188 protein-coding genes, 3 tRNA genes and 2 pseudogenes (1 of these 193 only partly in view) are annotated in these 230,686 nt (G+C 42.5%); 83 read left to right on the top strand and 110 right to left on the bottom strand.

Annotated elements, in window-relative coordinates:
• The first annotated feature begins 105 nt into the window (after positions 1 to 105).
• From KSX81_RS22540 to KSX81_RS22515, 6 genes are read left to right on the top strand one after another with little or no spacing between them, the layout of a single operon-like run.
• Entirely contained in the window at positions 106 to 852 is a 747-nt protein-coding gene (locus KSX81_RS22540; protein ID WP_004300382.1) for a TolC family protein, read from the top strand.
• 12 nt (positions 853 to 864) lie between these two features.
• Positions 865 to 3,087 (top strand): GumC family protein, encoded by a 2,223-nt coding sequence (locus KSX81_RS22535; protein WP_004326955.1) that lies wholly within the window; start codon positions 865 to 867, stop codon positions 3,085 to 3,087.
• The gene (locus tag KSX81_RS22530) at positions 3,077 to 4,405 is read left to right on the top strand and encodes an O-antigen ligase family protein (protein WP_004306328.1); all 1,329 of its coding nucleotides are present in this window, start codon (positions 3,077 to 3,079) and stop codon (positions 4,403 to 4,405) included. Before KSX81_RS22535 ends, KSX81_RS22530 begins: the two co-directional genes overlap by 11 nt.
• Positions 4,402 to 5,328 (top strand): glycosyltransferase family 2 protein, encoded by a 927-nt coding sequence (locus KSX81_RS22525; protein WP_175353836.1) that lies wholly within the window; start codon positions 4,402 to 4,404, stop codon positions 5,326 to 5,328. The genes KSX81_RS22530 and KSX81_RS22525 overlap by 4 nt, the downstream gene beginning before the upstream one ends.
• Before the next feature lie 5 nt (positions 5,329 to 5,333).
• On the top strand, positions 5,334 to 6,527 hold the full coding sequence (locus KSX81_RS22520) for a glycosyltransferase (RefSeq protein WP_032843438.1): 1,194 nt from the start codon (positions 5,334 to 5,336) through the stop codon (positions 6,525 to 6,527).
• A gap of 26 nt (positions 6,528 to 6,553) precedes the next feature.
• Positions 6,554 to 7,672 carry a glycosyltransferase family 4 protein gene (locus KSX81_RS22515; RefSeq protein ID WP_032843436.1) on the top strand — a complete coding sequence of 373 codons (1,119 nt, stop codon included), beginning with the start codon at positions 6,554 to 6,556 and terminating at the stop codon, positions 7,670 to 7,672.
• 103 nt (positions 7,673 to 7,775) lie between these two features.
• Here the strand turns inward: KSX81_RS22515 and KSX81_RS22510 are convergent, their stop codons facing one another.
• The 4 genes from KSX81_RS22510 to KSX81_RS22495 all read right to left on the bottom strand — a co-directional run bounded on the left by KSX81_RS22510 (position 7,776) and on the right by KSX81_RS22495 (position 10,884).
• Complete coding sequence (locus KSX81_RS22510; RefSeq protein WP_004300376.1) at positions 7,776 to 8,222, bottom strand: N-acetylmuramoyl-L-alanine amidase; 447 nt, start codon at positions 8,220 to 8,222, stop codon at positions 7,776 to 7,778.
• Positions 8,223 to 8,226: 4 nt separating this feature from the next.
• Positions 8,227 to 8,532: a hypothetical protein gene (locus KSX81_RS22505; RefSeq protein WP_004300375.1), complete on the bottom strand. Its 306-nt coding sequence runs from the start codon at positions 8,530 to 8,532 to the stop codon at positions 8,227 to 8,229.
• A gap of 56 nt (positions 8,533 to 8,588) precedes the next feature.
• Positions 8,589 to 9,131: an HU family DNA-binding protein gene (locus KSX81_RS22500; protein ID WP_004300374.1), complete on the bottom strand. Its 543-nt coding sequence runs from the start codon at positions 9,129 to 9,131 to the stop codon at positions 8,589 to 8,591.
• Positions 9,132 to 9,324: 193 nt separating this feature from the next.
• The gene (locus tag KSX81_RS22495) at positions 9,325 to 10,884 is read right to left on the bottom strand and encodes an ATP-binding protein (protein ID WP_032843434.1); all 1,560 of its coding nucleotides are present in this window, start codon (positions 10,882 to 10,884) and stop codon (positions 9,325 to 9,327) included.
• Between the two features lie 192 nt (positions 10,885 to 11,076).
• Here KSX81_RS22495 and KSX81_RS22490 point away from each other — a divergent pair, with 192 nt between their 5' ends.
• Positions 11,077 to 11,334: a DUF4248 domain-containing protein gene (locus tag KSX81_RS22490; RefSeq protein WP_004300371.1), complete on the top strand. Its 258-nt coding sequence runs from the start codon at positions 11,077 to 11,079 to the stop codon at positions 11,332 to 11,334.
• Positions 11,335 to 11,375: 41 nt separating this feature from the next.
• On the opposite strand, the gene KSX81_RS22485 is transcribed toward KSX81_RS22490, so the two are convergent.
• Genes KSX81_RS22485 through KSX81_RS22475 form a run of 3 tightly spaced genes read right to left on the bottom strand, consistent with a single transcriptional unit; the run spans position 11,376 to position 14,300 of the window.
• Positions 11,376 to 13,169 carry a bifunctional DNA primase/helicase gene (locus KSX81_RS22485; protein WP_149939308.1) on the bottom strand — a complete coding sequence of 598 codons (1,794 nt, stop codon included), beginning with the start codon at positions 13,167 to 13,169 and terminating at the stop codon, positions 11,376 to 11,378.
• A 16-nt stretch (positions 13,170 to 13,185) separates the two neighbouring features.
• Positions 13,186 to 13,341 (bottom strand): hypothetical protein, encoded by a 156-nt coding sequence (locus tag KSX81_RS22480; RefSeq protein WP_175353838.1) that lies wholly within the window; start codon positions 13,339 to 13,341, stop codon positions 13,186 to 13,188.
• Positions 13,329 to 14,300, bottom strand: a complete 972-nt coding sequence (locus KSX81_RS22475) for a Lin1244/Lin1753 domain-containing protein (RefSeq protein ID WP_181884926.1) — start codon at positions 14,298 to 14,300, stop codon at positions 13,329 to 13,331. The genes KSX81_RS22480 and KSX81_RS22475 overlap by 13 nt, the downstream gene beginning before the upstream one ends.
• 148 nt (positions 14,301 to 14,448) lie before the next feature.
• Here KSX81_RS22475 and KSX81_RS22470 point away from each other — a divergent pair, with 148 nt between their 5' ends.
• The 5 genes from KSX81_RS22470 (at position 14,449) to KSX81_RS22450 (ending at position 19,527) form a co-directional block, all read left to right on the top strand.
• Entirely contained in the window at positions 14,449 to 14,787 is a 339-nt protein-coding gene (locus tag KSX81_RS22470) for a hypothetical protein (RefSeq protein WP_004306338.1), read from the top strand.
• A 74-nt stretch (positions 14,788 to 14,861) separates the two neighbouring features.
• The gene (locus KSX81_RS22465) at positions 14,862 to 15,974 is read left to right on the top strand and encodes a hypothetical protein (protein WP_004326946.1); all 1,113 of its coding nucleotides are present in this window, start codon (positions 14,862 to 14,864) and stop codon (positions 15,972 to 15,974) included.
• Positions 15,967 to 17,421: a lipopolysaccharide biosynthesis protein gene (locus tag KSX81_RS22460; RefSeq protein ID WP_004326944.1), complete on the top strand. Its 1,455-nt coding sequence runs from the start codon at positions 15,967 to 15,969 to the stop codon at positions 17,419 to 17,421. The genes KSX81_RS22465 and KSX81_RS22460 overlap by 8 nt, the downstream gene beginning before the upstream one ends.
• 2 nt (positions 17,422 to 17,423) lie before the next feature.
• Entirely contained in the window at positions 17,424 to 18,335 is a 912-nt protein-coding gene (locus KSX81_RS22455; protein WP_004326942.1) for an SP_1767 family glycosyltransferase, read from the top strand.
• A 64-nt stretch (positions 18,336 to 18,399) separates the two neighbouring features.
• Positions 18,400 to 19,527 (top strand): hypothetical protein, encoded by a 1,128-nt coding sequence (locus KSX81_RS22450; protein ID WP_004326940.1) that lies wholly within the window; start codon positions 18,400 to 18,402, stop codon positions 19,525 to 19,527.
• Between the two features lie 507 nt (positions 19,528 to 20,034).
• Here the strand turns inward: KSX81_RS22450 and KSX81_RS29155 are convergent.
• Positions 20,035 to 20,262 carry a VanZ family protein gene (locus tag KSX81_RS29155; protein WP_349824658.1) on the bottom strand — a complete coding sequence of 76 codons (228 nt, stop codon included), beginning with the start codon at positions 20,260 to 20,262 and terminating at the stop codon, positions 20,035 to 20,037.
• Between KSX81_RS29155 and KSX81_RS29150 the strand changes: the two genes are divergently transcribed.
• From KSX81_RS29150 to KSX81_RS22420, 6 genes are all read left to right on the top strand, one after another.
• Positions 20,158 to 20,724, top strand: a complete 567-nt coding sequence (locus KSX81_RS29150; protein ID WP_349824659.1) for a glycosyltransferase — start codon at positions 20,158 to 20,160, stop codon at positions 20,722 to 20,724. The genes KSX81_RS29155 and KSX81_RS29150 overlap by 105 nt on opposite strands.
• Positions 20,725 to 20,738: 14 nt before the next feature.
• Positions 20,739 to 21,593 carry a glycosyltransferase family 2 protein gene (locus tag KSX81_RS22440; protein ID WP_004300359.1) on the top strand — a complete coding sequence of 285 codons (855 nt, stop codon included), beginning with the start codon at positions 20,739 to 20,741 and terminating at the stop codon, positions 21,591 to 21,593.
• A 13-nt stretch (positions 21,594 to 21,606) separates the two neighbouring features.
• Entirely contained in the window at positions 21,607 to 23,106 is a 1,500-nt protein-coding gene (locus tag KSX81_RS22435; protein WP_004306346.1) for a hypothetical protein, read from the top strand.
• 102 nt (positions 23,107 to 23,208) lie between these two features.
• Entirely contained in the window at positions 23,209 to 24,423 is a 1,215-nt protein-coding gene (locus KSX81_RS22430) for a glycosyltransferase family 2 protein (RefSeq protein WP_217725679.1), read from the top strand.
• Between the two features lie 70 nt (positions 24,424 to 24,493).
• On the top strand, positions 24,494 to 27,115 hold the full coding sequence (locus KSX81_RS22425) for an ATP-binding protein (protein WP_004318609.1): 2,622 nt from the start codon (positions 24,494 to 24,496) through the stop codon (positions 27,113 to 27,115).
• 77 nt (positions 27,116 to 27,192) lie between these two features.
• On the top strand, positions 27,193 to 28,293 hold the full coding sequence (locus tag KSX81_RS22420) for an endonuclease/exonuclease/phosphatase family protein (protein WP_217725680.1): 1,101 nt from the start codon (positions 27,193 to 27,195) through the stop codon (positions 28,291 to 28,293).
• A gap of 132 nt (positions 28,294 to 28,425) precedes the next feature.
• Here the strand turns inward: KSX81_RS22420 and KSX81_RS22415 are convergent, their stop codons facing one another.
• On the bottom strand, positions 28,426 to 31,812 hold the full coding sequence (locus KSX81_RS22415; protein WP_004326934.1) for a TonB-dependent receptor domain-containing protein: 3,387 nt from the start codon (positions 31,810 to 31,812) through the stop codon (positions 28,426 to 28,428).
• Positions 31,813 to 32,028: 216 nt separating this feature from the next.
• Positions 32,029 to 33,720, bottom strand: coding sequence for an energy-dependent translational throttle protein EttA (gene ettA, locus KSX81_RS22410; protein ID WP_004300352.1), 1,692 nt, complete (start codon positions 33,718 to 33,720; stop codon positions 32,029 to 32,031).
• A 120-nt stretch (positions 33,721 to 33,840) separates the two neighbouring features.
• Between ettA and KSX81_RS22405 the strand changes: the two genes are divergently transcribed.
• A tRNA-Lys gene (locus KSX81_RS22405) sits at positions 33,841 to 33,913 on the top strand.
• A 72-nt stretch (positions 33,914 to 33,985) separates the two neighbouring features.
• Here KSX81_RS22405 and KSX81_RS22400 read toward each other — a convergent pair.
• Positions 33,986 to 35,857, bottom strand: coding sequence for a PAS domain-containing sensor histidine kinase (locus KSX81_RS22400; RefSeq protein WP_004318613.1), 1,872 nt, complete (start codon positions 35,855 to 35,857; stop codon positions 33,986 to 33,988).
• 192 nt (positions 35,858 to 36,049) lie between these two features.
• On the bottom strand, positions 36,050 to 37,435 hold the full coding sequence (locus KSX81_RS22395) for a GDSL-type esterase/lipase family protein (protein ID WP_004300350.1): 1,386 nt from the start codon (positions 37,433 to 37,435) through the stop codon (positions 36,050 to 36,052).
• Between the two features lie 91 nt (positions 37,436 to 37,526).
• Here KSX81_RS22395 and KSX81_RS22390 point away from each other — a divergent pair, with 91 nt between their 5' ends.
• From KSX81_RS22390 to mtgA, 3 genes are all read left to right on the top strand, one after another.
• Complete coding sequence (locus KSX81_RS22390) at positions 37,527 to 38,876, top strand: MATE family efflux transporter (RefSeq protein ID WP_004318616.1); 1,350 nt, start codon at positions 37,527 to 37,529, stop codon at positions 38,874 to 38,876.
• A gap of 167 nt (positions 38,877 to 39,043) precedes the next feature.
• Positions 39,044 to 39,760 carry an OmpA family protein gene (locus KSX81_RS22385; RefSeq protein WP_004306354.1) on the top strand — a complete coding sequence of 239 codons (717 nt, stop codon included), beginning with the start codon at positions 39,044 to 39,046 and terminating at the stop codon, positions 39,758 to 39,760.
• Positions 39,738 to 40,481, top strand: coding sequence for a monofunctional biosynthetic peptidoglycan transglycosylase (gene mtgA, locus KSX81_RS22380; protein ID WP_004306355.1), 744 nt, complete (start codon positions 39,738 to 39,740; stop codon positions 40,479 to 40,481). The genes KSX81_RS22385 and mtgA overlap by 23 nt, the downstream gene beginning before the upstream one ends.
• Positions 40,482 to 40,572: 91 nt before the next feature.
• Here mtgA and KSX81_RS22375 read toward each other — a convergent pair whose 3' ends face one another.
• Positions 40,573 to 41,076: an RNA polymerase sigma factor gene (locus KSX81_RS22375; RefSeq protein WP_004300346.1), complete on the bottom strand. Its 504-nt coding sequence runs from the start codon at positions 41,074 to 41,076 to the stop codon at positions 40,573 to 40,575.
• 240 nt (positions 41,077 to 41,316) lie between these two features.
• Between KSX81_RS22375 and KSX81_RS22370 the strand changes: the two genes are divergently transcribed.
• The 3 genes from KSX81_RS22370 to KSX81_RS22360 all read left to right on the top strand — a co-directional run bounded on the left by KSX81_RS22370 (position 41,317) and on the right by KSX81_RS22360 (position 43,512).
• Positions 41,317 to 41,877, top strand: coding sequence for a LemA family protein (locus KSX81_RS22370; RefSeq protein ID WP_004306356.1), 561 nt, complete (start codon positions 41,317 to 41,319; stop codon positions 41,875 to 41,877).
• A gap of 45 nt (positions 41,878 to 41,922) precedes the next feature.
• On the top strand, positions 41,923 to 42,885 hold the full coding sequence (locus tag KSX81_RS22365) for a M48 family metallopeptidase (RefSeq protein ID WP_004318617.1): 963 nt from the start codon (positions 41,923 to 41,925) through the stop codon (positions 42,883 to 42,885).
• A 126-nt stretch (positions 42,886 to 43,011) separates the two neighbouring features.
• On the top strand, positions 43,012 to 43,512 hold the full coding sequence (locus KSX81_RS22360) for a DUF4251 domain-containing protein (RefSeq protein WP_004306358.1): 501 nt from the start codon (positions 43,012 to 43,014) through the stop codon (positions 43,510 to 43,512).
• Between the two features lie 8 nt (positions 43,513 to 43,520).
• Here KSX81_RS22360 and KSX81_RS22355 read toward each other — a convergent pair whose 3' ends face one another.
• Positions 43,521 to 44,144, bottom strand: coding sequence for a trimeric intracellular cation channel family protein (locus KSX81_RS22355; protein ID WP_004300342.1), 624 nt, complete (start codon positions 44,142 to 44,144; stop codon positions 43,521 to 43,523).
• A 92-nt stretch (positions 44,145 to 44,236) separates the two neighbouring features.
• On the opposite strand from KSX81_RS22355, the gene wecB (KSX81_RS22350) reads away from it, so the two are divergent.
• The 4 genes from wecB (KSX81_RS22350) to KSX81_RS22335 all read left to right on the top strand — a co-directional run bounded on the left by wecB (KSX81_RS22350) (position 44,237) and on the right by KSX81_RS22335 (position 50,597).
• Positions 44,237 to 45,322 carry a non-hydrolyzing UDP-N-acetylglucosamine 2-epimerase gene (gene wecB, locus KSX81_RS22350; protein WP_004318618.1) on the top strand — a complete coding sequence of 362 codons (1,086 nt, stop codon included), beginning with the start codon at positions 44,237 to 44,239 and terminating at the stop codon, positions 45,320 to 45,322.
• Positions 45,323 to 45,688: 366 nt separating this feature from the next.
• Positions 45,689 to 48,265 carry a DUF5686 and carboxypeptidase-like regulatory domain-containing protein gene (locus tag KSX81_RS22345; protein ID WP_004318739.1) on the top strand — a complete coding sequence of 859 codons (2,577 nt, stop codon included), beginning with the start codon at positions 45,689 to 45,691 and terminating at the stop codon, positions 48,263 to 48,265.
• 6 nt (positions 48,266 to 48,271) lie between these two features.
• Entirely contained in the window at positions 48,272 to 49,543 is a 1,272-nt protein-coding gene (locus tag KSX81_RS22340) for a replication-associated recombination protein A (protein WP_004318741.1), read from the top strand.
• A gap of 97 nt (positions 49,544 to 49,640) precedes the next feature.
• The gene (locus KSX81_RS22335; RefSeq protein WP_217725841.1) at positions 49,641 to 50,597 is read left to right on the top strand and encodes a D-2-hydroxyacid dehydrogenase; all 957 of its coding nucleotides are present in this window, start codon (positions 49,641 to 49,643) and stop codon (positions 50,595 to 50,597) included.
• 146 nt (positions 50,598 to 50,743) lie between these two features.
• On the opposite strand, the gene cydB is transcribed toward KSX81_RS22335, so the two are convergent.
• The 3 genes from cydB to KSX81_RS22320 are packed head-to-tail and all read right to left on the bottom strand — an operon-like array spanning position 50,744 to position 53,728.
• Positions 50,744 to 51,886 carry a cytochrome d ubiquinol oxidase subunit II gene (gene cydB / locus KSX81_RS22330; protein ID WP_004300336.1) on the bottom strand — a complete coding sequence of 381 codons (1,143 nt, stop codon included), beginning with the start codon at positions 51,884 to 51,886 and terminating at the stop codon, positions 50,744 to 50,746.
• 37 nt (positions 51,887 to 51,923) lie between these two features.
• Positions 51,924 to 53,471 carry a cytochrome ubiquinol oxidase subunit I gene (locus KSX81_RS22325; protein ID WP_004311577.1) on the bottom strand — a complete coding sequence of 516 codons (1,548 nt, stop codon included), beginning with the start codon at positions 53,469 to 53,471 and terminating at the stop codon, positions 51,924 to 51,926.
• 20 nt (positions 53,472 to 53,491) lie between these two features.
• Positions 53,492 to 53,728: a DUF4492 domain-containing protein gene (locus tag KSX81_RS22320; protein WP_004300334.1), complete on the bottom strand. Its 237-nt coding sequence runs from the start codon at positions 53,726 to 53,728 to the stop codon at positions 53,492 to 53,494.
• 218 nt (positions 53,729 to 53,946) lie between these two features.
• Between KSX81_RS22320 and KSX81_RS22315 the strand changes: the two genes are divergently transcribed.
• From KSX81_RS22315 to KSX81_RS22290, 6 genes are all read left to right on the top strand, one after another.
• Positions 53,947 to 55,344, top strand: coding sequence for a TolC family protein (locus tag KSX81_RS22315; RefSeq protein ID WP_004318745.1), 1,398 nt, complete (start codon positions 53,947 to 53,949; stop codon positions 55,342 to 55,344).
• A gap of 19 nt (positions 55,345 to 55,363) precedes the next feature.
• Positions 55,364 to 56,584 (top strand): efflux RND transporter periplasmic adaptor subunit, encoded by a 1,221-nt coding sequence (locus tag KSX81_RS22310; protein WP_004300331.1) that lies wholly within the window; start codon positions 55,364 to 55,366, stop codon positions 56,582 to 56,584.
• A gap of 48 nt (positions 56,585 to 56,632) precedes the next feature.
• Positions 56,633 to 57,376 carry an ABC transporter ATP-binding protein gene (locus KSX81_RS22305; RefSeq protein WP_004300330.1) on the top strand — a complete coding sequence of 248 codons (744 nt, stop codon included), beginning with the start codon at positions 56,633 to 56,635 and terminating at the stop codon, positions 57,374 to 57,376.
• A 120-nt stretch (positions 57,377 to 57,496) separates the two neighbouring features.
• Complete coding sequence (locus KSX81_RS22300; protein WP_004300329.1) at positions 57,497 to 58,717, top strand: ABC transporter permease; 1,221 nt, start codon at positions 57,497 to 57,499, stop codon at positions 58,715 to 58,717.
• Positions 58,718 to 58,765: 48 nt separating this feature from the next.
• Complete coding sequence (locus tag KSX81_RS22295) at positions 58,766 to 59,827, top strand: sensor histidine kinase (RefSeq protein ID WP_004306368.1); 1,062 nt, start codon at positions 58,766 to 58,768, stop codon at positions 59,825 to 59,827.
• 42 nt (positions 59,828 to 59,869) lie between these two features.
• On the top strand, positions 59,870 to 60,568 hold the full coding sequence (locus KSX81_RS22290) for a LytR/AlgR family response regulator transcription factor (RefSeq protein WP_004300327.1): 699 nt from the start codon (positions 59,870 to 59,872) through the stop codon (positions 60,566 to 60,568).
• Positions 60,569 to 61,140: 572 nt separating this feature from the next.
• On the opposite strand, the gene KSX81_RS22285 is transcribed toward KSX81_RS22290, so the two are convergent.
• On the bottom strand, positions 61,141 to 61,557 hold the full coding sequence (locus KSX81_RS22285; RefSeq protein ID WP_004297824.1) for a hypothetical protein: 417 nt from the start codon (positions 61,555 to 61,557) through the stop codon (positions 61,141 to 61,143).
• Between the two features lie 230 nt (positions 61,558 to 61,787).
• Here KSX81_RS22285 and KSX81_RS22280 point away from each other — a divergent pair, with 230 nt between their 5' ends.
• Positions 61,788 to 62,000 carry a hypothetical protein gene (locus tag KSX81_RS22280; RefSeq protein WP_004297825.1) on the top strand — a complete coding sequence of 71 codons (213 nt, stop codon included), beginning with the start codon at positions 61,788 to 61,790 and terminating at the stop codon, positions 61,998 to 62,000.
• Between the two features lie 23 nt (positions 62,001 to 62,023).
• Here KSX81_RS22280 and KSX81_RS22275 read toward each other — a convergent pair whose 3' ends face one another.
• The 4 genes from KSX81_RS22275 to gnd are packed head-to-tail and all read right to left on the bottom strand — an operon-like array spanning position 62,024 to position 66,755.
• Positions 62,024 to 62,974 (bottom strand): Dyp-type peroxidase, encoded by a 951-nt coding sequence (locus KSX81_RS22275; protein WP_004297827.1) that lies wholly within the window; start codon positions 62,972 to 62,974, stop codon positions 62,024 to 62,026.
• Between the two features lie 46 nt (positions 62,975 to 63,020).
• Entirely contained in the window at positions 63,021 to 63,752 is a 732-nt protein-coding gene (pgl, locus tag KSX81_RS22270; RefSeq protein ID WP_004297828.1) for a 6-phosphogluconolactonase, read from the bottom strand.
• Complete coding sequence (gene zwf / locus KSX81_RS22265; RefSeq protein ID WP_004297829.1) at positions 63,749 to 65,245, bottom strand: glucose-6-phosphate dehydrogenase; 1,497 nt, start codon at positions 65,243 to 65,245, stop codon at positions 63,749 to 63,751. The genes pgl and zwf overlap by 4 nt, the downstream gene beginning before the upstream one ends.
• Before the next feature lie 34 nt (positions 65,246 to 65,279).
• Positions 65,280 to 66,755, bottom strand: coding sequence for a decarboxylating NADP(+)-dependent phosphogluconate dehydrogenase (gene gnd / locus KSX81_RS22260; protein ID WP_032846467.1), 1,476 nt, complete (start codon positions 66,753 to 66,755; stop codon positions 65,280 to 65,282).
• 109 nt (positions 66,756 to 66,864) lie between these two features.
• Between gnd and KSX81_RS22255 the strand changes: the two genes are divergently transcribed.
• From KSX81_RS22255 to KSX81_RS22230, 6 genes are all read left to right on the top strand, one after another.
• The gene (locus KSX81_RS22255) at positions 66,865 to 68,034 is read left to right on the top strand and encodes a dicarboxylate/amino acid:cation symporter (RefSeq protein WP_004297835.1); all 1,170 of its coding nucleotides are present in this window, start codon (positions 66,865 to 66,867) and stop codon (positions 68,032 to 68,034) included.
• Between the two features lie 93 nt (positions 68,035 to 68,127).
• Positions 68,128 to 69,198, top strand: coding sequence for a GDP-mannose 4,6-dehydratase (gene gmd / locus KSX81_RS22250; protein ID WP_004297836.1), 1,071 nt, complete (start codon positions 68,128 to 68,130; stop codon positions 69,196 to 69,198).
• 19 nt (positions 69,199 to 69,217) lie between these two features.
• Entirely contained in the window at positions 69,218 to 70,288 is a 1,071-nt protein-coding gene (locus KSX81_RS22245; RefSeq protein WP_004297837.1) for a GDP-L-fucose synthase family protein, read from the top strand.
• Positions 70,289 to 70,541: 253 nt separating this feature from the next.
• Positions 70,542 to 72,200 (top strand): AMP-binding protein, encoded by a 1,659-nt coding sequence (locus tag KSX81_RS22240; protein ID WP_004297838.1) that lies wholly within the window; start codon positions 70,542 to 70,544, stop codon positions 72,198 to 72,200.
• 49 nt (positions 72,201 to 72,249) lie between these two features.
• Entirely contained in the window at positions 72,250 to 73,398 is a 1,149-nt protein-coding gene (locus KSX81_RS22235; RefSeq protein WP_217725839.1) for an LA_2272 family surface repeat-containing protein, read from the top strand.
• 11 nt (positions 73,399 to 73,409) lie between these two features.
• Positions 73,410 to 73,874, top strand: coding sequence for a GNAT family N-acetyltransferase (locus KSX81_RS22230; RefSeq protein WP_004306375.1), 465 nt, complete (start codon positions 73,410 to 73,412; stop codon positions 73,872 to 73,874).
• Positions 73,875 to 74,012: 138 nt separating this feature from the next.
• Here KSX81_RS22230 and KSX81_RS22225 read toward each other — a convergent pair whose 3' ends face one another.
• From KSX81_RS22225 to KSX81_RS22215, 3 genes are all read right to left on the bottom strand, one after another.
• Positions 74,013 to 76,007: a fructose-bisphosphatase class III gene (locus KSX81_RS22225; RefSeq protein WP_004297844.1), complete on the bottom strand. Its 1,995-nt coding sequence runs from the start codon at positions 76,005 to 76,007 to the stop codon at positions 74,013 to 74,015.
• A 199-nt stretch (positions 76,008 to 76,206) separates the two neighbouring features.
• Positions 76,207 to 77,871 (bottom strand): putative transporter, encoded by a 1,665-nt coding sequence (locus tag KSX81_RS22220; RefSeq protein ID WP_004297845.1) that lies wholly within the window; start codon positions 77,869 to 77,871, stop codon positions 76,207 to 76,209.
• Between the two features lie 262 nt (positions 77,872 to 78,133).
• Positions 78,134 to 78,577 (bottom strand): hypothetical protein, encoded by a 444-nt coding sequence (locus KSX81_RS22215; protein ID WP_004306378.1) that lies wholly within the window; start codon positions 78,575 to 78,577, stop codon positions 78,134 to 78,136.
• A 213-nt stretch (positions 78,578 to 78,790) separates the two neighbouring features.
• On the opposite strand from KSX81_RS22215, the gene KSX81_RS22210 reads away from it, so the two are divergent.
• The 4 genes from KSX81_RS22210 to KSX81_RS22195 all read left to right on the top strand — a co-directional run bounded on the left by KSX81_RS22210 (position 78,791) and on the right by KSX81_RS22195 (position 82,422).
• On the top strand, positions 78,791 to 80,365 hold the full coding sequence (locus KSX81_RS22210; RefSeq protein WP_008647197.1) for an AAA family ATPase: 1,575 nt from the start codon (positions 78,791 to 78,793) through the stop codon (positions 80,363 to 80,365).
• Positions 80,340 to 81,767, top strand: coding sequence for a VWA domain-containing protein (locus tag KSX81_RS22205; protein ID WP_195359213.1), 1,428 nt, complete (start codon positions 80,340 to 80,342; stop codon positions 81,765 to 81,767). Before KSX81_RS22210 ends, KSX81_RS22205 begins: the two co-directional genes overlap by 26 nt.
• 428 nt (positions 81,768 to 82,195) lie before the next feature.
• Positions 82,196 to 82,282, top strand: a tRNA-Ser gene (locus KSX81_RS22200).
• Between the two features lie 65 nt (positions 82,283 to 82,347).
• A tRNA-Glu gene (locus tag KSX81_RS22195) sits at positions 82,348 to 82,422 on the top strand.
• 25 nt (positions 82,423 to 82,447) lie between these two features.
• Here the strand turns inward: KSX81_RS22195 and KSX81_RS22190 are convergent.
• A complete protein-coding gene (locus tag KSX81_RS22190; RefSeq protein ID WP_004297852.1) occupies positions 82,448 to 83,269 on the bottom strand; it encodes a DUF3845 domain-containing protein in 822 nt (273 codons plus the stop codon).
• 15 nt (positions 83,270 to 83,284) lie between these two features.
• On the opposite strand from KSX81_RS22190, the gene KSX81_RS22185 reads away from it, so the two are divergent.
• Complete coding sequence (locus KSX81_RS22185; RefSeq protein ID WP_004297853.1) at positions 83,285 to 83,869, top strand: Crp/Fnr family transcriptional regulator; 585 nt, start codon at positions 83,285 to 83,287, stop codon at positions 83,867 to 83,869.
• A 2-nt stretch (positions 83,870 to 83,871) separates the two neighbouring features.
• Here KSX81_RS22185 and KSX81_RS22180 read toward each other — a convergent pair whose 3' ends face one another.
• The 3 genes from KSX81_RS22180 to KSX81_RS22170 all read right to left on the bottom strand — a co-directional run bounded on the left by KSX81_RS22180 (position 83,872) and on the right by KSX81_RS22170 (position 88,535).
• Complete coding sequence (locus KSX81_RS22180; RefSeq protein WP_044917626.1) at positions 83,872 to 84,774, bottom strand: helix-turn-helix domain-containing protein; 903 nt, start codon at positions 84,772 to 84,774, stop codon at positions 83,872 to 83,874.
• Between the two features lie 93 nt (positions 84,775 to 84,867).
• Positions 84,868 to 86,610, bottom strand: a complete 1,743-nt coding sequence (locus tag KSX81_RS22175; protein ID WP_004297856.1) for a bifunctional metallophosphatase/5'-nucleotidase — start codon at positions 86,608 to 86,610, stop codon at positions 84,868 to 84,870.
• Positions 86,607 to 88,535, bottom strand: coding sequence for a sensor histidine kinase (locus KSX81_RS22170; protein ID WP_004326853.1), 1,929 nt, complete (start codon positions 88,533 to 88,535; stop codon positions 86,607 to 86,609). The genes KSX81_RS22175 and KSX81_RS22170 overlap by 4 nt, the downstream gene beginning before the upstream one ends.
• Before the next feature lie 118 nt (positions 88,536 to 88,653).
• Here KSX81_RS22170 and KSX81_RS22165 point away from each other — a divergent pair, with 118 nt between their 5' ends.
• Entirely contained in the window at positions 88,654 to 90,786 is a 2,133-nt protein-coding gene (locus tag KSX81_RS22165) for a Tex family protein (RefSeq protein WP_004297861.1), read from the top strand.
• Here KSX81_RS22165 and KSX81_RS22160 read toward each other — a convergent pair.
• Positions 90,758 to 91,654, bottom strand: coding sequence for a CPBP family intramembrane glutamic endopeptidase (locus tag KSX81_RS22160; RefSeq protein ID WP_004297862.1), 897 nt, complete (start codon positions 91,652 to 91,654; stop codon positions 90,758 to 90,760). The two genes, KSX81_RS22165 and KSX81_RS22160, sit on opposite strands and share 29 nt — an antisense overlap.
• Before the next feature lie 103 nt (positions 91,655 to 91,757).
• Here KSX81_RS22160 and KSX81_RS22155 point away from each other — a divergent pair, with 103 nt between their 5' ends.
• Positions 91,758 to 92,807: a leucine-rich repeat domain-containing protein gene (locus KSX81_RS22155; protein ID WP_032849065.1), complete on the top strand. Its 1,050-nt coding sequence runs from the start codon at positions 91,758 to 91,760 to the stop codon at positions 92,805 to 92,807.
• A 76-nt stretch (positions 92,808 to 92,883) separates the two neighbouring features.
• On the opposite strand, the gene KSX81_RS22150 is transcribed toward KSX81_RS22155, so the two are convergent.
• The 8 genes from KSX81_RS22150 to KSX81_RS22115 all read right to left on the bottom strand — a co-directional run bounded on the left by KSX81_RS22150 (position 92,884) and on the right by KSX81_RS22115 (position 102,121).
• The gene (locus KSX81_RS22150) at positions 92,884 to 93,138 is read right to left on the bottom strand and encodes a hypothetical protein (protein ID WP_004297864.1); all 255 of its coding nucleotides are present in this window, start codon (positions 93,136 to 93,138) and stop codon (positions 92,884 to 92,886) included.
• A gap of 311 nt (positions 93,139 to 93,449) precedes the next feature.
• Entirely contained in the window at positions 93,450 to 93,929 is a 480-nt protein-coding gene (locus tag KSX81_RS22145) for a hypothetical protein (protein ID WP_004297867.1), read from the bottom strand.
• Positions 93,930 to 94,049: 120 nt separating this feature from the next.
• On the bottom strand, positions 94,050 to 94,478 hold the full coding sequence (locus KSX81_RS22140; protein WP_004297868.1) for a hypothetical protein: 429 nt from the start codon (positions 94,476 to 94,478) through the stop codon (positions 94,050 to 94,052).
• Between the two features lie 9 nt (positions 94,479 to 94,487).
• Positions 94,488 to 97,721: an RHS repeat domain-containing protein gene (locus KSX81_RS22135; RefSeq protein ID WP_059365488.1), complete on the bottom strand. Its 3,234-nt coding sequence runs from the start codon at positions 97,719 to 97,721 to the stop codon at positions 94,488 to 94,490.
• Positions 97,722 to 97,734: 13 nt separating this feature from the next.
• Positions 97,735 to 100,716 (bottom strand): hypothetical protein, encoded by a 2,982-nt coding sequence (locus KSX81_RS22130; RefSeq protein WP_004297871.1) that lies wholly within the window; start codon positions 100,714 to 100,716, stop codon positions 97,735 to 97,737.
• Between the two features lie 126 nt (positions 100,717 to 100,842).
• Positions 100,843 to 100,944, bottom strand: coding sequence for a smalltalk protein (locus KSX81_RS22125; RefSeq protein WP_004297873.1), 102 nt, complete (start codon positions 100,942 to 100,944; stop codon positions 100,843 to 100,845).
• A gap of 143 nt (positions 100,945 to 101,087) precedes the next feature.
• Positions 101,088 to 101,555, bottom strand: coding sequence for an N-acetylmuramoyl-L-alanine amidase (locus tag KSX81_RS22120; protein ID WP_004318862.1), 468 nt, complete (start codon positions 101,553 to 101,555; stop codon positions 101,088 to 101,090).
• A gap of 50 nt (positions 101,556 to 101,605) precedes the next feature.
• On the bottom strand, positions 101,606 to 102,121 hold the full coding sequence (locus tag KSX81_RS22115) for an HU family DNA-binding protein (RefSeq protein ID WP_175353641.1): 516 nt from the start codon (positions 102,119 to 102,121) through the stop codon (positions 101,606 to 101,608).
• 295 nt (positions 102,122 to 102,416) lie between these two features.
• Here KSX81_RS22115 and KSX81_RS22110 point away from each other — a divergent pair, with 295 nt between their 5' ends.
• The 4 genes from KSX81_RS22110 to KSX81_RS22095 all read left to right on the top strand — a co-directional run bounded on the left by KSX81_RS22110 (position 102,417) and on the right by KSX81_RS22095 (position 107,618).
• Positions 102,417 to 102,662: a DUF4248 domain-containing protein gene (locus KSX81_RS22110; RefSeq protein WP_004297879.1), complete on the top strand. Its 246-nt coding sequence runs from the start codon at positions 102,417 to 102,419 to the stop codon at positions 102,660 to 102,662.
• 454 nt (positions 102,663 to 103,116) lie between these two features.
• Positions 103,117 to 103,374, top strand: coding sequence for a hypothetical protein (locus tag KSX81_RS22105; RefSeq protein ID WP_162614073.1), 258 nt, complete (start codon positions 103,117 to 103,119; stop codon positions 103,372 to 103,374).
• A gap of 127 nt (positions 103,375 to 103,501) precedes the next feature.
• Positions 103,502 to 105,694 (top strand): VapE domain-containing protein, encoded by a 2,193-nt coding sequence (locus tag KSX81_RS22100; RefSeq protein WP_217725854.1) that lies wholly within the window; start codon positions 103,502 to 103,504, stop codon positions 105,692 to 105,694.
• A 172-nt stretch (positions 105,695 to 105,866) separates the two neighbouring features.
• Complete coding sequence (locus KSX81_RS22095; protein WP_004319019.1) at positions 105,867 to 107,618, top strand: ATP-binding protein; 1,752 nt, start codon at positions 105,867 to 105,869, stop codon at positions 107,616 to 107,618.
• Between the two features lie 57 nt (positions 107,619 to 107,675).
• Here KSX81_RS22095 and KSX81_RS22090 read toward each other — a convergent pair whose 3' ends face one another.
• Together KSX81_RS22090 and KSX81_RS22085 are read right to left on the bottom strand one after the other, a co-directional pair.
• Positions 107,676 to 108,233 carry a YdeI/OmpD-associated family protein gene (locus tag KSX81_RS22090; protein ID WP_004297886.1) on the bottom strand — a complete coding sequence of 186 codons (558 nt, stop codon included), beginning with the start codon at positions 108,231 to 108,233 and terminating at the stop codon, positions 107,676 to 107,678.
• Between the two features lie 106 nt (positions 108,234 to 108,339).
• Positions 108,340 to 109,959 (bottom strand): ABC-F family ATP-binding cassette domain-containing protein, encoded by a 1,620-nt coding sequence (locus KSX81_RS22085; protein ID WP_004297887.1) that lies wholly within the window; start codon positions 109,957 to 109,959, stop codon positions 108,340 to 108,342.
• A gap of 265 nt (positions 109,960 to 110,224) precedes the next feature.
• On the opposite strand from KSX81_RS22085, the gene KSX81_RS22080 reads away from it, so the two are divergent.
• The 3 genes from KSX81_RS22080 (at position 110,225) to KSX81_RS22070 (ending at position 113,308) form a co-directional block, all read left to right on the top strand.
• Positions 110,225 to 110,806 (top strand): nucleotide exchange factor GrpE, encoded by a 582-nt coding sequence (locus KSX81_RS22080; RefSeq protein ID WP_004297892.1) that lies wholly within the window; start codon positions 110,225 to 110,227, stop codon positions 110,804 to 110,806.
• Positions 110,807 to 110,845: 39 nt separating this feature from the next.
• The gene (dnaJ, locus tag KSX81_RS22075) at positions 110,846 to 112,030 is read left to right on the top strand and encodes a molecular chaperone DnaJ (protein WP_004297894.1); all 1,185 of its coding nucleotides are present in this window, start codon (positions 110,846 to 110,848) and stop codon (positions 112,028 to 112,030) included.
• 138 nt (positions 112,031 to 112,168) lie between these two features.
• Entirely contained in the window at positions 112,169 to 113,308 is a 1,140-nt protein-coding gene (locus KSX81_RS22070) for a DNA alkylation repair protein (RefSeq protein WP_004297895.1), read from the top strand.
• 202 nt (positions 113,309 to 113,510) lie between these two features.
• On the opposite strand, the gene KSX81_RS22065 is transcribed toward KSX81_RS22070, so the two are convergent.
• The 7 genes from KSX81_RS22065 to KSX81_RS22035 all read right to left on the bottom strand — a co-directional run bounded on the left by KSX81_RS22065 (position 113,511) and on the right by KSX81_RS22035 (position 127,387).
• Positions 113,511 to 113,903 (bottom strand): type II toxin-antitoxin system HicB family antitoxin, encoded by a 393-nt coding sequence (locus KSX81_RS22065; RefSeq protein WP_004297896.1) that lies wholly within the window; start codon positions 113,901 to 113,903, stop codon positions 113,511 to 113,513.
• A 94-nt stretch (positions 113,904 to 113,997) separates the two neighbouring features.
• The gene (locus KSX81_RS22060) at positions 113,998 to 115,716 is read right to left on the bottom strand and encodes a RagB/SusD family nutrient uptake outer membrane protein (protein ID WP_004326849.1); all 1,719 of its coding nucleotides are present in this window, start codon (positions 115,714 to 115,716) and stop codon (positions 113,998 to 114,000) included.
• Positions 115,717 to 115,727: 11 nt separating this feature from the next.
• A complete protein-coding gene (locus KSX81_RS22055; RefSeq protein WP_217725853.1) occupies positions 115,728 to 118,472 on the bottom strand; it encodes a SusC/RagA family TonB-linked outer membrane protein in 2,745 nt (914 codons plus the stop codon).
• 98 nt (positions 118,473 to 118,570) lie between these two features.
• Positions 118,571 to 120,646, bottom strand: coding sequence for a family 20 glycosylhydrolase (locus KSX81_RS22050; RefSeq protein ID WP_195646893.1), 2,076 nt, complete (start codon positions 120,644 to 120,646; stop codon positions 118,571 to 118,573).
• Positions 120,646 to 122,970: a family 20 glycosylhydrolase gene (locus KSX81_RS22045; protein WP_004319029.1), complete on the bottom strand. Its 2,325-nt coding sequence runs from the start codon at positions 122,968 to 122,970 to the stop codon at positions 120,646 to 120,648. The genes KSX81_RS22050 and KSX81_RS22045 overlap by 1 nt, the downstream gene beginning before the upstream one ends.
• 34 nt (positions 122,971 to 123,004) lie before the next feature.
• Positions 123,005 to 125,599 (bottom strand): beta-mannosidase, encoded by a 2,595-nt coding sequence (locus tag KSX81_RS22040; RefSeq protein WP_195646894.1) that lies wholly within the window; start codon positions 125,597 to 125,599, stop codon positions 123,005 to 123,007.
• A gap of 153 nt (positions 125,600 to 125,752) precedes the next feature.
• Positions 125,753 to 127,387 carry a sialidase family protein gene (locus KSX81_RS22035; protein ID WP_217725852.1) on the bottom strand — a complete coding sequence of 545 codons (1,635 nt, stop codon included), beginning with the start codon at positions 127,385 to 127,387 and terminating at the stop codon, positions 125,753 to 125,755.
• An 80-nt stretch (positions 127,388 to 127,467) separates the two neighbouring features.
• On the opposite strand from KSX81_RS22035, the pseudogene KSX81_RS22030 reads away from it, so the two are divergent.
• From KSX81_RS22030 to KSX81_RS21985, 10 genes and pseudogenes are all read left to right on the top strand, one after another.
• Positions 127,468 to 127,965 (top strand): annotated as a pseudogene (locus tag KSX81_RS22030) (MFS transporter); the annotation flags it as partial.
• Between the two features lie 40 nt (positions 127,966 to 128,005).
• Positions 128,006 to 129,169 carry an AGE family epimerase/isomerase gene (locus tag KSX81_RS22025; protein WP_008651671.1) on the top strand — a complete coding sequence of 388 codons (1,164 nt, stop codon included), beginning with the start codon at positions 128,006 to 128,008 and terminating at the stop codon, positions 129,167 to 129,169.
• A gap of 52 nt (positions 129,170 to 129,221) precedes the next feature.
• Complete coding sequence (locus KSX81_RS22020) at positions 129,222 to 132,446, top strand: SusC/RagA family TonB-linked outer membrane protein (protein ID WP_004319081.1); 3,225 nt, start codon at positions 129,222 to 129,224, stop codon at positions 132,444 to 132,446.
• An 18-nt stretch (positions 132,447 to 132,464) separates the two neighbouring features.
• Positions 132,465 to 134,126: a RagB/SusD family nutrient uptake outer membrane protein gene (locus KSX81_RS22015; RefSeq protein WP_004297563.1), complete on the top strand. Its 1,662-nt coding sequence runs from the start codon at positions 132,465 to 132,467 to the stop codon at positions 134,124 to 134,126.
• Positions 134,127 to 134,144: 18 nt separating this feature from the next.
• Positions 134,145 to 135,842 (top strand): DUF5018 domain-containing protein, encoded by a 1,698-nt coding sequence (locus KSX81_RS22010; RefSeq protein ID WP_195530235.1) that lies wholly within the window; start codon positions 134,145 to 134,147, stop codon positions 135,840 to 135,842.
• Between the two features lie 94 nt (positions 135,843 to 135,936).
• Positions 135,937 to 136,935 (top strand): phosphodiester glycosidase family protein, encoded by a 999-nt coding sequence (locus tag KSX81_RS22005; protein WP_008644146.1) that lies wholly within the window; start codon positions 135,937 to 135,939, stop codon positions 136,933 to 136,935.
• A 53-nt stretch (positions 136,936 to 136,988) separates the two neighbouring features.
• Positions 136,989 to 138,392 carry an alpha amylase family protein gene (locus KSX81_RS22000; protein ID WP_004297568.1) on the top strand — a complete coding sequence of 468 codons (1,404 nt, stop codon included), beginning with the start codon at positions 136,989 to 136,991 and terminating at the stop codon, positions 138,390 to 138,392.
• A gap of 22 nt (positions 138,393 to 138,414) precedes the next feature.
• Entirely contained in the window at positions 138,415 to 139,848 is a 1,434-nt protein-coding gene (locus tag KSX81_RS21995; protein ID WP_004297569.1) for a calcineurin-like phosphoesterase C-terminal domain-containing protein, read from the top strand.
• A gap of 7 nt (positions 139,849 to 139,855) precedes the next feature.
• Positions 139,856 to 142,510, top strand: coding sequence for an alpha amylase family protein (locus tag KSX81_RS21990; RefSeq protein ID WP_217725851.1), 2,655 nt, complete (start codon positions 139,856 to 139,858; stop codon positions 142,508 to 142,510).
• Positions 142,507 to 143,919: a DUF5009 domain-containing protein gene (locus tag KSX81_RS21985; protein WP_217725850.1), complete on the top strand. Its 1,413-nt coding sequence runs from the start codon at positions 142,507 to 142,509 to the stop codon at positions 143,917 to 143,919. Before KSX81_RS21990 ends, KSX81_RS21985 begins: the two co-directional genes overlap by 4 nt.
• A 669-nt stretch (positions 143,920 to 144,588) precedes the next feature.
• Here the strand turns inward: KSX81_RS21985 and KSX81_RS29145 are convergent.
• The 8 genes and pseudogenes from KSX81_RS29145 to KSX81_RS21940 all read right to left on the bottom strand — a co-directional run bounded on the left by KSX81_RS29145 (position 144,589) and on the right by KSX81_RS21940 (position 156,221).
• Positions 144,589 to 145,771, bottom strand: a pseudogene (locus KSX81_RS29145) (glycoside hydrolase family 27 protein).
• A 106-nt stretch (positions 145,772 to 145,877) separates the two neighbouring features.
• Entirely contained in the window at positions 145,878 to 146,948 is a 1,071-nt protein-coding gene (locus KSX81_RS21970; protein WP_217725849.1) for an SGNH/GDSL hydrolase family protein, read from the bottom strand.
• Positions 146,949 to 146,966: 18 nt separating this feature from the next.
• On the bottom strand, positions 146,967 to 148,367 hold the full coding sequence (locus KSX81_RS21965; protein WP_004307218.1) for a DUF5009 domain-containing protein: 1,401 nt from the start codon (positions 148,365 to 148,367) through the stop codon (positions 146,967 to 146,969).
• Positions 148,368 to 148,372: 5 nt separating this feature from the next.
• Complete coding sequence (locus tag KSX81_RS21960; RefSeq protein WP_217725848.1) at positions 148,373 to 149,824, bottom strand: calcineurin-like phosphoesterase C-terminal domain-containing protein; 1,452 nt, start codon at positions 149,822 to 149,824, stop codon at positions 148,373 to 148,375.
• Between the two features lie 21 nt (positions 149,825 to 149,845).
• The gene (locus KSX81_RS21955) at positions 149,846 to 152,029 is read right to left on the bottom strand and encodes an alpha-N-acetylglucosaminidase (protein ID WP_217725847.1); all 2,184 of its coding nucleotides are present in this window, start codon (positions 152,027 to 152,029) and stop codon (positions 149,846 to 149,848) included.
• 7 nt (positions 152,030 to 152,036) lie between these two features.
• Positions 152,037 to 154,040: a glycoside hydrolase family 97 protein gene (locus KSX81_RS21950; protein WP_217725846.1), complete on the bottom strand. Its 2,004-nt coding sequence runs from the start codon at positions 154,038 to 154,040 to the stop codon at positions 152,037 to 152,039.
• 255 nt (positions 154,041 to 154,295) lie between these two features.
• Positions 154,296 to 155,654, bottom strand: a complete 1,359-nt coding sequence (locus KSX81_RS21945) for a transposase (RefSeq protein WP_217726205.1) — start codon at positions 155,652 to 155,654, stop codon at positions 154,296 to 154,298.
• 153 nt (positions 155,655 to 155,807) lie between these two features.
• A complete protein-coding gene (locus tag KSX81_RS21940) occupies positions 155,808 to 156,221 on the bottom strand; it encodes a hypothetical protein (RefSeq protein ID WP_004295611.1) in 414 nt (137 codons plus the stop codon).
• Between the two features lie 111 nt (positions 156,222 to 156,332).
• Between KSX81_RS21940 and KSX81_RS21935 the strand changes: the two genes are divergently transcribed.
• The 4 genes from KSX81_RS21935 to KSX81_RS21920 all read left to right on the top strand — a co-directional run bounded on the left by KSX81_RS21935 (position 156,333) and on the right by KSX81_RS21920 (position 160,898).
• Positions 156,333 to 157,973, top strand: coding sequence for a B12-binding domain-containing radical SAM protein (locus KSX81_RS21935; protein ID WP_004309211.1), 1,641 nt, complete (start codon positions 156,333 to 156,335; stop codon positions 157,971 to 157,973).
• 111 nt (positions 157,974 to 158,084) lie between these two features.
• Entirely contained in the window at positions 158,085 to 158,708 is a 624-nt protein-coding gene (locus tag KSX81_RS21930; protein WP_004309212.1) for a DUF4858 domain-containing protein, read from the top strand.
• Between the two features lie 100 nt (positions 158,709 to 158,808).
• Positions 158,809 to 159,663, top strand: coding sequence for a type I methionyl aminopeptidase (gene map, locus KSX81_RS21925; RefSeq protein ID WP_004309213.1), 855 nt, complete (start codon positions 158,809 to 158,811; stop codon positions 159,661 to 159,663).
• On the top strand, positions 159,663 to 160,898 hold the full coding sequence (locus KSX81_RS21920; protein ID WP_004303563.1) for a DNA recombination protein RmuC: 1,236 nt from the start codon (positions 159,663 to 159,665) through the stop codon (positions 160,896 to 160,898). Before map ends, KSX81_RS21920 begins: the two co-directional genes overlap by 1 nt.
• 155 nt (positions 160,899 to 161,053) lie before the next feature.
• Here KSX81_RS21920 and KSX81_RS21915 read toward each other — a convergent pair whose 3' ends face one another.
• The 4 genes from KSX81_RS21915 to KSX81_RS21900 form a co-directional block, all read right to left on the bottom strand.
• Positions 161,054 to 162,232 (bottom strand): hypothetical protein, encoded by a 1,179-nt coding sequence (locus KSX81_RS21915; protein ID WP_004309214.1) that lies wholly within the window; start codon positions 162,230 to 162,232, stop codon positions 161,054 to 161,056.
• Between the two features lie 139 nt (positions 162,233 to 162,371).
• On the bottom strand, positions 162,372 to 164,153 hold the full coding sequence (gene lepA / locus KSX81_RS21910; protein ID WP_004325757.1) for a translation elongation factor 4: 1,782 nt from the start codon (positions 164,151 to 164,153) through the stop codon (positions 162,372 to 162,374).
• 127 nt (positions 164,154 to 164,280) lie between these two features.
• Positions 164,281 to 164,481 carry a winged helix-turn-helix domain-containing protein gene (locus KSX81_RS21905; RefSeq protein ID WP_004295603.1) on the bottom strand — a complete coding sequence of 67 codons (201 nt, stop codon included), beginning with the start codon at positions 164,479 to 164,481 and terminating at the stop codon, positions 164,281 to 164,283.
• A gap of 153 nt (positions 164,482 to 164,634) precedes the next feature.
• Entirely contained in the window at positions 164,635 to 165,093 is a 459-nt protein-coding gene (locus tag KSX81_RS21900; RefSeq protein ID WP_004295601.1) for a C-GCAxxG-C-C family protein, read from the bottom strand.
• Positions 165,094 to 165,185: 92 nt separating this feature from the next.
• Here KSX81_RS21900 and KSX81_RS21895 point away from each other — a divergent pair, with 92 nt between their 5' ends.
• Both KSX81_RS21895 and KSX81_RS21890 read left to right on the top strand, forming a co-directional pair.
• Positions 165,186 to 165,452, top strand: coding sequence for a hypothetical protein (locus KSX81_RS21895; RefSeq protein ID WP_004295600.1), 267 nt, complete (start codon positions 165,186 to 165,188; stop codon positions 165,450 to 165,452).
• 11 nt (positions 165,453 to 165,463) lie between these two features.
• Complete coding sequence (locus KSX81_RS21890) at positions 165,464 to 165,871, top strand: secondary thiamine-phosphate synthase enzyme YjbQ (protein WP_004309216.1); 408 nt, start codon at positions 165,464 to 165,466, stop codon at positions 165,869 to 165,871.
• Here KSX81_RS21890 and KSX81_RS21885 read toward each other — a convergent pair.
• The 6 genes from KSX81_RS21885 to dnaB form a co-directional block, all read right to left on the bottom strand.
• On the bottom strand, positions 165,866 to 166,627 hold the full coding sequence (locus KSX81_RS21885; protein WP_004303567.1) for an exodeoxyribonuclease III: 762 nt from the start codon (positions 166,625 to 166,627) through the stop codon (positions 165,866 to 165,868). The two genes, KSX81_RS21890 and KSX81_RS21885, sit on opposite strands and share 6 nt — an antisense overlap.
• 29 nt (positions 166,628 to 166,656) lie before the next feature.
• Positions 166,657 to 167,910, bottom strand: coding sequence for an Nramp family divalent metal transporter (locus KSX81_RS21880; RefSeq protein ID WP_128857799.1), 1,254 nt, complete (start codon positions 167,908 to 167,910; stop codon positions 166,657 to 166,659).
• Between the two features lie 197 nt (positions 167,911 to 168,107).
• Positions 168,108 to 168,353, bottom strand: a complete 246-nt coding sequence (locus tag KSX81_RS21875) for a TIGR03905 family TSCPD domain-containing protein (protein WP_004295596.1) — start codon at positions 168,351 to 168,353, stop codon at positions 168,108 to 168,110.
• Positions 168,354 to 168,362: 9 nt separating this feature from the next.
• Complete coding sequence (locus KSX81_RS21870; protein WP_004295595.1) at positions 168,363 to 169,097, bottom strand: YebC/PmpR family DNA-binding transcriptional regulator; 735 nt, start codon at positions 169,095 to 169,097, stop codon at positions 168,363 to 168,365.
• Positions 169,098 to 169,128: 31 nt separating this feature from the next.
• Positions 169,129 to 171,591: a phenylalanine--tRNA ligase subunit beta gene (gene pheT / locus KSX81_RS21865; protein ID WP_004295594.1), complete on the bottom strand. Its 2,463-nt coding sequence runs from the start codon at positions 171,589 to 171,591 to the stop codon at positions 169,129 to 169,131.
• A 178-nt stretch (positions 171,592 to 171,769) separates the two neighbouring features.
• Positions 171,770 to 173,329: a replicative DNA helicase gene (gene dnaB, locus KSX81_RS21860; RefSeq protein ID WP_004295592.1), complete on the bottom strand. Its 1,560-nt coding sequence runs from the start codon at positions 173,327 to 173,329 to the stop codon at positions 171,770 to 171,772.
• Between the two features lie 238 nt (positions 173,330 to 173,567).
• On the opposite strand from dnaB, the gene ispE reads away from it, so the two are divergent.
• On the top strand, positions 173,568 to 174,398 hold the full coding sequence (gene ispE / locus KSX81_RS21855; protein WP_004295591.1) for a 4-(cytidine 5'-diphospho)-2-C-methyl-D-erythritol kinase: 831 nt from the start codon (positions 173,568 to 173,570) through the stop codon (positions 174,396 to 174,398).
• 32 nt (positions 174,399 to 174,430) lie between these two features.
• Here the strand turns inward: ispE and KSX81_RS21850 are convergent, their stop codons facing one another.
• The 11 genes from KSX81_RS21850 to KSX81_RS21800 form a co-directional block, all read right to left on the bottom strand.
• Complete coding sequence (locus tag KSX81_RS21850) at positions 174,431 to 174,793, bottom strand: type II toxin-antitoxin system HigA family antitoxin (protein WP_004295590.1); 363 nt, start codon at positions 174,791 to 174,793, stop codon at positions 174,431 to 174,433.
• Positions 174,794 to 174,803: 10 nt separating this feature from the next.
• Positions 174,804 to 175,103: a type II toxin-antitoxin system HigB family toxin gene (locus KSX81_RS21845; RefSeq protein WP_004295589.1), complete on the bottom strand. Its 300-nt coding sequence runs from the start codon at positions 175,101 to 175,103 to the stop codon at positions 174,804 to 174,806.
• A gap of 324 nt (positions 175,104 to 175,427) precedes the next feature.
• Entirely contained in the window at positions 175,428 to 176,462 is a 1,035-nt protein-coding gene (galE, locus tag KSX81_RS21840; protein ID WP_004295588.1) for a UDP-glucose 4-epimerase GalE, read from the bottom strand.
• Between the two features lie 224 nt (positions 176,463 to 176,686).
• Positions 176,687 to 177,259: an electron transport complex subunit RsxA gene (gene rsxA / locus KSX81_RS21835; RefSeq protein WP_004295587.1), complete on the bottom strand. Its 573-nt coding sequence runs from the start codon at positions 177,257 to 177,259 to the stop codon at positions 176,687 to 176,689.
• A gap of 22 nt (positions 177,260 to 177,281) precedes the next feature.
• A complete protein-coding gene (gene rsxE / locus KSX81_RS21830; protein ID WP_004295586.1) occupies positions 177,282 to 177,866 on the bottom strand; it encodes an electron transport complex subunit RsxE in 585 nt (194 codons plus the stop codon).
• A 14-nt stretch (positions 177,867 to 177,880) separates the two neighbouring features.
• Entirely contained in the window at positions 177,881 to 178,627 is a 747-nt protein-coding gene (locus KSX81_RS21825) for an RnfABCDGE type electron transport complex subunit G (RefSeq protein WP_004295585.1), read from the bottom strand.
• Entirely contained in the window at positions 178,624 to 179,616 is a 993-nt protein-coding gene (locus KSX81_RS21820; protein ID WP_004303572.1) for an RnfABCDGE type electron transport complex subunit D, read from the bottom strand. Before KSX81_RS21820 ends, KSX81_RS21825 begins: the two co-directional genes overlap by 4 nt.
• A gap of 5 nt (positions 179,617 to 179,621) precedes the next feature.
• Positions 179,622 to 180,959: an electron transport complex subunit RsxC gene (gene rsxC, locus KSX81_RS21815; protein WP_004295583.1), complete on the bottom strand. Its 1,338-nt coding sequence runs from the start codon at positions 180,957 to 180,959 to the stop codon at positions 179,622 to 179,624.
• 24 nt (positions 180,960 to 180,983) lie between these two features.
• The gene (locus KSX81_RS21810; protein ID WP_217725990.1) at positions 180,984 to 181,937 is read right to left on the bottom strand and encodes a Fe-S cluster domain-containing protein; all 954 of its coding nucleotides are present in this window, start codon (positions 181,935 to 181,937) and stop codon (positions 180,984 to 180,986) included.
• A gap of 7 nt (positions 181,938 to 181,944) precedes the next feature.
• Positions 181,945 to 182,370, bottom strand: coding sequence for a SoxR reducing system RseC family protein (locus tag KSX81_RS21805; protein ID WP_004295581.1), 426 nt, complete (start codon positions 182,368 to 182,370; stop codon positions 181,945 to 181,947).
• 372 nt (positions 182,371 to 182,742) lie between these two features.
• Positions 182,743 to 182,883 (bottom strand): hypothetical protein, encoded by a 141-nt coding sequence (locus KSX81_RS21800; RefSeq protein ID WP_004295577.1) that lies wholly within the window; start codon positions 182,881 to 182,883, stop codon positions 182,743 to 182,745.
• 170 nt (positions 182,884 to 183,053) lie between these two features.
• Between KSX81_RS21800 and KSX81_RS21795 the strand changes: the two genes are divergently transcribed.
• Entirely contained in the window at positions 183,054 to 183,683 is a 630-nt protein-coding gene (locus KSX81_RS21795; RefSeq protein WP_217725991.1) for a BT4734/BF3469 family protein, read from the top strand.
• Positions 183,684 to 183,710: 27 nt separating this feature from the next.
• Positions 183,711 to 185,537, top strand: coding sequence for a DUF3987 domain-containing protein (locus KSX81_RS21790; protein ID WP_128131264.1), 1,827 nt, complete (start codon positions 183,711 to 183,713; stop codon positions 185,535 to 185,537).
• Between the two features lie 175 nt (positions 185,538 to 185,712).
• Here KSX81_RS21790 and KSX81_RS21785 read toward each other — a convergent pair whose 3' ends face one another.
• The gene (locus KSX81_RS21785; RefSeq protein WP_004297475.1) at positions 185,713 to 185,931 is read right to left on the bottom strand and encodes a DUF4248 domain-containing protein; all 219 of its coding nucleotides are present in this window, start codon (positions 185,929 to 185,931) and stop codon (positions 185,713 to 185,715) included.
• A gap of 219 nt (positions 185,932 to 186,150) precedes the next feature.
• Here KSX81_RS21785 and KSX81_RS21780 point away from each other — a divergent pair, with 219 nt between their 5' ends.
• The 3 genes from KSX81_RS21780 (at position 186,151) to KSX81_RS21770 (ending at position 187,356) form a co-directional block, all read left to right on the top strand.
• Entirely contained in the window at positions 186,151 to 186,639 is a 489-nt protein-coding gene (locus KSX81_RS21780) for a DNA-binding protein (protein ID WP_117513150.1), read from the top strand.
• Between the two features lie 176 nt (positions 186,640 to 186,815).
• Positions 186,816 to 186,923, top strand: a complete 108-nt coding sequence (locus tag KSX81_RS21775) for a smalltalk protein (protein ID WP_004295566.1) — start codon at positions 186,816 to 186,818, stop codon at positions 186,921 to 186,923.
• A 4-nt stretch (positions 186,924 to 186,927) separates the two neighbouring features.
• Positions 186,928 to 187,356: an N-acetylmuramoyl-L-alanine amidase gene (locus KSX81_RS21770; RefSeq protein ID WP_004303579.1), complete on the top strand. Its 429-nt coding sequence runs from the start codon at positions 186,928 to 186,930 to the stop codon at positions 187,354 to 187,356.
• 285 nt (positions 187,357 to 187,641) lie between these two features.
• Here the strand turns inward: KSX81_RS21770 and KSX81_RS21765 are convergent, their stop codons facing one another.
• The 26 genes from KSX81_RS21765 to KSX81_RS21640 all read right to left on the bottom strand — a co-directional run bounded on the left by KSX81_RS21765 (position 187,642) and on the right by KSX81_RS21640 (position 216,190).
• The gene (locus tag KSX81_RS21765; RefSeq protein WP_128131263.1) at positions 187,642 to 188,079 is read right to left on the bottom strand and encodes a WbuC family cupin fold metalloprotein; all 438 of its coding nucleotides are present in this window, start codon (positions 188,077 to 188,079) and stop codon (positions 187,642 to 187,644) included.
• A 100-nt stretch (positions 188,080 to 188,179) separates the two neighbouring features.
• Positions 188,180 to 188,857 (bottom strand): PIG-L deacetylase family protein, encoded by a 678-nt coding sequence (locus KSX81_RS21760; RefSeq protein WP_118023961.1) that lies wholly within the window; start codon positions 188,855 to 188,857, stop codon positions 188,180 to 188,182.
• A gap of 86 nt (positions 188,858 to 188,943) precedes the next feature.
• Positions 188,944 to 189,606, bottom strand: a complete 663-nt coding sequence (locus KSX81_RS21755; protein WP_128131262.1) for a sugar transferase — start codon at positions 189,604 to 189,606, stop codon at positions 188,944 to 188,946.
• Between the two features lie 117 nt (positions 189,607 to 189,723).
• Positions 189,724 to 190,599 (bottom strand): NAD-dependent epimerase/dehydratase family protein, encoded by an 876-nt coding sequence (locus tag KSX81_RS21750; protein WP_004325748.1) that lies wholly within the window; start codon positions 190,597 to 190,599, stop codon positions 189,724 to 189,726.
• A 45-nt stretch (positions 190,600 to 190,644) separates the two neighbouring features.
• Positions 190,645 to 191,241, bottom strand: a complete 597-nt coding sequence (locus KSX81_RS21745) for an acyltransferase (protein ID WP_004325747.1) — start codon at positions 191,239 to 191,241, stop codon at positions 190,645 to 190,647.
• 72 nt (positions 191,242 to 191,313) lie between these two features.
• A complete protein-coding gene (locus KSX81_RS21740; protein WP_074909247.1) occupies positions 191,314 to 192,423 on the bottom strand; it encodes a glycosyltransferase family 4 protein in 1,110 nt (369 codons plus the stop codon).
• A complete protein-coding gene (locus KSX81_RS21735) occupies positions 192,420 to 193,472 on the bottom strand; it encodes a glycosyltransferase (RefSeq protein ID WP_128131261.1) in 1,053 nt (350 codons plus the stop codon). The genes KSX81_RS21740 and KSX81_RS21735 overlap by 4 nt, the downstream gene beginning before the upstream one ends.
• Positions 193,469 to 193,927 carry an acyltransferase gene (locus KSX81_RS21730; RefSeq protein WP_004325744.1) on the bottom strand — a complete coding sequence of 153 codons (459 nt, stop codon included), beginning with the start codon at positions 193,925 to 193,927 and terminating at the stop codon, positions 193,469 to 193,471. The genes KSX81_RS21735 and KSX81_RS21730 overlap by 4 nt, the downstream gene beginning before the upstream one ends.
• A gap of 100 nt (positions 193,928 to 194,027) precedes the next feature.
• A complete protein-coding gene (locus KSX81_RS21725) occupies positions 194,028 to 194,963 on the bottom strand; it encodes an ATP-grasp fold amidoligase family protein (protein WP_128131260.1) in 936 nt (311 codons plus the stop codon).
• A 23-nt stretch (positions 194,964 to 194,986) separates the two neighbouring features.
• Positions 194,987 to 196,111 carry a CapA family protein gene (locus tag KSX81_RS21720; RefSeq protein WP_128131259.1) on the bottom strand — a complete coding sequence of 375 codons (1,125 nt, stop codon included), beginning with the start codon at positions 196,109 to 196,111 and terminating at the stop codon, positions 194,987 to 194,989.
• 1 nt (position 196,112) lies between these two features.
• Entirely contained in the window at positions 196,113 to 197,228 is a 1,116-nt protein-coding gene (locus tag KSX81_RS21715) for a glycosyltransferase family 4 protein (protein WP_128131258.1), read from the bottom strand.
• Between the two features lies 1 nt (position 197,229).
• On the bottom strand, positions 197,230 to 197,631 hold the full coding sequence (locus KSX81_RS21710) for a serine acetyltransferase (protein ID WP_128131257.1): 402 nt from the start codon (positions 197,629 to 197,631) through the stop codon (positions 197,230 to 197,232).
• 233 nt (positions 197,632 to 197,864) lie between these two features.
• Positions 197,865 to 199,046, bottom strand: a complete 1,182-nt coding sequence (locus KSX81_RS21705) for a glycosyltransferase family 4 protein (RefSeq protein WP_158567729.1) — start codon at positions 199,044 to 199,046, stop codon at positions 197,865 to 197,867.
• Positions 199,036 to 200,232: a hypothetical protein gene (locus KSX81_RS21700; protein WP_195436478.1), complete on the bottom strand. Its 1,197-nt coding sequence runs from the start codon at positions 200,230 to 200,232 to the stop codon at positions 199,036 to 199,038. The genes KSX81_RS21705 and KSX81_RS21700 overlap by 11 nt, the downstream gene beginning before the upstream one ends.
• The gene (locus KSX81_RS21695; protein WP_128131254.1) at positions 200,220 to 201,521 is read right to left on the bottom strand and encodes a lipopolysaccharide biosynthesis protein; all 1,302 of its coding nucleotides are present in this window, start codon (positions 201,519 to 201,521) and stop codon (positions 200,220 to 200,222) included. Before KSX81_RS21695 ends, KSX81_RS21700 begins: the two co-directional genes overlap by 13 nt.
• A 566-nt stretch (positions 201,522 to 202,087) precedes the next feature.
• On the bottom strand, positions 202,088 to 202,216 hold the full coding sequence (locus KSX81_RS21690) for a hypothetical protein (RefSeq protein WP_255421034.1): 129 nt from the start codon (positions 202,214 to 202,216) through the stop codon (positions 202,088 to 202,090).
• Between the two features lie 148 nt (positions 202,217 to 202,364).
• The gene (gene wecB / locus KSX81_RS21685; protein ID WP_128131253.1) at positions 202,365 to 203,555 is read right to left on the bottom strand and encodes a non-hydrolyzing UDP-N-acetylglucosamine 2-epimerase; all 1,191 of its coding nucleotides are present in this window, start codon (positions 203,553 to 203,555) and stop codon (positions 202,365 to 202,367) included.
• 1 nt (position 203,556) lies between these two features.
• The gene (locus KSX81_RS21680; RefSeq protein WP_128131252.1) at positions 203,557 to 204,762 is read right to left on the bottom strand and encodes a capsular polysaccharide biosynthesis protein CapF; all 1,206 of its coding nucleotides are present in this window, start codon (positions 204,760 to 204,762) and stop codon (positions 203,557 to 203,559) included.
• Positions 204,763 to 204,769: 7 nt separating this feature from the next.
• Positions 204,770 to 205,819, bottom strand: a complete 1,050-nt coding sequence (locus tag KSX81_RS21675; protein WP_007761186.1) for a polysaccharide biosynthesis protein — start codon at positions 205,817 to 205,819, stop codon at positions 204,770 to 204,772.
• Positions 205,820 to 205,839: 20 nt separating this feature from the next.
• Positions 205,840 to 206,904 carry an NAD-dependent epimerase/dehydratase family protein gene (locus KSX81_RS21670; protein WP_272711845.1) on the bottom strand — a complete coding sequence of 355 codons (1,065 nt, stop codon included), beginning with the start codon at positions 206,902 to 206,904 and terminating at the stop codon, positions 205,840 to 205,842.
• Between the two features lie 2 nt (positions 206,905 to 206,906).
• Positions 206,907 to 208,226, bottom strand: coding sequence for a UDP binding domain-containing protein (locus KSX81_RS21665; protein ID WP_009040520.1), 1,320 nt, complete (start codon positions 208,224 to 208,226; stop codon positions 206,907 to 206,909).
• 32 nt (positions 208,227 to 208,258) lie between these two features.
• Positions 208,259 to 210,685 (bottom strand): GumC family protein, encoded by a 2,427-nt coding sequence (locus tag KSX81_RS21660; protein WP_217725795.1) that lies wholly within the window; start codon positions 210,683 to 210,685, stop codon positions 208,259 to 208,261.
• A 10-nt stretch (positions 210,686 to 210,695) separates the two neighbouring features.
• Positions 210,696 to 211,529, bottom strand: coding sequence for a polysaccharide biosynthesis/export family protein (locus KSX81_RS21655; protein ID WP_008643793.1), 834 nt, complete (start codon positions 211,527 to 211,529; stop codon positions 210,696 to 210,698).
• 47 nt (positions 211,530 to 211,576) lie between these two features.
• Positions 211,577 to 213,505 (bottom strand): polysaccharide biosynthesis protein, encoded by a 1,929-nt coding sequence (locus KSX81_RS21650; protein WP_217725796.1) that lies wholly within the window; start codon positions 213,503 to 213,505, stop codon positions 211,577 to 211,579.
• A gap of 326 nt (positions 213,506 to 213,831) precedes the next feature.
• Complete coding sequence (locus tag KSX81_RS21645; protein WP_217725797.1) at positions 213,832 to 214,422, bottom strand: UpxY family transcription antiterminator; 591 nt, start codon at positions 214,420 to 214,422, stop codon at positions 213,832 to 213,834.
• A gap of 259 nt (positions 214,423 to 214,681) precedes the next feature.
• Entirely contained in the window at positions 214,682 to 216,190 is a 1,509-nt protein-coding gene (locus KSX81_RS21640) for a DUF3078 domain-containing protein (protein ID WP_217725798.1), read from the bottom strand.
• A 188-nt stretch (positions 216,191 to 216,378) separates the two neighbouring features.
• Here KSX81_RS21640 and KSX81_RS21635 point away from each other — a divergent pair, with 188 nt between their 5' ends.
• From KSX81_RS21635 to KSX81_RS21620, 4 genes are all read left to right on the top strand, one after another.
• Positions 216,379 to 218,004, top strand: coding sequence for a CTP synthase (locus KSX81_RS21635; protein ID WP_008998573.1), 1,626 nt, complete (start codon positions 216,379 to 216,381; stop codon positions 218,002 to 218,004).
• A gap of 58 nt (positions 218,005 to 218,062) precedes the next feature.
• The gene (gene yidC / locus KSX81_RS21630; protein WP_217725799.1) at positions 218,063 to 219,916 is read left to right on the top strand and encodes a membrane protein insertase YidC; all 1,854 of its coding nucleotides are present in this window, start codon (positions 218,063 to 218,065) and stop codon (positions 219,914 to 219,916) included.
• 84 nt (positions 219,917 to 220,000) lie between these two features.
• Positions 220,001 to 221,332: a multidrug efflux MATE transporter BexA gene (bexA, locus tag KSX81_RS21625; RefSeq protein WP_004309255.1), complete on the top strand. Its 1,332-nt coding sequence runs from the start codon at positions 220,001 to 220,003 to the stop codon at positions 221,330 to 221,332.
• A gap of 48 nt (positions 221,333 to 221,380) precedes the next feature.
• Entirely contained in the window at positions 221,381 to 223,483 is a 2,103-nt protein-coding gene (locus KSX81_RS21620) for an alpha/beta hydrolase family protein (protein ID WP_004303616.1), read from the top strand.
• A 133-nt stretch (positions 223,484 to 223,616) separates the two neighbouring features.
• Here the strand turns inward: KSX81_RS21620 and KSX81_RS21615 are convergent, their stop codons facing one another.
• The 4 genes from KSX81_RS21615 to KSX81_RS21600 form a co-directional block, all read right to left on the bottom strand.
• A complete protein-coding gene (locus KSX81_RS21615) occupies positions 223,617 to 224,123 on the bottom strand; it encodes a flavin reductase family protein (protein WP_004299977.1) in 507 nt (168 codons plus the stop codon).
• 159 nt (positions 224,124 to 224,282) lie between these two features.
• Positions 224,283 to 225,281 (bottom strand): MBL fold metallo-hydrolase, encoded by a 999-nt coding sequence (locus tag KSX81_RS21610; RefSeq protein WP_004317905.1) that lies wholly within the window; start codon positions 225,279 to 225,281, stop codon positions 224,283 to 224,285.
• A 154-nt stretch (positions 225,282 to 225,435) separates the two neighbouring features.
• The gene (locus KSX81_RS21605; protein WP_004299979.1) at positions 225,436 to 226,533 is read right to left on the bottom strand and encodes a PspC domain-containing protein; all 1,098 of its coding nucleotides are present in this window, start codon (positions 226,531 to 226,533) and stop codon (positions 225,436 to 225,438) included.
• Between the two features lie 21 nt (positions 226,534 to 226,554).
• Positions 226,555 to 226,881, bottom strand: a complete 327-nt coding sequence (locus KSX81_RS21600; protein WP_004299980.1) for a PadR family transcriptional regulator — start codon at positions 226,879 to 226,881, stop codon at positions 226,555 to 226,557.
• A gap of 164 nt (positions 226,882 to 227,045) precedes the next feature.
• Between KSX81_RS21600 and KSX81_RS21595 the strand changes: the two genes are divergently transcribed.
• On the top strand, positions 227,046 to 227,543 hold the full coding sequence (locus KSX81_RS21595; protein WP_217725800.1) for a GNAT family N-acetyltransferase: 498 nt from the start codon (positions 227,046 to 227,048) through the stop codon (positions 227,541 to 227,543).
• 76 nt (positions 227,544 to 227,619) lie between these two features.
• On the opposite strand, the gene KSX81_RS21590 is transcribed toward KSX81_RS21595, so the two are convergent.
• The 3 genes from KSX81_RS21590 to uvrA form a co-directional block, all read right to left on the bottom strand.
• Positions 227,620 to 229,134 carry a peptide MFS transporter gene (locus tag KSX81_RS21590; protein WP_004299982.1) on the bottom strand — a complete coding sequence of 505 codons (1,515 nt, stop codon included), beginning with the start codon at positions 229,132 to 229,134 and terminating at the stop codon, positions 227,620 to 227,622.
• Between the two features lie 98 nt (positions 229,135 to 229,232).
• Positions 229,233 to 229,712, bottom strand: coding sequence for a Cys-tRNA(Pro) deacylase (ybaK, locus tag KSX81_RS21585; protein ID WP_004309260.1), 480 nt, complete (start codon positions 229,710 to 229,712; stop codon positions 229,233 to 229,235).
• A gap of 104 nt (positions 229,713 to 229,816) precedes the next feature.
• Positions 229,817 to 230,686: the 3' portion of an excinuclease ABC subunit UvrA gene (gene uvrA, locus KSX81_RS21580; RefSeq protein ID WP_004317904.1), read on the bottom strand. 1,956 nt of this gene lie beyond the right edge of the window; the window shows 870 of its 2,826 coding nt (coding positions 1,957–2,826); its start codon lies beyond the right edge, outside the window; its stop codon occupies positions 229,817 to 229,819.

Genomic DNA, 230,686 nt, shown 5'->3' with positions numbered 1-230,686 from the left:
CAAGAAAGATTGTAAAATAGATAATAAAAGACTGCACATAAATGAAATTAATCCTTATATTTGCGCAAGCTATAACACAGCAAGAGCAAATAATAGGATTTTTTTATGAAGCAATTTATATGTTTTTTTTCGGGGTTATTACTTCTGTTCGTCTCTACCACTCGTGTAGTTGCACAAGAAGTGTCTGACTATTCTCAACTAAGTGAAGAAGATTATACTAAAATAGTACTTCCCCCTCTATCCGTTTTATTCGAAAATGCCAAGAACAGCCCCATTTATGAGATGGCGGACGTAAAGGCGAGAATCGAGCGCAAATTACTCCAAAAAGAGAAATGGTCATTTCTGGGTTTCTTCAGTCTACGGGGAAGCTATCAATACGGAATGTTCGGCAATGAGTCCACCTATACGGACGTGGCACTCGCCCCATACCTCACCTACTCCACCCAGGCACAAAATGGCTACACAGTAGGTGCCGGTCTAAGCATCCCCTTAGACGACCTATTCGACCTCAAGGGTAAAATCAGCCGGCAAAGGCTCACATTACGCAGTGCAGAATTGGAACGGGAAGTGAAGTACGACGAAATCAAGAAGAATATTATTGAGATGTATGCGATGGCTACCTCACAGATAAGAGTACTTAAAATGAGAAGTGAAAGTTTGGTACTTGCTAATGTGCAATATGAAATTTCTGAAAAGAATTTTGCCAACGGAACCATAGAATCTTCCGACTTGGCCGTAGATAAAGAAAGGCAGTCAACTGCACGTGAGGCATATGAGAATAGCAAGTTTGAATTGACAAAGAGCTTAATGATACTTGAGGTTATTTCACGTACTCCCATCATAAGAAAATAAAAAAACTAAGATATGAACTTCATCATTTCTATCATACGGACCCTCTTTCGCCACCGTTGGCTAATACTGGTAGGAACCGCTATCTTCACGTTACTCGTCTTCTACTATACGCGTCACATGCAAGGTGGATACGACGTGAAAGCAACACTTTATACCGGAGTAGCCTCGGGATACAACTTGGAAAGCGATAAACGCACAGACTGGGCGACAGTACAAAATTCGATGGACAACCTGATAAGTATCATGCAAGCCGAGAGCACCCTGAAAAGAGTATTCCTGCGATTATTTGCCCGTGTACTTATCCAGGGAAATCCAGACAATGACAACGACGGAGTCACCCCATCCAGCTACAATTACACCTATAACCACTTAAAAAACAGTCCGCATGGACCGGAAATATTAAAGCTGATCGACAAATCGAGCGAAGATAAAACAGTTGCCAATCTGGAAGCATATATGCGTCCGAAAAAAGGTAACTACATCTATGAAATGTTCTACTACAATCACCCTTTCTATAGCTACAACGCTTTGAAAAACATCAAAGTGCAACGCCGGCTCACGAGTGATTTGCTGGACATCAGCTATACTTCCGGCGATCCCGGCATAGCCTACAACACGGTAAGCATCCTGATGGACGAATTTGTGGAAGAATACCGCCGTATTCGCTACGGAGAAACAGACAAAGTCATCAAATACTTTGAGGAAGAGTTGAAACGCATCGGCAAAAAACTCAACTCGGAGGAAGACGACCTGACCAAGTACAACGTAGAAAAACGTATCATCAACTATCTGGACGAAACCAAAGAAATCGCGGCCATCAGTAAAGAATTCGAGCTGCGGGAACAAGATGCACTTTTTGCATACAACAGTACCAAGTCAATGCTCGAAGAACTGGAGAAGCACATGGACAGCAATGCCAAGCAAGTGCTCAAGAATATGGAATTTGTGGACAAATTAAGAGAAGCATCCAATATCACCAGCAAAATCTCGGAAGTGGAAGCAATGAGCGACTCCAAACAAAAAGATACCGGATCTCTGACAGGTGACAAAAAACGGTTGAGCGAACTTAAACAAGAATTAAATGATTTAACCACTTCCTACGTAAGTCACAAATACACCAAAGAAGGTGCCAGCCGGACCAATATCATCGACCAATGGCTGGAACAAACCCTGTTGTTTGAAAAAGCTAAGGCCGAACTACTAATTGTACAAAATGCCCGTCAGGAATTGAACGACCGCTACGTTTTTTTCGCCCCTGTAGGTACCACCATCAAACAAAAAGAACGCTCCATCAACTTTACGGAACGCAGTTACCTGACCGTGTTACAGAGCTACAACGAAGCCCTGTTGAGAAAGAAAAATCTGGAAATGACTTCTGCTACATTGAAAGTGCTCAATGAACCGACCTATCCGATTGCATCCAATTCAACCAACCGCAAGCAGATTGTCATTGCCGCCTGCATAGGTAGTTTTCTGATAATCATCGCTCTATTATTATTAATCGAGATTCTTGACAGAACGTTGCGTGATGCAAACCGAACCAAACGAGTGACCGGATTTAAGGTAATAGGAGCCGTTCCCAGCCCCTCCTCTTCCCGTTATGGCGGACTAGCCAAAACCTACGTCCAACTTTCCATCAAAGAATTGAGCAACTCCATACTCCGCTTCCTGACAAAGCGGAAATCCCCCGGAGTATTTATCATCAACCTGTTCAGTACCAGCGAAAACTCCGGTGAGGACATCGTTGGAAATCTGATCTGCGGATATATGCAAAGCCGGATGTTAAATACGAGATTCATCACGTATGGAGAAGATTTTAACACAGATTCTACTCAATATCTGCTTGCAAAAAACATTACCGATTTTTATACCCTGCAAGGAGAAGACATACTGATCGTTGCCTATCCGCCATTGTCGTCAAGCAATATCCCGACTGCACTGTTGCACGACGCTAATGTCAACATTTTGGTCAGCCCGGCAGACCGCGGATGGAAAACCATCGACAAACAACTTTGCGAACAGCTCACGACACAAATGGGTAAAACGGATGTTCCGTTCCGTGTGTGCCTGACCAACGCCAAGCGTGAGGCAGTGGAAGATTTCACCGGACAACTTCCGCCATATACCTTATTACGCAGAGTCAGCTATCGTTTCAGCCAATTGTCACTTACAGAAAAAATCATATTCAATCTAAGTAGAAAAGCGAAAGAGACTGAAGAAGACGATGACGAATAATAAGATAGTGACTTTCCATATCCTGCTTGCTTTACAATTTGTGTTGGTTGCAGCAGGAATGTTAGTAAATATCAAGGTAGGGTTATTCTCTATGATCATTATCTTGTCATTTACTACTATCTGTTTGATACAACTTAACAATGATGAACAAACCAACTGGAAAGCAGGTCAAAACATCATGACCTATATGTTCACAATCTGGTTGTGCTTCTATCTTCTCGAAATTCTTAATCCCAACAACGTGCTGGCAGCATGGAACATCAACCTTACACCTTATGCGCTGATACCTTTAATATGCGCCTTTGTTGTTCCGCTCGTTGTCCGCACAAAAAAAGACATCGAGCTGCTATTAATCATCTGGTCGGTATTCGTCCTCGTCTTTACGATAAAAGGTTACTGGCAAAAAAACTATGGTTTCAGCTCCAAAGACCTCTATTTCCTGCACGTGCTGGGCGGATGGCGTACACATATCATCTGGTCGGGTATCCGCTATTTTTCCTGCTTCTCCGACGCAGCAAACTACGGAGTACATGCCGCCATGTCCGCTGTAGTCTTTGCCATCTCCGCCTTCTTTGTGGAGTCCAAATGGCTACGCATTTACTTCCTCTGCATCGCCGTCGGGGGACTTTACGGAATGGGTATTTCGGGAACCCGTGCAGCTATGGGAGTCATCATGGGAGGAATGTTAATGATAACCGTCATTGCCAAAAATTGGAAAGCGTTATTGGCAGGTATATTCATATCCATCAGCGTTTTCGTGTTCTTCAGTTATACCAATATCGGAAGCGGGAACCAATATATCCACAAGATGCGTTCCTCTTTCCATCCGTCCGAAGACGCTTCCTACCAGGTGCGTGTCGAAAACCGGCAAAGAATGAAAGAGTTGATGGCAAAGAAACCGTTAGGCTACGGCATTGGACTCTCCAAAGCCGGTAACTTCGATTCACGAGAGCAAATGCCCTACCCTCCCGACTCATGGCTAGTCAGCGTATGGGTGGAAACGGGAATTGTGGGACTGATACTCTACCTTTCCATACACGGCATTCTCTTTGCCTGGTGCTCCTGGATACTCATGTTTAAAGTACGCAACAAAGGCCTGCGTGGACTTATCGCGGCATGGCTTTGTATGGATGCCGGATTTTTTATCGCCACTTATGTCAACGACATTATGCAGTATCCCAACCAGTTGCCCGTATACATAGGCTTTGCACTCTGTTTTGCAGCTCCACATATCGACAAGCGTATCAGTGAAAAAAAAGAAGAAAGCGAAGAAAAAGAACGGCAGCTATCTAATAACGAAATCAACGAACAAGAATGACAAACAATAGTCCCGACATATCATTTATTACCATCTGTTACAACGGGTTCAAAGACACCTGTGAACTGATAGAATCACTACACAAAAAGCTGAAGTCTGTGAGCTATGAAATCATAGTGGTAGACAATGCTTCACGCGAAGATGAAGCAGCCAAAATACACGAATTATACCCAACGGTTATCAGCATCCGCAGCAATGAGAACGGAGGTTTTTCCGGTGGTAACAACATTGGCATCCGTGCAGCAAAAGGCAAATACATTTTCCTTATCAATAACGATACATATATCGAATCCGATGAAATCGCCTACCTGGTGGAACGATTGGAAAGTCGTCCGGAAATCGGGGGCGTGTCTCCTAAAATACGTTTCGCCTTTCCGCCGCAACACATACAGTTTGCAGGATTTACCCCGCTGACAAAGATAACATTGCGCAACAATATGCTGGGCTTCGACTGTCCCGATGACGGAAGTTACGATACCCCCCATCCTACCCCCTATCTACACGGGGCAGCCATGATTATCAAACGCGAAGTGATCGAAAAAATCGGAATGATGCCGGAAATCTTCTTCCTTTATTACGAAGAACTCGACTGGAGCACAAGTATGACCCGTGCCGGCTACGAGCTATGGTATGAGCCGCGTTGCACTGTTTTTCATAAAGAAAGCCAAAGCACCGGCCAACTAAGCAAACTACGCACCTATTTCCTGACACGAAATCGCTTGCTCTATGCCCGCCGTAATATGAAAGGCATGGAACGATTGATGTCCGTACTTTACCAGAGCACCATTGCAGCCGGCAAAAACAGTCTGTCATTCGCTTTCAAAGGCCGTTTCGACCTGTTTTGTGCCACCTATTATGGAGTCTGCACAGGGCTATTCATGTCTTCATCAGATACTAACAATAACACACTTAAAAAACTCTAGATACTATGAACATTATTGACTGGATTCTCTACATTCCCCTGGTATTTTGCGTATGCTACCTATTGCTATACGCTATTGCCTCCAAGTTTTACCGGGCTCCCCAATACCCTGAAGCACGTACGCTCCGACGCATCGTCGTGCTCTTTCCCGCCTACAAGGAAGACCGCGTGATTGTTGCTTCCATACAGAGCTTTCTTGAACAGGATTATCCGAAAGAACTCTATGAGATCATAGTCATTTCCGATCAGATGCGACCGGAAACAAACGACGCTCTGGCAGCCCTTCCCATCCGCCTGTTGATGGCGAATTACAAGGAAAGTTCGAAAGCCAAAGCACTGGCAATGGCCATGGATTCCATTGATACAAATGCATTCGACATTGTAGTCATCATGGATGCCGACAACATGACCACGCCCGATTTCCTGTCTACCATCAACCGTGTTTTTGACAGCGGCATAAAATCCGTACAGGCGCACCGGACAGGAAAGAATCTGAACACAGACATTTCCGTGCTCGACAGCGCCAGCGAAGAAATAAACAATGGATTCTTCCGCAGCGGACATAACGCTGTAGGACTTTCTGCCGGGCTATCCGGTTCGGGAATGGCATTCGAAGCAGAATGGTTTCATCAGAACGTGAAATATCTCCAGACAGCAGGTGAAGACAAAGAATTGGAAGCCATGCTCCTGCAACAGCGCATCTATACCGTTTATCTGCCCGACCTGCTTGTGTTCGACGAGAAAACGCAAAAGAAAGAGGCCATCAGCAACCAGCGCAAACGCTGGATAGCTGCACAATTCGGTGCACTCCGTGCTTCGCTGCCTCACCTACCCAAAGCATTTTTGCAAGGAAATTTCGATTACTGCGACAAGATATGCCAATGGATGCTTCCGCCACGATTGATTCAGTTGGCAGGAGTATTCGGCTTGACCTTTGTCTTTACCATTATCGGCCTTATATTGAGCCTATGCAATGGCAGCAACGAATGGATGATAGCCATCAAATGGTGGATATTGTCGGCTGCACAAGTAGCGGCCATGACGCTACCCGTACCGGGCGGCAGACTATTTACCAAACAGGTAGGGAAAGCAATCACCAAAATGCCTATGCTGGCTGTTACTATGATTGGTAACTTATTTAAATTGAAAGGAGCCAATAAAAAGTTTATCCATACGGAGCATGGTGAACACCATAAATAGAAATCAAACATAACAAGAAAACAACAATGAAAATCGCTATTGAAGCCCAACGAATTTTCCGCACTAATAAACACGGAATGGATTTCGTTGCTCTTGAAAGTATCCGGGAATTGCAAAAAATAGACCATGAGAACGAATATTTCATCTTCGTTACTCCTGGTGAAGACAGATGCTTGGAAGAATCGGAAAATGTGCATATTATCGAACTAAAATGCCCCACTTACCCCCTTTGGGAACAAGTGGCTCTTCCACGCGCAGTAAAAAAAATCATGCCCGATTTATTGCACTGCACAAGCAATACTGCCCCATTGCAATGTCCCGTACCATTAATACTAACACTACACGACATTATTTATTTAGAAAAGCGTCATTCTTCAAGCTTCACCTGGTATCAGGAAATGGGATGGTTTTACCGCCGGATGGTAGTACCACGCGTATTGGCCAACTGCGAGAAAATTATTACAGTCTCGCAATTTGAGCGTGAACGAATCCTTGACGTGCTGCATCTGCCGAAAGAACAATTAGTAGCCGTGTACAACGGTTTCAATAGTCATTTTCATGTACAACCCAAAGCTCCGGAGATCACCCGAAAATATATTGATGCAGACAATTATCTATTTTTTCTGGGAAACACCGACCCTAAGAAGAACACTCCCAGAGTGCTGAAAGCATATAGCGACTATCTGAAACAATCCACCCAAAAGCTGCCATTGCTCATTGCCGACCTCAAGGAAGATGTTATCGACCGGATATTGGAAGAAGAAAATATTACAGAAATCAAGAGTTATATCCACGCTCCGGGATACATTGCGAATACCGACCTTGCAGCACTCTATTGCGGTGCATTCGCATTCCTTTATCCATCGCTTCGCGAGAGTTTCGGCATCCCGATGCTGGAGGCAATGGCTTGCGGAACGCCCATCATTGCGGGAAACACATCAGCCATGCCCGAAATTGCAGGCGAGGGAGCTTTACTGGCAGATCCGTTCAACTCCAATGATATTACAAAAAAAATACTGCAACTGGAAAATGACCAGACACTCTATCAGCAACAAGTGGAATATGGCATACAACGTAGCCAGTTGTTTTCATGGCGGAATACGGCAGAATCGCTGCTGAAAATATATAAAGAATTTGCCAAGTAAAATACCAAAAAGCAATAACTAAATCAAAAAGAGAATGTGTCAAAACTTCCCTTTTTAACGAAATCACCTTCGCCACAGATAGTTGTAGCGAAGGTGATTTTATCTAACCATCCCACTCGGCTTTCACCTCGAAACACGGACATGCCTTAATCCATTCTTCGGGTTCAATCTCTCCGTTTCCATTCAGATCGGGGCTCAAATCCCGATGTCCGCACACCCGGCAGCCGGGATAATCACGCAAGAGCGTAAGAATCAGTACGTGCATTGAATGAACTTGCCATTCGGTACGGGTATCGGCGGGATGACCGTGGCAGTCAAGTCCGCCCTCATAACAAATGCCAATACTGTTCTGGTTGTGTCCTTTTGCGTGCGCACCGATTCGTTCAATCTCACGGGTGGTCTTTATATCTCCATTTTTACGGATATAAAAATGATAACCCGTCCCGTTGAAACCACGCCGACGGTGGCACACTTCCAAATCATCTTCCGTAAAATCCCTGTCCGCCCTTGTGGCGGAACAGTGGATCACAATCAAATTGATGGTTCGCATAAATTCATCCCTCCGTTTCAGTGACCATCTGTACTCGTTGCACACATTCCTTGCTGCTACACTGCAGAGCCGCAGCTTGCGTCAGCTGTCCTCTCAACGAGAAAATCTCCGCGTGCATCTCTTTCACTTTCGAACTAAGGTCGAAATAATCCTTCAACACTTTCTCCAACTGCTGCATCAGAAAAGTATACTGGTCTTTCACTAGTTCACTGAACTCTTTCACTTCTTGCGCCATCATCTGGCGCTTCTTGCGGCTACTGCCCAGAAAAGGCAGAATCGTCATGATGATTTCGATAATTTTATCTAACATTTTAATAGATTGAGATGATAAATTAATAAATTGAGAACAGAGTCAATCAAAGCGGTTTATGCTGCCGGATCCGGAGCTTCTCCACCACCGCTACCACCACCGGGTTCTCCCCCATCACCTTTACCATCATCATCGGAGCCGTCACCGCCGTTTCCTCCGGCAGCGGACTTCTTCTCCGTATACAATTCGAACATCATGTTATTATCCCCGCCACGAGTAGTTGCCGTGCTGTCATTGGCAAGACGCAATGAGTTGTCGACTTTGAAACGGAGATTGATGCGAGTGATATTTTTCACCGTACAATCCTTTTCCTGTTCCACACCCGGACAGGTCAGCGTGGTATAAAAAATACCCAGTCCATCCACTTTCACCTTATTCCCTGCCACAAGCACTTTTTTCATCGCACGGACAAAGGATTTCATCACATGCGACACGTCTTCCACCGAAAGCGACCCGATAGACTCGATTTCCTGTGCCAGTGAATCGATTGAATAGATTTTCGACTCCCCAGCCTTGGGCTTGAGAAGGTACATCATCGGTGATTTATCATCACCGAGCCGTTTTCTGCGCTTGTAGCGCACAACTGTAACTGTTGCCATAATATAACTTGTTTCTACGAAAAGAAGTACATTCTCCCTTTCTGTTGATGAAACAAAGATACGACAACACGTTGACGACTTGCCGGATTGCACCGGACTACACCGGATTATGCCGGATTAAAACGGATTACACCGAATTATACAAATTATACCGGAATATGTGGAAATATGTAGGAATATGTAAGATCATTCCCTAGTTTTCAATGACCCATTCTCCAATAGTTCGCGTACTACTGTCGAAATTAACTCCCACTTTAACGACTTTCCGATGATCTGCCTGATAAGGAATCGCATACTGCTTACTATTGATCTGTGCCAACGCTTCTTCAGGAGTACCATCTACTTTGAATTCGAATACATAGATAGCCTCCTGCATCTTTATCACAACATCAGCCCTGCCAACAGCGCTCTTTACTTCTGCATCCACATATTGCCCCATCAACCGGAACAGGAGGTAGAAGATGGTCTGATAGTGTTTCTCCTCCTTATTATTCATATCATTGGGGATAGAGGCGAAAAATGATTTGATCCGCTCCATACATTGATCCAGATTGCCGACCCGTAAGTCTTTGATAAACGATACTACATAAAATGTATTCTCGCGAGCAGGCAAATGCACATAAGCCGGCATTAATGATTCGATAAAGCCTTTCCGAACTTCTTTGTTAGGATAAGCCAATGTATAGATCTGAAAATCCCGGTCATACTCTTTGATAGTGAGATAACCGCTTTGGTAAAGTACCGGAAGCGGGTCTGTAATGACATTGGTAGGTGCATCAAACTGCTCGGCAGTCGCCGAAACACCATCCAGTTGACGAATATCGAAATCGCTTTGCTGCAAGATGTCTATCAGGAAAGTGGGAGTACCGGTAGAGAACCAGAAATTGGCATATTTCTTTTGAGCAAATGCATTAAACAAACTAAACGGATTGTAAATGTCTTCACTATTTTCACTGAAATGATACCCATCATACTGTTGCTTCAGATGCATACACGCCTCATCATACGTTTCACCGTTCGCCTCGGCCATCCTTCTTATATCTTCTTCCAACTGTGTACGCAATTCATTTTCCGTTATACCGCAAATGGCACTATAAGCATCTTGCATACTTATGTTCTGAAGATTGTTCAATTCACTAAAGATGCTCATCTGACTAAATTTACTGATACCGGTCAGAAAAAGAAAACGAAGATATTCTCCCTGCGCTTTCAACGGACTGAAAAAGTCGCGCATGATGCCACGTATTTCAGCTTGCAACTCCTCATTGTTGTTGCTATCCAACATAGGAGAATCATATTCGTCTACAAGTAACACAACCTGACGCCCGCTCTGCTCGTAAGCACGTTTGATAATACCTTTCAGACGGAGACTGAAAGTGTCTTCGCTCGTGTCGCATCCGTAAATTCGTTCCCATTCCACCAAGCGATTGTTGATAGCGGAGCGCAGCATCCCCGCATTCATATACTTACTGATACTGAAATCAATATGCAACACGGGATAAACCGTCCAGTCTTTCTCCAACTGTTCCATCATCAGACCCTTAAACAGGTCTTTTTTACCAGAGAAATAGGCTGCAAGAGTGGAAACTAACAGACTCTTTCCAAAGCGTCGGGGACGGCTAAGAAAACAAGCCTTAGCCGAACTAGCCAAACGATAAATCAACTCTGTCTTATCAATATACACACAATTATCATTGCGTAGTCTCTCGAAACTCTGTATCCCTATCGGATAGCGTCTGAATGTTCCTTCCATCCTCTTTCTATGCTTTTAACGTGAAACGTAAACAAAGATACGATAAATTTCAAGAATCGGTATTCTATTAGTATCAATTCTTTTATGAATTCTTTTATGAATTCACCCGAACATCCGCTCTCAAAATTTGCCTATTCCACTAAAAATGAGTAACTTTACTTCAAATACAACAACCTAAAAGCACAACTATAAATGAAAACAAAAAACAAGATTCTCCCCGAACAAGAAGAAGAAAAAACATTCCAATACCGCACCTATGGGAAAGGCGAACTTGCCTTGTTGTACCTCCCCAATATCCTGCAACAAAGCGCAGTAGACCGATTCAACGAATGGATTGAAGCTGCACCCGGACTAAAAGAACGGCTCCTGGCCACCGGCATGAATCCACGCGCCAGATACTACACTCCCGCACAAGTAAGGCTCATCATCGAAGTGCTACAAGAACCCTAATTAAAGTATTAAGTGTCAAGTATTACTTAATACCTAATACCCTAAAACAGTTCTTTTTCAGGTAGCCAGCAGGAGTTGTCGAACATCGTATTTCGGACACGCAGGTCAGCGGAGAGAGAAGGGTCATGAGATTCTTCACAGGGCAGGTATCGTCCGCTTACGGGATCGTAGACAAAGGATGCCATTCCACCGACACCAAGATGCTTGAATTTCACCTTGTCCACATATACGCGGGTGACACCAACCTCCTTGTCACGTTCCACAATGATACCATAATCCGCTTTGTTATAGAAATCGGCAGAGCCGTTGATGTCGTACATTTCCACACGAGGGGTAATGCCCGTGACAGGATTACGGTTCATTTTACGAGGATGGACTACAACCACGAGCAGGCAATTATGCTGCACGGCAAATTCTGTAAATTTATTCAACAGGTTGGAAATATATTGCGTTTCCGTCTGTCCCGGTTGCGGGTTGTGGTCGAAACGGTTGAGCGGGTCGAAGACAATAATGCGGCAGCCGCGGCGGACAACGAGTTCATGAGCCTTGGCCAGTACACGATCCGGAGAAACATTACCTTTCAGAGAGATATGAGAGACGTTTTCAGTCAGAAAATCTTCCGAGTTCGCAAGGAGTCCCTCCGTCATGCCACAGCCGTTTTGAAAACGGTGTCCGGTGAGTTTCTCAATCAGTTTGCGGAGATGATAGACGATAGGGGTATTTTCCGGGCTAAAGAACCCGATTTTCCATTGATGCCGCAGGCAGAGACGCAACACCAATTCGTCCACCCACTCGGATTTTCCTGCACCGGGAACTCCGGTGACGTAGACACTTCGCCCACGTTCATACGTGCAGATCTTATCCATCTCCTCCCATCCCGTTTCCGCTCCGGGACCGAAGCCGTTGTCGAAAAGAGCCCGCAGATCGTCATGCAAGTCGGCAGCGGTGAAGATACCTTCGAGCGGAACTTCTGCTGCCTGTTCGATGGCGATACGGAGACTGGCGATACCATATTTGCAGAGATGCTCGTTGGCATCTTTACACTCCGGACCGTAAGTCACCACCCGGCAGCGTTCAGCCCCTAGCCGATTGATGAGTTCATTGCGCAACCGGATTCCGGCAGAATCGGCATCAACGGCAATGATGATTTCTTTCAGGTCCTCGAAGTGCGTCTCCATAAAACGGTCGAGCCAGGAGAGGTTCGAATTGGCTCCGGCCGGCACGGAGATGACACTTTGAAATCCGGCGGCGATGGAGGAAGCAGCATCCAGTTCGCCCTCGTGGATGATGCAGGAGGTCTGCCCCACAATGGAGTCGATGTTGTAGGGAATCAGTTCGGCACCCTGCACCATTTTGAAAAGTTTCGGGAGAGCGCGAAATTTGGTGTTTATCAGTTGCCCCCCTTCAAAATAGTTGAAGCAGATGCAACGTTCCTTTTTGCCGGATTGCGGCATAAATTCTTCCTGTTCGGTGATGCGTAGGGCAGCTATGACGGACTGCGGGATGCAACGCGTCTCCACCAGCCAACGCTCCGTGTCTTCGGAAAGCGTGGTTTTCGAAACATCGAACATCGGACGCTGAAAATGCTGCGGAATGGCTGCCGCACGACGCTTGCGGGCTACCGCACGTTCGGCATTCTTGCGCTCTTCCACATCATCGGGAACATAAAAATCAGCGCCACAATGATAACAGTGACAATGGCCCGTGTCGACGTTGACACGTAGCGAACGGTCGCGCTTATTCTTGCGGGTAGGAAGACATTTTTTACAAATCGTCTTGAGCACTCCACTCGATTTACCGTGGATGTCGACATCATAGTTGGCAAAATTTCTCATAATTTTTTCCTTTTTTCTAATTAAAAAATAGTTTAAAATAATCATTCACACGCAGAGGACTTACCTGACGGACGAGTGTCTGCCACCTGCCGGACGAGCTTCCGTTACCTGCCGGACGAACATCAACAACCTGCCGGACGAAGCCAGTCATCTGCCGGATTAATGCGCCCATCTTTTCTTCACATCATCCCACACCGCCGATGCATCGGGACGTGGCGGCGCATCAGCCGGAATAAGATGTCCCAGATACGTTCGCCGCCCGTCGACGACGCTTTCAAAGCGGTTTACATCCTTGTCGACCGTATTCTCAAGCTCTTTCAGCAAGGTTTCCCTCAACGTGCGGCAAGTAACGGAACCGGCCGCGATATAATTTGAAAAATACCGTTTCACGTCCTCCGGGAAAAGCAGTCCCCCTCCTTTGTCATAAAGGCGGATATGTTTTTTGAAGATTTCCAGAATAAGTTTTTGATGGTCTACAAAAAGCTTTCCCAAACCGGAATGCTGCCCGGCCAATTCCATATATGACTGGAAAGTAGAAAGTTGGTCCACCAACTTTTCCCAAGGCAACACGGGTTGTAACGGACAATGATTGCCTTCATCCGCCAAACGGCTCACAAGAGACGACGGTGTTTCTATATTACTCCTATTATTGTTTACAACAGAAACACTTCCTTTACTCTCCTCTTCTTTACTCTCCTCTTCTCTCCTCTTCTGGTTTTCAGTGGGTTTTCTCCCTTTACTGACGGGCGTTTCAGCACTTTTTGCCACCTTTTTCGGACGCCCTCCTTTTTTACCGTTTTCGATGTCCATTTTCCGCTTCTCTTCCAAGCTTTTCATCACCCTATCCAAGTAAGAAGAACGAAACATCTGTCGTTCCTCATCCAGTTCGAAGAGATCGAATTCGCGAAGCACCCGCTCCACCGCTACTTCATCCACATCATACCGCCGGGCCATGGCCTTCAGTAAAACCGGTTTGCACGACGCCTCATAAGCATCTTTAGTGCGTAGATGCAACAGCAAGATCACGTAAATTCCGAGTGCTTCCGCGGCATTCATCTCCGACATCATACTGGCAATATTGTCGTCATTCAACAAATTTACCTCCAAATTGAAATACTGATCTTTCTTCATTTTCATTTATCATTTATTATTCCACATTTAATACTTCCGGGGCGCAAAGGTGCGAAATGTATTTTATTCCAGCTATCGCAAAAATGAGAGGGGGATTATATATTTTTTATCAGACCTTTGCCAAAAATTATCAATAATCCCAAACAATATGGACACAAAACGCAACCAAACGTTGGAAGAAATAGAAGAAAATAAAATAGTAAGCGAGCATTATCGGAACAGAATAATGCTGATAAAAGAGCTCCTGAAAACATCACGGCTAGCCACAGTAGACCTCTGCGTGCATATCAACATCAGTGAAGCCTCCTACTACCGTTACATAAATTTCACCAGCTATATGAAAGCAGACATTTTCATACATGCTTGTCTCTTCCTCAAGCAATATATCGAAAGCAACCACATTCCTTATACCCAAGAAGAAAAACGGCTTATAAAAACATTAGACCTGTTTCAGATTTCCTCAAATAGCAACTTAAACTGCAATTAAAACACAGAAAAGAAGAAACTTATCATAAGTTTTATTACATTTGCAATGTAATAAAAGTCTTTAAAACTTAAAAAATGAATGATAGCGAAACAGACAGCCCATCAATAAAAGCACTGATCGTTTTCAGAGAAAACGGAGAAACCGACAATCTATTTGTTCCTATCTTATGCGATGCTATCAGAATGGCTGGAATTGACGTGCGATGTTCCACAAAAGAGTTTTGGGACTCGGATAAGCATTATGATATCATACATTTCCAGTGGCCGGAAGAAGTGGTGGGATGGACATGCAACGATCCTGATATCATCAGGTGTCTGGAAGAGCGAATCAGTTTTTTTCGTTCGAGGGGAACACGTTTTGTCTACACACGCCACAATGTCCGTCCGCATTACGCAAACGGAATCATCAGCCGGGCCTATGACATTATCGAATCGCAGAGTGATATCGTTGTACACATGGGACGGTTTAGCCGGGACGAATTTCTCACGAAGTATCCTGATAGTCAGAATGTTGTCATCCCTCATCACATTTACCAGTATACCTATAAAGAAGATATCAGCGTAGAGCGTGCACGTCAGTATCTCAACCTCTCGCAAGATGCATTCATCGTCACGGCTTTCGGAAAATTCCGCAACCGTGAAGAAATACGCATGGTGCTCGGAGCTTTCCGCGCCTGGGACGAGGAGCACAAGATGCTGCTGGCTCCGCGCCTCTACCCCTTTTCGAGACGCAACAGCTATGGCAGGAATATCATCAAACGATGGATTTCAAAAGCCGGATACTATCTGCTCATGCCGCTGCTCAACCGTATGTATAAACTACAGGCGGGAGCCAACGACGAGCTGATAGACAACTGCGATCTGCCCTACTATATGGCTGCTTCAGACGTGATATTCATCCAGCGGAAAGATATACTGAATTCGGGTAATGTCCCCCTCGCCTTCCTCTACCACAAAGTCGTGGTGGGTCCCAAGGTGGGAAACATCGGCGAACTGCTTTCCGAAACCGGTAACCCGACTTTCGATCCCGACGACAAGAAAGACATCCTGCGAGCACTCGAAGAAGCCCGCCGGCTTGCCGCATGGGGACAAGGGGAAGTGAATTACGCATACGGTATGGAAAACATGAGCATCCGCAAAGTGGGACAAGCATACGCGCAAACATATAAACAAGCAATCAATGGCTAATAATATTAAGAGTCAATTATTTTCGGGGGTATTTTACACAGCGCTGGCCAAATACAGTGGCGTCGTCATATCCCTTGTTGTGGCAGGAATTCTCGCACGTCTGCTATCACCGGACGACTTCGGCATCGTAGCTGTTGCCACCGTCATCATCGCCTTCTTCAATCTTCTCACCGACATGGGAGTGTCTCCCGCCATCGTGCAGCACAAATCGCTGACTAAAGATGATTTGTCGGACATCTTCTCATTTACTATATGGACGGGCATCGGAATCAGCATCCTGTTTTTCGCTTCTTCGTGGATCATCGCCGATTACTACCAAAGCGACACCCTGCGCATCCTGTGCCAACTGCTGTCCGTCAACCTGTTCTTCGCCTCCGCCACCATTGTGCCGGGAGCCATGTTCTACCGGAACAAAGAATTTAAATTCATTGCTATCCGTAGCTTCGTCATTCAGATTTCGGCAGGTGCAGCCGCGGTAACCGCCGCCCTCTGCGGAGCAGGATTGTACGCATTGATTATCAACCCAATCGTATCCAGCGTACTGATCTTCGTAATTTCCTTTCAGCGTTACCCGCAACGGTTGCGTTTCACACTCGGATTGAGGGTACTCCGGAAAATATTTTCCTATTCCGCCTATCAATTCCTGTTCAATGTCATCAACTATTTCAGCCGCAATCTGGACAAACTGCTGATTGGTAAATATATGAGTATGTCCGATCTGGGATATTACGAAAAGTCGTATCGTTTGATGATGCTGCCCTTGCAGAATATCACGCAGGTAATCACTCCGGTGATGCACCCTATTTTCAGCGATTTCCAGAATGACAAGGGAAAACTGTTGAGTTCCTACGAACGCATCGTCCGTTTCCTCGCCTTTATCGGTCTGCCGCTTAGCGTGCTGCTTTTCTTCACGGCAGAGGAAGTGACGCTTATTATTTTCGGCGATCAATGGATGCCGTCCGTACCCGTGTTCCGGATACTGTCGCTCTCCGTAGGGATTCAGATTATACTTTCTTCGTCCGGCTCCATCTTTCAGGCGGCAGGCGATACACGAAGTTTGTTTGTGTGCGGAGTGTTTTCGTCCGCGTTCAACGTGGCGGGAATTTTGCTCGGCATCTTCCATTTCGGAACCCTGACAGCAGTGGCCAGCTGCATTGTGGTGACATTCACCATCAACTTCATACAGTGTTATTGGCAGATGTACCGGGTGACCTTCCGGCAAAGTGCCTGGCCGTTCATCCGTCAGCTTATTTCTCCGTTGGTGATTAGCATTTTGATAGCATTAGTCCTCATTCCAATGCAGTATGCGCTGGAAGGGATGAACATTTTTGTGACAATTATTGCTAAAGGTATCGTTAGTTTTATTATCTTTGGCATTTATATACAGATGACGCATGAGTATGACATGATCAGTAAAGTGCGGTCGTTAAGAAAAAAAAGTCTATAGCTATGAATATACGCGACATTTTTATAACGCTACGTTATAAAATAAGTTATGGTAGCACTGTGGAATGGTACAATTTCTGGTACATCGTCTTGCGGAAAAAGAGAAAAATCATACCGCAAGTAGCTTCCATCGACGAAACGATACGTAAAATCATCGACGACCGTTGCTCTGTCAGCCGTTTTGGCGACGGTGAAGTGTTGCTCACCAGTCCGGACAAGGAAATCCGTTTCCAGAAAGGTGATCCGTTATTGGCTAAAAGACTGACCGAAGTGCTGCAAAGTCACGAAGAAGGACATATTGTCTGCATCTCCGACGCATTCCGCGATTTGTATCGCTACAATCGCAAAAGTCGCCGGTTCTGGAGAACTCATTTTTATCTGTACGGTTCTTGGTGGGACCGTTTGCTGGTAGCGGGACGAAAATATTATAATACATTCGTCACCCGTCCGTATATGGATTTTGCCCGCAAAGAAGATTCCGCCCGATGGTTTCACGACATGAAGGGCATTTGGGATAACCGGGACATCGTCTTCATCGAAGGGGAGAAAAGCCGGCTCGGAGTGGGCAACGATCTTTTCGATAATGCCCGGAGCATCCGGCGTATTCTTTGTCCGCCCAGAGATGCATTCGAACGCCTGGAAGACATCAAGCAGGAGGCCTGCAAAGTAGAAAAAGAAGCCTTGTTTCTGATTGCCCTCGGCCCCGCAGCCACAGTGTTGGCCTACGATTTGTTTAAAGCCGGCTATCAGGCCATCGACGTCGGTCATGTGGACGTAGAGTATGAATGGTGGCGGATGGGAGCTCATAAAAAAGTGAAACTGGAACGAAAATATGTCAACGAAACTGCCATTGGCAGCGAAGTGGCGGATGCCGGAGAAGAATACCGGAAACAAATCATCGCCCAAATCGTTTGAGGAAGAAAAAACAGTTTGAGAAAGAAAAAACAGAATAAACAATTATTGAATACTGAAAATAAGAATGAAAGCTCTTTTCCTTATATTTCACGGCTTCAATGAGGCCAACGGAATTAGTAAGAAGATACGTTATCAGGTGAAAGCCCTCAAAGATTGTGGAGTGGATGTTCGCTTGTGTCATTATGATGTGACCTCTTATGGCGAACGGCGTTGGATGGTGGATGACGAAGTGATCGCTGATTTCGGCACGGGCTTTGCCGCAAAGATTTGGAAACGTGTCTACTACTCTCCTATTCTTGACTATGCACGCCACGAAGGAATCGACTTTGTATATATGCGCTCTTTTCACAATGCCAGTCCGTTCACCCTCCGGCTGGTGAAGTCGTTGAAACGTACAGGCGCAAAAGTGGTGATGGAAATTCCTACTTATCCTTACGATCAGGAGTACGTCACCCGTTCCATGAAATTTCATCTAGCCATCGACCGCTGTTTCCGTCACAAGCTCGCAAAGGCTCTGGACGGTATCGTCACTTTCTCCAATGCGGAAGAAATATTTGGCGGAAACACCATACGCATCTCCAACGGAATTGATTTTGAGGCGATTCCGATGAAGCAGCAGCAGAATGACACTTCGAAAGAGTTGCACTTGATCGGAGTGGCGGAAGTGCACTACTGGCACGGCTTCGACCGCCTTGTGCGCGGATTGGCAGATTATTACCGCAACAATCCGGAATATAAAGTATATTTCCATATTGTAGGCCCGCTGTCCGGCGAACGGGAACGGGCGGGGATCTTGCCTGTTGTCCGTGACAACCATCTCGAACCGTATGTTCTTCTGCATGGTCCTTTGCATGGCGACGAACTGGATGCGATGTTCGAAAAAGCTGATTTTGCCATTGGCAGCCTGGGACGCCACCGCAGCGGAATTACGTATATCAAAACGTTGAAAAACCGCGAGTATGCCGCACGTGGCTTCGCGTTCACTTACTCGGAAACCGACGACGACTTCGACCACATGCCGTATGTATGGAAGGTGGCACCCGACGAATCTCCGGTGGATATTCAGGGACTGATCGACTTCCGGAAAACGCTGAAAATGACGCCTGCCGAGATACGCGAATCGGTCTGCCCGCTATCGTGGAAGGCGCAAATGCAGAAAGTGATCGACGCCATAAAGACCAAAGATAAATAAACAAAAACACAATTAATAACAAACAATATTCTGATAAACATGAAAATAGCCTACTGCATCCCCGCCCTCTACTACCCTAGCGGCATGGAACGAGTATTGACCCTGAAAGCAAATTACTTCGCCGAAGTGTTTGGTTATGAAATACATATCATCCTCACAGACGGGAAGGGCAAGAAACCGTACTACGAACTGCATCCGTCCATCACTCTTCATCAACTTGACATTGATTATGATGAATTGAACGAAATGTCATTCTATAAAAAACTACCTAAATATATTGCGAAACAAGGACGTTTTAAAAAGAAACTCAACGAATGTCTGCACCAAATTCGTCCGGACATTACTATCTCCCTGCTCCGTCGTGACATCAATTTCATCAATCGGATGACGGACGGCAGCACAAAGTTGGGTGAAATACACTTTAACAAATCTAATTACCGAGATTTCAGCAACAGCCGTCTGCCCGCATTCTTACGGGCAATCGTAAGCAATTATTGGAGAGAGCAGTTATACCGGCAACTTCGCCAGTTGAAACGTTTCATCGTATTGAGCCACGAGGATGCACAGGAATGGACGGAACTGGATAATGTTGAAGTGATCCATAACCCTCTTCCTTTTTTTCCCGACCAAATATCTGACAATAGCCATAAACAGGTAATAGCAGTAGGGCGATATGTTCCGCAGAAAGGATTCGACCGCCTGATCCCGGCTTGGCAACTCGTTGCCAGAAAGCATCCCGACTGGATACTGCGTATCTACGGAGACGGTATGCGTGAGCAACTGCAACAGCAAATTGACTCTTTAGGAATCACTGCCAGTTGTATATTGGAACCTACTGTTTCCAATATTGTCGACAAGTACTGTGAAAGTTCAATTTTTGCCCTTTCATCACGTTTCGAAGGGTTTGGAATGGTTATTATAGAAGCAATGGCATGTGGCGTGCCGCCCGTATCATTCACCTGTCCCTGCGGCCCGCGGGATATTATCAGCGACGGAAAAGACGGTCTGCTGGTAGAAGACGGGAATATCGAACAACTGGCGGAGAAAATCTCTTACTTAATAGAGAATGAAGATATACGTAAGAAAATGGGACAGCAGGCGCGTATGGACGTCCAGCGCTTCCGAATAGAAAATATTGCCGAACAATGGAAACAACTATTTGAAAGCCTGATTATCCCGGTTAATGAAAACAAATAAAGCATTCAATATCTATGGAATGGTATTCTAAGTATTTACAGGTTTATGAGAAACCTTTTGCGGAAGCTCCGCAAGCCGTTATCGAGGAAGTACGCCGCAATCTGGCCGGATTGCAGAGTAACGAACCGCTTGTCACTGTATCACTCATCGGATACAATGAGGAAAAACATCTGCTTGCCTGCCTCTGGTCGTTGAGCGAGATGAAATGTAAATATCCTGTAGAAATCATTGGTGTGGACAACGAATCGAAAGATCGCACTGCGGAGATTTACGAGGCTTGCGGTGTGCCTTATTTCACGGAAACGCAACATAGTTGTGGTTTTGCCCGTCTTTGCGGACTGAACCATGCCCGTGGAAAATATCATATCAACATTGATTCTGACACGATGTATCCGGCAAAGTATGTGGAAACAATGGTGGATGCGCTCGAAAAGCCGGGTGTAGTGGCTGTCAGCTCGCTTTGGAGTTATATTCCCGACAAGGATCACTCTTGGATGGGGCTGAAAATCTATGAGGCTGCACGCGACTTGCATTTATGGTTGCAGTCTTTCAAGCGTCCGGAGCTTAGTGTGCGCGGACTGGTATTTGCTTACCGGACGGAATGTGCGAGGAAAACGGGAATCCGCACGGATATTATCCGTGGTGAAGACGGATATCTGGCTTTGCAGCTCAAACAATTCGGAAAGATTGCATTTGTACGGAAAAGACGGGCGCGTGCTGTCACCGGATATGGGACGGTGGGAGCCGACGGAACTTTGTTCAATAGTTTCAAGGTGCGTGTTGTCAGCAGATTAAAAGGTATCGGAGGACTGTTCACCCAAAAGAAGGAATATAAGGATGAGGAGAGTAATCTAGTAAAAAAGAAGTAAGAAAGGAAAGCCTATGTGCAAGAATCTCAATATCGGTATCGTTTTATTTTTAATTATTGGCTTAGTTATGTCGGGATGTATCCGCAAACTGAATCTATATCAAGGAGATAAAGACGAGGATGAAAACAAGGATAATGGAAAGAGGCGGGATGTCATCTGCGAAACGGAATTCATATACCCGTTCGGTAATGAAACAGCCGATAAAGAAATAGAAATAACCATTCACCTGAAAGCAGACAGACAGGTAGGATATCTGTATACGGAAATACCAACATTGAAATATAACAAAGATTGGCTGTTTCTGATGACACAGGACGACTGTATGCATTCAGCCTTTTCATATACATGGGCTGCCATTCATGGCAAACCTTTATCTTATATTTACTACTGCGATCTGGCTCATCTGCAAAACGGTGATTTGCCTCCTGATTATTATTCATTAGGAAAAACATTAGCTACCACCAATGGTACCGGACAGGAAGTACGTTTCTCTTTCGGAACTACCGTGGCTGCCGATGATGATTTAATGAACACACAAACATGGGTACAAAATGGATATACAAGAGATTATTTCCGCTTTTATAAAAAGACAATGTTAGTATGGGGCAACTTGCAGGAAATGATGAATTACGGAGTAAGCATCGCTTTCCATGACTTGAATCTACCTGACGAAGATAAAACAGAAGATAAGTTGCTGGCACAATTTCCTGTTGCTCAAAGCATGATACGTGAGAAACTGAATAATCGAACTTGTAAAATGCTGGCAGAGCCTAATGGAGATAAAAATTATATCAAAGCGGCTTTGAGATATGATAAAATCAGAACCCTGTGTGCACAAAGCGGAGCTACAAAACTCTATCCATTTCAAGAAAACGGAGATATTGAACAAGTAGTGATCGAAAGAGCTTTCTATGACCCACCCGAAGGTAGCGGGCTGACAAATCCGGATATGATTAAGGCGGCTATTCTCAAGGAAATGGAAAATCCAAAAGAAGAGCGGGCAGCTATTTCTATAGGTGCCCATAATACAGATACCGGTTGGGTGAACTTCTTGGAATGGCTCAACGACACATACGGACGAGATGGTGACGACTCTATGTGGTTTACCAACCAGGAAGAATATTATGAATATTATTACTATCGTTTGCACAGCAAACCGGAAATCAAACAGGTAAATACGCACACGTGGAAACTGACACTAAATCTGAATGGAGAGGACTCCGCTCCTTTCTATTACCCTTCCGTGACTGTAAATATTTTCGGGCTTAAAATGGAGGACATTGAAAGCATAAAATCAAATGAAGATGTTACAGGACTCTCTTATGGTGACCATAAAGATTTCTTCATGCTAAATATCGACTGCCGAAAATACCTGGCGGAACACGCCGAGAATTTCGTGAAACGATATGAAGCGAATCCGACAGATGTTTCTGCCAAAGCGGACGCCAACTACTTTGTGAATATGCTGAAAGATTCGGATAAAAAGACGGAGTTGAAGAAACGAATCGAATAAATGGCCGGACGCAAAACGAACTGTTAAGCTATTTGGGCATAAACGAATAAAAAAGATGGAACGTAGAGAAAGAAAAAGAAGAAGTAATAAACAAATATAATTATGAACGAAACCATGACCCTTTGTCTTGAAATTATTTTCTGGCTTGCCCTGTTCGTTGTGTTCTACACCTATTTGGGCTACGGAATTGTGCTTTATATTCTTGTCAAGTTGAAAGAGCTTTTCGTGAAGCCTGTGAAGCGTTCGTTGCCGGCATCGGACGCAGACCTGCCGGAAGTTACCCTCTTCATTACGGCATTCAACGAAGAAGATGTAGTGGACGAGAAGATGGAAAACAGTCTTGAGCTGGATTACCCTGCGGACAAGCTGCACATCGTATGGGTGACGGACGGAAGCAATGACGGTACGAACGAACGATTGCAGACGCGCTGGCAGGGGAAAGCGACCGTACATTTCCAACCGCTCCGGCAAGGTAAGACGGCTGCAATGACACGTGGAATGACGTTGGTGGACACTCCGCTCGTTGTTTTTACGGATGCCAACACGATGGTGAACCGGGAGGCAATACGGGAAATTGTGCTTGCTTTCCAGGATCCGAAAGTGGGCTGCGTGGCTGGTGAAAAACGGATTGCCGTGCAGACCAAAGACGGGGCGGCTGCCGGTGGTGAAGGTATTTACTGGAAATACGAATCAACCCTGAAAGCACTTGATGCACGGCTCTACTCGGCCGTAGGAGCAGCAGGCGAACTGTTTGCCGTGCGTAACGAACTGTTCGAAGCGATGGAACCGGATACGTTGCTCGACGATTTTATTCTTTCACTCCGGATCACAATGAAAGGTTACACCATCGCTTATTGTACGAATGCTTATGCCATCGAAAGTGGTTCGGCAGATATGCGCGAAGAAGAAAAACGAAAAGTGCGCATCGCTGCGGGAGGATTGCAGTCTATCTGGCGGCTTCGTCCGTTGCTGAATCCTTTCCGTTACGGGATACTTAGCTTTCAATATACGTCGCACCGGGTATTGCGATGGTCTATTACTCCGTTCCTGTTGTTTGCGCTCTTCCCGCTGAATATTGCGATTCTGCTGTTGGGTGGTTCCACGATATTTTACGGAGTGCTGCTTGCCATGCAGGTTCTTTTTTACGGGTTGGGATATTGGGGATATTACCTATCTACGAAACAGATAAAAAACAAGTTGCTCTTTATCCCCTACTACTTTTTATTTATGAATGTCAATGTGCTGAAAGGCATCCGCTATCTCAAGAAGAAAAAAGGAAGCGGAGCTTGGGAAAAGGCGAAGCGCGCCGAAAAGTAAGAACAAATGCCATAATCTTTTGTTATCCTTATAGGAGACATAAGTCTCTATTATCTAATAAAGAACAGACATGGACAGAATATTACATGATGCGAATAACGCACAAAGAATATTGAAACTGACGGCAGATACAATGCTATTGGTTGACAGGCATGGCGTCTGCGTAGACATTGAGCCTCATTGTGATCTATGGTTTCTGCAAGAGGATATACTTTTAGGAAAAAATATATTTGAGCTTTTACCGGAATATACAAGAGAGAGGGTGATGCCCATCTTTCAGATTGTGCTCGAAGAGCAGCGTAGCATCAGCAAGAACTTCAAGCTGGTGCTGAATGACGAAATTTTCTACTTCAAATGCCTCATGTTTCCGTATGATGGCATGGTGCTTTGCCAATATCGCGACATCACGCAAAGAAGCAATGTAAAAAGACGGTTGGAACAAGCAAATCTCACCCTGCGGGCCATCCAAAAGGTAGCCCAGATAGGACAATGGGCGTACAATACGAATCAGAATATTTTCCATTATTTGGGTTATACAGGCGTTTTGTGTGAGGAAAGTGTGCAGAATCTCGCCATTGAAAAATATGTGGAACTGATTGTAGAAGAAGACCGTCAGAGTTTCAGGGAATGGTGTCGGGTGAACGAAAGGGAGCTCAACATGGAGAGCATCAGCTATCGCGTCCGACTGAACGGGGAAATCTTCTATATGCGTATCCAGACTTATTTGCGTGAAGAGCGCCCCGACGGCAGTTTCAACATCGAGGGGTATATTCAGAATATTACGGACATACAGCATCGCAGAAATGACATCAATACGTTGACGCACGCTATCAACAACGCCAAAGAGAGTATCTTTGCCGCCAGACCCGATGGCACGATTATCTTCGCCAATCGTCGTTTCCTGCACAATCACGGTATTCCCGAAAGTGAGGATATCAGTCAGTTGAAAATCTACAATGTCGCCGCAGATATGCCTACGCAAGAGGCTTGGGACGAACGTTGTAAAGATGTCATACACGGTGGCAGCAGTAACTTTGTGGCTCATCATCCATCGAAAATCAATAAAGGTATATTGGCTTACGAAGGTACGATGTACAACGTCACCAATGACTCCGGAGAAGAAAGTTACTGGTCGTTTGCTCATGATATTTCCGAGAGGATTCGATACGAAGCCCAAATCAAACGGCTCAATCAAATCATGGATACGACAATCAATAATCTCCCCGCGGGGATTGTTGTGAAGGAGATCAACAATGATTTCCGGTACATTTATCGAAATCGGGAGGCTTATAACCGCGATCTTTACAAGAACGATCCTGTCGGTAAGAATGACTTCGATTTCTATCCGCCTATCGTGGCCGAGAAGAAGAGACAGGAGGATATTCAAGTGGCCACCAGTGGAAAAGGTATGCACTGGACGGTGGAAGGAAAGGATCGGAACGGAAACCTGATTATCCTTGACAAGCGGAAAATCCGGGTGGATGGGGACGAACTGTCTTCGCCTATCATCGTCAGCATCGAATGGGATGTCACGGAACTGGAAATGATGAAGCGGGAGCTACTGTCTTCGAAGGAAAAGGCGGAAATGTCTGATAGTTTGAAATCAGCTTTCCTTGCCAATATGAGTCATGAGATACGTACTCCGCTGAATGCTATTGTGGGGTTCTCGCATCTCATTGCCGAAAGTGATGATGCGGAAGAACGAAAGACGTACTACAACATCGTAAACGCGAACAACGAGCGTCTTTTGCAACTTATCAACGAGATTCTCGATCTCTCGAAGATTGAATCGGGAACTATCGAGTTTTCCTTCGGACCGGCTAGTCTCCATAATCTCTGCCGGGAAGTGTACGATGCTCATATATTCCGTACTCCGCAGGGAGTAAGCCTTGTCTATGAGTCTTCGGACGAGAGTCTGATGATTGAAACGGACAAGAATCGGGTATTCCAGGTGATTTCGAATCTGATTGGGAATGCTGTTAAGTTTACGAAAGAAGGAAGTATCAGTTATGGTTATAAGCTGGTGGATAACCAGATTGTTTTCCACGTAACGGATACCGGAACAGGAATTGAGCCGGAGAAAGTGGGTCGTGTGTTCGAACGTTTTGCCAAGCTGAACAATCATGCACAGGGCACTGGGTTGGGATTATCTATCTGTAAGTCTATCGTTGAACGGCTCGGGGGCAAGATTTCCGTCAGCTCCGAATTTGGTAAGGGAACGACGTTTACATTTACTTTGCCGTATACGGTTGCAGAATCCGTGAGTGTAGATTCGGAGAAAAAGAATGATGATGAGACAAGCGGAGGTATGAGCAGTGCTGTAAATACACGGCATGCTTGTATTTTGGTTGCCGAAGATACGGACAGTAACTTTGATTTATTGGAGGCTATCTTAGGTAAGGAGCACCGGATTATTCGTGCGCATGACGGAATGGAGGTTGTCACGATGTTCGATGAGGTGAAACCCGATCTTATCCTGATGGATATTAAAATGCCGAATTTGGATGGATTGGAGGCAACGAAAATCATTCGGGAGCTGTCTGCCACTGTTCCTATCATTGCTCAAAGTGCCTTTGCTTATGAGCAGGACCGGAAAGCGGCGAAGGAGGCCGGATGCAATGATTTTATAGCTAAACCGATAGCGGATGATAAGCTGAAAGCTATGATTCATAAATGGTTGTCGCCTCCGTAAAAGGGCACATATTATAGAGTACATATTGTATAGAAAACGCTTTAATAGTGATATAATCACCCAATAACTTAGATTAGATGAAAGCCTTTTACAGACTGTTTTATTACATATCCATCGTGCTGACCAGTATTTTGGCAGGAGTTACCATTGCGGGCGCCTTCGTAGGTAATGCCGCACCGGATAGTTTCAAATTTATGCCTTTCATCGGTTTGATGTTACCGATACTTTTGTTGGCTAATCTTGCTTCTGTCATCTACTGGACGATCCGTTGGCGGTGTTGGGTTTTCATCCCTCTGATTGCTATATTCAGTAACTGGAGCTATATTAGTTGTGTGATTCAATCTCCTTTTTTCAGCCCGGCTTCGGCTCCAATGGTCAAAATGAACGCGTATACTCCTGGTATTTTAACTGTTGCTACTTACAATGTTGACGCTTTTAATCATGAGCATACCGGTTATTCATGCAAAGAGATAGCCTCTTACATGAGAAATCTGCAAGCAGATATTCTCTGTTTTCAGGAGTTTGGCATTAATGATGAGTTTGGTGTAGACAGTATAGCTGCGGTTCTTTCTGATTGGCCGTATTATTATATCCCTATTTCTCCCGAGGGAAAACATTTGTTGCAGCTGGCTGTTTTCAGCCGTTACCCCATCAAGGAGGAGAATCTTATCGTCTATCCTGATTCGAAAAATTGCAGTCTCTGGTGTGATATTGAGATTAATGGCCGTATCATCCGCCTGTTCAACAATCATCTCCAAACAACGGAAGTGAGCCAGAACAAGCGCAAACTGGAAAAGGGACTCCGCACGGATGATTCTCAAAGGGTGGAACGTGCTGCTTTGGGATTGATTGACGGATTACATGAGAATTTCCGGAAACGTGCCGTACAAGCTAATACTCTAAAGCAACTGATAGCTGCCTCTCCCTATCCTACTATCATCTGCGGTGACTTTAACTCTCTGCCGTCTTCGTATGTTTATCACACTGTAAAAGGTGATAAGTTGCAGGATGGTTTTCAGACGAGTGGTCATGGGTATATGTATACTTTCAAGTTCTTCAAGCATCTGTTAAGAATCGACTATATTCTCCATTCACCGGAACTGAATAGTACGGATTACTTCTCGCCGGATCTTACTTATAGCGATCATAATCCGGTGGTGATGAGGGTGAAGTTATAAAAGAGTAAGAGGATGATAAGCTAATAATCATATCCTTAAAGATATTCCGTTTATATCAAAATCTTACTGATAATAAAAAAGGCTGTCCCGAACAAACGAGACAACCTTTCATTATTTTGAGATTTTATCGAATTAATGGAATATATAACGAAGACTAAACTGAACAGAGTAAGTAGATCTAAAATCTTTATACTTTGTATACGTTTCAGTCAATCTTTTCCCGCTACTCTTCTGGAATGTATAACCTTTACTTTCAATGCCGTTAGACCCATTATTACCATTATCGTAAGCTAAAAGATTAGTATTATTTACAGTCTTATACAACCCCCAATCTGAATTTAATAAATTCAAGAAATTCTTAATATCAACACCAAATTGAAGAGTGTGACGCTTACCACCCACTTTCAAATAGAAATCTTGCATAAATTTCAAATCCAACTGATGATGCCAAGGCATAACAACTCCACCACGATCTACATATTCACCTTTGTGCTTCTTCAAATAACTATCCTGATTGATATATGCCCAAAAGTCATCTTTCTGCTGATCTGCAGTATAAATCTGACCATCTAATTTATAATCATCATATGTTCTATTTACACTATTATATGTTTTTTCTGCAAAAGTCCAACTATTTAGCTCCTCTCTTGAAGCAGGAATATATAATAAGTTGTTGGCTCCACCATCACCTACAATATTACCGGCAAATGTATAAGAATAACGAGCATAACCATAGCCACCAGCATATCCCATATTCATTCCCTCATAAATGAATGATAATGAAGAAGCAAATCTCTTAGCATACTCTAAACGATAACCAGCTGAAGCCACAACACGATGAGGAGAAACATAAGTACCATAACCTGTTTCATGTTCATTAATACCACCCACAGAATAAGTGTTTGTCCTATATGCAGAAGTTACCTGATCGCCAATGCCATCACTATATGCCTTAGCCTTCGAATGTGTATATGCAGCAGACAAATACAAACCAAAATCAAAAGATTTCGCCAATTGAGCTGTAATAGAATAATAATAGGCTTTATGACCACCATTTTCTATATAGAATACATTCTGATTATTCCTATTATTCGTCCATGAAGCGTCAGAGTATTTGCCATATGAATCACGTGTATCATTTGGATTAAAAGTGATTGTAGTTTCTGAAGGTTTAATAGCTTTATTAGAAATAACGGCAGGATTGATATCTTTATTAAAGATACCTTCTATCGAGAAGTCAATATCTCCCGGAAGTTTAGCATCAAAAGCTAATGAAGTTTTCCATGTAGACGGCATCTTCAAATCCTTATCAATAATCGTAGGATCCTTTGGAGATTTAATATCAACAGTTCTGCCATTCGGATACAACTCATTCAGAACTCCTGATACAGATGGTTGAAAATGAGGTTTCAAAGCTGCATCAGCTACCTTAGTATAATAATATTGATTCTGACCAACATTAGAATTACCAACTGCAGATACTAACCATACAAATGGTAAACGACCTACATAAAGCCCAGTACCTCCACGAAGAACATATTTACGTTCACCAGTAATGTCCCAGTTGAATCCTACACGTGGAGACACAGAAATCTTAGCAGAAGGTACTTGATCAGTAGAATAGCTTACTCCGCCAAAATCACATCTTGCAAAATCTTCATTATAGTTATTCTTCAAAGAAGGATACTTAGGCATCTCAAAACGAATACCAGCAGTCAACTTAAAGTTCTCACTTATATTCATCTGATCTTGCAAATACAATGAATATTGCAATGTTTTCATTTCAGCCTTAAATTGGCTATAGTCTGCTGCATTAGAGTGTGTGATAGCAAAAGCCTTAGGATATTCATTATTTACGAAGCTGTCCCATGAATTATACACATAGTATCCATTACCTGCTTGCTGGAAACCATTAGTAGCTTTATTATATTCAAACTGGAAACCTGCCAATAAATTATGGATACCTGCTGTATAAGACAACTCATCTGTAAGAACAAATGTTCTGGCTTGGGCTAAGTTCCCCGGAGAAAAGACATCAGGACCGATACGTGCATATACCGCACCATCTTCCAAAATATCAATTGTTGGAAAATCAGCCGCTCCCTCATAACTTCTTGGCTCATCCTGGAAAGAATAAGTAACACGTGTTACATTATTCAAACTACCATCCAACCATTTAGAGTTCCACTCTGAAGCATATGATGTAAAATTGTATTCTTTGAAATAACGAGAATTTTCAAAATACATAGCAGCATTATGATTTACATTACCAGAACCTTTGGAAGCAGCTGCTCCACCATCATAAATATCCGTTGCATAGAAAGGAGATACAGAAGAAGTTGGACCGCTATTGTCTTTTGAATGAGCACGTGTAAAACGGAAATTCAATTTATTATTATCATTAATATTCCAGTCCAAACGTGCCATAATTTTATAGGCCGGAGTTTTGATAGAATACCCCTGATAACGTCCCGGATCATAGTCATACTTGTCTATAAAATAGTTGCGAATCTCATCCATCTTTCCCACTGTAGGACGATTCACATTGGCTGTATTAGATCCCCAATCATCACTGTCGCTTAAACGAGCTCTGCTCTTAGGACCAGCTGTTACATTATCTTCATACTCACCGTTTACAAAGAAGAACAACTTATTTTTTATGATTGCACCTCCAAAACTAGCACCATAGAGGTATTTTTGAGATTTCTCACGTATTAACTCTAAATCACCTACCTTATCACCATTCAAATTCTCATTATTTAAATAAGTATAAGCCGTTGCATAAAAATCATTTGTACCACTTTTAGTTACAGCATTAATTGCCCCACCAATGAATCCACTTTGGCGAACATCAAACGGAGTTACAGATACTGCTATTTGCTCCAATGCATCCAAAGAAATAGGTGAACCTCCGCCCGGCAAGTTAGAACCGATACCAAATGAATTACTGAAAGCAGCACCGTCGACAGTTACAGAAGACTGACGGTAATTACCACCACCTACGGCAAAACCATTACCTGTATTAGCTCCTTGCGGAGTTAAACGCATAATATCATTCATACTACGTCCAACAGTAGGGATCATAGCCATCTGCTCTTCTCCAATATTAGTAATAGCGCCTGCACGGTCACTCTTCATATTGCTGTTTTTTGAAGCCGTCACTACGATTTCATCTAACAATTCAGAGCTTTCTTTTAAAGAAACATTTAAAACATAATTCTCTCCCAATGAAAGGTTAATTCCCTTGTAAATTGCTGTTTGATAACCAACATAAGAAATTTCTACTTTGTAAGGGCCGCCGGTACGCATACCCTGCAGATTAAATTGACCACTGACGTTAGTCACTGTACCATAACGAGTGCCTGATGGTTCGTGAACCGCAACGATTGTTGCTCCAATGATTGGTTCATCTTGTGCGGTCACTTTACCACTCATCGTGGCTGTTGTAACCTGCGCGCTCATCGTGACGGTAATAAATAACATTACTAGCACTAAGAAAGATCGCATTCTCTTTAACATAAATGTAGTTGATTAGTTAATATAAATTGTTTGCTTTTAAAAACTGTGCACAAATATAATTAATAATATTTAGAACTACATTACGATTATACTACATTTTTTTAAGAGAGATAAACGTTTCACTACCTTATAAAATGATAAAGGCTCTACAATATTTGCAGAGCCTTTTATTTTGAAACAGAAAGCATTAGAAATGCTTCAATCTATTACTTTATACTAGTCAGTCATTAACTTTCTATAACGAACACGCTTCGGCTCTTCATTTCCCAAACGTTTCATTTTGTTTTCTTCGTATTCTGAATAAGACCCTTCGAAGTAGAATACATTGGAGTCTCCTTCAAAAGCCAGAATGTGTGTACAGATACGGTCGAGGAACCAACGGTCATGCGAGATAACTACGGCACAGCCGGCAAAATCTTCCAGACCTTCTTCCAAAGCACGCAGTGTGTTTACGTCAATATCATTGGTAGGCTCATCGAGCAACAGTACATTGCCTTCTTCTTTCAAAGCCATCGCCAAGTGTAAACGGTTTCTTTCACCACCGGACAGTACACCGCAAAGTTTTTCCTGATCGCCTCCGGAGAAATTGAAACGGGAAAGGTATGCACGCGCATTGATGTCACGTCCTCCCATGCGGATCAACTCATTGCCACCGGAAATTACTTGGTAAACACTCTTATTCGGATCAATATCTCTGTGTTGCTGGTCTACATACGCCACCTTTACAGTCTCTCCTACTTCAAACTCTCCTTTATCTACTGTCTCCAATCCCATAATCAGACGGAACAGTGTCGTTTTTCCCGCACCATTGGGACCGATCACACCAACAATACCATTAGGAGGAAGCATAAAGTTCAAATCGTCAAACAATAGTTTATCGCCGTATGCTTTGGCCACCTGTTTCGCTTCAATGACTTTATTACCCAGACGCGGACCATTCGGAATGAAGATTTCAAGTTTTTCTTCTTTCTCTTTCACGTCTTCATTCAGCAACTTGTCATAAGAGTTAAGACGTGCCTTACCCTTTGCCTGACGGGCTTTCGGAGCCATGCGCACCCATTCCAACTCACGTTCCAGTGTTTTGCGACGTTTACTGACGGTCTTTTCTTCCATTTCCATGCGTTTTGTCTTCTGTTCCAGCCAGGAAGAGTAGTTACCTTTCCAGGGAATACCTTCACCACGGTCTAGTTCGAGAATCCATCCGGCAACATGATCGAGGAAGTAACGGTCGTGCGTCACGGCAATAACCGTACCTTCATATTGCTGAAGATGTTGTTCCAACCAGTCGATAGATTCTGCATCCAAGTGGTTGGTAGGTTCGTCCAGCAAGAGCACATCCGGTTTCTGCAACAACAAACGACATAAAGCTACCCGACGACGTTCACCTCCGGACAGGTTTTCTACCGGCTGATCTTCAGGCGGACAACGGAGAGCATCCATCGCACGCTCCAGTTTGCTATCCAGATTCCATGCATCAGTCGCATCAATGATATCTTGCAGTTCGCCCTGACGGGCAAAAAGAGCATCCATCTTATCCTGATCCTCGTAGTACTCCGGTAAACCGAACTTCTGATTGATTTCTTCGTATTCTGTCAGTGCGTCAACAATGGGTTGCACGCCTTCCATTACTACTTCTTTTACTGTCTTTGTGTTGTCTAAATAAGGTTCCTGTGCCAAGTAACCCACGGAATATCCCGGAGAGAACACCACTTCTCCCTGATAGGATTTCTCCAAACCGGCGATGATCTTCAATAACGTTGATTTACCGGAACCGTTCAAACCGATAATACCGATTTTCGCTCCATAGAAAAACGACAGGTAAATGTCTTTCAGCACATTCTTATTGGGGGTGAAAGCCTTGCTCACTCCCACCATCGAGAAGATAATTTTTTTATCGTCAGCAGCCATACGTATGATTATATATTGTTGATAATGGCACAAAGATAAGAAAAATGTTTGAATTCTTTTGGAGTTATAAAAAAATGTTCTACCTTTGCACCCGCATTCGAAAGAAAGCACTGAAGGACCGATTCGCTAGCTCAGCAGGTAGAGCACAACACTTTTAATGTTGGGGTCCTGGGTTCGAGCCCCAGGCGGATCACAAAAACAAAATTAATCCCTTGATAATCAGTCGTTATCAAGGGATTTTTCTTTTAAGATTCTTCACATATACTTACTCAACAAGCATAGAACGACACGGCAGTTCGATTACAAAAGTAGTACCGATCCCCAGTTGGGAATCAACTAATACCCGCCCGTTCATCTTCTCAACGATTAGTTTGCAGATAGATAAACCCAAACCGGCCCCTTGAGCAAAGGAATCCAACTTCTCAAACCTTTCGAATATCTTTTCAAGCATATTCTGCGGGATGCCCCGACCGGTATCTTTAACACCGATTCTGACAGATTGGTGGTCTACCTCATAGAAGACTTCCACATGTCCGGTGGTAGTGTTCTTTAAGGCATTCGAAAGAAAATTACTCAAGATCTGTTTGATACGCAGGCTATCCAGTTCTACCAGAGAATCATGTGCCGGATAGTTAGTCAGAAGTTCAACGCCGGATGGTACTTGATGAGCATACTCCGCTACACTCTCGTCAAGAAGCTCGGTAAGATTAACCCAGTCCGGACGCAATTCCAGATAACCGGATTCTATTTTAGAAAGATCAATTACATCATTAATCAGATTTAATAATAGTTTGTTGTTATGTCCAATCAGAGAATTATATAGTTCCTTTTCCGCTGCATTTTCCGTACTAGTCAACAGGCTTGAAAAGCCGACAATAGCATTTAAAGGAGTACGGATTTCGTGACTCATATTAGCCAGGAAAGCAGACTTTAACCGATCGGATGCTTCTGCTTTATCACGTGCCTTGACAAGCATTTCTTCTGTCCTTTTCAGTTCTGTGATATCATAATTGATGCTGATAATCTCGATAATCCGGTCTTGCGGGGCATATTTCTTTACTAACAGATTGACATGCGTCCATGTGTATGTGCCATCCTCCCTAAGGACACGCATCTCTTTGCTAAGTTGGGTGGTAAGTCCATTTCGTGCGTCGTCCAGAAAACGAATCAACAAGGCACGGTCATCGGGGTGGAAATGCCGGTATGTGCCAAAGATGTCGGACAACGGAGTTTCATACGCTTCACCCACATTTCTGTACCAGCTTTTTTGAGCATAGCCGTGTCCACTCAAAACATTGAAGTGGGCATAACCGACCTTGGCATAATCGCCGACCAGTTCAAAGAACTCCTCAAACTCCTGAATCTTATTATAGGCTACTGTTGTTTCTGTCTTATCCGCATTAATCAATAGATAGTTTATTGGCTGATGCTCACTATTATATAATGTAGTCACTTTAGTCACTAAATCAATTGTGCCCTGTTTCTGGGTATTCTGATAATACGAACCAACCTTCGAGAAGTCATAACGGAAAGTAAAGTCGGCATCTTCATTTTTCTTCAGCCGTTCTTTCATTTCTTTCGGGAAAATAGGGTTCTCAAAAATATTGATACCCAATACATCTTCCTTCTTCTCTATATGAAACATCTCCAATTCCTTATCGTTCAAATCCACCAATACCCCATCCATATCGTATAATTCGATACCAATAGGCAAATACTTGAAAATGTTAGATAAGAGACGCTCACTGTATTGCAAAGCTTGATAAGCAGATGCCATATCAGGACCATCTTGCACTTCGGATATACCATAAATGATTTCGTTTCCGTTTTCATCCGTTTCTTGAAAACATACCTTGCTACGTACCCAAACAGGTCCTTTCACCGTATCAAGCAAATACACCACCTCCGGCCGTTGATACACACCATAGGAATGAATAGTTGTAGAAAGTTGTTCCTCTTTCTGAATACGTTTATTGAAATCTTCAAAACTAATAATTCCGGTCTGATCCAGACCTAATAACTCTACTATAAAGTCAGAACATTCATAATTCGCAGTTGATAAATTGGCTTTCCACCATCCCATATTAGCGTTAGCCATCAACTGCGAGAAAAAGGTAAAATCTTGTAGTCTATTCATAACGCTATTTATCATTTTATTATTTTTCGGGCGCAAAAATATAGATTAGCGACATATCTAACTTTCAGAAAGACACTTTTTTAGCATATTATAAGAAGATTATTTGTGATTAAACTAAAAAATTTCCGATTAAAATTTTCTCTAAAAGAGATTATTTCAACCGGAAATTTTACAATCGTCAAGTTCCTTATTTTACTTTTTCAAGGACTGATAAACAGCTTTTGCCATCACTTTAGCCCCTTCTTCATTCGGATGGATCTTATCCGGAAACAATTGGGGCATTCCGTCCATTGCTGCGTGAAGATCGATGACAGACAAGTTATTTTTCTTGGCAACCTTCTTTATCATCGGAATGATTTGTTTAGAGATGATATCATCGTTGATATTATCACCGGTCTGATAGGCTTTAGAAGGATAACAAAGATAAATCTTCGGTTGAGCTGGCAGCGCTTTGAAAGCATCGACCATTGTTTGCAGATCTTTCGTGAAGTCGGCCTTATATTTCCAGTTGAATGATTTACTGTCATTCGTACCCAACTTGATAACAACGATATTAGGATTGAAAGCCAGCGCATCCTGATAAGCCTTTTCATTCATATAAGGATGATCGCCCTTGTTCAGCAGAGTGCGGGCACTGACTCCGAAGTTCTTTACCCAATAAGCCTCTCCCAACATACGGCTCAACACGGCCGGATAACTGTCACGATCACGATTCTTGATACGTGCTCCATACGTAATACTATTTCCAATGCAAGCTACACGGATAGCATCTTTATGAGGTACTTTGAAACTACGGAGCCAAGACGTCAGTTCGTCCAACATTTCATTCTTATAGAGGAAACCCTCGCGAATTCCCCATCCATGTCCACCGGAAGGATAAATATGAAGCACTGAAGGAACATTGTTCTTGTTCAGCGCCAAATAATAATTAACTCCGTTAGCAGGCGGAACGACTTTATCATCATCACTATATACGATAAAAGCACGCGGTGTATCTTTCGTCACTTGCTTTTCATTAGAATACTCAAGTTCCAATTCAGCAGAAGCATCTTTTCCCAAAAGGTTGTCGTGAGAGCCCCTATGGGTATAAGATTTATCCATCGTAATCACAGGATAGAAAAGAATCTGAAAGTTCGGACGAAGTTCGGGCTTGGCATGAGTGGCAATGGTAGAAGCCAGATGTCCACCGGCAGAAGAGCCCATGATACCAATGTCATTCGGGTTCAAATTCCAGACATCGGCACTGTCACGCACCAATTTCATTGCTGCTTCAGCATCCGAAATGGGTAATGTACGATCACCGTTCGGCATCCGGTATTTTAGCACAATCAATGCAATACCTTGTTTATTGAAATAGGGCGCCCAATCACAGCCTTCGTGTTCGAATGCCAAATGTGAATATCCACCTCCCGGACACGCAACCACAGCACGCCCTGTAGCCAGTTCTGGCGCAGGAAGGAATACGCGAAGTGAAGGTTGTTCAATATCAAAAGGTTTCGGAGCATTTTGCGCTACCACTCGTGAACCTGCTAAAAAGAGAAGCAGCAAGATAAAAATAGTAGAAAATTTCTGTTTCATAGTATCTATGTACTTTGATTAATGAATAATTAGATGCGCGAAGATAGTAATTTTGCGTATCTTTGCAGCCCATTTTGATTAGAAAAATTATATGCAAGGAATAAAGAATCTGACACAAGGTCCTATCAACCGTCAACTGTTTAATCTGGCAATGCCGATCATGGCAACGTCGTTTATCCAAATGGCATATAGCCTCACAGATATGGCGTGGGTAGGACGCCTGGGAAGTGAAGCCGTAGCCGCCATCGGTTCTGTCGGAATCCTGACCTGGATGTCCGGTTCTATCTCCTTATTAAATAAGGTAGGATCTGAAGTGAGTGTCGGACAATCCATCGGTGCGCAAAGCCAGGAAGATGCCCGCAGCTTCGCGTCTCATAATATTACGATTGCTTTGATTATTTCCATTTGCTGGGGCGGACTCCTTTTTATATTTGCAGAACCTATCATACGTATTTATGAACTTGAGGAACATATCACAGCCAATGCCATTCAATATCTGCGGATTGTTTCTACCGGATTACCTTTCGTTTTCCTTTCCGCTGCCTTCACCGGAATTTATAATGCAGCAGGACGCAGCAAAGTCCCGTTCTTTATCAGTGGCACAGGGTTGATATTGAATATCGTTCTGGACCCACTCTTTATATTCGGTTTCGGACTGGGAACAAACGGTGCGGCGTACGCCACCTGGATTGCAGAAGCAAGTGTTTTCCTGATTTTCGTCTATCAGTTGCGTTGCAGGGATGCGCTGCTGGGCGGTTTCCCTTTCTTCACCCGGCTAAAGAAAAAGTACACGCGGAGAATCCTTAAACTTGGATTACCCGTAGCGACTTTAAATACATTGTTTGCCTTCGTCAACATGTTCCTCTGCCGCACCGCTTCCGAACAGGGAGGGCACATCGGCTTAATGACGTTCACCACCGGGGGACAAATCGAAGCAATTACCTGGAACACCTCACAGGGATTCTCCACCGCACTAAGTGCCTTCATCGCCCAAAACTATGCTGCCGGACGAATCGAACGGGTACTTAAATCCTGGTACACTACCCTATGGATGACGGGAATCTTCGGTACACTCTGTACTTTGTTATTCGTTTTCTTCGGAAACGAAGTTTTCGCCATATTCGTGCCCGAACAGGCTGCTTATGAAGCCGGAGGTGTATTCCTTCGTATCGACGGATATTCCCAGCTCTTTATGATGCTCGAAATCACCATGCAGGGAGTTTTCTACGGCATCGGCCGCACAATACCCCCTGCCATTATCAGCATCAGTTGCAACTATATGCGTATTCCGCTTGCTATCCTGTTTGTACGGATGGGTATGGGAGTGGAAGGAATCTGGTGGGCAGTCTGCGTCACCACCGTTGCCAAAGGTTTAATTCTTTTGAGTTGGTTCATTATTATCAAAAAGAAGTGCTTAAGTATTCCTTCAACGATAAAATGATAATGTTCGTTTTCCTTTATTAACAAACAAAGGGATTCATCCGAGTTATTTTAACTTAAAAAGTACATGCTTGCCAAATAATATGTATCTTTGCATTGTTATTTATAATACGAAGCGATTCGTATAAAAACATTATTTATAAACCAATTAAAAAAAACATCAACATTATGAACAAGATGAAATTTATGGTTCTCTTCATGAGTATTGCCATGATATTTGGTAGCTGTGGAAGTATGAACAACACTGGTAAAGGTGCTGCTATCGGTGGTGGTTCGGGTGCTGCACTGGGTGCAATCCTGGGAGGTGTTATCGGTAAAGGTAAAGGTGCCGCTATTGGTGCTGCTATCGGTACGGCAGTAGGTGCAGGTACGGGTGCTCTTATCGGTAAGAAGATGGACAAAGCAGCAGCAGAAGCAAAACAAATTGAAGGCGCACAAGTAGAACAGATAACAGACAACAACGGATTGCAAGCCGTGAAAGTAACATTCGACTCGGGTATTCTTTTCACTACCGGTAATGCAAATCTAAGTGCTGCTGCTAAATCTGCTTTAAGCAAGTTTGCCAACAATGTGCTCAATCAGAACCGGGATATGGACGTGTCTATCTACGGATACACTGACAACCAGGGCTGGAAAAACAGCACTGCCGCACAAAGCCAGCAGAAAAATCTGAACTTGTCACAAGAACGTGCACAGAGCGTGTCTAGTTATTTGTTGAGTTGTGGTGTTTCCACCAATCAGATCAAAAGTGTACAGGGAATGGGTGAAAGCGATCCCGTTGCAAGCAATGATACTGCTGCCGGTCGCGAACAAAACCGTCGTGTAGAAGTATACATGTACGCAAGTGAACAAATGATTAAAGATGCACAAGCAGCTGCTAATTAAAAAAATTCTGCGCTATACGCGCAACCTGCTGATTTTCTTCTTTGCATCCACTCTGTTGGCAGTGATTGTGTATCGGTTTATGCCGGTTTATGTCACTCCGTTGATGGTTATCCGAAGTGTTCAGCAGATTTTTTCAGGAGATAAACCCACGTGGAAGCACACGTGGGTTTCTTTTGATAAGATATCTCCCAACCTGCCGATGGCGGTCATAGCCTCCGAAGACAACCGTTTTGCCGAACACAACGGATTCGATCTTGTAGAAATCAAGAAAGCGATGAAAGAGAACGAAACACGCAAACGGAAACGCGGAGCAAGTACCATTAGTCAGCAGACAGCCAAGAATGTGTTCTTATGGCCGCAATCTTCGTGGGTACGCAAGGGACTCGAAGTCTACTTTACGTTTCTCATCGAACTGTTCTGGTCGAAAGAACGAATCATGGAAGTCTATCTCAACTCTATAGAAATGGGAAATGGCATCTACGGCGCGCAAGCTACCGCAAAGGTCAAATTCGGAACAACAGCTGCCCAGTTGACCCGGGGACAATGCGCACTTATCGCCGCTACTCTGCCCAATCCGATACGGTTTAACTCGGCGAAACCTTCGTCATACATATTAAAACGACAAAATCAGATATTACGGCTGATGAATCTGGTTCCTAAATTTCCATCTGAAGAAAAAGCCGTAGAAAAGAAAAAAAGCAAAAACAAGAAAGGCAAGTGATAATTGAATCATAAATAAAAAGAAAGGAGCAACGAGGATCTATCCCCTTGCTCCTTTTGCTTATAAGCTTGTTTGTATGCGTTATCCTCATTTATACAAAATCTTTCAACTCTTGTTGTAAACGTTGACGTGTGAAGAATATGCGGCTCTTCACTGTACCTAATGGCAATCCTAATTTCTCTGCAATCTCACGGTATTTGAAACCTGATACGTGCATGGAGAAAGGAATCTTATACTCCCGGGGGAGTGCGTTGACGATGCGATGCATCTCTTTCAAGTCGTAAGCACCTTCGGTACTTTCAAATCCTGAATCTTGTGGCAGATTTAAGTGATAATAATTATCGGTGGTATCAACAAAGGTCTGATCGCGTACTATTTTACGGTAGTTATTAATAAAGATGTTACGCATGATTGTGTACATCCATCCTTTGAAATTTGTGTCCGGAACATATTTCTCTTCATTGTCTAATGCTTTTAAAGATGTTTCCTGCAATAAATCATTTGCTTCTTCACGGTTGGCCGTTAATTTATAAGCAAAACGAAGCAACTCTTCCTGTACTCCAATTAAATCTTTTCTGAAACTTAAACTTTTCATACTTTAATGGTTTTATGGTTAATATTCGTTTTTTCTCGACATTTGCAAGTTTAAAGGTATTTTGTGTATCCAGCAGGGGAAAATTTGTCATTTCTTGGGGGTTAATTCTATCAAATGACAGATTTTAGGTGCTTTCTGATAGTTTTTAGGTGGTATTTGCGAAATTTATCCCCTACTGCTTGGTTAAAAGAACCAAATAGATTACTTTTGATTTTATATTATTAAATAAAACAAAAAGCTATGACCATACTTATTATTGTAGGGATTATTGTATTACTGGGCATCATCTTTGCTTCCATGTACAACTCATTAGTGAAATTGAGAAACAATCGTGAAAATGCGTTCGCCGACATCGATGTACAGTTGAAACAACGCCATGATCTCATTCCCCAACTGGTAGACACCGTGAAAGGATATGCCGCACATGAAAAGGAAACGCTCGATCGAGTGATTCAGGCACGTAACGGTGCAGTTGGCGCAAAAACGATTGATGATAAGATAGCTGCCGAAAACCAGTTAAGCTCTGCTCTTGCTGGATTGAAGATTACTCTCGAGGCTTATCCCGATCTGAAAGCTAATCAGAATTTCCTGCAATTACAGGAAGAAATTTCTGACGTAGAGAATAAACTGGCTGCTGTTCGCCGCTACTTCAACTCGGCCACTAAAGAATACAATAACGCCGTGCAGACATTCCCGTCAAATATCGTAGCAGGAATGACCGGATTCCAAAGAGAGATAATGTTCGACTTGGGGAAAAACGAACGTGCGAATTTGGAGCAGGCACCCAAAATTAGTTTCTAAAACCTTTATATACACCGTCCATCCAATTACAAAAGTCGAACACGCATGCAATACGTCGGAATCCAAACACAGCAGAGCCGGAATAATCTGCGCTCTGCGTTTCTACTATTCCTGTTTCCCTGTCTCGTGGCAGCACTCCTCTATTTGGCCTGCTACCTGCTGACTTTTATGGGATATAAAGAGGATATGGAAGTCGAAATGATGCCAATAGTCAATCATTTCTTCTTCTCTTCGTTACCATATACCATGGGGATTGTATTAATCTGGTTTCTGATTGCCTATTGGGCTAACACAAGCATTATCAATTCCGCCACCGGCTCCAAGCCGCTGAACCGTCAGGAGAATAAACGAGTTTATAATCTGGTGGAAAACCTCTGTATGTCTCAAGGCATGAAAATGCCGAAAATCAATATCATCTATGACAGTTCCCTGAATGCATTTGCCAGCGGTATCAACGAACGCACATACACCGTTACTCTCTCGGAGGGCATCATCCGGAAACTAAATGATGAGGAACTGGAAGCAGTCATCGCGCACGAGCTAAGTCACATCCGCAACCGCGATGTACGCCTGCTGATTATTTCCATTGTTTTTGTCGGTATCTTCTCCATGCTGACAGAAATCACGTTTTATGCCATTACACACATACGCGTGCGTAGTAATAGTAAAGGTAGCGGCGGTGTGGTTCTTTTTATTCTTATTGCTTTAGTGATAGCCGCCATCGGTTATCTTTTTGCAAGCCTGATGCGTTTTGCCATCTCACGCAAACGCGAATATATGGCAGATGCAGGTTCGGCAGAAATGACGAAGAATCCGTTGGCACTGGCCAACGCTCTCCGCAAAATATCAGCAGATCCCGCTATCGAAGCAGTAGAAAGGAAAGACGTGGCACAATTATTTATTCAGAACCCCCAAAAGGCATCTAAAAGTATATTCAGCGGACTTAGCGGATTGTTTGCCACTCATCCTCCCATCGAAAAACGAATCGAAATACTGGAACAGTTCTAAATCGGGCTAAACTCATAAATAACAGGGGGTTCTGTTTAATTTTCATTAAAAGAAACAGAAGTATCCCTGTCTTTTTAGTATATTTGATTGTTATACATATATACATCAACCTAAATGCAAACTGATATGAGAACGAAGAAGCAAATCTTTATGCTGTTACTAGCCTTGCTAGTGGGCATCCCTACCCTTTCGGCTCAACAAAGTAAAAAGGAAAAGAAGGAACAGAAGAAAGAAGCAGTAATGAAACTAATTGAATCTGAAAATTATAAGATAGATGTCAACACTGCCATGCCGATGCGCGGACGCTCCATCCCTTTGACATCTTCCTACTCACTGACAATCAGAAATGATTCGGTTATTTCTTACTTGCCTTATTATGGACGGGCCTATAGCATCCCGTATGGCGGAGGTGACGGACTTAACTTCAAAGCCATCCTCAAAGAATATAATGTGGAAATGGATAAAAAAGGGAATGCCGTTATCAAGTTCGTCGCACGTAATCCTGAAGACAGATATGAATTCAGAGCCAAAGTATTTCCCAATGGTTCGGCAAGTATTGATGTCAATATGCAAAACCGGCAGTCCATTAGTTTTCAGGGAGAACTGGATATAAAAGAGGAAAAATAATGCCGTCCTTATTCTTCCGGCTCTTCACTACCTTTTAATATAGGTAGGCAAATGTGATATTTGACAGCTAAGATGCGGGTCAGGAATACCGCCAGTCCGCCAATCAACTGACAGGCGTATGATTCCAGACCTGCAACGTCGCACAGCCAGTATGCAATACCGCCTACAACGCAGGCCATTGCATAAATTTCTTTTCGGAAGATAAGAGGTATTTCATTGATAAATACGTCACGAATCACTCCACCGGCTGCTCCTGTAATGCTACCCATGATAATAGCCACCCAGAAAGGATAACCTAAAGCAATGCTCTTGCCTACACCTACCACGGTAAACAATGCCAAGCCAATGGTATCGAAAATAAAGAAAGTATTATTGAGCCGGATGAGCCAACGTCCGAAACAGATTACCCACAGCAAAGCCAGTCCCGTACAAATCAGATAGATAGGGTCAGTCATCCATCCCGGTGTCACGTCAAGCAGGACATCACGGATGGTACCGCCACCGATAGCCGTAGCAAGTCCTACCACATAAGCACCGAACCAGTCGAAACGTTTCGCCGAAGCTAGCCGGATACCACTAATAGCAAAGGCAAATGTGCCTATAAAATCAAGAATTTGAACGAATGTGGGCATATATTTGTTATTTTGTATGCAAAGTAACGAATAAATTCCGTAAGAAAATGTACTTTTGCTTCACGAATTAAACCGAATAAGATAGAAACAATATGAAAATAACAATTGTTGCGGGGGCACGCCCCAATTTTATGAAGATAGCTCCCATTACACGCGCTATTGAAGCCGCACGGGCGCTGGGTAAAAGTATCTCTTACCGACTGGTATATACAGGAAGGAAAGACGATACAAGTCTGGATGCTTCTCTCTTTTCGGACCTCGACATGAAAGCTCCTGATGTTTATCTGGGAGTGGAAAGTAGTAATCCAACGAGTTTGACAGCCGGAATCATGGTAGCCTTCGAACAGGAGCTGACGGAGAATCCGGCACACGTAGTCCTTGTGGTAGACGACTTGACCGCAACCATGAGTTGTGCCATCGTTGCCAAGAAACAAGGTATCAAGGTAGCACATCTCGTAGCCGGAACCCGTTCTTTCGATATGAAAATGCCAAAAGAAGTCAACCGCATGATTACAGACGGACTATCCGACTATCTGTTCACAGCCGGCATGGTTGCCAACCGTAACCTGAACCAGACGGGAACAGAAAGCGAAAACGTATATTATGTAGGCAACATTCTGATTGATGCCATCCGCTACAACCGGAACCGTTTGCTCAAACCTATATGGTTTTCCGTATTGGGGCTGCAAGAGGGAAATTATCTCTTGCTCACCCTCAACCGTCGCGTATTGCTAAACAACAAAGAGAATCTGCGTCAGTTGCTGAAAACAATCATTGAAAAATCTGCCGGTATGCCTATCGTAGCACCGCTGCACACATACGTACGAAATGCCATCAAAGAATTAGGCATCGAAGCTCCGAACCTCCACATAATGCCTCCGCAGAATTACCTGTTCTTCGGTTATCTGATAAACAAGGCAAAAGGAATCATAACAGATTCAGGAAACGTAGCCGAAGAAGCGACCTTCCTGGGTATTCCTTGTATCACGCTCAACACGTATGCCGAACATCCGGAAACGTGGCGCATGGGAACCAACGAACTTGTCGGAGAAGATCCTGCTCTGCTTGCCAAAACAATGGATACACTGATGCACGGTGAATGGAAACGTGGCGAACTTCCCGAACGTTGGGACGGACGTACCGCAGAGCGTATTGTACAGATACTTACGAGCAAATAACATTTACCCGGCATGTTCCATTCCGTTTCCCGGCATGGGACTGTTAGTTTCACGCCTTGAAACTAATAGTTTCACACCGGGAAACAAAGTGTTTCACACCGAGAAACCAACAGTTTCATGCCGGGAAACAAAAAGTGTCAAGTGTCGAAACAAAAAGTGCCCTACAACGAGAGCAAAGGTTTCAAATATCGGGACCGGGAGAACAAAGTACTGAAACAGCCTTATCAAAAGGATTAACAAAGGAATATTCCTTGGATTACCGGGCGATATATGCTTGTAAACAACCAAAAACGATGGGTAAAAAAAGTTATATATTCTGTTATCCTTAGAGTTATTTGTTAACTTTGCAGCCCTACTACAAACGTTATGATACAACGATATAACAAAATACTTATACTGTTCTTACTCGTATTGGTAGCTTCCAATGCTTTTGCGCAGCAAATTAAAGGGGTAGTCACTGATTCGGTTACCCACGAGCCATTGATGTATATCTCTGTTTACTACCAAGAAAAGAGAGATATGGGTACTATCACCAATATTGACGGAGAATACAGTCTTGAAGCCCGCAGAAACGGAGGGACACTGGTGTTCTCCGCTGTAGGTTATATCAGTAAAACGGTTCGAGTCGGTTCCAACAATCAGACAGTGAACGTTAAGTTAGCTCCGGATAATGTGCTCCTGAACGAGGTTGTCGTGAAACCTCAAAAGGAGAAATATTCCCGCAAGAACAATCCGGCAGTGGAATTCATGAAGAAGGTAATCGAACACAAAAAAGCGCAAGTACTCGAAGTGAACGAGTACTATCAGTACGACAAGTACGAGAAGATGAAAATGTCCATCAACGACCTCACACCGGAAAAGCTCGAAAAAGGTATCTACAAGAAATATTCATTCTTAAGAGATCAGGTGGAAGTGTCGGAAACAACCAATAAGTTGATTCTCCCTATTTCCGTACAGGAAACGTCCTCGCAAACCATCTACCGCAAAAATCCCGAAAACAAGAAAACGATTATCAAAGGAAAGAATTCCAATGGTATAGAAGAATTTTTCTCTACGGGAGATATGCTCGGCACTGTATTGAAAGACGTATTTGCCGACATCAATATCTACGACGACGATATCCGATTGCTCCAGCAGCGTTTCGTCAGTCCGATCGGTAACAATGCCATCTCATTTTATAAATATTATCTGATGGACACATTGATGGTAAACAAGCGCGAATGTGTTCACCTCACTTTTGTTCCGCAAAACTCGCAGGACTTCGGATTCACCGGACATCTGTATGTATTGAACGATTCTACTTATGCCGTTCAGAAATGTACGATGAACCTGCCTAAAAAGACCGGAGTAAACTTCGTCAACCGTATGGACATCGTGCAACAATACGAGCAACTCCCTAACGGAAACTGGGTATTGGCGGATGATGACATGACCGTAGACCTGTCCTGGAATTCCAACAAAACAGCAGGCGGATTGCAGGTGGAACGAACTACGAAATATAGTAATTATAAATTCGATCCTATCGAACAACGACTGTTCCGATTGAAAGGCAGCGTGATAAAAGAAGCGGATATGCTTTCGAAAAGCGATGAGTATTGGGCAAGTGTTCGTCAAGTACCGCTGACGAAGAAAGAAAGTTCGATGGATGTATTCGTCAACCGCCTCGAACAGATACCGGGATTCAAATACATCATCTTCGGAGCGAAAGCGCTGATTGAAAACTTTGTGGAAACAGGAAGCAAAGGTCATCCGAGCAAAGTGGATATCGGTCCTATCAACACCATGATTTCGAGCAACTACATTGATGGTACCCGTTTCCGGTTAAGCGGCATGACAACAGCTCATTTCCACAAACACTGGTTCTTGAACGGATACGGAGCTTACGGTCTGAAAGACAAACGCTGGAAATATAGCGGTACGGTAACTTATTCGTTCAATAAACGCGATTATGTTGTCTGGGAATTCCCGAAACATTATCTTTCGGCTACGTACAGTTATGATGTTATGTCTCCGATGGATAAGTTCCTGTTCACTGATAAAGACAATATCTTCCTGTCAGTAAAAACAACGACAGTAGACCAGATGTCGTATATGCGCGATGCCACCATTAATTATGAACTTGAAACGCTGACAGGATTCGGAGTGAAAGCCATGCTGCGCCATCGTAACGACGAGCCTACCGGCAAACTGGAATATCTGCGCAATGATGCCGCGCAAACCCGTGTGCATGATGTCACGACTTCGGAAGCGAGCCTGACGCTGCGTTATGCTCCGGGCGAATCATTTGTCAACTCCAAACAACGCCGCGTACCTGTATCGCTGGATGCTCCTATCTTTACCCTGACTCATGCCATGGGTTTCAAAGGAGTACTAGGTGGAGATTATAGTTTTAACCGTACGGAAGCAAGTGTATGGAAACGTTTCTGGCTTCCCGCTTCCTGGGGAAAGATTGATTGTAGCTTAAAAGCAGGTGCTGAATGGAACACGGTTCCTTTCCCGTTGTTGATCTTGCCGGAAGCTAACTTGTCCTACATCACCCAGCGCGAAACGTTCAACTTGATTAATAATATGGAATTCCTGAACGACCGTTACGCTTCCATGTCATTATCTTATGATATGAATGGAAAACTATTCAACCGTATTCCTCTTATCAAGAACTTGAAATGGAGAGAAATGTTCCGCGTACGTGCTTTGTGGGGAACATTGACGGATAAGAATAATCCGTTTAAGAGCAACAATCCCGATTTGTTCCGTTTCCCGACACGCGACGGTAAGTTCACCAGTTTCGTGATGGACCCGAAAGTGCCTTATATTGAAGGAAGTGTAGGTATCTACAACATTTTCAAGTTGCTGCACGTTGAATATGTACATCGTTTCACTTATCGTGATAATCCGGGTATCAACAAAAACGGTATTCGTTTCATGGTATTAATGGTATTCTAGAAAATTATGCAACCTTTAGCAGAACGGTTACGGCCAAAAACTTTGGATGAATATATCGGTCAGAAACATTTAGTTGGACCGGGAGCCATCTTGCGGAAAATGATTGACGCAGGACGCATCTCTTCTTTTATTCTCTGGGGACCTCCCGGAGTAGGTAAAACAACTATTGCACAGATCATTGCCAACAAACTGGAAACGCCTTTCTATACTTTGAGTGCTGTGACTTCCGGTGTGAAGGATGTACGCGAAGTGATAGACCGTGCCAAGAGCAACCGTTTCTTTTCGCAGTCCAGCCCGATTTTGTTTATCGATGAAATCCATCGGTTCAGCAAGTCGCAGCAGGACTCTCTGTTGGGAGCGGTAGAGAACGGAACAGTCACGCTGATTGGCGCAACAACGGAGAATCCGTCGTTTGAGGTCATCCGCCCTCTCCTATCCCGTTGCCAGCTTTATGTACTCAAATCTTTGGAAAAAGAAGATTTGCTGGAACTTCTGCAACGTGCCATCACCACAGATGCCATACTGAAGGAACGAAAAATTGAATTGAAAGAAACAACAGCTATGTTGCGCTTCTCCGGTGGAGATGCCCGCAAGCTGCTTAATATATTGGAACTTGTTGTGCAATCGGAGACGGAGGAAACAGTTGTCATCACCGATGAAATGGTGACCGAACGCTTGCAACAGAATCCACTGGCTTATGATAAGGATGGAGAGATGCATTATGACATTATCTCGGCTTTCATCAAGTCTATCCGCGGCAGCGATCCTGACGGAGCGATCTACTGGCTTGCCCGTATGGTAGAAGGAGGCGAAGATCCTGCTTTCATTGCCCGCCGGCTTGTGATCTCTGCTTCCGAGGACATTGGTTTGGCAAACCCGAATGCATTGCTTCTCGCTAATGCGTGCTTTGATACATTGATGAAAATCGGTTGGCCCGAAGGACGGATTCCTTTGGCTGAAACAACGATTTATCTGGCTACCAGCCCTAAAAGCAACTCGGCATACAGTGCAATTAACGATGCATTAGAGCTAGTCCGGTCAACCGGTAATCTGCCTGTGCCCCTGCATCTGCGCAATGCTCCGACCAAACTGATGAAACAGTTGGGATACGGACAGGAATATAAATATGCGCACAGCTATGAAGGTAACTTTGTCAAACAGCAATTTCTTCCGGACGAGCTGAAAGACAAACGGATATGGCAACCGCAAAACAATCCGGCAGAACAGAAACATGCCGAGCGAATGATACAGTTGTGGGGAGACAAATTTAAGAAATAAGTGTTCGTAAAATAAGTCACTCCCTTCTGTAAGAAAAGCTAAAAGCAAAATAAAGCAGTAGGAAACATTATAACATATTAATAATATTGAAATTGAAATGAAGATTGTAGTTTTAGACGGCTATGCCGCCAATCCCGGAGATTTATCCTGGGAGGGTATGAAGGTGCTTGGAGAATGTACAATTTATGACCGTACAGCTCCGGAAGAGGTATTAGAACGTGCAGCCGGTGCAGAAGCAATTCTGACTAACAAGGTAATCATCAATGCAGACCACATGGCTGCACTGCCCGAACTGAAATATATCGGTGTGTTGGCTACCGGATACAATGTGGTAGACACAGCTGCTGCAAAAGAACGGGGAATCGTCGTTACTAATATTCCTTCATACAGCACCGCTTCCGTTGCTCAAATGGTATTTGCGCATATCCTGAACATCACTCAACAAGTGCAACACCACTCTGAAGAAGTGCATAAAGGTCGTTGGACCAACAACAAGGATTTCTGTTTTTGGGACACTCCGTTGATGGAACTGCGGGAAAAGAAAATCGGTCTGGTAGGACTGGGAAATACCGGATATACCACAGCGCGTGTTGCGATCGGTTTCGGTATGCAAGTGTATACATTGACTTCTAAATCGCACTTCCAGTTACCACCGGAAATCAAGAAGATGGATTTAGATCAGTTGTTCAGCGAATGTGATATTATCAGTTTGCACTGCCCGCTTACTCCGGAGACACGCGAAATGGTAAATGCACGCCGTTTGGGTATGATGAAGCCGACAGCTATTTTAATCAACACCGGTCGCGGCCCGCTTATCAACGAACAAGACCTTGCAGACGCTTTGAACAATGGCAAGATTTATGCAGCCGGAGTAGACGTGCTTTCTACTGAACCGCCTTGTGCCGACAATCCATTACTAACTGCGAAGAACTGCTACATCACTCCGCACATTGCCTGGGCAACCATCGAGGCTCGTGAACGTCTGATGAATATTGCAATCAGTAACCTTCAGGCTTACATTGCCGGAAAACCGGAGAATATAGTCAATAAATAAAAAGCGATATATCCGAAAGGATAGAAAAGGCTTATATATAAAAACTCCCCTCATTTAACTTCTCTACCATGACATAGAGAATTAAATAAGGGGAGTTTATTTGTTCCTACAAGAATCTCAATTCGAAATTCTATGTGGACAAAGTATTAATATGAGTGTCCTCCTTCATCCATTTCTTTCTCGGTAATTTTGTGACGATCGATACTACGCCAAGCATAGAAAATATATGCAATTACGAATGGAACAAGAATAGAGACATAGGCCATTGTCTTTAGTGTAAATTCGCTGGAACAGCTATTGGCTAAAGTTAATGAGCTTTGCAGGTCTGTATATGACGGATAATAAGCGGTATTGTTGTACCCTGCTACCAGCAATAAAGATAAAACAGTCAGTACCGTACCGATTCCCGTAAACCAGATTCCTTTATCAAACGTCTTTTTAAGCAATGTCTTTCCAATGCCGAAAAGAACCAGTACCACACCAATCAGGAATAAAGCCAACACTACCGGCATTTCGATAAAGTTAGTGAGATACTTATATGGCTGCATATAAATTTCCTGTGTATCCGGATTAACGGCAAAGCCATCAGATACCAATGTACGAATGACAAATGCCAAAAAGAATACAAGGAACAAAACTGTATTATTTCGTACTGCACGACGACATTTATCGGTCAGCTCTTTATCATCAATATTATTAATGAAATAGAGAGATCCCAACACACGGGCAAGGAAGAAGACAGCCAATCCAAGAATAACATTCCAAATGTTGGTCAGTGCATCCAATCCGTGCCAGCCATTTCCCCAATGACTGATTACCGGCATAATGGTATCTGTCATATTGGCCTTATTAATATAGAAATCAGAACCGGTAAAGAAAGTAGCCACTGCCCCACCAAGTAACACAGGACCTACCACTCCATTAATCACCAAAAAAGTCCGGTATGTCTTTTTACCTAACAGATTTCCGGCTTTACTCTGAAACTCATAACTGACAGCCTGCAATACAAAACTGAAAAGTATAATCATCCAAAGCCAATATGCACCGCCGAAACTGGTACTGTAAAACAAGGGGAAAGAAGCGAAGAAAGCTCCTCCAAATGTAACCAATGTAGTAAACGTAAACTCCCACTTACGTCCGGTAGAATTCACCATCATCTTACGATGTTCCTCGGTTTTACCCAAGCAGAACAACAAAGAATTACCTCCTTGTACAAACAATAAGAACACGAGTATGGCTCCTAACAAGGAAACGACAAGCCACCAATATTGTTGCAAAAATATATACATATAGCTAAAATATTAAGTAATGAGTAATAGGTTATTATCAATTCTCCGGTCCTTTTTTAATAGCCTTTACCATAATTCCGACACCTGCAATCAGCATCACTGTAAACAGGAGCAGGAAGATAAAGAAAGTCGTTTGTACAGAGCTTACATCCAGTTTGGAGATGGCAGCCATTGTCGGCAGCATATCACGGATAGCCCACGGTTGACGCCCACATTCGGCAACCACCCATCCGGCTTGTCCGGCGATGTATCCCAAAGGAATTGTCAGCAGAGCAATCCAGTGCATCCAACGCATCTGGCTTAAATCTTTCTTATAGATAAAGAAGAGAACGACAATAAAGAACAGGATGAAGTATCCGCCCAAGATTACCATTACACGGAATGCATAAAAGTTCAGAGGAACATTCGGAACCAGTTGGTTCACATCTTTGATATATCCGTAACCGAAATATGGAATATTTTCCTGTAATACTTTATATGCAATTTGAGCATCTTCCTCATGTCCTGCACTCTTTGCTGCACGATAGGCAGCCAATGCACCGATAGCCGTTTTTCCACGTTCTATCTTCTCGGCAGCAGAAAGAGCTGTCGATCCGTCTTTCTGTTGATAACCACCCTCGATGATATTTGTAATACCAGGAACGTAGCCGTCTACATTACGTTCTGCAAGGAAAGAAAGCATGCTGGGGATTTCAAAACGGAAGAGGAAAGGATCTTTCCCATCGTTGTAAGTCTTCTTTTCCGGGTTCAACACTCCTATTCCAACCAGACCTACATTAGTGCCGCCTTCATACAGACCTTCCACGGCAGCCAGTTTCATCGGTTGCGTCTGGGCAATCTGATAACCGGAACCATCACCCGTCCAAACAGAAAGCAACGATGCTACTAATCCAAAAATCGCCCCAATTTTGATGCTGGCAAGCGCAAACTCACGATTACGTTTCTTCAGCAGATACCAACAACTGATGCCGACTACAAAAATAGCACCCAGCACCCAGCCGGACAATACCGTATGGAAGAATTTATTGACCGCTACAGGTGACGTAGCCACTGCCCAGAAATCTACCATCTCATTACGAACTGTATCAGGATTGAATTCCATGCCTACCGGATGCTGCATCCATGCGTTGGCAACGAGAATCCACCAGGCGGAAATCGTAGCTCCCAAGCCTGTGAGCCAGGTAGAAGCCAAGTGGAAACGTTTACTTACTTTGCCCCATCCAAAGAACATGACGGCGATAAATGTGGCTTCCATAAAGAATGCCAAAATACCTTCAATGGCCAACGGAGCACCGAAGATATCTCCTACAAACCATGAATAATTGCTCCAGTTCGTACCGAACTCAAACTCCAGAATCAAACCGGTTGCCACACCAATGGCAAAGTTTATACCGAAGAGTTTCATCCAAAACTGGGCAGTCTTTTTCCAAAATTCATTGCCTGTTTTATAATACAGCGTCTCCATGATTCCCATCACCACTGCCAGTCCGAGTGTGAGAGGAACAAAAATCCAGTGGTACATGGCTGTCATCGCAAATTGGGCTCTCGACCAATCGATCAGCGAGGTGTCAATACTTTCAATCATAATCCTATGTAGTTTAAGAGTTAAAAATCAGTAGATTTACCGGGGATGGCACGTTCTATCAGTTCGTTTCCCACGTATGTTCCCTTGTCGTCATCCGTAGGATGGTCACGGAGGAAATCAGGGAAAAAGAACATTTTAAGGATGAAGAACATAACGAATAATTTCAGCAGAATGATAACCCACAGGGTACGCCCCAAGGTCATACTACGGAAGCCCTCCAAATAGAAGTTCCAGATCGTAAGCAGTGTATTCTTCATATGTTGACGTTATAATTTGTAATGAGTACAAATATACATTTTTTATAATTAAAACAAACAACTAGTCAAAAAAGTTGTGTGATTTGTTGTGTTTTTCTTCAAAAACCTGCCTATCGACAGAAAAAAAACATTTAACGGCGAAATTACGTCATCCGTCTATCGTTTTTGCGGCATATATAATATGTACGTACCTTCGCTAACAGTAAATCAATAGAAGTATGAATATGATAAATGTAAGAAGATTGACAGTGATGACATTTCTTGGAGCAGGTATGCTGTCCGGCATATCTGCCCAAGTTTCTCCGCTGCAAGTCGATACGCTGAAAGAAACGAAAATTCCGGCTCAATGGGATTTGCAGTCATGCATCGACTACGCAAAAGAGCAGAACATCACGATTCGCAAGAACCGGATCACTGCGGCCAGCACGCAGATTGATGTAAAGACAGCTAAGGCTGCCTTGTTTCCCAGTCTTTCGTTCTCTACCAGCCAGCAGGTGGTGAATCGTCCGTATCAGGAGACGAGTAGTCGGGTAAGCGGCAGCGAAATTATCAGTAGCAATAGTAAAACGAGCTACAATGGTAATTATGGACTGAATGCGTCGTGGACTCTATATAATGGTAATAAAAGACTGAAAACCATCCAGCAGGAAAAGTTGAACAATCAGGTAGCCGAACTGGACGTAGCGACTTCCGAAAATAACATTCAGGAATCTATCGCCCAAGTGTATATCCAGATTCTTTATGCGGCCGAGTCTGTCAAAGTAAACGAAAGTACCCTGCAAGTTTCTATTGCGCAGCGTGACCGCGGACAGGAACTTCTGAACGCCGGAAGTATTGCTAAAAGCGACTTCGCCCAACTGGAAGCACAGGTGAGCACAGACCGATACCAACTTGTCACAGCGCAAGCCACTCTTGAAGATTACAAATTACAACTGAAACAATTGCTCGAACTGGATGGGGAGAATGAAATGAACATCTACCTCCCTGCCCTGTCCGACGAAAATGTACTGGCTCCGTTGCCTACCAAAAAAGATGTGTACATTAGTGCATTGAGTCTTCGCCCGGAGATTGAAGCTAGCAAACTTAATGTAGAGGCTTCCGAACTGGGTATCGGTATTGCCAAATCAAGTTATTTGCCCACAATCAGCCTTAGCGCAGGCATCGGAACCAACCACACCAGCGGCAGCGACTTCACTTTCGGAGAGCAAGTGAAAAACGGATGGAACAATTCGATCGGATTGTCTGTCAGTGTGCCGATCTTCAATAACCGTCAAACTAAAAGTGCCGTACAGAAAGCAAAATTGCAATACGAGACGAGCATGTTATCCTTGCTTGACGAACAAAAAACTCTGTACAAGACCATCGAAGGACTCTGGCTGGATGCTAACAGTGCACAGCAACGTTATGCAGCAGCAAACGAGAAGTTGAAGAGTACACAAATCAGCTATGAGTTGATTAGCGAACAGTTTAATCTGGGAATGAAGAATACCATAGAACTTCTTACTGAAAAGAACAACTTGCTGCAAGCACAGCAGGAACAGCTTCAAGCCAAATATATGGCCATACTGAATACGCAGTTGCTGAAGTTCTATCAGGGAGATCAATTAGCAATCTAAATAAAAGCATAATAAACGAATGAAAACGAAAAAGATTATCTTAATCGCTGTGGCAGTCGTTGTGGTAGCAGGTGCAGGAATCTGGTTCTTTGCAGGTTCACCGGCCAAGCACAAAGTCACCTACGCCACTGCCAACGTGAGCAAAGGCGATATTTCAAATTCGGTAACTGCTACCGGAACCATCGAACCGGTGACGGAAGTAGAAGTCGGTACGCAGGTTTCCGGTATCATCGACAAGATTTACGTAGATTACAACTCGGTAGTAACCAAAGGACAGTTGATTGCCGAAATGGACCGTGCCACATTGCAAAGCGAACTGGCATCACAACAGGCAACGTACGATGGTGCAAAAGCCGAATATGAATATCAGAAGAAGAATTATGAACGTAGCAAAGGCTTACACGAAAAGTCACTGATTAGTGATACGGATTTCGAACAGGCCCTCTACAACTATCAGAAAGCGAAAAGTAGCTATGATAGCAGTAAGGCATCGCTCGCAAAAGCAGAACGTAACCTGGCTTATGCTACTATCACCTCACCGATTGACGGAGTAGTCATCAGCCGTGATGTGGAAGCAGGACAAACCGTTGCTTCCGGATTCGAAACTCCGACACTGTTCACCATTGCTGCCGACCTGACACAGATGCAGGTAGTAGCCGATGTGGATGAAGCTGATATAGGCGGTGTAGTAGAAGGCCAGCGTGCCAGCTTCACGGTAGATGCTTATCCGAATGATGTATTCGAAGGCGTAGTTACACAAATTCGTCTGGGAGATGCAAGCAGTACGAGCAGTACAAGCACCACCACTACAGTAGTTACTTATGAAGTTGTAATCTCTGCTCCCAACCCTGATTTGAAACTGAAACCTCGTTTGACAGCTAATGTCACGATCTATATTCTTGATAAAAAGGATGTGTTGTCTGTCCCGAACAAAGCACTGCGATTCACACCTGAAAAACCGTTAATCGGTAATAATGACATCGTAAAAGATTGCGAAGGCGAACATAAACTCTGGACTCGTGAAGGAACCACATTCACCGCTCATCCGGTAGAAGTAGGAATCAGCAACGGTATATCTACAGAAATTATCAGTGGCATTTCCGAAGGAACAAAAGTAGTGACCGAAGCTACCATAGGAGCAATGCCCGGTGAAAATGTGGCTGCTGAAGGAAATCAGGAAAGTGGCGGAGAAAGAAGTCCGTTCATGCCTGGCCCTCCGGGAAGTAAGAAGAAAAAATAATTATTCAATGTGCCAATCCGTTATTGGCACATTAACACATTATTTACGATGAAAAAAGTAATTGAAATACAAAATATCAAACGTAACTTTCAGGTAGGCGACGAAACCGTCCACGCATTGCGGGGCGTTTCGTTCAATATCAATGAAGGAGAGTTTGTTACCATCATGGGGACTTCCGGTTCGGGAAAATCCACGCTGCTTAATATATTAGGCTGCCTGGACACCCCGACCAGTGGAGAATATCTGCTCGACGATATTCCCGTACGTACAATGAGCAAGCCTCAACGTGCAGTACTAAGAAACCGGAAGATTGGCTTCGTGTTCCAAAGCTACAACTTGTTACCTAAAACGACGGCTGTAGAAAATGTGGAACTACCGCTTATGTACAACTCTGCCGTGAGCGCTTCCGAACGCCGTCGCCGCGCCATCGAATCCCTACAGGCTGTAGGATTGGGGGACCGTCTGGAACATAAATCCAACCAGATGTCCGGTGGACAGATGCAGCGCGTTGCCATCGCACGCGCATTGGTCAACAATCCGGCAGTGATTCTTGCCGACGAAGCGACCGGAAACCTCGATAGCCGTACCTCTTTCGAGATACTTGTACTGTTTCAAAAGCTTCATGCAGAGGGACGTACGATTATCTTTGTAACACATAATCCCGAACTTTCGCAATATAGCAGCCGGAATATCCGTCTGCGTGACGGTCAGGTTATAGAAGATACAACCAATCCGAAAATTCTGTCTGCTGCCGAAGCGCTGGCCGCATTGCCGAAAAACGACGAGGATTAATAATTATTCAATGTGCCGATATACTAATGTGCCGATTGGCTGTACAATAAACAAGTTGGGAGAGTATACCTTCAGGAAATTGCCCCATTAGTATATGGACAAATTAGCAAATTATTCATTATGAATGGAACTAATTTATTTAAGATAGCTCTCCGGGCATTGGCGAACAATAAGCTGCGTGCTTTTCTAACCATGCTCGGTATCATTATCGGTGTTGCTTCCGTCATCACGATGCTGGCTATCGGACAAGGTTCGAAGAAAAGCATCCAGCAGCAGATTTCCGAAATGGGATCGAACATGATTATGATTCATCCAGGAGCTGATATGCGCGGAGGTGTCCGGCAGGACCCGTCTGCTATGCAAACGTTGAAGCTTGCCGACTACGAAGCCTTGCGTGATGAGACAAGTTTCCTGTCCGCCATCAGTCCCAATGTTTCATCATCGGGGCAACTCATTGCCGGAAACAACAACTACCCAGCTTCCGTGAACGGTGTCGGAACAGAATACCTCGACATCCGCCAGCTGACTGTTGAAAACGGAGAGATGTTCACAGAGGCCGACATACAGAGTTCGGCGAAAGTATGTGTGATTGGAAAGACTATAGTAGACAATCTTTTTCCGGACGGAAGTGATCCGGTAGGTAAGATTATTCGTTTCAGTAAAATACCGCTTCGTGTGGTAGGTGTGCTTAAAGCCAAAGGCTACAACTCCATGGGACAAGACCAGGATGCAGTAGTGCTTGCACCATACACCACAGTGATGAAACGTCTGCTTGCCGTTACGTATTTGCAGGGAGTGTTTGCCTCTGCCCTTACCGAAGATATGACGGATTATGCTACTGACGAAATCAGTACGATCCTCCGTCGCAACCATAAGCTGAAAGCTTCGGATGACGATGATTTCACCATCCGTACCCAACAGGAATTGAGTACAATGCTCAACTCAACCACCGATTTGATGACAACCCTGCTGGCTTGTATCGCAGGTATTTCATTGGTAGTAGGTGGTATCGGAATTATGAATATCATGTATGTATCCGTTACGGAACGTACCCGTGAAATCGGTCTGCGTATGTCTGTCGGTGCACGTGGAGTCGATATTCTAAGCCAATTCCTTATCGAGGCCATCATGATTAGTATCACGGGAGGTATCATCGGAGTGATTATCGGTTGCGGGGCTAGCTGGATTGTCAAGAGCGTAGCGCATTGGCCTATCTATATCCAGCCGTGGAGTGTATTCCTTTCCTTCGCAGTATGTACCGTTACGGGCGTCTTCTTCGGATGGTATCCGGCTAAGAAAGCAGCTGATTTAGACCCGATAGAAGCCATCAGATACGAATAATTGATTGACAACCGTCGGTTGTCAATTAAAAAAATTATCTTTGTCTTTATGAAACAAACCTTTACATCCGCACGTCGTCCCCTGGAGATACTGATACACATTATCAGCTGGGGGATTATGTTCGGTTTCCCGTTCTTCTTCGTTGAACGTGGAAACGGGAACATTAACTGGATGGCCTATATACGCCATCTTGCTGTACCACTCTCTTTTATGATTGCGTTCTACGTGAATTATTTCATTCTTGTTCCCCGTTATCTGTTTCAGAGTCAGGCCAAAAGATATATCGTCTACAACATTATCTTTTTATGTGTCATCGGCATTTTGTTACATCTCTGGCAAAGCCTGACATTCGATCCGTCATTTGCACCCAAAGCCAAAAGACCGGGTATGCCTCCGGGATGGCTATTCTTCCTTAGAGATATGTTGAGCCTCGTATTTACTATCGGCCTAAGTGCCGCTATCCGTATGAGCGCGCGATGGACGCAAAATGAAGCTGCCCGCAAAGAGGCGGAACGAAACCGTGCGGAAGCGGAACTGAAAAATCTGCGAAACCAACTGAACCCTCACTTTCTGCTGAATACCCTGAATAATATCTATGCACTGATTGCATTTGATTCGGACAAAGCGCAACAAGCAGTTCAGGAGTTGAGCAAACTGCTTCGTTATGTGTTATATGATAACCAACAAACGTACGTTCCTCTCTGTAAAGAGGTTGATTTTATCCGAAATTACATTGAACTGATGCGCATCCGCCTGTCGGCCAATGTACAGATGATTACTAAATTTGATATTCAGCCTGACAGTCAGACGCTTATTGCTCCGCTTATCTTTATCTCATTGATAGAGAATGCTTTCAAGCATGGCATCTCCCCTACTGAATCGAGTTTCATCAGTATTCATCTTTCGGAGAATGATAAGGAAGTGATTTGCGAAATTCGCAACAGTAATCATCCAAAGACAGTGGAGGATAAAAGTGGCTCGGGTGTGGGACTGGAGCAAGTCAGCCGCCGGTTGGAGATTCTTTATCCCGGGGCTTATACCTGGTCGAAAGGTATCTCAAAAGATGAAAAAGTATATGAATCGAAATTAAGTATCAAGATCAGAGAGTAGATTTCAAAACATTGAATATAAAAACTTTAGATATAAAATAGTATGATGTTACGTTGTGCAATTGTTGACGATGAGCCGTTAGCTCTTAGCTTGTTAGAGAGTTACGTGAATAAAACCCCGTTCCTGCAACTCGTAGGAAAGTATTCCAGTGCGGTTCAGGCAATGAAAGAATTGCCTGGCGAAGAGGTCGATCTCCTGTTTCTGGACATCCAGATGCCGGAGCTTAATGGTTTGGAGTTTTCGAAGATGGTAGATCCGCACACCCGCATTGTGTTTACTACCGCTTTCGGACAGTATGCCATCGACGGTTATCGTGTCAATGCACTCGATTACCTGCTGAAACCAATCTCCTACGTCGATTTCCTGCAAGCTGCCAACAAGGCCCTTCAATGGTTCGAACTTGTACAGAAACCGGAAGAGATAGACAGTATTTTTGTGAAAAGTGACTACAAACTGGTGCAAGTGGACTTGAAGAAAATCATGTATATCGAAGGACTGAAAGATTATATTAAAATATATACGGAAGATGCTTCCAAACCTATTCTATCACTGATGAGTATGAAAGCAATGGAGGAACTTTTACCTTCCAGCCGTTTCATACGCGTGCACCGCTCATTCATCGTACAAAAAGATAAGATACGTGTGATCGATCGCGGGCGTATTGTTTTTGACAAGACATATATTCCTATCAGCGATAGTTACAAGCAAGTTTTTCAGACTTTTCTTGACGAAAGGAGCTAATTATTCATGAATTTATCGGTAAAAAAGTGAATTTTGTCGATTATAGTTTGCCAAAACCCGTTTTATATCTACCTTTGCAACGAACAGAAAGGGATTGTGAAATTCCAAGAATAGAATAGTTTAGTTAAGTCTAGTTTAGTTTTTGTGTTAATAGCTCCCTCGTCAGCGGACGAACTAGGGAGCTATTTTTATAATTGATATACAACAAACTATTAAATTCAAATCGAGCCCTTTCTTTCTTAATGAGTATTTATCATTGAAAGTTAAAACGTCACTTTTGACGTTATTTACATTGCCGCAACCGTACTGCGGCAATACATACTAATTAAATAGAATTTAAACATGGCTAATCTATTTATTTTATTACCAGTCATATTATATCAAAAGAAAACGAAAAAAAGTGGCTTGATCATCATTTGAATAAAACTGGAATCAAGTCACTTTTAAGACCTTCTGATGAAAATAAAATGTTTGCATACCAAATAAAAACGACTTTCTAAAGAAGGATTTGGAAGATGAAACAATACTACAAAAAACTTAAAATTTAAACAGCTAATTTTACTACTTGAATTTTAAATTAGGTTATTATAGAATTCACCATACGTTTCTCCCATATCTATAATATCAATGTCATTTATACGATAAGAAATCGAAAGAACATCTGGGTCATAATTAATATTTATACATTGATCTTTTTGTAACTTTACATGTTTTGAGAAAGAAGCAGATGTATTATATCTTGCATTTTTACAGCTACAAACATAAACATTATAAAATACATTAGAAAAAGCTTCTCGATATTCAAGTTCAACCCCTCCATTTCTATCAATATTACATGTTGTAATTGGAGAATCCATTCTATCATAAACTTCCTTTATAATATTCCACATTTCAATTGTTAAATGTGAGGGAATATTCCACTTTGTAGCATACTTGTTAAATGAAGACATACATTTTGCAGCACAACTCATCGCCTGTTCTTTATTCATAGCATTAAAATTTGATTTATTTTTCAAACGTACTAAATAGTTTCGTTATTAACAAGTTAAAGGACTTTTTTTATTCTATAACATGTGTATTCTAAATTTATACCAAGAATCTAACTTACTTTGTCATGGATTAGAATAAATCAAAGAACTATTTTCCATAGATTACAGGAATATTATTGCACAAAATATACATATTTTCCATAACTTTGCAGCGACAAAGGATCACACAAATGGAATATAGCGTAGAAGAACTAAAAAGTGCATTAATAGAGAAATGCAAGAGTGAAGGTATCCTGTATGCAACGGTTGCAATGGACCGTCGTACTAAAGAAATGATTCTTCCTGATACTTTACAAGGAGCTCTGAAACATCCGGAATTCTTCGTATGTACCTGCAAGAAAGTAAAAGACCAATATGTAGTGGAGGAGATTACTAAAGTGTAATACTCCCCCCAGTCTTTTATTTTTTATTCGCCCAGTTCACTTAGCAAATCGTAGGAAGGAGCAAAGAAAAGTGTTCCCGTAACTGCTGTACTAAAGTCCAGTAAACGGTCGGTATTGCCTACCGGATTGCCAATAAACATACTTTCCAACATCTGCCGGGTAGTAGTGAACGTACTTGCATAGCCGATGAAGTAAGTACCATATTCTCCCTTAGACGTATTGGCGAATGGCATATTGGCACGCACTATTTTCAGGTCATCACCAATATTAGTGACGGCATTATGCGCATTTTGAGGTTTCTCCTCGTCAGACAGTTCGACATCGTTAAACTTACGACGCCCGATCACTTTCTCCTGTTCTTCCACAGGTAAGGAGTTCCACGCAACCATATCGTGAATATACTTCTGCACAAAGACATAGCTGCCTCCTGCAAAATCAGCATCTTCCTCTCCTACAACTGCAAAATGATAGGGATTTTCATCAACCGCCGGATTCTCCGTTCCATCCACAAAGCCGATAATGGCTTTGCCATCCATATATCTGAAACCGTGAGTTTCGTCGACAGGTTCAACCACGCCTTGAAGTTTCTCATCGATGATAGATGCAAACTCAAAACATAATCCCATCTGTTTTGCACGGATATGAAACAATAAGTCGCCCGGAGTAGAAACTGCCGTATGCTTCTCGCCTTTTATCTCTTCGAAAGTTTTCAGTTCTTTGGGTTTTCCCTGTTCCGGGAAAAGACGGTTCCAGGCATCGGCTCCAAATCCCATGGTACAACTGAACATCATATCAGGAAAACGGTTACGCATACTGCGAATCAGGGCCGAGAAATTAGCACACACATCTTTTACTTTGCCAAGAGTTTCAGGCGAATCTTTTAAAGTATAAACAATAAAAATAACATTTTCGCCTTGTTTCCCCGCTACGTCTTGTGGGATATTACCACCAAATGAATGTTGATAAGGATTCATATTTTTCTTTTTTTTCTATTAGTTTCGTCAATGAAATAGTTCTGTTCTAACTCATCTTTTTATTAGGATCTTCAATATATGCGGCAGCCCCTTTATCCATAAACAGTTCTACATTTTGCGCATGATGAGCCACATAGGCTGCGGGACCAGTGTCTCCCGAATTACAGATTTCTTCTACTACATCGGCTTTATTTTTTCCGGTAATCAGGAAAATGACATAGCGGGCATTCTGAATGGGGTATCCCGTCATTGCGATACGCTTCTGCCCGTTACGGGGATGTGCACTGACCACATAAATAGAGTTTGAAGTCAGCAAATCTTCTTGCCCGGGAAAGATCGAAGAAGTGTGTCCGTCATCTCCGGCTCCCAACAGTATAATATCGAATTCGGGCCAACCACGCTTAAACGGCACTTGCTGCCGGACTAACTCCGAATAACGAACCGCCTCTTTCGCAGGCTTTGCCTCTCCACGGATACGGAATACATTCTCATAGAGAATAGGAGTGATACCCAAAAGAAGGTTGCGCATCATTCCGTAATTACTGTCCGAATCATCGGGAGGCACACAACGTTCATCCACCCAATAAATCCGCATACGGTCCCAAGGGGTAATTTCCATATATTCATTCGCCCATAAATCGAACATCAGAGCAGGGGTATTACCACCACTAACTGCGATATTGAACACTCTGTCCGGCTCTTCATTCATGATTTCCACCAGGCGGAGTATCAATGCTCGTGAAGTTTCAATTGATGAGGGAAAAACTGATAGTTTCATAATTCACAATATTGATCTGTATTTGTCAAATTCTTACAAGGATTCGTCCAGTCAGCCCCATGTTCGTGCATCATTGCTTCACTTTCCAAAGGTCCCCACGTACCTGCGGGATAACCGTAAAGAGGCGCATCGGGGTTATCTTTCCAATAGCGGAGCACCGGATCGAAGAATTTCCATGAGGCTTCTACTGCATCACTTCGAGTAAATAAAGTCGGATCGCCCTGGATACAATCATCTATCAGACGGGCATAAGCGTCACCACTAGGCACACCGCCCAACTGTGCATAACTGAAATCCATCGTCACCTGGCGGACTTCGAAACCTGCACCGGGGACTTTCATTCCGATTTTGAGCACAATTCCTTCATTCGGTTGCAAACGAAGGATCAATTTATTAGCCCGTGGACAGTTGCCACTAGCACAATGAAACATCTGGTGAGGTGTTTCCCGGAAATGCACAACGATTTCCGTTACTTTCGTCGGCATTTGTTTACCTGTACGAATGTAGAACGGAACGCCACTCCAGCGCCAGTTACTAATGCCCAGTTTCATGGCAATATAAGTTTCCGTGCGCGAATCGGGAGCCACTCCTTTTTCTTCACGGTATCCTTTTTTACTACCGGAGGCTGTATATTGTCCGCGAACAATATGTTCATTCAAATCGATATCATTCAATGGAGTAAGAGATTCGTAGACCTTCACCACTTCATTACGGAAATTGTCTGCATTGAAAACAGCAGGCGGTTCCATAGCCGTAAGGGCCACGAGCTGTATCAGATGATTCTGCACCATATCCCGCAGCGCACCTGCCGTTTCATAGAACCCGCCTCGTTGCTCGATACCCAGATTTTCTACGGCTGTAATTTCTACGTAGTCAATATAGTTACGATTCCAGAGAGGTTCGAAGATACCGTTGGCAAAACGGAAAGCCAGTACATTCTGGGCCGTTTCCTTACCGAGAAAATGGTCGATACGGTAAATTTGATGCTCATTGAAAACAGAGGCATACGTTTTATTCAGTTCAAGTGCCGACTCGAGATCATAGCCGAAAGGTTTCTCAACGATGATGCGCGAGTGGGGAGTGTTAAGTCCGGCAGCTTTCAAATAGAGGGGCACTACTCCGTAAAGTGATGGCGGAGTGGCAAGATAGAACAGCAGATTGTCCGGATCTACCTCATTAGTCAATTCAACCAGACGTTGGCGGAGTTGCGGGTAACCTTCTTCTTTTGCCGGGTCCATCGGTAAATAGTAGAGATGGGAGACAAATGAAGCCATAAGAGCTGTGTCCTGTTCTTCAGACTTGACAAACAGTTGTAGTTCTTCTAATATATAGGAACGGTAGTTATCGTCAGAATAGACCGTACGCCCGATACCCAATATGGAAAACTCTCCGGTCAACCGTTTTTCACGGTAGAGGGAGTAAAGGGCAGGCATCAGCTTACGCTTGGTCAAATCACCTGACGCACCGAAAATTATCATTGCAAATTTATCCACTTTATTAATTTCTAAATATGAATTATAGGTTTACTCAAACATTATAGGTGCCCGATTTCGTATCTCCTCCGTGGCCTGTCCAGTTCTCGTGAAAGAACTGTCCGCGCAACTCATCCTTACGCTCAAAAGTGTGCGCACCAAAATAATCGCGTTGTGCCTGTACAAGGTTGGCGGGCAGATCGGCAGAAGTGAGCGAATAGAAATAGTTGAGGGCAGAGGAGAAAGCAGGAACGGGAAGTTCTTCTTTCATGGATTCCGCCACCAGGCTCTTCCATCCGGGAAGCAATGTCTTCATTTCTTCTTTAAAATAAGGAGCCAACAACAAGTGTTTAGGCTTGTCGGTGGCTTCGAAGGCAGCTGCAATATCGTTCAGGAATATACTGCGGATGATGCATCCCCCACGCCACATACGCGCAATGGAAGCCAGGTCGAGATGCCAGCCGAAAGCGTCGGAAGCACGTTGCAACACGGCGAATCCTTGGGCATAAGAGACGAGTTTGGAAGCATAAAGAGCAGAAAAGATATTCTTTACGAGTTCCGCCTTATTATATATAGGTTGTGTATGTTGACACTGGAATTGCTTGGAAGCCAAGTGACGCAAGTCTTTCTGTGAAGAAAGGCTTCGTTCGAATACCGCCGTGGCAATTAGCCCTAACGGCATACCGAGTTCCATCGCATTGATAACCGACCATTTTCCGGTTCCTTTCTGTCCGGCTGCATCCAGGATTTTATCAATGAGATAACCTCCGGATTTGTCTTTATGCCGCAGAATGTTGGCGGTGATTTCGATCAGATAACTGCGGAGTTTGCCTTCGTTCCAACGGGCAAAGACATCAGCCATTTCCTCATTGGTCAGATCAAGCAGCTTTTTCATCACCCAATAGGCTTCGGCAATCAGCTGCATATCACCATATTCGATACCGTTGTGAATCATCTTCACAAAATGACCGGAGCCGGCAGGACCCACCCATTGACAACAAGGAGTGCCGTCCGGTGCTTTTGCCGCAATACTTTGAAGAATCGGTTTCACTTCCGGCCATGCTTTTTCCGAACCACCGGGCATGATAGAAGCTCCATTCAAGGCTCCCTCTTCACCACCGGACACACCGCTACCGACGAAAAGAAATCCCTTTGATTCCGCCAGTTGGACACGGCGGTTCGTATCTTCGTAATTAGAATTACCGCCATCAATAAGGATATCTCCCGGTGAAAGCAGCGGGAAAAGCTGATCCATCAGTTCGTCAACCGGACTTCCGGCACGAACCATCATCATAATCTTACGGGGAATAGCTATCGAATCTACAAACGCCTTTATATCTGTGAATCCTTCGATGTTTTTACCTTTTGCACGACCATTCAGGAAGCGTTCTACCACCCCCTCTTCTACTCCGGGAACAGTACGGTTATAAACCGACACGTGCCATCCCTTACTCTCCATGTTTAAAGCAAGATTCTCGCCCATCACAGCCAAGCCGATAAGTCCGATATCTGTTTTATTCTGATTTGCCATAACTTGTATATTTTGAATATTCTTTATCTTAGTAACATTTGAAATGCACATTTGTTCGCAATATTTTAGATTAAAATATTATTTTTGTGGTCTACAAATAAAATCAAGGATGAAGAAGATCAAAATCGGTTTGTTGGCACGCATCGTTATCGCCATCATTTTGGGTATTGCCATCGGCACAGTTTTCCCAGCTCCGCTAGTGCGAATATTTGTTACGTTCAATGGCATTTTCAGTGAATTTCTTAATTTCTCTATCCCATTGATTATCGTCGGACTGGTTACTGTGGCTATTGCCGACATCGGAAAAGGCGCAGGAAAAATGCTACTCGTGACAGCTTTGATCGCCTACTTCGCTACTCTTTTTTCAGGCTTTCTCTCCTACTTCACAGGAGTCACAGTATTTCCTTCGCTCATCGAACCGGGTGCACCACTTGAAGAAGTAAGCGAAGCGCAGGGAATCCTCCCCTACTTCTCCGTCTCCATTCCGCCACTGATGAACGTAATGACAGCTCTGGTTTTAGCTTTCACACTAGGGTTAGGACTGGCGTCACTCAACAGCGACGCATTGAAAAATGTGGCACGTGATTTTCAGGAAATTATCGTACGAATGATAAGTGCCGTCATTCTACCTTTGCTACCGCTTTATATCTTCGGCATATTCCTCAATATGACACATTCGGGGCAAGTATATTCTATCCTAATGGTGTTTATTAAAATTATCGGAGTCATCTTCGTTCTTCATATTTTCCTGTTGGTTTTTCAGTATTCCATTGCGGCATTGTTTGTGCATAGAAATCCATTCAAATTGCTTAGCAAAATGCTGCCCGCTTACTTCACAGCATTGGGTACACAATCATCTGCAGCCACCATTCCCGTGACACTGGAACAGACCAAAAAGAACGGAGTATCTGCTGAAGTAGCCGGATTTGTGATTCCGCTATGTGCCACCATCCATCTATCGGGCAGTACACTGAAAATTGTAGCCTGTGCACTGGCATTGATGATGATGCAGGGAATGCCGTTCGACTTCCCCCTGTTTGCCGGGTTTATCTTTATGCTGGGTATCACTATGGTAGCTGCTCCGGGAGTCCCGGGTGGAGCAATCATGGCTTCCCTGGGGATTCTACAATCCATGCTCGGTTTCGACGAATCGGCACAAGCTTTGATGATTGCGCTTTACATCGCCATGGATAGTTTCGGTACTGCCTGCAATGTAACGGGAGACGGAGCTATCGCTTTGATTATCGACAAAATAATGGGAAAAAACCGTGCTGAATGACTGTGCTGAAAAATAATTGGAAAGTCACTTGGCTGGGTCACAAAAAATGCCGACATTTGCACCCACATTTTCAATTATATAAATAATTAGCGTATGAAAAAAGCCCTAATTTCAGGCATCACCGGGCAAGATGGTTCTTATCTTGCCGAATTTCTATTGCAAAAAGGTTACGAAGTACACGGTATACTCCGTCGTTCTTCTTCGTTCAATACAGGACGTATTGAACATTTGTATTTTGACGAGTGGGTGCGCGACATGAAACAGAAACGTACGATTAATCTGCATTATGGGGATATGACAGATTCTAGTTCGTTAATTCGTATTATTCAACAGGTGCAACCGGATGAAATCTACAATCTCGCAGCTCAAAGCCACGTGAAGGTTTCGTTCGACGTTCCGGAATACACTGCCGAAGCAGATGCTATCGGCACGTTGCGTATGCTCGAAGCTGTACGCATCCTGGGACTGGAAAAGAAAACCCGCATCTATCAGGCTTCTACTTCCGAATTGTTCGGTAAGGTGCAGGAAGTTCCACAAAAAGAGACAACTCCATTCTATCCCCGTTCTCCGTATGGGGTAGCCAAACAATATGGTTTCTGGATTACTAAAAACTACCGCGAAAGCTATGGTATGTTTGCTGTAAACGGTATTTTGTTCAATCACGAGAGCGAACGCCGTGGTGAGACGTTCGTTACACGTAAAATTTCGCTTGCTGCCGCACGTATCGCACAGGGCGAACAGGACAAACTGTACCTGGGTAATCTGGATTCTCTTCGCGACTGGGGATATGCCAAGGATTACATCGAATGTATGTGGCTAATCCTGCAACATGATGTTCCCGAAGATTTCGTTATTGCTACTGGAGAAATGCACACGGTGCGCGAATTCGCAACGTTAGCATTCAAGGAAGCAGGTATCGAACTTCGTTGGGAAGGCGAAGGCGTAAATGAAAAAGGTATTGACGTAGCTACCGGAAAATCTCTGGTAGAAGTTGATCCGAAGTATTTCCGTCCATCGGAAGTAGAACAATTGTTGGGCGACCCGACTAAAGCTAAAACACTGTTGGGCTGGGATCCACGTAAAACATCATTCGAAGAACTGGTAAGTATCATGGTTCGCCACGATATGGAGAAAGTGAGACGAATGATTGCTACCAAACATTAAAACTTGCTTTACTAATAGAATGGAAAAGAATGCAAAGATATATGTAGCAGGACACCGCGGACTTGTGGGATCTGCTATCTGGAAGAATTTGCAGGATAAAGGATACACCAATCTGGTAGGCCGCACTCACAAAGAGCTTGATCTGCTGGATGGCATGGCTGTCCGTAATTTTTTCGATGAAGAACAACCGGAATATGTATTCCTTGCTGCTGCCTTTGTGGGTGGTATCATGGCGAACAGCATCTACCGTGCCGACTTTATCTATAAGAATCTGCAAATTCAACAGAATATCATCGGAGAGAGCTTCCGTCACCATGTAAAGAAGTTGCTCTTCCTTGGTAGTACGTGTATTTATCCACGCGATGCCGAACAGCCGATGAAAGAAGATGTATTGCTTACTTCACCGTTAGAATATACCAACGAGCCGTATGCAATCGCCAAAATTGCCGGACTGAAAATGTGCGAGAGCTTCAACCTGCAATATGGAACGAACTACATCGCTGTGATGCCGACAAACCTTTACGGACCGAATGATAATTTCGACTTGGAACGCAGTCATGTACTGCCTGCCATGATCCGAAAGATTCATCTGGCACACTGTCTGAAAGAAGGAAACTGGGAAGCTGTACGCAAAGATATGAATCTGCGTCCGGTGGAAGGTGTAAATGGCGACAGTCCGAAAGAAGAAATCCTGGCTATTCTGCAAAAATACGGAATCAGCGAAACAGAAGTCACTCTTTGGGGGACAGGTACTCCACTCCGCGAGTTCCTTTGGAGCGAAGAAATGGCAGATGCCAGCGTCTTCGTAATGGAGCACGTAGACTTCAAAGATACCTATAAAGAAGGCAGCAAAGATATCCGCAACTGCCATATCAACATCGGCACCGGTAAGGAAATCACCATCCGTCAGCTGGCCGAACGTATTGTAGAAACTGTAGGGTATCAAGGAAAACTGACCTTCGACAGCAGCAAACCGGACGGCACTATGCGCAAGCTGACCGATCCTTCGAAACTGCACTCTTTGGGGTGGCACCATAAAATTGAAATCGAGGAAGGCGTACAAAGAATGTACGAATGGTACTTGAAATAAGAATTTAAAGAATCAATCAATATGCTATGAGCAGAATGATTTTTGCTTATAGCATATTTTTTTTTGATTATAGCATAATGATTTTTGGTTATAGCATAATGAAATTAGCTATAACCATAATCTTTCCTCCTACCAGCCTGTCGCAATCTCACTACATCGCCCTTCCCCCATTTCCAAAAATTCTTCCCTCTTAATTCTTCATTCTTAATATAATTGCTATATTTGCACAAATTAATACCAAATGTGCAAAACAATGGAACAAAGTTTTATAGCCTACATTGAGAATAGTATCAAAAATAATTGGGACCTGGATGCCCTGACCGATTATAAAGGTGCAACTTTACAGTATAAAGACGTAGCTCGCAAGATCGAAAAACTCCATATCATTTTTGAAGAAAGTGGAATCCGCAAAGGAGATAAAATCGCTGTTTGCGGAAGAAACAGCTCTCATTGGGGAGTCACTTTTCTTGCTACACTGACGTATGGGGCAGTTGTTGTACCCATTCTCCATGAATTTAAAGCGGACAATATACATAACATCGTCAACCATTCCGAAGCAAAATTACTGCTTGTAGGAGATATGGTATGGGAAAACCTGAATGAGTCGGCAATGCCGCTACTGGAGGGTATCCTGATGATGAACGACTTCACCCTGCTAGTGTCACGCAGCGAACGACTGACTTATGCACGCGAACACCTGAACGAAATGTTCGGCAAAAAATATCCGAAGAATTTCCGCACAGAGCATATCGCTTATCATAAGGATGAACCGGAAGAACTGGCTGTTATCAATTATACTTCAGGAACAACAAGTTACTCGAAAGGAGTAATGCTCCCCTATCGCAGTCTGTGGTCGAATACCAAATTTGCTTTTGAAGTATTAGACCTGCAAGCCGGAGATAAGATCGTATCCATGCTCCCTATGGCACACATGTACGGACTGGCTTTCGAATTCCTTTATGAGTTCTCCGTGGGTTGCCACATCTACTTCCTTACTCGCATGCCGAGTCCGAAAATCATTTTCCAGGCTTTCGAAGAGGTGAAACCTAATCTGATTGTTGCCGTACCGCTTATCATCGAAAAAATCATCAAGAAGAGCGTGCTTCCGAAATTGGAAACTCCTGCAATGAAGATCTTACTAAAAGTGCCTATCATCAACGACAAGATAAAAGCAACGGTACGCGAAGAAATGATTAAAGCATTTGGCGGAAACTTCAAAGCTGTTATTGTAGGAGGTGCTGCTTTCAATCAGGAAGTAGAACAGTTCTTGAAAATGATTGATTTCCCTTATACAGTAGGATATGGAATGACGGAATGTGGTCCGATTATCTGTTACGAGGATTGGAGAAGATTCAAGCCGGGTTCATGCGGAAAAGCTGTACCACGTATGGATGTGAAAGTGTTGTCATCTGATCCCGAGAACATTGTTGGCGAAATCGTATGTAAAGGTCCGAATGTGATGTTGGGATATTACAAAAACGAAGAAGCTACTCAGGAAGTTATCGACAAAGACGGATGGCTGCATACAGGTGACCTGGCTTTGATGGATGCTGAAGGAAATGTTACGATCAAAGGACGCAGCAAGAACCTGTTATTGAGTGCTAGCGGACAGAATATCTACCCGGAAGAAATTGAAGATAAATTGAACAACCTGCCATACGTGGCTGAAAGTATTATCGTTCAGCAAAACGAAAAACTTGTCGGACTTGTTTATCCTGATTTTGACGACGCTTTCGCTCATGGCCTGAAGAATGAAGACATCGAGCAAATAATGGAAGAAAACCGTGTGGCACTGAATGATACGCTACCGGCTTACAGCCAAATATCCAAGATGAAAATCTATCCGGAAGAATTCGAAAAGACACCGAAGAAGAGCATCAAACGTTATTTATACCAGGAAGCAAAAGGCTAATATAAAGTTAGCTGCATAGAGATATTACTTAAACCGAAAAGAGAAAGGAATGAAGATAAAGAAAACAATATTTACGGCAGCTATACTAATGGCTGCCGTTTGTTTACCGGCACAGAACAAGAGTGCAGGTATTAATATATCTATCTGGAAAGATATTTGTACGCAACCGCATGACAGTACACAGACGACTTATGTGAACATCGGTCTCCTGTCTACAATGAATCGCTTGAACGGTGTGGGTATCAATGCATTGGGAAGTGTGGTACATGGTAACATGAACGGAGTACAGATCACCGGATTAGCCAATCTGGCAGGTGGAACAATGAGGGGTGTCCAGCTAGCCGGTATCAGTAATATCAGCGGCAACAACACCGTAGGGCTTTCTGCTGCCGGACTAGTAAATATCACTGGCGACAGAACGCAAGGAGTAATCATATCCGGTTTAACCAGTATCGGAGGAGATAATACCTCGGGGTTAATGATTAGCGGTTTCATGAATGTGACGGGCAATATGGCTTCGGGGCTACACTTTTCCGGAGCGGCAAATATTACAGGGCAGAGCTTCGGTGGCTTGATGGCTTCCGGACTTTTGAATGTAGTAGGCGAACACATGAACGGTTTGCAGATGGCAGGAATTGCCAATATAACCGCATCGAAACTGAATGGGGTGCAAATAGCATTATGTAATTATGCAACGCAGGCCCGCGGACTTCAAATTGGCCTTGTCAATTATTACAAAGAAGATATGAAGGGATTCCAACTCGGATTGGTTAATGCGAATCCTGATACAAGAGTGCAAATGATGGTGTATGGTGGAAATGCTACGCCTGCCAATATAGGTGTACGCTTCAAGAACCAATTGTTTTATACCATTCTGGGAATCGGCTCCATGTATCAGGGATTGAATGATAAGTTTTCGGCAAGTGCATCCTATCGTGCCGGCTTGTCCTTCACTCTTTACAAAGGCTTATCCATCAGCGGAGACCTTGGCTACCAGCATATCGAGGCTTTCGATAACAAAGACGAGGTGATTCCGAAACGTTTATATGCATTGCAGGCACGTGCCAATCTGGAATATCAAATTACCAGGAAGTTCGGCATCTATGCAACAGGTGGTTATGGGTTAACCAGATTCTATAATAAATCAAGCAATTACGATAAAGGAGCGATTATAGAAGCAGGCATTGTTCTTTTCTAAATAAAATTACAATGAACGTTGAGATGAACATAACTACAATTAGAGAATACCAGCCAACAGATAAGAATGCTGTAATAGATTTAATCAGACAGAACACGCCTGCATATTTTGCACCGAAAGAAGAAGCTGATTTTAGTAACTATCTGGATAGCGAACGTGAACTTTATTTTGTTCTATTACTCAACAAGAAGGTTGTAGGCTGTGGCGGAATAAATTTTACAAAGGATAAAGCCAGCGGAAAAATAAGTTGGGATATCATACATCCCCAGTACCAAGGCAAATCGTTAGGAGCACAATTATTAAAATATAGAATTGAAATATTAAAGTCCATTGATGGTATTCAAAAAATAACCGTTAGAACTTCACAATTAGCCTATAAATTCTACGAAAAGCAAGGATTCACACTGAAAGAAATCCAAAGAGACTATTGGGCCAAAGGCTTTGATATGTATAGTATGGAATATAACGGGCATTAATAATAAAAGTGCAATTCAATATTAATAATGAATTACACTTTTCCTTATGTATCAAGTAAATAAAGACACTATATTTTAAGCATTACTAAAACTATCAAATGATAAATGATGGTTTTAAGCCCTTATCATTTCAATCTATCACACTTTTTCTTTTATCAGACCAGTACGATAAGCAACAAGCAGTTTCTTCAAATCCTGTATTTGAGTCACTAGTTCTTTTCCCTTATCGGTATCTTTCACCATCATTCGTTGCGAATTAAATTCGAGAACGAAGTTGGTCGATTTGATATCAAGCCCCTCTTCAATGGCTTTCTGACGAGACTGGAATGGTTCGTGCTGTACGAGTTGCATACCATGAGAATGATAAACAAGCGTATACCCCGCAATTCCCGTTTCCGGCTGATAAGCTTTTGAAAAACCGCCATCAATAACGAAAAGCTTGCCATTGGCTTTCATAGGTTGTTCCCCCTGAATCGTTTTCACAGGCACATGACCGTTGATAATATGCGAATGAGGCCCTGAAGCTCCAAACTCTGTCAAAATCTGGTCACAAATATCTTCCCGGTTACGCAATGTGTAATAATAGCCTTTCTTTTCTTTATGCAACTCTTTATCTTCTACAAAATAACGCTCAAAAGTCGCCATCTTATCTTTATCAAACAAAGGAGCTTCCGGGCCACACCACATATACCAGATATAATCCATAGCAAATTCCTTATCCTCCTCTCCTTCTTCATCGAAATAAGCGGTACGGATCAATTGATCGGCTTTATCCAGCAATTTATGTCCCCAGTATTCCTTACCACGTATTTTGACATGTTTAAAGCTGCCATCCTCATTCAGAGGAACAGAAGCATGATAAAGAAGATTCGAGTTTGAAACCAGATACATGCCGCCATAGGTAAACAGACAACGCATGTGCTTCTTCAATTTCTCACTATTCATAAATGAATAATGAATCTTTTCTACCAATTCACGTTCTTCTTCAGTCAGTCGGTAAGGATCTGCCGGATCTACAGTCGGGAAATTGGTATCACGCAAAGCATATTCTTTTCCTTCATATACAAAGACGCCGCGTTCAAAATCAATCTTCTCCAGAAGTTTACGATTAGCCATTCCGAATTCTGGACGGCGGTCGATGATTTCAGCTTCCAGCTTAAACTGGATAATGGTAATGGCTTTATGCATTTGAGTAATCAGACGCAAAGTCTTCTCATTATAATGAGCATCGGCAAAGTTCATTTTCGGCATGAAAATCGTGCAAGGATCATCGGCATACGTATCCATTGCAAAAGTAGCCAATGGAAGCAAATTGATTCCGTATCCGTCTTCAAGTGTCCCCAGATTACCATAGCGCATAGACATACGTATCACGTTAGCGATACAACTATCATTACCGGAAGCTGCTCCCATCCAGAGAATATCATGATTTCCCCATTGAATATCGAAATTGTGGTAATTACACAATGTATCCATAATGATATGCGCACCAGGACCACGGTCGTAAATATCACCTACGATATGAAGAGAATCAATAGTCAAGCGCTGAATCAGATTACACATAGCGATAATGAAATCGTCGGCACGCTTCGTAGTGATAATTGTGCTGATAATTACATTAATATAAGCATGCTTATTCGGTTCGATAGACGATTCGTGCAATAACTCCTGAATGATATAAGAGAATTCGGCAGGCAGTGATTTACGAACCTTCGAACGAGTATATTTGGAAGACACGTTCTGACAGACTTTCACCAGTTGGTTCAGCGTAATCAGATACCAATCATCCAGATCCTTTTCACGGGCCTTCACCAATTGCAGTTTCTCTTCGGGATAATAAATCAAAGTACAGATTTCTTTCTTTTCAGCTTCACGAAGAGTGTTGCCGAATATTTCATTTACTTTACGTTTTACCGCACCGGAAGCATTTTTCAGTACATGCTGAAAAGCTTCATATTCTCCATGAATATCAGTCAGGAAATGTTCCGTCCCTTTAGGTAGATTTAAGATAGCCTCTAAGTTGATTATTTCCGTACTGGCATCAGCAATGGTAGGAAAACTTCGGGAAAGCAGTTGCAGGTAACGGAGATCACTCACAATGCTTTCAGGAGTTATGTTACTTTGAGCAGTCATTCTATTTACTATTTTACTATTTACAATTTATTAATTGGCAACTTATTATTAGTTGACAACTTACCATTTAGTAACTCAAAAAAGGAATTTATTAATTCCTCTCCTTTTTCTTGTTACAAATTTATCTATTTTATACGATTCCTGATTAAGAAATGACTACTTTTTATTTACAAATCCATCATTTCTCAATTTTCAATTCTCAATTTAACAAGAACATTAACAGCACTTGAGCGATAATCACCCGCAGGAACATACACAGCGGATAAACAGTCGCGTAGGCTACGGATGGGTTGTCGCCGGGAATTGTATCGTTTACATAGTTCAGTGCCATCGGATTTGCCATACTTCCGCACAACATACCGGATACAGTACCGAAATCAATCTTCATCATCTTGAAAGCCACAAACCCCACCAGTACGGTTGGAACAATAGTCAATCCGGCTCCTAAAGCGATCCATAACAAACCTTCCGGACGGAATACGGTGTCAAAAAAATGAGCTCCGGCATCCAGTCCCAGACAAGCAAGGTACATGGAAAGTCCCAAGGCACGCAGCATCAGATTCGCACTACGGGTGGTATAAGTAATCATGTGTATCCGTGGTCCAAAAGTTCCCAGAAGGATACCAACGATAATCGGTCCACCCGCTAATCCCAGCTTCACAGGAGTACTGACACCCGGAAAAGAGAAAGGAATCGCCCCCAATGCCAAACCGAGTACGATGCCGATAAACACAACAACCAGATTGGGTTCTTTCAAACTTTTTACAGCATTTCCAAGTACTTTCTCCACATTCTGAATAGCAGCAGCCTCTCCCACTACCGTCAGGCGGTCTCCTAATTGAAGTACCAATCCCGGAGTAGCAAGCAACTGCACACCCGACCGGTAAACGCGACTGATGTTAATCCCATAATGATTTCTCAACCGGAGTGAACCGAGTTTCTTACCATTCAGTTCAGGGCGGGTAACGACAATACGTTGCGAAATCAATTCACTATCAATCGCATTCCAGTCAATGTCCTCTTTATTCCAATCCGTATTTTCCTGTTCACCAAAAAGCACGGTCAAGGCCAAAGCATCTTTCTCCGCAGTTACCACCAGCAAACGGTCACCTTCCTTCAATATCTTGTCAGAAGTCGGAATACTTACATGTCCGTCACGCCATAAGCGGGAGATGACAAACTTCGGGTAACTCATGCGAGCTATATCCTTGATGCTTTTATTGAAAATAGCAGGATTGTGTACTTGAAACGCTGCAATGTAGGTTTTGTTCGCATCGTCTTTCTCTTTTATCTCCAAGTCTTCTTTGCGAACCAACACTTTGCGAATTAATAAAACGGCAAGGATTACACCAACTACCCCCATCGGATAGGCTACCGCACATCCTAAAGCAGGAGTACTGCTGTCCATTCCCATCTGTTTCAATGTTTGTTGTGCAGCTCCCAACGCCGGAGTATTCGTCGTTGCTCCACAAAGGATACCAACCATATCAGGAAGAGAGACACCTGTCGCATAACTGGCCACCACCGTCAACAATGTTCCCAACAGAACAACTCCCAATGCCAGCATATTCAATGTCACCCCTCCTTTGCGGAAAGAGCTAAAGAAACCGGGACCGACTTGCAAACCGAGAGAATAAACGAAAATGACCAGTCCGAAACTTTCTGCGTAGTTCAACATCTGCGGATCGACCGAAAGCCCGAGATGGCCGGCGAGGATGCCTGCAAAAAAAACAAAAGTGACTCCCAGGGAAACTCCCCAGAAATGCACTCTTCCCAAGCCCAGACCAATGGCAGAAATCAATGAAAGTACCACAACAGCCTGTAAGGCAGAATGTTCGAGAAATAGACTATATAACCACTCCATGTATATAAAAACTAATAGGGCGCAAAGATAAAAACTATTTAGTCCGGTTCAAAACTTTTAAGCTTTCATTTCGCGCCCTATTTATACCCTGAATCATATATCCTGAAATCTTATTGATTACCCTTTTACTCCGTTACCTATTATTTTGTTCCTAATAACTATCCTATTTCTATCTTAACTATCTTATCCTTCTCTTTTCACCTGCATCTTGTTATCCCTCAAACGATCTTTTTCCCTCTGTTTCTTTCCGTTTTATCTTTCATCATTTCCCCTGAAACTCCACAAAGTTATTTCGTCCGTCCAGATAACCGCTTAACCTGTTTCCACCGATGTACACATCATCCAGGTATGAAACATCATTCGGTCCGTATGACATACGAATGGAAGTCTGCGCATAATTCTCCCAGCTCCAACGGAAATTATATTCATACTGCTCTACTGTCCCGTTAGGATATTCCACCCGTATATAGTCAATTCCCGTACGATCTAAAAAGAAATCCAGTTCCTGACGGCAATAGTTACCGTCCATGTCCCGGTAGAAACTAACCCAGGTACGGCTACACAAATCAGCCGAACGATTATAGTATCCTGCACCATTATTATCATCATCATAGAAACTGTCTATTTCCACTTCGCAAGAGGTAAAACTTACCATCAATATAGCCATCAAAGCCAAACCGAAGTATTTAAATGTGTTCGTTTTCATATTCCTTTATTTTTAACGGTTCTCTAATTATTATCTATCATTTATCTTTCGATAGAACAAAAGTAGAGAATGAATTTTCCTTATGAAACTGAAAACTCCTACTTATCGGGAGGAAATTGCCTAAATCTAGGGGTAAATCCCCCCAATGAAGTCTATTTCAAAGAATTCTTGTATCTTTGCCTCCTGCTAACAACACATGAAATCATCTGTCGCATGAAGTCAATCAAATCCCATATCACCCAACTGCTGAAATCCCTCAATGAGGGAGTATTCGAAAAAGAACATACCATCGCACTCTCCCTATTATCTGCCATGGCAGGTGAAAGTATCTTTCTATTGGGCCCTCCGGGAGTAGCCAAGAGCTTAGTGGCGCGCAGGCTCAAACTGGCTTTTAAAGATGCGGATGCTTTTGAATATCTGATGTCTCGTTTCAGTACACCGGATGAAATATTCGGCCCCGTCTCCATCTCAAAATTGAAAGATGAAGATACATACGAACGTATTACAAAAGGATACTTGCCGACAGCATCGATTGTCTTCCTGGATGAAATATGGAAAGCCGGTCCTGCTATCCAAAATTCTCTTTTGACAGTAATCAATGAAAAGATATATCGCAACGGACAATTTACGGTGCGTGTTCCTCTGAAAGCGCTGATTGCCGCATCCAACGAACTACCCGCAAAAGGTGAAGGACTGGAAGCCTTATACGACCGTTTCCTGATCCGCCAGTTTGTCGGATGCATTGAACAGGAATATGCTTTCGACCAGATGATTTCTTCTACACGGGAAGTAGAACCTGAAATCCCGGCAAAACTCCAGGTAGACGATGAATTATACAATCAAATACAAGCTGAAAGTGAGAAAGTAGGTATCCACTATACCATCTTCGAGCTGATTCACAATATCAAACGAGAAATCGAACAATATAATACAGGGCGGGATGAAAACACCCCTCCGATCTATATATCCGACCGCCGTTGGAAAAAAATAGTAGGTCTGCTCCGCACCTCGGCCTATCTGAACGAATCTCCGGGAATTCACTTCTCCGACTGCTTGCTGATGAGTGCCTGTCTGTGGGATGAAGTTTCGCAGCTCCCCATCATCGAAAACATAGTGGAACAGTCGATTGCACGGGGAATCAATACATATTTATTGGGAGAAAAACGACTGGAACAGAAACTGGATACATTGAAAGAAAACATGAAGTCCGAACACAGCCTACGGGAACTTAGCGATCCGGGAATCCAGGTCGTAGATACCTTCTATCATCGCATAGAAGGTTACCACATTGCCGGAAATTTACTCATCTTTGCTTCGGATTACCAGTCTTTGAGGAAAGACAGCAACCGGTTGTTTTATATCCAACAGGATAAATTCCGTCCGGTCAACAAAATCCTGAAAGCCTACGATTTCGTAAAGAACAGGAATATCGCACAAAAGAATATTTATTCCCTCCGAAAAGGGAAACGATCTGTTTTCGTCAACAATCAAGAGTATCCACTACTATGTTATGATAATTGCGAACCTTTGCCAGCACAACAGGACGACAGCACCCCGTTCGAATTTACATTGCAGGAAGTGATAGATTTACTTCACCAAATGGAGGTAGAATATAAAACAATCTCCGAGCGGGAAACAGCATATACAAAGGAACATCTTTTCTTAAGCTCATCGCAAAAAAGCAAGATCAAGCGAATCTTAGGGGAGACTGCACATATCATAGAGAATTACCGGAACGAACTTCGCATCATCGCTCATGCCCATGAACAAGAGAACAGAGAGTATTAGGCTCAAGCACCTGCAAGACATTTATTACGAAAAATTGCAGGGAATAGCCTATGATGTGTACGACGAACAACTACACAATCTGATTATCCGTCCCGAAGAACTGGATGCGGACATTCACCTGTATTTTCGTCACACACAACCCTCCCTGCAAGATTTCTACTCCCGTTATGCATCGCAATGGGAATACTTTCATGAAATGAATGAAGCATCAGACGCAAAGTTTCTTCAATTCCTGAAAAACAGCGCATACCCCTTCTCCATGAAATATCACCTGGTAGACCTCAACGTAAAATACTACCTCCAACGTTTTAATGCAATCAGCCCGCGTTCCAAAGAATGGAAAGCGTTGCGGACTCTTTTTTTCGACAAGTGGCATACGCTACTCTCGAACAATGAGTTCAACTATCAGATGGAACATATCGAGCAACTCTGTGAGGATTTCTACCGTATTCAACTGGCATTAGCCAAAAATCTTCCGGTACGCGGTGGCTCACGCCTCGTCTGGCTACTTCGCAATCATAAACAGATAGCGGAACAGATTTTAGAATACGAAGAAACGATCAAACGAAATCCCGTTATCCGCGAACTGGTAGAAATATTAGGCAAAAAACACCAAAGTAGCCGGAAACGTTTCAAAATGACCGCAGGTATTCACCGGGAACAAATTATATCTCATGCCACCCGAAGTGATATTGCAGGCATTTGTGAAGGAAACGATTTGAATAGTCTTCTCCCTCTGGAATATTGTTATCTGGCGGAAAAGAACCTGCAACCCATATTTTTCGAGCGTTTCATAGAGAAGAGACTACAAGTCATCGATTATCAATCGCACGAGAAACAAACCATCAATGATAAGAAAACAGTAGGAAATGAAGTTTCCGAAGAAGCTGAAGGCCCTTTCATCGTTTGCCTGGACACTTCCGGTTCTATGGCAGGCGAACGGGAAAGAATCGCAAAATCTACTCTACTTGCCATTGCCGAATTGACAGAAGTACAACATCGGAAATGTTACGTCATCCTCTTCTCCGATGATATCGAGTGTATTGAAATAACCGATTTAGGGAGTAGTTTCGATCGCCTTGTCGATTTTCTAAGCCAATCTTTTCATGGTGGCACAGATATGGAACCAGTCATCACACATGCTTTGCGAAAGATCAGCGAAGAAGGATATATGGAAGCAGACATCATCACCGTATCGGATTTTGAGATGCGTCCAGTCGATAAACTGCTATCCCAGTCCATAGAACATGCAAAAGCAAAACAGACAAAGATGTATGCCATTTCTTTAGGAGGCAAAAGTGCCGAGACCAGTTATCTGAAATTATGTGATAAATATTGGGAATATAGTGTTCAAAACGCTGAAAGTCTTAATAAAAATAGAATTGAAGAATCAAATATTTAATCAATGTTATAAAACATCTCTTTTTTCTTGTTTTATTTGCAAATTCGACAGAAGTCCGTATATTTGTACTGTGTTTTTCATAGTATTAGATTTAAGGTTAACAAAAGATTGGCTGTCTGGGATAGATAGCCTTTTTTTATGTCCTTTTCTCACGTCAAATATACCGTCACTATCCCATCCGGATGTTTACCCTATCCCATGAAGATACCGTCACTATAATAAGCGGATAGCGTCAATATGTTTCAAGTTCCCATTCCATCGATAAAAATTAAAAGCTTTCGAAAAAAAATTCTTCCGTTTAACATTTGAAACATAGCAGGTTATCTCATTTCACAAAAAACAGGTAAAAAAAATCTTGCTAAAAGATTTGCGTAGTCCAAAAGTTCCCCCTATATTTGCACCGCATTTGAGAGAGAATGCGGGTTCAAGGAAGTTTGGGTGAGTGGCTGAAACCACCAGTTTGCTAAACTGACGTACTCGTAAGGGTACCGGGGGTTCGAATCCCCCAGCTTCCGCAAAATCTCAAAATAAAAAGAGCTAAGTTTTATAGACTTGGCTCTTTTTAAATCTATCAAACTCCGGTGGGTTCGTCTAACGGTTAGGACACATGCCTCTCACGCATGTAATACGAGTTCGATTCTCGTACCCACTACCAAAGAAAAAGAGGAAATGCAGTTTAACTACATTTCCTCTTTTTCTTTATAGATCTCGAAATAAGATTCCTTATCAATCCTCAACCGGACTCTATCCTCCCTTTTCTGCCCTGCCAGATTCACAAACAGATTGAAATACAGTTGGCTGAAAGAAAGGTTGGAACGATCATAAGTAATATCAAATGTCCAGGTTCTACGAAAAGAATCGAATGTTGCATACGATTGCTCACCCCCTTTACACATAAACACTTCCGGGAAAGACGTAGGAGGATAAGGCTGGAATAAACCCGCTAATTGAACATAAATATAGTCAATCATCCATTCGTCTCCTGTTAAAGTCAATTCTCCCTTTAAACGGAGTTTGATGGCATAACTGGCAGTCACGTCGGACGAAGTATAAACAGGAACCTGGCTTTCTGCCGGATAGTTGCCGTCTTTATATCCAAGACTCATCGTTAGTTTGGATAGACCGACACCATTAAAGCCACTCACCTCCTGATCTGCCAACCGGTTTTTCAGACTGACCATAAATGTCAGTTTACCGAGCGTCGGATCACCCGGATATTGTGCAAGCGTGTCCAATACATAATCTTCGGTATTGTAACTACGGGCTATTAAATCACCCTTCCCAGCCTCCAAAGCCGGACCACCTCTTTCCACATCCACGTTGCCAACCGGATAATAAATAGCATCATTATCCCTTACGCAACCACTCAAACAGAACAGCAACACTGCCAAGCCTATTATCTTATTCATTATCATCTTACCTCTTGATTTTGCAGACAAAGATACATCTTTTTTATACCACACTTGATTTATGTCAACCGTTTTTAGTATTTTTGCACACATCAAGACAGAAAAGATATGGATACATTATTAAGAGAGACTGTAAATGCTGTTGTAAATTCCCGCTTTCCGGAAATGAGTATAGAAGGAAGACGACAGATAGAAAGTATACTGATTCGTGAAGAATTTCCCAAAGGAGCAATAGCGCTGAATGAAGGAGAAGTAGCTCATGAAATCGTATTTGTCGGCAAAGGGATGCTTAGGCAGTACTATTACAAGAATGGGAAAGACGTGACCGAACATTTCTCATACGAAGGATGTATCGTGATGTGCATTGAGAGTTTTCTGAAACAAGTACCCACCCGGCTAATCGTGGAAACCCTCGAACCTTCCATTATCTACCTGTTCCCTCGCGACATGATACAAAAATTGGCAAAAGAGAACTGGGAAATCAATATGTTCTACCAAAAGATACTGGAATACTCCTTGATTGTGTCACAGATTAAAGCAGACTCCTGGCGCTTTGAATCCGCCCGCGAACGCTATAACCTCCTGCTCGAAACACATCCGGAAATTATCAAACGTGCACCTCTGGCATACATCGCCTCTTATCTTTTGATGACACCGGAGACACTAAGCCGTGTGCGCTCCGGTGTTCTATGATTTTAGCGGCTTTTCCGGTATCCTTTAGGAGACATACCGGTGTAATGCTTGAAATACTTTCCAAAGAACGACTGGTTAGCAAAATTCAGCCGATCGGCAATTTCCTGAATATTCATGCTTGAAGAATTCAGAAGTGCTTTTGCTTCCAGAATCACCAGTTCGTCGATCCACTCTCCCACCGTTTTTCCGCTGACCTCTTTCACTACTCCCGAAAGATGCTTCGGCGTCAGACACAACTGGTCAGCATAGAATTTCACGCTCCGTTCAGACTGGTAAGACTCCACTAAAGACTCATAAAAACGTTCGAAAATATATTCTTTCCGGCTTTTATTTTTCATGGTAGTAGCATTGGCTGGCGCATGATTGGTAAAGATATTACAAAGTTCAAAAAAGAACCCTTGCATCAAGCCCATTACCACTTCTTTACGATATAAAGCCTCCTTATTCTTCAATCGTTTTCTGATAAATGCATGATATTCCTTCACAGTCTCCTGCTCCTGCGGTGTAAGATTGAAACACGGGTAATCTTTCAGATAAAAGAATAAGGAAAGCACATTACTGATCTTAGGCAATGTCTCTAACAAGTTCTTCGACACAGCAAAGAATATCGCTTTAAAGTCGGAACTGAAACACCGCTGTTCGACAATCTGATTAGGCAGCGCGATCACCATTAATCCGGGGAACAGTTGAAACTCACGTAAACTAATATTAAAAGTACCAGTACCTTCCAGGCAAAGACCTACCGTCAACACCTCCAGTTTAGTCGGTCCATTATACAACGATATAACGCTCTCCGTATCGAAGAGCGCTATATCGTTATCAACAACATCAATGTTGTCAGAATCTATATGTTTAGAATGAACTACCGAAGAAATACCTACTTTGGGAACATTTTGAATATACATACTCTCTCTTTTTTGCGACAAATATACCAGCATTTAATCAGATATACAAGCCGTTCAAGAGTATTATCAGACATAATGAACACTTTTAGTTACTTATTGAACAGACCGGAATAAATATACAGAATCACGTTGGGCAGCCGGCACTGTCCATTTCTCCGGAACAAACTTCCACTGATTCAGGGCTTTGGGGTTCATCGTACCTTTCTTTTCGATATAATTCATCAAATAGAAACGAAGATCTTTATCTGTAGAGAAAATTATGCGGTCCTTCAAATCCTCCTGCGGAATACCCGATCCTTTCGTCAACAGTTCTCCACCACCATTACCACGATAAGAATTTAAGGCCACTTTATATATCTTATCCATACGGAAAGGAGAACCGTCCGCCATGCTCGTAATCGTAATCTTTTCTCCCTTCGGTTTTGTCACGTCCACCGTATAAATAATGCCGGAAGCCGAGTCGAAATTAAAACTGAAGTTCTGGAAAGAAGCCCTGTCTTCCGCACCTTCCCGAGGTTTCTTCTTGAACCAGAGCAGATGATCTTCCGGTGACTTCATCTGGTTCGTCCACATATAATAAGACATCTCCAGAAAATCCTTAATCTCCTTTCCGGACAACGTCATCACATACAGCATATTCTCATACTTATACAAGTTGAACATATCACTGACAAACACATCCCCTTTCTTTATCTCCGCATCAAACGAAAGCGGAGCGGCAAAAGAGATGTCAGCTCCGGTTATATCGAGCTGTAAAGTATGTATCAAATCAATAAAAGCAGAAGGACCGAAGAAAGCAGGATGAGTAGAGATACTCTCGGTAAAAGTGCCGATCTTCTTGGATACAAACTTCTGCACCGTCTCATATTGCGGAGCAAAACGCTTCATGAAATCCTCGCTGATTCCGTAAGCTTCCGTTTCTGTCAACTCCCCTTTGACGTCCTTGCTCTGCACCTTTCCATCTTTCAGTTTCAAGGTCACATCGACATTAGACAATACAATTCCATTGCTGGCCGGATCGATAATCAACACCGAATCTCCGGCTACATTCATCACCTTCTTACATTCGCGGGCATGATCGTGTCCCATCAATACAATATCGAATCCAGGTACATTCTTCGCTACGTTAAGAGAAGCATTCTCATTGTATTTGCCCGACATTTTGAAAGCCTCCTGTCCGGCATGAAACAATCCGATCACCAAATCCGGATTCTCTTTTTCACGGATAATCTTCATCCATTTGCGTGCCGTCTCTTCCATATCATCGAAACGCAAGCCTTTCCACAGATTTTCAGAAAGCCATGCAGGGATGGCAGGAGTAATCATACCCAATACCACAATCTTCACGCCATCACGTTCCAACACCTTATAAGGAGCCAGATGGGGTTTTCCCGTAGACGTATCAATGATGTTGGCACCCAACACAGGGAAGTCACAAGTGGCTATCCAACGGTCGAACACAGCACGCCCCGTTTCCACATCATGGTTCCCCATATTACCGGCATCATATTTCATGAAATTCATCATTTCCGAACAAAGATGAGGAGACACCGTATCTATATAATTATAGTAATAGGCAGTAGGCTGTCCCTGTAAAATATCACCATTATCCAGCAATATCAGATTCTCTTTATACTGTTCACGCTCTTTCTGCACGAAAGAATAAATACGTGCCAGACTACCCTTCCACTCGTGGCGGGTTATAAAATTGTAAGGATAATAATTACCATGTACGTCACTCGTTTCCACAATCTTCAGCTTCACCACCTTTTCCTGCGCCGCAACAGACAGTACGAGACAGAAAAGCAAGCCATAAATAAATCCTATTCGTTTCATTCTTTTTCTATATTTAGCGGATGCGAAAATACGAACCGTGCCCCACCGGTATAGTCAGGATCGATCCATATACTTCCTTTCCATTTATGCACAATCAATTTACAGATAGACAATCCCAATCCGGTTCCCTGGGCGTACTCATTCAGCTTTTCAAAACGCTCGAACACAAGTCCCTGTTTTTCTTTCGGGATACCGCATCCGGTATCCGTTACCGAGAAAATAGCCATTTGCTTTTCCTCATTCACAGAAAAGTCCAAGGTAATCTTCCCGCGTTTCGTAAATTTGTCGGCGTTGGACAGCAGATTAATGATTACCTGTTGCATACGCTGCACATCCGTCACCATCCGGAAAGTTTCAAAAGAAGTGGAAAACAAGAACTGATTGTCCGACGACTGCCGTGAAAAACTAACAGAGGCAACCACCTGACTACACAACTGCACCACATCACATTCCTCCCACGTCAAAGTCACCCGGTTCGCCTCCAGACGTGAAAGATCGAGAATATCATTAATCAGACGAAGCAACAAATCCGAATTGGTTTTGATAATCTTATAATAAGACTGCTGTTCATCCTCCGTGCTACCGCCCATTGCCAGTACATCCGAAAAGCCGACAATCGAGTTCAACGGCGTCCGTATCTCATGACTCATATTGGCAAGGAAAGCACTCTTCAGACGATTAGACTCTTCCGCCCTGTCTTTCGCTACACGCAAATCCTTCTCCGATTTCAGAAGCTCGTCTTTCAAACGTTTCGTACGGAAATAATAGAAAAGAGAGATACATAAGCCAAGTACCAGAATCACGAACAAAGCACAAGCAGACCATATCTGATAAGTATATTGCTGATAGAACGAAACCGGTTGGTTGACAAGCTGCACTTTAAAAGGCAACACGCTTGGGTGCAGCCCCCACTCTTTCACCTTCCGGCTATCCAATACCGCTTTAGAGCCAATGATCGAAAGATGCTTCCCCGTATCCTCCGGGTGCTGATCCATCCGTATGGACTCCATAGCCATTTCTCCTCCCACTTTCCGATAATCGGGCAGCACTCCTCCTATCGCCCAATATCCAAGGCTCACCGATGAAGGAGTAAAAGCCGGGATGGTAGGAGTAGCCTCCATCATGGCATACGTCGCATTCCGCATGAAATACCCCTCGTTCATATCCACACGCCACGTTCCCACCAGAATAACCGTATTTTCGGGCAGCTGTCTCAATTCCTCAACGATGGTATAAATAGAATGTCTCCGGCCGTCCATCAAAATCAAATCCAGATCGGGGAACTTCTTCATTTCTTTTCGTACCAACGCTTGCATAGTCACTCCGCCATAAGTATTGTCCGAGATAAAGGCAATGTGTTTCGTTTTCGGATAGAAAGCTTGAATCATGGAGATATTACCTTCTATATTATATTGATTGATAAATCCCGATTCCAGTTCGGGAATATCCAGATGATCTTCAAAGATATCGACAGATTCGGGCATCCAGCAATCAAGGTTTTCCACCGTATCTTTTGGCAATATCACCACATTACTACTGGCCAGACTGCACATCACCGGCACTTTCACCTGCATTTCATCCCTCTGCGACAAATAGGCAGCCCACGCTTCCTGTCCTAATAAAATAATTTGTGCCGGATGCTTTTCTCCCTGATATTTAGCCAGAATCTGCGTCATCATCGCGCTCCATAACGGAGCCTCCGAGAAACTTTTACAGTTCATGTTTTCGATGACAATGTCGCGCTGTCCTCCCAACTTACTATATTCATCCATATAATCGGAAATAGTGACCGAGGTTTGGTGTGCTGCCGGATTATAAGAGCAAATAATCAGAATAGGTTTCTTATCTTTAGAGACAGCCAATACTTCCGTTGACTGCAGAAGCCAAAGGAAACAGATAAAAAGATATCCAAGACGTCCCAGCATAATTATGCAGTTTTGATGTGTTAATTCATTAATTGAGTTGCAAATATAGTAAAACTTGTCGGGTTTAGCAGATTTATATGTATTTTTGTCGCTCATTTACTCTCAAAAAATACAAATTATGGAATTATTTCACAAGATGATTTCCGGTTTTCTGGGTATACCGGAAAGACAAATAAGTAGTACGCTCCATCTTTTGGGTGAAGGTGCTACGATTCCCTTCATCAGTCGTTACCGTAAAGAAGCTACCGGCGGACTGGATGAAGTGCAGATAGAGCAAATAAAAGAGCAACACGATAAGTTGTGCGACATAGCCAAACGGAAAGAAACGATTCTCGGCACCATCAACGAGCAGGGAAAACTGACTGCCGAACTGGAGAAACGTATCAACGACACCTGGAATCCGACGGAACTGGAAGACATTTATCTTCCTTATAAACCCAAGCGGAAGACACGTGCTGAAGTAGCCCGCCAGAAAGGGTTGGAACCGCTTGCCACCATCCTGATGTTGCAAAGGGAAAACAATCTTAGTACCAAGGCTGCCTCCTTCGTGAAAGGAGACGTGAAAGATGTGGAAGATGCCCTGAAAGGCGCCCGTGACATCATTGCAGAGCAAGTGAACGAGGACGAACGTGCCCGCAACACGGTACGTAATCAGTTCAGCCGCCAGGCAGAGATTAGTGCCAAAGTAGTGAAAGGAAAAGAGGAAGAAGCAGCGAAATACCGCGATTATTTCGATTTCTCCGAGCCACTGAAACGTTGCACGTCCCACCGTCTACTCGCCATCCGCCGGGCAGAGTCGGAAGGGGTGCTGAAAGTGTCTATCAATCCCGACGACGAGGCCTGCATCGAACGCCTGGAACGTCAGTTCGTACGTGGCAACAACGAGTGTAGCCAGCAGGTGGACGAAGCCACAGTCGATGCCTACAAGCGTCTGCTCAAGCCCTCCATCGAAACAGAATTTGCCGCTCAATCCAAAGAAAAAGCCGACGAGGAAGCCATCCGGGTATTCACCGAGAACCTCCGTCAACTTCTTCTCGCCCCTCCATTGGGACAAAAACGGGTGCTCGCCATCGACCCCGGATTCCGTACGGGATGTAAAGTTGTCTGTCTCGATGCACAAGGCAATCTGTTGCATAATGAGAATATCTATCCGCATCCTCCCGTGAACAAAACAGGAGAAGCTGCTTCCAAACTCCGCAAGATGATTGAGGCCTATCAGATAGAAGCCATTTCCATCGGCAACGGAACGGCAAGCCGTGAGACAGAAGATTTCATCAACAGCCAAAGCTTCGACCGTCAGATACCCGTGTTTGTAGTCAGTGAGCAGGGAGCTTCCATTTATTCGGCTTCGAAGATTGCCCGCGACGAGTTTCCCGATTATGACGTAACGGTGCGGGGAGCAGTCTCCATCGGCCGCCGCCTGATGGACCCGTTGGCAGAATTGGTGAAGATAGATCCTAAATCCATCGGTGTAGGTCAATACCAGCACGATGTAGACCAGACAAAACTGAAAAAAGCGCTCGATCAGACAGTAGAGAATTGCGTGAACCTGGTCGGTGTAAACCTGAATACGGCAAGCAGCCATCTATTGACTTATATCTCCGGACTGGGACCGCAACTGGCTCAAAACATCGTCAACTACCGGGCGGAAAACGGAGCTTTCGGTTCACGGAAAGAGTTGATGAAAGTTCCTCGCATGGGTGCCAAGGCTTTCGAACAGTGTGCCGGATTCCTCCGCATCCCCGGAGCCAAGAATCCGCTGGACAACACCGCCGTGCATCCGGAAAGCTACCACATCGTAGAGCAAATGGCCAAAGACCTGAAATGTACCATCGACGAACTGATAGCCGACAAGGAACTCCGCCGGAAGATTAACATCTCCGCCTACATCACCCCTACCGTCGGTCTGCCCACCTTACAGGACATTCTGCAGGAACTCGACAAGCCGGGACGTGACCCGCGTAAGGCTATCAAAGTCTTCGAATTCGACAAGAACGTGCGCACCATAGCCGATTTGCGCGAAGGAATGATTCTTCCGGGCATCGTAGGCAACATCACCAATTTCGGGGCGTTTGTCGATATAGGTATTAAGGAGAACGGACTGGTGCACCTCTCGCAATTAGCGGAACGGTTCATTTCCGATCCGACGGAAGTGGTATCCATCCATCAACACGTCATGGTCAGAGTGATGAATGTAGATTATGACCGGAAACGGATTCAGCTTAGTATGATCGGGGTACAGCAAGACTGATTGCTTCCCTTTTTTCTCCCCACCACACGATCAGAATCGTAAAAACAATCATAAGTACTGTGCAAATGAGCGAGCCTTCAAAACCGAAGGCTCCGCCATTCAGTACGTTTTCTTCGGGCATACGCAAAGTCAGCATGCTCGTCGTGAAATTATTTCCGCTCACCTGATAACCTAGAATCGGACCTTGAATCCAATTCCAGAAAAGATGAAGAGAGATAGGGAAACACAGATTCCGGGTATAAAGATAGGAAGCACCCAGCAACATACCGGCAAGTAAGAGATTAAGCATCGGTAGGAAAGCTATTTCTGGATTAAAGATATGCATAAACGCGAATAATGCCGACGAGATGAAGAGCGCCAGGAATTTATTCATATTAGTATGAAGCAGACGTCCGAGGATATAGCCGCGCATCAGAATCTCTTCAAACAACGCCACTAACAGGAAAAACACCCACGACCCCAATAAATCCAACGGCTTAAACTGAAAACCGGTGACTTCTATTTCTCCCAAAACAACAGAGATTCCGAAACCCAGCAAATAGAGCAAGATTGCCATCAGAAGTCCATACCACAGTCCACTGGCATGTCCTTTTAAAGAAAGTCCCAAATCAGAAAACGGACGACGTTCGAGACGAAGCAAGATTACGGCAGCAGTAAGAACAGCCAAAAGCATACTGGCCTCCACGAAAATATACCCTACTACTCCCGGATGACGAGCCTCCACTCCAAGAACCAACGACAAGCCTCCGCTAACCAGTGTCCCATACAATCCAATAAATATGAAAAGTACCACAATAAACAGCGAGATACATGCCCACACAGGAAGTCTTTTGGGTTCTTTCTTCCCATCTATGTTGTCTGCCTCCATTTTTACAATTTGTTAATCCGGCTACAAAATTAGATATAAAACATAAAAAAACATCATGTATTCTCTATTTTTCCTATATTTGTCAGAACAAATCTACAAAATTATGAAAATTAAACTACTATTGATAAGTTTCTTACTGGCCGCTAATGCATTAGGAGCCGCCGCCCAAGTGAGTAAGACGTATTATGTGAGTAAGCCCGGTACGCTGATTTCCATGATGACTGAAGAGGAAGCCAACAGTGTCACCCACCTCACACTGACCGGAAAACTGAATGCAGAGGACTTCCGGCATCTCCGTGACGAATTTGCCAATCTGAAAGTATTGGATATTTCGAACGCAGAAATCAAGATGTACAGCGGAAAAGCCGGTACTTATCCCAATGGAAAATTCTACATTTATATGCCGAACTTCATCCCTGCCTATGCTTTCTCGAATGTAGTAGGCGGAGTGACCAAAGGTAAAGCCACTCTGGAGAAAGTGATTCTTTCGGAGAAAACGAAGAATATAGAGGATGCCGCCTTCAAAGGTTGCGAGAACCTGAAAATTTGCCAGATCCGCAAGAAGACAGCTCCCAACCTGTTGCCGGAAGCGTTGGCAGACAGCGTTACCGCTATCTTCGTCCCCCTGGGCAGCAGCGACTCTTACCGCTACAAAGACAGATGGCAAAACTTTGCGTTTATCGAGGGGGAACCGGTAGAGACTACCCTGCAAGTGGGCGCCATGGGTAAACTGGAAGAAGAGATTCTGAAAGCGGGACTGCAACCCAGAGACATCAACTTCCTGACCGTTGAAGGTAAGCTGGACAACGCCGACTTCAAACTGATCCGCGATTATATGCCGAATCTCGTCTCTGTCGATATTTCCAGAACGAACGCAACAGCTATCCCCGACTTCACTTTCGCACAGAAGAAGTATCTGTTGAATATGAAATTACCTCATAATCTGAAATCTATCGGACAACGGGTATTTAGCAACTGCGGTCGCCTTTGCGGCACGCTGGAGCTGCCGGCCAGTGTGACGGCTATTGAATTCGGTGCTTTTATGGGATGCGATAATCTTCGCTATGTGTTGGCTACCGGAAATAAGATTACGACGCTGGGTGATAATTTGTTCGGGGAGGGAGTTCCGAGTAAGTTGGTTTATAAGAAATAAAAAAAAAGAAATTACCCTGATATAAATTGGTGATTAGTCAACTTATATCAGGGTAAATTATTTGAATATTAGGACACTAAGAATCTTTAGAATTCTGCTTTTTCCCCAATTCCTCATGATTTATCTTTTTCATATAACTAGTTGCAGATAATGCAATAGCACTTCCTCCCCATAATCCAAATAACAGAAAGAATAAGTAACCCAAATACGCATTCATTTCCATGCCAAGAAGATGCAAAATAATTAATATAAAAAAATATCCCCAAAAACTATAGAAAAAGCACAGGTGAGAATAATAACATAAATAATATCTGAATTTAGAATCTTTCATTTTATATTCTTTTTTATAATAGGTATTACAATCAGTGCTAATAATAATGGTAAAGTAAAAGCCATGTCCTTCATAAAAGAAGGCTCATACTCATAGAAAAACAACGAGAATAGTATTTTTATAAAACATAGAATATACAGCAAGTTTTGTATATATATAAGATATTTACCAATTTTTCCAAAAGACGTCATCTAATTTATTTTTAATAGGTTCAAATATATCATAAGCATTATGTTCTTCGCTAATTTTTGATTGAGTGTCTGTTGCAGCATAACTCTAAACACACTATTTGTTTTTAATTTCTTGTCCTCTTAGCGAATATGAGATTCTTTCTTGCTGGCTTGCTTCATTTTACGTTCTTGTTTCTTCTTATTAATCTCTTCTAAAGTATATTTCTCCGCTTTCATGGTTATTTTATATCCAAGAAATAATCCTATTAAAAGCAATAACAGATAATTGTATAATGTAGACTTATATTCAATAGAAAAAGCTATATATACCACAAGAAAACAACAATATAATCGCGTTATTATTTTATCAGATTTCAAATATAATGCCCGAATAAGACCTTTTCCCTTTAATGGCTGTTTGAGTATCTCTATATAAGGGAATAGATAACTCATCATTCCCCCTATCGCTATAATAGATAACGCAATTGCAAGTATTACCCTAATAATAAATATTAAAGCAGGATACTCAAATAAAAAAGAGGAAAAAATACAATAGGGAATCATCATAAAGCTAAACCATAGTAGTGACTTTTTATATATTGCTATAAATAGATATCTCATATAATAATAAGTTCGTCGTTAAAGTTTATTTATTTACCATATTTCATCTTGTAGTTTATATACCCTGATGTGAGTTCACTAAACTTTAGCTATTCACATCAGAGTAATAATGTTGAGGTTTTAAGGAGTAATATTTTTATTTGCTTGATCTACTATATATTGATTAGCTCTTATTGCTATTTTGTTTCCAAGATATAGTCCAAACAGAAGTAATATTAAATAAACTATTGCTTTTTCGTGACTATAGAAGACCAAATATATTGCAAAAAAAATTGCATATATCACATCTATATCCCGGCTAAATTTCAAACAAAAAGATTTAACAATATTATTTGTTTCAGTTTTCTTTTCTTTCAGACCTTTATTCCTTGACAAAAAGTTTAACATCTTGCCTGTCAGCCATGCAATCCATGAAATTAGTAATAATATTATAACAATAAACATATATTCAAATTCTCCTAAATCAGGATGGAATAAGCAATGAATTATCATTAAAATACTATTAAAAATAGTAATTCTCTTAAATATTAATATAAAAATATCTCCCATATATTGCTTTTATTCAAATAGTTTTTTTATCCAATTATAAATATCCCCTACATAATCTGTTGAATATTCTTCTCTACCTTCAACTTGATTTGTATGAGTTTCATAAGCATCTTGAGTGGGATCAGGATTTGTTAATTCCATATATGTTCTATCTATAGCTAACCCTATTATTACTTTTTTCCCAACTTTTATTATTCTCTTTTTATCTTTAGGATCTCTTTTCGGAGCCGGATCACCATTAGGCATCATCCCTGACACGTTAGTATCAATACTTTCCGCCACATTCGCCTGATTCCTGTCCAATCCTTCTTTATTCCTCCTGTCTCTTTTTCTTTGGTGCTCATATTCAGGACTAATCGCATTCTTTGCCTGATAAAATAAAAGAGTTCCAAAGGCATAAGACATTTTAGGAGTATGATTTATAATCTGCCCTAATTCCGCAAATTTCCCCGATGTATGTCTCATTATCTGTTGATCTGAAGGCAATCTATAAGATTGCGTGTTCGTCAAAGGATAATAGAATGGTAGAGGAAGAGGGGATGGAACGGGGATGACTTGCTTGCCATCAGGATCAATATGCTTCACCGGATTATTTAAACAATACCCGTAAGGAGTAATTGAATAATTCTTTTCACTCATCGGATCTGCCACATGCCATCTTCCCAATACCGGATCATACATCCGCGCCCCGTAATCATACCAATCCAGACCACCTTTTCTGTCCAGTTCTTTTCCGTTGTACTTGTAAAGCTGAACCGAAGGGGTGGATGAAGCCAAGATTCCTCCGAACGGATAGTAATGATTCACCTCTTCCGCTTCACGATCTTCATTGTATACGACACGAACATTACCCAAGTAATCTTTCAAGAAGAAATGATAACTATAGGAAACATCGTCCGCGAAAGAAACAAAACCTTCACCATCGAGAAGAATCTTGTCGAGACTTCCGTTTTCATAGATCGCTTTACCACAATAATCAGTGGTGGTGATAGAATCTCCCATCGCATGGATGACCTCCAGTTTCGTTCCGTCGGCACTATAAAGATAGCTGATTGTACGTCCGTCGGTAAACTCTATCGCACTCGGCAAATTTAAGCAATTATACCGGATTCTCGAAATTCCTTTGTTTAAATCTTGAATCAAATTGCCATTTAAATCATAAGCATATTCTGCTGATGATCGGATGCCGTCTTTAAAATCAGTGGTACTTCCATACATATTATTCTTTGCGTGGTCTGTCACATTAAGCAAATGATTGCCCTGATATGACAGATTCAAGCTATCAATGGCTCCGAAACTTGCCGGACCGACAGCTCCATTACGACACAAACCGAGAATATTGCCATTCTTATCAAATGAAGTGACCTGTTCGTCATAACAGTTCAGGTTGCCGGTCAGATTTTCTCCTTCACCATAGCAGGCATCAGTCATCCTGTTCATGCTGTCATAGGCAAAACGATAACCTTTACTGATGCCGTCCGTATCATCTTCCTCACTCCGCCATGCTAGGCTACTTATATTGCCATTATAACAGGGGATGCCAGGACTTGCATTATAAGAAATTTCTTCAGAAAGAAAAAAGCGGCACATCGTTTTTATTACCTGGTCACGGACGTCATACGTATACATTGTATAGGCACCCAATCCTCCCACATCTTTCAAAAACACCCGGCGGGCATTGTCATACGTGTAGTAAAGCAAATGATTGGCTCTATACGCATTATCAACGCGGTGATATACATCCCTAAGTTCTCCATCTGCCAGATATTCATAGGTATATTCTTCCATGTGCCGCTTTCCGTTCCCAATCTGATAGGTATGTAATCTGGCAAATAACTTTCCAGTATATGTATATGAATAAAAGTCTGTGTCATACCCGCCCAAATGATTTTGGGAACGTCCCTGTATTATTCTGCCTTTATAGTCATAATATAAGGCACTTGTCAAATATCGCTCATCATCCAGCACTTTTATTTTAGTCCCGGTCAGTCTCCCTTGTGCGGAGATAAGGGAGGCTTCGTGATTGATATATAAAGAATCATACTGCACTTTACCTTTCTTCTCCAGCCCGAAAGCGAGTTGGGTGTCCGTTGTGAAGTTGTAATCATCATAGTAATTCACTTGTAAAAGAGAAGATAGCGTATAAGGAAAATGCTCTACTTCATACCCGGAATGAAGCACTCCGTCTTTCTCCGAAGTCGTTCGATAAGCCCTTACTATGGAATTATCCAATGAAGGAGGATCATTGAATGAACAAAGTCCTGTTAATGCAAGCCTTCCCTGATTATCATAGAATGTGAACGTCCATTCTTTTTTCTGTGACTGATTTCCATTCTGTGACAATATAACCCTGTCGGCTTTGTCATAAACATAACCTATTGCAGCACAGCCAGGTAGTTTCTTCGAAATACAGCGTCCGAAACTATCATACAAGTATTGATATGCGTACAAATCGAGATTTCCTGCCGATATTTCATCATTAATCATGGGTGGGAGAACATAGCGTATTCTTCCGAAGCGGTCGAATACAAAATAGGTGTCCGCTTGTTGATTCCCTCTACCTAGCCGGGTCAGTAGCGTACGCCCCTGTTTGTCAACAAAGGTGTAAGTCGGTTTCCCGTCTTCATCCGTGGCCTTTGTCACCTGCAATTCTCCCGACCGATAATCTCCTCTGCGAATCAGTGAATCGTTATCATCTATAAAATAGAACGAACAACGCAATGAATCAGCCGGAATATTCGTCAGATATTCCATACGGGCAGGATGATCTCCCCAAGCATCCCCCACTCCATATTGTTCTGTAATACGATTTAGAGGGGACGATTCATAGTTAGTTTGCAAATAACTTCTTTTACCTGCATCATGATAATCCCACAAGACACCACCCTTCAAATCTTCAGGAGACATGTAAGAAAAGCTAGTATTCGTAGAGAGCCATTGTTTCTCTTTCCGTCCTAAACTATCATATTCTATCAGGTGATGGTGAGCCATAATAGCACCGGCACGGTCTGCTCCATAACTTTGTGCAAAATCGAGCTCACGTCCAAGTCCGTCATAGAATGTTATTTCATCATAGTTTTTTTCTTCATCCTCTCCAAGTGGTGTTCGTACATAAATGTAATTATGTTCTCCCGGTATGGAAGCCAGGGTGTCTTTTACGGCTGTCATGGAAAGATCATTTGCAGAAACAGGTCCTGAAAGCAGGGCTATGGCAAATATAAATAATGATATATGATTTTTCATATTTCTTGTTCTTTTAATAGGAATTTACAGAATACCGATAATCATAAGCCTTTATGGTTCGCCCATAATTATCTTTTTGTCTATTGAGCCGCTGTAAGAGGTCATATTCATAATAACTGACCACTCCGCACGGATCCGTTACAGAGGTAACTCCGGTCATCGGCTGATACGTATAGGATGTTATTTGCGCCTGTGGCAAAGAAGCTCTTAGACGCACCAGTTTCGCACGATCCGGTGTGCCGGCTTGCATGAACGGCACGAGGTCTCCTCCCATAGCTGTTCGGACTTCACTAATGGTAGCTCCCTTTATTTCCGCTGCCAGATGCAAATAGTTGTAGCTCCAAAGGTAAACCGTCTTACCCTCGTTTCTGACAACATATAAAGGATGTCCCAAAGCATCATAATCAATACAATTGTACACTTCTCTCAAAGCGCCCTCACCTACCCTTTCCCAGGCAGAATAGCAAGGAAAAAAATGATCGGATACTCCTTTTATAGGAACATATTCATATTTCACCTGTTTCAGTTGCCGGCTGGTTCCATCATCGGAAATAGAATATTCCTTTTCTTCGACAATCGGAGAAAGTATATGCTTTTGTACCATTTGAGTATATATATCCGAGCTGGACTCACGGATCCTTTTATAGGTTTGTTTTCTTATTCCTCCATTGGCACTTTCTGAAATTACTTTTATCAAGCCGTCCGGATCATATTCATAATCAGTCTGCGTACTTATCGGAAAAGAGGGATTGTCGTATAAAGTATCACTCTCGCTTTTCAGCCTGTAATCATACAAATAGACCTTGTATGAGCAACCGTCGGCATAAGTTATAAATGAGGTCGGGCAAATATAATCAAGAGATGTCCTCATTGATTTTACGTAAAGGTCGGAAGAGCGTTCATAGGTCAGATACTTGCTCGATTTTAAAATACCGCCTGCCGAATACAGTTCTTCACAAAGAAGTTTTCCCCGTTCTACCGATCTGGAAGCACAAGGTTCATAAGGCGTTCGGTTCGGAAGTATGATTGCTTCCGGGGCTTCGTCCATGTGTCCATTATCGAAGTTGGTATATTTAGAACGGATAAAAGATCCGTCCGGTCTTTTTTCAATCACCTCACTGTAGCCGATATGATTTCCGGAAGAATTGATACATGCCGGTAGCACAGACTGGCTGCTGAATCTTCTTATTATACGTTTTACATCTTTATCCGCCCCGGTACCTTCTACCTGATAATCATCAAAATAGTACTTCACCTGTCCTCCCAGACAACCGCTTGAGATTCTTGCTTTTTCTTTATTAACTAAATAATCATCCACATAAAAGTACTCTTTTTCTACTTTTTCACCACTTTCCAATCCTGTATCACTATTTATTATCTTCTTTATTCTTAGTCCTCCCGCTATTTTCGGCTGGAATGTATCCTCGTACCCTTCCCATCGATTCATTTTCACTTGCTTACAATACTCGTGAGGTTCGAAAACGAAACGTGTATATCCTCCCGTGGGATAGTGCAGCCTTTTCAAAACGCCAAATGTCAAAACATCCGCATTAGGTTCGCGAGAATCGTAATGAGTGGCATAATTATCGGTCATCAAACGATTGTTGTAAAATCCCCAGTGATCTACTTTTCCGGACAGATAAGGGGGCAACTGCTCCGGAAAGTCATACTCCATATTAAAATTTCGTCCGTTTGCTCCCCATACAAATTCAGAAACAGATTGTAATATCAGGCGCTGTGAGGCGTTGTCATTGTACGAGAAACGGTAATCCCGAATCCACTTTCCTTTCTTATCTTTTATTTCCAGGTTACTCAACTTATACCATTTCAACTTGTCCAAACAATTCGGATAATTATCATCCAAAGGATTATCTGCAAGAAAATTCAGAAAACGATATTTTGGATTTTTGCGCCATAACATATATTGAGAAGCATAAATATCCTGTGAATATCTCAATTCCGTAGTCACTTCACGCGCAAAAGTTATTTCACATTCGGGAAAAGAAATACGGTTGAGATAAACCGGAGATATAAGACTTCCCTGATAACTGTCTTCAATGGCCGTATGGCTCGAAGATGAGCACTCCGGAGTCAAGATTCCGCCACCAAATGTAAAAGACCCCAAATCATCATACAGTGAAATAAACATTTGATTGATAAAATCACCACGCTCGTATGTGTAAGTTATTTCCTGACCGTTAGTCAGGATGATTTTTGTCAGATACCAGGCTGTAGCTGTCCAAAAATCCGTAGCTTGCTGAAAAAATCCGATAGAATATTCAATGGCATTCCGTTCTTTACCAAAGATATATTGAGTGCCATCTTCAGTAGTCAAAGTAAAACCATCAAAAGAAGGCGAATATCCGGAATATTGAAATGCCGTATTCGCTTTTTCAAACGGAACATCCATCCAATTACCACTAAAATCCACTTTTACAGGCCTGTCACATTGCACGATCCATGTTTTGTCACTATTCAACATAAATTTTCCATGGTAATCCAAAAAATTGAAATCGAACTCGTCCGGCTCAAAATCTGCTCCACCATGACTTTGAGCTGTTTCTTTGAGATAGTCTTGCGTATTCCATTGAGGCGTATTTAATGTTTCGGAATGAAAATAATATCCCATATTCATCAAATAGGTATGATTTTTCACATTACAATCATCAGGCTTGCCCTTCACCGTTCTGGATACAACTCCTCCGGTATTTAAATTCCACCCCATTCCTACCCATCCCGGATGTTGGTCAGGACGTATCCCGGCGGCATGATAATGGAGAGAAAACGGCAATTTAAAATCTCCGACAGGAACTTCATATATAGGAACGGATATATCCGGCATACCTGTAAATTTTGAAACCGGAATCTCACCATAAAGTCCCAAGGCCGCTACATTAGGACTAGGTAACGATTGTGAGGAAGCAGGAATCTGCGCATACATAATATTGTTGCCTAGTAACCCCACTAAAAAAATAAAGATATATAATCTTTTCATATACAACTCATTATTAATTATTTCATTCTAAATAAAAAAACACAGGCCACACATCAACTATTATCAAATTAACAACCTGCAAAAGGAGCTAACCAAACAACTATTTCGTGCGACCTGTGATCACTTTTACAGATTCATCGCATTACCGCCCACAACGCCCAGCACTGCCGAAGCCACCGCAATGACGACTTTCAGAATCATATCCCAAAGGGATCTCTTGACTGCCATAACTTTACACACCTCCTTTCCATACGCTCTTTGAAGAATTAATTACTTTTAATCACTAATTACATTTAATGATTAGTTACTTTCAATGATCTATCACTTCCTGAAAACTCTCTTACCTTATTTTCCTGTTATCCTACTGAAAATTAGTCCTCTACGTGACTGGAAGCTCCAAACTCCGCTTTCACCTCAAAGCACGGACACGCTTTGATCCATTCTTCCGGCTCAATCTCCCCGTTTCCGTTGCGGTCGGGACTTAAATCGCGATGACCGCACACCCGGCTACCAGGATAAGTCTCAAGTAATTGATGAACCAGCAGCTTGAGTGCCGCCCGTTGTTCCGGTGTCCGCGTGTCTGCCGGAGAGCCGTGGCCATCCAAACCGCCTTCGTAGCAGATACCTACACTGTTCAAGTTGAATCCTTTCACGTGCGCACCGATACGTTCAATCGGTCGGGTGAGGTGCACTGTTCCGTCTTTGCGAATGTAGTAGTGATAACCTGTTCCGTTAAACCCACGCCGCCGATGTTGAGTTTCCAGATCATCCGGGGTGAGCGAACGGTCGGCACGAGTGGCGGAACAGTGGATCACGATCAAATCAATCTTTCTCATCATAGTGCCACTGTTTTTCTTATCAGTTGTAAGCATTATCTACACTCTATGAATTAAGCTGCCGGGTCCGGAGCTTCACCGCTACCGCCTCCATTGCCTCCACCGACATCTTCTCCACCACCTTCATCACCGGGATCTTCACCATCGGTTTTCTTCTTCTTGGGTGCGTCGAGATCCAGAAACTCGATTTTCTCACCGGCACGGGTAGACGTCAGATTAGGACGAACACTGCTCGAAGGACGGAAATTGATATTGACCGTTTTGATGTTCTTCATCGTACACTCATCTTTCGTGTCCACTCCCCGCGTGGTAGCGGAAAGGCTGAATACACCAAAATCATGGATATTGACGGATTTACCGTCGAACAGCGCCGTACGCATCGCTTCTACGAGATTAGTCAGCACACTCTGAATGTCACCCAGCGACAGGGAACTTTTCTCTTTCATCGTGTAAGCAAGTTTATCCAGGTCTACACTCTGTCCCTGCGTCACAAGTTGCGGATGATACTTCACCACCCCATCAACCTTTCTCGGGTCTTTACGACCCATTCTTTTAAATGGTATTGCCATGATAAATTAAAAATTGAGAATTAATAATTGAAAAATAAATATTACAAACCGCGGTTACCGCAATCAATATCGGAAGAGAGGAACGAGCTCTGTTTCTTTTTCTTTCGATACCTCAAAGATAGCGTATTATAAGGGGATGAAATGACGTACTTTGTCTTACTTTGACCTAGTTTGTCTTACTTTCATTCAGAATGTATTTACTTTTATTCAGAGTGATTTTATTTGACTTATATACTTGGACAAGCGGGAGATTTTCCGTATATTTGGAATACGATAAAATTAATTTTCCGAAGATATGAAAGCAGAAAAAGAAGAGATAGCGGAGGAGCCGTTTGTCATACGTCCGTATTTGAAATCGGAGCTGGCACATTTATACAATCCTTATGTACCGTTGGTGTATGCCATGCGGAAAATGAGGGAGTGGATCAGAAATAACAAGGAATTATATGACGCAATGTATAGCGGCGGCGAAGGAAAGAACGACCACGCTTACAGCGCAAGACAGGTACGACTCATCGTGAGGTATCTCGATGAGCCATGAATCTCTTTAGGGCAAGTGCTGATTAGCTATAACGAAAATAAAATTAGCTATAATGAAATCGAGATTAGCTATAATGAAATCAGAATTAGCTATAATGAAATCAGAATTAGCTATAATGAAGCTTATATAATAATGTACACGTGCGCGGGCGCGAAAGAATATTCTTTTTATATAGAAAAAAGCGTGTAATTGAGGTGGAGGGGTTCCACCTCAATTACACGCTTTTTCCATCAAATAAAATCTATAAAGAGAATAAACAGCATAAGTAAATGACAGGAACAAAATAAAACGTACCTTTGCGTCTTTTTAAACCAACATTTTTTAACAGTAATCAAATAACACTTAAAATCATGAGAAAAAAGACATTTTTTCCGAAGGCTTCGTTTATCAGAACAAGCAGGCTGTAACACTCGAAAAGGAAGAGTTTCCCCAAGTATCCCAGTTTATCACGCAAATGCTTGGCACTGTCAACAATTTGTATGTCAACAGAATAGAGGTAAGTCCGCGCGACCGCAAGAAGTTTCTCCTTCCCTTTGTCCATCTCTGTTATGACCATGACTCCCCTTTTAAGATTAAAGGTCCCAAATACTTTGCAGAATTGTTGTATCTGGCTGTTGATTTCAAGAAATCAAACGATTCGGACGAATCATTAAGCGTGGAAGAGATTGATTGTGAGATACAAAGACTGAAAAGAACGCTTTTTGACGATTAGCATTAAAGAACCGACTGTTAAAAAACTGCTTTTTGAGTACAAAAAGCAGTTTTTTTTATCTACAAGAAAAGCCGTCCTTTGCAGCGTGTTAATATTGACACAACTTAAAATCATATCAACAATTAAAATGGAAAATATCTCAATAACGACATACAGGGGATTATCACTCGTATCAGGAAGTATCAGTATCCGGCAAATGTTCGAATTTATCCGGGGAGATGTCTATCGCGACAGAATCCGGAGACTCCGGGAAGCAATGGATGCAGGAGACACGGTGAAAGCAGACCACATGAAGAAGCAACTGCCCTACTGCACCATCACGGCTACTTACGCCAAGGAAAGGCTGGCTTACAGTCTGGACAAGTATCAGGACATCATCACGCTCGACTGTGACCATATGCCGGCAGAAAAGATCCCGGAATTCCGCCAACTGGTGAACGATTGCCCCGACACGTTAGGCAGTTTCGTCAGCCCACGGATGCACGGGCTGAAGATCTTTGTCTACCTCACCGGCAATGAGGCGGAAGCCTTACGCACCGAACTGAACGCATTGGGAACCGTAGACTTCACCCCCCTCGAACGCTATCACCACCGCATGTACGCCCTGGCAAGCAGCCAATATGAAAAGCTGCTCAATACCAAAGTAGACACCAGCGGGAGCGATCCGGGACGCGGATTCTTCGTGTCGCACGATCCGGATGCTTTCCTCTCTCCCGAACGACTGGAAAACGTGAAGCCGCTGACCGTAAAAGTGACATTGCCCACTGAAGAAGAATGTAAAAACAAGAAGCGCAAAAATCCGGGAAAACGATCCCCGCTCCTCCCCGTGCAGGAGAATGCGTCGCCCATCGACCTGCAAGTGCAACTCGACTTCCGCAAGGCGCTGGAGTACACCAAACGCAAAGAACGTCTCGAGATAGGCAACCGGGACAATTTCTTCTATTGTCTCGGCAATCAGTGCTACCACCGCCATATCACGGAAGAGGAGTCCGTCAGTCTGGCACACAGCCATTTCGGCGACCTACCCGATTTCGACCTCGAACTGCCCTTGCACAATGCTTACCAATATACCTCAAAGACCGATCAGGCGGAAGAAAAAGAGAAAGAACCGAAAATCTGCCAGATTATCAAGTTTATGGACGAACACTACGAAACCAGAAGAAACGTAGTGAAAGAACAAATCGAATTCCGGAAGATAATGCCCGCCCTGCCCGAAACAGAGTTGCCGCCTTTCAACGCAGTTCGTACAAAGGATATTAATACATTCTATATCAACGCACATATAAATAAGATTTGCTGTACGCAAGCTGATTTGAAAGCTGTTGTAGACTCGGACTACGCAAAGCCGTTCAACCCGTTTGTCCATTATTTCACCTCCCGCAAGGCATGGAACGGGAAAACGGACTTCATCGGACAAATGACGAAAACTGTACAAGCGGCAGACCAAGCTTTTTTCGAAGACAGTTTCCGACGCTGGCTGGTGGGAATGGTAGCGTGCGCCATCGACGACAACGTGCAAAACCACCAATTGATGCTATTACACGGCGCACAGGGAAAAGGAAAGAGTACCTTTATCCGACATCTCCTCCCGCCGGAACTGAAGGATTATTATCGTAATGGCATGATTATTCCCGAGAACAATAACCATTTGCTGCAACTGTCGTCTTGCCTGCTCATCAACTTGGATGAATTTGACACGCTCTCCCCCGAGCGTATGCAGAACCTGAAAAGTCTTATCACCCAAGACGTGGTAAACGAGCGTAAGGTCTATGACATCCAGAACTATACGTATATCCGCCGCGCATCGTTCATTGCCAGTACCAACAATCCGCACTGTATGCCGGATGTCAAGGAAAACAGGCGTATCCTGTTCAGCACTCTTCTGAACATAGACTATCACACGCCTGTCAATCATGAGGGGATATACGCACAGGCATACGCACTCTACCGGCAGGGATTTCAGTACTGGTATGAGAACGAGGAGATTACGTTTCTCAACAACCGCAATGAGGCGTTCCGCCAAAAAGATCCGATAGAGGAGAATCTTTTCTTCTATTTCCGGGCAGCCAGACAGAATGATATTCAGGCGCAATGGTATCCTGCCTCCTACCTGCTGTCGGTATTGAGCATGAACGGGCGCACACAGGCCAATACACAGACGAAAAAAATGCTGGTCACGGTACTGGAAAGCAATCATTTCCAATCACGAAAGACCTCCAACAACATAACGGAATATTGGGTGGTGGAGTATTCGGCCGAAGAGCGCAAAGAAAATTCAATACGCCCGCAGCTTCCGGTGCAGACGGGGTTGGAGTTGTAGTTTTTCCGCGGATAGCAGTTTTCCCACGAAATGGCAGTTTTCCTCCGGATAGTCGTTTTTGCACAAAATAGCGGATAAACGGATAAATTAGTGGCATTAAACGTGTCACATTCATCCGTTTTTCCGTATATTTGCTTCGATATGAATGATGAATAAAGAAAGGAATCACAATATGATAAAGCAAATACCATACGGATTGACGGATTTCGGTCGCATCCAAAAAGAAAACTATTATTATGTGGATAAGACGATGTTTATCGAAAAGATAGAAATGCAACCGTCTTATCTGTTCCTGATCCGTCCCCGGCGCTTCGGGAAAAGTCTGACGCTGGCGATGCTGGAGGCTTATTATGACGTTCGGTATGCCGACCAGTTCGACGAATTGTTCGGCCATCTGTATATCGGGCAGCATCCTACGCCGATACATAACCAGTTTCTCATCATGAGATTCAATTTCTCGGAGGTGAGCTCGAATGTCAATGAGGTGGAGGAATCTTTCCGTTTGCATTGTTGCGGGAAGCTTTCTGATTTTGTTTATAGATACGAGCATCTGTTGGGAAAAGACATTTGGAATGTTCTGGATGAAAAAACGCAAGCGGATCCCGGCGCCTTTTTGTCCTCAATCAATACCTATGCTACCCGTAAGGGAGACCTCAAAATCTATCTCCTGATTGATGAATACGATAATTTCACGAATACCATTCTTTCTACTTACGGCACGGACTTATATCGGAAAGCGACACATGGAGAAGGATATATCCGCAGGTTTTTCAATGTAATCAAAGCCGCCACGACGGGAATGGGCTCTGCCGTCAACCGCCTATTCATCACGGGAGTAAGCCCGGTGACAATGGATGACGTGACAAGCGGATTCAACATCGGAACGAATATCACCACCGACCCATGGTTTAACGACCTTGTAGGTTTCAGCGAGAAGGAATTGCGCGAGATGCTGACGTATTACAAGGAACAAGGCGCTCTCCCGATGTCGGTAGACGATGCGGTGACAATGATGAAGCCTAACTATGACAATTATTGCTTCAGTGAAAATAAATTAGCAGATTGTATGTTCAACTCGGACATGGTGCTCTACTGTATGAAGTCATTGATATTGCACGGAGTGAAACCTAAAGAGATTGTAGATCCCAATATCCGCACGGACTTTAACAAGCTTGCCTACCTTGTCCGTCTCGACCATGGACTGGGAGAAAATTTCTCCGTCATCAAGGAGATTGCGGAGCAAGGCGAGATAGTGACTGAGATAGTCACCCATTTCTCCGCACTGGAAATGACAGACGTGGGCAACTTCAAATCTCTGCTGTTCTATTTCGGACTGCTTTCTATCAAAGGGGTGGATATGATGGGGCGTCCCATCCTGCACATTCCCAATCTGGTGGTTCGCGAACAGCTATTCAATTTCCTGATTCAGGGATATGCCCGTCATGACATCTTCAAGCTCGACGTGAACCGCTTGCGCACTCTGTTTGAGAATATGTCCTTCAAAGGAGACTGGAAACCGATGTTCGAATTTCTGGCAGAGGCCATTCGGGAGCAGAGCCGGATAAGGGAGTACATAGAAGGGGAAGCTCATATCAAAGGATTCCTCCTCGCCTATCTAAGTATGTTCCGCTATTATCAACTATATCCGGAATATGAGATGAATAAGGGTTTTGCCGATTTCTTCTTTAAGCCCAGTCCGGCGGCACCCGTATCTCCACCGTACACGTATCTATTGGAGGTGAAGTATGCGAAAGCAGGAGCGTCGGAGAAAGAGATACGCGCGCTTGCCGATGATGCGCGGGAACAGTTGATTCGCTATAGCAAGGATGAATGTGTAGCGGAAGCTCGTGAGAAAGGAGGACTGAAATTGACTACGATCGTGTGGCGCAGTTGGGAACTGGCGCTGATGGAGGAGGTAGAATAGACTACCAGCCACATGAAATGTGCGGATGAATCTTATAAATGAATAAAGAGGACATTCTTAATAGTATTTTTCAATTCCCCCAAATCCTTTTATCATTTTATTTTCCTTCGTTTTATTGATGAAGTTGTTCAATCGCTTTTCAAATTCTTCCGGTCGTTTTCTGGCAGCTTCAATGTATGCAATTCGGATACGTCTATACGCATCGGAAAATTGTTGGTAATTCTCCCATACTGTTTTATCCTCTTTCAGTTTTCCGATGATATCATTCGGGAAGACAAAAGGGGCTGACAATACTTTTCGTATATTATCTTCCCTATCAGGGTGAATCATATTATGTTCCAGCAACCATTTCAGTCTCTCTTTGTTGGCTTGCGAGTAGGAACTTTTAGGGTTTCTGGGTGTGAAATGCTGGATTTTATGTTCTTTGTCGAGCGCCTTTATGGTGCTGTCGATCCATCCGAAGCAAAGGGCTTCCTCGACAGCGTCGTTGTATGTAACACTTTTTTCGCCCGAAGATTTGGAGGGGAATACAAACCAAACGTCATTGGCGTTTTCAAAGTTGTCTGCCAGCCATTTTCGCCAATCTTCTCTGTTTTCAAAATATTTTATTTCCATAGTGCTAAAAAGAACAGCAACCCATTGTTGAGAATAGGTTGCTGTTAAATTGGTTATTCATCAGACTTCATGTATGGGAGTCAGGGGCTTTTATTCGTCCGGTCACTTATTTGTCTCCGTACATCTTCGCCCGCAATTCCTTAATATGGTCGGAAGTGATATATTCGTCATATTCCATCATCTTGTCGATGATACCGTTCGGTGTCAGTTCGATGATGCGGTTGGCAACGGTCTGAATAAATTCGTGGTCATGAGACGAGAAGAGGATATTTCCTTTGTACGTCTTCAGGTTGTTGTTGAATGCCTGGATAGATTCCAAGTCCAGATGGTTGGTCGGAGTGTCCAGAATGAGGCAGTTGGCATTGCGCAGCTGCATACGGGCAATCATACAACGCATCTTCTCACCTCCGGAGAGTACGCTTACTTTCTTCAATACCTCTTCGCCGGAGAAAAGCATACGGCCGAGGAAGCCTTTCATATATACCTCGTTGCCTTCTCCAAACTGGCTCAACCAGTCTACCAGGTTCAGGTCGGAATTGAAGAAATCAGTGTTATCCAGCGGCAGGTAAGCAGTGGTGATGGTTACCCCCCAGTTGAAAGTACCTGCATCGGGTTTCATGTTTCCGTTGATAATTTCGAAGAAAGCAGTCATCGCGCGCGGATTGCGTGACAGGAATACCACCTTGTCACCTTTCTCTACGTTGAAGTTCACGTCGTTGAAGAGCACCACGCCTTCTTCCGTCTTCTTGCTCAATCCGGAAACTTCCAGAATCTGGTTGCCCGGCTCGCGTTCGGGAGTGAAGATGATGCCCGGATACTTACGTGAAGAAGGTTTGATTTCTTCTACGTTCAGTTTCTCCAACATCTTCTTACGGCTCGTTGTCTGCTTGCTCTTCGCTACGTTCGCGCTGAAACGGCGGATAAACTCTTCGAGTTCTTTCTTCTTCTCTTCAGCCTTCGCCTTCTGGTTCTGTTGCTGACGGAGAGCCAATTGGCTGGATTCGTACCAGAAACTATAGTTACCGGCAAACATATTGATTTTTCCGTAGTCGATGTCTACGGTGTGTGTACATACAGAGTCGAGGAAGTGACGGTCGTGGCTTACCACCAATACGGTATGCTCGAAGTTGGCAAGATATTCTTCCAACCAGGTCACTGTTTCCATATCCAAGTCATTGGTAGGCTCATCGAGCAAGAGGTTGTCCGGATTTCCGTACAATGCCTGCGCCAGCATGACACGCACTTTTTCCTTACCACTCAATTCACCCATCAATACGTAATGCTTATCTTCTTTCACGCCCAGTCCGCTCAACAGCATGGCTGCGTCGCTTTCCGCATTCCATCCGTCCAACTCGGCAAATTTTTCTTCCAATTCGGATACTTTCAGTCCGTCTTCGTCTGTGAAATCTTCTTTTGCATACAATTCTTCGCGCTGCTTCATGATGTCCCACAACACGGTATGTCCCATCATGACGGTATCCATGACAGTATATGAGTCCCACTTGAAGTGGTCCTGACTCAACACCGAGAGACGTTCGCCCGGTCCGAGCGCAATCGTACCTGTTGTCGGGTCCAAATCTCCGTAAATCGTACGAAGAAACGTAGATTTTCCCGCACCGTTCGCACCGATAATACCATAACAATTACCACTCGTAAACTTCAGGTTTACGTCATTAAATAACACTCTTTTACCAAACTGAACCGATACGTTCGAAACTGTAATCATCTTATTATTTACTATTTTACTAGTTACTATTTACTATTTGAGCGTGCAAAGGTAGACATTTAAAATGAATTATGAGCTATCTGATATGTGCCAATCTGACATAAAAGTGTTACCTTTGCTGCGTTTTTTGGCAAAACGGCCAACTTGGCAAAGTTTTTGCAGACGAAATCTGTGACATCCGGTCAGTCCGGTATGTTTATAAGCGGTATCTTGCATAGATAACGTGTGTTTCTAAATAGTAAATAATAAAATAGTAAATACCAAGATGGATCCGAAAGAAAAAAAAGTGAAGGAAGAGGAACTGAATGTGGAGGAAACTCACAATCCTGCGGAAGACCAACCGCAAAACGAACAAGCAGAGGGAACCGCTCCGCTGACTCATGAAGAGGAGTTGGAAAAGGAACTGGAAAAGGCTCAAGAAGCGCTTGAAGAGCAAAAGGATAAATATCTGCGCCTGTCTGCCGAGTTCGACAATTATCGTAAACGCACTTTAAAGGAGAAGGCCGAACTGATCCTGAATGGTGGCGAAAAGAGTCTTGGCAGTATTCTTCCGGTAGTGGACGATTTCGAACGTGCCATCAAGACGATGGAAACGGCAACGGATGTCAATGCCGTAAAAGAAGGGGTGGAACTGATTTACAATAAATTTATGGCTGTTCTGGCTCAAAATGGTGTGAAAGTCATCGAGACGAAAGACCAACCGCTGGATACTGATTTCCATGAAGCCATCGCGGTAATCCCCGCACCGTCGGAAGCACAGAAAGGTAAGATTCTGGATTGTGTGCAGACGGGGTATACACTGAACGACAAAGTGTTGCGCCACGCCAAAGTGGTAGTAGGGGAATAAGGATTCGCAACCCATAAAACTCATAATTTTTAAAGAAGCATGGCAGAAAAAAGAGACTATTACGAAATATTGGAGGTGACGAAGACAGCCACAGTAGAGGAGATTAAGAAAGCGTACCGTAAGAAAGCAATCCAGTATCACCCTGACAAGAATCCGGGGGATAAGGAGGCGGAAGAGAAATTTAAGGAGGCGGCCGAGGCTTATGACGTGTTGAGTAACCCGGAAAAGCGTTCGCGTTACGATCAGTTCGGTCATGCGGGAGTGAGCGGTGCGGCAGGCAATGGCGGTCCGTTCGGTGGTTTCGGTGGCGAGGGGATGTCGATGGATGACATTTTCTCTATGTTTGGCGACATCTTCGGTGGCCGCGGCGGCGGTTTCAGGGGAGGCTTCGGAGGGTTTAGCGGATTTGGCGGTGGCGGTTCACAGCAACGCCGGTATCGCGGCAGTGACCTTCGTGTGAAAGTGAAGCTGACGTTGAAGGAGATCTCTACCGGAGTAGAAAAGAAATTTAAACTCAAAAAATATGTGCCGTGTGACCAGTGTCATGGCACGGGTGCCGAAGGTGACGGCGGTTCGGAGACTTGTCCTACTTGTAAGGGTAGCGGCTCCGTGATCCGTAACCAGCAGACTATTCTGGGCACTATGCAGACTCGCGTCACTTGTTCTACTTGTGGCGGTGAGGGTAAGATTATCAAGAACAAATGTAAGAAGTGTGGTGGCGACGGAATCATTTACGGTGAAGAAGTGGTGTCGGTGAAAATCCCTGCCGGAGTGGCAGAGGGTATGCAGCTTTCTATGGGTGGCAAAGGAAATGCCGGCAAACACAACGGTGTGGCAGGCGACTTGCTGATTCTCGTAGAGGAAGAACCGCATCAGGACTTGATTCGCGACGAGAATGATTTGATTTATAATCTGTTGCTTAGTTTCCCGACTGCTGCTCTGGGCGGAGCTGTGGAAATTCCGACTATCGACGGCAAAGTGAAAGTGAAGATTGATTCGGGTACTCAACCAGGTAAGGTGCTTCGTTTGCGCGGCAAGGGATTGCCGAATGTGAACGGGTACGGAACGGGGGATTTACTCGTCAACATCAGTATCTATGTGCCGGAAGCGCTCAATAAAGAGGAAAAGAGCACGCTCGAAAAGATGGAGGCTTCGGACAACTTCAAACCTAACACGTCGGTGAAGGAGAAGATTTTCAAAAAGTTCAAGAGTTTCTTCGACTAATTTTTTGCTATAATATATAAGGTATAAGTGAGCTGCAATCTTTTTTGTGGCTCACTTCTGTTTTTAGGGCTTGTCCTTTTAAAAAAAAGACATATATTTGTGTAGCAAATAAATAGATACTAAATATAGACTTCAAGTATGGCAGAACCTTTTAAGAATATGTACAACAAGCAATTTTTCGATCTGTTTACGAAAGATTTGAGACTTGTTATCGATGATTTTGATGCTCACGGTTTTGTTTCTCAAATAATGGATGATGAATGGGAAGGCAGGGAACTAAAACAGCGCTGGATACATATCACTAGCATTCTGAAAAAGTTTTTGCCGGCAGATTACAAAGAGGCGATCGCTAAGATTCTTGAGTTGTTGGATCATGTAAAAAGTACGCGGCCTGATTTTTCGGTGATAGACGATACGAAGTTTGGATTGATGCTGGAGTATGGGGTGATTCTGAATAATTATGTCGAGCAATATGGGTTGGATGATTATGAAACGTCTGTCAAGGCGATAGAGAAAATCACACAGTTCACAAGTTGCGAATTTGTGACTCATCCTTTTATAATAAAATATCCGGATGAAATGATGAAGCAGATGTTGGTTTGGTCGAAACATGAGCATTGGGGAGTCAGGCGGCTTTCGTCAGAAGGTTGCCGTCCGCGTTTGCCTTGGGCGATGGCTTTGCCGAATCTGAAGAAAGATCCGACACCTATTATTCCTATTTTGGAGAATCTTAAAAATGATCCGGCAAGATTTGTACGGTTGAGCGTTGCCAATAATTTGAATGATATTGCGAAAGATAATCCGGAAATTGTCATTGATTTGGCAAAGAAATGGAAGGGGGAATCGAAAGAGGTAGACTGGATTATTAAACACGGTTGCCGGACGCTCTTAAAGCAAGGGATTCCAGAGGTGATGGAGTTGTTTGGCTTTGATTCTATCAGAAATAATATTAGTGTGGAGGATTTTCAGATTTCAAGTCCTAAGGTTAAAGTCGGGGATTCGTTGGAGTTTGGTTTTAACTTGTTGAATCATAGCAATAAGACAATCAAAATACGGCTTGAATATGGTATTTATTACCAAAAAGCAAATGGAACGCTGACGAAGAAAGTTCATAAAATCAGCGAAAAAGAATATGCCGGGAATTCTACCACACGAATAACGCGAAAGCACTCTTTCCGTGTGGTTACAACGAGAAAATTCCATCTCGGGCTTCATCAAATTGCTATAATAATCAATGGGAGTGAATTTGAAAAATATGATTTCGATTTGATTGGGTAATTCGATTTAATTGAGTTATTCGACTGGATCGGGTAATAACCACACTACATATAATATGGATTTCTGCATTAGCTATTATCTATACAAGTGCTGCAACAGAAAACATAAATCCTCGATTCTCCGGATGAAAATCGAGGATTTTTTATTTGGGTTCGTCTTTATCTCACACTAGCTGGAAGTTGAATATATAGCACTCTATGTATTACAATAAATTGATTGCCGATAACTCCTTTGATAAAGCCTGAATACCTTTTTGTATTTTTTCAAGTTGTTGCCTGCGAGGCTTATGCACTCCGGCAGCATAATGCCATAATTGCCGTTCATTAATACCCGTAATCCGACTCAATGCAGCTTTAGTGAAGATGTTGCTATAATAGTTTATAAATGTAGCAGCATCAATCTTGAATTTTAATTCAAACTCTCCGGACAATACTTCACAGGGATTGGAATTATCTTCCAAATACAATTCAATCGCCTCTCGCATGTTGTCCTCAATCTCTCTCATGTCATTGCCAACAGTGATAACCGGAGCATCTTCAATATAAGCACTCAAGTTCTTTCCTGCGTGTTCCACAATTACTTCTACTGTTTTCATATCTCCTCCTATATCGGACTTAATTACTGCACAAATATAGTAATTATATGAACACTACCAAAAGAAGTATTCATATTTTCACTATGATTTCTTCCTAATACCCCGGATTCTGTTTCAACCTCTCATTCATCACCCGTATTTTCTCCGGTATAGGGAATACAGTTGTATATCCACTTGCCTCATCCGGTAGTTGCGGACGGCTGCTGTAAGCTCTTGTAAACTTCCCGAAGCGGACTAAGTCCTGTCGTCTCCATCCTTCCCAAGCCAGTTCCAGCTGACGTTCGGCAAGGATATTCTCTAAAGTGGCAGTGCGGGGAGAAGCGTTGACACGGCTACGAACTTCATTGAGTTCTTCATCTCCGTTTGCTCCGTTCCGGACTTTCGCTTCACTCTTCATCAACAAAGCGTCTGCATAGCGGAACAATACAATGTCATTCTCCATCAACTTACCGTCTTTTGTGGCAGTCGGATCAACTTCATACTTTTTCATGCGGGCTCCTGCGGTTTGTTCGTATGGGGTATCTGTTATATCCAGAGATACTTTCCAGGGCAGATATTCCAGTACCGTTCCATTATCCAGTTTGATTATGTTTCCTTTCAGGTCGTGGACAATTCCTGCAAAATAGCAAATATCAAAACGGGGATCTTGTTCCGCGGTTTCATAACCGAAAGTTTCGAGGGCTTCAATGGTGGCGCTGGGACCGTTCTCACCGCTTAGTCCGTAAGCCTTGGCGTGATTATAGTGGCGGGAACGGAAGAGATATTGCATCTGGTTGGTGTACAGAGTTTTATTCATCGGGATAGTGAAGACATTCTCTACGGACGGTTCGTTGAATATAGAGAAATTCGTTTCGTATTCCGGTTCCAGTTTGTAGCCCATAGTCTTGAGTTGGTCACAATAGTAGATGACTGTTTCCCAGGCATTTAGTTCGCTGCCGTTCACTGTGAACTTTATATTTTTTCCATCCGGGCGTTGTCCGTCCGTCCAATCATTGTCTGTATAAACTTCGGAGTTCAAAGCCAGTTTGGCCAGTAGGAAAGTTACTACGGGGCGAGTGATACGGCCATAGTAAGGGCCGGACTGGTTGCTATGTGCATCGCTCAACAAAGGAGCCGCCTCTTGCAATTCCTTGACAACAAAGTCAAAGACCGTTTTTCGTTCACTTTGCACTACATCTTTCATTGCTACGGAAGAGGATTGAACTAGCGGGATGCGTCCGAACAAATCCATCAGGTAATAATAATACATAGCCCGCATGGCACGTACTTCGGCACGGTATGCCGGCAGTTCCGTAGCGGAATGAGTTTCGGCGAATTTGTCTATCCGTTCCAGTGATTTGTTACTTAACATGACGACTTTATAGAGATATTCCCATGTAGCCTGAATGGCATCATTCTCTATTCCCCAATCGTGCAGGTAAAGTCCTTGCCAAAAACCACCGTCATACCAGTCACCTCCACGGGTGGGGATAATGGCTTCGTCGGAGGTAAAGGTGTTCAGGTCGTAGACTCCCCTACCCGTTCCCTGCAATCCCTGACTATCACTATAACCGCCTACGTATGTATAAAGCGAAGCTACTGCATTGAGATATACTTCCGAGATTGTATTGTAAACGTCATCTTCGGGTAACTTATCTTTCGGATTTTCCTCCAAAAACTTACTACATGAGAATAAACCCAGGCACGTTATAAGAAGGAATACCAGCACTCCCGAAGGACGTAAGATCTTCTTTGAAAACAGTTCCGCTATCCTTGAAAGCAGTTCTTCTTTCTGCAAAAAAAGACTTTTATTTTTCATATATTGTTTCATCATCTCCTCCTCCATTAAAAGTTAATACTCAATCCCAGTGTGTACGTCCGCGCCAACGGATATCCCCGTTTATCATCCACGCCTAAAGTGGAGTTCACTGTTGAACTGTTAATCATGGGTGAAAGTCCCGAATAACCGGAAATGGTTGCCAGGTTGTTGACTGTAAATGCCAGACGCAGGGAACGGACATATTTCTTCAGTTTCTGCACTTTCTCAATCGGCACGTTCCAACCCAGCGTCACATAGTCGAAGTTGACATAATCTCCCTTTTCCAACCAATAGTCGGTGGCGGTTTGATCCTTGATGTTCTGTTTCGGGGCTTTCTTCATTACGTTATAGTCGGGAAATATATTCATGTTCATATAGGTCAGGGAGGTTCCGTTGTAAATTTTATGTCCGAAAGCTCCGTTAACCTGCAAAGACAGGTCGAAACGCTTGTAGCGGAAACTGATGTTGGAGCCAAGAATCGTTTTAGGTACGGCTTGTCCTGCTACGTAGCGGTCTTCACCATCTTCAAGGCTGACACCTCCGCCATTCAGATCGGCGATGCCATAGGTGTATCCGCCGTTTCCGTCGGATTCCAGTCCCGTACTGTGGGGAAGATAGAACACGCCCAACGGTTGACCCACCATCTGATATACGATGTGGTTGTATCCTCCATGAAAGCCGGCTCCGTCGAGGCCAGAAAGACTTTTATATTCGGGAGCAGAAAGCATTTCGCCGTTGTACATACCGCTTAATGAGAGCAGTTTGTTGCGCTGGAAAGTGATATTGGCATTGATATTCAGTTCCATATCCTTGGTCTTCAAGGGGGTGATGCCGATGGCGATTTCCGTACCCCAGTTGCGCATGGAACCGATGTTGGCAAGCAAGGTGTTATAGGTGAAAGGCGGTACGCTTACGTTGTAAAGGTAAAGCATGTCTGTGGTTCGGGAGTTGTAATAGTTGGCGGAAAGCAGCAGGCGGTTGCCGAAAAGAGCTACGTCGATACCGGTATTAAAGGTATGTTTCACTTCCCATTTCAGGTCGGGATTCGTGTTCCGCAAGTCTCCTAAAGATACGACGGCGGAGTTTCCGACGGGGACTACACCGTTCGGCTTTACAAGGTTCAATGTAGTGTATGAGTCAATCCCACTCTGATTACCTGCCAGACCGTAGCCAATACGGAATTTCAGATTATCCACCATCGGCAACTGCTTCATAAATTCTTCTTCACTAATCACCCATGCGGCAGATGCGGAGGGGAAGAATCCCCATTTATGGTTCGCTCCGAATTTGGAGGAAGCATCTGTACGGGCGTTCAGCGTCAGTACGTAGCGGTCGGCGTATGTATAGTTGAAACGTCCCATGAAAGATGCCAGACGGGGTTGGTCGTAGTAAGAATTAGTGCCTTCCCACAAGCGGAGTGCACCTGCCTGAAGATTATTATACCCGAATTTGTCGGTGCTGAAATTGCTTACTGTTGTATAATATCCCGTGTAGGTTTCTTTTTGAAGTTCGGCAAGTGCCAACACGTCAAAGAAATGTTTTTTCCAGTTTTTCTTATAGGTCAGCATCATGTTGCCCAGCAAGGATTCTCGCTTTTTGGTTCCTTTGTAAGCCTGGCCGTTCGCCCAGACGGAGGTGGGGAGGTATTGCGAATTTTCCACGATATTATAGGTATAGGCTCCGAAGAGGTTTAGTTTCAGTCCTTCCAGCAGATTGAAAGTCAGACGGGCGTGCGTGCTGATGTGCGAAGTGGCATCATCATCCTGCACTTCCATCCATGCCAATGGATTGGTAATTTGGCTGGCAGTCGTTATTCCGTCCCAGGAATTGGTGACGGGGTCTTTATGGTTGGGATAGGTGGGGTTGAATGTGGCTGCCGAATAGAACGTTTTCTGATAATCCACCAGATTATGATTCTTCTGAATGGAACCGAACATTCCCAGCTCGCAGTTCAGGAAGCCGTCGAACATTTTCTGATTCATGTTCATATTCGAAGTGAAGTTTTTCATGTCTTCATTCAGAATCACTCCCTGACGATCCATGAAACCAAGAGAAACGCGATAGCTGGACTCACTGGAACCGCCATAAAAGGCGATGTGATGGTTTTGTTGTAGTCCTGTCTGTTCAATCTCTTTCTGAAAATCGGTGTTATTTCCTTTATCCAGAATGGAAATCCCGCGTTCCGAGGCGACACGGCGGTACTCATCGCCGGACAGCATTTTCAGATTCTTGTAGACGGTGGAAATTCCGAAGCTACCGTTGTAGGCTACCTGTGTTCTGCCGCTCATTCCTTTTTTAGTGGTGACCTCGATCACACCGGAAGCTCCTCGTGAACCGTATTGTGCGGTTTCGGAAGCGTCTTTCAGAATGGTGAAGCTCTCAATATCCGTAGGGTAAATGGAGGTGAGCATACTCAAGTCACCAAATACTCCGTCGACGATTATCAAAGGGTCATTGCCACTGGTCAGTGAGGTAGTTCCCCGCAGGCGTACTGCATCCAAGGCTGCCGGACCATTTGACCCGCGTTGGATAGTCAAGCCCGGCACACGTCCGCGGATTGCTTCCAAAGGGTTCGTTATCTGGTCTTTATTCATCTGTGTCTCCGTAATCTTCTCTACGGAACCGGAGAGGGTTTTCAAACTTCCGGTGGCATATCCAACAGTTATCAATGAGTCTATGGGCGTGACGGGAATCTTCTGCGCCAAGGTGCTCTCGCACGGGATTACCAGAAGAAGAAGGGTGTAGAAAATGAGTCTAGCGTGTTGTACCATATTCTTAGTTTTTAAGGTAATAATACAAATATAACAAAAAAAGAGAGAATCTGGTTGAATAGATTCCCTCTTTTATTCATAAATGATATTGACAATGTCTATTTCACGATTATCTCATCCGTAAATATCCACCCTCCGAATTCGCTTCCGGCCTGTGCCTGGTAACGTACGTATCTTCCTTTGGCTTCTCCCTGCCATGAAATATCCGTAAACCGGATAGGGGTTTCTTTGCTCACTTCAAAGTGTTGTTTTTGCAACTCCGTGAAGTTAATTCCATCATCGGAAATGGAAATAATCACTGTCTCCGGCAGGAATACTTCCGCGCCGACCACTTGCATAAAAGCGGCGGTGATGGAATGGATAGGGGTTTCTTTTTCCATATCAATCGTCACATCGAGACGGTTGTCCGAGATAAATCCTTGCCATGAACCATCACCGTAAGTCCAGTCACCACGTATGCCGTCTGTCAGGGCTGTGTTGCCTTGTGCGGGATAATGGGGGCTATAGGAGGAGTTATAGGTCACTTTTTTACCGAGCGCCAAATGGCTGACTGGTTGAAGAGATTCGGGACGGCTGCCGATTTCTTTGCTCAAATCGAAAGGATGGTATCCTTTTTTCTGTAAATCGGCCACTGCTGACAGTGCGCGGGTATGGAAATCGGGCCACGACTTACGTTCCGGAGCCGACCAGGCTACTTCCGCCAATGCCAGCATACGGGGATAAATCATATATTCCACGTGTTCGGGAGTGGGGATATATTCCACCCATAGGTTACCCTGCACACCATAGACTAACTTTGCCTGCTCCGCAGTTAAGGAAGCGGGGACAGGATCGTAGGCATATACTTTCTTCAATGGCAGGTAGCCACCGATAGCTTCCGGCTGGGAGTACGGGGCGTCCTGATAGCTGTCCAGATAACAGTATGCACCCGGTGTCATGATGGCATGATGGCCGGAGGTGACGGCAGCAATACCACCCTCTTCTCCACGCCACGACATAACGGTTGCATTGGGCGCGATACCTCCTTGCAGAATCTCGTCCCATCCCAAGAGACGGCGTCCGTGATTGTTGAGGAACTTTTCGATACGGTGTATCAGATAGCTTTGCAGCTCGTCTACATTGGCCAGATGCTCGTCTTTCATTCTCTTCTGACATTTCGGACAGGTCTTCCAAGCCGATTTGCCGGCCTCATCACCTCCTACATGAATGTATTCGGAAGGGAAAAGTTCCATGACTTCCGTCAGTACATTCTCCAGAAAGGTGAAAGTTTCTTCATTACCGACACAGAAATCGGAGTTCTTGTAAGGTTCTCCCGAACAGGATAGCTGCGGGTAGGCAGCCAGCACTTCTTCCGAATGGGAAGGCATTTCAATCTCCGGAATCACCGTGATGTAATGCTGACGGGCATATTCCAGTATTTCACGAATATCGTCCTGGGTGTAATAGCCGCCGGAAGCTCCGGGTTCATCGTAACGGAGGTATTTACGTCCGCCGTTCCACCATTTCTTCCAGGTGGGGTCTGTACGCCAGGCTGCAAAATCGGTCAGTAAAGGGTATTTCTTGATTTCAAGCCGCCAGCCTGCCGCATCGGTCAGGTGCAGGTGCAAACGGTTGATTTTGTAATATGCCAATGCGTCTATCTGCTTCTTTATAAACTCTTTGGTAGAGAAATGACGGGATACGTCCAGCATCAGTCCGCGATAAGCAAAACGAGGGGTGTCTTCTATCTCGACAGAGGGTACGGAATAGCTGCCTGTGCTTGCCGGTTGCATCAGCTGTAACAGGGTTTGCATTCCATAGAATAATCCGGCTCCCGAAGTTGCCCGGATCTCGATTCGTTGAGAGGTGACGGAGAGTGTATAGCTTTCCGGTGACGGCAACTGGGTAGTCTTGGGGGTTATCAATAAGAAAAGCATCTGTTTCCTGTCTTTCTTTCTCGCTTCCTTTAATTGGACGGGTAATGCCTTCAGGTATTTCTCCCAGAGCTTCGCTTCTCCACCTTGTAGGTTTGTATAAAGTCTTGTCTTTTCTGACAGTAAAAAAGAGCCCGTCCCCTTCTCCATTTTTAATGGGACAGGTATGACGGACTGTGCCAGAATGGGATGTGCATGAAAGCACATCCCCAGTATACATAAGAAAAGACAAACTTTAGTGTATTCTTTTCTTATATTCATTAATCAATTTTGATTTCGTCTACAAATAAAAATGCGTTTTTGCCTTTTCCACCATGCCATTCCGGAAGCGTTTTCTCCGGTGAAGCAATAACTCTCACGTATTGGGTAGTCACAGGAGCAAATGTAAGTTGATGGTCAACAACTCCGTCTTTGTCCGTCTCTTTCATTGCCGGATATTCTTCGGAAGCAATCTTTTTGAAAGTCTTTCCGTCATCTGAAACTTCTACGGACAGGTTTCTGGCGTCAAACACCCAGTCGCCCTTTGCAATATTGACAGAGATGGCCACACTCGAAATTTCAGTAGGTTGCTGAAGGTCGATCGTCATGTCCATGTCGTTTCCGTTGAAAGCAATCCAGCGGCCTGACCGGTAACTACTATTTCCTTTCAAACCATCGGTTAACGTGGAAGCTCCTTTGAAGAGGTATTGTTCATTGATAGGTTGATTGGCTACAATCGGCTTCATGCTGGATTTGCTGAAGTCAATCTTCTCTGTCAGTGTCTGGCTCTCGCCGGTAGGACGAATGGCTTTGGCGGACAGAGTGGCATTTTCTTTAATTTTCAACACTCCTTCGTAAACGGGAGAAGCAGTAGTGGGTTCTGTGCCGTCCAAAGTGTAGTGGACAGGGGCATTGTCGATAGTAGACAAAGTAACGTCCATCGTTCCTTCTGCCGGATTCGGTTCAAACTCGGCTTGTACGCCGAACGCGTGTTTAGCGTAGTTGTATCCTTCGGCATCATACCACTTAATCAGTTGAGGAAGACGAGACAGGAAGTCGGCATAGTTTTTCTTTTCAGGGCTGGACCACTGAATTTCACACAATGCAGCCCAACGAGGCAATACCATGTACTGCGCGTGAGGGAAAGTAGCGATGTATTCTGTCCAGAGGTTGGCTTGCACACCCTTGATATATTTCTGTTCTTCCGGAGTGAGGGAAGCCGGCATCGGCTCGTAGCTGTACACTCTTTCTAACGGCAGGTAACCACCGATACCAAACGGTTCGTTATCTACGTCTTTAGCTTGGTAATAGTCGAAATACAGGTATGTGTTCGGCGTCATGATGACATCGTGTTTCTGTTTCGCAGCTTCGATACCGCCCTTTTCACCACGCCATGACATAACAGTAGCGTTAGGAGCAAGTCCGCCTTCAAGGATTTCATCCCAACCGATGATCTGACGTCCGTGGTCGTTGAGGAATTTCTCGATATGGTTGATTACGAAACTCTGCAGACGTTCTTCCTTGCTATGCTTATCATCCGATTTCAAGCCCAGCGCCTTGATACGTGCCTGACATTTCGGACATTTTTCCCAACGTACTTTCGGACATTCGTCACCACCTACATGAATATATTCTGAAGGGAAGATTGCTATTAATTCAGTAAACACATCTTCGAGGAATTTCAAGACTTGATCGTTTCCGGCACAAAGCACATCTTCTGATACACCCCATTGTCTCCATACTTCGTACGGGCCACCGGTACATCCCAATTCGGGATAAGCGGCAAGGGCAGCTTGCATGTGTCCCGGAAGATCGATTTCGGGAATAACTGTGATATAACGTTCGGCAGCATAAGCTACTATTTCTTTCGCCTGTTCCTGGGTATAGAAGCCACCGTAAGGTTTGCCGTCGTATTCACCGGAGTTACGTCCGATGACTGTTTCTGTCCTCTTGGAACCGATTTCTGTCAGCTTCGGATATTTCTTGATTTCCAGACGCCAGCCCTGGTCTTCGGTAATATGCCAGTGAAAACGGTTCATATTGTGCAAAGCCATCATATCGATATAAGTTTTCACTTCATCTACTGTAAAGAAATGACGGCTGGTATCGAAGTGTGCACCACGATAGCCAAAGCGGGGAGCGTCATTGATTTCTACAGCGGGCATGGAAATGTCTGCGCCGACAGCCACAGGCAATGATTTGCGCAGGGACTGGATGCCATAGAATACGCCGGCTTCCGTAGGACCGGTAATCGTGATTCCGTCACCGGTAACTTTCATCTGGTAGGATTCCGGATTTTCGTTCTCCGTGCCTAATGCCAGTACGATTGCGTTTTTACCTTCTGTTCCGGCTTCAATAGCGAAATCTTTTCCGGTAGCCGTTTTCAGATAGTCTGCCAGGAATTTTGCGTTGCGTTGCATCTTCTCGTTTCCTTCCGGATAGAGAATTTTCACACTGCTCTTGAGGATGAAGGGACTTCCTTGAGCGGTTACAATTTCTTGTGGCATGGGGATGATCTGGTAGTTGGCTTCCTGTTGCGCCGATTGGCAAGAGGCAAAAAGTCCTGCTAGTGCCAGACATCCGGTTAATTTAAAGAGTTGCTTCATAAACTAAAAAATTAAGTGTTAAGTTATTAATAGATTAATTATAAGTTTCACGAATATGTTTGATTGTCAAAGGCAGCTCCTCTCCTTTCTTTATTTGGGGAGAAGTGATGACGACCGTTTTACGTTCTCCGGGAAGAAGGTCGAAAAAGTTGTCGCTGAAACGGGCTCCCTGCAAAGGAATTTCAATAAAGACATCTTTTGCAAGAGCGGGAGAAAACAATGTCAGTTCACACATGCCGTCTTTCTGTTTCATCTTGCAGGAAACGGTTGTTTCAGGCAGAAGCAGGTCTTTTGTTTTTCTAAAGAAGTATACGGTTTCGGCAAGGGTGTTTCCTGCCTTGTCTTTTAGCGTCAGTTGCATGAAACAGCGTTGCTGTTCTTCCGGTGATAGCCAGGTGTCGGGTTTTATACGGTACACGCATTGGGAAGTGTTAGCCGGAACTGTCAATGTGTTGAGTTGTATAGGCTTGCCTTGTTTCTTTCCGTCAAAGTCTGTTACTTTCATTTCCAACATCAGGTGGTCTTTGGTGTCCGGACAGTCGGAAATCAGGTAGATATTGAGGCTGTCGTTCTGCTGGATAGGATTGATGAGGATTGGAGCAAAGACTCGTTTGGCTTGGTAATGCAGGGCTTTCCAGTTACCGTAATAGTCGATGCTCGACCAGGATACTACCGGCCAGCTGTCATTCAGTTGCCAATACAGGGTACCCATACAGTAAGGACGGTTCCGGCGGTGTGCTTCCAGTCCGTGACGCATTCCTTGTCCTTGCAGTACTAGTCCGACATAGACAAAGTCTTCAAATTTTTCGGGGATGATATAGTCGCGCTCCATGTAGGTACGAATCAGGGCGTTGCCGATGCTGCTTTTCTGATGAGCATTCATCACTTCCGATTCTATCTGATAATCTTCCGGAGCGGCGAAAGTGGAGATGGTCTTCATTTCCGGGAAGGACTGAAAACCGAATTCGCTCATGAAACGGGGCAGGTCTGTATCGAGTGACTCGAATGTTTTTTGACCATACCAGACTCCCCAGTTATGGCTGTCTCCTATCCCCCAGGATTCAGGACGCCCCCAGTTGGCAAAATACGGGGAGCTGTGTATGTAGAAACGGTCGGCATCCAGTTCCTTAACCTTGGCTGGAAGGAGCTGATGGAACAGTTTGTCGTAGCCTCGAAACATTTCCTGATAGATTTCGGGCGGGAAGTTCTTGTCGAATCCCCAATATTTTAAGGCTTCCAGTATTTCGTTATTGCCGCACCACATCGCCAGGGAAGCATGATTGCGAAGGCGACGGATGTTATAGCAGGCTTCCGCCTCTACCCTTTTCAGAAAGGTGGGGTCGGACGGATAGGGAGTGCAGGCAAACATGAAGTCTTGCCACACCAGTATTCCGTTTTCATCTGCCAGGTCATAGAAACGGTCATCTTCGTACGTTCCACCTCCCCATACACGAATGACATTCATGTTCGCTTCGCGGATGTCGCGGAATAAGGTTTGGTAGCGTTCGGTAGTGACGTTAGTCAAGAGTGCATCCTGGGGGATGTAATTGGCTCCTTTGGCAAACATAGGTACACCATTTACTTCAAAATAGAAGGATTCTCCGTCTTTATCTTTTTCATTAACGAGGCGAACAGTACGCAGTCCTATCCGGTGCGATTGCTCGGCTACGACTTTATCTTCTACTATGATTTGAGCGGAGAAATCATACAGGGCGGGCTTTCCCCATCCATTCGGCATCCAACGTACGGGGGATGCCACTTCGGAAGGTATGGAAACATGATTGATTCCGGGCTGTAAGGTGATTGCCTGGCTGATGCTTTTTTCTGCACTTCCTTCGAATGAGGTATTGATTCTCACCTCTGCCTGAAGTGGCCGGGAGAGTATGTTGTTTATTTCTAATTCATTAGACAGATTTGCGAGCTGGTCGGTCAGTGCGAGTTGCTTTACGTGATAGTCACTGATAGAAGCTGCGTTATAAAAACGGATGGTCACCGGACGCCAGATGCCGCTGGTCACCATGCGGATTCCCCAGTCCCAGCCATAACTGTAAGGGGCTTTACGGGAGAATATGCTTAAATGTTTGTCGTGATGGTCGTTGTCTGCCGGATAGTTGAATCCGTTCGAGTTATATTGAGGCAGTGTCTGCCGGATGGGGGAATGAAAATAGATGTGAAGAAGGTTTTCTCCGATACGGAGTTGGGACTTGACGGGTATGGTATAACCGACAAACATGTTATCGGCTTTCAGCAACAATGCTCCATTGAGGTATACATCGGCGTATGTGTCAAGACCTTCAAAAACCAATTGGGCGTCATCCCGTTTCAGTTGTTCGGGGGTAACTGTAAAAGCAGTCCGGTATTCCCAGTCTTCATTTTCCACCCACTGAATCTTTTGTTCATTGATGCCATAAAAAGGATCGGGAAGTTGTTTATGGTTGATAAGATCCTGATGAACGGTGCCCGGAACCTGTGCCGGTCGCCACAGCTCCGTCCCTGCCTGGGAAAACTCCCAGCCTGTATTTAGAACGACAACTTCGGAATTGTCATTGCTCTGTGCATATGCCATACTGCAACAGCATAGTAGTTCACATGCTATTTGAGCCTTTTTTCCGATCAAATTAATCATCATAGTGGGGGCATTAGATATTAACGGATTCAAAGATATTATTTTTTCAGCAAATTTCACTGATAATTTAACAAAATATGTTGTTTTTGCACGCCACGATAAATATACGGTTTTATTCTTTTATCATATCAGATAGTTTAACCGCTATTATATCTATCATTTCATTCCTAACAAATCTGTTAATTTCACCGCCTGAAAAGTCATGTGTGCCACACTGCTCTCATATAGAATACCGATTGTCTCTTTATCAATCATCGTCAGGCAACTATATCCCCATCCTTCTGCTTCGTCGAGCATGATTTGATGTTCGGGCAACCAGGTAAGTCCTTTATCCAGACTTGCTTTTATTGTTATATGATTGCGCCCTTTAGTCGTATCCGGATTTGAAAACAACAGGAGGTCTTTATTCAAAACGTTGTCCTTGGCATCGACATGAATCAGACTGGCCATACATACCGGTTCCTGAAGTGCCTTACGTGAAGATGGGTGTTCTGTCCAGGTTTTTCCCAAATCTTTCGTTATGGCAATAGCCCGGCTTCCTCCTCTATTGTCACGCATATTCAGCATCAATACTCCCGGTTCTATTTCCGCAACTTGTGCTTCCGTTGTATTTGTTCGTGCCATATTGTGCATCTTCCACGTTTTCCCCCGGTCTTTACTATACATGATTCCTGCATTCGGAACACGAGTAGAGTCTATAAACTGCGTTGGAAATACTAATGTGCCGTCGCTCATCGTTATTCCACGTCCGGGTCCTTGAAGGAGAAAATACCAGGACGGATCTTTTACCTGCTCTGTTATATTGATCGGTTTCGACCATGTTTTACCATCGTCTGTGCTCTTTGCCAATACCAGCTGTGCGGTATGGTTTATATCCATTCCCGGATGGGAGCTCCACCAGGCACGTTGATTACCCATACCATGTGTCCATGCGGCAACCACCCAGACGGTATTCGTTTGAGTATCTACCAAAATAGAGGGATCTCCTACCCCATTCTGTGCTTTAGGCAAACCGCCATACTCACCCAATGAAAGCGGAAGACGCATTTTCTCCCAGCTCTTCCCTCCGTCAGTGCTACGACTCAAACCCACATCTACATATTCCTGTAAATCGACACTACTATTATATCGGACATCGTACACTCCCAATAATGTTCCTTTATTGGTTGTCACTAATCCGGGAATACGGAAGGAAGCAGAACCGTCATTACCAGCATGACGAACTCCGACTGCCATCCGGTGAGTAATATCTTTCGGGGAAATAAATTTACAATAGAGTTCTTTCCCATCCACTTTTACAGCATGTAAATCAGAGACTATTTTAGTATGCAAAGAGGCATCTGTTTTCATCTGCAAACTGATCCAAAAAAAGTTGACACCTGGAAATAAATTGTAATTACCTCTTAATACAACTTTTTCCGATGGTCCGACCTCTGCACATTTTATGGAATAGGAAGGATTAGCCGCCAATGTCGCACCCGGTCGATGGCTAGATATGTACTCTACAGGGGCAAAGCGATTTTTGTTTTGATCTTGTAAGGCCTCTGTTCCTCCATAATAGAGTTTGATTGCCTGGACATCCGCTAAGTTGGTACTTTTACTGAAATCTAAAACAACTTCATCGAGCATCTTGCTTTCCTTTGCATCCAACCGGATATAGAACAGAACATTGTCCTGCCGCTCTATCAAAACCGGGATTTGTGTTTCATGGATAAACACTGTGTCTGAAGCTTTTACGTCAAAAGAATAGCCTAATAAGACAAGGAAAAGTAAATAAAAAATTCTTCTCATAATGGGGGTATTAGTTAGTTTAACGCGATAAAGATAAAACTTTTCTACCATAATACAGCTATGCAAACAGTTAACTTTCATTTTACCAAGTTCTGGTAGGACTAGTCAATACTTTGACCACCATTCTGGCTCTTGTCATCATTGATAAGGTAGGCCGCAAGAAACTTGTTTATTACGGAGTTTCGGGAATGGTTGTTTCTCTGATTCTCATCGGCCTGTACTTCCTCTTCGGAGATTCCCTGGGAGTATCCAGCCCCTTCCTGCTCGTTTTCTTCCTGTTCTATGTATTCTGCTGTGCGGTATCCATCTGTGCCGTGGTGTTTGTACTCCTCTCGGAGATGTATCCCACCAAGGTTCGCGGACTGGCCATGTCGATAGCAGGATTTGCTCTGTGGATCGGAACGTACCTGATCGGACAGTTGACCCCCTGGATGCTCCAGAACCTTACCCCCGCCGGAACATTCTTCCTGTTCGCCCTCATGTGCGTGCCGTATATGCTGATTGTCTGGAAACTCGTGCCGGAGACTACCGGGAAGTCGCTGGAAGAGATTGAAAGATATTGGACCCGTTCGGAATAGTAAAACAAAAAGACCTTAATAACTTAATAATAAAAGATGTATGGATTTTAAGAAACTGGCAAATCAATACAAGGATGAACTCTTGGATAATGTTCTTCCTTTCTGGCTTGAAAACTCACAAGATCATGAATATGGAGGCTACTTCACCTGTTTGGATCGTGAAGGAAGAGTTTTCGATACAGATAAATTTATCTGGCTGCAAGGCCGCGAAGTGTGGATGTTCTCTATGCTTTACAATAAAGTGGAAAAACGTAAGGAATGGCTGGATTGTGCCGTTCAAGGTGGTGAGTTTTTAAAAAAATATGGACATGATGGAGACTATAACTGGTATTTTTCCCTTGACCGTTTGGGTAGACCATTGGTAGAACCATACAATATCTTTTCATATACATTCGCTGCCATGGCTTTCGGGCAATTAAGCCTTGCAACCGGTAATCAGGAATATGCTGACATTGCTAAGAAAACCTTCGATATTATCCTTTCCAAAGTAGATAATCCGAAAGGTAAATGGAATAAACTTCATCCGGGCACTCGTAATCTAAAAAATTTTGCCCTGCCGATGATACTATGCAATCTTGCTATGGAAATTGAGCATATTTTAGGCAAGGACTATTTGGAACAAGCGATGGATACTTGTATTCATGAAGTTATGTCTGTTTTCTATCGTCCCGAACTTGGTGGTATCATTGTTGAGAATGTAGATGTGAATGGTAATCTGATAGATTGCTTTGAAGGACGGCAGATTACCCCTGGCCATGCGATTGAAGCCATGTGGTTTATAATGGATTTAGGGAAACGCCTAAACCGTCCGGAATTAATCGAAAAGGCTAAGAACATCACTCTTACAATGCTTGAATATGGTTGGGATAAAGAATATGGAGGTATCTACTATTTTATGGACCGTAACGGTTGTCCTCCCCAACAACTGGAATGGGACCAGAAACTCTGGTGGGTGCATATTGAAACACTCATATCTCTTCTGAAGAGTTATCAATTGACCGGAGATAACCAATGTCTGGAATGGTTTGAAAAAGTACACGATTATACATGGACCCATTTTAAAGATAAAGAGCATCCCGAATGGTATGGATACTTAAACCGGAGAGGTGAAGTGCTACTACCATTGAAAGGAGGAAAATGGAAAGGATGTTTCCATGTACCAAGAGGGTTATATCAATGCTGGAAAGTATTGGAACAGCTATAAACAATAACGGATATGTTAACCAATCTATATTAATAATCTAAAAATTAATTCTATGACAGAGTTTAACTCAAAAATCAAGAAGAACTCTCGTATATTGAAAATATTTATGTTTTCAATCTGCGCGCTATTTGCATGTGCTATCAGTAGTCATGCACAGAGTTTAGTGAAAGGAACTGTTACTGATGGTATAGGAGAACCGCTACCAGGAGTAAGTGTTGTCGTAAAAGGAACTACTAATGGCACTATTACAGATGTAAATGGAAAATATAGCATTCAGGCCACCGCAAAAGACATTTTATCATTCTCATATGTTGGAATGTCAGATCAGGAAATAAAGGTAGCAGGTCAGACGACCATTAATGTGGTTATGAAAGATGATGTGGCAGCTTTGGATGAAGTGATTGTGGTAGGATATGGTACTGCCAAGAAGCAATCTTTAACCGGAGCCGTATCTGCGGTGAAAGGCGACGAACTGCTGAAAGCACCGGCAACCAATGTGTCGAGTCTTTTAGGTGGACGTTTGCCAGGTATTTCATCTGTTCAAGTATCTGGTGAACCCGGAGACGATCAGGCTACATTACGAGTTCGTGGCTCTATTTATAATGTTACTTATATAGTAGACGGAATGCCTCGTTCTATTAATGATATTGACCCTAATGATATCGAAAGTGTATCTGTTTTGAAAGATGGAGCTTCTGCAGCTGTTTATGGATTAAAAGGAGCCGGTGGTGTTATTATTATAACTACAAAAAAAGGTCAGGAAGGAAAATCCAAAATCACTTATAATGGTTCAATAGGAGCATCTATGAATGCAAACTTTCCGCAGTTTATGAATGGGCCTCAATTTGCATATTATTATAATATGGCTGACATGATGGATAAAATGGCTAATGGAAGCATTTCAAACATTAGTCAATATAATCCCGTTTTTACAAAGGCGAATGTGGAAGCTATGTTGAATGGTGATCCTACTGACGGATGGGATAATGTTAACTATATTGATAAAGTATTCGGAACCGGTATTAATCAGAAACACAATGTAACAATACAGGGAGGTAGTGATAAGATGCGTTACTTTGCTTCTGTGGGTTATTTAGGTCAAAAAGGTAACATTGACAATTTCTCTTACAAGAGATACAATTTAAGAACTAATCTTGAGACTCAACTGGCTAAGAACTTCCAGTTAAGTTTAGGTATTGCAGGAAATGTCGGTAAACGTGAAACTCCGGGATATGCTTCAGGCGGTACGGATTCTAATTCCGAATTGGGTGAACAAGGTTGGTTGTCAGTAGCTCATCAGACTATAATGATGCATCCCTATTTGCCGGAAACATATGACGGACTTTATACTGCTACTACACAGAATAACACAAGTCTGCCCAACAGTCCGTTGGCTGCTATTTATGAATCCGGATACAAGCATACCAATAGCTTTGATTTGCAGACCAACATCTCATTGCAATACAATGTGCCTTGGGTTAAAGGTTTGAGTGTAAAAGTAACCGGAGCTTATGACTATACAACTTCTCATAATAAGAATTTGAATACGCCTTACTCCACATATATACATAAAATGCCGACTTCGACAGCAGATTGGACTTGGTCTAAAGCAGACGATCCTCGCGGCACAGCAAATGGAATAAATTTAGGTGAAGGACAGTATAGTTCTCATCAAATGGTAGGCCAAGGAAGTATAAACTATGCAAGCTCCTTCGGAAAACATAATGTAGAAGCAATGGTATTGGCAGAAATCCGGGATTATAAAGAAAACAGTTTCTCCGGCTATAATAAAAACATGAGTTTCTCTGAACTACCGGAATTGAGCTTTGGACAACCTGCAGACTCTCCAATCTCGGGATACAGTGATGCAAACCGTAGTATTGGTTATGTTTTTCGTTTGAAATATGACTATGACAATAAGTATTTGGCAGAGTTTACAGGTCGATATGATGGTTCTTACAAATTTGCCGGCAATGTTAGTGGGAAACGTTGGGCATTCTTCCCGTCAGCGTCAGTAGCGTGGAGAATATCTAAAGAAGATTTTATGTCTAGTCTGACATTTCTGGATGATATGAAGATACGTGCATCTGTCGGTTTATTAGGAAACGATGCAGTGAGTCCGTATGCTTTCCTTAGTACTTACAATTTGATGGATGGTAACAAAAATGCATACCAGACAATTCTGAATGGAAAAGTAATGCAAGCATTACGCGCCTCTGTAATTGCCAATCCTACTCTAACTTGGGAGAACACCTTAACCTACAATGCAGGATTTGACTTTACGATGTGGAATGGTCTGTTGGGAATGGAGTTTGACGCATTCTATAATTATACCTATGATATTTTGACAGCAATGGGAGGCGATTACCCGCCATCTATGGGAGGATATTATTATACTTATGCCAACTATAATAAGGTGGATAGCAAAGGCGTTGAAGTAACGGTGAGTCATCGTAATAAATTAAACTTGGCAGGTAAGCCATTCTCCTATGGCGCAAGCTTCAATCTGACATTTGCAAGAAACCGTTATCTCCGTTATCCAGATAGTCCGAACACAGTAGAGTGGAGAAAACGCACAGGACGTAGTGTTGATGCTTCTGTTGTGTGGGTTGCAGATGGCTTATTCCGTTCGGAAGAAGAAATAGACAATTCAGCCTGGTATGGCACTCGTCCTAATGTCGGTGATATCAAATACAGAGATTTAAATGGTGATGGTAAAATAGACGAAGATGACAGAACACGTGTTGGACGTGGCAATCGTCCCGAATTAACTTACGGTTTGAACCTGAATTGTGCTTGGAATGGATTCGATTTAAGTGCACAATTTACTGGAGGTGCACTGTTTGATGTATCGTTGACAGGAACTTATTACAATGGATATGACGATAATACAGTCTGGACACAGGCATTTAAAGAAGGAGCCAACTCACCACTATATCTGGTTCAGAATGCATATACAGTAGAAAATCCGAATGGAACATTCCCACGACTTACACTGGGTAATCAAGGACACGGAGGAGATAATGGATTAGCTTCCACTTTCTGGTTGCGTAACGGTAGATACCTTCGTCTCAAATCCGCACAATTGGGTTACACATTCCCCAAGAGATGGATGAGTCCTGTCGGTATTCAGAATCTTAGAATTTATGTAGAAGGTTCTAATTTATTCACGATTTCCGGTCTTCCTGATGGAATCGATCCTGAATCTCCGGGAGTAAATAACGGATACTATCCTCAACAACGCACCATTATGGGCGGTATAACTTTGACTTTCTAAACCTTTAAAAGTTCTATTATGAAAACAAAAGTATTAAGTATCATATTGTTGGGAGCCTCTTTAGGGCTTGGCTCATGTAGTGATTATCTGGACATGACTCCAACAGACAGAGCATCAGATAAACTTGTATGGAGTAAACTCGACTATGCAGAACAGGCAGTCAACGATTTCTATCGCTATATAGATTATTTAGGAGTCTACAGGGATGGACAATGTTTGGCAGGAATGACAGAAGCTCTGACAGATCAGCTTAAATATGGTTCCTACAATTATATGGCTAAATGTCAGATACCTAGTGAAATTGCTTATGGAGGTTCTGTTCTCACAGTGAATTATGTTAGTACTTACCTTGGCAACTGGGGGACGATGTACGAATATGTGCGCCGTGTCAATGAAGGTATCAACAAATTAAAGAAATATGCTTCATTTGGTCAGGCTGATGAAGAACGCTTGGAAGCTGAAATGCGTTTCTTCAGAGGGTATCTCTATACAGATTTATTAAAGCGTTATAAAGAAGTGATTATATACGATGAGAATCTGGATAATATAAAAAAGGATATGCCAGTTAGTTCGGAAGCCGACGGATGGAATTTTGTATATAATGATCTAAAATATGCCGGTGAACATTTGCCTGTTGATAAAACTCCTAACGGACGTTTAACTAGCGGAGCTGCTTATGCAATGTTATCGAGAGCTATGTTGTATGCGGAAAGATGGGATGACGCTCGTATTGCAGCTGAAAAGGTGATGGGAATGGGTTATGAATTAGAAGCAAAAGAAGACTATTCAAATGCCTTTAAAGCAGGAAGCAAAGAAGCCATTCTACAATATTGTTATGATAAGAGTTCCACTGTGACTCATGACTTTGATGGATATATGGTTCCTGGAGGTGATAAAGCGCTCGACGGCAATTCCATGACCGGAGGATTCGGTACCCCGACACAAGAAATGGTTGAATCGTATGAATATGCAGATGGTAGTGGCTTCCCCGATTGGAGTGCATGGCATACTGCTGAAGGTACTACAACGACTCCTCCTTATGCCAAATTGGAACCACGTTTTAAAGCTACCATTCTCTATAATGGAGCAACATGGAAAGGCAGACCGATAGAATCTTTCGTAAACGGTACTGATGGTTGGGCTGCATGGAAAACAGATGCCAAACCGGAAGGACGTTCTACTACCGGGTATTATTTACGTAAACTGGTAGATGAAGCTCATAATTTTACTTCCATACAAGCCAGTACACAGCCATGGACAGAAATTCGTTACGCAGAGGTATTACTGAATCATGCAGAAGCATGTTATCATCTGAATGGCTATACGGATAAGGCAAATAAAGACATAAAAGATATTCGTAACAGAGTGGGATTGTCTTACACAGACAAAAGTGGGGATGATTTAATGAAAGCCATCCGTCAGGAACGCAAAGTAGAACTTGCTTATGAAGGACATTATTATTGGGACATGCGTCGTTGGAAATTATCTGCGACAGCATTTACCGGTATTCGTCTTCATGGAATGAAAATAGAGAAAAATGCAAATGGGTCTTTCACTTACATTTATACAGAATGTGATGATAAAGATCGTAATTTCCCGACTAAGATGTATCGTTTCCCAATGCCACAGGCAGAGTTGGACAATAACGGTGCGGTAACTCAATATGCAGAATGGCAATAAATCTAAAATGAAAACATTATGAAAAAGAATATATTATATCTATTATTAGGGATTTTGGCTCTCACGAGTTCTTGCCAGGATCCGGAATATGTGCTTCCTACTGCGGACAGACAGGGAATCACGAGCTTGACTGCACTCTTTACTTCTGGGCCATACGTGGATAAAGAGGCTGTGGTATATACTATTGCAGATGCTTCTGTAGATAAGTATGTAATTCCTATGCCATGGTATTATCCGGAAAATAGTGATAATGAAACTTCAGAATATATGAAAGCGATGAGGATTCAGGCAAAGTTGGCACCAAACTGTACTATTGAACCGGTTCTTTCAATTCTCGATCTGACTAAAGAGAATTATTTCACTTATACAGACGCTCAAGGATATAAGAAACAAATCTGCATCACAGGCGAAAGAGTTAAGTCTACTAAGTGTCAGTTATTAAGTTTCTCAATACCGTCTGAAGACATTACAGGTATTATTGATGAAGACCACAAAACTGTATCTTTAATCTCTGCGGAAGATTTATCTTCTTGCTTGGCAGATTATTCACTGTCGGCTCATGCGACCATGTCACCGGATCCTAAAACAGAGCCTCTTAATTTTAATTCACCTGTTGAGCTTACAGTGATTGCTCACGATGGAGTGACAAAGCAAACTTATACTATTCAAAAAGCAGTACCGGATAAGATTCCTTACGGATATAGAAAAGGTAGTGAGACAGAATTATTTAAATTGGATATGGGAGTTATCGGCTTACCTTGGACTGGAGCAAATGCACCTTCTTTAGCTGTTTCCGGAAATAATCTGGTAGTTTGCTTGGGTGATGGTACCACAACTCCTGCATATTACAATGCATCTACGGGAAATAAGATTGGTAATGTAACTTTGGGTAGTGTGAGTGTTGCATCTTTAGGATGTATGACAAGTGATAGTAGGGGAAATATATTATTAGTAACGAAGGCTACTAATGGCAAGTCTTTCTCAATCTATAAGACTTCTTCTGTTACGACTGCTCCAACTTTATTGACTACTTATACTAATAATACAGGGTTAGATATGGGTACGAAAGTGTCTGTTCAAGGAGATATTAATACTAATGCCTCTATTATTGCTACTTGTGACGGAACAGCCAGTTCAGGTTCCAATAAGTTTGTTCGTTGGATTATAACAGACGGTGTATTGGGAAGTCCTCAAGTAGTAACAGTGAATGGTGTAGGTAATTGGGGAGCTCCCGCATCAAACACTAAAGTTGTGACTAAAGGAACTACTGCTCAAAGTGATTATTTTTTGTCATACTATGATTCTAACATTCTTTATTGGGTGAATGGAACAAATAATAATGCAAGTAAATCTCTGGAAGACTCCGACAATGGTAATTCTTGGGCAATGAATAACAACTGTCTGGATACAAGAAGCTTTAATAATGCACAATATCTTGTATTGGTATGTACAGCTCATTTCCCGCAATGGGGTGGAACTCCATGCTTATATATGTATGATGTAACGTCAGACGGATCATTCACTGGTACAATATCTACTTCAGATGCTCTGTCATTCAATCCTTCACTTTCCTCATACAATTCATCCGATGGTGTAGCTGCAACAGGTGATGTATTGCTTGCTCCGACAACAGATGGATATAAGCTCCGTGCTTACTACGTGGATAACAACTGTAAGGTTATCGGAGGATATGAGTTTGATTGTATCGACAAATAATTAATTGATCTCTTTATCTCATATATGATGAGAAAATACCCATTCATCATATATGGGATAAAGAAATCTGTAAATCATTTAAAGGAGTAGCTATATGTCAACAAAGAAAAAAATGTTATGGTTATTATCATTACTGCCTTTTTTCATAGCATGTGGTGATGATAACACTGATATCCCGGATTGGCCATGGGCGGAGCCGGAGACTCCAACTGAACCTGTTGAAGCCAATCCTGATATTGTAAATTTAGGCTGGACCAATGTGAAAAGCACTTATGGAACCTTGCCTGAACATATCAACGTATATAAATCACCAGAAACACTGGAAGGCAAAAAAGCGATAGCTTATATTGCGGTAGGTGATATGAGTAAGGCAGCATTTGGTGTATTAGGAGAAAAGACTGGATTGAAAAAGCCAAAAGAATTTTATGAAGAGAACAACTCCACAATTGTAATCAATGGAGGTTTCTTCTATGAGGGGTCATTAAGCCTAATATGGCGTAACGGTGAAATGGTGTGTAAGAACAATGATGTAACAGCAGAAGATTGGACTAACGGTCCATTCTGGTATCCTGTATTAGCTGCATTCTGTGAAATGAATGATGGCTCATTCAAATCAATGTGGACTTACACAACACTATCCAATGTTACTTATTGGTATTCGGAGCCCTCACCGGTAAAATCAGAAACAACTCCTAATGAAAATTTTCCGTCTACAGGAACTGTCTTAAATGCTAAAACAGGAATAGGCGGTGGCCCCGTACTTCTGTTGGATGGAAACATAAAGAATACATACGAAGAAGAAATTTTATCAGATATTGGCGCCACGGTGAACAGACCTCGTTCGGCTATTGGTATCACCAATGATAAGAAAATGATTCTTTTTGTGTGTGAAGGAGATGGAATGACAACGGGAGTTGCCGGTATGACCACCGAAAATGTAGCTAATATCATGAAAACACTGGGATGTACGGATGCTATCAATTTGGATGGCGGTGGTTCCAGTTGCATGTTAGTCAATGGGCAAGAGACTATCAAGACAAGTGACTCCAGCGGAGACGAAAGATCCGTAGCATCAGTAGTCACTCTTAAATAAAAAATGTACTGCGGATATATCAGGCAGTATATACCTAATAAAACAAGTATGATATGAGAAAATTTCTAAAAATACTAATACTGACTTTCTTGGGAGCAGTTACAATAACCTCCTGTAGTGATGATTCTGATGGAATTCCCGGATGGCCGTGGAACGATAATTCGACAGAAAAGCCGGACGAGCCGGATGTTGCAGAAGCTAAGCCACGATATATTTGGATTGATGCGGCTGCTAATTTTCCTGACTATGCCAATAGTAAGGAAAACATAGCCAAAGATATGGAAAAGATAAAAGCGGCAGGATTCACTGATATTATTGTCGATGTACGTCCCACTACAGGAGATGTATTATTCAATACTAATGTTGTAGATCAGGTGAAACGTATGGATGTATGGGGTAATTCCGGATATAGTTATTATGAAAGGACGGAAACTTGGGATTATTTACAGGCATTTATTGAGGAGGCTCGTATACAAGGATTAAAAGTGAATGCTTCTATCAATACATTTGTAGGAGGCTATTTATGTCCGTATAATTTAGGACATGATGGAGTCTTGTTCCGTGATGAATCAAAAAAAGGATGGGCTAGTGTAGCTAATCTAGCTGACGGGCTAACCAATACGATGGATTTGTTGGACGATGAAACCGATTATGGAGCGAAATTTTTCAATCCCGCTAATGATGATGTACAAAACTTTGTTTTACAGTTGTTGGCCGACTTGGCTAAATATGATTTGGATGGCATCATATTGGATCGTTGTCGTTATGATGACTATGGCTTAGAAAGCGATTTTTCAGATATTTCCAAACAGAAGTTCGAAGAATACATCGGTGAAACTGTAGCAAACTTCCCGGCAGATATTATGGCACCCGGTACGGATGAAATACCTTCTGACCAGCCTGTTTATTTTAAGAAGTGGTTAGAATTCAGAGCGAAAGTTATTCATGATTTCATAGTAAAGGCACGCGAGAAAGTTAAATCTGTCAATAACAATATCAAGTTTGGAGTTTATGTTGGTGCCTGGTATTCAACATACTATACATCAGGCGTGAACTGGGCCAGCCCTAAATACAACACCTCCGCTTATTATCCGAAATGGGCTACTTCCGATTATAAGAATTATGGATATGCGGACCATTTGGACTATATCTTTTTGGGTGCTTATGCTTCCGTGAACAATATATATGGAAGTGGCGAATGGACCATGGAAGGTTTTTGTAAGAATGGACGTGAACTGTTACAAGGAGATGTACCTTTTGCAGGCGGACCAGATATCGGTAACAGTACCGGATGGACTGACGGAGGACAATCTGCAAAAATTCCGGATGCTATTGATGCTTGTATCAGTAATAGTGACGGCTTCTTTGCCTTCGACCTTTGCCACGTTAAGAAATACGACTATTGGAACGCTTTTAAAACAGGCTTTGATAAATATCTGGAATCTATCGAAGAATGAGGTTTGAACTAACCAACTAATTATGAAAATATATTTATTACAATTCTTTTTATTAATAGGTCTGGGCTTGAATTTACAAGCCCAGATTCCTTCTAACCCTATTCGCGGGAAAGTAACCTGTAATGGGACAGGAGTCCCGGGGGTAGTAGTGACCGACGGAATAGACTGTGTTTTGACTGACCAGCAAGGCCAATATACTCTCCCCCCTAATAGGGATGTTCGTTTCATTTATTTATCCACTCCTTCCGGATATTTACCGAAAACAGAACAAACAATACCTTTATTCTATCAGAAGCTGAATCCGGCCAAGCAAGATATTTACGACTTCGAATTGGTAAGAAATCCGCAAAATGAGATCAATCATTTGTTTTTGGTGCAGGCAGATGCGCAGGTTACTTCCGAAGATGACGTAAAGGCTTATGCTAAATATCTGCAAGATATGAAAGAATATATTCGTCCGTATATGGGCAAAAAAGAAGTATTCGGCATAGATTGTGGGGATATCGTAGGAGATACTCCTTCTTTATATCCTTCCTATATAGATACGGTATCATCATTAGAGATTCCCATCTATCGGGCAATTGGTAATCACGACATGACGTATGGAGGGCGTACTTTTGAATATTCTTATCGCACTTTCGAAAGTTATTTCGGTCCTATCTACTATTCATTAAATAAAGGTAATGCTCATTATATCGTGCTTGACAATTGCTTTTATGTCAACCGTGATTATCAATATATAGGTTACATTGATGAACGTACTTTCCAATGGCTGGAGAAAGACCTCTCTTATGTGCCCAAAGACAAACTTGTCTTTGTAGTGATGCACATTCCTTCCAGTCTTCAGAAGAAGCTAAGATATAACACGCTAGATCAAGATGAAACGGTCAATACAGCTGCACTATATAAATTATTGGAAGGTTATAATGCCCACATCATTTCCGGACATACACATTTTAATGTAAACGTATGTTTTAATGACTCATTAATGGAACATAACACAGCTGCCGTATGCGGTACTTGGTGGCGTGCAGATATTAATGTGGATGGTACTCCGAGGGGATATGGGGTATATGAAGTAGACGGGAACCAAGTGAAATGGCTATATAAAAGTGCAGGCTACCCGAAAGAGCATCAATTACATGTATATCAGGCCGGATCATCTGACGAGTACCCTTCCGATATTATTGCTAACGTATGGAACTGGGATGAACAGTGGAAAGTGGAATGGTATGAAAACGGAAAGCGAATGGGAGAAATGCAACGCTACAAAGGATATGATCCTGCAGCCAAAGCAATCTGTTCTGACAAAGAAAAGGTGAAATATGAATGGATTTCCCCAGTTCTTACCGAACATCTATTTCATGCTACTCCCCGTAATAAAAATGCTAAAATAGAAGTGAAAGTAACAGATCGCTTCGGCAATGTGTATACTGAAGCTGTCGAAAACAAATAAGAATCATATGTTGAAAGCCAAATATTTTATATTATTGATATGCTTCTCGTTTCTCCTGAAAACAGAAGCGAAAGTAACCCTTACTTCCATTTGGGGGGATAATATGGTGTTACAGCAACAATCGGAAGTTACTTTTTCCGGAACAGCGACTTTGGGAAAACGTGTGCAGGCTACCGCTTCATGGAATAATAAAAAAATCCAAACGAATGTTGATGCAAAAGGTGAATGGAAACTTTCTCTCCAAACACCGGTAGCTGGAGGTCCGTATAGTATTACGTTCTCGGATGGAGAGGACCTCACATTGCAGAATATTTTAATAGGAGAAGTCTGGTTCTGTTCCGGACAGTCGAATATGGAAATGCCAGTGAAAGGATTCCGTGGACAGCCTGTGTTTGGTTCCCAACCATACATTGTATCTGCTAATCCCAAACGTCCACTGCGTCTCTATACTGTAAAAAATGCCTGGAATACCATTCCACAGGAAGCTGGGGTGGACGGAGAATGGAAAGAAGCCTCTCCGGAAGATGTTGCTGATTTCAGTGCAACTGCCTATTTCTTTGGCAATCAGTTACAGCAATCTTTGGATGTTCCTGTCGGTCTGATACATTGTTCCTGGAGCATGTCAAAAATAGAGGCTTGGATGAATAAAGAGACTTTATCGGGCTTTCCGGAAATAGCATTGCCTGATGTAATACAGAGAGAGTTCGGGTGGACGGCAGGGACTCCTACATTATTGTGGAATGCAATGGTGAATCCATGGAAAGGATTTCCTGTTAAAGGAGTGATTTGGTATCAAGGTGAAGCAAACACACCCGATCCCGGATTATATAAGAGATTATTTCCTGCAATGGTTTCTCAATGGAGAACATTCTTCAACAATCCCCAAATGCCATTTTATTACGTACAGATTGCACCATGGAAATCGGAAGGCAATGATAAACTAGATTGGGCTTGGTTCCGCCAGTGTCAGTTGGAGTTGATGTCAGCTGTTCCAAATGTTGGAATGGTGACCACAGGTGATGCCGGGAGTGAAAACTTTATTCATTCGCCCTATAAGATAAAGGTCGGTGAACGACTGGCTTATTGGGCATTGGCAAAAACGTATCATCGTAAAGGTATTCAATATTCCGGTCCTATATACAAATCCCACCGAGTAAAAGGGAATGTAGTAGAAATAGACTTTGAACATGGTGAAGAAGGATTGATCCCGGAAAATCAAAACGTGAAAGGATTTGAAATAGTGGGGACGGATGGTATATTCCGACCGGCCAAAGCGGAAATTATCAATGGTTCTTCTACTGTAAAGGTCTGGAATGATTCGATCAATGCCCCCATAGAGGTACGTTATTGTTTCCGGAATTATATGTTGGGAGAATTATGCAATAATGCGGCTATTCCTGCTTCTCCTTTCCGGATTGTAATCAAAAAGAAACCTGCGTTAATGTGGTTCGATGCCGAAGCTAACTTCGAACGTTTCAGCCATAAAGACTCGATTGACTATTATTTGGAGAAAATCAAATCAGTAGGTTTCACTCATGCAATAGTGGATATACGGCCCATTACGGGAGAAGTACTTTATCAAAGTCAGTTTGCCCCACAAATGAAAGAGTGGAAAGGCGCAAAGGCCGGGAATTTTGATTATTTGCAATACTTCATTAAAAAAGGGCACGAATTGGGTCTTGAGATTCATACTTCATTAAATGTATTCTGTGCCGGACACAATTATTTCGATCGTGGAATGGTATATAGTGGACATCCGGACTGGGCATCCATGGTATATACTCCCGATAAAGGCATTATTCCGATTACGGAAGAAAAACAAAAATATGGTGCTATGATTAATCCTCTAAACGAGGAGTATCGTGCGCATATTCTAAATGTACTGAAAGAAGTAGTGACCAAATACCCTGATTTGGATGGTTTGATGCTCGACCGCGTACGCTATGATGGTATAACAGCCGACTTCTCACCGCTTTCACGCGAAAAGTTTGAAGCGTATATAGGTAAGAAAGTGGCGAAGTTCCCCGAAGATATTTTTGTTTGGAAGAAGAATACGGATGGGAAGTTTATCACACAACCGGGAAAGTATTTCCAGAAATGGATGGAATGGAGAACGAAAAACATTACTGATTTTATGGCATTGGCACGTAAGGAAGTGAAAGCCGCCAATCCAAAAGTTTCTTTCGGCACATATACCGGAGCTTGGTATCCGTCTTACTATGAAGTGGGAGTTAATTTCGCCAGCAAAAAATATGATCCGGCTAAAGACTTCAGTTGGGCCACTCCCGAATATAAAAATTATGGATACGCGGAACTGATCGATTTGTATGCAACCGGAAATTACTATACAGACATAACGATAGAGGAATACAAGAAAACGAACCGCAACATCTGGAACGAGACAGATTCGCAGGCTCAAGCCGGTACATGGTACTGTGTAGAAGGTTCCTGTCAGCACTTGCGTCAGATTCTTAAAGACAACAAGTTTATGGGCGGCATCTTGGTGGATCAGTTCTATGATAATCCGGGGAAATTATCCGAAACAATAGAGATGAACCTTCGTCGATCGGATGGACTAATGGTATTCGATATAGTACACATCATCCAAAAGAATCTTTGGAAAGAAGTAGAAAAAGGAATGCGCGAGGGGGGAGCTTTATGAACAACAGAGCTTTAGCTTTAGATGCCTTACGGGGATATGCAATTATTACGATGGTGCTTTCGGCTACCATCGTAACGCATGTTCTTCCCGGTTGGATGAGTCATGCTCAAACGCCTCCGCCAGATCATGTGTTTAATCCTCTGTTGCCCGGTATTACTTGGGTAGATCTTGTATTTCCTTTTTTCCTGTTCGCTATGGGAGCTGCGTTTCCTTTTTCCATAAAGAAACGTGCTGAAAAAGGTGATTCAAAGCTAAAACTCGTTTATGAAGCTGGCAAACGGGGGATTCAGTTGACCTTCTTTGCTATTTTCATCCAGCATTTTTATCCGTATATGTTAAGCTCTCCGCAAGATATGAGGGCATGGTTGCTGGCTATACTCTGTTTTGTTGTTCTATTTCCCATGTTCATGCGTATTCCTTTGAAAATGCCGGATTGGGCACATACTTCTATAAAAGTCGGAGCTTACATGGTTGCTGCTATCATGTTGGCTACCACTTCTTATGCGGATGGAAAAACATTCAGCTTATTCTCCAGCAACATCATAATTTTGCTGCTAGCTAACATGGCTATTTTCGGTTCTATCCTTTACATTTTCACAATGAATAATCGTTGGATACGTTTAGGAATTCTAATATTGCTAATGGCTATGATATTAGGGAGTACAGTGGATGGTTCTTGGACACAGAGTGTATTTAATTATACTCCTCTGCCGTGGATGTATCGGTTTGACTATTTGAAATACTTATTTATCGTTATTCCCGGCAGTATAGCCGGGGAGTATTTAGCGGAGTGGATGAAAGCATATCAAAAAGAAACGGATGATTATGCTACATCTCCTTATCGTAAAATGAGTATCATGTTGATGATATTATCCGTTGTTATCATCATTAGCAATCTTTACGGCCTATACACTCGTAATTTGGTTGTTAATCTTGTGGTTACTGTTTTATTGTTATTAGCTGGCAAGTGTATATTTCTACGTAAAGTGGATGGAATAGCTCTATTATGGAAAAAGTTGTTTAACGCAGGAGCATATTTACTTCTTCTGGGTTTGTGTTTTGAGCCTTTCCAGGATGGCATTAAAAAAGATCCAACTACTTTTAGTTATTTCTTTGTAACTTCCGGGTTGGCTTTTCTGGCTCTTTTATTTCTAAGTATCGTTTGTGATTATTTCCGATGTGTCAAAAGTACTCGTTTTTTGGTGATGTCCGGTCAGAATCCGATGATAGCTTATGTGGTCGGCGATTTGTTGATTATGCCATTGGCTAATATACTTGGAATTGCTTCATTATTATCTTATTTTCAACAAAATGCCTGGTTGGGATTTCTTCAAGGAGTAATCCTTACTTCTTTGGCTGTTTTAGTAACTATGTTCTTCACAAAAATCAAATGGTTTTGGAGAACATAAATATCAATGTGATTATTTTATATTAAATTAGTTGACATACTGTCGTTTTTTCTTTGATTCTACTATTTTCCACTTTTTATGAATGAAAGAAAGTAGAGCGAGTAAACAATAAAATACGGTATTTATATGCATAATTACGAATAAAAGAACCGGCATTTGCATATAAATTACCGTATTGTTTGTGAAAAATACACGGTTGATTGTAATGAAACGTACGGTTCGTTTTAAAGAAACATACGGTTGGTTTATAAGAAACAGCACGTACGTTTTAAAGAAAGCTATTTGGGCTCATAAAAATAGGATTTATTGATTTATTAGAAGTGCTTTTATGAACTTACTTTATTAAACAAAGTGCATAAATAGATTAAGAAATACATTCACTATGCAATGCATGATATCAAATAATAATGATTATGCTCTCTAAGGGAAGGATTTCAGGAATTTCTGAATAATACTAATGGCTAATCTATGCGATTCTTTTCCGTATCTGACTGCTCGCCTGAATAAATTCAATTATAGCATCATTCAAATACCAAAATGATATTTTATCATTTTGGTATTTGAAGATTTATTTTTATTGATATAACGTAAAAAGCAACAGTCAAGAGTATTTGGAATAGTTGACCATCTGCTTTTATTTGTGTAATATAGGAATATTCGGTTCTTTTATTACTGTTTAGGAACAAGACAAAGGAGAACTACACCGTGAGCCGGTACTTTGAAACTATACCTATCTCCAGTATCTCCAATATCTTGATGTTTCCAAACATCACGTACTATGTAATGATCGTAAGTTCGGTCTATCCCAATTATGTCAAATCCCCAAAAATGGTAATCAAGAGACCATTCTTTTTCATCCTTGTTCAAGAAACATAAGGCTATACGGCCATCTGACAATTCTTTGATCCATGTCTCATGATATCTTCCACTACGTTCGAACATACGGCCTTGTTTTCCGAGCTTATCCTGGTTTATGGCGATAGCTTCCTTATTGGTAAGTATATCAAGGATTTTCTTATCAATATTACGAAGATCACATCCTACTATCAGAGGTGAAGCGAGCATGCACCACATTGAGAAGTGCATCACGTTTTCATCGTATGTTAGATCTCCATTGCCTACCTGGAGCATATCCGCGATTCCAGTGTCCTGGTCCCGCGTATGGCCAAAGAGGAGCCATAATATCTATAATTTTCAGAATGCTCGCTCCTCCCCAGTATGCTGTACCTTCGGTTGTTGCAATAATATCTTCGGATACCCTCCACATCTCACCGATACCTTTCCCCCATTCCCATGGCCTATTCGTCCCCCATTCACAAATTGATAGAACTATAGGACGACCAGTACTTTTTAAGGCATCACACATGGTAAAGTATGCTTCTCGGGCATTAGCTCCGTTGTTGTGGCACCAGTCATATTTGAGAAAGTCAACTCCCCATTCTGCATATGTGACTGCATCGATATATTCATAGCCTCGGCTACCGGGTCTACCAGCGCATGTCTTCGAACCTGCACAAGAATATATACCGAATTTCAAACCTTTTGAATGTACGTAATCAGCCAATGCTTTGATTCCAGACGGAAACTTTACCGAATCAGATTGAATAACGCAAGACTCCCGATGCGTCTGCCAACAATCATCCACATTGAGGTATGTATATCCAGCATCTTTAAGTCCGGTAGAGACCATAAGATTCGCTATTTCGCGTATTTGTTCTTCACTGATATTCTTGTTAAAACAGTTCCAGCTATTCCAACCCATGGGTGGCGTTGGACATAACACTTTTTTATGCTTTTGTGCATTTGCAAAAGTGGATAGAAATATAAATAGAAATAAAAGAATCTTTTTCATATTTAAATCAGATATTTCAAATAACTTTAAATTTTAAGCACAAAGTTCATTAGTCAAATCGGTCATGTTAAAGTATTTAAGACAAATAGGACAAATATTGCTATTTTTATTTGATTGCTTTCTTAATGATTGGACAAACTAAATCAGCATATCTCATCATGCCTAGATCTGTGAAATGAATACCGTCTATAGTAGCTTCTCCATCTTCTCCCAACATGTTTTTGGAAGAGATAAAAATGATATTCTTTTCATTTTCCTTCTTTAGCCGGTTGAATATTTCCTTTAACGTGTCATTCTTTCTTTGCACTTCTTTAGCAATTCTTTCATCATAAAGTGTATGAGTGAAAATCGGATCTTCTATAAAAATGACTGGCGTATCCGGATGTTTACTACGAATGATACGATAGAATGTTTCCATTCGTTCTTTCATCTGTTCTACAGAAGCATTAGGCACAAAGTCTAAAACAAAAACACTGGCATCTACTTCGGCTATCACTTTGGCCACTTCCAAGTCTAAAAGTGCATTTCCGCTAAATCCCAAGTTGATACATTCACGGTTCAGCCTTCTCGATATGATATTTGTATGTGCCATTCCGGGACGTGAAGCACAACCTCCTTGAAGAATACTGGTGCCATAAAATACAACCGGCTTTTTGCGGATCGGATAATCAATTAAAGGCTGATCGATGGTGGCTAACGAATCTACTCCTATAGACAAAGAAACAAGACCATCGTAAAGAGGAAGATAAAGCATATATTCTCTCTCTTCCGGTCGCATGTTAGCAATGATTGTTGCTTGATTTGTTTTTCCACCCGGACGACCACTATTTACAAAACGCCACTCTCCATTTTTCTGAAGACAATAAAGGTCTAAGCCTTTTGCGCCTGTATCCGTCATATGATTCATATGAAAATTGATGAGTGTTTCCCATTTAGCAGCTATTGTGGTAGAATTACTACGAAAACGTATCGCCATTCCGGCAGAGTTACGGCTTAAATTCCATAACGGAGCACGGGAGATATTCTTCAATGAATCCGGGAGTCTTTCATATCGGGCTCCGGTAGCTTCGGTAGCTTTTCCTAATAAAGGGAACTTTGAGGCATCATGATATACTAATTGAGCATATGTATGACACACCGAAAAAAACATTATAAAAATACAGATTCTTCTTTTCATATTTTGAGTATTATTGTTTCAAGTCCGCCAAAAACATTTTATTCGGGTGAAGAACATAGTTATCAGTACTGATAATGTTGTCAATACCACTCCTCGTAAAAATCCCATCCATGCGTTTTCGTTGAAATATACAAGCAATGATGCAATTCCTAATAAATTGACCAAAGGCATAATCAACAGATCTCCTACTACATAAGCCATCATAGGATTTTGTCCGGGCATTACGAGAAAACGCATACTCTTCACGCAACGAAAATAGTCACATATTACATTTAAAAGCAACAAAGCCATAAATGCCAGGCCTGAAGTGAGGAATAAATAACCAAAAGTGGCGGGGTCTTTTTTTATACCTCCTTGAAAAGGTTCAAAACATAATCCCAAGATAACTAGAAAAGCTCCGGCTGTAAAAAGTTCTCTCCAAAGCTTTATAAATCCTGTGCCTTTTCTCAATAAAAAGACTCCACTTATCAATAACGGAATATTTATTATCAGATTCAAGACTGTACAATGTGTATAAAGTCCTGCCAAATTTACAATAATTATAGCTAATGTCAAAAGAATCATTACGATAGCTTTCCATTTATTGGTAGATTCAACAAACGAATCATTGTGTTGCTTCAGCCAATCCATCAAATATTCTCCCGCAATGCTTCCCGGAATCACGATAAAGAGATATTGTAAATACTCAAAATGAAAAGCCCAAGGTAGAGGTGTGTAGTTGTATATAGCTTGTGCCCAGGAATTCTCGACCTGTCCGCTCAACAACAAAGCCATCAATATCAGTAATACACCTACTCGCGCCCAGAGGCTTTGCATTGTGAAAATATATATGGCTGAACCAAAAACAGCCATATTTGCCAATAATAATATGATAATATTGCTGAATGATACATCAAAAACTCTTCCATTTGCGTATTGAGTTGTCAGTAACAGAACAATAGCTATCCCATATGCTACCACCTTAATAGCTATACGCATCCAATCCGGCATTTTCAGTGGAATACGAATGAACATGGGGAATAATATCACAAAACAAAGGATGGCCAATAACCAGCCACGCATGTCTTGTGGATTACTCAATACATGCGGATAAAAATGCTGGATGAAAATAGCAAAGAAAGTCAATTGTGCACCTCGTTTGATAGCTTCATATACCAATCTCAACTTAGTGTCCCCTTTCTCAAATCTTTTTTTGATTGAGAAAGGGAAAGCTGCTCCCATTGCAAACAAGAAGAATGGAAAAACCAGATCCACCCAAGTGATGCCTGATAAACTGGCGTCGAAAGCTCTGTCCGGCGGAGGAGTTTGCGCATGATACATCCATCCGGGTAAAGAATTCCACGCAACCGTTGCCGAAAGCACCATTGTGATTATAGCGTATCCTCGTAGGGCATCTAAAGCATAAGCACGTTTAGTCATAATATCTATGGATTGATCGTTTGAATATATTCTTTGCCAAAACGGTCGGTAACTTTAACCACTATACGAGCATCTTTATTTTTAGGAGTTGCCCGGAACATATGTTGGGTAGGTCTTGGAGTAATCCATGTATAGACCATCTTTTCCCGGTCCGAACATACCACTGATGCGTATGGGTCTAAACCTGTATATTGTGTCATGCTTCCCATCAATTGACCGTCTTCCAACCATTCCACTTTCCACAGTTTATCCCAGTTCCAGACATTAGCGATAATATCCGACGGATGTTCTTTGGAGGCTCCCGCCGGATATGAGCGAAACTGATGTTCTTTAGGATATCCGGAACTTTTATAATACCATTTCACATCGTTACCATTCACTTCGTATACGCCATAACCACGCGGAGTGCCATCCAGACAAACATCCGCTTTCCACCACGTACCACAAACCGCAGCTGTATTATGTTCCATCAGATTCTCATTAAATACTACATTGAGATTGTAGTGAGTGTGTCCTGTGATAAGATGTGCCTTATAGGGTTTCAAGATCTGATGCAGTGCACCAGCATTAACCATCTGATTGCCAATCATATCATAGTTATACAAAAAAGCTTCTTGCTTTTCCGTTTGACGGGAAGGGATATGCATAATAAAGAATACGAGTGACCCTTTCGGTACGTATGATAAATCCTGGTCAAGCCATGCAAATGTCTTTTCGTCCAGATAACCCATATAAAAATAATCACGTCCGATGAAGAAGTTGTTGTCTACTACAATGTAATGGGCATTCCCTTTATTAAAAGAATAGTAGGAAGGACCAAAAGTATCTTCAAAAGTCTTGTAGGAAGTTTCATGAGTACGACCGTCATAATTCATATCATGATTGCCAACTACACGATAAATGGGTATATCCAGTTGATCGGCTCTTTTCAGGTAATCGGGATATAATTCTTGATGATCGCCTACAATGTCTCCGCAATCGATACCGAAAACATCAGTTGTTGCATAAGAAGAGAGAAGTTGTTTGCAATCATCCACTACATACTGATAAATAGCCAGTTCATCTCTGGAAGTAACCTGTATGTCAGATTGAGTAACAAAGACATGAGAGGCATCATCTTTCGGATTCTTCTTCAAATTAAAATTATAGTTTTGCTTTTTAGAATGATCGATTGGTAAATAAAAAGAAGGAATAGTCCCTTTCCGGTCTGTCAGATAACCTGAAGGAGTACAAATATACACAAAACGGCTATCTCCCAAAGTTGGTATATTATACTTTCCAGAAGCATCGGTTTGCACACATATACGGCCATCGGTAACCATTATCCCCTGTATCCCCTTACCTTCGCAGGTTACTTTACCTTTGATGATATGAATCGAGGCTTCTGCCTGAACTGAAAAGTTCAAGCAGAAGCACATTAAAAGCAATAAAAAAAGGTGTAGTTTATTCGTTCTCATATTGAGGTGTACTTTGTAAATTTATCGAATGATTTCTTTTGCGTATTTCTTATAGATTTGCCGGGCTAGTTTTATTCCGTCACCACCTTCGTTATAGTTGATTCTGTTACTCGGATTTACCCATTCGTTTTCATACATCCGTGATTCATTAAAGAAGACTTCCTCATCAAAAGCCTTCTTCTTTTCGACAGCTTTAATCACTTCATTTATAAAACGATCCCACCGGACAGAATAATACTGATTGGTTAGTCCTGCCCATGACCGATTGGCGTAGTCGGTCAGGTGATAGCTATCTCCCCAAATGGTAATCAGAGAACGGGCATTCATCTCATAATAGTTTTTAGAAGCGGCATCGTGTCCCATATCGCGGGCGTCAGTAATCCATTTATTCAGAGAAAAGGTAGGATGACAGCTAACGAGCTTATCAAGATCAGCAAGAATTTCTCTCATTTTATCCCCTCGGTTTTTCATCATCATTATATCTCCGGCTTCATATGCAAGAGTAAACTCATCACGGACTACATTAAAATAATTTCCTAAAACTTGTCGTCCAATATTAACCAAATCAAACTCATAGCTATCCCGTTGACAGTCTTTTACTGACAATAGTAATCTCCACGCTTCAACTAAATCTTTGGGTTGATATTCTATTGTCGGCTTGGTAGTCCAATGTCCATTTCCCTTTAAACAAGGACGTGCATTGGTAAGTGTGCCTTGCCCTACTTGTGCCGGCTGGATATACACTTTGTCTGCCAGTATTTCCCATGCTTTTCTTGCTTCGGGAGACACCTTGCCAGTCCGTCTATCTGCCAGTTTTAAGAACCATTCTTTGTCTGTCTGACCGCTATTCCATGCTTTATCAAGAACAAATTCATACATAAACTGATTCAGGTCTATGCCTTCAAGGGTGGAACCAACTCCTTTAAGATTGCTGCCACCATTTTTTAAAGCATCTGCCAACCGTTCACTTACCAATTTAACTGGCCCTGACAAGAAAGAATTTCCTCCGAAATTGCCCAAATAACACCAAAGATAGGGTTGCCCGAAATAACTATCAGTCTGTTTCCATATTTCTGTATATTCGCAGAAGTAGTCTAATAGAATCAATTTGTCTTGAGGTACAGAACGAAGATAGGATTTTATACGTGGAGTAGTCCAATGCTTGATGTCAGCATAAAACAACCATGTCATTTGTAGCCATACTGCTTCCGGATCTACAGCAGCCACAGACTCGTAGATATGTTTAGCCATCATTCCTAAAGAATCAGCATCCCATGAAGGAGGATCTATCTCGTTAAACGGATCTATACCATAAATATGATTTGTGCCATACAAACGAGTTTGTTCGGTAAGATATTCTTTTTGTATGATCGCATACAAAGAATCCATAGGGTTAAGGAAAGTGCAACGATATTGATCGGCGAATCCTCCCCATTCGCTTACTCTGGATGTTTTTATATTGGGATAGACCCGTTTCAACGCTGCCGGTACATGTCCGGCAAAAGCCGGTAATACAGGTTGCATATTAAACTCACGTTCACGGGCAACGATCTGTTCCTGTAGCTCTGCCTGACCTGACAGCCACTCTTTGGGTAAGGGGCTTTGCCAGCCGTCCAAATTACACATTCGATGCCACGGAAGATGTGCAGGTCCTGTAAAATAGCCACGTATTTCTTCATCTGTCAATCCTAATTTACTCCAGACCTTATACCAGATGGCTTCCTGACCGGTAATAGCAAGAGGCATATTAATTCCGTTTAGAGCCATCCAATCGATGAAATGTTCCCAATCACTCCATTTCCACCAAGTCATTGAGTATCCGAACGTACAATAGTTCAGAAAGAAACGCGTCGGAACATTTGCCTTAATAGTGACTTCCGCCGGTATATTAGGAAGAGTTTTTGGCAATTCTATCGGATCATCCTTATACCATGAGATAGTAGTCAGGCAGTAGTTTTTCAAATAATGATTCAAACCTACAGCCATAGAGTTAGCGTTATTTCCAGAAATAATAATTTTATTCCCTTCACTTTTGATGGTAAAAGTATCTGTAGAAGTATCATTCAACAGACGAAAATCAAAAAATGAAGCCTGTTGAGGAAACAACCGTTGTGTCATTTTACGCATGGTAGTGATATTTGTATCTTCCGCGCGAATTTGGCAGATGACAACAAGAAAAAGGAGCACACTAAATATTTTCTTCATAATCATATTATTGTTTGATAAAACGAATAGCACATCCACCGCTTGTTGCCAGTTTGACATGAAGCGTATCAGAAGCCGTTACTATTTTTTCTTCATATTTAAAAGAAGTCGGATTTGTTTTCCATTCTGCATCATCACCGTCAGCATATATTTGAGCAATATACTTTGCCTCTGTCTCCAAAAAACTTAAAGGAATGTCCAACTCTCTTGCATTTTCGTCAGTGATGCAACCTACATACCAATCGCTGGAGTTGCGATCTTTTCGTGCAAATACGGAATAATCACCAATTTCCGCATCTACGACATAAGTTTTATCCCAATCGGTAGGTACATCCTTAATAAAATCAAACGCTTTTATCCCTTTATAATTTTCTGGTAAATCCGAAGCCATCTGTAAAGGGCTGTAGATAACAACAAAGAGTGCTAATTGCTTGCAAAGCGTAGTATTGACACGTGTTCCCGGATATGCCTCGTTAGTAAAATTGAAAGTTCCGAATGTAAAATCCATAGGACCGGCTAATCCTCTGGTAAAAGGAATAACTGTTGTATGTTCCGGAGGATTTCCTCCATCGGGAGACCACGCATTGTGTTCTTGTCCGCGTACACCTTCCTGGGTCATAAGGTTGGGCCAGGTACGTTCAATACCAGTAGGCATAACAGGTTCGTGGTTGTCAATTGCTATTTGATATTTGGCGGCTGTTTCTATTACTTTCCGGTAGTGACGTACGCCATACTGACCGTCATGAGCTTCTTTAAAGTCCATTAAGCGATTTACATATCCTGTTTTTACAACATGTACTCCATATTGTTGATAGAAAGCAAAAGCTTTGTCCAGTTGGTTCTCATAGTTGCGTGTAGCAGCTGCCGTTTCATGATGTCCAATCAGTTCCACACCTTTTTCACGGGCATAATCTGTAATTGCTTTAATATCGAAGTCCGGATAAGGTTTGGTAAAGTCTAAAGAATCACCATGTTTCATCCAGTTTCCTTCCCAGCCGACATTCCATCCTTCAACTAAAACACCGGAGATACCATTCTCTGATGCGAAATCTATATATTTCTTTGTATTGGCAGTAGTTGCGCTATGTTTGGGACCATAATACCATGTTCCTTTGCCCAAATGCATTTCCCACCATATACCCATGTATTTTCCTGGCTTTATCCAGGAAGTATCTTTAATTTTGGAGGGTTCGTTGAGATTCAACATTAAATAGGAGGTAACCAGATCGCCCGGTTTATCACCAATCACGATCGTTCTCCAAGGGGTAACAAATGGAGCTTTGATATATGCTGCTACTCCATTAGACCAAGGTACTAACGAAGCACAGAGGGTGGCAGAATCCTTGACTGTCAGATTCATTTTAGGATAATCAGTCAGATTGGCTTCGTGAATGGTAAGATACTTTCCTTCCGCTGTTTCCATTGTAAGAGGAGTACGTACGGTGTCTAGTTCGTTAATGGGAGAGAAGATTGCTATACACTCATAATACGGATCGGATGCAGGAATCCACCAGCCTTTGTGTGTACCTGACATTCTAAACTCTGTTTCTTCACTCATAATCACTAATGAATCCATGGATTCCTGTTGCGGGAATTCATAACGATACCCAATACCATCATTAAACAGACGGAATATTATATTAAGTTTGCGCTTTCCGTCTGTTTCTTGGAGTAGTACCTTCAATTCATTATAGTGATTGCGTACATACCGGCTCTCTCCCCAAGGTTGTTCCCAAGTCTCGTCTAAAGAGGAACGTTCGGTACCTTTAATCACAAAGTGGTTTAAACTATCCCCATGTTCCAGAATAAATCCCAATTTAGAAGGGAGTATCATAGCGGCGTTTTCTTTGTTTACTGCGTATGATATTGTATTATCATTTTCTGTGACTGTTAGTTGTATTTTACCATCCGGAGATTTTAGTACCAGATTATCAGTCTCGTTACAAGCTGAAAGGAGGCTGGTGATTCCCAGAATATAAAATACTCTCCTTAATACAGTTAATCGATTCATCTTCTTTCCTTTTTTATGTTTTTGCTTATTTAGGGATATTCAGTAAATGTTCCTCTTTCTAAAAAATCAAGAGAAAAGCTTTGCTTTACGTGAGCTTTTCTCTTGATTTTTTCGTTCAACTCTCCCAATCTTCTATCTTTTTTGTACAATATTGTTTACATATTCTTGTTTTTTCCTTCCCACCCTTGCATTATGTACATGTCTTTTTTAGGGGAAGTTAAAACCTCTCCTGTTTTTCCTGTTATTTTAGTCAGATTATGCTGCCTTTCTTTTTTTCTTTTCGACCTTTTCTATCATACATACCGCATTGGCTGTATGTATCCCAAAGAAAATCCAAAGTACTTCCGTTTTCCTGTTTCTAGCTTTTATCCTGGCCAGTGAGTAATGTTGTTTCTGCGTTCCAAAACTTCCTTCCAGGCGGGTAGCTCTTTCACGGCTGAGTTCCGACCGTAAGATTTTCCGAAGCGGCTCATCTTTGGCAGCTCTGCCCTTACGCTTAAAGGAAGTACTTATATGATATTTTGTACAAAATTTCCGGTTGGCATTATTGGCATAGATTGAATCCGCCGCAAGCGCCTTAACCCTGACCCCGGTCAGTTGTTGTTGCAGATGAATACAGTCTTTCAAACGTACTCCTTCGTTAAAAGCCTTAAAGGAGATATGTTCTATAAAGGAGATTCCGTCTATCTGTATATTGTTGACTTTGGCTCCGAATTCAACGGATTTGGTTTCCTTGCCTCTGATAATGGGACGAAGGTAATGCCGGTCGATACTCACGATACGGTTGGACACTTTTTTGCCTGCAAATAAATTTTTCCCTTGCTCAAGGACTGTCTGTATGACCGAGAAACGTCTTTGGTAATCAGAGGATAGTGTAAGCCTGTTCCTGTAGGATGAATGAAGCTGCTCCAGCTGGTCAAGTAACTTTTCCAATAACTGAAGTAACCTTCGTGTAATCATACGAGTCTGTGATTTCTTGCGTTTACGCAGTTTGCTATAAGCAAGATAGGCACGGCGTACATCAAGATACTTGTTACGGGGACGTTGTATGTGCAAGGTCTGGCAATGTTTGCACAGATGACGATGAAGCCATACAATACCTTCCCATAAGAGTTTGGTATCAGTAGGAAAGCGCAGATGACTTTCATAACAGGTGGCATCGGTCATACAGACATGAAGGTTCTCAAGATAAGGTTTCCAATGCTCGGCAAGAATGAGCTGGAGGGACTCAATATCAAGGCGATCCGCTAGTTCCTGACGAATTGCACTGACGATTTTAGGATTGGTCAGTGGATGAAGCGGATCAATCTGAATACCACAAAATAACTGGTAATGAATATTACCGTTTAAATGCTCAATCAGTTGTGCATCGGAAAAGTTGGTATAGGACTTCAAGACCATCAAGGCTATTTTACCTTCGGGAGAAAAATAACTTTTACGCCCCAAAGGAGAGGACTTCAAATGCATTTGTCGGGCCAGTTCCGAGAAAGGGAACAGAGAATGGAGTCGACCTAATTCACTCGTTGCAAAACTTTGACGATATTTTTTAAGCATATCGAACTCGGTAAAACCTAAACAAGGTTCGATTTCTGAGATTTTTTGTATCTTTACCATGTGTTTTTATTTTTAATTCCCCCCGTTTTGGCCGTCAAACCGTTTTTGGGGGGGAATGCTTAAAGATACAAAAAAGGCAACTAACTCGCAATGAATTAGTTGCCTTAAATTTTATTATTTTAGGAATATCCCTTTTTAATCTTCATTATTATTTTATTGACGCCTCATATAAAATGGCTGTCCATCTATTCTATCTCTAAAATCCTGCCAATTATTATACCATGTTCCACTAAATGTCCTGCCGGTAGCTTCTGCACCCCAAATATAGGCATAAGTGCGGTCACCGTAGAAAAATAATTCCATTGAATTATATCCTCCATCAATCCATCTCCACTCAAAAACCAGATAATTTGGATCACCAGCAGAACCAATCGTTCCTTGATTTCTCGCATTAAATGTCATGAGCGTACCTCTTCCCCAGGTATATGCCCCGAAATCAATTTCTTCATTAGTATACCACTCGCCAGGCAGATTAAATTCTGTCTCTTCTTCACTCTCACACGAAGTAAAGCCAACCAATAAAGTCAGCATCATCAAGATACCTGCATATCTCTTTATCATTTTCATAATTCTCTAGTTTATTGCGTTTATTAATACAAAATTAGCATTTTATATTTACTATACATCACAAGCCACAAGTTTTTTGTACCTTTGCAAAGATAATATTAAATTTTCCACATGAAACTTCTTTGGCTTGATTTAAATAGTTCGTACGCTCATTCTTCGCTGGCATTGCCAGCCTTACATGCCCAGATAGCAAATAATACAGACATTGAATGGTGTACGGTCTCCGCCACTATCAATGAAAATACCGGTAGTGTCGTCAATCAAATCTACCGCCATCAACCGGATATCATTGCAGCTACCAACTGGCTATTTAATCACGAGCAACTCCTGCACATCGTTTCACGCGCAAAAGCGTTACTACCTCACTGCTGTGTTATACTCGGAGGTCCCGAGTTTTTAGGAGATAATGAAGCTTTCTTATATAAGAACAAATTTGTAAGCGGAGTGTTTCGCGGAGAAGGCGAAGAAGTATTTCCTTTATGGTTAAAAGTGTGGAATCAGCCAAGAAAAGAATGGAAATCAATCACAGGACTCTGCTATCTGGATGAATCGGAAGCATACCATGACAACGGGCTCGCCCGTGTCATGAACTTTTCCGAATTAGTCCCTCCTGAAGAGAGCCGTTTCTTCAATTGGAGCAAACCCTTTGTGCAATTAGAAACTACCCGCGGATGTTTTAACACCTGTGCCTTTTGTGTCAGTGGAGGTGAAAAACCGGTTCGCACCCTATCTCTTGAAGCAACCCGGAAACGTCTTGACGTGATACACCAACACGGAATCAAGAATGTACGGGTACTGGACCGCACTTTCAATTACAACAACAAACGGGCAAAAGAATTACTAAATCTATTCCGCGAATACCCGGATATCTGTTTTCATCTGGAAATTCATCCTGCACTCCTTTCCGATGAACTCAAACAGGAATTAGCCACCCTTCCTAAAAGACTGCTACACCTGGAAGCCGGAATCCAAAGCCTTCGGGAAAACGTGCTTGAACAAAGCCGGAGAATAGGCAAACTCTCCGATGCTTTGGCCGGACTCAAGTATCTATGTTCCCTTGAAAACATGGAAACCCATGCCGACTTAATAGCAGGGCTCCCACTCTACCATCTATCAGAAATTTTCGATGATGTCCGTACTTTAGCAGAGTATGGCGCAGGAGAAATTCAACTGGAATCCCTCAAATTACTTCCGGGCACCGAAATGAAAAGAAGAGCGGACGAATTAGGCATACAGTACTCTCCACTCCCTCCATACGAAGTTCTTCAAACTCGTGAAATCACCGTAGATGAATTACAGACAGCACATTATCTGTCCCGCCTGTTAGACGGTTTCTACAATACCCCAACTTGGCGAAGCATCACACGGATACTCATTCTCGAAAACCCTCATTTTATACATGAGTTACTCGATCATTTAGTTCAAACAGATGTGATTGACACCCCTCTTAGCCTGGAAAAAAGAGGATTAATCCTCTATGACTTCTGCAAGAATCATTATCCCGACTACCTGACACAAGTCAGCATTGCATGGATAGAAGCGGGTATGTCATTAAAAAAAGCTCCGGCAGAAAAAGTAAGAACCAAAAGACAGCTACCACCTGAAAGCTGGGAAATAGAATACGGAGCATATCGCGAGAATCTACGATTATGTTTCCTTCCCACCGATGAAGAAGGACATGGTTACTGGTTTGGTTTTGAGTCGGAGATTCAGAAGATACAACCGGTTTTCAAGGCTAAAAAACTATCATAAATAAAAGAAAAGTATTCTCATATTATGTGAAATTATTATTAGTCGCTAATCGTTTAGAGCAGCATTTCCTGTTTTCCACCGTCCATACAATAAACTTTACTAGCACAGTGTATGGACATTCGAAAATATCAATTCAATATTTTTTGCCTATTATTGTTCCCCTTATCCGCAACAGGACAAGAATGGAACAAACAGGATTCATTGAGACTTCAGCAAATGCTGGAATCCGATCAGGAGATCAAGATAAATAGAAAGTTTATCGAAAAAGTAGAGCAAAACATGTACTCTCGAAAACCATTTGTAGATTTTGATCCCACACTACCGACTTTAAAATCTTCCATGATTTTTTCGAAACCTTCCATTCGCACTTATCAGACATTCCTAAAACCGGGTTCCACCTTTTTACCCACTTACTCCTGGTTAAGAATAAACAAGAATCTTGTGCTGCACAGTAAAAGTAATTTTGCAGAAAATTCCAGTTGCTTTCATATCCAAAGCCAAATAGAATATAATTTATCTCCCAAATGGTCTCTCAACATATATGGCGTACAAAACCTTGATACCCGAAAACACCGGGGCCTCCCTTCCGAAGTGGAACCCACCCAATTGGGTAGTAATGTTGTTCTCAAAATAAATAAAAACTGGAAAATAAAAACAGGGGTACAATACCAATACAATGTCCTCCGCAAAAGATGGGAATGGATACCTCAAATTAGTGTTTCATACGAATGGTAACCCGTGCCGACAATCAGGAATCGAAAAGTTTTAGAAAACAAGAAAGCATATTTTCCATTTATTCTCGTACCTTTGTCATACGATTAAATATGCTATCATAATGAAGAACTTTATCAAGGGATTCCGGTTTACCCCCTCTAATTATCCGGCAGAAGTAGAAGCAAAAATACAGAAATACAGAAAGCAAGGTTATAAACTTCCACCGCGCAAAGTACTCCGTACTCCCGAGCAACTGGAAGGTATCCGGGAAAGTGCCAAGATCAATACTGCACTGCTGGACTATATTTCAGAGAATATCCGGGAAGGCATGTCCACCGAAGAAATTGATGTGCTAGTGTATGATTTCACCACCAGTCACGGTGCCATCCCTGCCCCACTCAACTACGAAGGATTTCCCAAAAGTGTTTGCACCAGCATCAACGATGTAGTGTGTCACGGAATACCCAATAAAAATGAGATTCTGAAAAGCGGAGATATTATCAATGTAGATGTTTCCACCATTTACAAAGGATATTTTTCCGATGCATCCCGTATGTTTATGATTGGAGACGTCAACCTTGATATGCAAAAGTTAGTACAGGTAACCAAAGAATGTATGGAAATAGGAATTGCTGCCGCACAACCCTGGAAACAGCTGGGTGATGTAGGCGCCGCCATCCAGGAACATGCAGAAAAGAACGGATTCAGCGTAGTCCGTGATCTCTGCGGACATGGCGTAGGGATGCAATTCCATGAGGAACCGGACGTAGAACATTTCGGACGCCGGGGCACAGGCATGATGATCGTGCCGGGCATGACCTTCACCATCGAACCCATGATTAATATGGGAACCTACGAAGTGTTTGTAGACGATGCCGACGGATGGACCGTCTGCACCGACGATGGACTGCCTTCCGCCCAATGGGAAAATATGATTCTGATTACTGAAACCGGAAACGAAATTCTGACATATTAATGGAACTGATTCTACTTATTGTTATTGCCGTGTTAATGATAGTCCTACTTGTATTATCACTAACCAAAGGCAACAATCAAACTCAAGCAGAACAATTACAAATAGCCTTGCGTCAGCAAATGCAGGAAAACCGGGAAGAACTGAACCGCAGCATCCGGGAACTTCGCATGGAAATGACGCAAACGCTGAACCAGAATATGCAACAGCTCCAAGATGTTCTGCACAAGAATATGATGACTACCGGAGAACTGCAACGACAGAAATTCGACATGATGGCCCGCCAGCAGGAAGCATTACTGAAATCCACCGAGAAACGACTGGATGACATGCGCCTGATGGTGGAAGAAAAGCTCCAGAAAACCCTGAATGAACGTATCGGTCAATCATTCGAAATCGTCCGTTCGCAACTTGAGAACGTGCAAAAAGGACTGGGAGAAATGAAATCTCTTGCTCAAGATGTCGGCGGACTAAAAAAGGTATTGAGCAACGTAAAGATGAGAGGAACGTTCGGCGAAGTCCAACTGGGTGCACTCTTAGAACAAATGATGAGCCCCGAACAGTACGACGCCAATGTCAAAACCAAAAAGAGCGGAACCGAATTTGTAGAATTTGCCATCAAACTTCCGGGAAAAGATGACGCCAACAGCACCGTCTACCTCCCCATCGACGCCAAATTTCCGAAAGATGTATACGAACAATATTACGATGCATTCGAAGCGGGAGACGCAGCATTGATGGAATCGTCCGGCAAACAATTGGAAAATACAATCAAAAAGATGGCAAAAGACATCCATGATAAGTATGTGGACCCGCCTTTTACCACAGATTTTGCCATCATGTTCCTCCCGTTTGAAAGCATATATGCCGAAGTAATCCGACGCACCAGTCTCATCGAAACACTCCAAAAGGAGTATAAGATTGTAGTTACAGGTCCGACAACATTAGGCGCCATCCTCAACAGTCTCCAGATGGGATTCCGCACACTTGCTATCCAAAAACGTACCGGAGAAGTCTGGACCGTATTGGGAGCTGTCAAAACAGAATTCAGTAAATTCGGAGGGTTACTTGAAAAAGTACAAAAGAACTTGCAAAGCGCCGGTGACCAACTCGAAGAAGTCATGGGAAAACGAACACGTGCCATCGAACGCAAACTGCGGCAAGTGGAACAGTTGCCACACGAAGAAAGCCAAAAGATTCTACCTATTGACGTAGAAGACGATTTGACAGATTACTAACTGATATTATTTAGGCACGGATTACACGATAAACACGGAAAGAAAATAAACTTATCCGTGCAATTCGTATAATCCGTGCCTAAAAAAATTAGAGAAAGTGTTTCGACACACCTCCACACTAAACAGAAAATGCTCTACAACATTTCCATATCACGTCAATCCGCATAACTCCGCAAAGCCAAATTCTTCACCCAAAGAACGAAGATACCCGTCAGAATCAGATTCAATACCAGAGTAAGCACTGAAATAACCAATGCCGGGCCACCCAAGTTATATCCCAATGCAATGAAAATGATTCCGGCCCCTACCTCACCACGGGTAAACATACCGATGGAAAGAGCCAGTCGCTCACTTAATTTCCGGTCACGATAAAAGAACATCGGACAAAGCTTTCCTATATTCGACAATAAAGAGACAATCACCACATGAAACATAATCATTCCCCACGACATCATCTCCTGCGAACCAGTCACGGAATAAGAACCAGCATGAGTCTCCGCAAAGTTCACTCCGATAAAATGCGGCATACTCATTCCCACCAGGAACATGAAGAAAAATGAAATCCCGGTAGACACCTTTCGTTCCACAGGTGTGTCATGTTCCTTATGTTTCATAATCATACCCAGAACAAATGCCGGCAACAGGACTTCAATATGAATACTTCCCTCGTCCCCATACAATTCTTTACTCCCCAGATACAGTATTTGAGTAGCCAGAAATATAATCATTGAATAAAAGAGGATAGCCTTCCAGTCCTGACGCCAATCATACTTATTCAATCTTTGCCAGCCGATCGACAATAACAAGAACACAATCACCACCACAATAATCAACTGCCAGCGCAGCCCAATCATCATAATCTGAAGAGGAATCATTAAAAGAATCGTATCCAAGTCATCGAAAATTGCCAATACCTGTATTTTCTTATAAATCCAACTGGACTTCAGTCCGATAGCCGCCAACATCGTAAACAGAATACCGGCTGATGTAGGTGCAGCAAAACGGCTTAACAATAAATTCTCCTTCCATGCTTCCCAACTATTCCAAAAATCGGGAGGAAGCAATACAAACACATAATAAATAGCAATCATAAACCATGGTAAAGCAGCCGTAGCCATGGCTATAAAATAATCTTGAGCGTAACTTTTCCACCGTGTTTTATCAAGGACGAACTCACGGCCTACATTAATCATTATAAAACTAAGACATACATAGAGTAGTACATTCGATATGGATTTAACAGCTCCATACCCATCTCCTGCCATCATCGGCAGGAATTGCGAAACCACGAGCCCCAACATCAGGAAGCCCGAAAAAGACAGAACTTTTCTCATATTTATAGTTGTTTGTTGCTAAAAAGTAATTGCCAAGGAAAGCTCTGCAGACAGAAGGCAATCACCTGGTGTATTAAAAACTAACCGCAAGTCAATTTGTTCAGAACAGATCTCTGAAAAATTGCTTGCGGCAGTATTTTTAATCCAGCTTCAGTACGGCGAGGAAGGCTTTTTGCGGCACTTCCACGTTACCGATTTGTTTCATTCGTTTTTTACCTTTTTTCTGCTTTTCAAGCAGTTTACGTTTACGGCTCACGTCACCACCATAACACTTCGCTGTCACATCCTTACGAACAGCCTTAATCGTTTCACGGGAAATAATCTTAGCCCCGATAGCTGCCTGAATGGCAATATCAAACTGCTGCCGCGGAATAAGCTCTTTCAGTTTCTCACACATCCGGCGTCCCATATCGTAAGCATTGTCAATATGTGTCAAAGTAGAAAGTGCATCCACAGGCTCACCGTTCAACAAAATATCCAGCTTCACCAGCTTCGAAGTACGGAAACCATTCGGATGATAATCAAACGACGCATACCCTTTAGAAATACTCTTCAACTTATCATAAAAGTCAATCACAATTTCTCCCAAAGGCATATTGTAATAGATTTCCACCCGGTTACCGGAGATATATTCCTGTTTAATCAATTCACCACGCTTACCCAGACAAAGCGTCATAATAGGACCGATATAATCAGTCGTTGTAATAATAGATGCTTTGATATACGGTTCCTCGATATGGTCAATCATCGTCGGGTCAGGCATACCACCGGGGTTGTGCACCTCCTTCATATTGCCCTGCTTATCATATATATGGTAGGACACGTTCGGTACCGTAGTAATCACATTCATGTCAAACTCACGGTCCAGACGCTCCTGCACAATCTCCATGTGGAGCAATCCGAGGAAACCACAACGGAAACCAAAACCCAAAGCCAATGAAGACTCCGGTTGGAAAGTCAACGACGCATCATTCAGCTGCAACTTTTCCAAAGACGCGCGAAGATCTTCAAAATCTTCCGCCTCAATCGGGTACACTCCGGCAAACACCATCGGCTTCACCTCCTCAAACCCGGCAATAGCCTTGTCACACGGACGGGCAATATGTGTAATGGTATCTCCCACCTTCACCTCTTTGGAAGTTTTGATACCGGAAATTATATATCCTACATCCCCCGTACGAAGTTCGTTACGAGGCACCATATCCATTTTCAACACCCCTATTTCATCGGCATCATACTCTTTTCCCGTATTGAAAAACTTCACCTTGTCGCCCTTGCGAATCGTGCCGTTTTCAATCTTGAAATAAGCTATAATTCCACGGAAAGAGTTGAATACAGAGTCGAAAATCAAAGCCTGCAACGGCGCCTCTTCATTCCCTTCGGGATGAGGAATACGTTCAATCACAGCAGCCAGTATCTCTTCCACTCCCATACCCGTTTTACCGGATGCACGAATTACCTCCTCGCGCTTGCAACCCAACAGTTCAACGATTTCGTCCTCCACTTCTTCGGGATTGGCGCTCGCCATATCGCATTTATTGATAACCGGAATAATCTCAAGGTCGTGTTCAATGGCCATATACAGATTCGAGATCGTCTGCGCCTGCACTCCCTGCGAAGCATCGACAATCAGCAATGCCCCTTCACATGCAGCGATAGAACGTGACACCTCATACGAAAAGTCCACGTGTCCCGGAGTATCAATCAGGTTAAGGACATACTTCTCCCCCTGATAAGTATATTCCATCTGGATCGCATGGCTCTTGATAGTGATCCCTCTTTCTTTTTCCAGATCCATATTATCAAGCATCTGCCCTGAAGTCACCTGAATGGTGTTAGTAAACTCCAACAGACGGTCGGCCAACGTTGACTTACCGTGGTCAATATGAGCAATAATGCAAAAGTTGCGAATATTCTTCATTCTGAATTCTTATTATTTTATCTTTTTGGTGTGCAAAGATACGTAAATGGCGGAATAAAAAAAATGCGTTGATAACATTATGATCATGTACCAACGCATTTTTTTATTGCTTAAGTGAGTTACTCGCTTAGATCAATTTGATGAAGAGTTCACCTTCAACTTCTTCCACAGAGACTTTGTCTTCTCTCAATAACCAGCCAAGGCCGAGGAACAGATCTTTGTCAACCAATTTAGTTGCTTTTTTAAGCTGCTTGGCAGTCATTCCTTCTGTTTCGTTCAGTGCATTCCAGATAGTACCTGCAATTACACCAGCTTTTTCTTTCAACATTTGCTTTGCAATTTTAGTTAGACATGCTTAAAATCATCCGGTCAAAAAGACTTTCAGATTTTATTTCGGGGACAAAGATAGTTATTTTTATGTTATATAACACTTTATTGAGCACTTTTTTATCGTTTTTGTAATAAAAAAGCATTTTTTCTTTCATTTAGGATGCTTTTCGAGATATTCAGACCAAATTCTTGCCGCTTCTTCCACCATTTTAGCGCAAGGACGCTTGCTATAATATTGAGCAGTACGCTCTTCCGGAATCGTTGAAACGGGATCTTTTTTCTTTAATCCCAACAATTCGCCACAAATCAGCGAGCCGTTACGCTTCTTAAATTCAGCCGCCAGTTCTTGCACCACCGCATAATTGGCAGCTTTTCCTTCCCGGTCTGTCGCTTCCGTAGCGCCGGTTTCCAAGCCCGCCACCAAAAACATGCCGCAGGCAGCTCCACACGTTTCACGCATTCGTCCTATCCCCCCGCCAAAGGAAGCACCCATACGCAACGCCTGTTCCTGTGTAAATCCATACATATCCGCAAAGGCCGCTACTACCGACTGTGAGCAGTTGTATCCGCTCTTAAAAAGCTCCACTGCTTTCTGTATTCTATCTTCCATAAACTATTTTGCATTTTTATTTCGCACAAAAATATAAAAAAGTATCTTTGCATCAGATAGGGCGTAAAGATTAAAATCAAAAAAAAGAAAATATGAACAAAACTATTTCATATAAAGAATCGACAGCCATTGCCATCCAAGCTATGATAAGCGCAGCCAGAAAGGATGAATATGCTGACAGGAAAAGAAAAAGTGGTTTTCCCCAAAACAGAAAGAAACGTGATGTCACTCTCAAAGATGTACGTGAATGGAACAAGAGAAGAAATTATAAAGAGGATGCAGGAATTGCCGTCAATGCAATGATGGCGTCAGCTATCAACGACCCCTATGTGGACCTGAATCCACCCTCCAAATTCTAAGAGATAAAACAATGGCTACAACATTCGATATTCAACTCCCTCATTACTCGCGTGGATTTCATTTAATCACGCGTGATATCATTTCACAACTACCAGCACTTCCCGAAAGTGGCCTGCTGGTAGTCTTTATCAAACACACCTCTGCCGGACTAACTATCAACGAAAATGCAGACCCGGACGTACGGCATGACTTCCAGACATTCTTTAATAAACTGGTTCCCGACGGTGCCCCCTATTTCATCCATACCCTCGAAGGCCCCGACGATATGAGCGCCCATATAAAAGCCTCCCTGATAGGAAGCTCGGTCACTATCCCCATCAAGAATCACCGCCTGAACCTGGGAACATGGCAAGGTGTCTACCTCTGCGAATTTCGCGACGGAGGAGACACCCGTAAATTGAGTATTACTATCCTATAATATTTCCAACGCCATCGGACAATGATCGGAATGTACGGCCTCATTCAGGATATACGCACGTTTCAACAGCGGGCGTACCGGCTCACTAACCATGCAATAGTCAATTCTCCAACCCTTATTTTTGGCACGCGAATTAAAACGATAGCTCCACCAGGTATATTCCTGTTTTTCGGGACAAAGCGTACGGAAAGAATCCACATACCCCGCAGACAGGAAACGTGTCATCCACTCCCGTTCTTCAGGAAGGAAACCACTGTTTGTTGCATTCCGGACAGGATCATGAATGTCGATCGGCTCATGGCAGATATTATAATCACCACAAAGAATCAAATTGGGACGGGACTTCTGCAACTCCATCACATACTTTTGAAAATCTTCCAGCCACACCATTTTAAAAGCCTGGCGTTCGTCCCCGCTCGTTCCCGAAGGGTGATAAACACTGACTACCGATAAGTCTCCGAAATCCGCCCGGATAAAACGTCCTTCATTATCATAAGCCTCCATTCCCATCCCATATTCCACATGGTCCGGTTCCTGCTTGGTAAGTATGGCCACTCCACTGTATCCTTTCTTCTGCGCCGAATACAAATAAGACTTGTAACCCAACGCTTCAAACACCTCTCCCGGATACTGGTCCGGTTGCAGTTTCGTCTCTTGCAGACAAAGAATATCAGGATTCTCCTGCGCCAGCCATTCCGGCAAACCTTTAGATACGGCGGCACGTAGTCCGTTCACATTATAAGTAATAATCTTCATCGATCTATATGTATTGATTTATATTCATTTTATGAAAACAAAAGCATGATATTCAGTACCGAAACAATAATGGCAATCGAATACAACACAAACGTGCTCCAACGACTATTGACATAATCTCCCATCACCTTTCGGGAAGACGTCAGTCCCACCTGCAAAAATACCGTGAAAGGTAATTGAATACTAAGTATCATCTGCGAAATAATCAATCCTTTGAAAGGATCTCCAATAAAGAAAATCAGCAATAAGGCAATTCCCAGAGATAAAAGGACTCCTACCTGCGAATGGCTGTCTTTGATATGATACGATTCACCGAAAATACCCGCAAAGATGGAACCTGCCGCCATTCCGCTCGTAATGGTGGATGAAATACCCGCCATCAGCAATGCCAGTGCAAATACGATGGCAGCATTACTTCCCAACAAAGGTTCGAGCAATGACTTAGCCTGTTGCAGTTCCTCTACCTGAATACCGCTTTTAAAGAAAGTAGCGGCAGCCAGAAGAATCATGGCACTGTTAATCGCCCAGCCGACAATCATAGAGAAAAGAGTATCAAACAACTCATATTTCAAAACCTTCTTAATAGAAGCATCATCTTTCTTATTATATTCGTGACTCTGTATCACCTCCGAATGAAGAAACAGATTATGAGGCATCACTACCGCTCCCAACACACTCATGATAATCAGCATACTTCCTTTCGGAAAAGAAGGAGTCACCCACCCTACTGTTGCAGCCGGCCAGTCTATTTCCACCAGAAACAGTTCGTAGATAAACGAAAGCCCGATAACGGAGACAAATGCAATGATGGAACGCTCTATCTTTTTATACGAATTAGTGAAAAGCATGATAGAGACAAAAAGCGTAGTCAACACAGCTCCCCATATAATAGGAATATCAAAGAGCATTTCCAACGCAATGGCACCTCCCAGAATTTCCGCTAAAGAAGTAGAAATCGACGCCAATACCGCCGTACCAAGAATAGGTCGCGACACCCATTTGGGAGTGTATTTAGTGGCCGCCTCCGAAAGGCAAAGTCCGGTAACAATCCCCAGGTGGGCAACGTTGTGCTGAAGCACAATCAGCATAATAGTAGACAATGTAACCACCCAAAGTAAGGAATAGCCAAATTCGGAACCGGCGGCGAAGTTAGAAGCCCAGTTTCCCGGATCAATAAATCCTACCGTAACCAGAAGCCCCGGACCAATATATTTAAAAACATCCAGTCCACCCAGATAGCGTTTATGATCTTTGCGTTTTAAGTCTTGAAAAATATTCTTCATTTTTGCATAATAGTTTTAACCTTACAAATATACTTATAAATAACGAGTGAAGGTCAATTTTAGTTCAAAATACCGACAAGTAAGTAAACAACACCCGGATCCCCCCCTATGGATTCCCACAAAAAAAAGACCCTCGACAAAATAAATTGCCGAAGGTCTTGAAAAATATCAAATTTTACAAAAATAAAAGAAGTCGATTAATATCCCATCTCATGTAATGCACGACACAATTGGTCAGGACATGAAGTCGGTCTGCCACCACAATGCACTCCTTCAAGTTTTGCGATAACATCCGCTACCTTCATTCCTCTCACAAGGCGGGAAATACCTTGAAGGTTACCATTACATCCTCCCCAGAAAGCAACTTCTTTCACCACTCCATCTTCCACATTCAGTTCGATGTTGGTGCTGCAAGTTCCCTGGGTTCTATACACATATTCCATAACCTTGTCTTATTCTCCCTCTTCCGGCTGCATATTGGTATAAACAGTCTGCACGTCGTCAAATTCTTCCAAACGTTCGATCATCTTATCCAATGTTTCGCGCTGTTCCGGAGTCACCTCTTTCATGTCGTTCGGGATATAAGTGAAGTCTCCACCGACATCTTCAAAGCCACACTCCTCCAGGTGTTTCTGAATAGCGGCATAGCTCTTGGGATTACCATAGATAGTGATTGTTCCTTCTTCATCATCCTCTTCGTATTCATCTTCCACATCATAATCGATCAGATCCAGAATCAGTTCTTCCATATCCAATCCGTCTTTCTTCTTGAAAGTGAATACACATTTGTGGTCGAACAGGAACGCGAGAGATCCCATTGTACCGAGATTACCGCCAAACTTATTAAATACCGAACGAACGTCAGCCACCGTACGGGTTGTGTTATCTGTCAGCGTATCCACAAATACAGCAATACCGTGAGGACCGTATCCTTCGTAAGTCATGCTCTTGTAGTCGCTCTGGTCTTTACCCATTGCGTTTTTGATAGCACGTTCAATATTATCCTTCGGCATATTTTCACGCTTACAAGTAGCGATCACCGAACGCAAAGTCGGGTTATTTTCAGGTTCCGGACCGCCTGCCTTTACAGCTATCGCGATTTGTTTACCCAGTCTTGTAAATGTTTTAGCCATGTGGCCCCATCTTTTCAGTTTAGCGGCCTTTCTATATTCAAATGCTCTTCCCATTGGTTTATATTTTTAGATTGAAATTTTAAGTTTATCTAAGTTTGGCACCCAGCTTATCTTCCAAGTTCTTCACCAGTTTCGACATGATCTTATCAATCATCTTATCATTCAAAGTCTGGCTCTCATCCTGAAGCAGGAAGCTCACTGCATACGACTTCTTGCCTGCTTCCAGATTTTTACCTTCGTACACATCGAAGAGTTCCACTTCTTTCAGCAGCTTCTTCTCTGTTTCGTAAGCAATCTTTTCAATTTCGGCAAACTGCACATTCTTGTCAAGCAACAATGCCAGGTCACGTTTCACAGCAGGGAACTTGGAGATTTCCTTGTAGCTGATCTTCACAGAACGGATAGCCTTCATCAGTTCCTTCCAGTTCAAGTCGGCAAAATACACTTCATTGTCAATATCAAATGCTTTCAACAGCTTCTTAGTCACGATACCGAAGGAAGCAAGACGCTTACCCCCCTTCGTATTGATAGAAAGTGCGGCAGCAAAAATATCGTCCGTCAGATTACCGACAACCAGATTGTGCAAATCCAGTCCCAGACGCTTCAATATATTTTCTACATAAGCCTTCAATTCATATACCGAACTGTTCTCATCTGCATGTGCCCATGAATTGGAAACCTTCTTACCGGTTACCCACAAGCCCAAGTGATAATCTTCCGAGTAAGGAGCCAATACCTTCTCTTCATTCTTCTTGTCAGCATCGAAATGATAGCAATTACCGAATTCGAAGAACTTCAAATCAGCATTCTTACGATTTGCATTATGAGCAATACTTTCCAGTCCACCGAACAGCAAAGTCTGACGCATAGCGTTCAAATCCGCACTCAACGGATTCAATAACATCACTAGATGGTTGGACGGATAAGTCTCCATACCATCATAATAAGCAGCACGCGTCAATGAGTTGTTCAGGATCTCATTAAATCCGCAGCCCACCAATTGCTCTGCAATCAGGTTCTGCAATTTATTCGATTTATCATGTTCACCTTTGGTAGTCAGGCTGGAGTTCAATGTAGTCGGGATTTCAACATTGTTATATCCGTAGATACGAAGAATATCTTCAATCACGTCACAATCACGCTGCACGTCTACACGATAAGGAGGAACAGCTAATGTCAGCCCTTCCGCCGTTTCATTAGTGATCTTCATTTCCAGGCTGGTCACAATGCTCTTGATTGTCTCTACCGGAATTACTTTTCCTACCAAAGAATGTACTTTCTCATAAGCCAGATCAACTATAAAATCGGGTGCAGGAGTAGTGAACACGTCTTTTATTTCAGAAGAAATCGTACCGCCAGCCAGTTCTTTAACCATCAAAGCAGCCAGTTTCAAGCAATATATCACACTGTTCGGATCGATACCGCGTTCGAAACGGAAAGAAGCATCCGTATTCAAGCCATGACGGCGGGCTGTCTTACGCACCCATGTAGGATGGAAATAAGCACTTTCAATGAATACATCTGTCGTAGCTTCCGTAGAACCGGAGTCCAGTCCGCCGAATACACCGGCAATACACATGGCCTCTTCCTTGTTACAAATCATCAGGTCGCGTTCGTTCAATTTACGTTCCACCTCATCCAGCGTAACGAACGGGGTTCCTTCCGGCATTGTCTTTACAATTACTTCATTGCCTTTTATCTTTCCGGCATCGAAGCAATGCAACGGCTGACCGAAAGCATGAACGATATAATTAGTAATATCCACTACATTATTAATAGGACGCACCCCGATCAGACGCAATTTGTTTTGCAGCCATTCCGGGCTTTCCTTCACAGTGACACCTTTCACCGTAACACCGGCATAATGCGGACAAGCTTCGCTGTTTTCCACCTTCACTTCAATATTCAAGTCATGGTTTTCCACTTTAAAGCCGTCTACCGACGGACGTTGCAAAGTAGCCTGTTTGCCGTTCTGAATCAGATAAGCGTACAAGTCACGAGCCACCCCATAGTGAGAGCAAGCATCCGCACGGTTAGGCGTGATGTCCACTTCAAGCACATAGTCGCTCTTGATATTATAATAATCCTTGGCAAGCGTACCCGGAACAGCATTTTCCGGCAATACGATAATACCTGCATGATCCGTACCGATACCGATTTCGTCTTCGGCACAAATCATACCAGTAGATTCCACCCCACGGATTTTTGATTTCTTGATGGTAAAACATTCGTCACCGTCATAAAGTTTTGTACCTAAAGTAGCTACCACCACTTTCTGTCCGGCAGCCACATTCGGGGCACCACAAACAATCTGTACCGGTTCACCGTCTCCCAGATTGACAGTAGTAATATGCAAATGGTCAGAATTAGGATGTTCCGTGCAGGTCAGCACTTCACCGATCACCAGTCCTTCCAAACCACCTTTAATGGTTTGCACTTCTTCTACACCACCTGTTTCCAAGCCAATAGACGTCAACGCAGCAGCCGTTTCATCGGGCGTCAGGTCGAAGTTGACATACTCTTTCAGCCAGTTATAAGAGATATTCATATATTTAATTTTTTATTGTTTCTCAAAAAGATTTGCAAAGTTAATAAGATTTTTCGGTTGACCGAGAAGGTTAGATAAAAAAGTTTATAGTTGATAGTTACCATGCGGAATAACATACAGATAGAAGAAATGTTGCGCAGAGCATTTTCACTATCAGTTATCAACTATCAACTATTAACTAAAATGGTAACGGTCCATCTCCCGGTGCTCCGAATGGATTCTCCGTCTGCGGTGCAAAATCAGGTGCGGGAGGAGGTATGGAACCAGCATTACCTGTATTCATTTTCGATCCTAACATAGCTCCTGCAGGCTCGCCCGGCATCGGGATCACCATATCGTCTTCCGGATTAGAGAAACGGGTAAACTCACCCTTAAAGCGGAGCAACACCTCGCCTACCGCACCGTTACGATGCTTGGCGATTACAATTTCCGCCATACCGCGCAAGTCATTACCACGATCATCCTGAAATATCTTATAGTATTCCGGACGATGGATAAAGCACACCATATCGGCATCCTGCTCGATGGCTCCCGATTCACGAAGGTCACTCAACTGCGGTCGTTTACCATCAATACCTTCACGACTTTCCACACCACGATTCAACTGTGACAGTGCGATAATCGGAATACTCAACTCTTTCGCCAATCCTTTCAACGAACGGGAAATGGTACTAACCTCTTCCTGACGGCTACCAAACGCCATCCCACTCGCATTCATCAACTGAAGGTAGTCAATGATGATGATTCGCACCCCATGTTCGCGTACCAAACGACGCGCTTTGGTTCGAAGTTCAAACACAGACAGAGACGGCGTATCATCCACGTAAAGCGGTGCATCCATCAGATTCTTCAGTTTATAGTCCAGTTGTTGCCATTCATAATTTGCCAACTGCCCGCTTTTGATTTTCTCGCTCGGAATCTCGCAGACATTCGCAATCAAACGGTTCACCAACTGAACGTTACTCATTTCAAGAGAGAACAACGCCACCGGGTTCCGGTAATCCACCGCAATATTCTTAGCCATTGAAAGAACGAAAGCAGTCTTACCCATAGCAGGACGGGCAGCTATAATAATAAGGTCGGAATTCTGCCAACCCGAAGTCATCTTATCAAGTTTCGTGAAACCACTCTCCAGACCACTCAAACCATCGGTTCGAGCCGCAGCTTTCTGAATTAGTTTATAGGCTTCGTCAATCACCGGATTGATCTGCGTATAATCTTTTTTCATATTCTGCTGTGAGATCTCGAAAAGCTTACCTTCCGCTTCCTGCATCAAGTCGTCCACGTCCAGGGTCTCGTCAAACGCTTTACTCTGGATATTGCTCGTAAACGTTATCAACTCACGCGCCAGCGATTTCTGTGCAATAATACGGGCATGGTATTCAATATGTGCGGATGAAGCCACCTTACTACTCAATTGAGTAATATAGAAGGGACCTCCCACCTCTTCCAAGTCTCCGCGTTTACTAAGTTGTTCCTTTACAGTCAGAATATCCACCGGTTTCTGGTTCACCGCAAGATCGACGATAGCAGAATAAATCAACTGATGCCGGCGTTCGTAAAATGATTCGGGACGAAGAATTTCACTCACCAATGAATAAGCGTCCTTTTCAATCATTAAAGCTCCCAAAACTGCTTCTTCCAGTTCAGGCGCCTGCGGCTGAATACGACCATAATCATTTACCGGTTGTATTTTAGTAGACTTTGAATTGCGGGTATTTCTTTTCTGTTCGGCCATCGAGATATTTACTATTTTACGATTTACTATTTATTATTTTACGACTGGACAGACTCTATTATCACATTTATCACGGAATTCTTCCAGTCGAGACGACAAAGATAGAATATAATCACGAAGAATGAATAAGGAAAAATGAAGATTTTAGTAACTTTGCTCCCGATTCACATTATCCAGCTATGATTAATTGTAATGTGAAGCACTGTAAATAGTAAATAGTAAAATAGTAAATAGAAATATGATTGCTTTTCCCAATATCAAAATAAACCTGGGACTTTCCATCACGGAAAAACGCCCGGACGGATACCACAATCTGGAAACAGTTTTCTATCCGGTGGCTCTGGAAGACGCACTGGAAATCCGTACCTCCCCTAACGCTGACCGAAAATTCACTCTCCACCAACATGGAATGGAAATAGCCGGTAACCCTGAAGACAATCTGGTAGTAAAAGCCTATTTATTGATGGATAAGGAATTTCATCTCCCTCCTATCGAAATCCACTTATACAAGCACATCCCTTCAGGAGCCGGACTGGGAGGAGGATCATCGGATGCCGCTTTCATGCTAAAGTTGCTCAACGATCATTATCAGCTGGGAGTATCCGAAGAACAATTGGAAGTATACGCTGCCACTTTGGGAGCAGACTGCGCTTTCTTTATCAAAAACAGACCGATATTTGCCGAGGGAATTGGAAACATCTTCTCCCCGGCCGAACTTTCATTAAACGGCTACCAAATCATGATTATAAAACCGAATGTTTTTGTTTCCACCCGGGAAGCCTTTTCAAACATTCATCCCCATCGTCCGAAATATCCGGTTAGGGAGGCAATCCAGCGTCCTGTACAAGAATGGAAGGATACGTTAATCAATGATTTCGAAGCAAGTGTATTCCCGCAACATCCCGTCATTGGAGAAATCAAAGAAGAACTCTATCATCAAGGAGCAATCTACGCATCCATGAGCGGCTCCGGCTCATCCGTATTCGGGCTGTTTGCTCCCGGATTCGTCTTACCGGAAATTGATTGGGGAACTGACGTATTCTGCTTCAAAGGTACATTAAACAAATAAATCTCACTAACAATTATGTTTTGACTATTTTTTCAAAATCCCAACATGGCAGCGGGGTGTATATTGAGTACCCGGCAAAGCAAGCGAGCTATTTTTAAAGTAGGTTCCGAGCGACCCGAAATATAATCATTCACGCGTGAAGGGCTAACCCCTATTTCACTGGCAAGCTGTTTTTGTGTCATCCCCTTTTCTTCAAGGGACAATTCTATCAATTCTGCTACGGTTGGTTTTTCTATAGGAAAATGTTCCTTCTCATACGCAATCACTATATCAGACATAACAGAAAGCTCCACCATGCTCTTGTCATTTGCAGGAGTGCTGTCGTCCACCAAAGGCAGAAGTTCTTCGACTCTTGCCAATGCAAATTCGTATTGTTCTTTCGTTATTTTAGTCATATCTATTATATTATATAGTTGAACAATCTATTTTATCATACTCTTTATGAGTTCCCACCCAACGGACAAAAATGTATCCCACCGTAAATTTAACAACCACTACCAGCCGATAGTTGTTCCCTCTGATATTAAAAACATAGTGTTGATTGCCCACATAATCAGTCGATAGAAAATCCGCTTTTATATCAGACAAATTCCGCCATTCTGCTTTTTCCGCTATATCATACCAACGTTCTAAAGCAACACGTGAATCTTCACACCCTTTCGTCTCGTAGAAATCTTTCAATTTCTTATGTGATACTACTCTCATATCTTATTCATTTGATACAAAATTACAAAATAATTTTGGATAACAAAAGAATTAGTGCTAAATATTTTATAAAACAGAACATCCATGCTGGGCGTACCAAAAAAACGGTACCACGACTCACGTCGTAGTACCGTCACAACACAAACACAAAATAAAACACGACAAAACTACTATGCAATCTTTCCTGTCTATGCCGGGGAGGCATAAGTACTATCTACGTATATTCGCATACTCATAAACAGCTTCAGGTCGATTAGCATCAATTAAACAAATCGCATGCACGATTTGTTTAAACTTTTATGTTATTTAAAACAAGTTTCTCTTTTATTGAATCCCTCTTTCACGGAGTTTCAGCTGCCAGTTCCATGCAGAACGTAAAGTATCTTCTAAAGTTTCTACGGCTTTCCAACCCAGCTCTTTATTAGCAAAATCCGGGTTAGCCCAAACTTTTTCAATGTCACCTGCACGACGTCCGACAATCTGATAATTCAATTTTACGCCAGTGGCTTTTTCAAAGCCATTTATTAATTCCAATACAGAAACACCACGTCCTGTACCAATATTAAATACTTCTACTTTTTCTTTTTGTTTCTTTTCCAAGATACGACGGATAGCAATCACGTGTGCTTTAGCCAAGTCAACGACATTGATAAAGTCACGGATACAAGAACCGTCCGGTGTATCATAATCGTCACCAAACACGCTAAGTTTCTCACGGATACCGATGGCTGTCTGGGTCAGATATGGAATCAGGTTTTGAGGAACCCCGTTAGGCAGTTCACCCAGCAATGCAGTAGGATGCGCGCCAATCGGGTTGAAATAGCGCAACATGATCGCATTGATCGGAGCACCTGAAGCTACCGTATCACGAATAATCTCTTCATTGATCTGTTTGGTATTTCCATAAGGTGATTCCGCTTTCTTAATCGGAGCTTTTTCCGTTACCGGCAGCTCGTCCGGCTGACCGTATACTGTACAAGAAGAAGAGAACACAATACCTTCTACTCCATGTTTTGGCATCAGTTCGAGAAGGTTAATCAAAGAAACCAGGTTATTACGGTAGTAAAGCAACGGTTTTTGTACCGACTCTCCTACTGCTTTGCTAGCTGCAAAGTGAATGATTGCCTTAATTCCTTTATATTTTGCAAATACTGCATCCAGACCGGCAAAGTCCAAACAGTCCAGCTTTTCAAAAACTGGGCGAATACCGGAAACTTTCTCTATATTGTCAACAACGTCGGCACTTGAATTTGATAAATTATCGATGATGATTACTTCATATCCACTGTTTTGTAGTTCTACAACAGTATGAGACCCAATGTATCCTGTCCCGCCTGTTACTAAAATTCTTTCTTTCATATACTTTATAAAAAATGGTTAGTTTCTCGGCTTATTATTGTTTGAGTTACAAATGTATGGAAATAAAATGGAATTGCAATAATCTGCCACAAATTTATTTGCTGAAAAGTAATTAAGGTACGATTTGGTAGCATTTAGGTATAAAAAAGAATTGGAAACTCTAACCTGTATGTCGCCACACAGCAGAGCTTCCAATCCCCTATTTAATCATCAACTGTAAATCCTTACACCACGCCGGAGAATCCCATGAATGCCATAGCAAGCAAACCGGCGGTAATCAAAGCAATCGGAGTTCCTTGCATTCCTTTCGGAATTTTCACAAGGCTCATCTGTTCGCGCAATCCGGCAAAAAGCACCAGTGCCAGACCGAAGCCGATAGCTGTAGAGAATGCGTATACAACACCTGTCAGCAGGTCATAGTCTTTCTGAATCACCAGGATAGCGACACCAAGAATACAACAGTTCGTTGTAATCAGCGGCAAGAACACACCCAACGCCTGATACAGGGCCGGAGACACCTTTTTCAGGATGATTTCCACCATCTGCACCAATCCGGCAATCACCAGGATAAATGTAATCGTCTGTAAGTATCCCAGTCCGAAAACATCCAGTACAAATTTCTGAATCAGGAAAGTGACGATGGTAGCGATGGTCAACACGAAAGCAACCGCAGCGCTCATACCCATCGCAGTTTCCACCTTCTTGGATACGCCCAGGAACGGACAGATACCCAGGAACTGCGACAACACGATGTTGTTTACAAAGATTGCCGAAATAAATATCAATATATATTCCATATTCTTTTCTTATTTAATTGAATTAGGCTTTCTTGAAACTGTTAATCAACGCAATGAGGTATCCCAAAGCGATGAAAGCGCCCGGAGCCAATACAAACACCAACATTCCATATTCTTCCGGCATGATGGTCAAATCGAAGATTTTACCGGTTCCCAAAAACTCGCGGACAGCACCCAGCAAGGTTAGGGCGATGGTAAAGCCAAGCCCCATACCGATACCGTCGAACATAGAAGCAACTGCGTTATTCTTGGCAGCGAAGGCTTCGGCACGTCCCAGTACAATACAGTTCACTACAATCAACGGAATGAAAAGACCGAGTGTAGCATACAGTCCCGGCACGTAAGCCTGCATCACCATTTGAAGCAAGGTCACGAAAGATGCGATCACCACAATAAACGATGGGATACGCACCATGTCCGGAATCAGGTTCTTTATTAAAGAGATCACCACATTCGAGCAGATCAATACGAACATGGTAGCCAGTCCCATACCCATACCATTGATAGCCGATGATGTAGTACCCAATGTAGGACACATACCGAGCAGGAGTACAAACGTAGGATTCTCTTTAATAATCCCGTTCATCATTACTTTAAAGTTATTCATATCTGTCTCCTTTCTTAATTAGCACTGACTGAATCAGTTAGTTCAACTTTAATCGTAGCTCCCGTAGCAGCGTCAGCAGCATCTGCGTCCGCGCCTTTCGCTTTTTGAGAAGCACCAGTTACCCCGTTCACTTCCCCGCCTTCGGCCTTATAGGCTTGATAAGCAGCATTCACGGCATTCAAGAAAGCACGTGAAGTAATGGTAGAAGCCGTGATGGCATCCACCGCTCCCCCATCTTTGCTGACGGTCAACGGAGCTTCACCCGGATTCATACCCAAAATAGATTTCGTACTCTCTTCGTGAGATACTGCCTTTTCTCCTTTCGCAGGATCATACGCTCCGAACCATTTGTCGGCTTTAGAGCCCAATCCCGGAGTTTCCGTGTGAGCCAACAGAGAGTAGTTATAGATTTTTCCTTCGGCATTAAAGCCTACCAGCACTTTCAGTTCACCGCCAAATCCCATTGATTTAGCTTCGACAGCGGTTCCTACAAGTTCTTCACCGTTCTTAGCCGGATAAACGATAAAGTCAACATTCTTCTTTCCGTCTTTCTCACTGAAGATCGTATCGCTTTCCGCTACCGGATTATTGGTAAATTCGGGAAGAACCTTTTTCAAGGCCTCGTTCAGTGTCTTCGCGTTCGCTTCGGCAATGGGGCCTTTTGTCAGTTCATTTACATAAGCCAGCAACGCAACGGAAATAGCAGTCACTCCCGTAAGTACCAGCAACATATTCTTTAAAGATGATTCTAACTTTTTCATTTCTTCTTCGCTACCTCCCCAAAGCGTTTTGGTTTACAATAGGTGTTAATCAGCGGAGTGAACGCATTCATAATCAGGATGGCGAACGACATACCTTCGGGATAGGCGCCGAACAGACGGATAACTACCGTCAGCAGACCGATACATACACCATAGATCAGCATCCCTTTCTTACTCATCGGAGAAGTCACATAGTCGGTTGCCATAAAGACAGCACCCAGCATCAGACCACCGGAAAGCAACTGCAATACCGGAGAAACGTATTTTTCCGGATCTGCCAGGTGCATGATGCCTGCAAAGACAAACACAGTAGCCAGGATAGACACAGGAATATGCCAGGTGATGATTTTCTTCCAGAGCATATAAACGAGTCCGATCAGCAGAGCCAGTGCACTCACTTCACCCAAGCATCCGCCATTCTGTCCGATCAACAAGGTCAATGCGTCCGGAATCTGGCTTAAAGCGGCAGTGTCACCGTAAATGGCTTGCTTCATCAAGGCCAGCGGAGTGGCACCGGTGGTAGCATCCGTATAAGCGGTCAACTGTCCGACTACCGGCCAGCTGGTCATCTGCACCGGGAAAGAAAGCAGCAGGAATACGCGACCTGCCAATGCCGGGTTGAAAGGATTGCAGCCTAATCCGCCGAAAGACATCTTACCTACACCGATAGCAAACAGTGCACCGAGGATAATAATCCAGATAGGCAAGTTAGACGGTAAATTAAATGCCAGCAACACACCTGTGATGATGGCAGAGCCGTCGCAGATGGTGGTGGTCGGTTTCTTCATTAAATATTTTCCGATCGCCCATTCGAAGAACAAACAAGCCGCAACGGAAGTAGCCGTGACAATCAGGGCACCCAGTCCGAAGAAATAGAGAGACACCAGAAAAGCCGGAATCAGTGCAATCAGCACGCCATACATATTTTTCTGTACGCTGTCTCCGCCATGAACGTGGGGCGATAGTGATACGATTAATTTATTTTCCATATTCGTTATTTTTTAGCTTGACGTGCACGAATCATAGCTCCTACTTTGCCTTTACCCAGACGACAATAGTCGAGCAGCGGACGGTTGGCAGGACAAGTGAACTGGCAAGAGCCGCACTCAATACAATCCATGATTCTTTCTTTTTCCATTGTTTCAAAATCTCCGTTTTCAGACAAGGCTCCGAGCAAGTACGGTTCCAGTCCCATCGGACAGGCACTCACGCACTTCGCGCAACGGATGCAGGTTTGAGCTTCACCACGTTTGGCTTCCTTCCGGTTCATAATCAGGATGCCGGAACTGCCCTTCGCAGTAGGAACCTCGATATTTACGAGCGCCTTACCCATCATCGGACCACCGCCGATCACCTTACCCGTATCTTCGGGCAAACCACCGCAAGCGTCAATCAACTGTTTCATCGGTGTACCGATACGAGCCAGGAAGTTGGACGGCTTCGCAACCGACTTTCCCGTCACGGTAATCACCCGTTCAAACAACGGTTTATTCTTCTGCACAGCTTCATAAACGGCAAACGCCGTTCCCACGTTCTGCACGACTGCTCCCGTAGAGATAGGCAACGCACCGCTCGCCACCTGACGTTTGGTGATCGCATCGATCAGCTGCTTTTCACCTCCTTGCGGATATTTCACCTTCAAGGGAACGACTTCGATGCCTGCATAGCTGGAAGCTACTTTAGTCATCAGTTCGATAGCATCGGGCTTATTATTTTCGATTCCGATAAATGCCTTGTTCACTTTCACTGCTTTCATCAGGATGGAAACACCTACCATGATTTCTTCCGCGTGTTCCAGCATCAGCTGATGGTCGGCAGTCAAATAAGGTTCACATTCTACGGCATTGATAATCACACATTCAGCTTTAAAAGAAGGAGGAGGACAAAGTTTCACCTGTGTAGGGAAACAAGCACCACCCAGACCAACGATTCCGGCATCGGCAATTTTCTTCACGATCTCTTCTGCCGGAAGTTCACATTCCTTCACCAGTGTGGCGCTACGGTCGATTGTTTCTTCCCATTCGTCGCCTTCCACATCGATAAAGATAGCAGGTTTCGCATAACCGCTGGCATCGACAATAGTATCAATCTTCGCCACTTTACCACTGACTGAAGAGTGAATTGCTGCCGAAACAAAGCCGGCAGGTTCAGCAATCTTAGTGCCTACCTTTACCACATCCCCTTTCGCTACAACCGGTTTTGCAGGCGCACCAATGTGCTGCCCCAGCAAAATAACAGCCTTTGCAGGAACTTCCGCTGTGATAATAGGTTGATGTGCCGACAATTTATTTTCGTGTGGATGAACTCCACCAATTGAAAATGTCTTTAACATACAGTTCTGTATTTTATTCTGTTATTATTCTGTTACTTTCGGAGCTTCTGTAGCCTTTTCAGCAGGAGTTTCCACTTTTGCTGCCGGTGCAGGAGTTTCCACCGTTTCTTTAGAAACAGCAGCCGGTTTTGGAGCAGCCGGAGCTTCTTCTTTCGGTTTCCTCGGCGGGAAATTCAATTCGATAATGGTATTCTGCGGACAGACTTCCACACATTTGCGGCAAGATTTGCACTTGTGCGGATCGATGTAAGCCAAGTTGTTCTCCAACGTGATAGCTTCGAACGGACAAGTCTTCACGCATTTGCCACAGCCGATACAGCTCACTGTACAAGCCTTACGTGCCACAGCTCCCTTGTCTTTATTCACACAAGAGATATACACACGGCGTGATTTCTTTCCTTGCGGACGGATTTCGATGATCGCCTTCGGACAAGCCTTCACACAGGCACCGCAAGCGGTACATTTCGCTTCATCCACTTCCGGAAGTCCTGTTTCAGGATTCATGTGGATGGCATCGAACTGGCAGGCAGCCACACAATCACCACACCCCAGACATCCGTAACTACAACCCGTTTCCCCACCATAGAGCGAAGCGGCAATAGCGCAACTCTTCGCACCGTCGTACTGATTAATACGCGGACGATTCATACACGTTCCGTTACATCTTACCACTGCTACCATCGGTTCAGCTTCTCCGGCTGCAAGCCCTAGGATATCAGCAATTTGTGCCATGACAGGCTGTCCGCCTACGGGGCAGAATTTACCATCCAGCGAACCGGCTTTGACGCAAGCGTCGGCAAAGCCGCTACAACCGGGATAGCCACATCCACCACAATTAGCCTGGGGAAGCACTTCTCCCACCTGGGCAATCCGCGGGTCTTCATACACGGCAAATTTCTTGGAAGCCACATAAAGAATAGCGGCCAGCACGAGCGCTATAGCTCCCAATGAAATCACTGCAATCAGAATCAAATTCATAATGTTTTTAGTTATTTATTGGTTTTATAGTAAATGAAAATTGTTGTTTGAGTCGCGTTTTATTGAGCCATAAAACGAAATAATAAGGTATAAGGACAGCCAGAGAAAGAAGAGCTGCATACAGTTCATTCTCTACCAATGCCATCAAAAGAAACAACGAAAATATAAGAAGTACGAAAGGAAGTACGAAAGCCAACAATACCGCCATCATGCCCATCGACGTTTCGCCGACCACCATCACCTTCTCTCCTACCTGATAGGAAGAAGCTGCGGTATCTATGATATCTATGATTTTGTCCTTACTATCCGCCGAGGAACAATGCCCCTTTGCGCTACATGCCGCACAAGCCGATGTCTGGACAATCCTCACCGACAGATGAGAACCCTGTATGTTTTCCACAATACCTAGATGCTTTATAGTATTATTCGTCATTTTGCAAACTCCGCATTACAAATCGCGGCAAATTTAATCATTATTTGTGAACTACGAAGCATTCCTCAAACTTTTTCTACCTAATAAAATGTTATTTTTTGTGTTTTCGTTATCGCACACGGAAAAGGTATGGCTACCATTTGATATTTCCCAAGAATGACAAATAGACATCCTAAACAAAAAAATCCCGGCCGTTTTTATTTATTCAGCCGGGATTTTCTATCAATTATTTCACGGATTACTCCACTATCCTCTTCTTGTAGTAGCGCAGATACATTCTCACCAACGTATTCAAAATCAGTTCAATCTCCTCTTCGTTGTAGGCATTCAAACAGAGATTCATTACTTTTATATAATCGTTCAATGGGAGATTTAGCCCTTTTTTATGCCATTCAAAACATCATGTCCCATACCCAGGGTCTCGCATACATACTCATTTTTCAATTTCGCACGTTTAAGCAACTCATTAATATAAGCTCCCAAATCACTGCAACAAACCGTTTTCTTTTTCATCTTTGTTTTTTGTTGTTAAATACACACTTTAATAATTAAATATTTTAACTTTTATCCTCACATATCAGGGTAGAGTCTATTTTGTTATTACTACCTTCATGCCGTGTTTTTGAAACACACTCATATTTTTTGCAAAAATAAACATTTTAACTTATAACAAAAAGAAAATGATGTCAAACAACTACAGAATGTCCTATTTTATGCCACCTATCGCTCCCATCAAAGACAAACAAGGCCGACTGATGACTCCTCCCACGCTTATCCCCTTCTGCGAAGTCTCCATCGAACAAGTTTTCCAAATGATTACTTGCAATGAGAATCTCAAAACCCTGACCGCACAAGTACGGAATGCCACAGATATACGAGCCGCCAAAGCATCATTGCTTCCGTATGTGACCCCTTGCGGCACATTCACCCGCCGTAGCTGTAAGGATTTCGTCTCCCCGTCTCATCTGGTGATAGTAGATGTGGACGGTCTCCACTCTTATCAGGAAGCAGTAGAAATGCGACGTATGCTCTATGATGATCCTCTCCTACAACCTGTACTCACCTTTATCAGCCCCAGCGGACTGGGTGTAAAGGCATTTGTTCCCTGCCATTATTCCTCCACGACAAATGATGTCCAAAATATCACAGACAACATGAGTTGGGCGATGCGGTACGTAGAGACGGCATACAATACGGTAACAGCAGTTTCTTCCGAAACAAAATCCAAAGTAGATTTCTCCGGCAAAGACCTCGTGAGATCCTGTTTCCTTAGTTACGACCCGGAAGCATTGTTCAGAACCACCAACGAATAAATCATAAATCAAAAATCATAAATCCAAATGACTGATATTGAATCTTTATGCCGTCTCACCGAAGCAGTCGAAGCGGCAGGAGCGGACATTGCTCCCACTTATCTTGAATACGTACAATTGTCATTCGCCATCGCAACGGATTGCGGCGAAGCAGGACGTGAGTTTTTTCACCGCCTATGCCGGGTCTCTCCCAAGTATCAGCGCGAACATGCCGAACGGGTATTCTCCAACGCACTCCACACCCAACGCGGAGAAGTGCACCTGGGCACCGCTTTCCACCTGGCCGAAGCGACGGGAGTCGCCATCAGCTATGTGGAGACAGTGGGGACAGTAAGGACAGCCCCTCAAACTCTCACACAGGCACGCGCGTATAATAAGGTGGCAAATGAGGAAACAGACGAAGAAACGATCACGGAAGAAAAAGAAGAACTGCTATCCGGTAGCGATCCGCAACACCCGCTCCCCACTCTGCCGGAAGCAAACTGGCCGAAACTCCTGCAGCGTATCATCAAAGTTGCGAAAAGTGAGATTCAACGCGACATCATGCTGATGGGAGCATTCACCGCGCTGGGAGCTTGCATGTCGCGCCACGTGCGATGCCTCTATGGCGGCAAATACTATTATCCCAGCCTCCAATGTTTCATCGTGGCGCCCTCTGCTTCCGGCAAAGGCATCCTCTCCTACCTCCGCCTGCTCGTGCAACCCATCCATGACGAGATTCGCGCGAAAGTGGCGGCGCAAATGAAGATCTATAAAAAAGAAAAAGCCGAATACGACGCGATGGGAAAAGAGCGGTCGAAAATGGAAGTCCCGCAAATGCCCCCTAACAAAATGTTCTTGATTTCGGGCAACAACACCGGCACAGGCATCCTACAAAACATTATGGACTCCGAAGGTACAGGACTTATCTTCGAGTCGGAAGCCGACACACTGTCCACCGCCATCGGATCGGAACACGGCCATTGGAGCGACACGCTGCGCAAAGCGTTCGACCACGACTTCTTGTCCTACAACCGCCGCGGTAACCAAGAATATCGGGAAACAAAAAAAGTCTGCCTTTCGCTCCTGATGTCGGGCACCCCACTCCAAGTGAAAGCCTTCATCCCGACAACGGAAGACGGAGGATCCTCCCGCCAGTTGTACTACTACATGTACGGAATCGACAAATGGGTCAGCCAGTTTGTAGACGACGAAACAGACTGGGAAGAGGTATTCAACGCTCTGGGACTGGAATGGAAAAAACAACTGGACGTGATAAAGAAGAATGGTATCCACACGCTGCAGCTCACGAACGAGCAGAAAAGCGAAATTGACGCCGTCTTTTCGGAGTTGTTCGATCGTTCGAGCATAGCCAACGACAGAGAAATGTATAGCTTTGTGGCGCGTATGGCTATCAATTTGTGCAGGATCATGTCGGAAGTAGCCGTGTTGCGCGCGCTCGAACACCCGAATCCCTACAGCCTCCAAATTTCCTCCTCCTCCCCCTTCACACCCGACAAGTCTATTCCTTCGGACAACCGCAAGGACGGCATCGTCACCCGCTGGAACGTATCCATCTCGGCGGAAGACTTCCACGCCGTATTAAATTTGGCGGAACCTCTCTACTGTCACGCCATGCATATCCTGTCATTCCTCCCCAACACGGAAGTCAGCCACCGGCCCAATGCCGACCGGGATTTCCTCTTCCAGCAACTGGGTAAGGAATTTACCCGCACGGAGTTGCTGGAAAAAGCAACAGCTCTGGGTATCAACAAAAGCACCGCCATCACCTGGCTGAAACGTCTCACCCGACAAGGTAAGCTAATCAGTGTAGACGGCAAAGGAAGTTACGCGCGTGCGTGTGTGTATGAGTGAAACGGGGAAAGTGTCCCCACTGTCCCCGCCTTACTTACTGTAATCGTTTGGACTGGTACACTCATTTTGATTACCGCATCCGTTTTTACTGTATAAAGCATCGCTTTAGAAGGTGTAAAGCTAAGCTTTAGACATCGTAAAGCGGTGCTTTATGCATCATAAAGCGACGCTTTATTTAAGGCTCTCCCAGGGCATCCACAATCACTCTCACCTCCAATGGTGTAAATGAACGTCGCTTTGATTCGTAGCCTAAGTCGTACAGGCGTTGCAGAAGTCCGGGACACAAAGAGATCCATTTCTTCATTTTTCGATAGGCAGCAATATCGGTAAGTTCCGGAGAATAGAGTTGCGCCAGCTCCATGCGCCCGTAGGCACGTATTTTGAATTCGTTCATAATGGATAAATTTCTGATTTACAATTACAAAAATAGCAAAATATTTCTACATAGCCAACGCTTTTTCATTGAATAATCGATCATAATTGCACACAACCGACAACAATCGTACGCAACTGTGTACTATTGATTTTCCGGAGTTTGAGGGTGGTATCTTTGTATCGTCGAAAGGGAAAAGAATCCCCGGACAATATGTTTAACCCTTTAATTTATTGTTTTATGATTCGTTACAAAATTTATCAGAACCAGCAGAAGAAAGGCTTGAATGCGGGTAAGTGGTTCGCCCGTGCAGTAAGCGACGAGACGTTTGATTTGGCTAAGCTTGCCGAACACATGTCGAAGCACAATTCACCGTATTCCGGTGGTGTCATCAAAGGTGTGCTTTCGGATATGGTAGATTGCATCAAGGAATTGTTGCTGGATGGCAAATGTGTGAAAATTGATGATCTTGCCATTTTTGGTGTGGGTATTCGCAGTAAGGCAGCCGATACGCTGGAAGAGTTCTCGTTGGAGAAGAATATTAGCGGCATGCGTCTGAAAGCTCGTGCCACTGGTAATCTGTCGACCAATAATCTGAAACTCGACAGTCAGTTGAAACAGCAGGCGGAATATCAGAAACCGACAACTGCCGGAGGAGGTTCTGATTCGGATGACAACCCTGATCCGAAACCGGATGGAGGTGGTGAAGCGCCTGACCCGGCTGCCTAAAAGATTCACCACTGACTACACAGATTTCCACAGATTATATTGAATTGGTAGTTGCTAAAGTAGTCGATTATTTATCTGTGTGAGTCTGTGTAGATCTGTGGTAAACCTATGGCAAACCTACAGTAAATCTGTGGTAAAAGAAAACTATTATTAATTTATTTAAAACCTGTTATTGTATGAGTAAATCATCATCTTCCCGCTCTGTATGGAGCTTAGTCCTCAAAATCGTTATCACTGTAGCCACCGCCATCGGAGGTGTGTTCGGAATACAAAGTTGCATGTAACCCCATGCGGACTATTACATTAATTATCATTCATTGCAGTGCCACGCCGGAAGGAAAGTCCCTTTCGGCGGAGGCTTGCCGACAGGATCATATCTTGCACCGTGGTTTCCGTGATATTGGCTATCATTTTTACATCACTCGTGATGGGGAGATTCACCGGGGACGTGCGTTAGAAAAGGTCGGGGCACACTGCCGTAATCATAACACCCATTCGATAGGTGTTTGTTATGAGGGAGGACTGGATGCGAACGGGAAACCGAAAGATACGCGTACATTGGAGCAAAAAGGAGCTTTGCTTGCTTTGTTGAGGGAGTTGAAAAGGCAGTTTCCGAAAGCACTGGTCGTGGGACACCGGGATTTGAATCCAATGAAAGGATGTCCGTGCTTTGATGCGGTGAAAGAGTATTCCCAAATAATTTCTTATCAAAAATAGCTCCTTTTAGATTTCCACCACAGCTTATTGTATAAAAAAATATCAACGATCTTCACAGACAGTTGGTATTTTTTGGAAATCATATTAGTGTTAACACTAATATGAAGAGCGAGATTAGGGCAATACCACTGTATTGCTCCTAATCTACTAAATGCAGGGATTCATGTTTGTCACATGAATCTAGGGACCTACATTTTTCCATCTCATTGTAAATGTTCAATTATAACTTAACGTATTAAAAAGCACTTTCAGTACTTCCTATTCATTTCATCTGTTTTTCATCGTTTAACGAACATAAGCTCCATCTTTAGCCTCAAAGATGACAGATGGTTCAATCACTTCCACAGTATGCCATGCACCCTTAGGTATCTGACAACCATATTTGGTTTCTGTAGGATTGAGATGGATACGCTGTACTTCTCGATACTCAACCTTACGAGCTACATCTTGTACATTCATCCCTTTCTGAAAATCATCCGTATCCTTCTCATACGAAATTACTTCCTCATAAATTACTTCGTCCAACTTACCACACAGGCAGATTACTGTTTCGGTAGTATCTTCATGTCGATGAATGGGCACAACTGTACCCGGAAGTAACGCGTTAAGCATTCGCTGACTGGTATCTGCAGGTGAGGTACGCAAATCGAAGTTCTGACGTAAACGTGGATTCTCTTTAGCTTCTGCAAAGAGAGCTTCAAGTAATTGTTTATTTATTTCCATACTATACATTCAATTATTGAGCATCTTCTTTACCCTTCCAGGAACAAAGAGGTAAGAACAAAACGCCCATAGACCTCTCATAAACTCCATAAACCACACATTAATATCTTCTCAGTACAACTTGAAATGCTTCAGCATACTTACATCCCCACTGACTGCCTCGCATTGCCGCTAATCCCTCAATATATTCATTGCTACGAGGATGAGGGTAAGGCCGCATAACACCACGGTACATTGCCAATGCCTTGCACTTGGCTTCCACACCTTCCATACCCACCTCAACATAACAGTTAGGACGAAACAAGTTCATGGCATCATTAATAGCCCATTCACTACATGAAGGCACTTCCATATACCAAAATTCTTTCACTGGCTTCACACTTGGCTGACGTTGGAACAAACGGATAGCTTCCTGGCAAGCCATTGAAGTCTGCAAATGATCATTGTTGGTATCAGCTGGATGATGAGTAATAATAATATCTGGTTCACTTTCACGAATAGCACTCTCAATGAACTGTACCAACTTCAAATGAGGCACTGTGTTCATCTCAATATTCGGGAACGTTGCTTCATACTTTTTACTTACACCGATAAAGTTTGTAGCTGCATCCGTATCGTCTTCCAATTCAGCATCAGAAGGACGGAACGCACGAGCCTTTGCCTCTGTACACATTATTGCCACATTGACTTCATCACCTCCATGTGACCATTTCCACATAGATGCACCTGCCCCCAGGACTTCGTCATCGGGATGTGCTACTACTAATAAATATTTCATTGCATTTGTTTTTATTTTATTTTCTTCTGCTTACACTAAACTCTAACACCATTGATCATCATTCATCTGATCGGTACTGTATTCGTTCATTTATCCATTGTCATCTTTGCATCCTCAACAAACTCATTCAACATCCAAGTGCATTCTTTACCACACACTGCATAGAGTATGCAAACGACAGTATATACTATCATCTTTAAATCGTAGAATATGCCAGCCTTTTGGACATACGTATATTCTAATTCACGACGTGTAGGATATACCTTTTCCATATACTCTTTCTCATCTGTGATCTGATCACCATAGATAAAGTCATAAAGTGCTGCCGGTCCGCTCAATCCTACCGGCACTTTTGCCGCCTCATTCCATTTTCCATAACGAAACATACCAAATTGGTCTTGTGCTACCGGACGTGGCCCAATTATTGACATAGTGCCATTTAAAATATTCAACAACTGCGGTAATTCGTCAACCTTCACTTTGCGAATAAAATGACCGAACGGAAATATACGATCCTCGTCGGGTCTTAAAGAAGCCTCTGTAGCAGCTTTTGCCACTCGCATAGAACGAAATTTATACATTTTGAATGGTTTGTTATTCTTACCTATACGACGAGCTGTATAGAATACTGGTCCCCAGTCGGAAATCAAGATTCCGATAATGCCGACTATCCATAAAGGTGATGTACCAATGATGCCTATCAAGGCACAGATAAAATCAAATATCCGCTTGATTACTTTGTAAAACATTATACCATTTATATATCTTTGTTATATTCAATAAGTTAAAGTACCAGCTATATGTGCAACCAAATTATAATTATCGTTTTCCTTTGTCGTATAAAAAATACTTATTTTCTTTTGCCATTACTTCATGTTTTTCCTTGCCTCTACGTCTTTTAAGCTCTCCTCAAATTTTACTACTTGATACTCAAAATCATAGGTACTAATTTTCTGATCATAGCACGAGTCTGCAAACATCTTACAAATAGATTTGAGAAAGAAACTTCCCAACCAAACTAATGGATTGATTCCCACTGTAATCCATACTTTCTTGTTATATTTTTTAGCAAAATAACGAACTATCTCTACGGTATCTGCATATTCCTTGTTCTGAGGATGGAATATACCACTCAATTCACGAAGAATTACCTGACGAACTAACTCTGCCAAATTGTATACATGAATCATACTTCGCTTATTATGCCAAGCAGGGAAAATTGGAGTCTTTGTTGCCAACCAGGCCAACCGAGGTAAGTTGCCCTTATTACCTAAGCCATAGATCATACAAGGACGAAGTAATGCTACCTTAAAACTGGATGACTCAAGTTTCCTCAAACCATTCTCTGCTTGAAGTTTACTATCTCCATAGAAATCATTAGGATGTGGTTTTGTGTTTTCTGTTATCACATCCCCCTTCAGGCTCTTGCTCGCATGATATACAATCTTTGAACTCATAAAGATGAACTGCTTCACCCCATGTTTCTTTGCCCACTTCGCAATCTCTATAGTCAAATCCCGATTTACCTTATAGTACAACGGAGCCATTTTAGGCTTAGGATCCACATGTGCAATACCGGCTACATGGAACACTACATCATATTTCGCAAAGTCAGCCTTCTTCCAAGCCTCATTCATGGTATCCACAGTCTCTACAATAAACTCATCCGGAGTCTGCAATAGCCATTTCTCCACATTCACACCAACAAAACTGTTGGCACCTGTAATCAATACCCTTTTCATTTTTTATGTAGCTGTTTTTTGCAGAATACCTAAATCTGCTGAAACTTATTGAGATTTTTTTGAAACATACTTAGGATCATCCTTAGGAAATTCTTTTACCACTTTAGCAGGACATCCCAACGCTAATGTCCAAGCTGGAATGTCCTTAGTCACCATAGCACCGGCACCAACAACAGCACCTTCACCTACAGTCACACCTGGCATCACAATACAACCAGTCCCTATAGCGCAATTCTTGCACAAATGAATTTTGCCATATTTATAAGGCATCATGCCATAAGTCATTCCCTGTTTATATTCTGCAAGTTCCTTCTTATGACAAAGTAAACGACAATCACCTGCAATGTGCACACCATCCTCTATCTCAATCAAATCAGAATGGTTCAAGTCTACACGAACATAGTCACCAATGAACACATCTTTTCCCACCTTTGCTCCCAGTTTACGAAGAATCGCAGGTCTAAGTTTTCTAGGATTAAATGGTTCTAAAATTGCCCAATTCATTGCATTAATTATTAGACGATGATACCAATTTATAAAAAACTGTTTTAATACCTTCCATAGACTTACATCTCCATAATCCTCTATTGGATATTTAAAGCCCAATAGACAAAGAATTTTATATGTCAAAGTTGTTTTCATATATGATTAGATTTCATAATACTTCTATCTTGCCAACTTTCTTCACTTAAAAATCCAGCATAATTATAACATTTACTTTTTTATCAATTCACTCAAAAAGTCAATATAGTCCTTTGCTATTTTGGGCCAAGAAAACAACCTTTCGCATCGTTCACGATTAACTTTTTTTTGCCATTCGTAATTTTCAAAATTAGTATATAAACGGTCTAGGGCATAAGTTATATCTTCTGCATTTTCTTTTTTCACCCAAATCCCAGAATCACCTAAAGCTTCTTTGTTAGCAGTAATATCTGAAGCTATACAAACTTTACCATAACTCATTCCTTCTAATAAAGAAATTGGTAGACCTTCCATTGAAGAAGGTAAACAAAATACCCATGCGTTACGGAGTATCGTATCTTTGTCTGCACCAAATATCGCTCCTGTAAAAATAATATTTGGATCGTCCTTTGCCAACATATGTAAATAATCGCCATATGATGATCTAGGGGCAGCACATCCACAAATAACCAACTGTTTATCACCATGTTGACTATTCATAAAACCTTTTATCAAATAATCAGGATTCTTATCTTGAACAAGTCGTCCCATAAAAACAATATAATTATTAGGAATAATGCCAAAACGTTCCAACACATCGCTTTTAGACGTTTCCTGTGGAATATTTACAGCACATGAAATAGTACGGCAATCTTTATGAAAATGTTCGCGTATAAAATCTGTTTGTTCTTGCGAAACCGCTGTTAAATACTTATTGATTTTACAATCAAAATAGAATTTTTTTCTCAAAATATTACGTTTACGCAATGAATATTTTGTCCTATTAAACTCCAATCCGTGATTCTGCATAAGAGAAACCCTACCAAGCAATCTTGGCCATATAGAACTAATCAGTGCTGGAGCACCGCAATTATAATGGAATACCTGTATATCTTTCTCTTTGAAAAGTCCCATTATTGTAGATTTGAATCCCAATAATATTTTTGTAAGAGCTGCATTCCTAAATGACTTTTGATGAACTACCTTAAAACCATTCACCCATTCTTCTCCATTATGATCACTCTCTTGATATACGATAGGTTCGTGCCCCATCTTAACTAATTCTGTAGCAAGATTATACATATATGTTGCGATACCATCTGGATGGTAAAAAGTACGTCCTCCTATAAATGCTATTTTCATTTTTCTAAAACTTTTGAATAGTTTTCTACAAAACGTTCTACAGAATAATTATGCAGACGTTCATTTCCCCGTATACCCATTTCAATGCGAAGCTTATCGTCATGTAACAGTTTTAGAAGATGTTCTGACAATCTTTTATAGTCTCCTATTGAAATCAGATAACCATTCCAAGAATCTTTTATCAATTGATTATTATCTCCTACATTTGTTGCCACTACAGGAATACTCCAATTCATTGCTTCCATGATACTATTACTCGTTCCCTCAAAAAGACTCGTCGAGAGATAAATATCAGCCGATTTAAGAATTTCTTGTACATTGTCTGGGGCTATAAGAATCTGAGTGTAATTCGTCAAACCATATTCCTCTACCCAATCTCTGACTTGAGTCTCTATATGACCATGTCCAATAATGGTGAACACAAAGTCCTGCCTTGTCTTCCTCAAATCAGCTATGGTTTTGATGGCTGTCAGATAGTCCTTCTGTGGCTCAAAACGACCAACCGTAATAATAGTCTTTATATCCTTGTCAGTACGCTCTATCGGCTTGCTGATATTAGGGAAGCAGTTGGGAATCACAATGGTCTTCTTCTTACAGAAACCCAGATTCTCAAAGTGTTTTGCTCCCGACTGACAATTATATATAGTATAATCTGCAAAGAAGTTGTGTGCAAACCATTCCAATACGGTCTTCGCCGGAGCCAGTCGCGAGTTTCGAATGCCATTGAATACAGTCTTCACGCCTGCAAGTTTCTCCACCATTGCACCTGTCACATCACATGTTGTCAGATAGTTGAATGCAATTTCTATCTTTTGTTGCTTCAACAGTTGATAATACTCCTTCCACTTGCCGAAGTTCTTTCCAGAAAGATAATGAATTTGTACATGTGCATCCTCCAGAAACTTTTGCACTATCACCGAGAGGTTCTTCTTCCCCCATAATGAAACAAAGTGTACCTCATTCTCCTCACTGAGTGTTGCTGCCAGTAATGCAGCCTGTTTCTCTGCACCTCCTGGTTTGATAGTAGGTATCAGAATTGCTATTTTCATTTTGCTCTGTCTTTAATATAACGGGCAGGATTTCCAGCCCAAACCTGGTAGGGTGGAATGTCTTTAGTAACCACACTTCCTGCTCCTATAATGGCTCCCTTGCCAATAGTAACCGAACTACAGATACACACATTCAGTCCTATAAAAACATCATCTTCGATATGCACCTCACCTCTGCGAAAATGAACACCAGGTTGGGATGGATCAAGATAATGAGTCAGAATCTTTGTGCCAGCGGTGATACGCACACCTTTTCCGATATAGATACTGTCAGGATAGACCGTATCAACACCTACTCCACCATAAATCATAGCACGACCTTTAATATTTACTCCCGCCATTTTCAAGCACTTAGCTCTATGTTGAGGCATCATTGGTAGGTCAGCAAGACCTATCCACATCTTCCTCCACATACGCTTGGGAGGATATACTTCGAAAAAATGTTTTAATGTCATATTCATTTTTATTTGTTATCGTTCCGCCCGTTGATATAGCGTCATATACTTCGATAGACACTGAAAAAATCATAAACTTTACCTGTGTGGACGTTAATTATTATTTTGACACCTTCAACCATTCACCTATCTTCTCATCCCATTCTTCAGGCATAAATGCGCCCATACCTGCAGCAGGATAGAAGGTCTGTTCACCAAAATATATTTTACCTTTTACATTATATAAATCCACTCGCAAGAACTTGAAACCACTTGACAGTTTTTCAGCAACATCTATCATTTCTGAAAGATTGTCGGGCATGTTCTCCACATGATTCGAATCGGGTTCATAAGCCTTCTCCCCAAATGGTAGAAACTCACCGTCAGGAGAATAGTAGTTTGCATGATGCTCTACGAAACGACCAAAGTCTATCTTGAAACACTTCACCTTGCCCCCAAAGCAAAAAAACTTGTAGTCCTTCAGTTCCTCGAATGAATTCTCGTAATGTGTTTTTCGCTCTGCAATAAACTTCTCTGCAATGATTTTTCGTGGAACATTCAAATAAGGTTTCTCCCGATAAATCTGCCCAGCATTTGTATGCATAGACACTCTTAATTTCTTTATCGCTGTTTCTTTATCCAATTTTGACTTGTCAGTACAAACCACAACACCGCACCCTCCTCCACCATGAGTAGTCTTCAGAACGAACTGGCTAGGTAGAGAATCCCAGTCAATCTCCTCCACACTGTTCCAAACAGCTAACGTAGGAATGACATACTCTTTACCTATACGCGAAGCCACATAATCCTTGACTGCCAATTTGTCCACCAATTGAGTGTATTCTGGCTTATAATCGTAGATTTTCAGCCATTGCAGTTTCTCTGTAAATGTCCTCGGATTCTCCAAATGAAGTATTTTTCCTTTCATTTCCAAGAAATACAAAATTCGCAAATAGAATTTATCATTCTTTATAAAAGGAGATAATCTACGGAAGACCACAGCAAGCAACCATTCTGGGTGCTTGATCGCTTTTATCAATCTGTTACGTTTACTCATTTATCTTGACGATTATGAAATAATTACTTGCGTTTAAGCTCCCGTATTGTCAAATCATAGTGTGACTCACATGAAATACGGTTTTTGATATTGAGTATACGCTTTGCTGAAAGAAAAGATGGCAGAAGACCTCTAACGAATGCAGCCAAAAGCAAACGGTTAGTCCAAGGAGTGAATGATGAGAGTACAAACTTTCTCATTCTCTTAGAATATGCATCCAAGGCCTTATTGATTTCTACCGGTGATGCTATAGTGCGGTTTAGTTCTTCAATACTTCTCTCAAACTGATTCTTTTGGTTCTCTGTCATGAGGCGTATTGTAGGTTCCTCATTACATTGTGTATAAGGGTGCAGCTTGAACTCTATTTCTTCTGCCTCGAAATTAAGTTCCACCATATAGCCATCGTTCCAAATGTCATTTCTGCAGTTAGGGTTATCAAAGAGCAGATTTCCAAGACCATATATGATGGGCTTACTTTTGTATCTCTCATAACCACTATAGCAATGCTGATGATGATTGACTACCGCATCTGCTCCTGCATCAATAAAGAAACGGTAGGTCTCTATCATTCTTGATGTAGGTAACTGATAATGTTCTATACCTCCATGAACTATAACCAATACATAGTCAGCATTCTCTTTTGCTTCTTGAATTTTATAGAATTGCTGAATTGGCAGCAGAGGATTGCCGCCAGCAGTGGATTCTGTAGCCACACTAAACTCATTCTCGCAGCAGTTGATGATTGCCAACTTTCTTCCTTTAGATTCGATATAAAGAATTCGGGCCGCATCATTAAGATCTATTCCTACACCAACAGTGAATATACCACCTTTTTCAAGCAAATCCTTGGTTTCAAGACAACATGCTTCGCCCTGATCCAAAATATGATTGTTGGCAAGGGTACAAACATTAAATCCAGCATACTTTACTGCCTCTACCGCAAACTCAGATCCTTTAAGTGTAGGGCCAATCTTCTTGATGGTTTTTCCCGTCTCTGTTACAATGGGAAACTCAAAATTAACCACCTTAATATCACATGCGCTAATGATAGGTTTTATTGTATCAAACATGCTACCGAACTCCTTCTGTTCTATCTTCTCATTCACTCGAAACCTTTGGCAGAAATCTCCTGCAACTAGTACCTTCATGTTATTGTATAGCTTTAATAATCTTTTTTGTTTCGTTCAAATAATTAAATTCTCGCATTGCAACCTGCGCACCAGCCTTTCCTATTTCAATTGCCTCCGCAGGATGCTCCAATGCCCATAACAGTTTAGAAGAGAATTCATGCGGGTTACGTTCTTCTGCAAGAAGTGCAGTCTCGCCATCCTTCAAGAAAAGAGGAATGTCACCCACCTTAGTCACTACAACAGGATTCTCTGTTAGGAGATACTCTCCAAGTTTAGTTGGGAATCCGCATTGCGCCTGTAACGAGTCTGGACGATCAAGAGCCAAAACAGTGGCATTCTTCAATATCTGGGGGATTTCGGCAGCTGAAACAATGCCCGTAAAAATAACAGAGTTCTTCACACCAAGATTTTCTATCAGCTCCAAATTGCCAGACACATCATCCTTATCTGGAGTCTTACCGATAATGTAAAGTTTTACATCTGGATATGACTTATGCACAATAGCGAAAGACTTAATCAGCTCATCAACTCCATCCTTATTATTAGAAGCGGTTCCGCAATATGCGATGTACTTCTTTGATGTTTGCTTCTTAAGTCCGATAAAACGATTGTTATCCACAGTCATGTTCACAATTTTAATTTTCTCTTTCAATAACCCCAGAGAGGCGAAATAATCCTTGAGAGCCGTTGAAATAACAAACATGCCTTCCAAGTCCTTGATATGCTTCTTATACTTCTCAACATCAAATCCCTTAATTTTATAGATGTCAGGATGTTCAGTTCGCTCATGATACAATTTGATATCTTTCCGATTTATCAAATTGAAAAACACTCTTCCAATCGTCAGTAGAATAACCTTATCTCCAGCCTTAAGGCCTCTGGAAAACTTCCATCCATTGTAGAAACTGGCAAGTTTTGCAAATACTCGACCTTTTAGCCTCATACCATCCCACATATAGCGAAAATGAACATGAGACAATTGTTCCGTGACCTTACTATATTTGGAATCAGGTTCCAAAAAAACTACTTCTACTTCAGTTCCAAGTTCAGAGAAACCTCTGAGAAAACTAAGCAATCTGTTTGTTGGAGCAGTATTTGGGTGATACGAGTTAAAAACAATGTAAGTAGTACTCATATTATTCAAATTGCAATTTTGTTCTCAATTTTTCGACTTCATCTACTCTTCTTTTTATCTCTCCTTTCAACGATGAATACCAATCAGACAATTCGGCCTTCTTTACTGCAGGCATCCCCATTAACAAAACATTGCCTTCAGGAAAGGATTTGGTGACAACGGAATTGGCCGCCACGACTATGTGATCGCCCAACATCTCACCACCTGTAATCTTTGCTCCTGTTGAAAGGCTCAGAGCCTTGCCTATCTTCCTGCCTGTATCTGTGATGCAAGTAGATGCATGCAATACTGCGTATGGCCCTATCCTGTTGGTATTTCCCACTACTATAGTTCCATAGTGAGGGATAACAAGACCATAATCACAGGCATCATATCCGATACTGAACCCAAGCTTACGAGACAATCTAAAGAAACGCAGTTTATTGACTATAAACAACAGTTTACCCCCGCGTTTACACTGAGAGAGTAATACTGCACCTTTCTCATTGCCTTAAGGAACTCCATGATGTAATTTGGAGCCACCAAATGCAACAACTTCTTCTTGAGAGGTTCTTTGAAGTACCCTCTATTCATCATCATGTCTGCATAAAGATAGAAGTGGAGGTGGTTGCGAGATGTGATAGTGCTCATATTTATCTATAATGTATTGTTAAGAAAATCAATAAGTTTTTTAGTCACTTCTTTTGAACCGAAGTTGGCTATAGCATAGTCATACGCTCTTCCTGCCACTTCTTTTGCCTCTTGAGGATGTGATAGGATATATCTCATCTTTTCTGCGTATGCGACATCATCGCAAGGATCTACCAAGTAAACAGTATTGTTATCTTGCACATAGCAATGAATCTCTCCTACATTCGTCACTATTGCCGGTGTATGACTCATCATGTATTCTGCCAATTTCGTTGGGAAACCACCTGCAGCTCTCTTTGTAACAGGTTGAGACGTCACAAGAATCTCTGCATTTGCAAGAGTCTGTGGAACTAAGTTATAATCTATTCTTCCTTTAATAAAAACTCTATTTCCTAATCCAAGTTCTGCTATTACTCCTTCGACAACACTTTTATCTTTGTCATTAGGTGTACCATAAAGATATAAGTCAACATCAGAAAAATCATCGCATACTCTCTTAAAAGCTCTGATGATGTTATCAACATTATCTTTTGCCAACATCATATTTCCCATATAGCACATATACTTACGGGAAACTTTTTGCTTTACTATACCATCAAAACGAGCCGTATTTAAAATTGAGCATAGAATATACGTAGGCTTCTCACACACTAGCTCATCATAGAACTTTTGAAGAGCCTCTGTCATGAGAACTCTAAACGAAATGAACTGATAAACAAATTTGTATGCAAGCTTATAGGAAAAAGGAATCGTTGATTTCAGCCTCCTAATAGGCTCAGGAAACTCATCACCAATAAATCCAATCTTGATTCCCATGATTCGCAACACTGGAACAAAAAAGAGGAGATATGTAGGATGGTCAAAGCTTAAGAGTATACAATCAAACTTTTCCTCTTTATGGGAATTCCTTATTTTCTTTATGGCATTTAAGAGAGACTTGGGCCTATCAACAAAAAGTTTATATAACTTGGACTTATTCGTGTCCCTCTTATGGGCATAGGCGTACTTAACACCTCCAACATAACCTGAAAGAGAATATGCATTATCGCCGACCTTTGGCTGAAATACCACAACTTCAACCTTACATCCATTATCCACTAACCCCTGTCCATAGGATAGTATTCTTATGGTAGGAGCCATCCCTTCGGGGAATGAATATGTGCAAAGAATTCCGATTTTATTTATCATACGTGCATGTATTAAATGCAAAAAAATATAGAACCATAAAGAAAGGTGAATATGTAATTGTTTGTGAGAAACATAAAAGCAACAATGATACAAAAACGCACACATTCGCTCCCTTGTGACTATTACCTACATATACTTTTGTTCCTCTATATAACAAGTAGTAAAACACTATGGATAATGGAATACCATAATACCTCATCAAATCAGTCAATCCATTTGGACTACTTAAAAGTTCATCTCCAAAAATATTTGAAAGAAATGGACCAAAGCCAATAAACGGAGATTGCGTTATCTGATTCCAATGGTATGCAATGGCGCCAAATCTTGACCAAGTGGAATCATCAGCTGATTGCTCAGCAATTTTTTCGGTCATAAAATCCAATTGCCCCACATAATATACAACAGCAAACAGTATTATAGAAAAGATGATTTTATTACTTCTCTTGATGTTTGAAAAGAATATATATCCCACATACAATGTAGCTGTAGCTACATATCCAGTCGTAGAAAATGTTGTTAGATTTGTAAGTAGCAATACAAGACTATTCTTCGATGTAATCTTTTCTTTGAAATAGAAAAGATTAATAGCCAATGCTAGTGTTATATATATAGTGAAACGGCCTGGCTCCCAAAAGGGACCTGAATTTCGCATAAGACCTTTAAAATCTTGAGGGATACTAAATATGTATAATGTATCTACAATATTTGTATTGCTCTCAATATTATCCCAACCTAAAAGAGGAAATTGTGATGCAATTGACCGAAGAAAGGATAGTCCCAATGGAAACAGGCAAATTACCCACAATACCAAGCAAACCTGTGAAATGAAATAAACTAAATCTAAATATACTTTTACAAACTTACAGGAAATTATCTTAGCAAACATAGCACAAACTAAGAGTAAGCATGTTGGCTTAATGAGATTGACAATGGCTCCACCAAAATTCACCATTTGTAAGAAATGAACAGATAAAACAACACCAATTAGCAGAATTGTCGAATTTGAAAGTTTATAACCTCGATGAAAAAAAATGAATCCAACGACTGGCATCATATACAACATCCATTCAAGGAAAAGCCCATAGGTGAAACCTCCTCCCGACCATAGAATTATGAACAGAAGAATGGCATACTCATACCACTTTGTCTTGTTTGTCTTGTCGTTATATATGGTTATTTGTTCCATATCCCTGTTGCAGTTTGGCTGATGAGTTTATTGCATTGCACTTTAGACCATAAGTAATTCAGCGCAAATACAATAGCATTTGCTATTAACACTCCAGACAAGCCAAATAATTTGCCCAAAAGTATTGCAAGCGGTATATAAATGATTGCAATTACTCCTGTCAGTATTATCTGCGCAAATACTTTTCCTGTTCCATTAATGATAGTTCCATAGACTTTGTACAACATTTCAAATGAAATATACAATAATATAAGACTAGTGGTTGAATAATTTATGTCTATTGTGCCCTTGCCCAGCCATATGCCATATACAAACTTAGAAGCCAATACCATCAATACACCAATAAAAATAGACGCAATACAGACTTTTCGTGATAAAGAGATTGTCTTGTTTATCCATGCAAAGTCTTTACGAACATAAGCATCCGTTGTTGCAGACCACACAGGAGTGATGACAATAGTGAAAATCATAGTCAAAAGACTGACATATTTAAATGCTAAATTATACTCTACCACTGCTTCTGGACTTACGACTCTTGCTATGATAATGCTATTGGCCTGAAAAAGTACAATTGTAATCATTTGGAGGACAAAAAACTTCAATCCAAGGCTTAAGATACTACCAACTGATTTGAATTCAAATAATTTGAAGGATGGTGCAATTTCTTTCAGTTTCGTTCTAAAAAGTCCGATAGACCCCAGGAACAGAACTAAAGGAGGAATCATACTGTTGACAGCACCTATCTGTAAGACGGAAGTAACATCAAACACATATACCTGTATTACCAACGCAATGAGAGCAATAAATTGTCCCACGAAAGTAAACAATGATTGGAACGCAGGCATTTGATAAGCAAATAGAATTGAATTTATTAATCCAAACAAGAACTGAATACAGAAAGCTATAAACACTACATTTGTAAGTCCTCGAATTTCACCAGCATCACTTGTGGGGGAATTCAGAACTCCTAACCAATCAACAAAAGGACTAACCATCAAAAAGATTACTATAATTAATGCTACATATATAGCAAGAGTTACATAACAGCTGCTTACAATCTTCTTAGCAGAATGAAAGTCTCCCTTTGCCAAAAATTCTGGTAATTTATTTCTGAGTCCATTTCCTAAACCAACATCCATATACCCAACCCAACCTACAATTGAGGTGAGGGTTAGTAATACTCCATAATCTGCCCTATCTACATGATGAAGCATAATAGGAGCTGATATCAGGGTAAGAATCATTGAAACTCCCCTAATACCGATCATTGCCACAGTATTTTTATACATTTTTTTACTGCGACTATCAGTTCCTATGAACTTTTTCCTTATTTGAGTCTTTATACTAAACATTTATTATTTTCTATTGAATAGATAATAGACACATGCAACTGAAATGTACAAACACATTAAAAACTTGTCGGAAAATGAGTTTATATCCTTACTTTATCCCCCCCTCACACCCATATACGCATAAAGGGGTTCGAAGATAAGCTTTCAGAATAAACCTTGCTGAATAGTATCCTTTGGCATGATTGATAACATAAATTGAACCATAATAGCTTGTCATTGCATTTGCTAAAATTATTTTCTTCATGGTTCCTATATAGGAATCAGGATTTAATTCAGTACATACTGAAATTGAGATTTTTAACCCTACAGTGCCAACACCCAGACTGGACTTGTCGGTTGGAATACTATCCAAAGCCTTGTCATAGTTCTTGATTCCACTCCTACAAGATGACCCTCTATAATCTGATACTGATTTTCAATTTTATTCCATCTTGCTACTTCATAAGCGTCATAAAGTTTATCACTTGCTTGCGATACGTATTTTGCAGCATTTTTCTAATTTATCATTCATTAAAGCGTGCGAAATATGACAGGCTTTCGCCCTCGTTCTCACGAATCAACTCACACACGAAATTGAGAATACGTGTCTTCCCATTGCCATGATGACCATAGATTACTGCTATTCTATTCATAGGGATCTCTTGTTTTATAGAGTTGCTGCATTAGGAGTTGGATAGATTAATATTCATCGTAATAAAGTTCATTTGACATACTTAGAATAAACTGTAATCTATTTGGAACATCCATTCAGCCTATTTCAGTTCAGATGATTGATATTTTTCAGAACTTTTTCCACACCATTTTATTGACGATACCGACATAGCTCTGCACAATCTTCACAACTTTGGTTGAGACATTCTCGTCTACATAGTCGGGCACAGGAATACCATGCTGACCATCACGGCAAAGTTCAACGGCTGTGTCTACGGCTTGAAGTAATGATTTCTCGTCAATACCGGCAATGATAAAGTCGCCCTTGTCAATAGCCTCTGGACGCTCAGTAGAGGTTCGAATGCAAATAGCTGGAAAGGGATGTCCCACACTGGTGAAAAAACTTGATTCTTCAGGTAATGTACCACTATCACTAACAACAGCAAAAGCATTCATCTGAAGGCAATTGTAATCATGGAAACCAAGAGGCTCATGTTGGATAACCCGTTCATCAAGTTTGAAACTACTCTCTGCAAGACGGTTACGACTACGAGGATGACAACTATAGAGAATCGGCATATTGTACTTTTCAGCCATCTTATTGATAGCCGTAAAAAGCGAAAGGAAGTTTTTCTCGGTATCGATATTTTCCTCACGATGAGCAGAGAGCAAAATATATTTTCCTTTCTCCAGGCCCAGACGCCGATGTACATCGCTAGCTTCTATTTCTGCAAAATTGTTATGGAGCACTTCCGCCATAGGTGATCCCGTGACATAGGTACGTTCCTTAGGTAGACCACAATCGGCAAGATATCTTCGCGCATGTTCCGAGTATGCCATATTCACATCACTGATGATATCAACAATACGACGGTTGGTCTCTTCCGGAAGACACTCGTCTTTGCAACGGTTACCTGCTTCCATATGGAAAATTGGAATATGCAGCCGCTTCGCACCAATTACACTCAAACATGAGTTGGTATCACCAAGTACAAGAACTCCGTCCGGCTTTGTCTGAGCAAAGAGTTTATATGAACAATTGATGATATTACCACAAGTAGCTCCCAAATCATCACCTACGGCATCCATATATACTTCCGGCTCTGCCAACTTCAAATCTTTAAAGAATATGCCGTTGAGGTTGTAATCATAATTCTGACCGGTATGAGCAAGAATCACATCGAAATACTGACGACATTTGGTGATGACAGCCGCCAAACGGATAATCTCGGGACGAGTGCCGACAACGATTATCAGCTTCAATTTACCATTATCCTTGAATTTTATATCTGAATAATCGAATTTAGGTTGTTTTTCCATATTATTTTTCTACTTTATCAAAGTATGTATCCGGTTTATCCGAGTTGAATATCTCATTGCAGTACATCACTGTCACCAGATCTTCCGTATCAGAAAGATTGATGATGTTATGAGTATAACCGGGAAGCATGATGACAGATTGTATTTTCTCTCCGCTCACCTCATAGTTAAGCACTTCGTCTGTTCCTTCCTTACGAAGCTGAATAAGCCCATGCCCACTGACTACAATAAACTGTTCCCATTTGGTATTGTGCCAGTGTTCACCCTTGGTTACACCTGGTTTGGAGATATTAATGCTTACCTGGCCACAATTCAAGGTATGTACAAGTTCTGTGAAACTGCCACGTTGATCTACATTCATTTTCAAGTCGAAGATCGCTTTTTCTTTTGGTAAGTAGCTCAAAAAGGTACTGTACAGACGTTTGGCAAATGAATCAGTCGGGATTTCCGGAATCATCAGTGTCTTAGGCATTTCCGCGAATTGATGTAATAAGTCAACGATTTCACCAAGCGTTACCTTATGGGTGACAGGGCAATAGCAATATCTGCCGTCAGCCTTCGGTTGTACGTCAAGCCCTTCGAATTCGCAATGATATTCCTCCCCTTTCAAGGCATGAATCATTTCGTCCACAAGGTCATCAATGTAAAGTAGCTCAAGTTCTACACTCGGATCGTTGACCTGTATAGGCAAGTCATTGGCAATATTATTGCAGAAAGTGGCTACGGCACTGTTATAGTTTGGACGACACCACTTACCGTAAAGGTTCGGAAAGCGATAGACCAAAACCTTGGCTCCTGTCTCTTTGCCGTATTGTAGAAAAAGATCTTCACCCGCCTTTTTGCTACGACCATATTCACTGTCACCAAAGCGACCGGTCAATGAGGCTTGCGCACTAGAGGAAAGCATGACGGGACAAGTGTTATGATATTTCTTCAAGGTGTCAAGCAATGTATTTGCAAAACCGAAGTTACCTTTCATGAATTCATCATTGTCTTTAGGGCGGTTCACCCCGGCAAGATTGAATACGAAATCGGCCTCTTTGCACCAATTATCCAGTTGTTCCGAAGTAGAGTCAAGATCGTACTCGAATACGTCACTAATCTTCAGTTCACCATAACAACGAGCCTTACCGTCCTTGATGTTATTAAGTTGGGCACAAAGATTCTTCCCTACAAAACCTTTGGCACCGGTTACTAATATCTTCATAATTTTATTACTGTACGAAGTTGCCCTCACCACTCAACTCCTTCTTTATATAGTCCAAAGCTGCAATCTTGGCTTTGGTTTCTTCCACGTTAAGGATTCGTGTATTGTTTGAATTGAACTCTGTAAGCGTGTTACGCTCTGTCTCACCCTCTTTGAAATATTTGTCGTAATTCAATCCACGGTTATCTGCCGGTACACGATAGAAATTGCCCATATCCTCTGCCTTGGCACATTCTTCATTGGTAAGCAATGTCTCATACATCTTCTCACCATGACGAATACCGATAACTTTAATGTCTTCTTTCTTGCCACCAAAGAGTTCACAAACAGCCTCTGCCTGAGTCTGGATGGTGCAAGCCGGAGCTTTTTGAACGAGGATGTCACCATTCTGACCATGCTCAAAAGCGAAGAGTACGAGGTCAACAGCTTCTTCAAGAGACATTATAAAACGTGTCATTTTAGGCTCAGTCAGAGTAACAGGATTACCATTGCGGATCTGCTCTATCCACAGAGGGATTACAGAACCGCGAGAACACATTACATTCCCATAACGCGTACAGCAAATTTTGGTCTTACCGGAGTAACGGCTCTTTGCCACTGCTATCTTTTCCTCAACAGCTTTGGTGATACCCATAGCATTGATTGGATAGGCAGCCTTATCCGTGGAAAGGCAGATTACGGCACCAACACCCGCTTCAATTGCAGCCGTCAATACATTGTCAGTACCAATTACATTTGTCTTTACAGCTTCCATTGGGAAAAATTCGCAACTCGGAACCTGCTTCAAGGCAGCAGCATGGAAGATATAGTCTACTCCCGGCATGGCGTTCCTACAAGACTGGAGGTTGCGTACATCACCGATAAAGAATTTTATTTTGTTTGCCACATCAGGATACTTAGCCTGATATTCGTGGCGCATATCGTCCTGCTTCTTCTCGTCACGTGAAAATATACGAATTTCACCGATATCGGTACGAAGGAAACGATTCAAGACTGCATTACCGAAAGAACCTGTTCCACCGGTAATCATTAGGGTTTTACCCGCAAAAATGCTCATAGTTTTATTGTTTTATTGTTTTATTTCTCCGTATTATAAAACTTTACATACCACTCTGCAAAGTTTCTTAGCCCATCTCTCAAACTTGTACCCGGTTTAAAAGCAAAATCCTGTTCCAATGAAGTAGTATCAGCATAAGTTACAGGCACATCACCCGGTTGCATAGGCACAAGTTCTTTATGGGACTCAAAATCATAGTCTTTCGGAAGCACACCGGCACGGACTAATTCTTCCTGAAGAATAGTTACAAATTCAAGCAGGTTCTCTGGATGACTGTTACCGATATTATATACTTTGTATGGTGGAATCGGAAGTCCGTCTTCCCCATTCTCTTTTTCTGGAGCGTGTTGCATAACACGTACTACTCCCTCCACAATATCATCCACATAGGTAAAATCACGCTTACAATTACCATAATTGAAAATCTTGATAGTTTCGCCTTTTACAAGCTTGTCGGTAAACCCAAAATACGCCATATCCGGACGACCTGCAGGACCATAAACCGTAAAGAAACGTAAGCCTGTTGATGGAATATTATAGAGTTTTGAGTATGCGTGAGCCATCAACTCGTTACTCTTTTTTGTTGCTGCATAAAGGCTGACCGGGTTGTCAACCTTGTCATCAGTTGAATACGGAACTGTCTTGTTACTGCCGTATACGGATGATGAAGAAGCATAAACCAAGTGCTCCACCTCATAATGACGGCAGGCTTCAAGGATATTATAGAAACCGATAAGATTACTTTGGACATAGGCATCAGGATTGGTGATACTGTAACGGACGCCCGCCTGGGCCGCAAGATTTACGACAACGGAAATTCTGTCTTCAGAGAAAATTCTTTCTACCGCATCCTTATCGGCAATCGAGGCACGGACAAAAGTCCAGTTACGGTTTAACAACTCTATTTCCTTGAGACGCTCATACTTGATATTGACATCGTAATAATCGGTGATGGAATCAACACCGATTACCCTGATATTTCGGAAATCATGGAAAAGGCGCATGACAAGGTTGCTCCCAATAAAACCGGCAGCACCCGTTACAAGCACAGTCTTTCCGTCCAGCTCTACATTATATGACAACATGGTCAGTCCCTTCTAAAAATGTCACGTGTATAAACCTTAGCTTCCACATCTTCCAGACTGTTGTCAAAACGGTTGGCTATGATAGCCTTGCTCTGCACCTTGAATCCAGCAAGATCGTTAACAACCCTGCTGCCGAAAAATGTAGTCCCGTCCTCAAGCGTGGGTTCATAGATGATCACTTCCGCACCCTTCGCCTTGATACGTTTCATTATACCTTGAATGGCGGACTGGCGGAAATTGTCAGAGTTCGATTTCATGGTCAGGCGGTATACACCGATGACGCAAGTATGTTCCTTGGATGCGTCCCATTGTCCATTTCCCGTATAATAACCTGCCTTGCGGAGCACTGCATCAGCTATATAATCCTTACGGGTTTTGTTTGATTCCACGATTGCGGACATCATGTTCTGAGGAACATCCTGATAGTTGGCAAGGAGTTGTTTTGTATCTTTCGGCAGGCAGTAACCGCCATAACCGAATGAAGGATTATTATAATGTGTCCCAATACGGGGGTCAAGGCCTACGCCCTCAATGATCGCTTTGCTGTCCAATCCCTTTATTTCAGCGTATGTGTCAAGTTCGTTAAAGTAGCTGACACGGAGAGCCAGATAGGTGTTGGCGAAAAGCTTGACTGCTTCCGCCTCTTTTATGCCCATAAAGAGCGTGTCGATGTTTTCTTTGACAGCCCCTTCCTGCAAAAGGGCAGCAAATGTCCTAGCTGCTTCCTGTAACATAGTGACATCCGTGACAGACCGGATCGCCTTGTTTTCTTCAGCAAACTCCGGACCGTCAATGATCTTCGGATAACCTACGATGATACGGCTCGGGTAGAGATTGTCATAAAGGGCCTTGCTTTCACGAAGGAACTCCGGTGAAAACAGCAGGTTGAACTTCTTGACTCCTTTCTGGGCATATTTTACATAAAGGTTACGGGTATATCCCACCGGAATTGTCGATTTGATGACCATTACGGCATCGGGATTCACTTCAAGCACAAGATCGATAACTTCCTCCACACGACTCGTATCGAAATAATTCTTCACAGGATCGTAGTTTGTAGGAGCGGCTATTACCACAAAGTCGGCATCAGCATAGGCTAACCTCCCGTCCAAAGTGGCAACAAGATCAAGCGGCTTTTCAGCCAGATACTTCTCGATATAATCATCCTGGATAGGGGAAACCTTGTTGTTCAGTTTCTCCACCTTTTCCGGGATTACATCCACGGCAGTTACATGATGATGTTGTGATAGCAGTGTCGCTATGCTCAGTCCCACATAGCCAGTTCCGGCTACTGCGACCCGAATCTCTTTGAAATCACGCATATTATGTTTGATTTGGTTTTATCAATAGCAGTTTATTTATCCTCCCGACTTGTATGTTTCTCTCCATAACCATAGCCATAACCATAACGCTTGCCATAGCCATAATACTTGCCGTATTTACCATAACCATAATAATAGCCGTACTTCTTTTTCTGAAGATCCAAGCCGTTAATGGCGATACAGAGGTTAGGCAGTTTGTTGTTTTCCATAAGCTCATTGATCAAAGTAAACTCTGCCTTACGGGTATAATCAGCACGGCATACGTATACCGACAAATCAGCTGTGCGACCTATCAGCAAGGTATCAGTTACCATACCCACGGGGGCCGTATCCAGAATCACATAGTCAAAATTAGCCTTCAACGTTTCGATGGCTTTTTCCAAGCCGTCACGAGCCAATAATTCCGTTGGATTGGGAGGAACTGATCCGCCCGGAAGAATAAACAGATTCTTGTTTATATCGGAAGGCTGTACTAAATCCATCAGATTCTTTGTCGGATTGGTCAGAAACTGGGTAATACCATGTTCCTTTTGGGAAATATTAAAAACCTTATTCAATCCCGGTTTACGAATGTCAAGACCTACTATCACAACTTTTTTACCTAACAAAGAAAGACTAATAGCCAAATTAGACGATACAAAAGACTTACCTTCACCACTGACGGTAGATGTCACCAGAATCACATTCTTGCCATTTTCAAGCATAAACTGAAGATTGGTACGGACATTACGGAATGTCTCGCTCATCAGGTTATTCTGATTCTCAAATACAGCTATAGAACCGGACTTTTCATCCGCCAACGGGATATCGCCAATAACAGGAAGAGAAGTTAGTTTTTCAACATCAGCACGGCCCTCAATCTTAAATTTGGTCAAGCCAATCAGATAAATGATACCTACCGGAAATCCTACTCCTAACACCAAGGCGGCAAGATAGACCATCATCCTCTTAGGAGAAACCGGATTGTCGTCCGCTAACGCTTCATCAATAATCTTGGCATTATTTGCTGTAGCTGCCAAAGTGATGGCATTCTCTTCACGTTTTTGAAGTAACATCAAATAAAGACCGGCCTTAATTTCCTGCTGCCGGGCGATACTTACGAACTGGCGTTCCTGGGTCGGAGCGTCATTAATACGACGAGAATAGCGGTTCGCCTCACGGGCAAGGTCTTCTTTGGTTATCTGCAATCCTTTCAATGTAGCATCCAGCGTAGCCTGTACATTGCTCCGCATCGCACGGATACTAGTATCCAAATTTATGATCGTCGGATTATTCTCGGTTGATGTACGGAGCAAGCGCTTTCTTTCAACCAACATTTCATTATATCTGTCTATTGCACCAGCTGATGCTGCATCCTGTAATCCAATATTACTTGGCAAGACCTCATATTCATTACCTTGCATATAGCGTTGCAAATCCATCACCAAATTGATTTGAGTCTGGTTTTCCACACGTTTCTTTTCATATTCAGCATTACCGGTTAAGGCTATTTGCGCCTCACTGCTCAAATCTGTAATTCCGGCACTACGCTTGAAGTTCTCCAAGTCTTGTTCGGTACTTCCAAGTTCCTTGGAAATAATGCCGATACGTTCGTCGATGAATTCTGCGGTTTTTTGGGCTACCTCATTCTTGTCATTATTGGCATTGATATTGTACATCTCAAGGAGTTTGTTGATGAAGTCCTTGCCACGCCGGGTATTTGAGTTCTTTAACGAAAGAACAGCTACAGAAGTAGTTTTTGATGTAGGGGCTATCGACAAAGATTTGATATATCCTTTGGCCACAGACATCGGCCGGTTTATAAAAGCTTTTATATGACGCTCTTTACTTTCCTCCTTAGCCTGATTGGTCGTCAATGTATCCTTGCTTTCAAAAAAGGCGACCGTCCCCTCATCGGTCGGAAAAACAGCAGGTAATTTATCGAATTGTTTCCGGTACTCTTTGTCTTTCACTGTTATCAACGCATCCATCCCACCATTAGGAAATAAAGTCATCTCCACTTCCATTGGTGCAGACAGTTTTTCCGCCTCCTGTGGAGTCAAGCTCACCACTACGGGCGAGGTACGGTAAAGTTCCCTATTAGGAAACTCATCTTCATCCTTATAAGTCACAAACAGTCCCAGATTATTGACCACTTCACGGGCAAGAGACTTTGATTTCAGCACCTCGATTTCATTGTCTACATTGTTCGACGAGGAAACGAAGCCGTCCAGTCCCATCTTTTCCAGTTCGGAGGACATGCTCGCACCACCGCCCTTCTTATCATCCTTGATTAAGACTGTGGCAGTTATATCATAGACAGGAGTGGCCAAACGCAGGTAGCCCCATGCGCAGGCGATACAGATTATTACAGAAACCACAAACCAAGGCCAATGGATCAGGTAACGGAAAAGGATTTCCTGAATATCCACCTGCTCTTCCGGTTGCTCACCCCGGTTCTCTCTTTTTTCCCCAATCATATCTATATTACTATTTGAAGATTGTTACTAATAAACTTGCCAATGATACCAGAATAGAAGTAGCGGAGAACCACAAGCTGGTACTGTTACCTATATCGGAGTTACGAGCTTTTGCTTTATTAGGAGTCACATAGACTATATCATTCTGCTGTAACCAATAATAAGGAGAAAGAATTGTCTCCGCCTTGTTTAAATCCAATGTCACAATTTCCTGTTTGCCATCAGCACCTTCACGAATCAGTTTGACATTGTCACGGACGCCCCAGACGGTCATATCCCCCGCCATAGCCAAGGCTTCTAGCAGGTTTACCTTCTCGTTACTGATGGTAAACGTACCCGGACGGGCTACTTCTCCCAATACGGAAATCTTGTAATTAACCATACGCACGGTGACGATCGGACTCTCCTTGATGTAAGGTTTCAGTTTTTCGACAATCAACTGCTCGGCCTCCTTCTTGGTCAGACCGCCCACTTTTAATTCACCTAATACCGGAAAATTGATCTTTCCTTCATTATCCACCAGATAGGGCTGTAGGACAGGCTGAGCTGTCAACTGTGTATTCCCAATAGCCACACTGCCAGGACCCGCTACAGTCAAATTGAATGGAACTGCAAGTTCCGGACTAGTACACGACACCACGATAGTAAGTAAGTCTTTAGGCATTATCTTTGCATCATACAAATTTTCCTGTTGATTGATATCCTTTACAACTCCCGCATCCTGCAAATAAGGTACTTTCTTATAAGACTGACAGGAAGCAAGCAGAAATACCGCTATCAGGCAAGAAAACAGACTTTCATACAAGCTTCGTACATTCAAATGCGTGCGCAATGATTTATTCATATTAAATGATAATTTATTTATAGAATCTTTTGTTGATTATTTCCTATTTATTCTTTATCCAGTACTTCAAATCGCGGAGAATTTTTTGATTTGAACTCCGGAACTATTTTCTTCATCAACCGCACGGTATCCATGATCTTTACCGCGCGCGACAACTTTTCAAATTCTGCATAAGTATCAAGAATATCAGCATATTCATACCGACGAACTTTGGCGATCATGATTTTCTTATTCTCTGTCGGGATCGTATTTTCTTTATCGCTCAACACCTCTTCATACAATTTTTCACCCGGACGTAATCCCGTGAATTCTATTTTGATATCTTCACCCGGACGATAGCCAGCCAATTCGATCATACGAGTCGCTAGATCAACGATCTTGACTGCTTTTCCCATCTCAAAAACAAAGATCTCATTGCCCTCACCCATTGTGGCGGCCTCCATTACCAAACGACAAGCTTCGGGAATGGTCATGAAGAAACGAATAATATCAGGGTGAGTAACAGTCACCGGCCCACCATTCTCTATCTGTTCTTTAAAACGAGGAATGACAGAACCGTTACTACCCAATACATTACCAAAGCGGGTGGTGATAAATTTGGTATGACCTTTCACTTTTCCTTCACGGATAGCACATCCCAGACTTTGAACATAGATTTCAGCTAAACGCTTGGAACAGCCCATTACATTAGTAGGATTTACAGCTTTATCCGTAGACACCATAATCATCTTTTCAGCACCATATTCTACAGCCATATCAGCCACCTGACGAGAACCGGTCACATTGACAAGTACAGCTTCACAAGGATTTTCTTCCATCAAAGGCACATGTTTATAAGCGGCGGCATGAAAAACAATTTGAGGATGATACAATTCGAATACCATACGAACGCGTTCCTTCACACGCACATCACCAATCACCGGAACAAAATCTATATTTGGATATTTTTTCTCAAACTCAAGACGGACATTATGCAAAGGTGTTTCTGCAGAGTCGAACATGATAAGTTTCTGAATTCCCATCTGCACTAATTGACGGCAAAGTTCACTGCCAATACTGCCTGCCGCACCAGTCACCAACACCACTTTTCCCCTGAATTCTTCTGCAACCTGACGAAGGTTGATATTAATTTCGGCACGACCCAACAAATCCTCAATCTTAATAGGACGTACCCACTGATGAAAGTTTCCGTCAGAGTCCGCTTCACTGATAGTAGGAGCTATCAATGTTTTAAGTTCATTGTTTTTACAATATTCCAGAAGTCGTTTTTCTTCCAGGCGGGTATCTTCATAACGGGCAAACAGAATCCCCTTTATTCCGCGCTTCCGCATGATATAATCAACATCCGATTCATTTTCAAAGTAATAAACGGGAAGATCTGCCAATCGGCGTCGGCTGTTATTTTTACCATATACATAAAAACCGGTTACTTTATAATGTGCACTATCCCTAAGACGTAACTTCAAGGCTACACTCTCTTCATTAGTACCATAAATAAGAATACGTGTGTTCTTTTTATTCACCCAATCCAATAAAAAATCATAGACGATTATCAATGATACACGGAAGGTTGTCAAGATCACTAAAGTCAATAAACCATCAAATAGAAGATAGGATATTTTATAATTATATGGCAATTGGGTCTCATATATAACTCCAAAAGAAATAATGACCAAACAGGTAATTTTAAATAAAACGGCACACATGATACGCCAAAGTTCACGTGCCTGTGAGAAACGAATTGTATTACGATAAGTATGGAATAATAAAGAGCCCGCAACACTTGCCACCAAAGAAACGCAAGCAAACTTACAAAGCATCCAGTCGGTCATTGGAACATGCACCATATAATGAATGACCGCATAAGCGACCAACGAACATAATACAGAAATTGCCGTGTCAATACCTAAAATAACCCAATAACTGAAATAATTTTTGCGGGCATATTGAACTATGCCCTTCAATGTCTTTTCCATTATAGTATAAATGAATAAAATAATATTTCGATATTTGATTTATCTGATTGATTATGATCAGTACAAGGACTATGACTACGATTTCCATGTTGGTGTAGCCCAACAGAGAATCCCTTCATCTTTCGATACGTACATACATTTCTACACTATATCTTTTGTAAAGATATAATTCATAATACTTTATGGATTTTTATTTTTGAGAGAGGTCATCGATAAATATATCCACTGTTTGGTTACCGATGTCAGATAGACTGCCTGCTATTTTACAGACTTTCATTACATTTTTGCAGTAAAATCCCCATACCCCTATAAAATAGATTGATTACTCAATCACGTAAATCCCCTTTTTCAGATACCGGCTCTACACACCCAGCCGGTATATCCACACATGCACACCCTAACATTGTCAATCGAACAGCAACTTTCGATTTTCCATTTACATTTACTAATTCCCCTTCCAGTCCAGCCAATGGTCCCTTGATTACCCGTACTTTTTCTCCCGGAGCCAATGGAGATGTACTCATACTAATCGTTTCATCCGAATAGTCGAGCATAAACTTAAATCGCAACATTTGTTGGTCAGGAATAACAGCCGGAGTACTCTCCCCACGTAATACCATGTAACGGCTGATAGCTGATAAAGTTAAGACTTCTTTTTGTTCTTGCAGATCAACGTGAACGAAGATCATCATCGGAAGTAGCACCCGATCGACAACTTTACGACGGTCACTCCATTGATGGACTTCTTGTTGAATTGGAAGGAAATTTTCGATCCCCATTTTCGTAAGCCGCTCGCTCGTTTTTTTCTCGTGACAGATACGCACAATGGCCACCAACCAACGTTTTGAGCGTGCTACGCCTCTGCCAATCACATCTGTTGGCAGAAGATTTCGATCGTCATTTTTCTTAATGATCATGTATTTTTACCCCTCATTTTTCCATACCCCTTAGGCAATGGATTGAATTCGGTGACAAAGATAGATAAAATTATAAATAGTAAACAAGAAAAAACGCTTTCTTTTTTTACATACAAATAGAAATATACAGTTAAGACTATCTTGGACGTGAAAAATCCGCTATCACATTGGTTCTATTTTACCACCCATATTTTGTACAACATCCCTAAACAAATCAGGCGCGGAAATTCCGCGCCTGATTTCTATTCTTTCGATTTACTTACCACTTATAATTGATACCGAAGCTAAGCAATTCTTTCAACTGGAAGAAGCTGTCTCCTTCAGTCGGTTTCGAGCTATCGTCAAAACGGGTATGTATATAGAGCTTGGTAGAAAGATAACGGTTCAAAACGAAGTTGAATGTATTTTCCCATTCTACACGTACCCAATGATAGTTGGTCAGATAATTGAGACGAGACTCTAAAGTTACTGCAGAGATGATGGTCCAGTTCAATGTGGATTGCAACTGGGAACCAAAGTCGTTTTTAGAGCATTTTCCTTTGTCTAAGCCAAACTTTGTTTCGTCTACTTCAGAATTACCGATATAACGCAAATTATAAGTCAACGGCGCCATAAACACAGAAAGATTAAATTTCTTCTTACTCAATTTATAATCCATACCGACACTGACCGCCAAATCTGCCGGAGACATGAAAGATGAAACCAATTCTTCGCTGTTAGCTTTATATCCATTGAAAAACTGTGTCTTAAACTCGGACGAAATGGTATAATACCAATTCTTGAAAGCTCTCAAACCTAATTTATTATACAAACGAAATTGGTCTGTATTGAACAGATATTTATGGTATTCATCTGACGGAGTGGAAGTCATACCTACTTTAGCTTCCAGCTGGTTCTCAAACAGCACCTTTTCATTGTCATTATAGTTGGCAAAAATCTGAAAAGTGGCTAATCCGGAGAAGTTACTTTCACCTCCCTTATACCAGTTATCCGAAAGGTGGTTCTGGCTAATCTGCAACGATCCGTTACCTCCGGTCACCCACCAGTTCGGCCGACTAATCTTCATATTGGCTTTCCCTACATTATCATCCATATTTTCCGGTTGAAACAGATGAATAACGTTTGCTTTGGGAGATATTTTCGGCTTCACATCGTGACGGAATACATCACGACTCATGATGCGGTCTTCTGTAGTGACAACCAAGTTCGGACGTTCCAAATAAAGATCCATCAATGCACTGTTCACTATTTTCTCGGCACGCTGGGTTTTGGTAAATGCCAGGGTATCATAAGGCAGAAGTTCCGCTGTCAGTTGAGGAGTGGTGTCCCATTGCATAGGTTTCCATTCCAATTTCGAATATTGTGCCATCGGAGCATAATAATATGCTAATGGTGTGAACAGACGGAAATAATCGGGATCGGACGGAATATAACGTGGCGGCACAGACAGGTCGTTCAAATAATCTAATTGCGCGACATACTTATTATATAAATAAGAAACGGTATCCAGTTTCGGAGTCGGCCCCGACATATTAAGTTTAAGCATCAAATATTTCTGAAGCTCCGCCGAAAGCGTATCTGCTTTCACAACTCTGGCTTTTGCCACAACTGTTGAAGATTTAACCGTTTTGGCAGGTTTAATCACTTCAGGAGCAGGCTGCAGAGAGTCAGTCGGAAGTGGAGAGGGATCGACAGATTCCTGTGCAAAAAGCGATAACGATAAGATTGACAGGATAAACGCTGAACATAAAGTAGTAATTCTCATCATATTTGTCTATGGTTTAGGCTGCAAAGCTACATTATTTTGTTTAGAAATCATAGGATTCTTTCAAAATTGCATTTTTTAATAAAATTGTGGAGAGGAAAGACTGTAATCTTCCTCTTTTTTTATAATTTTGCGGTTTTTAAGTTCGTAAGAATACTACTAAGTAAACAATTATTAAAACAGTTATAGCTGTGGGAGAAACAAAGTATATTTTCGTCACCGGTGGTGTTGCCTCTTCTTTAGGAAAAGGGATCATCTCATCATCCATCGGTAAGTTGCTGCAAGCAAGAGGTTATAATGTAACCATCCAGAAGTTTGACCCGTATATCAACATCGACCCGGGAACATTGAATCCTTATGAGCACGGAGAGTGCTATGTAACCGTAGACGGACACGAAGCCGACCTCGACTTGGGACACTATGAGCGATTCCTGGGTATACAAACGACAAAGGCGAACAACATTACTACGGGACGTATCTACAAGAGCGTCATTGACAAGGAACGTCGTGGAGATTATCTGGGTAAAACGATCCAGGTGATTCCTCACATCACAGACGAGATCAAACGGAATGTAAAACTGCTTGGTAATAAATACAAGTTTGATTTTGTGATTACTGAAATCGGTGGTACGGTAGGTGACATCGAATCACTCCCCTACCTCGAAAGTATCCGTCAGTTGAAATGGGAACTCGGTAAGAACGCTCTTTGCGTACACTTGACCTATGTTCCTTATCTTGCTGCTGCCGGAGAATTGAAAACAAAACCAACGCAACATTCTGTAAAGGAACTCCAAAGTGTGGGTATTCAGCCGGATGTACTGGTACTGCGTGCCGAGCATCCGCTAAGTGACGGATTGCGTAAGAAAGTGGCACAATTCTGTAATGTAGACGATAAAGCCGTCGTGCAGTCTATCGACGCGGAAACAATCTACGAAGTACCTATCCTGATGCAAGCGCAAGGGCTGGACAGCACTATCCTCGAAAAGATGGGACTGCCGGTAGGAGAAACTCCGGGACTCGGCCCATGGCGTAAATTCCTGGAACGTCGTCACGCTGCAGAGACTAAAGAACCGATCAATATTGCACTGGTTGGAAAATACGATTTGCAGGATGCTTACAAATCTATCCGTGAAGCTTTATCGCAAGCGGGTACTTACAATGACCGCAAAGTGGAAGTTCATTTCGTAAACAGCGAGAAACTGACAGATGAGAATGTAGCTGAAGCTTTGAAAGGTATGGCGGGCGTAATGATTGGTCCGGGATTCGGTCAACGGGGTATCGACGGCAAGTTTGTCGCTATCAAATATACACGTACACATGACATTCCGACTTTCGGTATTTGTCTGGGTATGCAATGTATTGCTATTGAGTTTGCCCGCAACGTACTGGGATACACTGATGCCAACTCACGTGAAATGGATGAAAAGACTCCGCACAACGTGATTGATATCATGGAAGAACAGAAAGCAATCACCAATATGGGTGGTACGATGCGTCTGGGCGCTTACGAATGTGTATTGCAGAAAGGTTCGAAAGCATATCAGGCTTACGGACAGGAACATATTCAGGAACGTCACCGCCATCGCTATGAGTTCAACAATGATTATAAAGACCGATATGAAGCTGCCGGCATGAAATGTGTAGGTATCAACCCTGAATCGGATCTGGTAGAAATCGTTGAAATTCCGACTTTGAAATGGTTTGTCGGTACACAGTTCCATCCGGAATATGGCAGTACGGTACTGAACCCTCATCCGTTGTTCGTTGCATTTGTGAAAGCTGCCATCGAAAACGAAAAAGCAACGGTGAACGGCTAACGATACGTGGTAAACAACCGGTAGTTTGTAATTTATATAATTTGTAATTAAAATAAGAATGGATAAAAACACCATCACAGGTCTCGTTCTGATAGGTATATTATTGGTAGGATTCAGTTTTTTGAGCCGTCCAAGCGAGGAACAGATAGCTGCGCAAAAGAAATACTACGATTCTATTGCCGTGGTACAGCAGCAGGAGGAAGCGTTGAAGGCTAAAACGGAAGCTGCACTGGCTAACAGTCAAAAAGAGGTGGCATCGGCTGCCGATTCTTCTGCTTTGTTTTTCAATGCCTTGCATGGAACCGACTCTAAAATCAGCATCCAGAATAATGTAGCGGAAATCACTTTCACAACCAAAGGCGGACGTGTCTATTCAGCCATGCTGAAAGATTATATGGCACAAGACAAAAAGACGCCGGTCATGTTGTTCGACGGTGACGATGCTTCGATGAACTTCAACTTTTACAACAAGGCAGGAGCCATCCAGACCAAAGATTATTTCTTTGAAGCTGTGAACAAGACGGACAGTAGTGTTACAATGCGCCTGGCTGCGGATAGCGCAAGCTATATCGATTTCATCTATACGCTGAAACCGGATAGCTACCTGATGAACTTTGAAATCAAAGCGACAGGCATGGAAGACAAGTTGGCTAGTACTAAGTATGTGGACATCGACTGGTCACAACGTGCCCGCCAACTGGAAAAAGGATTCACTTATGAGAATCGTCTGTCGGAACTGACTTATAAAGTAACAGGTGACAATGTAGACAACTTGTCTGCTGCCAAAGATGACAGTCAGGATTTGCCGGGACGCATTGATTGGGTAGCCTTCAAGAATCAGTTCTTCTCGTCTGTATTTATCGCTGAACAGGATTTCGACAAGGTTTCCGTTAAGTCAAGAATGGAACAACAGGGAAGCGGATATATCAAAGATTATTCTGCTGAAATGAATACTTTCTTTGATCCGTCAGGCAAGGAACCGACAGAGATGTACTTCTACTTCGGTCCGAACCACTTCAAGACGTTGAAAGCGCTGGATAAAGGACGTGACGAGAAATGGGAGCTTCACCGACTGGTTTACCTGGGTTGGCCGCTGATTCGCTGGATTAACCAGTTTATCACGATCAACGTATTCGACTGGTTGTCCGGCTGGGGATTGAGCATGGGTATCGTTCTGTTGATTCTGACTATTATGGTGAAAGTGCTGGTTTATCCGGCTACCTGGAAAACGTACATGTCTTCTGCCAAGATGCGTGTATTGAAACCGAAAATTGATGAAATCAACAAGAAATATCCCAAGCAGGAAGATGCAATGAAGAAACAGCAGGAGGTGATGAGCCTTTACAGCCAATACGGGGTAAGCCCGATGGGTGGCTGTCTGCCGATGTTATTGCAGTTCCCTATCCTGATGGCTTTGTTTATGTTCGTGCCGAGTGCTATCGAACTGCGTCAACAGAGTTTCTTGTGGGCGGACGACCTTTCTACTTATGACGCTATCATCACATTCCCGTTCCATATCCCGTTCCTTGGCAATCACCTTAGCTTGTTCTGCTTGCTGATGACGTTGACAAACATCTTGAACACAAAGTACACAATGTCTATGCAGGATACCGGAGCGCAGCCACAAATGGCGGCCATGAAATGGATGATGTATCTGATGCCGATTATGTTCTTGTTCGTCTTGAATGATTATCCGTCAGGTTTGAACTATTACTACTTCGTGTCAACGCTGATTAGTGTGGGTACTATGATTCTGCTTCGTAGAACGACTGACGAAACTAAATTGTTGGCTATTCTTGAAGCGAAAAAGAAAGACCCGAAACAAATGAAAAAGACCGGATTTGCTGCTCGCCTGGAGGCGATGCAAAAGCAACAAGAGCAATTGCAGCAGCAAAGACAGAATAAAAAATAAGGAGTAATTCCTGAATCATATTCTAAGAAAGCCGGACATCCTATTTTGGTTGCCCGGCTTTCTTTCTCTAAAAAATAAAATAAGATGAAAACTAAATATTCTTATAAACAAATCTGGACAATCTCCTACCCTATCCTAATCAGTCTGATTATGGAACAGATGATTGGTATGACGGACACTGCTTTTCTGGGACGTGTCGGAGAAATCGAATTAGGTGCTTCCGCCATTGCAGGTGTATATTACCTTGCCATTTTCATGATGGCATTCGGTTTCAGCATCGGTGCCCAGATATTAATTGCGCGTCGCAATGGAGAAGGAAACTACAAGGAAATCGGACCCATTTTTTATCAGGGCATATATTTCCTGCTTGCCATGGCAGTGATTTTATTCACGTTCTCCATCGTATTCTCACCATATATCCTCAAGAATATCATTTCGTCTCCTCACATTTACGATGCAGCCGAGAGTTATATTCACTGGCGTGTGTACGGGTTCTTCTTCTCTTTTATCATGGTCATGTTCCGCGCCTTCTTTGTAGGTACGACACAAACCAAGACGCTGACTTTGAACTCTATTGTGATGGTACTTTCGAATGTGGTATTCAATTATATCCTGATTTTCGGTAAATTCGGTTTCCCGCAATTGGGAATTGCCGGTGCTGCTATCGGCTCTTCGCTGGCTGAAATGGTATCGGTGATTTTCTTTATCATCTATACCTGGAAGCGGATTGACTGCAGGAAGTATGCATTGAATATACTGCCTAAGTTCCAAGGGAAAACACTGAAACGAATACTGAATGTTTCTGTGTGGACAATGATTCAGAACTTTGTTTCTTTGTCTACCTGGTTTATGTTCTTTCTATTTGTGGAACATTTGGGAGAGCGCTCTTTGGCAATCGCGAACATTATCCGAAACGTATCGGGAATCCCGTTTATGATTGCAATGGCATTTGCATCCACCTGTGGTTCATTGGTCAGCAATCTGATCGGTGCAGGTGAACAGGATTGTGTACGGGGTACTATCAGGCAGCACATTCGCATTGGATATATATTTGTATTGCCAATTCTGATATTCTTCTGTCTATTTCCGGATCTGATCCTACGTATTTATACAGATATGCCGGATTTGAGAGCAGCATCCGTGCCTTCACTATGGGTATTGTGTTCTGCCTATCTGGTGCTGGTGCCTGCCAATGTTTATTTCCAATCGGTATCAGGTACAGGGAATACGCGGACTGCACTGGCTATGGAACTTTGTGTATTGGCTATCTACGTCACATACTCTGCATATTTCATCATGTACCTGCGGATGGACGTCGCATTTGCCTGGACAACGGAATGCGTATATGGTATTTTCACGCTGATGTTCTGCTACTGGTATATGAAGAAAGGAAACTGGCAGAAAAAGAAGATTTAAATCCTTTTTTCACTATCTTCGCAAGAAAATAAACATTTTATAAAATATATGAGACAAGCTAATTTAATTATGATGTCGGCAGCAATGTTGTTAGCTGCCTGCGGAGGAACCAAAGACGCAGGCAAGACAGATCAGGTGCTTATCGAGAAATCGGATATTAAGATCGAAGGGAAGCGCATGACTCCCGAAGCACTTTGGGCTATGGGACGTATCGGCGGATTCGCCGTATCGCCCGACGGAAAGAAAATTGCGTATACGGTAGCGTATTACAGCGTACCGGAAAACAAGAGTAACCGCGAAGTTTTCGTGATGAACGCAGATGGAAGCGAAAATCAACAAATCACTCATACCCCGTATCAGGAAAATGAGGTGACTTGGATTAAGGGAGGCACTAAACTGGCATTCTTAAGTAATGACAACGGAAGCAGCCAGCTTTATGAAATGAATCCGGATGGTAGCGGGCGCAAGCAGCTGACCAACTACGACGGAGATATTGAAGGATATTCCATCTCACCGGATGGCAAAAAACTGCTGTTTATTTCACAAGTAAAGACGAAAGAAAGCACTGTTGATAAGTATCCGGACCTGCCGAAAGCTACCGGTATCATCGTTACCGACCTGATGTACAAACATTGGGATGAATGGGTGACGACCGCTCCGCATCCTTTTGTTGCCGACTTTGATGGTAACGGCATTTCCAATATCGTGGATATTCTGAACGACGAACCGTATGAAAGTCCGATGAAGCCTTGGGGTGGCATTGAGCAACTTGCCTGGAATATGACTTCGGACAAAGTGGCTTACACTTGCCGTAAAAAGACAGGACTGGAATATGCGATTTCTACCAACTCTGATATTTATATCTATGACTTGAATACTAAGAAAACAGAAAATATTACTGAAGAGAACAAAGGATATGATACCAACCCACAATACTCACCGGACGGCAAGTATATTGCCTGGCAGAGCATGGAACGTGACGGATACGAAGCTGATCTGAACCGTCTGTTCATCATGAACCTGGAAACTGGCGAGAAGCGTTTTGTGAGTAAGGCATTCGAATCGAATGTGGATGCTTTTGTCTGGGGAGCAGATGCTAAAGTGATCTATTTCACAGGTGTATGGCATGGAGAATCACAAATTTATGCGCTTGACCTGGCAAATGATTCGGTAAAGGCTATTACTTCAGGAATGTATGATTACGAAGGGGTAGCTCTTTTCGGAGATAAGCTGATTGCGAAACGTCATTCAATGAGTATGGGGGATGAGATTTACTCTGTGGCACTGGATGGTTCTACCACTCAACTGACACAGGAGAACAAACAAATCTATGACCAGTTGGAAATGGGTAAAGTGGAAGGTCGCTGGATGAAAACAACAGATGGTAAACAGATGTTGACATGGGTGATTTATCCTCCACAGTTTGATCCGAACAAGAAATATCCGACTTTACTGTTCTGCGAAGGAGGTCCGCAGAGTCCGGTAAGCCAGTTCTGGTCTTATCGCTGGAACTTCCAGATTATGGCAGCTAATGATTATATCATCGTTGCTCCGAACCGTCGCGGTTTGCCGGGATTCGGTGTGGAATGGAACGAACAGATTAGCGGCGATTACGGTGGCCAGTGTATGAAGGATTACTTCACTGCTATCGATGAAATGGCAAAAGAGCCGTATGTGGACAAAGATCGTCTGGGATGCGTAGGTGCCAGCTTCGGAGGATTCTCCGTATATTGGTTGGCCGGACATCACGACAAACGGTTCAAAGCGTTCATTGCTCATGATGGTATCTTCAACATGGAAATGCAATATCTGGAAACTGAAGAAAAATGGTTTGCCAACTGGGATATGGGAGGCGCATACTGGGAAAAACAGAATCCGGTGGCACAGCGTACGTTTGCCAACTCTCCTCACCTATTCGTAGAGAAATGGGATACTCCTATTCTCTGTATCCATGGAGAAAAAGACTACCGTATCCTGGCTAATCAGGCTATGGCTGCTTTTGATGCTGCCGTGATGCGTGGTGTTCCTGCAGAGCTGCTAATTTATCCGGATGAAAACCACTGGGTATTGAAGCCACAGAATGGGGTTCTATGGCAACGCACATTCTTTGAATGGTTGGACAAATGGGTGAAAAAAGCTCCGTCTAAATAAAATTTTACGTTAATTACATAGTAGAATAAACATAATAAACTAAAAGAAGCCCCTGTTCTCAATCTTTTGAGTTCAGGGGCTTCTCCATTGCATTCATCAAAATCGGCTAAAATTATAAAAAAGTTCGCTAAATTTACTCCGAATAAATATTTTCAATTTCTACAATATACATCTTATGGAAACCTCCATGAGCACCACCGTACCACTTCTCTATTGATTCTTTATCCAGAAAACATTCCGGTTTGATAGTGTCAGCATAAAGTTTCTTACATTCCAGACTCAAACGTGCCTGCTCGAACAGGACATTTCCTTTTTCTGTAAATACAGGTTTCAATCCGGTTTCTTTTACTTTATCTATATTACGTCCCGACTTGGAACCACAAACAGCGTGAATTTTCTTATTTTCTTCTCCTAAGAAAGAAAGTGTCAGGTAATCGTTCTTCTCTACAAACTCGTATGTATACCGTTCGGGACGGATAAAAACGAAAGCAACCGGTTTATTCCACAACCAGCCGATGCCACCCCAACTTGCTGTCATCGTGTTAAACTTCTCTTTTGTTCCGGCTGTAACCAGCATCCACTCTTTTCCGATCGCTTCGAAAAAGTTTTCTTTCAAATCTTTTACTTCTAATTTCTTCATCTCTTTATTCGTAAATATGTATTCATAATTAGTTTATATAATAATTTAGGCACGGATTACACAGATTAACACGGTTACTTTGCAACAATAACAACACTAAAAACCGTGAAATCCGTACCTAGAAAAATAACGATTAATTCATGGCAGGTACTTATCTAATTATTTCTGTTTATTCAATTTCACAATCTCTCCCAAATAGGGAATCTTCACCGGAATCTTCCGTTTCTTAGCCTCTGTTGCGAAGACTTTCGGGGGATCATGCAAAGGCTCGTCAGACAAATCAAATGTGCCATAATGCATGGGAATGGTAAGCCCAGCATGCATTTCCTCGGCGGCAGTCAATGATTCGTAAGGCGATATATGATTGGGACGCATAAACCAGCGAGGTTTGTATGCCCCGATGCCTAACAAAGCATAATCCGGTGCTCCGAACAGATCGGGAATCTCACGGAAGTGACTGGAATAACCTGTATCACCGCTATAATAAAGAGAAATTCCATTTCCTTGCAACATGAAAGCTCCCCACAGTCGCTGGCCACCATCACGTACGGAACGTTTGCTCCAGTGTTGTGCCGGCAGAAACGTGATCTTCAACCCTTCATCTTCCATCTGTTGATACCATCCGGCTTCAATCACTTTCATTTCAGGGAACCATCCCTGAATCAGTTCACCGGTTCCTAAGCCGCAGAAAAGTTTCATTTGCGGGTTATTCTTCAGTAAACGGGCTATACTCTGTTTATCCAAATGATCGAAATGGTCATGGCTGACAAGTAGATAATCAATCCCCGTAAATATGTCAGGATTAGCGGGAAACTCGCTCTGTCTCTTCACAAAAGGAATACTGCCGAACACAGGATCGAACATGATTCGTTTACCTGCTAACTGGAGAAAGAAAGAATTATGTCCGAGCCATATCAGGGAATCTCCCACCACTGCATCCAATGAACGGAGATAACAAACCTTTGGATCCCATTTCACCGTTTTCTTCTCTTTGCGTTGGGGATTGGACGAAAGACGCCATTTCAGTACACTCCCCATCCCCGGACGGAAGCGATGCTGCCGATTAAAAAAACGCCCGCGCACCATCGGATTTCCTCTCCAATAAGGGTTGACTGTCGCTAAACGTTCATTTCTCCTAAAACATATATGTTCACCCATTTTTATTTCCTGAATACGTATTTACAAACTTACTAAAAATTTCTCGATTTACGATGAATTAGAGTAAACAAAAAATGTACCCCGGACACACTATCGGGGTACATTTACTTATAAAGGAATAAATATTATCCTTTTTTAATAGAATGAGACTTCGTTAAGAGCAGTGCAAGCCATACAAAGGCAGTTGCCAGCCAAGAGCTGAAAGATTAATAATCATTATGACTGCACCCAATATCCATAGAATCAATAGCGACCATTTCAAACCCGTTCCCATCGGTGACCAATGGAATAATTGCCGCAAGATAGTATACAAGAAAGCTCCTAACGGAATGCCGATGAGGGCAACTCCGGCAATCGTACCTAGCAGTGTCATCATTGGAGATACGGAAGCAACCGGCATCCAGTCGATGGCAGGCAGCATCTCGTAAAGCAGTGCTCCTCCGCTAACTGCCACGGCAATTGCTGCAAACACCAGTGCTACCAGTACAACGGCCAGTACGAACAAGACAGGGCAGCAGAGAATGACAAGAGCTACCAGAAATATTTTAAAGAGAACAGCAGCAATGGAAACAAATACATCGCCTATCTTTTGAAGAAAGGTACGAGGTTTGCCGGAGTTCATATAGTTGTTAACTCCGTCCGCTACACGTTCGAAACCGTCTGTCACTGTTTTGCCAATATTCTCAATGGTCACTGCTTCTCCACGCATACTCAATTTTTCCGCGGCAGTACGGGCTTCCGGAATAACGATCCATCCGATAATATAAAGTATAATCATCGGGCAATAAGGTACAAATACAAGGATAATCATCAATATACGCACTAATGTGATGTCCCAACCGAAGTAAGCTGCCAATCCTGCCGCTACGCCTCCCAACAATTTATTATCCGGATCACGAAACCAGCGGCGTTGAGCAGCGGTTTGCGTACTGCCTTGATTAGCGGACGATGTTTGTTCCGTTCTTTTCTGTGAGTCCATATCCTCATCAGCAATTCCAAAGTCTTCCGGTTTGCCGACACGGGCGATAATTTCTTCTACATCCGAAACTGTGATGACCTGTTTTCCTTCAGTTACTTTCTCTGCAAACAGTTCGGCAATACGCATCTCAATATCGTTTACGATCTCTTCCGCACCCTCCTGTTTACGAAAGTAATGCTTCAAATTAGACAGATAATTATCTAACAATCGGTAGGCATCGTCATCTATATGATAGACAATTCCTCCTAAATTTATGGTCAATGTCTTTTTCATTTTTATTTCTTCTTTTTCGGATTATCTATTGGCTATATGATTCACTGTATCGTTAAGTTCTTTCCAGGAAATTTCCAGCTCTCCCAAAAAGACTTCTCCTTGTTCAGTGAGTTTATAGTATTTGCGGGGAGGTCCCTGGGTAGATTCCACCCACTCATAACTTAACAGGTCATCATTTTTCAGACGGGTAAGCAATGGATACAAGGTGCCTTCAACTACGATCAGTTGGGCTTCTTTCAATTTCTGAATAATATCAGAAGCATAAGCGGGCTCCTTGTGCAACAAAAGCATGATACAATATTCAAGCATGCCTTTCCTCATCTGTGATTTTACATTGTCTACTTTCATTATTCACTTCTTTTAGATGCACAAATATATGCATTACTTTAGTACCTTGCATTACAAAGTACTATAAATTAATAATAATTAAAACATTAGAGACTCTCCACCTTATTATAAAAAGAAATAATGGCTATATTTGTGCCCGTTAAACCAAGAAATAGAAAATACGTATGTTTACAATTCGAAAAGCAACGGTAGCCGATTGCGAGCTTATTCATAAGATGGCAAAGGAGGTATTCCCCGCCACCTACAAGGAAATTTTATCTCCCGAACAACTGGATTATATGATGGACTGGATGTATGCACCTTCCAATGTGCGCAAACAAATGGAGGAAGAGGGACATGTGTACTCCATTGCTTATAAAGAGAATGAACCATGCGGATACGTTTACATTCAACAACAGGAAAAGGATGTATTCCATCTTCAGAAGATATATGTCCTCCCCCGTTTTCAGGGCACGCATTGCGGCAGTTTTTTATTCAAGGAAGCAATCAAGTGTATCAAAGAAATACACCCGGAACCTTGTTTGATGGAGCTCAACGTAAATCGTAATAATAAGGCTTTGCAGTTTTACGAGCACATGGGAATGAGAAAGTTGCGGGAAGGTGATTTCCCGATTGGTAACGGGTATTATATGAATGATTATATTATGGGACTGGATATTTGATATACAAACAAAATGCCCCGGAACATTTATGATACTTGTTCCGGGGCATTTTGTTTATTTAGTTAATGGCAAGATTTTATTTCGCTACACGTTCCAGCCATTTTAACATGAAAATCATTGTAAACATTGAAATCGTACAAGCTACAACAAACACAGTCCATGTCATCCAAATAGGAATTGATTCGTACAGGATAGCACCAATCACTAGCAACTGATTACCCAGTGCTGTTGCTCCCAGCCATCCTCCTTGCATAATACCTTGATATTTAGGAGGAGCAACCTTAGATACAAATGAAATTCCCAATGGAGAGATATACAGTTCAGCTACTGTTAAGATCAGATAGGTCAGCATCAATAAAAATGGAGTAACTTTCACTGGTGAAGTTCCAACAGCTACAATATCCTCATGCAACGGCAAATTAGCAAAATAAGATCCGACTGCCATTACAATAAATGCCAATGCAGCAATTCCCATACCGATGGCAATCTTTTTAGGAGTCGAAGGCTCTTTACCACGTCTACGCTGACTTGCAAAAATAGCCATAATCACCGGAGTCAGGAACACTACAAAAAATGGATTTAACGATTGGAAGAGCTCTGCTGAAATAGGCATACCAAACAGATTCAAGTCAGTATATTCTTTCGCAAAATAAGTCAAAGTCAGACCATTTTGATGGAATGAAAACCAAAAGAAAATAACAACACCAAATACAGCAAACAGAGCATACATACGTTGTTTTACTTCCTGTGCACTCATTTCTACAACTGTAGAAGATGCTGAAGAAGCAACGGTCTTTTTGCTGGGATCCGGGAAGTTTTTCTTATTCAACCAATAAATGGTTAAAGAAATAGCCATAGCAATAATAGCTACCCCGAATGCGTAATGGAATCCAGTAGTAAAGACATTCAAATAATCTGAAGCGAAAGCCGTATAGTCTTGTACAGGAGCAGTAGAAGCTTTGGTAACTAAGGTATGATAAGTTTCAGTAGCTTCAGGCGACAAAGTACCTGCTAATTGACCATGGCACAAAGCAGGAAGATCAGCATCATAATTATAACCGAAAGTAGATAACCACCAGTTACGCACGCCTACAGCTGCAAACGGAGCAAAAATAGCACCGATATTAATAAACATATAAAATAAAGAGAAACCGGAGTCACGCATGTTGGCATATTGAGGATTATCGTACATCTGTCCTACCAATGCCTGCAAATTTCCTTTAAATAATCCGTTTCCAAATGCAATAACAAACAAACTAGCACAAGTAATAACCAGATAGAGCATCTTGTTATCTACCGGAGTCTTAGATGGAATAGCCAATAATAAATAACCAACTGCCATTAACACAATTCCTGTGAAAATAGTTCCTTTGTAGTTCCTCGTCTTATCGGCAATAATACCTCCGACCAACGCCAAAATGTAAATAGAAAAATAAAAAGTTGAGTAAATAAATCCTGCTTCTTTTCCATTCATTCCAAACTTGGCTTGCAAGAAAAGCACAAGGATAGCCATCATAGTATAAAAGCCAAAACGCTCACCTAGATTGGCTAAAGCGGCTGCTATCAGTCCTTTAGGGTGTTTGTTAAACATAGAATATAAATTATTAAATTAATGATTTAATGGTCGATACCACATATATTTTGCAAATATATACTTTTTCTCGAGTTTTTGCACAATGATTTGTTAAACTACTCCTCAAATAAACGACAAATTTCCGCCCTGGATTCACGAATCAAATCTTCCGGAGCTATTTTTATCTGAAGTCCCCGTACACCGGCACTTACATAAATATACGGAAATTGCTGGCTGGTTTCATGAATATAAGTAGGAAAATGCTTTTTCATACCGATCGGCGAACAACCTCCCCGGATATATCCGGTAAGTGGCAGAAGTTCTTTTACGGGAATCAACTCGCACTTCTTGTTACCCGAGGCTTTAGCTGCCAGTTTCAAATCAACTTCATGTTCTCCCGGAATGACACAGACAAAATATCCGCTTTTATCGCCGTGCAGAACAAGCGTTTTAAAGACCTGCTCGATGTTCTCTCCTAAACTTGCTGCCACATGAACAGCACTCAAGTCGTTTTCATCTACTTCGTAGGGAATTAATTCATAGGCTATCTTAGCCTTATCTAACAGCCGTGCGGCATTTGTTTTATTGATTTTCATTTTCGTTGTATTTATAAGTTCTGTATCTGATAAATAAAGAATATGATATGATAAGTGCCAACTCATCGAAGATTGTCCGATAAGTTGGCACTCTATGATTTAAATTAGAGACCCAGCTCTTCGCGAAGAAACTTAGGTGTATATCCTTTAGGGCTCTTCGCAACTTCTTCCGGTGTTCCGTAACTAAGGAGTTCTCCCCCGCCCTTACCACCTTCAGGGCCCATATCGATAATATAATCCGCCATTTTAATCACATCCAGATTGTGCTCGATGACGATAACAGTATTACCTTTATCTACAAGCTTATTCAATACTCCCATCAATACACGGATATCTTCAAAATGAAGTCCGGTAGTCGGTTCGTCAAGGATATAAAGAGTTTTGCCCGTATCTCTTTTTGATAGCTCCGTTGCCAGTTTCACACGCTGGCTTTCTCCGCCGGAAAGAGTGGTAGAAGATTGTCCCAGTTTTATATATCCGAGTCCGACATCCTGCAAGACTTTAATCTTATTCAAGATTTGCGGCACATTTTCAAAGAATTCCACAGCACGGTTGATCGTCATGTCAAGTACATCGGCAATTGATTTTCCCTTGAAACGTACTTCCAGTGTTTCCCGGTTATAACGTTTACCGTGACAAACCTCACAAGGCACATATACATCAGGAAGAAAATTCATTTCAATCGTCTTATAACCATTTCCCGTACATGCTTCACAACGCCCACCTGCAACATTAAAGGAGAAACGTCCCGGTTTATAACCGCGAATCTTAGCTTCCGGCAGACCCACAAACAGGTTACGGATATCAGAAAACACACCGGTATAAGTCGCAGGATTGGAGCGTGGCGTACGTCCCAAAGGTGATTGATCCACATCTACTACCTTATCTATATTTTCCAACCCTTCAATCGAATCGTATTCCAAAGGATCTTGTAAAGAATGATAGAACTTCTGTGAAAGAATCGGTTGCAAAGT

This window comes from Bacteroides sp. MSK.18.37 (assembly GCF_019129155.2).
In the GTDB taxonomy this organism is placed as follows: Bacteria; Bacteroidota; Bacteroidia; order Bacteroidales; family Bacteroidaceae; genus Bacteroides; species Bacteroides ovatus.
This window is presented reverse-complemented; position numbering and strand designations above follow the sequence as displayed.

Bases quoted from the DNA above. Each gene is read 5' to 3' on its own strand.
- KSX81_RS22145 (WP_004297867.1), bottom strand. From the start codon at position 93,929: ATGAGATATCTATTTATAGCAATATATAAAAAGTCACTACTATGGTTT.
- KSX81_RS21800 (WP_004295577.1), bottom strand. From the start codon at position 182,883: ATGAAAAAGAAAACGGTTTGTTGCAGTGATTTGGGAGCTTATATTAAT.
- KSX81_RS22220 (WP_004297845.1), bottom strand. From the start codon at position 77,871: ATGGAGTGGTTATATAGTCTATTTCTCGAACATTCTGCCTTACAGGCT.
- lepA (WP_004325757.1), bottom strand. From the start codon at position 164,153: ATGAAGAATATTCGCAACTTTTGCATTATTGCTCATATTGACCACGGT.
- KSX81_RS22415 (WP_004326934.1), bottom strand. From the start codon at position 31,812: ATGTTAAAGAGAATGCGATCTTTCTTAGTGCTAGTAATGTTATTTATT.
- KSX81_RS22325 (WP_004311577.1), bottom strand. From the start codon at position 53,471: ATGATTGAAAGTATTGACACCTCGCTGATCGATTGGTCGAGAGCCCAA.
- KSX81_RS22215 (WP_004306378.1), bottom strand. From the start codon at position 78,577: ATGAAAACGAACACATTTAAATACTTCGGTTTGGCTTTGATGGCTATA.
- KSX81_RS21880 (WP_128857799.1), bottom strand. From the start codon at position 167,910: ATGAAGAATATTTTTCAAGACTTAAAACGCAAAGATCATAAACGCTAT.
- KSX81_RS21660 (WP_217725795.1), bottom strand. From the start codon at position 210,685: ATGATTGGGGAAAAAAGAGAGAACCGGGGTGAGCAACCGGAAGAGCAG.
- KSX81_RS22280 (WP_004297825.1), top strand. From the start codon at position 61,788: ATGGAATATAGCGTAGAAGAACTAAAAAGTGCATTAATAGAGAAATGC.
- KSX81_RS21920 (WP_004303563.1), top strand. From the start codon at position 159,663: ATGGAACTGATTCTACTTATTGTTATTGCCGTGTTAATGATAGTCCTA.
- KSX81_RS22100 (WP_217725854.1), top strand. From the start codon at position 103,502: ATGGAAAATATCTCAATAACGACATACAGGGGATTATCACTCGTATCA.
- KSX81_RS21945 (WP_217726205.1), bottom strand. From the start codon at position 155,654: ATGGTAAAGATACAAAAAATCTCAGAAATCGAACCTTGTTTAGGTTTT.
- KSX81_RS22095 (WP_004319019.1), top strand. From the start codon at position 105,867: ATGATAAAGCAAATACCATACGGATTGACGGATTTCGGTCGCATCCAA.
- KSX81_RS21915 (WP_004309214.1), bottom strand. From the start codon at position 162,232: ATGAGAAAAGTTCTGTCTTTTTCGGGCTTCCTGATGTTGGGGCTCGTG.
- KSX81_RS22150 (WP_004297864.1), bottom strand. From the start codon at position 93,138: ATGAAAGATTCTAAATTCAGATATTATTTATGTTATTATTCTCACCTG.
- ybaK (WP_004309260.1), bottom strand. From the start codon at position 229,712: ATGAAAATCAATAAAACAAATGCCGCACGGCTGTTAGATAAGGCTAAG.
- KSX81_RS21985 (WP_217725850.1), top strand. From the start codon at position 142,507: ATGAACAACAGAGCTTTAGCTTTAGATGCCTTACGGGGATATGCAATT.
- KSX81_RS22160 (WP_004297862.1), bottom strand. From the start codon at position 91,654: ATGGAGGCAGACAACATAGATGGGAAGAAAGAACCCAAAAGACTTCCT.
- KSX81_RS22040 (WP_195646894.1), bottom strand. From the start codon at position 125,599: ATGATGATTAATTTGATCGGAAAAAAGGCTCAAATAGCATGTGAACTA.
- galE (WP_004295588.1), bottom strand. From the start codon at position 176,462: ATGAAAGAAAGAATTTTAGTAACAGGCGGGACAGGATACATTGGGTCT.
- KSX81_RS22025 (WP_008651671.1), top strand. From the start codon at position 128,006: ATGGATTTTAAGAAACTGGCAAATCAATACAAGGATGAACTCTTGGAT.
- gmd (WP_004297836.1), top strand. From the start codon at position 68,128: ATGAAAAAAGCCCTAATTTCAGGCATCACCGGGCAAGATGGTTCTTAT.
- KSX81_RS22110 (WP_004297879.1), top strand. From the start codon at position 102,417: ATGAAAGCAGAAAAAGAAGAGATAGCGGAGGAGCCGTTTGTCATACGT.
- KSX81_RS22120 (WP_004318862.1), bottom strand. From the start codon at position 101,555: ATGATGAGAAAGATTGATTTGATCGTGATCCACTGTTCCGCCACTCGT.
- KSX81_RS22485 (WP_149939308.1), bottom strand. From the start codon at position 13,169: ATGAGAAATTTTGCCAACTATGATGTCGACATCCACGGTAAATCGAGT.
- map (WP_004309213.1), top strand. From the start codon at position 158,809: ATGAAGAACTTTATCAAGGGATTCCGGTTTACCCCCTCTAATTATCCG.
- wecB (WP_128131253.1), bottom strand. From the start codon at position 203,555: ATGGAAAAACAACCTAAATTCGATTATTCAGATATAAAATTCAAGGAT.
- KSX81_RS22185 (WP_004297853.1), top strand. From the start codon at position 83,285: ATGGATACATTATTAAGAGAGACTGTAAATGCTGTTGTAAATTCCCGC.
- KSX81_RS22505 (WP_004300375.1), bottom strand. From the start codon at position 8,532: ATGTTAGATAAAATTATCGAAATCATCATGACGATTCTGCCTTTTCTG.
- KSX81_RS21730 (WP_004325744.1), bottom strand. From the start codon at position 193,927: ATGACATTAAAACATTTTTTCGAAGTATATCCTCCCAAGCGTATGTGG.
- KSX81_RS22080 (WP_004297892.1), top strand. From the start codon at position 110,225: ATGGATCCGAAAGAAAAAAAAGTGAAGGAAGAGGAACTGAATGTGGAG.
- KSX81_RS22425 (WP_004318609.1), top strand. From the start codon at position 24,494: ATGGACAGAATATTACATGATGCGAATAACGCACAAAGAATATTGAAA.
- KSX81_RS21890 (WP_004309216.1), top strand. From the start codon at position 165,464: ATGGCTACAACATTCGATATTCAACTCCCTCATTACTCGCGTGGATTT.
- KSX81_RS22295 (WP_004306368.1), top strand. From the start codon at position 58,766: ATGAAACAAACCTTTACATCCGCACGTCGTCCCCTGGAGATACTGATA.
- KSX81_RS22455 (WP_004326942.1), top strand. From the start codon at position 17,424: ATGAATATACGCGACATTTTTATAACGCTACGTTATAAAATAAGTTAT.
- KSX81_RS21995 (WP_004297569.1), top strand. From the start codon at position 138,415: ATGAAAATATATTTATTACAATTCTTTTTATTAATAGGTCTGGGCTTG.
- KSX81_RS22515 (WP_032843436.1), top strand. From the start codon at position 6,554: ATGAAAATCGCTATTGAAGCCCAACGAATTTTCCGCACTAATAAACAC.
- KSX81_RS21805 (WP_004295581.1), bottom strand. From the start codon at position 182,370: ATGACGAATAATACTATAAAGCATCTAGGTATTGTGGAAAACATACAG.
- KSX81_RS21670 (WP_272711845.1), bottom strand. From the start codon at position 206,904: ATGTTGTCATATAATGTAGAGCTGGACGGAAAGACTGTGCTTGTAACG.
- KSX81_RS22480 (WP_175353838.1), bottom strand. From the start codon at position 13,341: ATGGGCGCATTAATCCGGCAGATGACTGGCTTCGTCCGGCAGGTTGTT.
- KSX81_RS22495 (WP_032843434.1), bottom strand. From the start codon at position 10,884: ATGGAAGGAACATTCAGACGCTATCCGATAGGGATACAGAGTTTCGAG.
- KSX81_RS22355 (WP_004300342.1), bottom strand. From the start codon at position 44,144: ATGCCCACATTCGTTCAAATTCTTGATTTTATAGGCACATTTGCCTTT.
- KSX81_RS22065 (WP_004297896.1), bottom strand. From the start codon at position 113,903: ATGAAAACAGTAGAAGTAATTGTGGAACACGCAGGAAAGAACTTGAGT.
- KSX81_RS21780 (WP_117513150.1), top strand. From the start codon at position 186,151: ATGATTCGTTACAAAATTTATCAGAACCAGCAGAAGAAAGGCTTGAAT.
- wecB (WP_004318618.1), top strand. From the start codon at position 44,237: ATGAAAATAACAATTGTTGCGGGGGCACGCCCCAATTTTATGAAGATA.
- KSX81_RS22015 (WP_004297563.1), top strand. From the start codon at position 132,465: ATGAAAACAAAAGTATTAAGTATCATATTGTTGGGAGCCTCTTTAGGG.
- KSX81_RS22500 (WP_004300374.1), bottom strand. From the start codon at position 9,131: ATGGCAACAGTTACAGTTGTGCGCTACAAGCGCAGAAAACGGCTCGGT.
- KSX81_RS22375 (WP_004300346.1), bottom strand. From the start codon at position 41,076: ATGAAAAGTTTAAGTTTCAGAAAAGATTTAATTGGAGTACAGGAAGAG.
- KSX81_RS21640 (WP_217725798.1), bottom strand. From the start codon at position 216,190: ATGATGAGAATTACTACTTTATGTTCAGCGTTTATCCTGTCAATCTTA.
- KSX81_RS22385 (WP_004306354.1), top strand. From the start codon at position 39,044: ATGAACAAGATGAAATTTATGGTTCTCTTCATGAGTATTGCCATGATA.
- KSX81_RS22460 (WP_004326944.1), top strand. From the start codon at position 15,967: ATGGCTAATAATATTAAGAGTCAATTATTTTCGGGGGTATTTTACACA.
- KSX81_RS22470 (WP_004306338.1), top strand. From the start codon at position 14,449: ATGGACACAAAACGCAACCAAACGTTGGAAGAAATAGAAGAAAATAAA.
- KSX81_RS21770 (WP_004303579.1), top strand. From the start codon at position 186,928: ATGCGGACTATTACATTAATTATCATTCATTGCAGTGCCACGCCGGAA.
- KSX81_RS22055 (WP_217725853.1), bottom strand. From the start codon at position 118,472: ATGGTACAACACGCTAGACTCATTTTCTACACCCTTCTTCTTCTGGTA.
- pgl (WP_004297828.1), bottom strand. From the start codon at position 63,752: ATGAAACTATCAGTTTTTCCCTCATCAATTGAAACTTCACGAGCATTG.
- KSX81_RS21740 (WP_074909247.1), bottom strand. From the start codon at position 192,423: ATGAAAATAGCATTTATAGGAGGACGTACTTTTTACCATCCAGATGGT.
- KSX81_RS22520 (WP_032843438.1), top strand. From the start codon at position 5,334: ATGAACATTATTGACTGGATTCTCTACATTCCCCTGGTATTTTGCGTA.
- KSX81_RS22300 (WP_004300329.1), top strand. From the start codon at position 57,497: ATGAATGGAACTAATTTATTTAAGATAGCTCTCCGGGCATTGGCGAAC.
- KSX81_RS21715 (WP_128131258.1), bottom strand. From the start codon at position 197,228: ATGAGTACTACTTACATTGTTTTTAACTCGTATCACCCAAATACTGCT.
- KSX81_RS22370 (WP_004306356.1), top strand. From the start codon at position 41,317: ATGACCATACTTATTATTGTAGGGATTATTGTATTACTGGGCATCATC.
- dnaJ (WP_004297894.1), top strand. From the start codon at position 110,846: ATGGCAGAAAAAAGAGACTATTACGAAATATTGGAGGTGACGAAGACA.
- KSX81_RS21680 (WP_128131252.1), bottom strand. From the start codon at position 204,762: ATGAAGATATTAGTAACCGGTGCCAAAGGTTTTGTAGGGAAGAATCTT.
- KSX81_RS22205 (WP_195359213.1), top strand. From the start codon at position 80,340: ATGAACAAGAGAACAGAGAGTATTAGGCTCAAGCACCTGCAAGACATT.
- KSX81_RS21900 (WP_004295601.1), bottom strand. From the start codon at position 165,093: ATGGAAGATAGAATACAGAAAGCAGTGGAGCTTTTTAAGAGCGGATAC.
- KSX81_RS21645 (WP_217725797.1), bottom strand. From the start codon at position 214,422: ATGATCATTAAGAAAAATGACGATCGAAATCTTCTGCCAACAGATGTG.
- KSX81_RS21675 (WP_007761186.1), bottom strand. From the start codon at position 205,819: ATGAGCATTTTTGCGGGTAAAACCCTAATGATTACCGGTGGAACAGGT.
- KSX81_RS21795 (WP_217725991.1), top strand. From the start codon at position 183,054: ATGTCAAACAACTACAGAATGTCCTATTTTATGCCACCTATCGCTCCC.
- KSX81_RS22365 (WP_004318617.1), top strand. From the start codon at position 41,923: ATGCAATACGTCGGAATCCAAACACAGCAGAGCCGGAATAATCTGCGC.
- KSX81_RS22530 (WP_004306328.1), top strand. From the start codon at position 3,077: ATGACGAATAATAAGATAGTGACTTTCCATATCCTGCTTGCTTTACAA.
- KSX81_RS22290 (WP_004300327.1), top strand. From the start codon at position 59,870: ATGATGTTACGTTGTGCAATTGTTGACGATGAGCCGTTAGCTCTTAGC.
- KSX81_RS22390 (WP_004318616.1), top strand. From the start codon at position 37,527: ATGCAAGGAATAAAGAATCTGACACAAGGTCCTATCAACCGTCAACTG.
- KSX81_RS22310 (WP_004300331.1), top strand. From the start codon at position 55,364: ATGAAAACGAAAAAGATTATCTTAATCGCTGTGGCAGTCGTTGTGGTA.
- KSX81_RS21720 (WP_128131259.1), bottom strand. From the start codon at position 196,111: ATGAAGGTACTAGTTGCAGGAGATTTCTGCCAAAGGTTTCGAGTGAAT.
- KSX81_RS22305 (WP_004300330.1), top strand. From the start codon at position 56,633: ATGAAAAAAGTAATTGAAATACAAAATATCAAACGTAACTTTCAGGTA.
- bexA (WP_004309255.1), top strand. From the start codon at position 220,001: ATGAAAACTAAATATTCTTATAAACAAATCTGGACAATCTCCTACCCT.
- KSX81_RS22345 (WP_004318739.1), top strand. From the start codon at position 45,689: ATGATACAACGATATAACAAAATACTTATACTGTTCTTACTCGTATTG.
- KSX81_RS22255 (WP_004297835.1), top strand. From the start codon at position 66,865: ATGAAGAAGATCAAAATCGGTTTGTTGGCACGCATCGTTATCGCCATC.
- KSX81_RS22135 (WP_059365488.1), bottom strand. From the start codon at position 97,721: ATGAAAAATCATATATCATTATTTATATTTGCCATAGCCCTGCTTTCA.
- yidC (WP_217725799.1), top strand. From the start codon at position 218,063: ATGGATAAAAACACCATCACAGGTCTCGTTCTGATAGGTATATTATTG.
- KSX81_RS22230 (WP_004306375.1), top strand. From the start codon at position 73,410: ATGAACGTTGAGATGAACATAACTACAATTAGAGAATACCAGCCAACA.
- KSX81_RS22225 (WP_004297844.1), bottom strand. From the start codon at position 76,007: ATGACTGCTCAAAGTAACATAACTCCTGAAAGCATTGTGAGTGATCTC.
- KSX81_RS22050 (WP_195646893.1), bottom strand. From the start codon at position 120,646: ATGAATATAAGAAAAGAATACACTAAAGTTTGTCTTTTCTTATGTATA.
- KSX81_RS22510 (WP_004300376.1), bottom strand. From the start codon at position 8,222: ATGCGAACCATCAATTTGATTGTGATCCACTGTTCCGCCACAAGGGCG.
- KSX81_RS21970 (WP_217725849.1), bottom strand. From the start codon at position 146,948: ATGAAAAGAAGAATCTGTATTTTTATAATGTTTTTTTCGGTGTGTCAT.
- KSX81_RS22005 (WP_008644146.1), top strand. From the start codon at position 135,937: ATGTCAACAAAGAAAAAAATGTTATGGTTATTATCATTACTGCCTTTT.
- KSX81_RS21885 (WP_004303567.1), bottom strand. From the start codon at position 166,627: ATGAAGATTATTACTTATAATGTGAACGGACTACGTGCCGCCGTATCT.
- KSX81_RS21820 (WP_004303572.1), bottom strand. From the start codon at position 179,616: ATGGAAAATAAATTAATCGTATCACTATCGCCCCACGTTCATGGCGGA.
- KSX81_RS22395 (WP_004300350.1), bottom strand. From the start codon at position 37,435: ATGAAACAGAAATTTTCTACTATTTTTATCTTGCTGCTTCTCTTTTTA.
- KSX81_RS22235 (WP_217725839.1), top strand. From the start codon at position 72,250: ATGAAGATAAAGAAAACAATATTTACGGCAGCTATACTAATGGCTGCC.
- KSX81_RS22340 (WP_004318741.1), top strand. From the start codon at position 48,272: ATGCAACCTTTAGCAGAACGGTTACGGCCAAAAACTTTGGATGAATAT.
- KSX81_RS22175 (WP_004297856.1), bottom strand. From the start codon at position 86,610: ATGAAACGAATAGGATTTATTTATGGCTTGCTTTTCTGTCTCGTACTG.
- KSX81_RS21745 (WP_004325747.1), bottom strand. From the start codon at position 191,241: ATGAAAACAACTTTGACATATAAAATTCTTTGTCTATTGGGCTTTAAA.
- KSX81_RS22090 (WP_004297886.1), bottom strand. From the start codon at position 108,233: ATGGAAATAAAATATTTTGAAAACAGAGAAGATTGGCGAAAATGGCTG.
- KSX81_RS22465 (WP_004326946.1), top strand. From the start codon at position 14,862: ATGAATGATAGCGAAACAGACAGCCCATCAATAAAAGCACTGATCGTT.
- KSX81_RS22105 (WP_162614073.1), top strand. From the start codon at position 103,117: ATGCTTGGCACTGTCAACAATTTGTATGTCAACAGAATAGAGGTAAGT.
- KSX81_RS21950 (WP_217725846.1), bottom strand. From the start codon at position 154,040: ATGAATCGATTAACTGTATTAAGGAGAGTATTTTATATTCTGGGAATC.
- KSX81_RS21690 (WP_255421034.1), bottom strand. From the start codon at position 202,216: ATGAATAGAATAGCAGTAATCTATGGTCATCATGGCAATGGGAAGACA.
- KSX81_RS21960 (WP_217725848.1), bottom strand. From the start codon at position 149,824: ATGAGAACGAATAAACTACACCTTTTTTTATTGCTTTTAATGTGCTTC.
- KSX81_RS21600 (WP_004299980.1), bottom strand. From the start codon at position 226,881: ATGAAAGTAGACAATGTAAAATCACAGATGAGGAAAGGCATGCTTGAA.
- KSX81_RS22420 (WP_217725680.1), top strand. From the start codon at position 27,193: ATGAAAGCCTTTTACAGACTGTTTTATTACATATCCATCGTGCTGACC.
- KSX81_RS21790 (WP_128131264.1), top strand. From the start codon at position 183,711: ATGACTGATATTGAATCTTTATGCCGTCTCACCGAAGCAGTCGAAGCG.
- KSX81_RS22130 (WP_004297871.1), bottom strand. From the start codon at position 100,716: ATGAAAAGATTATATATCTTTATTTTTTTAGTGGGGTTACTAGGCAAC.
- KSX81_RS22125 (WP_004297873.1), bottom strand. From the start codon at position 100,944: ATGGCAGTCAAGAGATCCCTTTGGGATATGATTCTGAAAGTCGTCATT.
- gnd (WP_032846467.1), bottom strand. From the start codon at position 66,755: ATGGCAAATCAGAATAAAACAGATATCGGACTTATCGGCTTGGCTGTG.
- KSX81_RS22115 (WP_175353641.1), bottom strand. From the start codon at position 102,121: ATGGCAATACCATTTAAAAGAATGGGTCGTAAAGACCCGAGAAAGGTT.
- KSX81_RS21700 (WP_195436478.1), bottom strand. From the start codon at position 200,232: ATGGAACAAATAACCATATATAACGACAAGACAAACAAGACAAAGTGG.
- KSX81_RS21725 (WP_128131260.1), bottom strand. From the start codon at position 194,963: ATGAGTAAACGTAACAGATTGATAAAAGCGATCAAGCACCCAGAATGG.
- KSX81_RS21870 (WP_004295595.1), bottom strand. From the start codon at position 169,097: ATGGGAAGAGCATTTGAATATAGAAAGGCCGCTAAACTGAAAAGATGG.
- KSX81_RS22490 (WP_004300371.1), top strand. From the start codon at position 11,077: ATGAAAACAAAAAACAAGATTCTCCCCGAACAAGAAGAAGAAAAAACA.
- KSX81_RS21875 (WP_004295596.1), bottom strand. From the start codon at position 168,353: ATGGAATATGTGTATAGAACCCAGGGAACTTGCAGCACCAACATCGAA.
- KSX81_RS21810 (WP_217725990.1), bottom strand. From the start codon at position 181,937: ATGAATTTGATTCTGATTGCAGTGATTTCATTGGGAGCTATAGCGCTC.
- KSX81_RS22240 (WP_004297838.1), top strand. From the start codon at position 70,542: ATGGAACAAAGTTTTATAGCCTACATTGAGAATAGTATCAAAAATAAT.
- KSX81_RS22045 (WP_004319029.1), bottom strand. From the start codon at position 122,970: ATGAAGCAACTCTTTAAATTAACCGGATGTCTGGCACTAGCAGGACTT.
- ettA (WP_004300352.1), bottom strand. From the start codon at position 33,720: ATGGCTGCTGACGATAAAAAAATTATCTTCTCGATGGTGGGAGTGAGC.
- KSX81_RS21695 (WP_128131254.1), bottom strand. From the start codon at position 201,521: ATGTATAAAAATACTGTGGCAATGATCGGTATTAGGGGAGTTTCAATG.
- KSX81_RS22475 (WP_181884926.1), bottom strand. From the start codon at position 14,300: ATGAAGAAAGATCAGTATTTCAATTTGGAGGTAAATTTGTTGAATGAC.
- rsxA (WP_004295587.1), bottom strand. From the start codon at position 177,259: ATGGAATATATATTGATATTTATTTCGGCAATCTTTGTAAACAACATC.
- KSX81_RS21760 (WP_118023961.1), bottom strand. From the start codon at position 188,857: ATGAAATATTTATTAGTAGTAGCACATCCCGATGACGAAGTCCTGGGG.
- KSX81_RS21965 (WP_004307218.1), bottom strand. From the start codon at position 148,367: ATGACTAAACGTGCTTATGCTTTAGATGCCCTACGAGGATACGCTATA.
- KSX81_RS21665 (WP_009040520.1), bottom strand. From the start codon at position 208,226: ATGCGTGATTTCAAAGAGATTCGGGTCGCAGTAGCCGGAACTGGCTAT.
- KSX81_RS21895 (WP_004295600.1), top strand. From the start codon at position 165,186: ATGAACAAAACTATTTCATATAAAGAATCGACAGCCATTGCCATCCAA.
- KSX81_RS21930 (WP_004309212.1), top strand. From the start codon at position 158,085: ATGGACATTCGAAAATATCAATTCAATATTTTTTGCCTATTATTGTTC.
- KSX81_RS22435 (WP_004306346.1), top strand. From the start codon at position 21,607: ATGTGCAAGAATCTCAATATCGGTATCGTTTTATTTTTAATTATTGGC.
- KSX81_RS21605 (WP_004299979.1), bottom strand. From the start codon at position 226,533: ATGAAAAAGACATTGACCATAAATTTAGGAGGAATTGTCTATCATATA.
- KSX81_RS22035 (WP_217725852.1), bottom strand. From the start codon at position 127,387: ATGAGAAGAATTTTTTATTTACTTTTCCTTGTCTTATTAGGCTATTCT.
- KSX81_RS21935 (WP_004309211.1), top strand. From the start codon at position 156,333: ATGAAACTTCTTTGGCTTGATTTAAATAGTTCGTACGCTCATTCTTCG.
- KSX81_RS22535 (WP_004326955.1), top strand. From the start codon at position 865: ATGAACTTCATCATTTCTATCATACGGACCCTCTTTCGCCACCGTTGG.
- KSX81_RS21655 (WP_008643793.1), bottom strand. From the start codon at position 211,529: ATGAATAAATCATTGCGCACGCATTTGAATGTACGAAGCTTGTATGAA.
- rsxE (WP_004295586.1), bottom strand. From the start codon at position 177,866: ATGAATAACTTTAAAGTAATGATGAACGGGATTATTAAAGAGAATCCT.
- KSX81_RS22170 (WP_004326853.1), bottom strand. From the start codon at position 88,535: ATGCTGGGACGTCTTGGATATCTTTTTATCTGTTTCCTTTGGCTTCTG.
- cydB (WP_004300336.1), bottom strand. From the start codon at position 51,886: ATGTATATATTTTTGCAACAATATTGGTGGCTTGTCGTTTCCTTGTTA.
- KSX81_RS22010 (WP_195530235.1), top strand. From the start codon at position 134,145: ATGAAAAAGAATATATTATATCTATTATTAGGGATTTTGGCTCTCACG.
- KSX81_RS21955 (WP_217725847.1), bottom strand. From the start codon at position 152,029: ATGAAGAAAATATTTAGTGTGCTCCTTTTTCTTGTTGTCATCTGCCAA.
- KSX81_RS21705 (WP_158567729.1), bottom strand. From the start codon at position 199,046: ATGATAAATAAAATCGGAATTCTTTGCACATATTCATTCCCCGAAGGG.
- KSX81_RS22060 (WP_004326849.1), bottom strand. From the start codon at position 115,716: ATGATGAAACAATATATGAAAAATAAAAGTCTTTTTTTGCAGAAAGAA.
- KSX81_RS22190 (WP_004297852.1), bottom strand. From the start codon at position 83,269: ATGTGTGCAAAAATACTAAAAACGGTTGACATAAATCAAGTGTGGTAT.
- KSX81_RS22335 (WP_217725841.1), top strand. From the start codon at position 49,641: ATGAAGATTGTAGTTTTAGACGGCTATGCCGCCAATCCCGGAGATTTA.
- KSX81_RS21765 (WP_128131263.1), bottom strand. From the start codon at position 188,079: ATGGAAATAAATAAACAATTACTTGAAGCTCTCTTTGCAGAAGCTAAA.
- KSX81_RS22450 (WP_004326940.1), top strand. From the start codon at position 18,400: ATGAAAGCTCTTTTCCTTATATTTCACGGCTTCAATGAGGCCAACGGA.
- KSX81_RS21595 (WP_217725800.1), top strand. From the start codon at position 227,046: ATGTTTACAATTCGAAAAGCAACGGTAGCCGATTGCGAGCTTATTCAT.
- ispE (WP_004295591.1), top strand. From the start codon at position 173,568: ATGATTGCTTTTCCCAATATCAAAATAAACCTGGGACTTTCCATCACG.
- KSX81_RS21750 (WP_004325748.1), bottom strand. From the start codon at position 190,599: ATGAAAAGGGTATTGATTACAGGTGCCAACAGTTTTGTTGGTGTGAAT.
- KSX81_RS22360 (WP_004306358.1), top strand. From the start codon at position 43,012: ATGAGAACGAAGAAGCAAATCTTTATGCTGTTACTAGCCTTGCTAGTG.
- KSX81_RS21940 (WP_004295611.1), bottom strand. From the start codon at position 156,221: ATGAAAATGATAAAGAGATATGCAGGTATCTTGATGATGCTGACTTTA.
- KSX81_RS21785 (WP_004297475.1), bottom strand. From the start codon at position 185,931: ATGAACGAATTCAAAATACGTGCCTACGGGCGCATGGAGCTGGCGCAA.
- KSX81_RS21735 (WP_128131261.1), bottom strand. From the start codon at position 193,472: ATGAAAATAGCAATTCTGATACCTACTATCAAACCAGGAGGTGCAGAG.
- KSX81_RS22525 (WP_175353836.1), top strand. From the start codon at position 4,402: ATGACAAACAATAGTCCCGACATATCATTTATTACCATCTGTTACAAC.
- KSX81_RS22210 (WP_008647197.1), top strand. From the start codon at position 78,791: ATGAAGTCAATCAAATCCCATATCACCCAACTGCTGAAATCCCTCAAT.
- KSX81_RS29155 (WP_349824658.1), bottom strand. From the start codon at position 20,262: ATGCTTTCTGGCAACGAGTTGCCAAGCCGGGATCAGGCGGTCGAATCC.
- KSX81_RS21590 (WP_004299982.1), bottom strand. From the start codon at position 229,134: ATGTTTAACAAACACCCTAAAGGACTGATAGCAGCCGCTTTAGCCAAT.
- pheT (WP_004295594.1), bottom strand. From the start codon at position 171,591: ATGAATATCTCTTATAACTGGCTGAAAGAGTATGTCAACTTCGACCTG.
- KSX81_RS21845 (WP_004295589.1), bottom strand. From the start codon at position 175,103: ATGAGAGTAGTATCACATAAGAAATTGAAAGATTTCTACGAGACGAAA.
- KSX81_RS22020 (WP_004319081.1), top strand. From the start codon at position 129,222: ATGACAGAGTTTAACTCAAAAATCAAGAAGAACTCTCGTATATTGAAA.
- KSX81_RS22275 (WP_004297827.1), bottom strand. From the start codon at position 62,974: ATGAATCCTTATCAACATTCATTTGGTGGTAATATCCCACAAGACGTA.
- KSX81_RS21755 (WP_128131262.1), bottom strand. From the start codon at position 189,606: ATGTTTTACAAAGTAATCAAGCGGATATTTGATTTTATCTGTGCCTTG.
- KSX81_RS22000 (WP_004297568.1), top strand. From the start codon at position 136,989: ATGAGAAAATTTCTAAAAATACTAATACTGACTTTCTTGGGAGCAGTT.
- KSX81_RS22140 (WP_004297868.1), bottom strand. From the start codon at position 94,478: ATGGGAGATATTTTTATATTAATATTTAAGAGAATTACTATTTTTAAT.
- KSX81_RS22180 (WP_044917626.1), bottom strand. From the start codon at position 84,774: ATGTATATTCAAAATGTTCCCAAAGTAGGTATTTCTTCGGTAGTTCAT.
- KSX81_RS22165 (WP_004297861.1), top strand. From the start codon at position 88,654: ATGGAATTATTTCACAAGATGATTTCCGGTTTTCTGGGTATACCGGAA.
- KSX81_RS21615 (WP_004299977.1), bottom strand. From the start codon at position 224,123: ATGAAGAAATTAGAAGTAAAAGATTTGAAAGAAAACTTTTTCGAAGCG.
- KSX81_RS22085 (WP_004297887.1), bottom strand. From the start codon at position 109,959: ATGATTACAGTTTCGAACGTATCGGTTCAGTTTGGTAAAAGAGTGTTA.
- KSX81_RS22285 (WP_004297824.1), bottom strand. From the start codon at position 61,557: ATGAATAAAGAACAGGCGATGAGTTGTGCTGCAAAATGTATGTCTTCA.
- KSX81_RS21825 (WP_004295585.1), bottom strand. From the start codon at position 178,627: ATGAAAAAGTTAGAATCATCTTTAAAGAATATGTTGCTGGTACTTACG.
- KSX81_RS21850 (WP_004295590.1), bottom strand. From the start codon at position 174,793: ATGACTAAAATAACGAAAGAACAATACGAATTTGCATTGGCAAGAGTC.
- KSX81_RS22315 (WP_004318745.1), top strand. From the start codon at position 53,947: ATGAATATGATAAATGTAAGAAGATTGACAGTGATGACATTTCTTGGA.
- KSX81_RS21990 (WP_217725851.1), top strand. From the start codon at position 139,856: ATGTTGAAAGCCAAATATTTTATATTATTGATATGCTTCTCGTTTCTC.
- rsxC (WP_004295583.1), bottom strand. From the start codon at position 180,959: ATGTTAAAGACATTTTCAATTGGTGGAGTTCATCCACACGAAAATAAA.
- KSX81_RS22155 (WP_032849065.1), top strand. From the start codon at position 91,758: ATGAAAATTAAACTACTATTGATAAGTTTCTTACTGGCCGCTAATGCA.
- KSX81_RS22070 (WP_004297895.1), top strand. From the start codon at position 112,169: ATGGCAGAACCTTTTAAGAATATGTACAACAAGCAATTTTTCGATCTG.
- dnaB (WP_004295592.1), bottom strand. From the start codon at position 173,329: ATGGCCGAACAGAAAAGAAATACCCGCAATTCAAAGTCTACTAAAATA.
- KSX81_RS22440 (WP_004300359.1), top strand. From the start codon at position 20,739: ATGGAATGGTATTCTAAGTATTTACAGGTTTATGAGAAACCTTTTGCG.
- mtgA (WP_004306355.1), top strand. From the start codon at position 39,738: ATGCACAAGCAGCTGCTAATTAAAAAAATTCTGCGCTATACGCGCAAC.
- KSX81_RS21620 (WP_004303616.1), top strand. From the start codon at position 221,381: ATGAGACAAGCTAATTTAATTATGATGTCGGCAGCAATGTTGTTAGCT.
- KSX81_RS21650 (WP_217725796.1), bottom strand. From the start codon at position 213,505: ATGGAAAAGACATTGAAGGGCATAGTTCAATATGCCCGCAAAAATTAT.
- KSX81_RS22540 (WP_004300382.1), top strand. From the start codon at position 106: ATGAAGCAATTTATATGTTTTTTTTCGGGGTTATTACTTCTGTTCGTC.
- KSX81_RS22320 (WP_004300334.1), bottom strand. From the start codon at position 53,728: ATGAAGAATACACTGCTTACGATCTGGAACTTCTATTTGGAGGGCTTC.
- KSX81_RS21610 (WP_004317905.1), bottom strand. From the start codon at position 225,281: ATGGGTGAACATATATGTTTTAGGAGAAATGAACGTTTAGCGACAGTC.
- KSX81_RS21775 (WP_004295566.1), top strand. From the start codon at position 186,816: ATGAGTAAATCATCATCTTCCCGCTCTGTATGGAGCTTAGTCCTCAAA.
- KSX81_RS22400 (WP_004318613.1), bottom strand. From the start codon at position 35,857: ATGAATAGACTACAAGATTTTACCTTTTTCTCGCAGTTGATGGCTAAC.
- KSX81_RS21905 (WP_004295603.1), bottom strand. From the start codon at position 164,481: ATGTTGAAAGAAAAAGCTGGTGTAATTGCAGGTACTATCTGGAATGCA.
- KSX81_RS22430 (WP_217725679.1), top strand. From the start codon at position 23,209: ATGAACGAAACCATGACCCTTTGTCTTGAAATTATTTTCTGGCTTGCC.
- KSX81_RS22245 (WP_004297837.1), top strand. From the start codon at position 69,218: ATGGAAAAGAATGCAAAGATATATGTAGCAGGACACCGCGGACTTGTG.